The organism is Phycisphaeraceae bacterium (assembly GCA_019636675.1).
Lineage (GTDB): Bacteria > Planctomycetota > Phycisphaerae > Phycisphaerales > UBA1924 > JAHBXC01.
In genome coordinates this window covers 691,182-921,867 of record JAHBXC010000001.1, presented here as the reverse complement: position 1 = coordinate 921,867, position 230,686 = coordinate 691,182, and the positions used below count along the sequence as shown (strand labels likewise).

The following is a 230,686-nucleotide window of genomic DNA, read 5'->3' as shown; positions in this document are numbered from 1 at the left end:
CGGGGCACAAGGCATAAGGGCCAGAGGGAGCGGATCAGAGCCGCGGCCGGGCGGACACTGTTCGAAACGCGCGCGGTTCGTTGATGCTCTTCAGCGTTTGCGGCGAAGCGCGGTGAACGCCGCGACGCCCAGCGCAAGCTGCCGGAACATCTGGAAAGTTGATCGCCGCAGCGAAACGAACCGTCACATAACGCCAATGGCACTGCTGTTCTTTCAAAGAAAAGTATTCGATGTTGTCCACGAACAGAGGATCGCTCTGGCGTGAACGCGTCCGCGCCGGTTGCTTCGAGAGGACATAACGACCCTGCAGCGGCGCTCCCCGGCCTCAACTGAGTCTGTCCACCCCGGCTTCTGCCCCCCTGGACGCGTCCAGCAGACCCCAGGGCGTCTGCACATCCCCTCGTAACTGCCCACACATCCCAAGGACGGAACTGATCAGAAGGCCACCCTTGCGCGCCCGGCGTTCGTCTCTGCCGCCCAGCCCCAGTCGCCCGGCGTCAGCGGCGTGTCGTCACGTCGGGTACAGCTGTGCACCTCGCCCCTCGCCGGGACCGTTTCGGTTGGGGATCCCAGCACACGCCGCCTTCACCCACTCATCCCACGAGGGGGGATCCACACACCTGCGCTCGCGCGGCCCGATCACCGTGTCGTTGTACATGCCGGTGGTGAAAGGTCTCGTGCGTCGCGTGAGCCAGGTCGGAGAGCCGTGGTGCATCCAGTTGGCATGCGCGAAGTAGCGCGGAAGCTTGCGAAGGCGGGGCGGCTGTCCCAGCCCGAGGGGGATCCCATACGCGGAGTGAGCCCCAGCGTCGTTTCCCAGCCATTGAAGCGAACGCCCTGCAAAGTGCTACCCTGCCACCGCTTCGTCCTTAGGGCACGAAATGGCGGTAGACATCGACGAACTGCGCGTACGCGCAACGGTCGTCTCGGTGGTGGCGATACGCTGGTATTCGTAGTCCACCGCGCCGATGGAGGCAATTGATCTGAACTGTATCCCGGAAGCTGTACGAGCGGCCGTCGGCGTCGCTGATGGTGCTGAAGGTGTAGCCGTGTTCTGCGTGAACCGCAGGTGCTGGTTGTTGGTCGCGCCTTGAGAACGCGACTGATCGCGCACGCGAGCATGCTCATCACTGAAACACACGAACGGATCTTCACGCGCTGCTCCTCGAACGGAGTGACGAGCCAGCCGTACCCCGACGGGTGGCCTGTGCAGATCCAATGTACCGAATCGCGGGCTGATCGGAAGGTCTGAATCTGAAAATCGGAGAAATCCGCGCCTTTCTCCCGCGTTATTTGCTCTTTTTCATCGCTTAGCCCAGCGGAGTAACTGAGCTGGTCACGCATCGTCCCTGCGAGGCGTGGGAGCATCATCATCGAAAGCGGTAGTTTACCCCGCGTCGCGAAAGCTCAAGGACCTCCTCGGGAGAGGTGGGAGAGAGAAAGCTTCCCCTCCCGCAGGGAAGGTGTGTCCGCAGCGGACGGATGATTTAGATGAGTCTGCTGCTCCCGAGTCGTGGCGGTGTACACCGTCCCTGTGTGACAACGACCACCGGAAAGGAGCAACGGACATGGAGAAGACCTCAGTGTATGGGACTGACTGTCACCATCGTTCATCCGTGTGCGTGTGAATGACGCCGCCGGTCATGCCCTGTACACCGGCCCTGCGGCAACCACTGGCGTGAGGTGGTCGAGGCCGTTCCTCGGGGACGCGGGGCGGTGGTCGGCGTGGCCATCGAGGCCTGCCGTAAGCGCAGCCGACCTGGCCGACGAGCTCTCCCGCCCGAGCACGCCGGCTGGAGCGCGTGGCCCTCCTATGCACTCCGGGCTATGTCGCACGCATGACTTTATATTCCGACAAGAGTGACATGGCCGACGCACGCGTGCTCGTCGAGCTCACCTCGCGTAAGTTGGCTCCGCGTCTGGCTCGTGCCTGCCCCCGATCCGCTATGAGCTGCGTCGGCTCGTGGGCTGCACCAGACCCTGATCGATCAGCCGACGCGCCGCGAGGTCTGCCCGGCGCGTTGCTCCGCGACCGCGCCGGCGACCCGCGGCGTAAGTGGACGCGTCCCTTGGTCCCGGCCTGGCTGGCGTCGACACGCTGGGACCTGGACGACGCGTCGCGTCTGGTGTGCTCGACGAGTGTCTTGCCCAGATCGTCTTCTCCTTCACTGGGCAAGGCTGACGCGTGTCGAGCACGCGTTGAGGGGCTGCACCCAATAACGACCCGAAGTGAGTCGTGCGTCGCCTGCGTGAGATGCCCGGCGTGGGCCCGGTCACCGCGTGTGGTGCGCCCATGTCGGACGCCGACCGAATTCCGCAAAGCGGCAAGCAGCCGCGCGGTTCAGCCCAGCCCTGCAACGCCCAGTGCGACTGCGTGTGGCTTCTGACTTTCAGCTGATCCGCCGAGACCCGACGCTGCGCGCTCACACGCGATCGAGACGCACGCGAGCACGCAGGCGGTTGACACACACGAACGGATCTTCACGGGGCTGCTCCTCGGAACGGAGTGACTCGGATGCCGCGACGCCCTCCGGGGCGTGCGGCCTGTGCCGCCGCAATGTACAGGAAACGCCGGCGGATTGGAAGGTCTGAGAACCGGAAAATCGGAGAAATCCGGGCGCCTTCTCCTGTACGGCGCGTTATTGTCTTTTTCTCCATCGCTGCGCTCAGTGGGAGGCGCACCGGCGGAAGTTGGGTCACGCATCGTCCCTTCGAGGCGTTGGAGCACGGGAGGGCGGGTAGCCCTCACCCGCGTCGCTGCGCTCCGCGACCTCTCCCCGGGGAGAGGTGGGAGAGAGAGGAAGATTTCCCCCCTTCTCCCGCAGGGAGAAGGTGTCCGCGCAGCGGACGGATGAGGGCTACACCTTCTCCGGGCTTCGCTCCTCTCTCTCTCTCTCTCTCTCTCTCTCTCTCTCTCTTCGGTGCCACCACACGAAGTGTGGTGTCTACCCCTTCTTGGGGCTTCACCTTTTTCTTCTCCCAGTCTTCCTCAGATCGAGAAGGGGGAGGAGGGGTAGGCACCACACTTTGTGTGGTGGCGCCGGAGTGGGAGAGAGAAGAGAAGAGAAGAGAAGAGAAAGGCAGAGGGTGGGGAGGGAAGCCCGGAGTTTGGGTAGCCCTCACCCCGGCCCTCTCCCATCTCGCTGCGCTCGATAGGAGAGGGAGCAAGCAGGAGAGGGAGCAGATTTCACTCCCCCGTGCGCCTTGTGCCTTGTGCCTGCTGCCTTCCCCCCCTGAACCCCGCGGCGACGATGAACATCTCCTTCGAGACATCGCGCGAGGAGTTGGGCTTGAAGCCCTTGCAGTTCTCGAAGCGTCGGGTCGTCTCGCGCAGGAGGTCGGGGTATTGCTCGCCCTCGAAGACCTTCATGGTGAGGTTGCCGCCCTCGCGCAGGACATCGTTGGCGAGTTCGAGGGCGCGTTCGCAGAGTCGGACGGAGCGGAAGTGGTCGCCGTGGCCCGAGGTGTTGGGGGCCATGTCGGAGATGATGGCGTCGAACTTCTCGCCCCCGGCCGCCCGGATGTGTTCGAGGAGCGCGTCGGGGGTGACCTCGTTCACATCGGCGAGCATCGTGACGGAGTTCTTGAGCGTGACGCGGATGGGCTGGATGTCGAGGGCGACGATGAGGCCGCGATCGCCGATGCGTTCGGCGGCGACCTGCGTCCATGATCCGGGCGCGGCGCCCAGGTCGAGGACGAACATCCCGCGGCGCAGGATGCGGTACTTGTCGTCGATCTCCATGAGTTTGTAGGCGGAGCGCGCGAGGTAGCCGTCGGCCTTGGCCTGCTTGAAGAAGCGGTCGTGGAGGACTCGTTTGGCCATGCGCCCCGATCGTAGGGGGTCAGTTCTGGACGAAGTTGGCCCAGGGGTGGTCGATGACCTCGCTGCTGATGGGGCCGGCCTTGGAGCCGGGCGCGAGGTCGAAGGGGGTCGTCGCGCCCAGGACGCTGTTGCGCAGGATCAGGTTGTCGGGGGCGACGGTTTTGATGCCGGTCGTGCCGCCGGTGATGGCGTTGTCTTCGACGCGCGAGCGCGAGCCCAGGAGGTTGATGCCGGTGGGGTTGTCGACGAGGGTGTTGCCGACGATCGTGCCGGGGCCGTTGAGGGTGATCCCGGCGAGGGAGTTGTTGCTGAGGACGCAGCGTTCGATGCGCGCGCCGGCGAAGGCCAGGACGCCGCTGCCGGTGTTGTTGGCGGCGATCGAGTCGGTGACGACGGCGCGCCCGTTGATGGCGATGCCGGTGTTGCCGTTCTCGAAGGCGACGACGCGGGTCACGCTGCTCTGGGTTTCCACGCGTACGCCGACGGCGGCGCTGCCCGAGCAGGTGATGTCGGAGACGATGGAGCGCTCGCCGGCGCGCAGGCCGATGCGCCCGCTGTCGCGGATGACGGCGCGGGTGACGATGGAGTGCTCGCCCACGCCGATGCCGTCCTGGGCGTTGTTCGTGCTGGTGATGTCGGAGACGCGCGCGTTGACGCCCAGGTCGAGGCCGGCGGCCCCGTTGGAGCGGAGCACGGCGCGCGAGACGGTGGTGAAGTCGCTGGCGAGGATGCCGGCGCCGGCGTTGTTCTCGATGCGCAGGTCCTCGAAGGTCGCGCCGAAGACGCAGCCCGAGTTGATGCCGGAGCCGCCCCAGGAGTGGATCGAGCCGTTGCGCACGACCAGGTCGGTGCAGTCGGTGATGCCCGGGATGGCGCGGATCGCGTCGAGGGTTCCGGCGGCGCCGCGGAGTTCGAAGCCGTTGAGGTCGATGGTGACGTGGCGCGCGCGCACGAGGATGCCGACCTCGCCCGGGACGCCCACGAGGGAGCGGGTGAGGTAGTACGACCCGCTGACCGAGAGGACGGCGGGGAGTGAGTCGATGGGGATGCGCGGCTCGACCTGGGAGAGGGGCTTCATCGTCGGCGCGACCGGCCCGGGGGGCGGGTCGAGGGGCCCGGCGAGGGCCGCGGCGGCGAGGGCGAGCGAGAGCAGGGGGGCGAGGGGGTGCATCGTGGTTCCCTTATCGACGGATCGGCGCATCGTCTGCGCTTCGTTCGGCGGCGCCCCCCGGTTGCGAGGGTCGGGGGCTTGGTCCGGGATTTGCGATGGGCGTGGGGATGTTCATCCGCGAACTGGCCACATCCGACGCGATGCCCGCCCTGGAGGCGACGATCCGCTTCACGGCTCGCCGGCAGGCGTTCCTGACGAACAACGTCGCGAACGCCGACACGCCGAATTTCCGCCCTCGGGATGTCGCGCCGGGGGAGTTCCAGCGGGTGCTGGGCGACGCGGTCGACAAGCGCCGCCAGCAGTTCGGGGGGCACCGGGGGTCGCTGGAGTTCCGCTCGTCGGAGAACATCCGCCCCTCGCGCACGCGTCTGGGCGAGCCGAGTTTCGATCTGCGCCCCTCGGCGCAGGGGCGGAACATCCTGTTCCACGATCGCAACGATTCCGACATCGAGCGGATGATGCAGGACCTGGTCGAGAACACGAACGTCCACGGCATGGCGGTGGAGCTGCACCGCGGGCGTTCTGAGTTGCTGAATATCGCGATCCGCGAGCGGTTCTGAGCCGCGCGGTGAGCTTACATGACGGATGACGCCGCGCAACGGTTGCGCGGTGCGCAGGAACCGACCGCGCGGAAAGTGCGCGTGGTCGCTGAAGGGCGGAGCCATTCATGTTCGGCGCATTGGATGTTTCGGTGAGCGGGCTGGTGGCGCAGAGGACGCGGCTGTCGTCGATCGCGTCGAACATCGCGAACACGGACACGATTCTGGACGAGCAGGGGCGGGTGAACCCGTACCAGCGCCGGATCGTGCACTTCGCGCCGGTGGGAGGGGAGGACCCCTTCGGCCGGGCGTCGCCGAGGGGTGTGGAGGTCGCGGAGATCTCGCACGACCCGTCCCCGCCGCGACTGGTGTGGGACCCTTCGAACCCGTACGCCTACCGGGACGGGCACGAGCACGCTGGGTATGTGCCCTTGCCGAACATCGACTCGACGACGGAGCAGGTGAACGCGATCCTGGCGCAGCGTGCGTACGAGGCAAATCTTGCCGCCGCGGACGCGACGAAGACGATGATGACGCAGGCCCTTCGTTTGCTGGCCTGAGCGAGAGCGCCCCCTGAGGGGCAGGACTGACGCATGAGCGACCCACTCGGACTCATCTCGGGAGCATCAGGCGGATCGCCGCTGAAGCCGCGCGGGCCCCTGCCCGGGGGCGGTCAGCCGGTCGACCCGAACGAGCCGTCGTTCAAGGACTTCCTGCTCAAGAACATCGAGCAGGTGAACAAGCTGCAGCAGGACGCGACGCAGGCGACCGAGGACCTGCTGGCGGGTCGCCGGGACGACCCCGAGAGCGTGTTCATCGCGACGCAGAAGGCGGACACGGCCTTCAAGATGCTCCTCCAGCTGCGCAACAAGGTCATGGACGCGTACGAAGAGGTCAAGCAGATCCGCGTCTGACCGTTTCGCGATCGCTCGAGTCCTTTCAAGGCCTTGCAACGAAAGCGCCGACCTCCTAAGACTGTTGGAGCGCGAGCCGTCTCGCGCGCCCGGCGCACGGAGCGCGCCGGCACGACCCCGGGCCGTCCGCCCGTGGTCGAGAAGGCAAGGAGGCCGCACGCATGGACCGCCTCAGGGGCGTCCTCGACACGATCCGGCGCGCGCTCAGGGAACTGAACGCGACGCAGAAGCTGCTCATCGCCTCCCTCGTGGTGGTCATGGCGATGACGCTGTTTCTCGTCGTGCAGTACACCGGCAAGCCGGCGCTGGTGCCCCTTATGGATCGCGCCAGCCCGGTCGAGCAGCAGCAGGCCGCCCGGTTCCTCGACAGCGCCGGCATTCCTTATAAAACGAGCACCTCCGGGCAGGTCATGGTCGAGCGCGAGCGCGTCCGACCGATCATCGCGCAGATGGCCCAGCGAGGCGCCCTGCCGGCCGATTCCTCGGTCCTCTTCAACAACCTCATCGACAAGCAGTCGTGGACGATGTCCTCGGCGCAGCTCACCCAGCTCGAGACCATCGCGATCCAGAACGAGCTGGCGCGCATCATCGGGCAGTTCAGCAACGTCGACCGGGCCGCGGTCCTCATCGACGCCCCGGAGCCCCGTTCCCTGGGCATGGCGGTCCGCCAGCCCACGGCGTCGGTGACGATCTTCATGGCGGGCAACCAGGCGCTATCGCAGGAAGTCGTCGACGGCGCCGCCGGCCTGGTCGCCGGCGCGAAGGCCGGGCTCGACATCCGGAATGTGCGCGTCATCGACGGCGTGCGCGGCCAGCAGCGCCGGGCCCGCTCCGACGACGACATGCTCGCGTCCGGCTACCTCGAGCACTCCGGCAAGGTCGAGCAGCGCGTGCGCGACCGGCTGATGGACATGCTCTCGTACATCCCGGGCGTCATCATCGCCGTCAACGCGCAGGTCGATGTCAGGCGATCGGTGTCCGAGACCAGCCGCGTCCTCGACGCGGGTCGCGGCACGGTCACCGCGCCCAAGCGCGAGACGACGAGTGAGCGCGTGCAGCAGCAGGGCGCCGTGGGCGCAGAGCCGGGCGTGCGCCCCAACACCGGGCTGTCGATCGACAACGCCGGCGCGCGGGGCAACACCCTCAGCGACACCCAGACCGAGGCGGAGTTCGAGACCCAGTTCGGGCGCACCGTCGAGCGCATCACCGACCCGCGCGGGATGCCCCTCAAGATCAACGCGACCGTGAACATCCCTCGCTCGTTCTTCATCGCGCAGTGGCGCGCCGCGAACAACTCGACCGAGACCCCCGGCGACGACGCGCTCGCGCCCGTCATCCAGCAGGAGACGGCGCGCATCCGCGACGACATCCAGCCCCAGGTCGATTCGGGCGAAGCCGGCGGCCAGCCGGGCGATGTCGTCGTCTCCGTCATCCCCGACTTCGAGATGCTCCAGAAGGCGTACCCCGAGGCGTTCCGCGCCGGGATGGGCGGCGGGGCTGGCGGCTCAGGCACGGGCGGCGTCGCGTCGATCTTCGAGAACGCCGGCGGCGTGCGCACCGTGGTCCTCACGCTCCTCGCGCTCGCCGCCCTGGGCATGATGGCGCTCACGGTCAGGCGCGCCACCAAGATCGACAAGCTGCCCAGCCCCGAAGAGCTCATGGGCGTGCCCCCGGCCCTCTCGGGCGAGACCGACCTCGTGGGCGAAGCGGGCGAAGCCGACGCGGCGCTCTCGGGCATCGAGCTGTCCGACTCGGCGATCCAGAGCCAGAAGGTGCTCGAGCAGGTCGAAGACATGGTCAAGCAGCGCCCCGCCGAAGCGGCCGGCCTGCTAAACCGATGGATCCAGTCCGATCAGTAAGCGGTCGACGATTCGCGTCCACCACCACGGCGCCAAACCATGCCACCACGCAAGCCAGGCGAAAAACTGCCCGAAAGCCCGGAGCACCTGACGGGGATCACCAAAGCGGCGATCCTGCTGCTGTCGCTCGACGCCCAGACCGCCAGCGACATGCTCAAGAACCTGCCGGCCGATTCGATCGAGCAGGTGACGCGCGAGCTCGCGTCGCTGGGGCAGGTCCCCACGACGCTGCGCAACTCCGTGGTGGAGGAGTTCTACCAGATCACCATCGCGTCGCAGTACGCCGCCGAGGGCGGGCTCGAGTACGCGAAGGTCCTCCTCAAGCAGTCGCTCGACAGCAAGACCGCCGACAAGGTGCTCTCGCAGATCCAGACGCAGGTGCAGAAGACCCCGTTCTCGTTCCTGCAGAAGGCCGAGAGCGAGAACCTGCTGACCTTCATCCAGGACGAGCACCCCCAGACCATCGCGCTGATCGTCTGCCACCTGCCCTTCCACAAGGCGTCGGAGATCATCGTCGGCCTGCAGCCCGACAAGCAGGTCGAGGTCATCAAGCGCATCGCGAACATGGAGCAGACCAACCCCGAGGTCATCCGCGAGGTCGAGAAGGGCCTCGAGTCGCGCCTCGCGAACATGCTCAGCCAGTCCACCGAGAAGACCGGCGGCATCGACGCCGTCGCCGAGATCCTCAACCTCGCCGACCGCACCACCGAGAAGCAGATCATGGAGGGCCTCGAGGCCGAGGACCCAGAGCTCGTCGAGCAGATCCGCCGGCTCATGTTCGTCTTCGAGGACATCCGCATGGTCGACGACCGCGGCATCCAGGGCGTGCTCAAGGAGGTCGACAACGACGAGCTGGCCCTCGCCCTCAAGACCGCGTCCGACGAGCTCAAGCAGAAGATCTTCAACAACATGTCCGAGCGCGCCGCGCAGCTCATCAAGGAGGACATGGAGTACATGGGCCCGGTCCGCATCAGCGATGTCGAGTCCGCCCAGCAGCGCATCGTCGACATCGTGCGCCGCCTCGAGGACTCGGGCGAGATCGTCATCGCCGGTCGCGGCGGCGACGAGGAGCTGATCGTCTGATGCGAAGCGCTCGCACCAACCCGGAGGGCGCGTCGTGGCGCTGATCCGCAACGCGCAGGCGGCCACGATGGCGAAGGACGCGATCGTCCTCGACCTGGGCGAGCTGTCGCGCCAGGGCGATCGCATCCTGGGCCAGGCGAAGTTCCAGGCGCAGAAGATCGTCGAGGACGCGCAGGCCGAGCGAGCGCGCCTGATCGCCGACGCCGAGAAGGTCGGCATCGCGCAGGGCGAGAAGAAGGGCTACGACGCGGGCTTCCGCAAGGGCCAGGAGCTGGGGACGGCGCAGGCGCGCGAGCAGGTGGCGCAGGACCTCCAGCGCCTCGCGGTCGCCTGGGCCGACGCGCTCGAGGGGTTCGAGACGGTCCGCGTCGCGATGCTGCGCGAGGCGAAGCTCGACGTGCTGCGCGTGGCCCTGGGCGTCGCGGAGCGCGTCGCGAAGCGCGCCGTGGAGATGGACGAAGCGTCGGCCGGCGCGCAGCTCGAAGCGGCGCTGGGGATGGTCACCCGCGCGACGCGACTGCGCATCGCCTGCAGCCCCGGCGACGCCGAGCTGCTGCGCCAGATGACCCCGGCGCTCGCGCGCAGGTTCGCGTCGATGGCCCACGCCGAGATCGTCGAGGACGAGGCGCTCTCCAAGGGATCGGTCATCGTGCGCACCGACAAGGGCGAGATCGACGCGTCGATCGAGACGCAGATCGCCCGGATCTGCGAGGCGCTGATGCCCGATCGCAACGCGACCGCGCTGCCCCGGGCTGACCCCGAGGGCGAGGAGCAGGCGTGAGCGTGCTGGGCCCCCAGATCGACGCGCTCCGGCGTGTGCTCCCGATGCGCGTGACCGGCAGCGTGCGCGCGCTGCGCGGGCTGTCGCTGCTGGTGGACGACCTGCCGCTGGCGACCGGGTCGCTCGTGAGCGTGCGCACGCTCGAGGGCCCCAAGCTGGGCGAGGTCGTCGGGTTCGATTCCGACACCGCGATCGTGATGCTGCTGTGCGCGACCTCGGGCGTGCGCCCGGGCGATCGCGTCGTGGGCGAGCAGGCGACGCCGACCGTGCTCTCGGGCCATTCGCTGCTGGGGCGCTGCGTCGACGCGATGGGAAACCCGATCGACGGGCGTCCAGCGCCGGTGGACCTCTCGCCCCAGCCCCTGAACCCTGCGCCGATCTCGCCCCTGCAGCGCACGCCGATCCGCACCCCCATGCCCACGGGCGTGCGTGCCGTCGACCTCATGACCACCGTGGGGCGCGGCCAGCGCATGGGCATCTTCGCCGGGCCGGGCGTGGGCAAGTCGACGCTCATGGCGTCGATCGCGCGCCGGACGGCGGCGGACGTCTCGGTCATCGCCCTCATCGGCGAGCGCGGGCGCGAGGTGCGCGACTTCGTCGAGCACGCCCTCGGCCCCGACGGGCTCATGCGCAGCGTCGTCGTCTGCGCGACCAGCGATGAATCGCCACTGCTTCGCATCCGCGCCGCCTACGCGGCCACGAGCATCGCCGAGTGGTTCCGCGACCAGGGCGCCGACGTCATGCTCATGATGGACTCGGTCACGCGCTTCGCGCAGGCGCAGCGACAGGTCGGCCTGTCCGTCGGCGAGCCCCCGGCGACCAAGGGCTTCACGCCCAGCGTGTTCGCGGCGCTGCCCATGCTCCTCGAGCGCGCCGGCGCGATCGACGGCGTGGGGTCCATCACCGCGTTCTACGCGATCCTCGTCGAAGGCGACGACATGACCGAGCCCATCGCCGACGCCGCCAGGGGCATCCTCGACGGGCACGTGATCCTCTCGCGCAAGCTCGCGCAGAAGGGGCACTTCCCGGCGATCGACGTGCTCGACTCGGTCTCGCGCGTCGCCAACGAGGTGTGCGACCGCCAGCACATCGCCGCGCGCCAGCAGGTGCTCAAGCTGCTGGCGGCGTACGCCGAGGTCGAGGACCTGGTGAACATCGGCGCCTACGCGAAGGGCAGCAACCCGACGGTCGACGCCGCGATCCAGCTCAGGCCCAAGATCGAGGCGCTGCTCCAGCAGTCCTCGGGCGAGGGCGACGCGTTCGACGACGCGAAGAAGCGACTGATGCACCTCGCGGTCGAAGCCGGCGCGATCCTCCAGCAGCTCGGCACGAGGAGGCCCTGATCGCGATTATGGCGAAGTTCCGCTTCCAGCTCGAGACCCTCCTGTCGCAGCGCCGACGCATGGAAGACGCGCGCCGGCTCGAGGTCGCCCAGATCGAGCGCGAGCGGCTGGCGCTCGAGGAAGAAATCCGCGCGTCCCAGCGGGCGCTCGCGGATCAGAAACGCGACCTGCGCGAGGCGCTCGCCCCGGCCGGGCGCGCCGTCGATGTCGCCGGCGTGCGACTGCAGAGCCACGCCTCCCTCCACGCGACGGCGAACATCCAGCGACTGGCGGTGCGTCTGGGGGGCGTTCTCCAGAAGCTCGACAGGGCCCGGGCGGCCCTCATGAAGGCCACGGCGGACCGCAAGGCGGTCGAGCTGCTGCGCCAGCGCCGGCTCGAGGCATGGATCCGCGAAGAGAACAAGAAAGAGGCCGCGGCGATCGATGACATGGTCAACGCCCGCGCCGCCCGGCGCGACGGCACGGATTGGAGCGCCGCCTGATGCGCAGTGTGTGGCTCATCGTGACGACCTTCGCGCTCGCCCACTTCCTCGCCCTGGTGGGCGTGGTCGCGTGGCTTGGGGCGACCGACCGGCTCAGCGCCGAGCGCGTCCACGCGCTGCGCGACCTGTTCGCCCCGACGATCGCGCAGGAAGCGGCGACCCGGGCGGAGCGCGAGGCCGAGGAGGCGCGCCTGCGCGCCGAAGCAGAGCAGGAATCCTTCATGAGGGGAGCCCCGGCCCCGGCCGAGAACACCATCGCGCGAGGGCAGAGCGCCGAGTCGGCCCACGAGCAGGCGCTCTCGCGCCTCGACCGCGAGGCGCAGGACCTGCGGCGTACCTTCGCGCGCGAGCTGGCCCAGATCGAGCAGAGCCGCGAGCGACTGGCGCGCGAGCGGGCCGACTTCGAAGCCCTGCGCGCGCGTCTGGCGGAGCTCGAGGGAAGCGAGCAGTTCGAGAAAGCGGTGCGCCTCTACCAGTCCCTCAAGCCCAGGCAGGCGAGGGACCTGCTGATGACGCTCATCAACTCGGGGCAGATCGAGCAGGCGGTCTCGTACCTCAACGCGATGGAGCTTCGCACCGCGAGCCGCATCATCGCCGAGTTCGAGGATCCGGCGCTGGCAGCCAGTTTGCTTGAAAGGGTCCGGACCCGCGGCCTGGAGGTCGCGGCGTCACCGGAGCCCTGATTTGCTCGCCCCGACGCTGCCCCCGATCCAACCCGACGCGCCTCCCCCCAGCGCAACCCTCGCGCCCGCCGCGCAGCGCACGCGCCCCGACGCGCCGAAATCCGCTGCGCCCTCGTCGACCGACGCGAAGGCAAGGTCGACCGGTTCGGGTCGCGCCGAGAATCCCTCGCCCGATCGGCCCGACGAGCGTTCCTTCGCCGCGAGTCTGGACCGCGCCTCGAAGCGCGCCGAGCCCGGCGCTCGCGAGAACACCGGGCCCGTCGAGCCGGAAGCGCAGAAGTCTGCCGAGCAGGACGCGTCTGCCCAGACTCCCTCGGCGCCCGCCGAGCACTCGCCTGAGCCCCAGGAGCCGGCCGCGAGCGTCGTCGAGCCGGTGTCGGGCGGCGTGCCCGTGACCGAGCCGACCGTCGGTTCGGACGCGCCGATCGCGCAGGTCGACGCGCCGATCGCGCCCGCTCCATCGCCGCGCACGCCGATCCAGCCCGAACAGCACGCCGAGCAGAGCGAGTCTCGCCCGACGCCCGGGGCGATCGCCGCGCAGCCCGACCCTCGAGGCGCAGCGGGCGCCCAAACTACAACCGGAAACGACAACGCCGCCTCCCCTGCGCCCAGCGCGAACGCCGGGGACGCGAAGGCGCCACGCGCCGAGGATCACTCGCAGCCCGGCGCGACGCAGCGTGCCAGCGACGGGTCGGCGCGCCCCTCGATCAATCCGGAAGAACCGACCGGTGACGCACGACTCTCCGCCAAGCCCGAGCAGGCATCCTCAAACCAGAAAGACGCGCCCGTCGCCGCTCCGCGCGCCGCAAGCGCCGACGCCTCGCGTCCGCTCCCGACCGACGATGGCGCACGGGTGCTCCCCGAGCGCGCGAGCGAAGAGCCCGACGCGTCGTTGCCGCCCGCGCGCCCCAGGGCTGGCGAGGCCCGGCTCGTGGAGGACGAGGCGGCGCCCGAAGTTTCGGCACAGACCGATCGCGTCGCCCGGCCCCAAGCGTCGGAGCGACGCCAGGCCTTCGGCGCCGCGCCGACGACCAGCGAGATCGCGCCGGCCGACGAGACCGACACGCAGCGCGTCGCGGCCAGAGCGTTCCCGACAGAAGGCGGGCGCACATCGCAGTCGCAGGCCGAGCCGGCGCCTAGCGCGCCGTCCGTCGCGCAACTGCAGGCGGCGGGGGCGCACTCGGGGGCATCGACCTCGGACGAAAGACCCAGAGACGACGCTCGCCAGCAGAGGCAGGACCGCGCCGCGCCGGCACAGCAGGCGACGGGCGCTCGCGACTCGTCAGCCCAGCACGCCGGGTCGCAGTTCGACCTGCGCCCGGGCGGCGAGATCCGCGCGACACCGGCAAACCCGGCGCAGACGAACACGACCCTCACGGGCTCGGCGCAGGGCGCCGAGCCGGACGAGGCGGCCCTCGCGTCGGTCCACCGAGGCCTCGGCGTCGCGATGAAACAGCAGGGCGGGAGCGTCCAGATGCGTCTCACCCCCGAGTCGCTGGGCCTGCTCAAGATCGAGATGACCATCGCGCGGGGCGTCGTCGCCGCCACGCTGCAGGCGTCCACCCCAGAGGCACGCGAGTTGCTTGGTCGTCATATCGAGACGCTCCGCGCTTCGCTGGAGGCGAAGGGTCTGAGCGTCGAGAGGTTGTCGATCACGCTTGCGCCCGCGAGCCACGGAGGGTCGAGCGGGCAGTTCAACGGCGCCGGCTCGAACGCGCACCAGCAGGGCGCCGGGCAGCAGACGACGAGCGCCGACCCGAACGCGGACCACGACGCGTCGGGCGAGCGGAGCAGGGGCTGGTTCGAGCGCGAGCAGAAGCGATACGAACGCAGCCGGGAGGAAGGGGCGACCGAGCCCGACGAGCGGCTGTTCCGGTTCCGCTTCGGCCTCCACGCGATCGGGTGAGTGAGTCTCGAGAGAAAGGCGTTCGAGCATGTCGGCGATCAGCAACAACACAACCGGCGCCCCGGCGAACTCAGCGAACCCCTACAGCGCGCTGACCAGCGGGCAGTTTCTCGAGATCATGATCACCGAGCTGGCAAACCAAGACCCGCTCTCGCCCAGCGAGAGCAAGGACCTCCTGAACCAGATCGCGACGATCCGCTCGATCGAGAGCGACCTGTCGCTGAAGACCTCGCTGGAATCCCTCGTCAAGCAGAACGAACTGTCGTCGGCCGGCGGGCTGGTGGGCAAGTACGTCAACGGGCTCACGACCACCGGGCTGCGCGTCGAGGGCATCGTGATGTCGGTGAAGTCGACGCGTGAGGGCGCGCAGCTGAACCTCAGCACCGGCTACACGCTGCCGTTCACGCGCATCGAGGACATCATCGACCCGGCGTTCCTCTCGCAGGTCGGGGGCGCCCAGTGACGACCAACTCGCTCTCGCCAACGGACCTTCTGCGCCGGCTCGGCTCGGGCGTGCAGCCGGGAGGCGCCTCGCCGGCGTCCAGCGCGACGACCAGGCCCGAGAGCGCGTCGTTCGGGGAGCTGCTGCGCCAGGCCCGCGAGGGCGGCGTCGAGGCGACCCGCCCCCTCAAGATCGGGCGCGAGGTCTCGGACCGCTTCAGCGACGAGACGCTCGCGACGCTGGCGCTGGCGGCCGACGCCGCCGAAGCGTCGGGCGCTTCGCGCCTGGCGGCGATCGTGGAAGGAAAGACCGTCACCATCGACGTGGTCGCTCGCGAGATCGTCGCGACGGGGGATTCCGCCCCCGGCGCGCTGGTCACCGACGCCGACGCCTTCGTGGTGATCCCCGACGAGCGGGGCGCCGGGACGCGCGAGGATCGCGCGCCGTCGCTCGGATTCCCCTCGTCGATGCCGACCAACCAGTCTCTCGCCGACACGCTGGCGCGGCTGGTCGGAGACATCGCGAGACGCGTGGGCTGAGCCGACGCGGAGCACGCGTCCAGGCGCCGGAGCGCGCCGGGGACGAAGCAGTGTGATCCACGGCGGAGCCGAGGACACCGAACACAGCACGATTCATCCCGGCGCGTTCGCGCCGCATCTCTCAGGAGCGTTGCCGCCATGGCTTCGACCACTTCTCTTCTCACCGGTCTCTCGGGCCTCGTGGCGAATTCCCGTCGTCTCGACGTGATCGGCAACAACATCTCCAACGTCAACACCACGGCGTTCAAGTCCAACCGCATGCACTTCGCGCCGGCCTTCTCCAGGAACATCTCGCTGGGCACCGCGCCGGGCGCGACCACCGGCGGCACCAACCCGGCGCAGGTCGGCCTGGGCGTCACCGTCGCGGGCACGCAGCGCAACTTCGCCACCGGGCCCATCAACCCAACGGGCATCCCCACCGACCTCGCGATCGACGGCAACGGCTTCTTCGTCGTCCAGCGCGGCGGGCGCGAGTTCTACAGCCGCGCCGGCGCGTTCCAGCTCAACTCGAACAACGAGATGGTCACCATCTCGGGCGAACGCCTGCGCGGCTACGCGATCGACGACAACTTCACCCTCGTCACCGGCCAGGCGCGCGACATCAGCATCCCCCTCGGATCGCTCACCATCGCCGAAGCCACCGAGAACGTGAACTTCGCCGGCAACCTCAACGCCAGCGGCCCGCTCTCCACCACCGGCTCCATCAGCGCCTTCGACCAGGTCTGGCAGACCACCGCCGCGGTCCCGCTCACCGCCGCCAGCACCTTCGGCGCCGTCGACAACCCCGACAACACCGGCAACGCCCTGTTCCCGGGCGCAGGCCCCTACGCCATCACCTTCAACGGCGCGCAGAAGGGCGACAAGACCCTCCCCACCCAGTCGTTCAACATCGACCCGGCGGTCACGACGATCGGCGACTTCCTCACCTTCATCAATAACTTCTTCGGCATCGACCCGGGCGTCACCAACCCCGACGGATCCATCACCGGCGCCCAGATCGACGCAGCGGGCGTCATCTCCATCGTGGGCAACACGGGCGCGTTCAACACGATCCAGCTCGAGTCCGGCGATATCCGCATCACCGACAGTCTCGGCGCAGCCATCGCCAACCCGTTCACCGTCACTACGCCAACCGTCGCCGACGGCGAGAGCGTCCGGACCACCTTCATCGTCTACGACTCGCTGGGCACGCCCCTCGAGGTCGACCTGACCATGGTGCTCGACTCCACCGACGACAACGGCACCAACTGGCGCTACTACGTCGAGTCCTCCAACCACATCGACCCACTCAACCCGAGCCGGCTCGTCGGGGGCGGGTTGATCCAGTTCGACAACTTCGGGCGACTGCTGACGAACTCGCCCATCTCCGTCACCCTCGGGCGCGACCAGACCGGCGCGCTCGACCCGCTCGTCTTCTCGCTCACGCTCAACGACGGCGCCGACTCGGTGACCGCGCTCACCGACACAAGCGGTCGCTCGCAGATCGCCGCCGTCAACCAGGACGGCTCGCCCCTGGGCGTGCTCGACTCGTTCTCGGTGGGCGAGGACGGCGTGATCACCGGCGGGTTCTCGAACGGGCTGACGCGCACGATCGGGCAGATCATCGTCGCGACCTTCACGAACCCCGAGGGCCTGATCGACGCGGGCAACAACCTGTTCGCCGTCGGCCCCAACTCCGGCACCGCCCTGATCACCACGCCGGGCAACTTCGGCACGGGTCGCATGGTGGGCGGCGCGCTGGAGCAGTCGAACGTGGACCTTGGCCAGGAGTTCATCAACCTGGTGCTCACGCAGACGGGCTATTCCGCCGCGACCCGAGTCATCCAGACGACGGACCAGTTGATCCAGCAGCTGCTGGTCATCGGCCGATAAGCCGACGCCCCGCCCGTCGCCGCAGGCGTTCCCGTTGCAACCCGCAGGGCTTGCCCCTCCTCGCGAGACGGCCCGGTCAACCCGCGCGCATCCTGCGCCGATGACCGGGGTTCAGGCGCGTCGGCGTGTCGCCGCGCGTGCCCGTCTTGCCCGTGGAGCGCACCCTCATGGCCAAAGAGCCACCCGCCAAGCCCGCCGCCGAGTCGCAGGAGCCCGCGAAGAAGGGTCTCCCGATCAAGACGATCGGCATCGTCGTGGTGTTGCTGGTCGCAGAGGCCGCGGCGATGTTCTTCATCCTGGGCGCGACGGGCAAGCCCAAAGAGACCGAAGCGGCCCACGTCGACCCGCACGGCGCCGGCAAGTCCGACAAGGGCGCCCTCGTCGAGCTGAACGTCGTGAAGGAACGCTTCCCGAACAACAGCACCGGGCGCCCGTGGATCTGGGACGCAGAGATCGTCGTGCAGGTCAAAGGTTCCGAGAGCGAGCGCATCCAGGGGGTGCTCGAGTCGCGAGCCGCCGAGATCCGCACCGGGATCGGGCGCATCTGGCGCACCGCCCAGCAGGCGCACTTCAACGAGCCAGGGCTCGAGACGCTCACCCGCCAGGTCACAGCGTTCCTCGACGAGCTGCTGGGGCCCGACGCAGAGGGCCATTCCCAGCTCAAGCGCGTCCTGGTGGCGCGTTGCGTCGGCTTCCCCTCGGATTACTGACGCCGGACCGGCGCCGGGGCATTGACAGCCGGGCCCGGGGCGCGCACACTACGCGGACACAGGAAACTGTGCGGCTCGCCACGGACGGCGACCGATGCTTGCAGTGAGCGCGATCGCGCGCCCGAGAGGTCACGGATGGCCGACGAGCAGACACCCATCAACCCGAGCGACGCGCCGGGCGACCCGCCCTCGACGACCCCGTCGGGCGATGCCGCGCCTTCGTCGCCCCCGGCGCCCCCGACGCCCTCGAACGCCCCCGACGACATCGAGAAGACCATCGAGCAGTCTCAGAAGGCCGCCGAATCGCTCGCGCAGGATGTCAAGAAAGGCCCGGCGCCCCCCGAGCTGAGCGAGAAGGCGTCCGACATGCTGGCCGCGGTGAAGGCCGCCGTCGCCGCCGCGCAGTCGCATCAGGCCAGCGGCGGGGGGCCTCTGCCCACGCCTCAGCCCGACATGGCTTCCGCGATGAGCGCTGCGTCCCACGAGCCGATGGGCGCCCCGGTCGCGCTCCCGGATTTCGCGTCCAACGGCTCCGGCGCCCCGGCCGGAGCCCGCGACATCGACCTGCTCGCGGATGTGAACCTCAATGTGAACATCGAACTCGGGCGCACGCGCATGCTCGTCGAGGACGTGCTCCGGCTGGGCGAGGGCTCGGTCGTCGAGCTCGACAAACTCGCCGGCGACCCGGTCGATGTCTTCGTCAACGGGCGCCACGTGGCCCGCGGCGAGGTCCTCGTCGTCAACGACAACTTCTGCGTGCGAATCTCCGAGATCCTGAGCCGCGTACCCGGCTCGGACGACTGAACAACGCGTCTCGAGCGAAGCAGGGGCCGCCCCCTCTCGACCGGACGCACCGTGGTAGTTTCCAACACCGTCGGGCGGAGCCCGACGCGCCAAGCCAAGGACGGCGACATGGCGACAGAGACATCCACACCCACCGACCGTCGGCGCGCGCGCTTCGTGCGTCTCGCGTGCGCACTCCTTGCGCTCGGGGGCGCGACTCCCGTCGTCGCCTCGCCTCTCTACGGCCCCGTCGCAAACTTCGGGCCAGCCCCGGTCGTCGTTGACGCGCCGGCGCCGATCAGCAGGCCCGTCCCCGACCGCGCCGTCGACGCCCCCGCGCCGACATCGACCGAGGCGCGCCCGCTCCTGGGAGGCAAGGCGGCGCGTCCCGCGATTGTCGAGGGCGCGGCGAAGCCGAGCGAATCGAACGCGAACGCCCCGGCCTCTTGGCCGCGCGTGCTCGGCGCGCTCGCGGTCGTCGTCGCGCTCATCTTCGCGCTGCGTGGGCTGCTCGGCCGTGTCGCGGCGAGAGGCGGGCTGCGTGCGCAGCTCGGCGCAGGGGGCAGGGCGCCCTCCGGGGTTCTCGAGGTGCTCGGGCGATACCCCGTCTCGCGAGGCCAGACCCTCGTGCTCCTGCGGCTGGACCAGCGCGTCATGCTGCTCGGGCAGTCTTCGTCCGGGTTCCGCACGCTCGCGGATTTCAGCGACCCGTCCGAGGTCGCGTCGCTGCTCATGCGCACACGCGATGAAGACAGCGAATCGCTCTCCGGGCGCTTCCGGCACATGCTGTCGAAGTTCGAGCGCGACCCGGCGATGACCGAGGGCGTCGAGCACGTCGACCTGACGCGCCGCTCGCCGCTGATCCGCCGGGCCGCCGCCGCGGTCCACGCGCACGGCGCGGCGTCGGGCGTGCAGCGTGTGCCGACCTCGCGCGATTCGTACGAGGCGATCCGGCGCCGGCTCGATTCGATGAAGGGGGTGACGCCGTGAACCTGCGCGCGATCGTCCTTGTCGTGCTGTCGCTCGTGATCGGGGCGCCCTCGTGGGCGCAGACGGTCGGGCCCCCGACGCCCGACCAGTTCTCTCGCGAGCGGTTGTCCTCCGGGCTCGCGCCAAGCGCGTCCCAGCCGATCAACCCGATCAGCGTGCTGGACAGCGCCGCGCGGCTGATCCCGGGCGCGTTCTCGGGCGCAGCGGGGGAGCCCGGTGGCTCCGGCGCAGGTTCGGAGGTCGGCCAGGGCGGGCTCTCGACCACGCTGAACATCGTGCTGCTGCTCACGGTGCTGTCGCTCGCGCCGGCGATCATGATCATGTGCACCTGCTTCGTGCGCATCATCGTGGTCCTCGCGTTGCTCAAGCAGGCGCTGGGCGCGCAGGGCCTGCCCCCGAGCCAGGTCATCACCGGGCTGGCGCTGTTCATGACCTTCCTGGTCATGGCGCCCACCTTCGAGCGCATCCACGCCGAGGCGATCGTGCCCTATCAGAACGGCGAGATCGTCAGCCAGCTCGAGATGTGGGACCGCGCCAAGCAGCCCCTCCGAGACTTCATGTTCGACCAGATGGAGGCCAGCGGCAGCATGTCGAGCGTCTTCATGATGCTCAACTACCGCGGCATCGATACCTCCGAACCCCAGAACCTCACCCGCGCCGATGTCGACACGATCACCCTCATCCCCGCCTTCATGCTCAGCGAGCTGAAGGTCGCTTTCACGATGGGCTTCCGCGTCTATCTGCCCTTCCTCGTGATCGACATGGTGATCGCCAGTCTGCTCATCTCCATGAGCATGATGATGCTCCCCCCGGTGCTCATCTCCCTGCCGTTCAAGCTCCTGCTCTTCGTGCTCGTCGACGGGTGGAACCTCGTCGTCGGTTCGCTGATGACCAGCTTCGTCCAGCCGGGTCAGGTCGACCGGCTGTCGAATCTCGCGCAGAGCGCGGCGGGCGCGCTCGGGGGAGGGGGCTGACCGTGGTCATCGACGACTCCATCATCGACGTCGTGCGCACCGCGCTGATGATCACCATCAAGATCGCCGCCCCGATCCTTGGCGCCGGCGTCGCGATCGGCCTGTTCATCAGCATCTTCCAGTCCGTCACGCAGATCCAGGAACAGACCCTCGTCTTCGTCCCCAAGATCTTCTCGATGCTCCTCGTCGCGATGCTGCTCATGCACTGGGTCGTCCGGCGCATCGCGGAGTTCGCCCTCGACATGTTCACCCTCACCTGACCGCGACCCCCACGAACGAACCGGCATGATGGAGCTCGAGCCCATCCTGAAGCACGCGCCCGTGTTCCTCGCGGCGATGTTCCGCATGATGGGCATGTTCGTGCTCGCGCCCGGCCTCGGTGGCGACACCGTCCCCCGGCAGGTCAAGATCTTCTTCGTCATCGCCCTGACGGCGGTGATCTATCCGACCATCAACCTCGACGCGAACCTGCCCCTCCGATTCGACCTGCTCGCCCTCGCGCCCGTCCTCGCGACCGAGGTCGTCATCGGCTTCACGATCGGGATGATCCTCAGCATGCCCATGATGGCGGTCCAGATGGGCGGGCTCATCATGGGCCAGCAGATGGGGCTGGGGCTGGCGAACTTCTACAACCCGGCGATCGACACCGAGGGCGACATCATCGGGCAGATCCTGTTCTATGTCGCGTTCGGGGTGTTCCTCGCGATCGGGGGCTTCGACATCCTCGTGTTCGCGATGGTCAACAGCTTCGATCGCGTGGCGATCGGCGGCATCATGTTCGGCGACGCGCCCCTCGCGGTGATCGTCGGCGTCGTCAACAGCGGGTTCGAGCTCGCGATCCGCGTCGCGATGCCCGTGCTGTGCGTGATCTTCCTCGAGACGCTCGCGATGGGCTTCATCATGAAGACCGTCCCCCAGCTCAACATCCTCAGCTTCGGCTTCCCGATCAAGATCCTCGGGGGCATCTTCGCGGTCTACGCCGGGCTCGCGTTCATCTCCGAGACCATCGCGACCGACGTGCGCCACGCGTGCGATCGCGCCGTGGGCTGGGTGACCACCCTCGGGCCCCCGGGCGGCGCGTCGAGGCCCTCTCCATTCTCCTCGCCCTTCCTCGAGACCACGGAGTAAGCCATGGCCGAAGACCTGGGCGAGAAGACCGAGCAACCAACCGCCAAGCGTCTCGCCGACGCGCGCCAGAAGGGGCAGATCCCCAAGAGCGCCGATCTCTCGTCCGCGATGCTCCTCATCAGCATCCTCGTCATGCTCGTCGCGCTGGGGGCGGGGTTCCTCGAGAGCGCCAGCGCGCTCCTCCGCCGCACCCTCGGGGGCGAGCTGCTGGTCGCGGCCGGGCCGGCGCAGATCAACGAGCTGCTGCTGACACTCATTCGGATCGCATGGCCCGCGCTCGCCGTCGCGTTCCTCATCGCCTACGTGGTCAACTTTGTCCAGGTGGGCTGGCTCCTCAGCGCCAAGCCCCTGCAGCCCAAGTTCAAGCAGTTCCACATCGTCAAGGGCCTGGGCAAGATGGTCTCCCGGCGCAACTGGGTCAAGGGGCTCATCAACGTCGGCAAGCTCGCCCTCGTCGGCGGCGTCGCTGTCCTGTTCGTGCGCGCGAACCTCAACGAGATCGCGGCGCTGCCCCTCCTGCACCTCACCGGCGCGATCGCGGTCTTGGGCTCGTTGATGATCGAGCTGGCGCTGTGGGCGCTGCTGCTGCTCATCCTGCTGGGCGTCGCCGACTATCTCTACCAGCGCTGGCAGCACACCGAAGACCACAAGATGACCAAGCAGGAGGTCAAGGACGAGCGCAAGAACATGGACGGCGACCCGGCCATGAAGCGCCGCCAGCTCGACTTCGGACGCGCCATCCTGAACCAGCAGATGCGCAAGAGCGTCCCGAGCGCGGATGTCATCGTCACCAACCCGACCCACTTCGCCGTCGCCCTCAAGTACGAGCACGGCTCGTGGAACGCGCCGCGCGTCGTCGCCAAGGGCGCCGACTTCATGGCCATGCAGATCCGCTACATCGGCGCCGCCAACGGCGTGCCGATCATCGAGCGCCCGCCCCTCGCGCGCGCCCTCTACTACCAGTGCGAGGTCGGGCAGGAGATCCCCTCCGACCTCTACGAAGCGGTCGCCGAACTGCTGGCGTACGTCTACCGCCTTGACGGGAGGGCCGCGTCGTGAGCAAGGCGGTCCCCGTCGCGCCGGTCACGCTGGGCTCCCGCCACCCGGGCTGGGTGGACCTCGTGCTGCGCTACAAGTCGCTCGTGGTCCCGCTCGCGATCATCGGGATGATCGGCGTGATCGTCGTCCCGCTGCCGCCGTTCCTCATGGACGTGCTGCTGTCGATGAACATCACGCTGGCGGCGGTGGTGCTCCTGACCGTCATCTACGTCGACGAACCGCTGCAGCTCTCCGTGTTCCCGTCGCTGCTGCTCTTCACGACGCTGCTGCGCCTGACGCTGAACATCGCGACCACGCGACTGATCCTCTCGGCCGACGCGAACACGCCGGAGGAGGCCGCGTACGTCGCCGGGCACGTCGTGCAGGCGTTCGGCGACTTCGTCGCCGGCTCGTCGCTGGTGGTCGGGCTGATCCTCTTCGTGATCGTCGTGATCGTCCAGTTCGTGGTGATCACGAAGGGCGCCACGCGCATCGGCGAAGTGGCCGCCCGCTTCACCCTCGACGCCATGCCCGGCAAGCAGCTCGCGATCGACGCCGACCTCAACGCCGGCCTCATCGACGAGCGGGAAGCCAAGTATCGGCGCGAGCGCCTCGGCCAGGAAGCCGACTTCTTCGGCGCGATGGACGGCGCCGGCAAGTTCGTGCGCGGCGACGCGGTCGCCGGCATCATCATCACCCTCATCAACATCGCCGGCGGGTTCGCGATCGGCGTGTTCATGCGCGGCTGGGACGTCGGCTCCACCGCCCAGGTGTTCACGAAACTGACCATCGGCGACGGCCTGTCGTCGCAGCTCCCGGCGCTGATCATCTCGATCGCCGCCGGCCTCCTCGTCACCCGATCGGGCGCGACCAAGTCGTCCCTGGGCGACGACCTGCTGGCGCAGGTCACCGCCAAACCCACGGCGCTGTTCATCACCTCCGGCTTCCTCGGCGCGCTGGCGCTCACGCCGCTCCCGGCGATCCCGTTGCTGGCGGCGGCGGGCGGGCTCATCACCATCGGCGTCACCATGCGCCGGGGCGAGAAGGCCGATCGCGACGACGCGACGCGCGCGAGCGACATCGCGGGCCAGGCGCCGGCGCCCGAGCCCCCAAGCGTCGAGTCGCTCCTCAAGGTCGACACCATGGAGCTCGAGGTCGGCTACGGGCTGGTCCCGCTCGTCGACGCCAAGCAGGGGGGCGACCTGCTCGACCGGATCTCCGCGACGCGCCGACAGACCGCGATCGATCTGGGGCTCGTCATGCCCCCGGTGCGCATCCGCGACAACATGACCCTCGACGCGAGCGCGTACAGGATCAAGATCCGCGGGGCGGTCATCGCCGAGGGCCGCACCGAGCCGGGCAAACTCCTCGCGATCGACTCGGGGCTCACCAGCGGGCCCATCGAGGGCACGCCGACCCGCGAGCCGGCGTTCGGGCTCGACGCCTACTGGATCGACCCGGCCATGAAGCCGCGCGCCGAGACCATGAACTACACCGTGGTCGACGCGACCAGCGTCCTCGCCACGCACCTGACCGAGGTCGTCAAGACGCACGCCGACGAGCTGCTCACGCGCGAGGAGGTCGGCAACCTGCTCACCCAGCTCAAGGAGAAGTCGCCCAAGCTGGTCGAAGAGGTTGTGCCGGGCGTGGTCAAGGCGGGCGACCTGCAGAGCGTGCTCCAGTCCCTGCTGCGCGAGCGCGTCCCGATCCGCGACATGGAGACGATCCTCGAGACCCTGGGCGACTGGGGCACGAAGACCAAGGACGTCGACGTGCTGGTCGAGTACGTCCGGCACGCGCTGCGCCGCGTGATCTGCCAGCTTCACTCGTCCCCGGCGACCGAGCAGGGGGGCAAGCCCCGGCTGGTCTGCGTCACGCTCGACCCTTCGCTCGAGGACCTCATCGCCGCCCACATCGACCGCTCGGGCGGCGGGACGACCGTCAACATGCCGGCGCGCACCGCCAACACGATCGCGCGCGAGATCATGCAGGCCCTCGGCCCGGTGGTGAACGCCGGCAACAGCCCGGTGGTTATCGCGTCGCCCCAGGTCCGCGCCGTCGTCCGCCAGATTGTCCAGCCCCACTTGCCGAACATCGTGGTTCTCGGGTACAACGAGATCGTTCCCGAGGTCGAGGTCGAATCGATGGGTCTTGTCTCACCGCCGCCGGACCCGGCGGACAAGCGGCACGCGTCGGCCGCGTAACATCGCACCAGCGACGCACAGTCAGGGATCGGCGGCGAGCGTGCCGCCCGGGAAGTCGGAGACTTCCCGAAGGACGCGCGACCGGGGAAACGGTCGCGCCGGATGATCGGAGCCACGGATGGCCGACCTGTCCCTTCGGACATACCGCGCACGAACCGTCGGGGACGCCCTCGTCGAGATCAAGCGCGATCTCGGGCCCGACGCCGTGATCCTGCACACTCGCCAGTTCAAGGCCGGCGGCCTGCTGGGCCTCTGGGCCCGGCCGATCGTCGAGATCACCGCGACCTCGGCGTCGAACATCGCCCCTCGCCACGACAAGCCCGGCCCGCGCCCCTCGCGCGACACCGGCGCCCCGATGAGCCCGCGCGCCGCGGCGTCGGGGCATCACGGCGCGAACGGCTCCGTCCTCGCCGACCGACTGCGCCAGGCGTACGCGACCCCCGGCGCGAGCCCCGACCCCGGCGCGGGCGGCGTCGCGATCGCCCCGGCGCCCGGGGCTGGTCAGCGCGCTCCCGAGAGCGCGATCGACCCGGTCACCAACGGCAAGGCGCTGGTGGCCGCCCTCGCGACGCGAGCCCAGATCGCGCCGACGACCAGCGCCGCCGTCTCGGCCCTCGAGAACGAGCTGGGATCGATCAAGACCCTGCTCAACCAGGTCCTGGCGCGCACGAGCGGGTCGCCGGCGTCGGTCGTGCCCGAGCTGCTGCACGCGCGCTACATCCGCATGCTCGACGCCGATGTCTCGAGCGAGATCGCCGACCACATCCTGGCCGAGGTCCGCGACGAGCTCTCGCGACAGGAGATGGGCGACGAGGCGATCGTGCACGCCGCCGTCGTGCGCCGGCTCAGCGCCGCCCTGCGCATCCCGGGCGAGGAGGCCGCGATCAGGCCCCGAAAGCCCAGCGAGTCGGCGCGGCGAATCGCGCTGGTCGGCCCCACGGGCGTGGGCAAGACCACCACCGTCGCGAAGCTGGCCGCGACGCACAAGCTGCGCCACGGGCTGAAGGTCGGGCTGGTGACCGCCGACACTTACCGCATCGCCGCCGTCGATCAGCTGCGCACCTACGCGAACATCATCGGGCTGCCCCTGAGGGTCGCGCTCACCCCGGCCGACATGGCGGCGGCGTGCGACTCGCTCCACGACTGCGACGTCGTGCTCATCGACACCGCCGGGCGAGCCCCGTGCGACGCCGACCGACTCGACGAGCTGCGCGACCTGCTCGGCGCGGCCAAGCCCCACGAGACCCACCTGGTGCTGAGCAGCACCACCAGCGAGCGCGCGATGCTGCAGGTCGCGGAGCGGTTCTCCGTCGTCTCGCCCAACCGGCTGATCTTCACCAAGCTCGACGAGGCGGCGAACTTCGGCACGCTCGTGAATGTGGCGAAAAAGGTCGGCGTCGATCTGAGCTACCTCACGACAGGGCAGGAAGTCCCCGATCGGATCGAGCCGGTGCGCCCGGACCGCATCGCACGGCTGATCCTCGAGGGCGGGGTGGTCCGGTGACCGCCGCCCCTCGCCATCCGGCGCCGCCTACTCCAGGCCTTGACGACCAGGCGTCGTCGCTGCGCCGGCTGATGGCGTCGCTCGAAGCGACCGCGCCGCGCGTCGAACCAGCCCGCCGGGCGCGCATCGAACTCTCGCCGCCTCCCCCGACTAAGCGACCCGCGCACGCGATCGCCGTCGCGTCGGGCAAGGGCGGCGTGGGCAAAACCAACCTCTGCGTCAACCTCGCGATCGCGATGGCGCAGCGCGGCGTGCGCGTGACCCTGCTCGATGCAGACCTGGGGCTCGCCAACGCCGATGTGCTCTGCGGCGTGCGCGTGCACGGGCACCTCGGACACGTGCTCGCCGGCTCGCGCACGATCGACGACATCGCGATCGAGGCGCCGGGCGGGTTCCGACTTCTCCCGGGCGCCGCCGGCGTCGCGTCCCTCGCCGAGATCTCCGATTCGTCGATCGAAACGCTGCTCGAGCGGGTCGGCGATATCGATGATTCGAGCGATGTCCTGCTCATCGACTGCGGCGCCGGCATCGGTCGCGCGGTGCTGTCGTTCCTCGCCGCCGCCGATAGGTGCGTGGTGGTCGCGACCCCCGAGCCGACGGCGATCACGGACGCGTACGCGCTGATCAAGGTCGCCCTCGGCGGCGGGGTCGCAGGCGGCGCGAGATTGCCGCGCGTCGATGCGTCCGGGCTCGGGCTGGTGGTGAACATGGCGTCTGACCCTCGCGAGGCGCACGCGACGCACGAGCGCATCGCCGGCGTGTGCGAGCGTTTCCTGGGGATGCGCCCGCCCATGCTGGGCTGGGCCCCTCGCGACGACGCCGTCGGGGCGGCGGTGCGATCGCGGACCCCGTTCCTGCTGGGCAACCCCCGTCGTCCGATCTCGACGCGCATCGATCTTCTGGCCCGCGAGTTGCTGGAAGATCTGGCGTTGGACGGCGAGTCCACCGACCGACCCGGCCTGGTCAGGCGACTCTTGAGTCTCCGGACCCGCAAAATCGCCGGCGGACGAGGAAATCCGGCAAGGACGGCTTAAGCCGCGTCGTTGATCGTCCGATTCCCTCCGGCCGACCGCGATTCCGCGGCGGAGGGATCGAGAGTGAGCCGAGGAACCAAAGGAACACCGACCAGGATCGCGGCCTGCTGCATGGCGTTCAGCGCCTTCGCGCTGGCGTCGCTCTCTGGCCTCTACGCAGGGGCCGAGACCGACCTCGTGCTCAGCAGGGCGCTGATCAGCATGGTCGTGTGCTATGTCGCCGGGTGGGTTATCGGCGCCGCGATCGAGCATGTGCTCGGAGAGCGGCTCCGGGAAGAACACCGGGTCGATCAGCACACCGTGCCAACCGCCCGGGGCTCATCCAGCGCCCCGAACGGGGGGAAACGCAACGCGGCGGCGGCGTGAAACGCCTGAACGCAGAATTATGAGACTTTTGATGGTTTTCCATCTTGTGCAGTGTGACGCGTCCTGTATACTGCCCGCCATTCAGGCGGCCCACGGATGGGCGCGCACCCCGACGGAGACCCTTCCCGCCCCTCGCCACGGCCAGCGCGTGACGACGGACGATGGGGACTTCTCCTCCGACGGGTCCACTCTGCGGATGAGATGGTCAAGGAGAGGACCATGCCGAGCAGCGTGAAAGCGGAAACCGGCAAGACCAAGCGTCGCACGGACGCCGGTTCGGGCTCGAAATCACCCACGACATCAACGCCAGCGAAGGCCGCGAAGGCGAAGAAGGGCATCTCCTTCTCTCCCTCGTCAGACTTCACTCGACAGACGCTCGAGGCGATGGAGATGCGCGAGGTGTGGGTCACCTACCAGCGGGGCAAGTCCCTCGCGATCCGGAACTTCCTCCTTGAGAAGTTCTACCCGCTCGTGCGATACAACGCCGAGCGCATCCACACGCGCCTCCCCGACGAGGTCGACGTCGATGATCTCGCCCAGGCCGGCCTCTTCGGCCTCAAGGACGCCATCGACAGCTTCGACCTCGAGCGCGGCGTGAAGTTCGAAACCTACTGCGCGCCGCGCATCCGCGGCGCGATCCTCGACGAGCTCCGCTCCATGGACTGGGTCCCCCGGCTCGTCCGCGTGCGCACCGCCAAGGTCAACGCCGCGCGCAACCGCTTCCTCCTCAAGCACGGACGGAACCCGACCGAGGTCGAGCTCGCCGAACTCCTGGGCGCCGACGCCGAGGAATACAAGAAGCTCAGCCGCGACTCGCGCGCCGCCGGTGTCTTCTCCCTCTCGCGCAAGGTCATGGGCGGCGACAGCAGCCGCGAGCTGCACGAGATCGACGTCATCCGCGACGAGACTCAGAGCAACCCGCTGACCGAGGCGCAGCGCCGCGATCTGCGCGAGCTCATCACCCGCGGGCTCTCCCGCGCCGAGCGGCTCATCGTCATCCTCTACTACTTCGAAGAGATGACCATGAAGGAAATCGGCGCCACCCTCGACCTCTCCGAGTCTCGCGTCTCCCAGATGCACTCCTCGATCCTGCAGCGCCTCAAGGCCCAGATGCAGCACCGCGAGCGCGAGTTCGAGGCCGTCGACGCCTGAGCGATCTTCTCCAAATCCGATTCGACTTCCCTCCGCCCGCGTCGAACGATGCGGGCGGCTTTCATGACGAACCACGACCACACCTCTGCTGCCGATCGCTCCCCCGATTCCGCGGTCATCGCGCACCTCGGGCTCGGCTCCAACCTCGGAAACCGCGCCGACACCATCGACGCGGCCCTCGCGCTCCTGTGCGCCACCCGGGGGGTGTCGGTCCTCGTCCGCTCCAAAATCATCGAGACCCCCGCGCTCGTCCGCCCCGGCGCCCCGGCCCAGCCGGCGTACCTCAACGCCGCTGCCACGGTCGAGACCACCATGTCCCCTCGCGAGCTGCTCGACGCGATGCTCGAGGTCGAGCGCCAGCTCGGGCGCGTCCGCAGCGCCACCGAGCGGTGGGAGCCGCGCACGATCGACATGGACCTGCTCCTCTACGCCGACCGCGTGATCGATTCGCCGGGGCTCGTTGTTCCTCACCCGGCGATGCACGAGCGCCTGTTCGTCCTCCAGCCCCTCGCCGAGATCGCGCCCGACGCGCGACACCCCGTGCTCGGGCGGACCGCCGCCGAACTGTTCGCGCGCCTGCGCGCGGCGACGCCCGCCGGGGCGTGAACGCTGCGGCGGGCGTCGCGATGGTCTTCCGCGCGCTCTTCGTCAGTCGATGGTCAGGCCAGCCAGGTACTCGCGCAGCGAGCGGTCCGCCATCTCGCGCTTCGCGCGCAGGTCGCGGGTCTCCTGCTCGATCTGCTCGAGTCGGTCTTCCTGCTCGGTGAGCGTGCGCATGTAGCGGGCGTACAGGTCGGAGTTCCGATCGACGCGACCCATGTTCTCGCGCACGCGCCCCTGGTCGGACGCGATCGCCCCGCGCTCGGTGTTCAGCGCGCTGATCATCGCGTCGATGTCCCGCACCGCGCGCTGCATCTCTCCGGCCTTGCGGACCGCGTCCACGACCTGCTTCGACGCCCTCCCGTCGGAGGAGAGTCGAACGAGCAGGTCGAGGTCGTACTGCACGAGCGCGACGGTGCTGCGATCGACGCGCTCGTGGGTGATGTCGAGGGTCGCCTCCCCGGCGCGGTCCAGCGCAACCTCGAAACGCTGCACGGTCTCGGACTCGCTGGCCGGCGACGCGGGCGACAGCAGCGTCCAGCCGGGCATCTTCGGGTGCTCGACGATGATCGTGCGCCCGCGCGACGCGTCGCGATTGACGAAGCGATGGCCGGTCGTCGACTCGCGACGACTTTCCTGCTCCAGCACGCCGTTGACGATCCGGACTTTCGTGATGCGCGACTCCGTCCACGGCTCGACGAGGGCGCGGACATCCTGATCAACCGCGTACGACGCGAGGCGCTGCTGCCCGCGGCTCGTGAAGCCGACCTGGGCGTCGCCGGCGTAGGAATCGGCGTCGTAGACCGCGATCGGGCCGGCGGCCAGGTCGGCGCCGCTCGTGTTCGTGAACTCGACGCCGCGCATCGGGTGCTCGCGCAGGTCGTTGGGGTTGTAGATCGAGACACGCCGCCCCTCGACGCTCGACCCGAGGATCGGCAGCATCGCGCTCGTGCGCCGGGGGATGGTCACGGTCTCCTTGATCTCGTAGCGGAAGAGTTCTCCCGAGGTCTGCGCGTCGGCGACCGACGCCAGCGAGGCGCTGAACGAGCCGGCGCCCATGCGATTGGACTCGGCGACGCGCGCCGGCGCTATCGACTGGCCCGTTATCGCGCTCGCGTCGCGCTCCATCCGCACGCGCCCGTCCGCCGCCGGGCTGGCGGGCGCCCTGGCGGCCACGGCGTCGCTGTAGGCCCTGCCCGTCACCACTCCCGGGATCGGCAGCGGCAGGTCGGGCCTCGCGACGAACAGCGGCTCGCGCAGGTTCATCGTGAACGCGACGGGCCTGCCCGACGCGAGCGACATGCGCACGCCGTCCCAGTCCTCGTCGGTCTGATTCTCCACGATCGCCCAGCCCTGCAGCATCGGCTTGGCGCCCGTCTCGTCGGGCAGCACCAGCCGGTAGCTCGTCTTCCACACGGGGGATTCGTGGATGTAGCCGATCGTCACATCGCGCTCGCGACCCTCGCCGAAGCGCACGCCGAGCCCGGCCTGGTTCTCGGCGCGCCGTGACGCCAGCGTGCGCAGCGCGACGCGCAGCTCGCTCGCGAGTTGTTTGTCAAGCAGGTTGAACGTCACCATGCGCGCCAGGGGCACGGTCTTGACGCCGGCGTCGGTCAGCACGCTGACGAACTGGCCCTTCTCGGGCTCGCCCCGGGTCTCGACGCTGAGGATCATGCCTCGCACCGGGCCCTCACCCGTGGTGATGTCGATCTCGGCGCCGCGGAGCTGCCCGAGCAGCTCGTAGATCGAATCGGCGCGTCGGAGATCAACCTGAAAGCCGCCCAGCGCCTTGTCGAGCGGCTCGGCGGATTCGAACGCGACCGTGGGGGGCGTCTGGCCCTGCGCGTCGAGCACGACCATCGACTTGAGCACATCGTTGAGATGGTTGACATCGAATCGAAGATCCACCGTCGCCGCGCCGTCGACGACGCCGGTTCGCTCGAAGTACCCAACGCCCGACCGGTAGAGCGTGACCGACCTGAGCGGCAGCGCGTCGGCGGCCAGCGCCGCATGGCCCAGGGCGCACGAGAGCGCGAGCGCCCCCAGGATCCATCTCGCATCCGGGAGAGCGCGCGCAGGGCGGTGGGAGTGCGTGTCACGCGCTGCGCGCAGCGAGAGCCCGGACCGAGTGAGTTCGCTCGAGTTCATTGGAAATCCCCATTGGTGTCGGCGGGCGACACGCCCGCTCGTTCCTGCCGCGAAATCCGACGCGGCGTCTCTGGTTCGGTTCCCGGCGAGCGTCGGTTCGCGCCCGGCCCGGCCCGCGCCGGTCGAGGGCGTGTCTAGAGTCCCCCTCACGAACGCCGATCACAGACCCATGGCCCAGCTGACCGTCCTCCCATCCACACCGCCGACCACGGGAACGCCGCGCGAGGCGGGCGCGTTCGACCGAGAGCGTGCGGCGCGCGACCTCGCCAACGCGATCGAGGGCGAGGTCCGCTTCGGGCTGCACGACCGGATGCTCTACGCGACCGACGCGTCGCTGTACCAGGTCGAGCCGCTTGGCGCGCTCATCCCGGCGAACGCGCAGGACGCGGCCCGCGCGATCGCGTTCTGCGCGTCGAGGGGCATGCCCGTCCTGCCGCGAGGCGGGGGGACCTCCCTCGCCGGGCAGTGCACGAACCGCGCCGTGGTGATGGACCTCTCGCCCAATCTTCGCACGCTCAGCGCCATCGACGACCAGTCGCGCACCTGCGAGGCCGAGCCCGGCATCACCATCGAGGAACTGAATCAGCGTCTGCTCAAGGAGGGCCACCAGCTCTTCTTCGCGCCCGACCCGGCGACGGTGCGCCAGGCGACGGTGGGGGGGTGCATCGGCAACAACGCCGCCGGCGCGCGCTCCGTGCTCTTCGGGAGAACGAGCGAGAACCTCGACGCGCTGACCGTCGCGCTCGCCAGCGGCGAGGTGGTCCGCCTCGAAGCCGGCGCCGCCGCTACAGACGCGCGGGTGCGCGACCTCACCGAGCGCGTCGTCGAGGTCGTCTCGCGCCACGCCGAACTCATCCGCGAGCGTTTCCCGAAAACCGTCCGGCGCAACGCCGGGTACCAGCTCGACCTGATCCTGCAGCAGCTCGACGCCGGGAAGCGAGTCGACGAGATCAACCTGGCGCCGCTGCTCTGCGGCAGCGAGGGCACGCTCGCCGTCACGCTGTCGGCGAAGCTGAAACTCAGGCCGATCCCGCGCGCGAAGGGGCTGGCGGTGCTCTCGTTCCCGTCGGTGGACGACGCGATCGCCGCGGTGCTCCCGATCCTCGAGACGCGCCCCAGCGCCGTCGAACTGCTCGACGACCTCGTGATCGATCTGGCGCTGAACAACCAGGAGTGTCGTCGCTATGTCGAACTCCTGCCCCACAAGGGCGAGCAGGTCCCCAGGGCGGTGCTCTATGTCGAGTATTTCGCGGAGAGCGACGCCAACGAGATCAACGAGCGCTTCGAGGAACTGATGCGCGCGATGGAAGGCCGCGACTACGGCGTCTCCACCTACCACGACGCCAAGGCGATGCTCAGCGCCTGGCGCCTGCGCCAGAGCGGCGAGCCCTTGCTCCACGGGCTGCCCGGCGAGCGCAAGCCCATCACCTTCGTCGAGGACAACGCGATACCCCCGGAGAACCTCGCCGAGTTCGTGCGCCGCCTGCGCGCGATCGTCGAGAAGCACGGCACCAAGGCGGCGTTCTACGCCCACGCGTCCGTCGGCGTGCTGCATGTCCGCCCGCTGCTGTCGACCAAGGACCCGGAGGATCTGGTGCGCCTGCGCGCCATCGCCGTCGAGGCCGCGGACCTGGCGCGCGAGCTCGGGGGCGTGATGAGCGGCGAGCACGGCGACGGGCGCGTCCGCTCGCCCCTGCTGGAGCGCCTCTACGGCCCCGAGATGATGCGCGCCTTCCGAGAGATCAAGGCGATCTTCGACCCGCAGAACATCCTCAACCCCGGCAACATCGTCGAGCCCGGGCCGATCGAGAGCATCACTGCCCACCTGCGCGTGTCGCCCCTGGATCACGACGGCGACGGCGCCCCGTCGGTCCGCGTGTCGAAGCAGGTCGAAACCTACTTCGAGTACGGCGATCAGGAAGATTTCGCCCACGCGGTGGAGATGTGCAACGGAGCGGGCGTTTGCCGCAAGCGGAGCGGGGGGGTGATGTGCCCCTCCTACATGGCCACGCAGGACGAGCGCCACGCGACGCGCGGGCGCGGCAACGCGCTGCGCCTCGCCATCACGGGCCAGCTCGGGCGCGACGGGCAGCGCCCAGATGCGCACGAGCCCGATTGGGACGACGCCGAGACGCTCAAGACGCTCGACTGGTGCCTGTCGTGCAAGGCGTGCAAGAGCGAATGCCCGAGCAACGTCGACATCGCGAGACTCAAGGCCGAGTACCACGCGCAGCGGAACAAGGCGAAGGGTCGCGCGCCCTGGCGGTACAGGGTGCTGTCGCGTGTGCGCGACCTCAACACGCTCGCGTCGTTCGCGCCGAGATTGAACACCGCGATGTCGCGGTTCGGGCCCGCCCGGGGCGTGATGAACAGGCTCTTCGGCTTCGATCCGCGACGCTCGCTGCCCCCGTTCACCCCCGACCTTTTCCGCTGGTTCTCCAGGCGCGGCGGGTCGTCGGTGCACTCGAAGCACAAAGTCGTGCTCTTCGGCGACTGCTTCAGCGTTTACAACGAGTCGCCCATCGGGCGGGCGGCGGTCGGGCTGCTCGAAACACTCGGGTACGAAGTCGTGCTGCCACGCACCGGCTGCTGCGCCCGGCCCATGATCTCGCTCGGCTTGCTGCCCGACGCGATCGCGAAAGCCGACGCGACGCTCGCGCAGCTGCGTCCCTTCATCGAAGACGACTCCGTCGCGGCGATCCTCGTGCTCGAGCCCTCGTGCCTGAGCGCGATCAACGATGACTGGCAGCAGCTCAAGCTGAAGTCGCCCAAAGCCCTCCGACGCGCGCTCTCGCAGAAGACGATGCTCGTCGAGGACTTCGTCGAGAAGCGATGGGACACACACCCGCGCACGCCCACCATCGACGAAGCCGTCGTGCCGAAGGGGCGCGTCGTGCTACACGGGCATTGCCACCAGAAGGCGATCGTGGGCGTCGAGAGCAGCGCCGCGCTGCTGCGCCGCATCGCCGGTGTGAAGCTGGAGGTGCTCGACGCGACCTGCTGCGGCATGGCGGGCATGTTCGGCTACACGAAGGACCGCTTCGACCTGTCGATGAAGGTGGGCGAGCTGGGCGTGCTCCCGGCGGCCAGGACGATCGGCCCGGACGATGTCATGGTGGCCCCGGGGACCTCCTGCCGTCACCAGATCCACGACGGCGCGGGCGTGGGGGCGATGCACCCGGTCGAGTTCGCGGCCCGGGCGCTGGGCGCGCGTCCGGACTGAAACGCCACGACCCGGCGCAGGGCCGGGTCGTGCGTGTGGAAATCTGGGAAAAAGAAAGGGCGACCGACGGGATTCGAACCCGCGACCCCCTGGACCACAACCAGGTGCTCTAACCGAGCTGAGCTACGGCCGCCATCAAGCGAGGGGACTGTATTCCCACGAGCCCGGGTCGGCAACGCGGCGTCGTCCGGGCTGCGGTGTGGTACGCTCCCGGGATGCCGGTCGCGGTCCCCATCGAGGAAGCACTGCTGCGGCTGTTCCTTGCCGGCGTCGTGGCTGCGCTGCTGGGGTGGAACCGCGAACGCGCCGGCAAGGCCGCCGGCCTGCGCACCTTCACGCTGGTCGGCCTTGGGTCGTGCCTCTTCACCCTGCTCTCGCTCGAATTGATCGAGGCGTACAAGGACACCGCGGCCGGGGGAATGGACCCGCTGCGCGTGGTCAGCGGGCTGGTGGGGGGCATCGGGTTCCTGGGGGCCGGGACAATCATTCAGGCCAGGGGCAGCGTGCAGGGAGTGACGACGGCGGCGGGGCTGTGGATGACCGCGGCGATCGGGCTCGCCTCCGGGCTCGGGCAGTACGCGCTCGCGGGGGTCGCCGGGGCGCTCTCGATCCTTGTTCTGCTCGGCCTCTGGCTGCTCGAGCGGCGAGTCGGGGTGAAGCAGCACGCTCCACCAGCCCCGGCCCAGCGCCGGGGACGATGAACGACGCCACCGACGCGGGCTGTCAGAGAACCGCATGCGCCGGTTGAGGGTCGGGGGGAGTCGCCTATCCTCTTGGATTCACTGGTCGCCCGCCCCGCAGACCCGCGAGACCGCCGCGGAAAGGGTGGGCGTCGATTCACCCTGCTCCAGCACGGTACAAGACAACCCGCCATGACCACCCTGACCTCGCCCGCGTCGGATATCACCTTCGCCAACACCCTGGCCAACCTCAGCGTGGCCGAGCTGGTCGAGCACTCGATCAAGCGAGGGGAGGGCGTCTTGGCTTCCAACGGCGCGCTGAATGTCCGCACCGGCGATCGCACCGGGCGTAGCCCGAAGGACAAGTACCTCGAGGACACCCCCGAGGTCCACGACAAGGTCTGGTGGGGCGCCGTCAACCAGCCCTTCAGCAGCGAGAAGTTCGACAAGGTTCTGGACATGGCGAAGAAGCACCTCGCCAAGGCCCAGACCGTGTTCGTCTCCGACGGCTTCGTGGGCGCCGACCCCAAGCGCCGCCTCGCGGTCCGCACCCACACCGAGCACGCCTGGCACGCGCTCTTCGTCAAGACACTCTTCATCCGGCCCACCGACGCCGAGATGAAGGGCTTCTCGCCCGACTGGACCATCTACAACTGCGGCAAGCGCAAGCTCACGAGCGACGAGGCCAAGGCCCTGGGCGTCGCCGACACCGGCGTGCTCATCGTGCAGTCGCTCTCGCGCCGCACCGTCGTCATCTTCGGCACCGAGTACGCCGGCGAGATGAAGAAGAGCATCTTCTACGCGATGAACTACGACATGCCCGAGGTGGGCGTGTTCCCGATGCACTGCTCCGCCAACGTCAGCACGACGGACAACCACGACGTCGCGCTGTTCTTCGGCCTCTCCGGCACCGGCAAGACCACGCTCTCGGCCGACCCCTCGCGCGGGCTGATCGGCGACGACGAGCACGGCTGGTCCGACGCCGGCGTCTTCAACTTCGAGGGCGGGTGCTACGCCAAGTGCATCAAGCTCTCGAAGGAAGGCGAGCCCATGATCTGGGACGCGATCCGCTTCGGCTCGGTCCTCGAGAACGTGACGCTCGACCCCAAGACCCGTCTGCCCGACTACGACCGCGCCGAGTTCACCGAGAACACCCGCGTCACCTACCCCGTTGATTACATCGACAACGCGGTCATCCCCTCGATGGCCGGCCACCCCAAGAACGTCGTGTTCCTCACCGCCGACGCGTTCGGTGTGCTGCCCCCCATCAGCAAGCTGACGCCCGAGCAGGCGATGTACTACTTCATCAACGGGTACACCAGCAAGCTCGCCGGCACCGAGGCCGGCGTGACCGAGCCCCAGCCCAACTTCTCGCCCTGCTTCGGCGGGCCCTTCCTGCCACGCCCGCCGCGCGTCTACGCCGACATGCTCGCCGAGCGCATCAAGAAGCACGGCGCCAGCGTGTGGCTGGTGAACACCGGCTGGACGGGCGGGCCCTACGGGACCGGCTCGCGCATGAAGCTGTCGCACACCCGCGCGATGATCACGCAGGCCCTCGACGGCAAGCTCAAGAACGCGAAGTACGACACCGACCCGATCTTCGGACTGCACATCCCCACCAGCGTCGACACCGTCCCCGACGAGATCCTCAACCCTCGCAAGACCTGGAAGGACGGGGCGGCCTACGACGCGAAGGCGAAGGAGCTGGCGTCCAAGTTCCGCGCCAACGACGCGAAGTTCGATATGCCCGACGCGGTCCGCGCCGCGGGCCCTCGCGCCTGATCCGCTGATCGGTCGACGAAACACAAAGACCTCGCTCCGAGTCGGAGCGAGGTCTTGTTGTTTCAGGTCGGATGAGTCGGGGCCGGTTCAGCGACGACGACGGGCGCCGATCGCGAGCATGCCGGCGAGGGCCATCGTGCCGCCCGTCGGGAGCGGGATCACCGGGGTGTCGTCCTCTGGGGGCAGCCAGCCGTTGTAGGTGTGGCGGCGGATCTCGGCGTTCTGGAACGAGATCGAGTCGACGACGACCGAGCCGTTGACGCCGCCGCCCAGGATGCGCAGGTCCGCGTCGGGGGCGATGAGGGCGCCGTTGAAGGTGTTGTTGACGGTGATCTCGGTGGCGTCGATGAAGTTCCAGAGGATCTTCGACGAGTTGTTCTGGTTGAACCCGCCGATGAGGTTGGGCGGGGCGACGAGGTTGATCACGCCGTTGTTCGAGGTGACATTGAGGATCACGGTGTCGGCGGATCCGAAGTTGAGGTTGAGCTGGCCCAGCCCCTGGATGGTCGAGATGTTGAAGGCGTAGACGGCGACGTTGGCGCCGTTGTAGTTGGTCGGGGAGGCGTTCATGTTGCCGGCGCCGTCGATGGACCCGTTGGTCGCGAGAGCGGCGAGCGAGGCCTGCATCGAGACGACCTGGTTGATGGCGTTGGTGACCATCGACGAGACGCCGCTGCTGTTGATCTGCGAGCCGCCGCCGTTGAGGTTGCGCGTGCCGAGCATGCTGCCGCCGATACGGAGGTTCCCGCCGTTGTTGATGTTGGCGGTGGTGCCGGCGTTGATGTTGCCGCCGACGACGAGGCCGTCGCCGTTGCTCGCGGTGACGCCCTGGACCGCGTAGTTGCTCGCCGGGCCAGAGAGGTTCCCACCGATCAGCGCCGAGCCGTCGACCTCGGAGGTCGAGAACACGTTGCCACGCACGATGACGTTCCAGTCGGTCAGGACGCTCCCGGCGTGGGACGCCGCCGACGCGACGGCGAGGCAGGCAGTGGCTGAAAGCAGCAATGAACGGTGACGCATAGGGGGCTCTCTCTCCTCAAGGTCCTGATGAACGGGGCCGGAACTGGGGAAAGAGTACCTCGGGAAAACACCTGGTAAACCGGTCGAGTGTAAAAAATCAGCCGTAACTCGTTCTGGACTGTGAGTTTGGGCAATCTGGATGCGGGGGGGTGTCCGGATGCCGGGCGGTCGCTGCGTGACGAAACAGGGCCCGCCGGCGCTCGCCGACGGGCCCTGGGATGAACGATCGAAGCCTGGCGTGCCTTAGCGGCAGGACGCGCCGAAGTTGGACAGCACGAGGTTGAGGTCGGAGAAGTTCACGACGCCGTCGTCGTTCACATCGCCCGCGAGGCCCTGGCCGGTCTGGCCGAACGCCGAGAGCACGGTGTTGAGGTCGGAGAAGTTGACGACGCCGTCGCCGTTGGTGTCGCCGGGGCAGTCGATGACGTCGGTGCAGGACACGGTGGAGATCCGGACCGCGTCGATGCCGGCCTCGAGCAGAGACGCCGGGCTGAGGTCGCTCGCGATGAAGCGGACGCGCAGGGTCGGCGTGGAGGGAATCTCGCCGGAGTCACCGATGTTGATGGCGTCGGTGCGCCAGTTGTCGGACTGGGTCGTGAAGAACCGGACCTGCGTCCAGTTCGTTCCTGCGGGATCCGTGGCGAACTCGACGGCGAGCGAGTCGTTGTCGAGGACGCCCGGGCCGGAATTGATCCAGTAGGCGTAGGTCAGCGCGCCCCCGGTGCTGGCGTCGATGACGGGCGAGGTGAGGATGGTGGAGCCGTTGTCGACGTCGCTGTCGCCGGGGGTGTTTCCGGTGACATAGCACTGGCCGGAGCCGTCGAAATCGGTGGCCGGGTCGCCGCGCCCGCCGTTGACCGGCACGCCTCGCTGCCACTGGCCGGCGGTCGCGTTGCCGCTGACGGTCCAGCCCTGATCGGTTTCGAAGTCGTCGTCGAAGGCGATGTCGAGCTCGCCGACGAGGTAGGAGTAGGGCGAGCCCGCGCCGCCCGGGGGGTCGAAGAGCGTCGCGTTGGAGGAGGTGAGCGCCGAGAAGTAGAACTCGGGCGAATCGTCGCAGCTGGCGCCGGGGATGGACGCCGTGTACGTCGCGGGCCCGGTCGGGGTCATCGCGATCGCCGCGAACGCGCCGCCGTCCAAGCGGTAGTTGAGCGTGACGCTCGACGCCTCGACGGCGTCTGCGCCGGAGAACACGCTCAGAGCGACCTCGACAGGCGCGCCGGGCTGCGCGAACTCCTCGACGGCGTCGACGATGCGGATGAGCGAGGGTGCGCTCTCGATGCTCAGCGAGTAGAGCTGGATGTTGTTGGTCCCGCTGCCGCGGACGCGGACGTAATAGATCCCTGCGCCGGGGAGCCCGGCGACGGCGGTCTCGTTCTGGCCCAGCCCGTTGAAGTCGGCGGTGTCGAGGACGGTCACGCCGTCGGACGCGAGGATGTCGATCTTGAGATCGTGGATGACGCGCGGATCGAAGAGCGTGCCGCCGGTGCAGCCCGAGTTCTGCGAGCGTTGGAGATAGGGCGCCTGCTGCGTGGGCGCCGCGGTGGCGGCGATTGCGGTCGGCCCGGAGACGGAGATGCGGAAGACATCGACGTCGGCGCCGTTGTCGATGCTGAGCAGGTCGACGCCGATCGTGGAGCCGGTGAACGCGCCGAGGTCGGTGGAGGTGGCGAAGGTGTCGTTGTTCTCGAAGCGGTCGCCGTAGTGGCGCTGGGTGGCGAGGGTGTCGTCGAACTGAGGCCCGTCGAACATCACCGAGATGAACGGCTCCATGAGCTTGGTCTCTTCGCGCGGGCAGACGTGGAGGATGCCCTGGCCGTGGCCGTGCTCGTGCGAGAGAATGTTGCGGAGCCGGAGCGAGTTGTTGGTGGTGTTGTTGTAGAAGTTGTCGGCGCTGTCGAGGACCATGTCGCCGTCGTTGGGGAAGTTGTTGTAGGCGAGGACGCCGCTGTTGCCGTCGAGCGGGATGGCCGCCATGCGGAGGTCGCCGCGCACGCCGAGAACGCCCGGGTTGTTGTTGAGCGCGACGCCGTCGTCGTTGGGCTCGTACTGATAGGAAAGACCGCCGAGCTCGGCCCAGCGGGCGAACATCTCGTCATAGATGGGCTGCCAGACGGTGGGGTTGCCGTAGATGCCGTTGAGGAAGGCGAAAAGGTTGCTGTTGCCCTGATACCCGATGAGGTCGGGCACGAAAGTGCCGTCCGGAACAAAGGAGTAGGTCAGGGTGACGGGCTCGCCCTGCGCGTAGGAGGGCTGCGCGATGGCGGTGCTGGTCCAGCGCCCGGTGAGCTGGAATCGCCCGCCGATGCCGAAGACCGCGTCCTCGAAGGCCTGCACGACATCGTCGGGAGTTCCGGGCGTGAAGCACAGGTGCAGGATGGGCCCGTGCTCTTTGGTCGTCTCGAGGACGCGCCGGAGCATGTGGCGGTGCGCGGGGCGCATCTTCTCGAAGGTGGAGAGACTCACAACCTCGGCGACGGACTCGTACGGGGTTTCGCCGTGCAGCGCGAGCACCTCGTCGTCGCGCTCGTTTCGCTCGTACAGCTCGGGGACCAGGCCCGACATGATGATCGCGTTCTTGGTTTCGGTGGGCAGCGCGAGGAAGGTCTGCAGCTCGATGAGCGCGCGAGCGTGGGCCTTGAGCGCGTCGTCCTGGGAGATCGGGGCGCGCAGGCCGAAGGCGCCGACCCGGCTGGGGGCGTCGTCGGGAACAAGCCAGTTCGCGCCGTGCGATGCGCCGGTGAGACACAGAAGCGAGGCAACAAGGGCGGCGCGCATCGCGCCGGCGCTGGGACACAGATCGGGCATCATGACCTCCGCTCGAAGAGCGTGACGCGCGGAGCGCGTCGTTGGGGCAGGACCGGCACGGACGGCACGCACGCCGTCTTCACGAACCGCTCATGCTCGCAGAATACAACAACTCGGCGATCTGTCCAAGAGAAAGCACCTGATGACGCGACGGACTTTCGGACCTTGATGAGGGGATGGGCCTTGCCTGGGGGAATAGGCAAGAACGAAAGACGCCCGGCGCTCGGCCGGGCGTCTTCTGCGTTCAAGCGGGTATTCGGTCCTGTGCCCGATCAGCGGCGACGACGCGTCGCGACCAGCGCGCCCATGCCCATGAGGGCGGCGGCGCCGGGGGTCGGGATCACGTAGACGCCCGGGTTGCCCAGATCGCCGTTGGCGGAGAAGTACGAGCCCTGCAGGTCGCCGAGCGTCGAGAAGAACCAGCCGGTGACGTCGTTGAGACCGAGGAAGCCGGGCGTCGTCCACCCGGAGGTGTTTTGCGTCCGGATGGTCCCGGGGAACACGGTGTCGCCGTAGGTCAGGCGATCGACGAGCAGGCCGCTGTTGTCGAAGATGTTGATCTCGTCGGCGCGACCGAGGTTGTTGGTGTACTGGTCGAGGATGACGACCGACGAGTCGAGGTTCCACGCGGCGCGGAACGCGGCGGCGGTGGACTCAACGAGCAGGACCGACTGCCCGGCAGCGACGACGCCCGCGCCGGAGAGGTCGAACACGCCGGGGATGCGGCTGTCGTCGTCGAACGACCAGCCGGCGAGATCGATCGCCGAGGTGCCGACGTTGGTGATCTCGATGAACTCGCCCTCGGCGCCCTGGTACATCCACTCGGTGATGACGATGCGACCGGTCGCGAAGGACGCGGCGGACAGGGCGAGGCCGGCGATGACGGCTGCGGTGATCTTCATGATTGCTTTCCTCTCATCCACTTGCTGAGCAAACGCGGCGCGGTCGGAACATCCGAGACGCGAGGCGTCGCTGACACGAAGGGACAGCAACGTAGACATGACGCCGGGCGCATCAAGCCGTTTCGTGTGAGGATCGCGTGAATGCTGAACTGGAGAAGTTCACTGCGCCGAATCGCGCGCGGCGCCCGCGGCGCTCACGAAATCTTCAACATCCGCGATGCCGTACACAGCCATCGTCCCCGACACTTCGTACGCGACGATCAGCAGCGGGCGACCGGTCGGGCTGTGATGCGCCGGGATGAAGCAGATCCCCTCCGGCGCGATATCCCCTTCGTCGGCAGAGACATGCAGGTCGATCAGACTGGGGTTGGCCGGATCGGAGAGGTCTAGCGCCGCGATCGCGCCGGGGCGCTCCAGCCCGATGAACGCGACGGGTCTGCCTCTCAGGGACGCGAGCGCGATTCCTTCGGGCTCTGGACCGCGCGCCGTCGATCGCGATTCGGCGCGAGCGTTCCCGTTGGCGTTGAATCGGTCCGGTGCGACCGACGCCATCGTTCGCTCGAACAGGTCGCCGGTGTCGGCGACGCGTTCCAGCGATCCATCAGACGCGACGCGCCAGACCGAAGCGCTGCGCGAGCCCATCGTGACCGGCTGGTCGATCGCGCCGTCGGCGTCCAAGTCCCCGCTGTGGGCGCAGACTTTCAGGTCGTGCAGGGCCGGCGAACTCTCGATCCTCTCGCGAAGCGCGCTGGACACGCGGAGCGTCGATGGCAGCTCGCGCACGCGGATCTCGTCGCCAAGGGGGTTGTTCGCGCGCCCGAAGCGCCCACGGTCGTCGCCTTCGTTCGGGGTGATCAGATACCACACCCCGTCGACGCTGAAGGACGCGAGCTGGTCGGGCATGGGGGCGGCCAGAACCGTTTCCCACGCGGCGCCGGGCCCGTCGGCGTCCGACGGATCGATCGCCTGCTCGAGCAGTCCGAGCCCGACGATCCTATCGAAGCGCATCGAGCCCAGGTCGAACCGCGCGACGGCGTTGTTCTCCTGCAGCGTGATGTACGCGCCGTCGCCGATGAACGCGATGTACTCGGGCTCGAGATCGAGCGTCGGCGACGCGCGATGTCGCGGGTGCACGCGCAGAAACCGGTCACGCGGATTGTCGAGTGATGCCTTGAGCGCGTCGGCGAGGGCGTCGCCGTCGAAATACACGGTCGTGACGCGCGACTGCGTGAGCCGCGCGCAGTCGAACTCGCTCCCGACGCCCGAGAGTGAGATCACGCTGAGCGATCCTGGCGGGTCGACGAGCACGCCCTGCGCCGTGACGCGTGGCTGGCCCTCGTTGGCGACGAGCAGGAGTTCTCCGTCGGGCGAGAAGGCCGCGGCGTCGGGGTTATACCCGACGACGAACCGCGAGAGCACTCGCCCGGTGCGCGTGGAAAAGAGCAGCGCGACGCCCGGGACCCCGGCGAAGTCTTCCGGGACCACGGTCGCCGCCGCGAACCCGCGCCGCAGCGGGTCGAGCGCGACGTGGGTGACCTCGGCCTTCATCCCGGGGGGGAACGCGCTCTGCGCCGCCAGGCCGAGCGTGCGCACGAGCAGGGGGGAGGCGCCGTCGCCCAGGTGGATCATCGCCACGTCGTCGCCGGCGACCGCGAAGACCATGTTGCTCGACTCGTCGTAGGCGGGGATCTCGACCGACGCCAGCGACACCACGCCGAGGCGCGTGAGCAGCGGGCGCTCGCGCAGGGTCCTCGCGCGGTCCTGCGCCGACGCGGCGCTCGCGAGTGTCGCGAGGATGACACCGCCCAGCGCGCACGCGCAGGCGAGGCTTGGTGAGGTTCCGGGCATGAACCATCAACGTAGTGCGTGACTCGGCGCGAGGGTTCTTCACAATGTCAAGATCACGCGAAGGAACCGTGAAGATCTTCGCGCGATGCGCCGGGCTTCGCGCAATCTTCACCGTGGCGAACAGTCATGGACCGCGCGCCGGCTTACTCTGACGCCCTTCACGGTGGTTCGCACGGTCGCGACCATCGTCGGCGGCGAAGGCACCCTCGCACGGCGGTCATTCATGCACCACACGCACGCTCCCCACCCGCGCCGCGGTTTCACGCTTATCGAGCTGCTCGTCGTCGTCAGCGTCATCGCGCTGCTGATCGGCATCCTCCTTCCGTCGCTGAGCGTCGCGAAGGACAAGGCGCAGGCGGTCCGCTGCATGGCGAACCTGCGCAGTCTCGCGAACGCCGCGGTCTCGCACACGGGAGATCACAAAGGGCTGTTCAGCACCGGCCCGTCCGACAACCGCATGCGCAACGGCTACGGGCCGATCCGCACGACGGGCTGGATGGCCGACTTCATCCGAGGCGAGTACGCCAACCCCGGCCAGCTGCTCTGCCCGACGCACCCGGTCAAAGACAACCAGAACATGTCGTTCGAGCGCCTGAATGACAGGCCCTGGGAATCGGTGCGCATCGAGGATCAGGAGCGGCTCTTGGTGGCTGGCTACAACACGAACTACGCCCAGTCGTGGTACATGGCGTACACCGGGATGAAATCGCATCGCAACCTGTCGCTCGACCCGCGCAGGACCGAGGGCGTCATCGGGCCCCTCAGCACGAAGTACGTCGACACCATCGGCGCCGCGATCATCCCTCTGTTCGGCGACGCGAAGACCAACGCCACCGAGCAGGGGACCTTTCTCGGGGAGCGCCGTCGCGTGATCAAGGCGCTCACGGACGGGCCCATCGTCGGCGCGAATGGCTATTGGGACAGGCAGGACTACGACGACCTCGGCCCGGCGCACGGGAGGGACTCCTTCGTGTTCAGCCGCGGGACCGACAAGCTGACGGGCAACATCGCCTTCGCCGACGGGCACGTCGCGACCTTCAAGGACAGCAAGCCGACCAACGGCGAGCGCGACGGCGAGTGGGGCATGCGCTTCGACACATCCACCGGCCGGCTCGTGTACGACGAGCTCGAAGGCGCGGTCTACGGCGGCTGGCTCAGCGAGCCCAGCCCCATCCAGTGACGGAAACCCTCCCGGCGGGCGCGTCCGCGCGGCGCGACGCCGGGCTTCTTTGGAAGAGGAGACGAGCGATGCGTTCTATTCGTGAGAGACTGCTTTCCGCCGCGATCGTCGCGGCGTGCGGGCTGAGCGTGTCGACCGGCGCGAGCGCGCAGGTCGTGATCAACGAGATCTTCGAGAACCCCCCGGGCTCGGGCTCGATCGACAATGTCTGGGAGTTCATCGAGCTCTACGGCAAGCCCGGCATGGACCTGACCGGCTACGCCGTCGCCGTCCTGAAGGGCGGGTACTTCGTCAACGGGATTCAGGTCGAGGGGCAGGAGATCGATGAGGCCTTCGCGCTCGACGGGATCGTGCTCCCTGAGAACGGTGTTTTCGCGATCGTCAACGCGAACACCGCCGGGTTCTCGTCGGTCGGCAACACCTTCCTGACGCCCAACCCGGCGTGGAACCCGGCGATGCCCGACTCGCTGACCAACCGGCGCTGGCTCAACGGCATCGCCTTCGCGGCGCTCCACATCCCGACGACCGACACCGTGGGCAACCTCGCCAACGACGGGTCGTCCACCTATGTGCTCGTGCGCAAGCGTCCGAACCACTCGATCAACGCCATGGGGCGCAGCGTCTACGCCCCCGGCTACGCCTGGCGCAAGGACGTCAACCACGACGTCAACTACGACGAGGTCGTTGACTTCGGCCTGCCTTTCGAGGGCGGCGGCGCGCGCGTCATGCAGCCCTACCAGTCGGTCGACGAGTTCGCGTGGTCTCACACCGGCGGCAAGGAGTACACCCGCTCCCGCCAGCAGGTCATGTCGGACACCTCCGGCTTCAACCCCGACGCCGTCAGCCGGCTGAACTACTTCGTGACGAACCCGCAGCGCGGCCACCGCTCGCGCCCGACCGACGCTGGCTTCGAGATCGTCTTCTCGCGCATCGCCGACGAGTCGTTCGTGTACGGCGAGGTGCCCGTCCTCTCGACCCTGGCCTACAACACCGGCGTCGACACCGAGGGCTTCGTGCAGACCAAGGCCCCGACCGATCCCAACGGGCCTCGCTACGACGGCTCGTGCGACCCCGAGCCCGAGGGCGTTCCCCCGACCGGCTGCGGGCAGAACCCGGCCGGCGAGTTCCTCTTCGACGACCTCGATGTCACCGGTTTCCGGCTCACCCCCGGCGGGTTCAACGATCACCCGACCAACAGCGAGATCCGCCAGTTCCGCTTCGTGCGCGGCGACTTCAACTTCGACGGCGTCGTCGATCAGGCCGACCTCGACCTGATCGTCTCCCGCCTCGGCGCGACGCTCGACGACACCGAGTTCCGCACCATCGACCCCGGCACGCCGGACAACCCCAACGACGACTTCCAGCTCCTCGACTGGAAGTGGCAGGTGGGCGAGTTCCAGCAGATCCTCATGATGCGCGACATGGACGAGGCCGACGGCCCCGGCGGGACCAACGCGGAGCCGGTCACCATGGCCGACGTCGCCGCCCTCCAGGCGCTGCTGCCGGTGGTGTGCCCCGGCGACACCAACGGGGACAATGTCGTGAACTTCGCCGACCTCAACGCGGTGCTCTCGGCCTTCGGGCAGACCGGCGCCGGCATCGTGGGCGACGCGAACAACGACGGCGTGGTGAACTTCAGCGACCTCAACATCGTGCTCTCGAACTTCGGCGTCAGCTGCGTCCGATAACTATGGTCTCGTAGTCGCTTGAACCTTCTCTGAATTCGACGAGCCCGTCGGCGCGAGCCGGCGGGCTCGTTCCGTGTAGGGATCGAGGCGGTGTCGTCGTCGCCGAGGGGGGAGTGGCCGGTGTTTTCACCGGGCGAGGGCCCGGAATGATTTTTCTCTTGTGTCCTCTCGGGCGTTCGATTATCCTGACCCCCCGAGCCGACGGTCGCCTTGCACAGGGGACGCGCGCTCGCGCACTTGGAGGAATCGAGAATGACCCGACCCGTTTCGTCGCTTTCCCGCGCGGTTCTCGCGCGCACCCTCGTCGCCTGCGCCGGCCTCGCGGCCATCGCTACGGGACCTGCGTTCGCGCAGCAGGTCGACTCGAACTGGCTCAACCCGGCGAGCGGGACCTGGAGCGCCGGCGCCAACTGGTCCACATCGCCCAACGCGCCCAACAACGGCGCGCCGGCAGGCACGACCTATCGCGCGATCATCGACGCCGCCGGCGCCGCCTACACCGTGACCCTCAACTCGGGCGTCACGATCGATGAGCTGGTGCTCAACTCCGCTGACGCGACGCTGTCCCACACCGCCAGCACCCTCTCGGCCGCGATCGCCAACCTCATGTCCGGCGTCTACCGCCTCCAGGGCGGCACGATCAGCGGCGGGACCTGGAACGTCACGGGCGGGAGCTTTCAACTGACCAGCAGCGGCGGCACGCTCAGCAACGTGCAGTTCAACGGTGATCTGCTCGGCAACGCCACGTCCTCGTTCGTCACTCTCGGCGGCACGACGCGGTTCGATGCGCTGCGTCTGCAGGCAAACAACTCCCAGGCCCGTCTCGCGCCCGGCTATACGCTGCGTGACGCCATCGTGTCCGAGGGCGCGACGGCGGGAACACGCTTCATCTACAACAGCGGCGCCGGGACCTTCACGATCGGCAACACCGGTTCAGTCACCCTCGCCTCCGGCTCTGCCGGGGATCTGCAGATCAACTCGTTGTCGGGCGCGTTCACGCTGGTGAACGACGGTCTGATCTCAGCGCAGGCCGCGGGGCGGACGCTCACCGTCAACCCCAACACCTTCACGAACAATGCTACGGCGCAGGTCTCCGCCGGCGCGCTCACCGTCTCGAGCGGCTCGTGGACCAACGCCGGGCTCTTCGAGGTCTCGGGCGGCACGCTGAACCTGGGCGGGACCTGGGACGCCACCGGCGGCGTCGGCTCGTTCAGCCGGACCGGCGGGACCATCAACCTGACCGGCACGATGAACAACACGGGCAACGCCTTCAACCTCGACGCCTCCACCGGGTCGTGGGGTCTCTCCGGCGGCACGATCAACGGGGGCACGATCACCTCGGTCGGCGGGAACACGCTCACGCTCACCAGCAGCGGCGGCGCGCTGAACAGCGTGCAGTTCAACGGCGATCTGGTCGGCAACGCTACGTCCTCGTTCGTCACTCTCGCCGGTTCGACGCGCTTCGATGCGCTTCGTCTGCAGGGCAACAACTCTCAGGTCCGTCTCAACGCCGGTTACACGCTGCGTGACGCCATCGTGTCCGAGGGCGCCGCCGCCGGGGCGCGCTTCATCTACAACAACGCCGCCGGGACCTACACCATCGCCGACAGCGGCTCGGTCACGCTGGCGTCGGGGTCCGCGGGCGATCTCCAGATCAGCGCCCTCTCCGGCGCCTTCACGCTGGTGAACGACGGTCTGATCTCGGCGCAGGCCGCGGGTCGGACGCTCACCGTCACCCCCAGCGCCTTCACGAACAACGCGACAGCGCAGGTTTCTGCGGGCGCGCTCACCGTCTCGAGCGGCTCGTGGACCAACGCCGGGCTTTTCGATGTGTCGGGCGGCGCGCTCAATCTCGGCGGGACGTGGGACGCCACCGGCGGCATCGGCTCGTTCAGCAGGACCGGCGGCGCGATAAACCTGACCGGCACGATGAACAACACCGGCAACGCCTTCAACCTCGACGCATCCACGGGATCGTGGAATCTCTCCGGCGGCACGATCAACGGGGGCACGATCACCTCGGTCGGCGGGAACACGCTCACGCTGACCAGCAGCGGCGGCGCGCTGAACAATGTGCAGTTCAACGGCGATCTGGTCGGCAACGCCACGTCCTCGTTCGTCACTCTCGCCGGTTCGACGCGCTTTGATGCGCTTCGTCTGCAGGGCAACAACTCTCAGGTCCGTCTCAATGCCGGCTACACGCTGCGTGACGCCATCGTGTCCGAGGGCGCCGCCGCCGGGGCGCGCTTCATCTACAACAACGCCACCGGGACCTACACCATCGCCGACACCGGATCGGTCACGCTGGCGTCGGGGTCGGGGGGCGATCTCCAGATCAGCGCCCTCTCCGGCGCGTTCACGCTGGTGAACGACGGTCTGATCTCGGCGCAGGCCGCGGGTCGGACGCTCACCGTCAACCCCAGCGCCTTCACGAACAACGCGACAGCGCAGGTTTCTGCGGGCGCGCTCACCGTCTCGAGCGGCTCGTGGACCAACGCCGGGCTTTTCGATGTGTCGGGCGGCGCGCTGAACCTGGGCGGGACTTGGGACGCCACCGGCGGCATCGGCTCGTTCAGCAGGACCGGCGGCGCGATCAACCTGACCGGCACGATGAACAACACGGGCAACGCCTTTTCGTTGAACAGCTCCACGGGGTCGTGGGGCCTCTCCGGCGGCACGATCAACGGGGGGACGATCACCTCGGTCGGCGGCAACACGCTCACGCTCACCAGCAGCGGCGGCACGCTGAACAGCGTGCAGTTCAACGGCGATCTGGTCGGCAACGCCACGTCCTCGTTCGTCACGCTCGCCGGTTCGACGCGCTTCGATGCGCTGCGCCTCCAGAACAACAGCGTGCAGGCGCGCCTCAGCCCTGGCTACACGATCAACGACGCGATCATCGCCGAGGGCGCCGCGGGCGGCGCACGCTTCATCTACAACGCCGGCGCCGGGACCTACACCATCGGCAACACCGGATCGGTCACGCTGGCGTCGGGCTCCGGCGCCGATCTCCAGATCACCCCGCTCTCCGGCGCGTTCACGCTGGTGAACGACGGTCTGATCTCGGCGCAGGCCGCCGGACGCACATTCACCGTCAACCCCAACACCTTCACGAACAACGGGACAGCGCAGGTTTCTGCGGGCGCGCTCACCGTCTCGAGCGGCTCGTGGACCAACGCCGGGCTTTTCGATGTGTCGGGCGGCACGCTGAACCTGGGCGGGACCTGGGACGCCACCGGCGGCATCGGCTCGTTCAGCAGGACCGGCGGCGCGATCAACCTGACCGGCACGATGAACAACACCGGCAACGCCTTCAACCTCGACGCCTCCACCGGGTCGTGGGGCCTCGCCGGCGGCACGATCAACGGGGGCACGATCACCTCGGTCGGCGGCAACACGCTCACGCTCACCAGCAGCGGCGGAACGCTGAACAGCGTGCAACTCAACGGAGACCTGCTCGGCAACGCCACGTCCTCGTTCGTCACTCTCGCCGGTTCGACGCGCTTCGATGCGCTTCGTCTGCAGGGCAACAACTCCCAGGTCCGTCTCGCGCCCGGCTACACGCTGCGGGACGCGATCGTGTCCGAGGGGGCCGTCGGCGGCGCGCGCTTCATCTACAACAACGGCGCCGGGACCTACACCATCGCCGACACCGGCTCCGTCACGCTGGCGTCGGGGGCCGGGGGCGATCTCCAGATCAGCAACCTCAGCGGCGCGTTCACGCTGGTGAACGACGGCCTGATCTCCGCCCAGGCCGCCGGACGAACGCTCACCATCAACCCCAGCTCATTCGTCAACAACGGCACGCTCGAAGCGCAGAACTCCAGCGCCCTCCGCGTTACCACCGCCGGCGTGCACACCAACAGCGCCGACCTCGTCGTCGGGACCAACGGGCGCATCGAGTTCGTCAACGGATTCGAGCAGGCCTCCGGCGGCGTGCTCACCGTTGAACTCTCCGGCGGCGCGAACACCGGCGCCGGGCGCCTCGCCATCACCGGCAACGCGACGCTCGGCGGCACGCTCGACCTGTCTCCCGTCGGCGCCTTCGAGCCGACCTGGAACAACGCGTGGACCATCGCCACCACGACCACGGGCACCATCAGCGGCGACTTCGACTCCATCCTCTTCCCGACGCTCGCCGACAGCGATCACCGCTGGTGGACCGAGATCAACCCGACCTCGTACCGAGTCGGCGTGCGCCACTTCGCCGACCTGAACTACGACGGCGTGATCAACTTCGCCGACCTCAACATCGTCCTCTCGGGCTTCGGCACGATGGGGACCTTCCGCCAGGGCGACACCAACGCCGACGGGCTGGTGAACTTCTCCGACCTCAACAACATCCTGTCGTTCTTCGGAGTCGCGGCGCCCCGCGCCGCCGTGCCGGCCCCCGGCGCCGCGGTGATCCTGGCGCTGGGCGCGCTGGGCGTGGCCCGTCGGCGTCGCGACTGATCGCGCTGGTCGAAGCTGATTCGGATCGAACAAGAGCCCCGCGGTGCTGCCGCGGGGCTCTTTGCGTTGAAGACTCGGAAAGCAGGCCCCGCGAAAGCAGCCAGCGAGGCCGCAGGAAAGGGCTTTGTGCGGATTACCGCACAAAGACCGAATGACCCCAACGGGATTCGAACCCGTGTCTTCACCTTGAAAGGGTGACGTCCTGGACCAGACTAGACGATGGGGCCGGCTGAGAAACGGACGGTCGCGGCCAGGGCCGCGGGTCGAGGACGCGGGAGTATATCGGGCGGGCCGCACGCATCCACGGGGGGAGCCGTGCCCATCGGGCGAGACGGGCGTGAGTCGCTGGCCGAATGCGCCGATGAGTCTTGCATGACACACGAGGCGCCATCGCGGAAGGGTTCCTGCGGCGGAGACTGCACGCGCTGCGGCTGCGGCGGGGGAGTGCCGGTGACGGTTTCGGCCCCGGCGCCGGCGTCGCGTGCCCGGCTTCGCGCGACGCTGGTGAAGGTGGGCGTGGCGTCCGGCATGGCGGGCGCGTTCGTGCTGGTGGCGATGCTCGCCGAGCCCGGACCGTCGTCGGCCAGCCAGGGTGTTTCGCTCCCGGATGCGTCGCTCGCGACGGCGCCCCCGATCCAGCCGGAGGCACGCCGGGATCTGGCCGGGCTGCTCGGAGAGATGCGCGGCAGGACCTATCGCATCGAGATCGTCTCCGGTCGCGGTGAGCCGACCTATCGGGTGCTGACTGGCGACGGCCGGGTGCTCGCCGAGGGCCTGCGCGCCGACGAGGTTTACACGGTCAATGAGCACCTGACGGTTGACCGTTTCGGGGACGCGCCTGAACTGATGAACGGGCCCCTGATGCTGCTCGAAGGCGCCGCGCGCGATTAACTGTCGGGGGCGCCTCCCGGTGCTACCGTTTCGCGAAGACACCGAGGCCGGGTGTGAGACGCCCGGGCGTCGGGTCGAGATCGGCCCTTATTGGAGCCCCGCGTGACGAACGCCGCCGCCTTGCTCGCGATCCCTGTCGGCCCGCTGCCCGTTCCCGGGCGGGTGAAGACGGTCCTTGTGTTCGGCGGGACATTCGATCCGCCGCACAAGGGGCACATCGCGCTGCCCACGCTGGTGCGCCGGAAGGTCGGCGCGGACTGGCTGCTGTATGTCCCTGCGGCGCTCTCGCCCCTCAAGAAAGACAACCCGCTGGCGAGCGATTCGGATCGGGTGGAGATGCTCCGTCTGGCGCTGCTGGATGTGGGCGAGACGAGCGCCGCGGTCGCGACGCTCGAGCTCGATCGCGCGAGGGAGAGTGACGCGGTCGACGAGCTGCACCCTCGCAAGCCGAGCTACACGCTGGATTCGCTGCGATACATGCGTCGTGAGCTGGGCGAGGGCGTGACGCTGCGTCTGCTGATCGGGGCGGATCAGGCGGTGCAGTTCCACAAGTGGCGTGAGCCGCGAGAGATCATCCGCATCGCCGAGCCCCTGGTGATGCTGCGCACGCCGATGGAGACCGTCGACCGGCTGATGCGCGCGATGGAGCCCCACTGGACGCCCGAGGAGCTCGCGGAGTGGCGCGAACGCGTGGTGGAGGTGCCGGTGATCGACGCCGAGGCGACGCGCATCCGCGAGGCGCTGCTCAAGGAAGGGCCGAACTCGCCCGAGCTCGACCGGGTGCTGCCCCCGGCGGTGGTGCGTGAGATCCGGGCGAGGGGGATCTACAGCCGGGGATGAGGATGCGGGCGGCGGGGGCGCCGGGGGCCCGGGGGCGCCAGGGCGTCCGCCGGATCGATGAGCAACCGCCCGGGGCCGGGGGCGTAGGGTAGTGGGAAGTCCGGTTCTTTCATGAAGGTTCCGAAGCGACGGGGAGCGACGATGGCACGATTCAACCCGAGGACGATCCAGGCACTCACGGCGCTCGGCGCGATCGCGATCGCGTCGCACGCGGCCCTCGCACAGCAGGCCACGAGGACCAACGGCGAGGTGCGAACCCGCGCCGCGAAGACCGTCGACCCGCGCGAGCAGACGCTGCGCCTGCTGAACCAGCGCCTGACGCTCACGCTCGAGGATTCGCGACTCGAGGACGTGCTGCTGTTCCTCGAGCAGGCGGGCGAACTGCCCCTCGACATCAAGTGGATGGACTCGCGGAACCCGGTCGGGCTCGACGCCGAGGCCACCGTGTCGCTCAAGGCCCGGAACGCGACGATCCTCTCGATCCTCAACTCCGTGCTCGAGCGCGTCGGCGATGAGTTCAACGAGGCGAGCTGGCAGCTCACCGAGGACGGCATTATCGAGGTCGGGCCCAAGGAGCGTCTGAACTCGCGCAAGCGACTGCAGATCTACGACATCAACGACCTGGTCTTCGTGATCCCGAACTTCACCGAGGTGCCCCAGCTCGACCTCGACGCCGTGCTCCAGCAGGGCTCCGGAGGCGGTGGCGGCGGCGGCGGGCGCGGCGTGTTCCAGGTCAACGATCAGAACGATGTCGAGCCGGACTCCGAGGAGCGTGCGCAGGAGATCATCACGCTCATCACCACCCTCGTCGAGCCCGAGCAGTGGGTCGTCAACGGCGGGACGGGCGGGACGATCCGGCTCCACAACAACTCGCTCATCATCAGCGCCCCGGACTACATGCACCGCCAGATCGGCGGGTACTCGTTCAACAACCGGCGCCGCTGAGCGACCTTATCGCATGACGGGAAGCGACATGCGCTTCTCGAGGTCGGCGCTGGGGCGCGCGATCAGGTCGTAGCCGTCGGAACCCACCACCGTGCAGCGGACGAGTTCGCCCGGCGAGAGGCGCTGGTTCGACGCGACGAAGGTCACCGAGTCGATCTGCGGCGACTGGAAGTACGCGCGCCCGCGATACACCTGCGCGTTGCCCGTGCCCCCGGCGATTTCGACATCAGGAGCGGGCTCGTCGATGAGCACATCGAAGCGCACGCCCGTGTTCTCGGGGTCGGCCGGGTCGAACTGCTCGGCGAGGAACGCGGCCTGCTCGAACGCGATGTCGCGCTGCAGCGACATGATCTCGTCCTTGCGCCGGGCCTTCACCTCGGGCGGGACGGCGAGGGCGGGGTCTTCCTCCATCGTGCCGGCGGGCGTGCCGTCCTCGTGGGAGTACTCGAACACGCCGAGCATGTCGAAGCGCATGTCGTCGATGAACTCGAGGAGTTGCCGGTGGTCGTCCTCGGTCTCGCCCGGGAAGCCGGTGATGAAGGTCGTGCGGATCGCCATGCCCGGGATGCGCTCGCGCAGTTTCTCGATGAGTTCGCGCTGCTGGGCGGCGCGCACATGCCGGCGCATGCCGGTGAGCATGTTGTCCGACGCGTGCTGCAGAGGGATGTCGATGTACTTGACGAGGTTCGGGAGCGACGCGAGCGCGTCGATCATCTCGTCGGTGAAGGTCGAGGGGTAGGCGTACATGAGCCGGACCCACGCGCCGCCCGGACCGACCTGCTTGGTGACGGTCTCGTCGATCTTCGCGAGGAGCATGGGCAGCCCGCCCATGCCCACGAAATCGCGTGAGTGCTTGGCGTTGGCGCGGTCGAAGCCGCAGCCGATGTCGTCGCCGTAGGAGGTGGTGTCCTGGCCGATGAGGGAGATCTCGAAGGCGCCGTCGGCGAGGAGTTCTCTCACTTCATCGAGGATGCGCTCGACGGGCTTGGAGCGCATCTTGCCGCGGATCGAGGGGATCGTGCAGAAGGCGCAGCGCTGGTTGCAGCCCTCGGAGATGCGCAGGTAGGCGTAGTGTCGCGGCGTGAGCCGGAGGCGCGCCGAGTCGGACTCGAAGTAGCCGACGCCCTTGCCGTCCTTGCCCTGCACGGTGAGTCCGGTGGTGTTGATGCCGCGGGTCTTGGCGGCGGTGAGCGCGTTCGCCTCGATCCAATAAGTCGGCTTGGGCGCGCTGTCCAGGGTGTCGCGTGCGCTGCGCTCGCCGCGGACCGCGTCGACGATCTTGTCGCGGTCGAACACGCCGATCATGGCGTCGACGCCGGGCGCCCACTCGAGGATCTTCGCGCGATGGCGCTGCACGAGACAGCCGGCGACGATGACGCGCTTGACCTCTCCGCGGGACTTCTTCTCGAGGGCCTCGTGGATGACGGAGAGGGATTCCTGCTTGGACGCTTCGAGGAAGCCGCAGGTGTTGACCACGATCGCGTCGGCGGGCTGGTCGGAGTCGTGGGAGATGGGCAGCAGCCCGTCCTCGGCGAGGAGGCCGAGCATCTTCTCGGAGTCGACGAGGTTCTTGGGGCAGCCCAGCGAGACGAAGGAGACGGTGCGGATGTCGCCTTCGGTCTGGGGGATCGTTGTCGTGGGGGAGGGCATCGGGTGAAGGGTAGGAGGGAAGGCACGCGGCACGCGGCACGGGGCATCCGGGGGGGCGTGAGACGGGTTGACTCCCGCTGATGGTTTGTATTTTGTTTGGTATGAACGACGCCGACTATTCGTACCGCGACGCGCTCGAGGGCGGGCCGGCGCACCGGCGTGGGGCGGGGCTGAACCCGGGCAACCGGTTCGAGACCGTCCGACTGCATGTCCTGGGCGAGGAACTCGACCGCCAGATCGTCGAGCGCGAAGAGGGCGACGGCACGCTCCGCAGGGTCGAACGCCAGGTCTTCCGCGATCGCACGCAGACCATCATCAACAAGGTTGCGCGGACGAGCGATGTGCCCTTCGACTGGACGGTCAACCCGTACCGCGGGTGCGAGCACGGGTGCGTGTACTGCTTCGCCAGGCCCTACCACGAGTACCTGGGGTTCAGCAGCGGGCTGGACTTCGAGACCAAACTCGTCGCCAAGCCCGACGCCCCGGAACTCCTCAAGAAGGAACTCGCGTCGGCCCGCTGGAAGCCCGAGCCGATCGTCATGTCGGCGATCACGGACATCTATCAGCCCATCGAGCACTCGATGCGCATCGCGCGCGCGTGTCTCGAGGTCATGGCCGACTGCGGCCAGCCCGTCACCACGATGACCAAGAGCGCGCTCGTGCTGCGCGACACCGACCTGTGGTCGAGACTCGCGTCGATGCACGCGGGGCGGGTGACGATCACGCTGGTGACGCTCGACCCGGACCTGGCGAGACGGATCGAGCCCCGCGCGTCGTCGCCTAGCGGGCGCCTGCGCGCGATCCGCGAGCTGAGCGCGGCGGGGATCCCGGTGTCGGTGAATGTCGCGCCGATCATCCCGGGGCTGACGGATGTGGAGTTGCCGGCGATCCTGGAAGCGGTCGCCGAGGCGGGCGCGAAGCGGGCGGCGTGGGTGCTGCTGCGCCTGCCCTATCAGTTGAAAGAGGTGTTCTTCGAGTGGCTGGGGCGGAATGTGCACCCGGAGCGCGCCGGGCGCGTCGAGGCGATGCTGCGCGAGGCGCACGGCGGCAAGTTGTACGACGCGAAGAAGAATCGGTATCGCGGGCGCAGCCACTTCACGGCGCAGATCGCCCAGAACTTCGATGTGTTCACGCGGCGCTACGGGCTGAACAGGGAGGTGCGCTCGCTGTCGAGCGCGAACTTCCGCAGGCCGGATGTGAGCGGGCAGATGGGGTTGTTCTGAGGGGAAAAGAGCGGTCTTGGTGTCCAGCCCCCCTTCCTGTCGCGAAGCGATGAGAGCGAGAGAAGAGAAAGGCAGAGGTTGAGGAGGGAAGCCCGGAGTCTGGGTAGCCCTCCCCTGGCCCCTCCCATCACGCTGCGCTCGACAGGAGGGGGAGCGGAGAGGAGATAGAGCGGATTGCACGAGCACCACTCCGCGCACTCCGCGTCCTCCGCGGTGAATCTCTCTATCTCGTCTGCGCGGCGCGGTCGAGGGTTTCGACGAGGGTGAGCAGGGCCATGGCGGTCGCATCGAGGGTGAGGCGCTGGTCCCACGGCGCGGCGCGCACGCCCCAGCGGGCGATGTCGGGGTCCTGCATCATGTGGAGTGCGGCGTCGTCGGCGGCGAGCTGGCGCAGGAAGCGCAGCGACGACATGAGGCGCGAGAGTTCGGCGGGCAGTTGCTCGCGCGGGGTGAAGCGCGGGTCGAAGGCGAGGGTCGCGAGGATCGCCACCGGGCGGGTGAGTTGCGCGGTTGGGAGGGGGTTGCGCGACGCGGTGAAGACGATGCCGCCGAGCAGGTCGTGCGTGTCGGCGGAGAGGTCGGCCTGGGCGAGTTGGTGCTGCCAGACGAGATCGCGCATCTCGAGGAGCGCGGGCATCGCGGGCGGGTTGGCGTCGCGCGGCGTGAGCGCGAGCTCTGCCCAGCCCAGCCAGGGCATGTAGGTCACGAGCGTGCTGGGCGTGGACTCTCGGAAGAGCGATCGCACCGCGGCCTCGGCGCGTGTGCGCATCGTCTGGTCGTCGGGGCGGGAGCGTGACGCTTCGGCGAGGGCGAAGGCGACGACGGCGCGCTCGCCGGCGCGGAGTTGTTCCTGCCAGCCCTTCTCGGGGCTGAACGACGCGCGCAGCACGACGAGGGCCGCGTCGGCGGCGTTGGTGGGGTTCGCGCCGGCGCGCGTGGGCATGCCCGGGGGTCGATCGGGCGCGACGCGCAGCGCGAGCGTCGCGAAGGACGCGGCGACGGGGTCGAGCGCCGCGTTGTCGGTGGCGGAGTCGAGCCGGGCGAACTCGGAGAGGAGCACCCAGAAGGATCGTGCCGCACGCATGCGGCTGGCGGCGTCGATCGCGGGCGAGGACGCGTATCGCGCCAGCGCGTAGAGCGCGAGCGCCTGGTCGCGCTGGGGCGCGATGATGGGGTTGAATCGCCCGGTCCACGGCTCGAAGTCGCCCATGAGCCCGAGCGGTTCTTCACCGGGGAAATCGAGGCGCTGGATGCGTGTCGCGAGCCCGTTGGCGAAATCGACGAGGTTGGCGAGCGTGACTTCGGTGGGGGTGACGATGCGCCCGCCGCGGAACAGGAACACGGGCTCTGCGCGCGGCGCGGGCTGGGCGAGGTGCTGCACGCGGAAGCGGTAGGCGATCGCGGAGTGCTCTTTGCGGAGTGCGCCGAGTTCGACGGGCGGGAGCGCGAGCTGGCCGGCGCAGGCGCGCAGCGCCGTGGAGGGCGTGGCGTTGGTGGAGAGCATCGTGCCCGGGAACTGCGCGGCGAGGGATTCTCCGACGCGCAGCGCGACGCCTTCGACGCCGGGCGAGAGCGCGAGCGCCGCGTCGGAGAAGGTGTCTCCGAGGAGGGGCGTGAAGCGGCCGGCGAGCTGGATGTCGAGGGTGGCGCGCTGCGCGAACTCGCGCAGGGTCGCTTCGCGCGTCGCGTCGCGTTCGACCGGGGCGCGCTCGAGCGATTCGAGGAACGCCTGGCGCGCGGCGCGCCAGACGGAGTACCCGTCGGCGCGGGTGTCGGTGGCGCGTCCGATGACGACGCCGGAGAGGCGGATGGTCACGCAGGCGCCGGCGGTCCCGGGTGGGTCGATGGGCTGCTCGTCGGACGGGGCGACGAAGCCGTCGCGCAGCCAGAGGTCGACGGCGCGGTAGGCGTCGAGCGTTGCGCCGGCGCCTGGGAGCGCCGGGACGGACGCGGCGCCCGGCGATTCGGGCGCGCCGGCGTGGGCGTGGTCCTGGGCGCGGGCCGGCGTCGCAGGTCCGAGAACGCAGGCGAGGAGGGCCCAGGCGAGGGCGGCACGCCACGATGCCGCGACGCATCGGGAGGTGATGCGAGAACGCAACGCGATGGGGCGTCGGGAGGGAGGCATACGGAGAGTATTCGCGTCGGAGCGCGTCGTGGGCGCGGTATTCTCGGCCGGCGTTCGCTGGCCCGTGGGTTGAAGGGAGAGGTATGCCGCGACGCGGCGAGGACCGGACATCCCCAGAGAAGAGAGACACCCATGAAAGCGTTCTCGGACATCATCAAGATCAACGACCACCGGAAGAAGATCGCGATCCTGGCGGTGCTGACTTTCATCGCGATGTGCTGAGGGGGGAAGGGAGTGGGGAGCAGGGAGTAGCGAGCAGGGGGGGAGAAGAGATCGGGACGAAAAAAAGCCCGCGAGGGTTTCCTCGCGGGCGTTGTGGTTGTCAGGGGATCAGGGGGACGAGATCAGAGAGAGATCTTGTCGGTGCCGAGGGCGCCGTGGTCGTCCATGCCGCCGCGGGTGGGCAGGTTCATGCCGCCGCTGGTGGCTTCGCCGCGTTCGCGACGGGCCGAGGGCTGATCGTCGGCGCCGCTGCTGTCGCCCCACTGGGCGCGCTTGAGGGAGAGGCCGATCTTGCGGTCGTTGATGTCGACGCGCAGGATCTTGACGTCCACTTCCTGGCCGGGCTTGACGACGTCGAGGGGGTTCTCGACCTTGTGGTCGGCAAGCTCGGAGATGTGGAGCAGGCCTTCCAGATCGTCTTCCAGCTCGACGAACACGCCGAAGTTGGTGATCTTGGTGACCTTGCCGCGGACGACCATGCCGGGCTGATAGGCGCCGGGGATGGCCTCGTGCCAGGGGTCCTCGTGGAGCTGCTTGTGTCCGAGGGAGATGCGCTGGCGCTCCTGGTCGACCTCGAGGATGACGCAGGTGATCTTGTCGCCCTTCTTGAGCAGCTCGTTGGGGTGGGCGACCTTCTTGGTCCAGGACAGGTCGGAGACGTGGAGGAGGCCGTCGATGCCGGGTTCGATCTCGACGAAGGCGCCGTAGTTGGCGAGGTTGCGGACCGCGCCCTCGATGACGGTGCCGACGGGGTACTTCTCGGCGACGAGCTCCCAGGGGTTGACCTCGGTCTGCTTCATGCCGAGCGAGATTTCCTGCTTGTCCTTGTTGATGTCGAGGACGACCACATCGACCTCGTCGTTGGGCTTGACGAGTTCGGAGGGGTGGTTGATTCGACGGGTCCAGGACATCTCGGAGATGTGGACGAGGCCCTCGATGCCGTCTTCGAGGCGGACGAAGGCGCCGTAGGAGACGATGTTGACGACCGAGCCGTGGACGCGAGCGCCGACGGGGTACTTCTTCTCGATCTCCTCCCAGGGAGACGCTTCCTTCTGCTTGAGGCCGAGCGCGATCTTCTCGCGGTCGTGGTCGATGTTGAGGACCTTGACCTCGATCTTGTCGTTGATGCGCACGATCTCGGAGGGGTGGTTGACCCTGCCCCAGGACATGTCGGTGATGTGGAGGAGGCCGTCGATGCCGCCGAGGTCGACGAACGCGCCGAAGTCGGCGATGTTCTTGACGGTGCCGGTGACGATGTCGCCTTCCTTGAGGGTCGTGAGGAGGCGCTTCTTCGCGGTCTCGCGCTCGGTCTCGATGAGCTTGCGCCGGGAGACGACGATGTTGCGACGCTCTTCGTCGATCTTGAGGATCTCGGCACGGATGTCGCGCCCGATGTAATCGCCGATGTCGTGGGGGCGACGGATGTCGACCTGGGACGCCGGGAGGAAGGCGGGCACGCCGATGTCGACGAGCAGGCCGCCCTTGATCTTGCGCATCACGCGGCCCTCGACGACATCGCCTTCCTTGGTCGTCTCGAGGAGACGCTGCCAGTTGATGATGCGGTCGGCCTTGCGCTTGGAGATCTGGACGAGGCCGCCCTCGCCCTCGATGGACTCGAGGAGCACCTTGACGGTGTCGCCGATCTTGACGTCGGCGAGGGAGTAGAACTCGTCCTTGTGGATGAGGCCCTCGGACTTGAGGCCCAGGTCGACCACGACGTCGTCGCCGGCGAAGCCGATGATCTTGGCGTCGAGGATGTTGCCGGGCGCGAGGTCCTGCATGCTCTCGGCGAGGAACGAGTCCATGTCGCCGTCGACGCCCTTCATCCCGAAGGCGGATTCGAGCAGGGCGAGAGCTTCGTCCTCGGCGCCGCCGAGAGACCTGATCAGCGTTTCATCGATCATGTTGTGAGAGTGTCCTTTCGCCCGCGGCGGCCCTCGCGTGAGAGCCTGTTTCCGCGGGCCCCGAGTTGACCGGCCGGGACGCCGTGCCCCTGTGGGGCGGTTGAGGGTTCACGCGAGGGCCGGACGACCGTCGTCCGGCTTGGGACCTGCGAGTCGGGAGTGTAGCCCACCCTCTGGAGGGGGCAACGGTTTCTGTCGTGAAAGCGTGGGATCCTGGCCTGCTGAGCCCGGTCTTTACGCGCCCTCGCCCAGGACGATGCGCCGGTGGGGGACGGCGAGGGGTGGGTCTCCGGCGAGGAGGGCCTCGCGGGTCGCGACGAGGGCGTTCGCTGGGGGAGGCGAGGGCAGCGGGACGCGGGCGCGCCAGACCTCAAAGTGGACTGTGCGGCTGCTGGTGACGCGGGTGAAACCCCCGTCGCGGGCGAGGGAGCGGGGCGGGACGGACTTGCGGGGCAGCGCGAGAGAGTCGCGGAGGAAGTCGCGGAGGGCGGGGGCGTCGGGGGAGGTGGGGGACTCCAGCGTGGGCGCCTGCCAGAGGTTCGCCCAGAGCCCCTTCGCGGGGCGGCGCGTGACGAGGAAGCGCGAGTCGCCGTCGGTCAGGACGACGGCGGCGTGCACGACCTCGGGGCGGGGTTTCCTCGCGGCGCGCAGGGGGATCTCGTCCTGCGTCGACTCGGCGAAGGCGCGGCAGTGTTTCTTGAGCGGGCACGCGAGACACGCGGGGTTGCGAGGCGTGCAGACGAGCGCGCCCAGCTCCATCAGCCCCTCGTTGAACGCGCCGGGCGAGGAGGCGGCGCGGACGAGCGATTCGGCGCGATCCCACGAGAGCGCGACGGCGCGCGGGTCGCTCGGCGCGAACTTCTTCCCCTCGAGGCGCAGCGCGACGCGCACGATGTTGGCGTCGACGATGGGCGTGCGCACGCCGAAGCACACGCTGGCGATCGCGCCGGCGGTGTAGCGCCCGACTCCCGGGAGCGACTGGAGCGAGGCGGGGTCGTCCGGCGTACGCCCGGCGTGGGTTTCGACGATCGCGCGGGCGGCGGCGTGGAGGCTGCGCGCGCGCCTGTAGTAGCCAAGACCGGTCCACTCGGCGAGGACGGCGTCTTCGGGGGCGCTCGCGAGGGCATCGACGGTGGGGAAGCGGTCGATGAATCGCTCGAAACGGTCGGCGACGCGCGCCGCCTGGGTCTGCTGGAGCATGACCTCGCTGACGAGCGCGTAGTAGGGGTCGCGTGTGCCCCGATCGTGCTTGACCTCGACGCGCCACGGCAGGTCGCGCCGGTGCGCGGCGAACCACTTCTCGACGGCGCGGGCGATGGCTCGGTCGCTCACTCGAGGCGCCCCAATTCGCGCTTCACGGCGCGTTTGATCGCGGGCCAGGGGGCGTCGGGGGACTTGCCGACGGTCACCCAGTCGTGGAGGAAGAGCAGGTTGCGCACGCCCTCGATGGCGAAGAGCGCGGCGGCGATCTCGTCGTCTGCGCCGTCGCCCGGCGCGCGGTACGACCTGGGGATCGCGGCGATGGGCCGGTCCAGCACGCACTTGATCGCGTTGGGGTTGGGCGTCGTCTCGAACGCCACGACTTTCCAGGGCATCGGGTGACTCTACGGTGCGGGCGACTCGGAAGCGGCTGTTGCAGCCGGCAGGCGGTGCGACTCTCCCCGCTCCAGAGGGATGTTGAACACCAGCGACGCCAGATACGCCACGCCGGTCACGAGCACGATGCCGATGAGGTTGAGCACGAGCCCCGCCTTCACCATCTGGCCGATGCGGATGTGGCCCGAGCCGTAGACGATCGCGTTGGGGGGCGTCGCCACCGGCATCATGAACGCGCAGCTCGCGGCGATGGCGGCGGGGATGCACAGCAGCAGCGGGTCGATGCCGAGCCCGACCGCGACGCCCCCGAGGATGGGCAGGAAGGTCGCGGCGGTCGCGGTGTTGCTCGTGAGTTCGGTCAGGAAGATCACCAGCGTCACGATGATCGCGATGAGCAGGATGGTCGGCACGCCCTCGATGGCGCCCACCTGCGAGCCGAGGTAGGCGTCGAGCCCGGTGGCCTTGACGGCGGCGGCGAGCGAGAGCCCGCCCCCGAAGAGCAGCAGCACGCCCCAGGGGAGTTTCACCGCGGTCTCCCAGTCGAGCGCGAAGACGCCCTTCTTGGCGTTGACGGGGATCGCGAAGAGCGAGATCGCGGCGATCATCGCGATGCCCTCGTCGGTCAGGTATTTCAGCGCGGGCAGCGCGTCGACGAGCCAGTCCCACTTGAGCAGGAATGATCGCGTGACCCAGAGGGTGGCGGTGGTCACGAAGACGACGAAGACGATGCGCTCGCCGCGGGAGATGCGCCCGAGTTTGGTCAGTTCGTCGCGGATGAGGTCGCGCCCGCCGGGGATCGCTTTGAGTTTGATGGGGAAGACGAGGTAGGTGAGGACGAGCCAGGTGATGGCGAGGAAGACGACGACGAGGGGGACGCCCAGGAGCATCCACTGGCCGAAGCCGATGGGCTCGTTGTAGGTGGACTCGAGGAAGGCGGCGAGGAAGACATTGGGGGGAGTGCCGATGAGGGTGCCGATGCCCCCGATGCTGGCGCCGTAGGCGATGCCGAGCATGAGGCAGGTAGCGAAGTTGCCGATGCCGAACTTGCGGGCGTGGTCGGTGATGGAGTCGCCCTCGTCGGGGGACGCGTCGAGGCCGGCGGCGGAGGTTCGGACCTTGCCGGCGTCCTTGAGGCGCTCGATGGCGAGGGTGATGACGGTGACTCCGATGGGCAGCATCATGACGGCGGTGGCGGTGTTGCTGATCCACATGCTCAGGGTCGCGGAGGCGACCATGAACCCGGCGACGAGCGCGCGGGGGCGCGTGCCGACCACCAGGAGCGTGAGGAGGGCGATGCGCCGGTGGAGGTTCCACTTCTCCATCGCGAGGGCGAGCATGAACCCGCCCATGAAGAGGAAGATGACCTTGTCGGCGTAGGGGGCGGCGGCGCGGTCGATGGTCATCACGCCTGCGAGGGGGAAGAAGACGAGGGGCAGGAGCGAGGTGGCGGAGAGGGGGAGGGCCTCGGTCATCCAGAGGACGGCCATCAGGACGCCGATGGAGGCGACGCGCCGTCCCGCTTCGGAGAGCGCCGGGTCGGCGCCCTCGGGGGCGCTGGCGGCCGGCCCGAGGAGCAGGTAGACGACGAGCGCGAGGAGCGGGGCGCCGAAGCGCCCGACCCAGGGGAGGATCCCGGCGTTGCTCTGGGAGACTTCGTTCGTCGCGGGCATGGGAGGGTGTTGTACCGCGCCGGGGCGGCGGCATGGGGCGACCGGGCGTGGGGAGTCGCAAGCCCCGGATCGCGGCGTCTTTGCGAGGGAGGGGGGTGTGCTGCCGATATACTCGCGATGAACGCTCTCGCGCGACGGCCGCTGTGCCCTCGCGCGGTCCTCTGACGCGATTGGGTGCGCCGTGGCCGTCCTCGAATGGTTGTATCAACTCTGGAGTCGCGTGCAGGGCTACCCGCTCTGGCAGGTCGCGCTGGAGTTGCTGATCATCGGGGCGGTCGTGTACTTTATCTGGTCGTTCGTTCGCGGGACGAGGGCGGCGGGGGCGCTGCGGGCGCTGATTATTCTGGTGGTGCTGGCGACGGTGCTGGTGCGCGTCGCGACGCGAGACGAGACATTCCCACGGCTGGCGCTGCTGTACAGCCAGTTCCTGAGCTTCTCGGCGATCGCGCTGGTCGTGATTTTCGCCCCGGAGCTCAGGCGCGCCCTGATGCGGATCGGCGAGCTGCCGGCGGCGAGGTCGCTCTTCGGGGTCGTGCAGTCGCAGAAGGACGTCGACGAGGTGATCGGCGCGATCACGGCGTCCGCGAAGCTGCTGAGCAAGAGCAAGTTCGGCGCGATCATGGCGATCGAGCGTCAGACCGGCCTTCGCGATTTCATCGAGGGCGGCAAGCGGCTCGACGCCGATATCTCGCAGGAGCTGCTGCTGTCGATCTTCTGGCCCAACAACCCGCTGCACGACATGGGCGTGGTGGTGCGAGGGAAGAAGATCATCGCGGCGGGCGTGCAGTTCCCCCTGGCGGAGCCCAACGAGATCGCGGACCCGAACCTCGGGACGCGTCACCGGGCGGCGGTGGGGCTCTCGCGCGTGTCCGACGCGCTCATCGTGGTGGTGAGCGAGGAGACCGGCGCGATCAGTCTGGCGGAGTCGGGGCGGCTCAAGCGATGGCTCTCGGTCGAGGCGCTCGACGAGGAGCTCCGCCGAGGGCTGAAGCGGATGATGCAGCCCCCCGAGGGCGTGGAGCTGGACTACGGCGAGGAGACCCCTCCCGATGCGCCGACGATCATCGAGTCGCGCTCCGAGAGCGCCGACGCCGGCAAGCCCGCGCAGGGAGGGCGCTGACCCATGCTCGAGCGATCGCGCAACCTTCTCATGATCATGCTGGTCACGGCGCTGGTGTGGATCTACGCCGAGGCCGAATCGCTCTCGCGCCTCCAGCAGGAAGTTCGCATCACCTTTGTTTCGCCGACGGATGAGCTGTCGCCCCGGGTCGTGACGGACGAGTGGCGCGGCGTGGTGCGCGCGCGGTTCGAGGGCTCGGCGGCGTCGCTGCAGCGCGTGCCGGGGCGCGTGGAGCTTCGCCTGGGCGCCCCGGGCGTGCCGGGCGACGAGGGGGACGCGATCATCGATCTGGCGCAGGCGCTGCGTTCGGACCCTGAGCTGCAGCGGGCCGGCGTGAATGTGCTCAGCGTCGAGCCCCCGACGATCCGGCTGCGCGTTGATGCGCTGCAGCGTCTGGACGCGGTGCCTGTGAGGGCGATCCTCGACGGCGTGGAGACCGAGCAGGCGCCTCGGGCCGAGCCGTCGACGGTTTCGATCGTGGGCCCTCGCGCGACGATCCGGCAGCTGGCGGCGATGGAGGGCGGCCCGGTGCTGCTGGCGAGGATCGTGCCCGAGCAGGTCGACATGTCGCGGCGCGGCGTGGCGCAGCGGGTCCGCGCGCCGATCGGCTTCCCTCGTGAGATGTCGATCAACGGCGGCGCGGTGCGGGTCAGCCCGGCCGAAGCGACGGTGGAGTTCGTGCTCCGGCGCGACACCTCGACGATCACGATCCCCTCTGCGCCCGTGCAGGTGCTGCTGCCTCCGCCCGAGGCCGGGCGATGGGAGGTGCGCATCATGCCCGAGGACCTGTTCCTGCGCGATATCGAGGTTTCCGGTCCGACGGAGTTCATCAACCAGGTCCGCGCCAACGAGGTCCGGCTCGTCGCGGTGCTCGCGCTGTCGAGCGACGACCTCGAGCGGAGAATCACCCAGAAGAGCGCGGCGCTGACGACGCTGCGCGACGGGGTGATCACGGTGCCACCCTCGGGCGCGCGCATCACGGTGCGCAGCTCGAACGTGCGGTTCGAGGTGGTCCGCGAGGAGGGCGGCGGGCCGGCGGGCGGGCTTTCTTCGCGCGGAGGCGCGGTGGGGATCTCAGCCCCGGCGCTGTCGCCCCAGTGACCCGTGCGCCGCTCAGGCGGTCGCGCCGACCGCTTTATCAGGGATGACGCCCGACAGGAGGATCGCGCGCGAGGTCGCGATGGAGTCCCCGTTGTGATCGATGGGGTCGTCGTGCGTGCCTGCGCCCGGGGCGACGCGCACGCTGATCGCGGGGCGTTCACTGACATCGTCGACGCGCACGTAGACGGTGTGCCCGTGGGGCGGCGTGGGGTCGCTCTCGCGGAAGAGGAGCGAGTCGCGTCGGGTGATGCGCATGGTGTCGAGGGCGATGCGATAATCGATCGCGTCGTCGGGGAGGAGGCCTCGCACCTCGTACCCGGCGACGTCGAGCACGCCGATGATGTACGAGGCCTCTCGCGCGTTCACGCGCTTGCCGGGGTGAGGCACGAAGCGGACCAGCGCCGGGAGCACCGGTCAGTTCCCCCTGCCGGAGGGCGACTCGCGCTCGATCTCGTACTTGTAGAAGACGCGCGCGATGTGGATGCCGAGGCGCTCGGCGAGGTTCTGCTCTGCGGCGGAGCGCTCGCTCATGCCCCGGGGGATGTCGCCGGCCTGCTGGCGCGACTCGTAGACGACGGGGAACGTCGAGCCGGACTCGGGGAACAAGCGGACGTTGTTCTTGGCGTCGACGATGCGGACCTGCGCGACGACGAAGGGCTGGAGCGTGACGCCGTCTCGCGAGAGGCCGAAGGCGTCGACCTTGGCGTAGATGACGACCTCTGCGCCGAGGTTCCTGCCGACATCGACGATGCTGAGTTTGCTGCCGTCGGTCTCTCGGGAAGTGACCTGGAGGGCTGTCTGCGAGGGGATCATCATGTTTGCCGGCATGACGCCGCGCGCGATGAGGTCCTGCTCCGCGGTCTGCCCGATGAGTTGTCGGAGGGAGCGACGGGGGATCTTGTTCTGGGGGTCGTCGATGAAGATCACGGTCACGCGCGTCTTGTCGAGCTTGTACTGGGCGTCAACGGAGGGCGGCGGCGTGAGCAGGATCATCGCGGGCGCGAGGTAGTTGCACCCGGCGGGGAGCAGCGCCGTGACGAGGAGCGGGAGCGCGAGGGCGAAGCGGCGCGCCGATGTCGAGCGTGGTGTGTTCATCGTCAATAGTCGGGGTAGTAGGGCTCGTCGTGGGTGTAGAAGAGCCAGGTGATGCGATCGGTGATGCGGTTGATGAGCCGGGATTTCACGACGTCGGCGCCGAAGTCGCTGCTGGTGAAGCCCTTCCCGTCGGGGAAGCCGACGCGGATCTCGCGCCTGAAGGAGAACTCGTCGGGGGCGAAGGATTCCATCTCGGCGACGCCGACCGACGCGGCGGCGACTCCCTCCCAGACATAGCGGTTGCCGGGCTCGTTGAGCCGGAACTCGTAGAGATCGACGTGGATGAGACGATCGACGCCGAGCTCTTCGGCCAGTTCGCTGTGGGTCATCGCGATCCAGCGCGGGCGCTGGTTCATGAAGGTCACGAGCAGGCCGGGGGGCACGTAGCCCGACGCGCCGGATTCGGCGCGGAGCCGCTCGGAGAGTCGCGTCACGAGGAGTGGGACGAGGTCGGGGTTCTGGGCCTGGATCGACCGGTCGGCGGCGACGACGACGGCGAAGGTGCGCCCCTCGAGCCCGGTGTATTCCGCCGGCACGGAGCGGGTGCTGCTGGCCTTGTAGGACTCGATCATGCCGCCCACGGCGGGCGCGACCCAGCAGCCGGACATCGACAGGGCCGCGAACGCGCCGAGCGACCCGGCGGCGGCGAGGCGCAGGGCGCGGGTCGGGTTGGGAGGTCGCTTCGTCACGAGGGGTTCCACACGAGGATCTTGTACACCCATGCCGCCAGCAGCAAGGCGGCGAGGAGAAGAAGTGGACGGGTGGTCAGGAGCGGGCTCGCGAGTCTCCAGAGGCGAGATCCGGTGAGCGTGACGTGGAGGGCTATCCAGAACCCGGTCGCCGCGGCGAGCGCGATGCCGGCGCCGAAGGGCTGTACGACCGCGCCCCGGGCGAGGTTCCCGTTGGCGGCGTGGGTGACGGCGGTGGTCATGCCGCAGGTCGCGCAGGGGCGTCCGAGGGTCTGGGCGAACGCGCAGGCGGGCAGGCCGAGCTGTTCGTGGGTGCCGTGGCCGGCGTTGCTGGGTGTGAGGCCCGCCCCGACGAGCAGGATCGCGAGGCAGACGCCCGCGATGAGGGCCGCGTAGAGGCGAGAGAGATCGCGCTCGGTCCGCGCCGGAGGGCGTTGTCTGGTGGTGACTGCCGCGTTGCTCACCCGAAAAGGTAGGCGTGCGGCGTGGGGCCCGTCGTCAGGCGGCTTCGCTCGCCCGGGTGGCGAACGTCTGGCTCGGCGCGACCTCGTGGACGAAGATCCGCGAGCCCTGCTGGTTGGTGTCGGCTCGCGTGTCGCGAGCGGCTTCCGCGGCTCTGCGCAGCTCACGCGACGAGCGCACCTTTCGGAAAACGCCCGGCAGCACCAGCACGCGCAGGGACGGTGGCGCGAGCCACTGCCCGGCGGCGGGTTCGGTCGAGAGCGATGGGCTCTTCGCTTCGGGTGCGCCGTCGCTGTTTCGAGCGAAACGGATGCTGGCGCGCTCAAAGCGGAGGATGATCTCTTCGGCGATCGTGGGGAGCGACCCCTCTGGCGCGACGATCAGGAACCGGTCTTCCCCGAGGTGCCCCACGTAGATCCGGGCCATGCCGGTGGTCGCGGTGCGCAGGATCGTCGAGAGGTGTCGCAGCAGCAGGTCGCCCAACTCGAAGCCGACGGCGGAGTTGTACCCCGACATGCCGCGCACGTCGATGATCGCGGCGTCGCGGTCGTCGCCGCTGGAGATGAGCCGGTCGACGGTGCGGTCGCACTCGACGCTGTCGGGCAGCCCGTAGAGCGGGGAGCGGTGGGAAGTCTGGAGCGCGAGCTGCTTGGCCGCGGCGCGCAGGAGGTCGGGGATGCGGACGACCTCGCGCTGCCCGTTCCCGGTGGCGAGGGGCAGAGGGGGCATCATGTCGAGGTCGTCGCGCTCGGCGAGGCGCGCAAGCGTCTCGGCGATGGTGGACGCCGGGTCGAGCGGCGTCTCGGAAGGGTTGGGTTCGATCGCGCACGCGGCGGCATTGATGGCGAGCGTCTCGATGCTGTGGAGGCGCTCGACCGGGGTGCTCTCGGGCGTGGCGGTCTCGGCGCGTTCGAGGAGCCAGCTGCGCATCTCGGGCGCGAGGACCTGATCGATCGCGCCGGGCTTGCCCAGCAGGAAGCCCTGCACGCTGTCGACGCCCAGGTCGATGAGGACGCTGAGTTCCTCGATGTGCTCGATGCCCTCGGCGACGACGCCTGCGCCGCCGAGACGGGCGAAGTACCCGAGGAATCGGATGAGGTTCTGGCGGTAGGTGTCCTCGTGGATGCCCTCGACGAGCTCGCGATCGAGTTTGAGCCACTGGGGCCTTAGCGCCATGACGCGGTTGAGCCCGCTGGAGCCGGCGCCCATGTCGTCGACGGCGATCTGGTAGCCCTCGGCGCGCAGCGCGCGCACATTCGCGGTGAGCCCCTCGTTGTGCTGCGTCTCGGCGCGCTCGGTGATCTCGAGAACGAAGCGGTCCGGCGTCAGCCCGCTGCGCTCGCTGAACCGCCGGATCTCATCGGGGAACCGCGGGTCGCTGAAGACCTTTGGGCCGCTGTTGAAGAAGAGCTTGCGCCCGGGCGGCAGGGCGCGGGCCGCGTCGGCGATCGTGTCGCGTGTGAGGCGCTCGAGTTCCCACGCTTTCCCGAACGCGTCGGCGGCGGCGAAGAGCACGCCCGGGTCGGCGAAGCCGGACTCGGGCAGCGGGCGCGTGAGCGCTTCGACCGCTTCGACCTCGGCTCGTCGGAGACTGACGATGGGTTGGAAGACCGCCCGGACCAGCTGATCGCGGATCAGCTTCGAGAGATCGGGCCAGGGTTGCGGCGTGGTCCCGGTGGGCGTCGAAGTGGGTGGTTGCTTGTCCGAACGCATGACACGAGAGTTCCTGCGCGCTGCTCCATCAACCATCGGGGTCCGGAGGCGTCTTTCACATCGGCCCTCGCGGGTCGGATGATGACGTCTTTCGCGGAACTCGGCGCAGAAAGCGTGGGTAGAGTGTGCAGGGATAACCCCGGGGGACGCTGGCGCTCAGTCGAAGCGGAAGACGCCCTTGCGGTACGCGTAGATATACGCCACCACCGTCGTGAACAGGAAGAAGAGCGCACGCCCGAGGAAGAGCATCGTCTCGTCGGTCCCCGGGCCGATCTGCGCGAAGGCGGTCGCCCAGGGGTAGAGGAAGATGACCTCGACGTCGAAGACGAGGAAGGTCATCGCGAGCATGTAAAACCGGACATTGAACCGTTTGCGGGCCCCGCCCATCGGGTTCATGCCCGACTCGTAGGGCATTTCCTTGATCGGGCCCGAGCGGTTGGGTCCGAGAACCTTGGAGCCGACCACGTTGATGATGCCGAAGGCGATCGCCATCAGGACGATGACCGCCACCGGGAGGTAGGCCTCGAGGTCGCCGCCGGCCATGGCGAGGGCGGCGAGGGGCGTCGGGTTGGCGGTCGTCGCGAGGTCGATCATCGCACGCGGCTCTCGGTCCGGGGGGCGTGCCCGTCGCTGGCGCGGGCAAACGGGTCGGGTTCGGGCTACAGGCGGGCAGTGTAGCGAGCGCGTGCCGGCGTTTCCGGGCGTGCGGGGGGGAGGGTCGCGCCGATCCGAGACGGGCGGCTCAGGGCGCCGGGTTCTGCGCGGGCGCGACGCCCGCGTCGGGGGGGGTGGTCGTGCCGGCGAGCGGGAGGTGGACGCCGAACAGCGAGGGCGCCTCGGGCGGGTCGCGGAACTGCTGCTCCGGGAGCGCGAGCGGATCGGTCGGGGCCCAGTCGACGCGTGCGGCGCCCAGGGTGGTGCCCGTCGCGAAGGCGAGGTCGACGAGGGCGATCTGGTAGTCGGTGAGGGCCTGGATCTCGATGAGGCGCGCGTCGCCCAGCCGGGTGGACGCGTCGAGCACGTCGGTGCTGGTCCGCGCGCCGACGTCGAACTGGCGGCGTTCGGCGTCGAGCGTGCGCGTCGCGGTGATGACCGCCAGGCGCGACGCGAGGATGCGCTGCCAGGACGCTTCGACGCGATCGGCGGCGTTGAGCGTCTCTTCGCGGATCGCCTGGCGCCGGGCCTCGCGCGTCGAGAGGCGCTGGACGCGCTGGAGGATGGACTCGCGAAGGTTGCTGGTCGCCTGGCGATTCCCGAGGGGGGTCTCGAAGCGCGCCTGGACGATGGAGTCGATGAAATCGCCCCGGCGCGTCTGGCCCAGCGCGCTCGACCACGAGTCGCCCAGCCCGTTGGTGACGACGGTGTAGTCGAGCGTGAAGAGCGGGAGCGTGGCGTTCTTGTTGAACGCGATGGTGCTCTCGTCGATCGCGAGCTGCAGCTCCAGCTCGAGGAGCTCCATGCGCTCACCGACCGCGAGCTCGGAGAGGAGCTCGAAATCGAACTCGTATCGAATGGGGTCGGGCAGGGTCTCGGGCGTGAGGAATGTTGCGCCGGCGATATCGAGCCCCGGGGCGTTCATGATGCGCTTCAGCTCGCGCTCGCGCTCCTTGATGGCGTTCTGCGCGAAGATAATGCGCTCGAGCGTGGAGGCGAGCCCGGACTCGGCGCGGGTCATCTCGACCTCGGGCAGGTCGCCGGCGTCGACGCGCCGGCGCGCCGTTTCGAGCTGCTCGCGCGCGAGCTGGTACTCGAGCACGCGCACCTCGAGGGCCTGCTGGGCGGCGTAGAGGCGCCAGTACGCGCGATCGGCGTCGGAGAGCTGCCGGATGATTTCGAGCTTGGTGCGCGCCTCGCTGATCTGCTGGCTGAGCGCGGCGACCCGGATGCCGTGGGTGTTCACGCGCCGGCCGGCGTTGCGAAGCAGGGGCTGGCTGATCGAGAACCGGCCGTCGACGTCGTACGAGGGATTGAGGGTCGAGAACTGGTTGTTGGTGTCGACGCGGCTCACGGGGAGGTCGAAGCTGACCTGCCCGCCGGTGCGAAGGGGGACGCGCACGCCCGGGGTGAAGGAGAATCGCTCGACCTGGGACCCTTCGAGCTGGGACGCCGTGGGCTGCTCGGTGTCGCTGTACGACGCGTTGGCGAAGATGACGGCGTCGAAGCGTCCTTCCTCACGGGTCACGCGCTGGTTGGCGATGGTCGGGTCGAGGAGGACCGCCTGCAGACTGAGGTTGTTGGCGAGGGTCCAGGCGCGCGCCTCCTCGATGGTGATGCCGATGCGCTCGCGCGACGCGAACGGGTCGGGCAGGGCGGTGTCGCGCGTGACGACCGGGTTCTGACGCTCGGGGGGCGCTTCGTAGCGGTCCTGGTCGAGCCGTTCGACCTGGCGGAGCCGTGTGAGACTCACGCGCGGGCCGAGCTCGTCGTCGTAGGTCGAGAAGGGGCTGCGCGAGCAGCCGGCGAGCAGCGCGATCGACGAGGTGGCGACGAGCGCGCAGCGACAGCCGGGGAGGGTGCGCGACCGGGTGGGGTCATTCATGCCGGAGGGCCTCGATGGGGTCGAGTCGGGCGGCCTTGATGGCCGGGAACATGCCGAAGATCACGCCGACCGCGGCGCTGAAGAGAAACGCGAGCGCGACGGCCCACTCGGGGATCCGCGCGTCCTGGAGGGGTGTGTTGGGGATGTTCTGCAGCGCGAGCGTCAGGCCCTGCCCCAGGGCGAGGCCCACGACGCCGCCGGCAACGCAGAGCACGATCGCCTCGACGAGGAACTGCATGAGGATGACGCCGGACTTGGCGCCGACCGCCTTGCGCAGGCCGATCTCTCGGGTGCGTTCGCTGACGGAGACGAGCATGATGTTCATGATGCCAACGCCTCCCACGAGCAGGGAGATGCTGACCACGCCGCCGGCGATCGCGGTGATGCCCGCCGCCAGCCCGTTGAACTGGTCGATGAACTGCTGCATGACCTCGACGCGGAAGGTGCTCGGCGTCTCGGGCGTGAGGCGGCGCATGGTTCGCAGCACGAACGCGATCTCGGCCCGCGCGTCGTCGGCGGCGTCGGGCGTGGTCAGCTCGGCGATCGAGTAGGAGATCTGGCCGAAGGGCTGCATCTTGGCGGCGGTCGCGAAGGGGATGAAGAACTCGGCCTGCGAGTCGTTGCCCCCGAACATCGCGCCCACGTCCTTGGTCTCGACCACGCCCACGATCAGGAAGCGACGCCCGTTGATGAGGATGAAGTCGCCCGTGGGGTCGCGGTCGAGGTTCAGCTCCTCGATCGCCTTGTCGTTGACCAGCGTGACGTAGCGCCGCTCACGCTCGTCGACGGCGTTGAAGGGGCGCCCGAAGGTGACGGTGCGCGACTCGATGTCGTGCCACTCGGGCCAGATGCCCTGCACCGTGCCGGAGGTGACGGCGAACTCCCCGTTGCGGATCTCGTAGCGTGAGAACCAGATCGGGCTGATCTTGGCGATGGACGGGCAGTGCTCCCGGATCGCCTCGATCTCGTCGAGGGTGAGCCGGACCTGCGTCCAGTCCATCCTGGTGCGCAGCTCGGGGGGGAGCCAGCCCTGGATGAACACCTTCTTCGCGCCGAAGGTCTCGAACTCGTTGAGGACGTAGCTCTTCATGCCGGTCAGCCCGGCGATGACGGCGGTGACCGAGCCCACGCCGATGATGATGCCCAGCGAGGTGAGCATGGCGCGCGCGAAGTTCGCCCGGATCTGACCGAGGGCGAGCGCGACGGTCTGCATGAGGATGCGCACGAGGAACATCAGGCGTCCTCCTCTTCGCGATCTGCCTCTTCACGGGCGGCGGCGGCGGCGTGGTTGGCCTTCAGGCTCCGCGCCGTGGCCTCGAGCCACTCGCGATGGATCGGGTCCTCGAGCGAGGGCAGGTCGGAGAAGATGCGACCGTCGCTGAGGCGCACGATGCGCTCGGCGCGCCCGGCGACGTCTTCCTCGTGCGTCACGATCACGATCGTCTGGCCCTCGGCGTGGAGCGCCTTGAGGAGCGAGATGATCTCCTCGGTGGTCTTCGAGTCCAGGTTCCCGGTCGGCTCGTCGGCGAGGATGATGCTGGGCGTGTTGACGAGGGCGCGCGCGATCGCGACGCGTTGGCGCTGGCCGCCCGAGAGCTGGTTGGGGCGGTGCGTCATGCGCTCGCCCAGCCCGACGCGCTCGAGCGCTTCCTTCGCGAGCCGTCGCGCCTTCCACCAGCTCTTGCTCGAGTAGACGAGCGGGAGCATGACGTTCTTGAGGGCCGTGGCGCGGTTGAGCAGCTCGAAGGACTGGAAGACGAAGCCGATGTCGACGTTGCGGACCTGGGCAAGCTCGCTCGCGCCCATGCGGTGGGTGGGCTTGCCGTTGAGGATGTACTCACCGGCGGTAGGGCGGTCGAGGCAGCCGAGGATGTTCATGAGGGTGGACTTGCCCGAGCCCGACGAGCCCATGATGGCGACGAACTCGTTGCGCCGGATCGTCAGGTCGACGCCGCGCAGCGCGTGGACCTTTTCGACGCCGACCTTGTAGGTCTTGCGCAGCTTGCGCACCTCGATGCAGGGCGGCGCGAGGTTCGCCCTGGCGGGCGCGTCGTGATCGGCGCTCCGTTCGGTTGGCGGGGCGAGGGCGGTCATCGCTGCGCGCGCTCCTCGCTCGCGTCGGTCGCGGCCTGCTCGCCGGCGGGCGCGTCGGTGGATGCCGGCTTGGGCGTTTCGGTGCGCACGGCGTCGCCGTGCTTGAGCCCGGCGAGTGCCTTGTAGGGGCCGGTGATGATCTGGGCGCCTGGCGTCGCGCCAGCGAGGATGGCGGTGGTCTGCAGGTCGCTGGGGCCGACGCGCACCGGGACGGCATGGGCCTTGCCGTCGCGGATCTCGAAGATGATGCGCGCGAAGGTCTTCTGGGCGTCGATGGTGGGGTTGTCGAGGGTGACGGACTCCGGGAGCTCGTCGATGCGCTTGTCGAGGACCGCCTGGCTGGGGGCGAGCAGGACGTCCTGCAGCGTCTCGACCTCGATGTCGACGCTGGCGTTGAGACCGGAGAAGAGCGTCCGGCCCTGATCCTTGAGGAGGACCTCGACCTCGAAGACGTCGCTCTGGTTGCGCGCCTTGGAGCGCTGGAGGGCGATGCGCCTGACGACGCCGGTGAAGGTCTCGTCGGGGTACGCGGTGAGGTAGACCCGGGCGGTCTGGCCGACGCGCACATCGGCGATGTCGGTCTCATCGCACTCGACGCGCACGATCATCTCGGAGAGGTCGGCGATCTCGAGGATGACGGTGCCGGCGTTGTTCATGGTGCCGGTGATGACGATCTCGCCCACCTCGGCGTTGAGCTTGGTGACCACGCCGGTGATGGGGGAGGGGATCTCGGTGTAGCGGAGGTCCTCGCGGATGCGCTGGATCTGCGCCCTGGCGACCTCGATCGAGGCCTGCGACGCGCGCAGGTTGGACTCGGCGCGCAGTTTCTCGGCCTCGGCCTGCTCGAGCGCCGATTTCGCGACGTCGTTGGAGCCGAAGAGCGTCTGGCGACGTTCCCACTCGGCGATGGTGTTCAGGTAGGTCGCCCGTGCGCCGTCGAGGCGCGCCTGCTCGGCCATGAGCGACGCTTCGGCGCTGGCGAGCTGGGCCATCAGGTCGGCGTTGTCCAGTCGCACCACGGTGTCGCCCGCGTTGACCGCGTCGCCGAGGTCGAAGGGCAGGTCGGTGATCTGGGCGCTGATGCGCGCCGAGATCGAGACCTTGCGCACCGGCTCGAGGTAACCCGGCGCGCTGACGGTTCGGATCAGCACGCCCGAAGACACCGGCTCGGCGCGCACGCTCAGCCCGGGCCCGCCCCCGCGTGTGAGCTCCATCTGCGCCTTGATCTTCGGCGCGATCAGCAACGCCCCGGCGGCGCCCAAGGCGCCCAGCACCAGCACGCTCCCGACCGTCCACTTCACCGCGGCGCCAACTGCTCCCATGCGTCCCTCACGATCGGGCGTGGAACCGTCCGGCGCTCGACGCGCCCTCCACCGGGTGGAGAGGGTCGTCGGGTTCGTCGAGGGCGCCACGCACCGCCCTCGCGAGGGAACCCGGGGGCTGTCCCCGGGTCTGTCCCGCCTGTGTCTGTATCAATTGGCCGGCGCCGGCGCAGTTGCGTCGGGGGCCGGGTCGCGACGCGTCGGGGCGGGCGACGGCTACCATCCTTCGAGGGCGCATTGTTCGCAGCCCGATCGGTCCGATTTCATCCGTCGCCGATCTTCTCGTCAGATTCCCAGGGTGTAGCTCAGCTTGGTAGAGCGCCGCGTTTGGGTCGTGGAGGCCGCTGGTTCGAATCCAGTCACCCTGATTCCCCCTTGTCCGCTTCGTCCCGGAGGGCCCGCACGCCGGGTCTATCATCGCCGCCCATGAGCAAACGACGCCCCACGCCGCCCGACTCGTACACCGTCCTCCTGATCGGGGGCGGCGGTCGTGAGCACGCGCTCGCGTGGAAATTGCGCCAGTCCCCGCGCGTCAAGGCCCTGTACGCGACGCACACCCAGAACGCAGGGATCGCGTCGCTGTCCCAGCCGATCGACCACGCCCACTCGATGCGCGAGCTGTACCGGCTGGAGCTTTTCTGCGAGCGCGCCGGGGTGAACCTCGTGGTCGTCGGCCCTGAGGCGCCCTTGGCCGAGGGCATCGCTGAAAAGCTGACCACCCCGGGGCGGGTCGTCTTCGGTCCTGGCAGGCAGGCCGCCCAACTCGAAGCGGACAAGGCCTGGGCGAAGCAGATCATGCGCGCCGCCGCCGTCCCGACCGCCGAGTCGCGCGTGTTCAAGCACCCCGAAGAGGCCAAGCGGTACCTCGAGACGCGCGAGGAAGCGCCGGTCATCAAGGCCACCGGGCTCGCCGCCGGCAAGGGCGTCTATCTCCCCGACACCCTCGAGGAAGCGATCAAGGCGATCGATGAGATCATGGTCCAGCGCCGCTTCGGCGACGCCGGGGCGCAGGTCCTCCTCGAGGAGCGCCTCAGCGGGCCCGAGGCGTCGGTCCTCGCGCTCGTCGATGGGCGCTCGATCCTCGTCCTCGACCAGGCCCAGGACCACAAGCGCATCGGCGAGGGCGACACCGGCCCCAACACCGGCGGCATGGGCGCCTATTGCCCGGCGCACGTGCTCACCGACGAGCAGATGACCCGCGTCGAGCGCGAGGTCTTCCTCCCCATCGTCGACACGCTCCGGCGTGACGACATCGAGTACCGGGGCATCCTCTACGCCGGGCTGATGCTCACCCCGGCGGGCCCGAAGGTCCTCGAGTTCAACGTGCGATTCGGCGACCCCGAGTGCCAGGCGCTCCTGCCGCGCATGAAGTGCGACTTCGCCGAGCTCTGCTGGCGGACCGCGACCGGCACGCTCGACGAGTGCGAGTTGTCGTTCGACCCGCGCCACGCGTGCTGCGTCGTTCTCGCCCAGCACGGCTATCCCGGCGAGAGCAAGAAGGGCGCGGCCATCACCGGCGTCGACGAGGTCGAACGCGCCGGCGTGCATGTCTTCCACGCCAGCACGACGCGCTCACCCTCGGGCGAACTGCTCAGCGGCGGGGGGCGCGTGCTCAGCGTGGTCGCGATGGGGGACACCCTGGAGCAGGCGCGCGAGCGAGCCAACGCCGCCGCCGCGACCATCCGGTTCGAGGGCAAGGTCTACCGGCGCGACATCGGCGCGAAGGCGCTCGTGACTCACTGACCCGTCAGGCCCGGTCGCTCGTGCCCGCCATTTTGGCCGTGTTCTCCGCGATGCGGAAGAGCACCACGATGACCTCCAGATAGACCCGCAGCACCAGCACGCTGATCAAAAACACCAGCGGCGAGAGAATCAGCGCGACGATCCCCTTGCCAGCGCCGGTCTGGAAGACCCCGATCACGGCGGCCAGCGTGTAGAGCGCGATCACGACGATCCCAACCAGGTAGAGCACCTGAACGATCTTCACCGTGATGAACTTCGTGAAGCGGAAGTCCAGCAGCGGGGCGAGCGGCGTGAGCGGGGCGAGCGGGATGGAGGGCGGGGCGGGCGGCTGTCGGTCGGTCGTGTTCGTCATGGGGGGCCTCGCGGAAGGATGCGCATTCCGGGACGACAGCCCGCAACAAAAACGAAAGAGCCCGCGGATCGGTGGCCGATCCGCGGGCTTTGATAGGTGGTCTGGCGAACCCGTTCGCTCAGCGACGACGACGCGCGGCGCACACGCCCAGCGCGAGCGCCGAGAGCACGCCGGTGCCGGTCGACGGGATGACGAACGTCCCCGAGAACGAGCCCGACGCGCGAGCGGTCGGCACGCCCTCGGTGAACAGCTCGGCGAAGTTGGTGATGGTGAAGGCCGAGTCGCCGATCATGCCCGACGGGCCGGCGCCCTCTTCGCCAGTCGAATAGCTCGTCATGGGGCCCAGCAGCGAGCCCGCGAGGAACTGCGGCGCCGCGCCGCCGAAGATCGAGCCCAGACCCGCGAAGAACCCAACGCCCTCGCCCACGACGCCCTCAAGGACGGTGTCGGACGGGTCGCTGAGGCTGTAGAAGCGGAACGCGCCGCTGAGCGCGCCGGCAAACCCGAAGGGCTGGCCCGGGTTGATCCCCTCGCCGGAGTCGTTGGTGAACAGGAACTCGGCCTCGAAGCCGACGCGCTGGCTGGCCAGGCCCAGGTCGGCGCCCGCGCTCGACACCAGCAGGTCCAGCTCGACGTTCTCGACGGTGCGGATCGTCACCGGCGACCCGGCGCCCAGCAGCGGGCCCCCGGCGCTGGTCAGCTCGAAGATCCGCTCGACATTCGCCGAGTCCGACGCGAACGACACCGAGATCGCGCCCTGCGAACTCGCGGCCGCCGCGAGCGCGGCAGCGCCCGTCAAAACACGAAGACAAATCATGATCTCTAACTCCTCTGTGGATGTGCTCTCGTCGGCGCCTGTGCTGTCGCCGACACTCCTGTGCGCCGACAGACTACCTGATCGGCGCGCGCGAAGCCAGAGAAAACCCCCCTATTTTAGCTTTCTCACGCTCTGTTCGTCATCGATGTCGCGCACGCGATGCGCTAACGCGATGCGTGTTCACGCGTTGCGCCTTGCGCAGCGCAGATGAAGATCTGCGCGCTGCGCCGCACAACCCTCCCAGATCTCCGGAAAAAAACGCCCGCGCGTCGGGATCGACGCGCGGGCGAGTAAGTTCGAGTGGTGTTCGCGGTCGCTCAGCGACGACGACGAGTGGCGCACACGCCCAGCGCGAGCGCCGAGAGCACGCCGGTGCCGGTCGAGGGGATGAACGAGCCGGAGAACGAGCCCGACGCGAACGCGACCGTGTCGTTGCCCTCTTCGAACGCTTCGAGGAAGTTCGTCAGCGTGAACGCCGAATCGCCCAGGAAGGCGTCGAAGCCGGCGATGGGGATGAAATCCTGCGTGCTGTAGTACGTCAGCGGGCCCAGCAGCGAGCCGGACAGGAAGGTCGGCCCGCCGCCCGGAGGCCCGGGAAGCGAAACCCCGACGATCACGCCCACGCCGTCCTCGATGAACCCGCCGAGGATGGTGTCCTCGTAGTTGTCGAGGTCGTAGAAGCGGAAGCCGCCCAACATCGGGCCGATCAGCCCGAAGACGCCGCCGCCGCCGTTGGTCGCCGGGCTGACATCGATCAGGAACTCGGCCTCGAAGCCGACGCGCCCGCTCGAGAGGCCCAGGCCGGCGCCGTTGGTCACGAGGAGGTCGACCGACACGCCCTCGACGGTCTGGACGATCAGCCCTTCGCTGATCCCCGAGGTCGCCGGGGAGGTGTTGCGGATCTCAAAGAACCGCTCGATGTTCGCCGACCCGGCGGCGAACGAGACCGTGATCGCGGCATGAGCGCCAGCGCTCGCGGCAAGCAGGCCAGCGCAGGAAAGTGCGCGCAGACAGGTACTCATTCTTCTGACTCCTCTCTCTACGCGCCGCCGATGTGCCTACGGCCGGACGCGTCTGTGCGACGAGAGTGTACCTGATCGGCCCGGGGGACGCCAGCGAAAATCCCGCGTTCACGGGAATTTCGCACGCCCGGGTCGGCGCCACCGACCACGCCACGCCTCCCGAACACACCCCTGATTCAGAACCTCGCCCCAGGAGAGCCCTTCCGCCGCCCGCTCAGTCCACCCGGTGCAGGTTCGCGTAGCGAAGCACCAGCGTCTTGGTCCCGACATCCCGGAACGCGACCGTCGCCTTCGCGTCCATCCCGCCCGTCACGGCGACCACCTTCCCCACGCCGAAGCGCGGATGACGCACCATGCACCCGGTCGGGAACTGGGCGTTCATCTTGGGCTCGCCCCAGGTCTTCGCGACGCGCTCGCCGAAGTCGTCGGCGTCCTCGTGGCCCAGCGTGTCGGCCTGGTCCGAGAACACCACGCCGTCTTCGGGCAACTCGCGCAGGAACTGGCTGGGGACGGTCCGGTCGCGCATCCCTCGCACCGTGCGATACTTGGCGCTGGTGATCAGCAGGCGCTCCATCGCGCGGGTCACGCCCACGAACGCCAGACGGCGCTCCTCCTCCAGTTCCGACGCGCTCTCTCTCGCGCGCGAGTGGGGGAGCAGGCCCTCCTCCAGCCCGATCATCGCAACGGCCCGGAACTCCAGCCCCTTCGCGGCGTGCAGCGTCATCAGCGTGACCGCCCCTCGCGCCGGGTCCACCTTGTCGGCGTCGGCGACCAGCGACACCGACTCCAGATACCCGCGCAGCATGGTGAGCAGGGGGGGCGACTGCGTCTCCGTCGGCGCCGCGGCGGCGTCGGCCCCGGGGTCGTACTCCAACTCGAACTCGCGCGCCGACGACACCAGTTCCGCCAGGTTCGCCGCACGCTCCTCGCGCTGCTCCTCGGTCTCGCCGGACTTCTTCGCGTAGTGCTCCTCGAGCCCGCTCTCCTTCAGCACCCTCGCCGCCAGTTCCGAGAGCGACCCGCTGACCTCGGCGCCCAGGAACGAGCCCTGCCCGCTCCAGTTCTCGACCATCGTCACGAACTCGCGCATCGCGTTGGACGCGCGGGCCGACACGCCCTCGAGGCCCTCGGTCATCGCGAGCGCGCGCAGCATGGGCACGCCGCGCTCCTCCGCGAGCAACTGCACGCGCGCCAGCGAGGTCGCGCCGATGCCGCGCGTCGGCTTGTTCACGATGCGCAGCAGCGAAACATCGTCGCTGGGGTTCGCGAGCAGGCGCAGGTACGCCAGCGCGTCCTTCACCTCTTCGCGCTCGTAGAACGCGGTTCCGCGAGCGATCACATAGGGCACGCCCGCCCCCCGGAACGCGTCCTCCATCACGCGCGACAGCGCGTTGGTGCGATAGAAGACTGCGCAGTCCTTCCACTCGATCGGCGCGCCCGAACCGGGGGTCCCCTCGGTGCTCTCGCGCGCGCTCTTGAACCAGTCCACCACCAGCGCCGACTCGTGGTGCTCGTCGCGGCACATGACCACCTCGGGCTTGTGCCCGCCCTTGCGATCGGTGAACAGGTCCTTGTCCTTGCGCACCGTGTTGTGCTTGATGAGCACATCCGCCACGCGCAGGATCGTGGGCGTGCTGCGGAAGTTCTGCCCCAGCGAGATCACCTCGCACCCCGGGAACTGCTGCTCGAACTCGAGGATGTTCGCGATGTCCGCCCCTCGCCAGCCATAGATCGACTGGTCCGGGTCGCCCACCACGCAGATGTTGGGCGTGCTGCCGTCCTCGCGTTTGGCGATCAGCGTCGCCAGCGTGAACTGCGCGTGGTTGGTGTCCTGGTACTCGTCGACCATGATGTACTGCCAGCGCTCGCGCACCTCGCTCGCGATGCGCGGGCGCGTGCTCAGCGTCTTGACCGTCAGCATGAGCAGGTCGTCGAAGTCCACCGCGTTGGCGGCACGCAGCGCCTTCTCGTAGCCCTCGTAGAGCTTCGCGATCGTGCGCGCGTGGAAGTCGTGCGCGCCCTTGGCGAACGCCGCCGCGTCCTGCAGTTTGTTCTTCGCGTCGCTGATCCTGTTCAGCACCGCGCCCGGGGGCCAGTTCGTCGTGCTCAGGCCCGCCGCCGCGATCACGCGCTTCATCAGCGACTGCTGATCGCCCGAGTCGTAGATCGAATAGGTCCCGGTGATCCCGGGCAGTTGCGCCTCGTCGGCGTAGCGGCGCAGCAGGCGAGCGCACAGCGAGTGGAAGGTCGTCACCGTCAGCCCGCGCGAGAAGCGCTCGTCGTCGCCCAGCAGGTGGAGCGCGCGCTCGCGCATCTCGCCCGCCGCCTTGTTCGTGAAGGTCAGCGCCATGATCTGCCAGGGCGGGATGCCCATGCGGATCAGGTGCGCGATCCGGCGCGTGATCACGCGCGTCTTGCCCGACCCCGGGCCCGCGATGATCAGCAGCGGGCCCTCGGTGTGCTCGACCGCCCGGCGCTGGGGCTCGGTCAGCCCTTCCAGGAGCGCGTCAGCGGCAGGGTCGTGGTCCAAAGCGGGGAGTTCCATCTCCAAGGGGCGGTCCGATCCGTCGGCAGGAAAGCGAAGGGGGGCGTCGACACCCCCGTAAGGCCCCGCACGCACCCAGCGTAGCAGCGCGGAAATGGCCTCTCGACCGATCCGCCCGCTCGCCACGCTGTCCACACCAACCGACAGGTTGCGCCAGCCCGCCCCGACGCGCAAACCCTCTCCGGACACGAAAATCCGTCGCGTGCCACCCGCTACGCACCACTATCGCTTGGGGTTCCCCCTCCGCTGACGCGCCGCGGCCCCAATCCATGGCGTTCGGAGCGTCGCCACGAGAAATTTCCGGGGCGCAAGCGCCAGCAAACCCGGGACTTATCGGCTGCCGACACCTTCTTCACCACTTTTCCCCAACAGTTTGTGTCAAAACCCCCTTGCGACCACCAGCGGTTGTGGTACTATCGGCGTCGTTGAGAGGGAGGCAGTCTCCGGACCGGGTTCCGCCCGCTCCGACGACTTGATCGAAACACACGCCCGGTTCACCCCGGGCGTCGCCAGTCCGCACGGAAGCCAGCACAACTCACAGGCCGCGATGTTTGGGGTATGGAAGCCCCGCATCGAAGCCGCCCCCGCCGCGTCTCTCTCCCACCCATCTCCCATCCCCTCCGCGGCGGGGACGACAGGCCAGCCCTCGCGGATCGCCCACGACCCGCGAGCCGCTTCCTCCGATCCGCCGTCCCGCGCGTGCGTTCCTCCCCACGGGCCGGCCACCACCACTCCAGACCACCAACCACGGCCGTGGCGCGCGCCCCGACCGCTCGCGATCCCGCCCCCTTCACCCATCACGCCGCCCCGTCGCGGCGACAGCGAGAACAGGCCGAGCACCATGACCGTCGCACCCATGATCGCCGCGACGAACACCACCGCTCGGAGAGAGACCACCATGGGCGTGCTCTGCGACACCCAGATCCGCGAACTCGTCGGCATCGAGCCCTTCGAGGACAACAAGAAGCGCCCGGGACGAATCTCCTGGGGCGTCTCCTCCTATGGCTACGACGTGCGCGTCGGCTCGCGCTTCAAGATCTTCACCCCCACGCCGCGCTCGGGCGAAGTGACCATCGTCGACCCCAAGAAGTTCACCGACGACCTGTTCGTCGAGGTCGACGCCTCCGTCAACGCCAACAAGCCCGGCTGGGGCCCCGAGGGCGGCGTCGTCATCCCCCCAAACTCCTTCGCGCTCTGCGAGACCGTCGAGACCATCACCGTCCCGCGCGATGTCCTCGTCGTCTGCGTCGGCAAGTCCACCTACGCCCGCTGCGGCCTCATCGTGAATGTCACCCCCCTCGAGCCCGAGTGGCGCGGGAAGGTGACCATCGAGATCTCCAACACCACGCCCCTCCCCGCCAAGGTCTACGCCAACGAGGGCATCGCCCAGTTCATCTTCTTCAAGGGTGATCGCGTGTGCGCCGTGTCGTACGCGGATAAGGGCGGGAAGTACCAGGATCAGGCGGGGCTGACGCTGCCGCGAGTTGATTGATTCATGTCTATATGGGAATCTGAGAATGGCCAAGTCTAAGAGAAATAGTGCGAAATCGTGGACGCCCAGTGATGTTCGCCAGCTAGCAAGTCTGGCGAAAGGTAATACTCCAACGCGCGTCATAGGCTTAGCGTTGGGCCGCACCGAGAGCGCTGTTCAGCAGAAAGCATCGCGAGAAAAAATCTCGCTTAAGCCCACAAATCAGTCGCCATACGGATCCAGAAAGTAGCCCTTGTGGAATTTTCTCCGCTCGACATCACCGCCTTTGTTCCTCTGGGCTTCGCGCTGCTAGCGCCCGGATATCTTTGGCTGGCGTCCGAACGGGTGGTTCTGCCCAGTCCTTCATTGACAACAAGTGATAAAGTTTTTCGATATGCACTTTATTCTTTGTTGTTCTACGCAGCATGGCTTGGAACCGCTGGCATCGAGCACATTGCTGGCGAGGGTACAGTTTCCGCCTCGGCATATCAATACCAGCTGTTTCGCCAGGGGGTCATGTGGTTGCCACTGGCGATCGTCGGCGGCGTTGCGACAGGCTTGATTCAGCGGTTCAGTTTGCTGGGGCTGTTGCTTTCGTGGGCCGGCGTATCTACTAACGACCCTCTTCGATCGGCTTGGGAAAAGGCGTTCCTGCGGAACCGTGGGTGCTTGATCAGGCTTACTTTCAATACGGGTGAAGAGCGGTTTGTAATTTATGGCGTAAAGTCGCATGTCCCGTGTGATCCGGCCTGTCGCGACATTTACTTCGAAGAATCATATTGCAAGGATGCCTCCGGAAGACTCGTAAAAGAACGAGGGAATTCCGGAATCTGGCTCGATTGCACTGGCGTCAAGATCGTGCGGTTCTACGAGATTCCAGAGCTTGAGGAAAATTATGAGCAAGCAGCCAAATTCGTGGTCGAACAATCAGGGCAAGGGCCAGAAGAGCGACGGATTCAAGGGGCCGTCGAAGCCAAGCCAGCCCTCGGCCCCGAGTCATGGGCAAACGCGCGGGGTCAAGCCGGCCAAGCCAGCTCCAAAGCCGTCCGGGCCGCTGAGTAATCCGCAAGACATGGCATCGTAGTTTCGGCATTCAGCGTTCGAGTCTTTTGCTTTCCCTTCCTGCAGTCTGTGGCATCGTCATGAAGATCACCCGCAAGTTCACCAAGTCCGGAACCGACCCCTTCACCTCTGTCGAGTGGGTCAAGCGTTCCTCGCGCATCGGCAACCCCGACGGCTCCGTCGTCTTTGAGATGAAGGACGCCGAGGTTCCGTCGTCGTGGTCGCAGTTGGCCACGGACATCATGGTGAGCAAGTACTTTCGCAAGGCCGGCGTGCCGCAGGTCGATGCGAAGGGCAAGCCCATCACCAACGCCGACGGCTCGCCCGTGACGGGCCCCGAGAAGTCGGCGCGTCAGGTGATTCATCGCCTGGCCGGGTGCTGGCGCCACTGGGGCGAGTCGCACGGCTACTTCGATTCGAAGGAGGACGCGCAGGCGTTCTACGACGAACTCTGCCACATGATGGTCCACCAGATGGCGGCGCCCAACAGCCCCCAGTGGTTCAACACCGGGCTCAACTGGGCCTACGGCATCAGCGGGCCGGCGCAGGGTCATTACTTCGTCGATCCCAAGACCGGCGCGCTGCAACTCTCCGACGACGCGTACTCGCACCCCCAGCCCCACGCGTGCTTCATCCAGAGCGTGAGCGACGACCTCGTGAGCGAGGGCGGCATCATGGACCTCTGGGTTCGCGAGGCCCGCCTCTTCAAGTACGGCAGCGGCACGGGCACGAACTTCAGCCAGTTGCGCGGCGAGAACGAGCCCCTCGCCGGCGGCGGCAAGTCGTCTGGGCTGATGTCCTGGCTGCGCATCGGCGACCGTGCCGCGGGCGCGATCAAGTCCGGCGGCACGACACGCCGCGCCGCCAAGATGGTCTGCCTCGACATGGACCACCCGGACATCGAGCACTTCGTCAACTGGAAGGTGCGCGAGGAACTGAAGGTCGCCGCGATGGTCGAGGGGCTCAAGCGCCTCGGCGAGGGCGACAAGGCGACGGCGGACCGTCTCGGGCTGAAACTCGACTACGACTTCAACGGCGAGGCGTACGCGACCGTCAGCGGTCAGAACAGCAACAACTCGGTGCGCATCCCCGACGCGTTCTTCGAGGCGGTCGACGCCGACGCCGACTGGACGCTCTTCAACCGCGTGGGCGGCGAGGTGGCGAAGGTCGTGAAGGCGCGCAAGTTGTGGCACGAGATCGGCTACGCCGCGTGGCGATGCGCCGACCCCGGCGTGCAGTACGACAGCACGATCAACGCGTGGCACACCTGCCCCGAGTCGGGCCGGATCAACGCGAGCAACCCGTGCTCGGAGTACATGTTCCTCGACAACACGGCGTGCAACCTGGCGTCGATCAACCTGCTGAAGTTCTACGACCCCAAGACGCGTGAATTCGACATCGAGCGGTACGAGCACGCGATCGACCTGTGGACGGTCGTGCTCGAGATCAGCGTGCTCATGGCCGCGTTCCCGAGCAAGGAGATCGCGGAGCTGTCCTACAAGTTCCGCACGCTGGGCCTGGGCTACGCGAACCTGGGCGCGATGCTGATGCAGGCGGGCGTGCCGTACGACAGCGAGGAAGGCCGCGCCCTGTGCGCCGCGCTCACCGCGATCCTGACGGGGCGTTCGTACCGCCAGTCGGCCGAGATGGCCAGGCAGATGGGCGCGTTCCCCGGGTACGAGCAGAACAAGCAGCACATGCTGCGCGTGATGCGCAACCACCGTCGCGCCGCGCACGGCGTGGCCCGCAACGCGACGGGTAAGGAGGCGTACGAGTCGCTGAAGATCGCGCCCGTCCCGCTGGACCACGGCGTGATGAAGTCCTGCCGCGCCCTGAGCAACGCGCAGGGCATCCTGTCGCACGCGACGAAGTCGTGGGACGAGGCGCTGGCGATCGGCGAGAAGTTCGGCTACCGCAACGCGCAGGTCACGGTCATCGCGCCCACCGGCACGATCGGCCTGCTGATGGACTGCGACACCACCGGCGTCGAGCCCGACTTCGCGCTGGTGAAGTTCAAGAAACTCGCCGGCGGCGGGTACTTCAAGATCGCCAACGCCTCGCTCAAGCCCGCGCTGGTCGCGCTGGGCTACAGCGAGGAGCATGTGCGCGACATCATCACCTATGTGATGGGCACGCTGCGCCTGGATGTGCCCCTCCCGGCGAAGGACGGCAGCGCGTCTGGCAGCGCCGGCGCCGGCACCCTCGCCGACTTCCTCGTCGCCAAGGGGCTGACCCGCGACGAGCTGAAGAAGGTCGAGGACGCGCTGCCCGGCGTGTTCGAACTGCAGTTCGCGCTCAACGCGTGGGCGCTGGGCGACGACGCCCTCAAGCGCCTCGGCATCGAGCCCCTCAAGGCCAAGGCCGACATGTCCTTCAACCTGCTGCGCACGCTGGGGCTGACGAAGCAGCAGATCGATTCGCTCAACGAGACGATCTGCGGCACGCAGACCGTCGAGGGCGCGCCGCACCTGCGCGACGAGGACTACGCGGTGTTCGACTGCGCGAACCGCTGCGGCAAGAAGGGCCAGCGGTTCATCGAGCCCCAGGGCCACATCCGCATGATGGCCGCCGCCCAGCCGTTCATCTCGGGCGCGATCAGCAAGACGATCAACCTGCCCAACGAGGCGAGCGTCGACGACATCATGGCCGCGTACCGCATGTCGTGGGAACTGGGTCTCAAGGCCAACGCGCTCTATCGCGACGGCTGCAAGCTGAGCCAGCCCCTGTCTTCCAAAAGCGACAGCGACAAAGGGGACGAGTCCGATTCCGACGAATCCGAGTCTTCCAAGGAAGCCGGGCGACGACTGGACGACGCCCAGGTGCGAATGCTGACCGACGAGGACGACGAGAAGGAGGGCATCGACGCGGCCCGCGAGGAAGTCGCGGCGCGCGTGGTCGAGGTCGCCCGCTCGGTCGTGAAGGGCTCGTCGACGCCCGAGGTCGAGACGAAGCTCGAGCAGGTCTGGCGCCCGATCCGTCGTCGCTTGCCCGACACGCGGCGCTCGTTCACGCACAAGTTCAATGTCGCGGGCCACGAGGGCTATCTCACGGTCGGCGTGTACGAGGACGGTCGCCCGGGCGAACTCTTCATCACGATGGCGAAGGAGGGCTCGACGATCGGCGGCCTGATGGACTCGCTGGGCACCGCGACGAGCGTCGCGCTGCAGTACGGCGTGCCGATCGAGTCGCTCGTGAACAAGTTCACGCACCAGCGCTTCGAGCCCGCCGGGATGACGATGAACCCGGACATCCCCTTCGCGAAGTCGCTCGTCGACTACATCTTCCGCTGGATGGGCATCCAGTTCATCGCGGGCTACCGCGACGCGAACGTGCCCAAGCGTTCGACGGACAAGCCAAGGACCGAGCGTCTGAGCGACGCGCCCAGCGCGCTGCCCCGGTTCCGCGCCGACGGCGTGGAGCACACCGGCGCCGCCCCTGCCCCCGTCGCCACACCGGAGCGGAAGCGAGAGGTGGTGATCGTGGGCGACGCTGAGATGGCGCAGGCGGGCGATGTCCTGAGCGTCGCGATGCGCGACATGCAGGGCGACGCGCCGGCGTGCGAGGTCTGCGGCACGATCACGGTGCGCAACGGCGCGTGTTACAAGTGTCTGAACTGCGGCCACAGCATGGGCTGCAGCTGAGCGTCTTCTGTGCGGAGGTGGCGGCCCGACGCTCCGACGGGCCGGCTCCTGCCGCGAACCGATCCTCGGCGGCTCTCCGAGGAAATCGATCGAGGAGGCGCCCGCGTTGCGGGAACAGTCGAGTGAATCGGTTGGCGAGTGGAAGGAGCCCCGTCCCACGCCGGGTCGCATGGACCTCGCCCGGCGTGGATGACCTCCCGGACCGGCCCACGGGGGCCACGGAAGTGTCCGGGCGCTCGAAGAGAACGGCAGGCCGTGTGGCGCCTCCTCGGTTTTGAACGAATGCCGGAACGCCGGCGACATCCTGGATCCCACCCAAGGAGAGCGGGCCCGCCGTGCAACGCGGCAATGAGGCCTGCACTCCAACGCCCGGCCCCCGAGCGGAGCCCACCACCGCTCGGGGGTCATTCTTTTTTGCCGGAGAGCGAGTTCACCGCAGAGGGCGCAGGGGTCGCAGAGACAAGAGAAGGGGAGAGTGGGGGGGCGTGGTTACGGGACATGGGCGTGCGGATGAACCGGTCCTGCGCGCTCCTGATGTCTCGCGGCGCGACTCCAAACGCCCTTGGGCGTCGTACACTCTGGTGCGATGCCAGCGACCTATTCCCCGCCGAAGGAACTCCCGCACCTTGACGCCCTGGACGCCGGGCTGCTCGCGGCCGTCGCGAGGGGCGAGGCGCGTCTGACGGGCGAGCAATCGCTCGACCTGCTGCGTTCGGCGCCGCTCTTCACGCTGGGGCGCTGGGCCGACGCGCGCTGCCGCTCGCTGCACGGGGACCACCTGCGGACCTACGTGATCGATCGCAACATCAACTACACGAATGTGTGCAGCGCGAAGTGCACCTTCTGCGCGTTCCGGCGCGACGCCGAGGACCACGACTCGTACACGCTCGACTACGAGACGCTGTACGCGAAGATCGCGGAGCTGTCCGAGATCGGGGGGACGCAGATCCTGATGCAGGGCGGGATGAACCCCGACCTGCCGCTCGACTGGTACCTCACACTGCTGAGAGGGATCAAGGAGCGCTTCCCCCACATCCATGTCCACGGGTTCTCGCCCCCCGAGTTCACCGAGTTCGTGCACTTCTTCAACCCCCCGGGCGCGACTTTCGAGGACAAGGTCCGCTGGGTCATGGTGCGTCTGAAGGACGCCGGGCTCGATTCGCTGCCGGGGGGCGGGGGCGAGATCTTCTCGAACCCCGTCCGGCGCAAGATCGGGCTGGGCAAGTGCGACGCCGAGAGTTGGCTGACCGTGATGTATGTCGCGCACTCGCTGGGCATGTTCACCAGCGCGACGATGATGTTCGGGCACATCGACGGGCTCGCCGATCGCGTGCACCACATGCTGCTCGTGCGCCAGTGGCAGGACCGCGCGAAGCGCGAGTTCGGCGCAGGCGTGGAGGACGAGTACGGTCGCGTGCGCCCGGGCGGGCACTACAAGGCGTTCATCTCGTGGCCCTTCCAGCGCGAGAACACGCCCCTGGGCCGGCTCAAAGAGTGGGGCCAGCGCGAGGGCGAACTGGGCCAGCCCTACCCCGGCGATGTCGTCGCCAACCTCACCGGCGACGGCGACCCGAAAGCACACCCGGAGTTCGGTCGTCGCCTGCGCATGGCGGGCGCGACGGAATACCTGCGCACGCAGGCGCTCTCGCGCCTCGTGCTCGACAATGTCTACTCGATCGGCGCGTCGTGGGTGACGATGGGCCCGCACATCGGGCAGACGGCCCTCTCGTTCGGCGCGAACGACATGGGCAGCGTGATGATGGAAGAGAATGTCGTCTCGTCCGCCGGCACGACGTATTGCCTGGACGAGACGGTGCTGTGCCGCCTGATCCGCGACGCGGGGTTCACGCCGGCGCAGCGCGACAATGTGTACGACATCCTCTCGATCAAGGACGACGCCCCCGGAAGCGACGCCCCCGACCTGCGCGTGACCGACTGGTCGCGCCATCGCGCGAAGCGCCTGCACATCGAGAGCAAGGCCGAACAGCAGCCCCTCGCGACGGGGGTGTCGGTGACGGTCAGCGCAAAGAAGGATTGAGCGCCGGCGCACACCCCGCGCAGACTCGGTGCGGACGCCGATCGGGTTGTCTCGGGTCGTCGTTCAGCGACGGCGTCGAATCACGCCGAGCGCGGCGCACGCCAGCAGTGGTGCGCCCCCGGGCGCCGGGATCGGCGGGATGACCAGCGCGACGCCGGCCTGGGTCTCCCAGCCCCAGCGCACCGCGCGGTAGGTGGGCGCCTCGAAGATACTCCCGAGCGGCAGCTGCTCCAACTCCACGAACCCGTAGTGCACTCCCGTGTCGAGCGTCAGCTCGATGCCCAGGATGTTGTTCTGCTGCAGGAGCGGGATCACCTGGAAGACATCCCCGCCCAGCCCCCACACGGGCGAGCGGGTGACCCAGTTCCAATCCGCGTCGACCGTGTCGCCCACGCCAAAGCGATGGGGGGGCTCGACCGGGATAATGTCGCCGGTCGTGTCGGGGTCGAACCCGTAGATCTGGTCATTCTTGTCGTTCACGATATGCGACGCGATGCGGACACCCAGGCCCGCGTAGAGGTTCATCACATCCCCCTGCGTCGATGTTGCCCCGAACCGATGCTCGAACATGACCATGCCCGCCGGCGGGCTCGACGACAGCGGCGCGGGCTGGCTGAACGAGTCGCTGCGGATGTCGAGCGCCTGCCCGAATCTCGGCTCGAATTCGTCATAGATGTAGGGCGTGAGCGCCGCGAACGCGGGGTTCGTGTTCACGAAGGTCACCACCGCGGCCTGCGCGGACACGCTCGCGGCCAATCCGACAAGTACAAAAAGGGTCGTACGGGCCATCTCAGATTCTCCTCGGGCTCCCGTGAATGAACTGCCGCCTGGAACCCAGTTTGAGCCTACCAGAGAACCCAAAGAGCGCCAACCCTTTTTTCCGCCCCGTACTACAATTCACAAACACACAAAAAAGAGCCGCGAGGGACACCGGAGCGTCCCTCGCGGCCTATCGGGGCTGTCTGCGCGACTCTCTCCTCTCCCCAAGGCCGGTCACTAGACCAGATCGCGCAGGCATCCCGTGGATCTCACGGGCTTAGTCAGCGGGACCGACGAGAGGGATCGCTCCCAGCCGGTCGATGAGGCATCGGACCTCACGCAGGCGGCGTGTCGCGTCGCGCAGCGAGGCTTCCACCTCGGCGATGAGTCGTTCGTCCTGCTCCGTCACGGGATCAGGTGGCGCAGCGTCGGGCTCTGAGGGTTCGGAGAGCGCCGGGAGCCACACCCGCATCGGTGAACACTGTCGGCGGAAATCGTGCTTGACGAGCGACGGGCCGGGACGTTGCGTGGCGGTCGGCTCGGGTGTGATGTCCATCTCTCTCCCCTCCTGCCTGTGATGCTGCTGTCCTGCGATGACGAGGGGAATACTCGTTGTGTCGGATGAGCGTACCGCGAAACAGGAATGAGTTCGGGCTCATTTTCCGCGCACAATGCGGATTGTCGTCGCCGGCGGCGCGCATCCTCCTTGCGCACCAATCCCTGCATGCGCACAAAAGAAAAACAACGCGCCGGGGCGCGTTGTGAGGAATTACAGAAGTCTCTCCGACGCCCGGGGTCTCCCCCGGTTTCCTATCGCCCGTTGCCCATCGCAGCCTTCAGCACGGCGTACGCCCCGCTCATCGTGAAGGGCCTGATCTGCTCGAACCCCAGCGATTCGTATCCGGGAACGCGCATCTCGCGCACATCTTCCGCCGTGCGTCCGTCGCGGATCTGCTTCGTCACGAAGTCGCGCAGCGCGACGAGGAACTTCTTCTGGCCCTCGATGCCGGCGCGATCGGTGACCTCGCCGTGGCCCGGCACGACGACCGTGCTGCCGTTGGCGATCTGCATGAGCCGGTCGCACGCGCGGATCCAGCCCTCGATGTCGGATCCGCCGCTCGGATCGACGAAGGGGTGCAGCTTGTGGAAGCACAGGTCGCCCGTGTGCAGCACATTCTTCCCGGGCAGGAAGACGGCGACATCGTTGTCGGTGTGCGCCGGGCCGATGGGCTCGAGGACCACGCGCTCGCCCCCGATCTGGAGCTCTTCCTTCGTCGAGATCGTGCGCGTCGGCGCCCACGCGGCTTCGGCGCGGCTGCTGAGCGCCTCGAGCATCGCGCGCGCGTCCTTGGCGAACTCGGAGTCGGCCGGCACGCCATCCAGCGCCGCCTTGTAGCGCGCGATCTGCCCTTTCGTGCGAGCGGCGCCCTTCTCGTACGCGATGACGCTGAGGTTGTTGGTGAACGCCGCGTTGCCCCCGGTGTGGTCGGCGTGGTGATGAGTGTTGACCACGGTGGTGAGCGTGCCCCCCATGGCGCTGGCGTCGCGACGCAGGGCCGGGCCGTAGGGAGGGTTCTTGCAGTCGACGAGCAGCGCCTGGCCCCCGGCGACCAGGACCAGCGCGTTGCCGCCCTGCTCGCTGGCGATCCTGACGCCCGGGGCGACTTCCTTCCACGAGAAGGGCGTCGGGTCGGCGGCGCGCGAGAGCGCGCGGGCCAGGGCGGGGCTGGGGGCGATGCCCAGCGTCGCGCCGGCGGCGGCGAAGAAGGTCAGGGCGGCGAACTGGCGGCGCGAGAGGGTCGTCGGGGCTTGGGCGTCCATGGCGTGGCTCCTGTGGCTGGGTCCGAGTGCGAGGGCTTCGTGCCCGGCGGCTCGCCGGACGACCATTCTGCCAGAACGACGCGGGTTTCGCGCGGACGAACCGGCGCTTCCGCGGCCTACAATCGCGGCCCGCGAGCGACCGAACGACCCTGTTCGGGTCGCGAGCGGGACCAGAACCCGAACCGATCGCGCCCTCGCCCGCGCAGGAGCCCTTGCTGTGAAAGCGACTGATCTTCGTCCCGGCGCCGCCATCCGCATGGACGGCAAACTCTACGTGGTCACCAAGTTCGAGCACCGCACCCCGGGCAACCTCCGCGCGTTCATCCAGGTCAAGATCCGCGATGTGCTCTCGGGCCAGCTCATCGACAAGCGCCTCGCGTCCACGGAAGAGATCGAGGGCACCACGCTCGACCGGCGCCCCTTCGAGTACCTCTACTCCGACAACTCCGGGCACACCTTCATGGACTCGGAGAACTACGAGCAGATCACCCTCAGCGACGAGTTCCTGGGCGACGCGATGCTCTTCGTCCGACCCAACACCACCGTCGTCATGCTCCTCCACGACGAGGCGCCGGTCAGCATCGAGCTCCCGGCCAGCGTCGAGCTGGTCGTGACCGACACCCCCCCGGGCATCAAGGGCGCGACCGCGACCAACCAGCTCAAGGAAGCCACCTGCGAGACCGGGCTCAAGACACGCGTCCCCCCCTTCATCAGCAACGGCGAGACGATCCGCGTCGCCACGGCCGACGGGTCGTACCAGTCACGCGCGTAAGTCCCGGGGCGATCCGGCCGATCGTCCATGGAATCGGTACCGCGGTCCGGACCGCGAGGTGGAGCTTCGGCCATGCCTGACGTCGTCATCGATCGCATCGACACCCGCGACACCGAGCTCCTCGCGCACCTGTTCAACCAGATGTTCAGGCCCCCTCGCGACGCCGAATCCTTCGAGCGTCGCTTCTCCGGGCGCGCCAAGATCCTCGCGATGGCAGCGCGCGTCGAGAAGGACGCCGTCGGCTTCTATGTCGGCTTCGAACTCAAGCCCTCGGTCCACTTCGCGTGGCTCTGCGGCGTCGTGCCCGAGATGCGCCGCATGGGCATCGCCACCCAACTCATGCACGCCGCCATGGACTGGTCGCGCACCGAGGGCTACCGCTTCCTCCGTTTCGAATGCCACAACCAGCACAGGCCATTCCTGCACTTCGGGATCGCGAACGATTTCGATATCGTGGGGATGCGCTGGGACCCGGATATGGCGACCAACCTCGTGATCTTCGAGCGGACGCTGCGCGACGAGTGATCGTCGGCCGGTGGTGGCTCAGCAGACCGCGGTGCGCTCGAAGCGGATGACCAGACGCGTGCGGCGCGGGACCAGCAGGTTCGCGGTCTGCACCGACTCGCCCTCGCCCGCGACCGGAGCCGGCTCGACGCCGGTGCGCTGCGAATCGCCGGAGGCGACGACTCCGAGGACGCCCATCGCCGCGACAGCGAAGGCAGAGAAGGCGAAGCGTCGGATGGTGGTGTTCTTGGTGGTCATATCTTCGGATGTTCCTGCGGGGGCGAGGGTTGCCCGCCCGACACCCACAATGTACCTCAGAGCCGGGGGTGTGCGAGACCATTCGCGGGTGATTTCCGCGCGGTTCGGCCCGGTCCGAGAGAACCCGCCCCCACGCGCCGCCAAGGGGTGACACCGCCCCGGGCGGGTCGTACCATCGCCGCACGCTTTGCCCCGCTTCACGCGCCTTTTTTCGTGGAGCCCTCTGGAAGGACGGGAGTTATGGACCCCAAATCGATCAAGAACGACGCCGAGACCTCCATGGTCAAGGCCCTCGAGTACCTCAAGAGCGAGCTCCGCGGCATCCGCACCGGCCGCGCCTCCCCGGCGCTCGTCGAGTACGTCAAGGTCGACTATTACGGGTCCATGACCGACCTGAAGTCCCTCGCGATGATCAGCGTCCCCGAGGCCACCCAGATCGTCATCACCCCCTTCGACCCCCAGTCCCTGGGCGAGATCCGGCGAGCCCTCGAGGCCAGCGACCTGGGCCTCAACCCGCGCGTCGACGGCAAGGCCATCCGCGTCAGCATCCCGCCCCTCTCGGGCGAACGCCGCCAGCAGCTCGTCGGCCACGCCAAGAAGATGGGCGAAGAGGCCAAGGTCTCCATGCGCAATGTCCGTCGCGACGCCAACAAGCACGCCGACGGGCTCAAGAATGTAAAGGCCGTCAACTACTCCGAGGATGTCATCGAGGGGCTCAAGGAAGACATCCAGACCATGCTCAAGAAGCACGAGGGCGAGGTCGATGTGGTCGTCGCGGCCAAGTCGAAGGAAATCCTCGAGGTCTGAGGCAGCAGGGAGTAAGGAGCGGGCAGCAGGAAGAATGACCACGCGGGCCGAACGGTGTTCGGCCCGTTTTTTTTCGCGCAGCCGCGTCTCTCACTCGCTCCCTCTCCTTTTCGCCTCCCCCTCCTCTCGAGCGCAGCGAGAGGGGAGGGGCCAGGGGAGGGCTACCAACCCTCCGGGCTTCCCTCTCCATTCTCTGCCTTCTCTTTTCTCTCTCGCTCTCTCGCTCTCTCGCTCTCTCTCCGGTGCCACCACACGGAGTGTGGTGCTACCCCTCCTCCCTCTTCTCCCTTCTCTCTTCTCACCGCTGTCTCCCCACTCCCCCCGCACCTCACGGAAGCAACGATCAACGAACCACGCGCGCTGCGAGCCGCGTGCTGCCGCCCGCGGCTCTGATCAGAGACGCCTCACGCCCTCGGGTGAAACTTCTGGTGCACCGACTTCAGGCGGCTCTTGTCGACATGGGTGTAGATCTGCGTCGTGCCGATGTCGGCGTGTCCGAGGAGTTCCTGGACGACGCGCAGGTCGGCGCCGCCGATGAGCAGGTGGGTGGCGAAGGAGTGTCGCAGGGTGTGGGGGTGGACATCCTTCAGCCCGGCGCGCTCGGCGTGCTTGGTGACGATCTGCCAGACCGCGACGCGCTCGAGCGGGCGTCCGGTGCGCGACAGCAGCAGGCGTCCCTTGTCGCGCCCGTCGGGACGCACCAGCAAGGGGCGGCAATCATCGAGGTAGCGCTCGGTCGCGGCGAGCGCGGGCTTTCCCATCGGGACGAGTCGCTGCTTGCCGCCTTTGCCGGTGATGAGCACGGTGCCGAGCCGGGGGTGGATCTGATGGGTGCAGATGGCGCCGACCTCGGACGCGCGCAGGCCGCACGCGTACATCAGTTCGAGCATGGCGCGATCGCGCATCCAGAGGGGGGGCGCACTGGGATCGGCGGCCTCCGGGGGCATTTCCGGGGGTGAGGCGGTCTCGATGAGTCGTCTGACCTGCGCCGGGGACATGACGCCGGGGAGTCGTTTCCAGCGGGTGGGCTGGTCGAGCCAGTCGGCGGGGTTGCGTTCGGTCTTGGCGTTGGCGTGGAGCCAGCGGAAGAGGACCTTGATGGTGGCGAGGTGTCGCGCGACGCTGGAGGTCTGCATCGCGCGGTCGTTCTTGAGGGTGGCGAGGTGGTCGGCCAGGTGCTGTGGCTGGACGGCCCCCGGGTCGGTGACGCCTCGCGATTCGAGTTCGGCGAAGAGTTCGCGGACATCGCGTTCGTAGGCGTCGAGGGTGTTGGCGCTCATGCCGCACTCGACGCGGACGAAGAGCATGAACGCGTGGAGGGTGGCGTTGAGGACCGGGGAGGTCAGGGTGAGGTCGGTCTGGGTGGGCACCACGGTTGAGATCGGCCCGGCGCCGCGTCGGGCAGCAAAGGTGGCGCGGCGGGTCGGCGGAAAGTGCGCGTGCCGGCGGGGCGGGGCGCAGGAAGGTCCGTGTCGGCTGGGCGTTGCGCTGCGTGGGGCGGTCGTCGGGGGCGATGAGGCGCCGTGGGGGAGTGGCACGCGGGTTGTGTATGGCCTTGCGACCGCGCGGCAAGGAGGCCGATCATGCGCGAGGCACGGAAGCCATTCACCGCGAGCGGGGACCGCTCGTCGGACAACCTGGAGTCGAACAGCAGCGCCGGCGTTCGCCGCGATGGATCGCGGTCCGCCGCGCTGGAACTGGGACGCGTAACGCGTGCCCTGGGCGCGCTGCACTGTCTTCGCGCCATGGGTCGCGGGCTGTGGGCCAACGACGCCGCGAGGGAAGTCGGGCGCGTGGAGCCGTTCGGTGGGACGGCTCCGCGCGCCGGCGTCGTGCTGTTCAACGAAGGAGGCGCCCCGTGAACTACGGCCTGTACCTGTCGGCGTCGGGCGTGCTGACCAACATGCACCGCACCGACGTGCACTCGAACAACCTGGCGAATGTGTCGACTGCGGCGTTCAAGCCGGACTTCGCGATCCTGCGCCAGCGCGCCCCGGAACGCATCGAGTCGAACCTCATGGAGATGCCCTCGCAGGAACTCCTCGAGCGTCTCGGGGGCGGCACGCTCGTCGACCCGACCCGCTCCAACCTCTCGCAGGGCGAGCTCGACCTCACCGAGAACCCGCTCGACCTCGCCATCGAGGGCGCGGGCTTCTTCGTCGTCGACACCGGCCGCGGCGAGGGCGACGCGCGTCTGCGCCTGTCGCGCGACGGGCGCCTGACCGTCGACGCGCAGCGCCGCCTCGTGCGCTCGACCGACGGGCTGCCGGTCCTCAGCACCGCCGGCGCGCCGATCGTGGTCGACCCCGGGGCGACGCTCTCCATCGACGCCAACGGCGCGGTCTCGCAGAACAACGAGCGCATCGCGACCATCCAGCTCGTCGATGTCCCCGACGACCGCTCGCTGGCCAAGGACGGATCGGGCATGTTCCGCTTCGCCGGGCCGATCGTGCAGCTGCCGGCGTCGGCGGCCTCGTACGTGCGCCAGGGCATGGTCGAGCGGTCCGGCGTCGACCCGATCAAGGCGATGCTCGCGGTGAACCGCTCGAGCGGCGCGGTGCAGCGCAACGCGCGGATGATCGAGATCCAGGACCAGGTGCTGCGCGGCGCGATCAACAACCTCGGGCGAATCGCCTGACCTCTCAACGACTGACCTGACGCGAGGACGAACGAACCATGGCGATCACCGCACTGCACTCCGCCGCCACCGGGCTCTCGGCGCTCAACACGCGCCTGGATGTCATCTCGAACAACCTCGCGAACGTGAACACCGACGGCTTCAAGAGCAGCCGCGCGAACTTCGAGGACCTGCTCTATCTCGAGAAGCGCCAGCCGGGCGTCGAGAACGCGATGGGCGGCATCCGCCCGACGGGCCTCTATGTCGGCCTGGGCGTGAAGGTGTCGGGCACGCAGCTGGACTTCACGCAGGGCTCGCTGATCAACACCGAGCGCCCGCTCGACCTCGCGATCGAGGGCGACGGCTTCTTCATGGTCGAGGTCGAGCCCGACCGTGCGCCCGACGGCGTGGCCTACACGCGCGCCGGCAACTTCGCGGTCAACGCCGACGGCGAGCTGGTGCTCGCCAACAGCAACGGCCCGCGCCTCGAGCCGGCGATCAACATCCCCGACGACGCGATCAGCATCGAGATCACCTCCGACGGTCGCGTGCTGGTGTTCCAGCCCGGCAACGCCGACCCGGCGGAGGTCGGTCAGATCCAGATCGCGAACTTCATCAACCCGCAGGGGCTCAAGCAGCTCGGCGGGAACCTGTTCGCCGAGACGCAGTCGTCCGGACCGCCGATCGTCGCCAACCCGGGCGAGGAGAACTTCGGGACGATCCTGCAGGGCTTCTCCGAGGGCTCGAACGTGGACCCGACGAAGGAACTGATCAACCTGATCCGCACGCAGCGCGCGTACGAGATGAACAGCCAGTCGATCCGCGCCGCCGACGACGCGCTGCGGACCATCTCGCAGCTCGGGCGATAACCAGGGAGGCACAGCGTGATGCCGCGACGACTCGTCATCCTGATCACCTTGAGCATGTTGAGCGCCTTGAGCGCCTTGGGCCCGGCGTGCCTGGCGGGAACGATCACGCTGCGCGCCAGCGCCGCCGTCAACACCGGCGCACCGATCACGCTCGGCGACATCGCGACGCTCGAGGGCGACGACGCGCTGTCGCTCGGGGGCGTCGTCATCCGCGAGGCCGACGCGAAGCACAGCCGGCCTGTCACGCTGGGCGAGGTCCGCGCCGCGCTCGAAAAAGGCGGCGTGAACTGGGGGCGACTGGCGCTGCGAGGGGGCCAGGCGTGCGAACTGCGAGTCAACGCACCGAGTCACTCGACGACGGGCGCGACACCCCGGGCGACGGCAGTCGAGCCGGGCGACTCGGCGCAGGCGCCCACCGGGGAGCGCGTGCAGGGCCGCGTGATCGAGACCCTGGCCGGGCTGTTCGGCGTCGCGCACGACGACCTGCGCATCAGTTTCGACGACGCGTCGCGTGAACTCCTCGCGACGCCTGTGCAGGGCCGGCGCGTGGACGTGCAGACCAGCGCCGCGGCTTCGTCGCGGCTGATGATCCGCGTGTGGGTGTACGAGCGCGACCGCGTCGTCGCGCACGGCACGATCCGGGCGGATGTGCGCCTGCGTGTGAACGCCGTGGTGCTCCGCGCCGCGGTCAGCCGCGGCGAGCGGCTGACGCCCGAGCACCTCGGGCAGGAAACGCTGTGGATGGAGCCCAGCGGCGCGCCGCCGGTGCGCGAGATGCGCGACGCGCTGGGCGCGGTCGCGAAGACGCGTCTGGACGCCGGCTCGGTGCTGCGCACGGATCATGTCGAGCCGCCGCTGGTGATCCGTCGTGGGGACCTGGTGTCCGTGCACGCGCTCGCCGGCGGGCTGACGGTGCGGACTCGCGCGAGGGCGCTTGCCGATGCGCGCGAGGGCGAGCTGGTGGAGCTGAGCCGGGCGCGCGACCGCAAGCCGTTCGTCGCGCGGGCCGCCGGCCCGGGGATTGCGGTGCTGGACGCCGGCGAGAGCGATCAGAGATAAGGAGACGCCATGACGACACGAGACCGCGCAACCCGGGCCTGCATCGGCGCACTCTTCGCGTGCGCGAGCGCCGCGTCGGCGCAGAGTCTGTTCCATGTCGTGCCGCCGGCGCCCCCGTCCGCGCCGGCCCCGGGCCTGCCGCAGCCCTCGTCGGTGGTCGCCGGCCAGCCCTTGCCGGCGAACCCGGTGGCGAATCTGGACGGGGTGAGTCTGTACGCCGTCCAGCCCCTCCCTCCCCGGCAGATCCAGGTGAACGACCTGATCACGATCATCGTGAACCAGTCGAGCCGGATCGATCGTCAGCAATCGCTCGACACCGAGAAGGAATCGAAGAACCGCTTCGAGGTCAACGAGTTCCCCGATCTCGGCGAGCTGCTGCAGGGTCGCCTGCGCGTGAACGCGAACCCGAACCTGCCCCGTCTGGATGTGAACTCGAAGCGCGAGTTCGACGGCGAGGGCCAGCAGGCCAGGCGCGACGCCATCACGGCGCGGATCACCGCGAAGGTGCTGGATGTGAAGCCCAACGGGCAGGTGGTGCTCGAGGCGCGGGCCTCGATCATCTCCGACGACGAGGAGCAGGTGATGCTGATCTCGGGCGTCTGCCGCGCCGAGGACATCACGCAGACCAACACGGTGCAGTCGACGCAGCTGGCGGATCTTCGCCTGGCGATCTACCACTCCGGCGAGCTGCGTGAGGCCTCGAAGAAGGGGATCTTCACGAAGCTGCTGGACACGATCTTCAACTTCTGATCGGCGCAGGCCCGGGGCGGGCGCCACGGACTGGCGCCCGGCTTGCGACCGACGGCTCATGAACCACGGAGGATCCGTGATAGGAGACCGATCGATGGGAACGCTTCGTGCGATGGTTGCGCACCCGGTGGCGGTCCTTGCGCTGCTGTGCGTGCTCTGCGCGTCGGCGGCCCATGGGGCGAGCGTGAAGGAGATCGCGCGCCTCGAGGGGCAGGGCAAGAGCGTCCTGCGCGGGTTCGGGCTGGTCATCGGCCTGCCCGGCACGGGCGACAAGGCCGACCAGCTCGTGGTGGCCCGCCCGCTCGCCAAGCTGCTCGAGAACGAGGGCAACCCGATCGGGAACTTCACCGAACTCGCCAACGCGCGCAGCGTCGCGCTGGTCATGGTCACCTGCGAGATCCCGGCGACGGGCGCGAGGGTGGACGACGAGATCGATGTCTTCGTCTCGTCGATCAACAACGCGCCGAGTCTGGCGGGCGGGCGCCTGTTCCTGGCGCCGCTGCGTGGCCCGCTGCCCGGGCAGGGGGTGTTCGCCTTCGCCGAGGGGCCGGTGATCATCGAGGGCGCCAACAACGCGACCGGGCGCGTTCGGGGCGGGGCGAAGCTCGTCCAGAACATCAACATGCAGACCGTCGCGCCCGACGGGACGATCACGCTGGTGATCCACTCGGCGTTCGCCGGGTGGTCGACCTCGCAGTTGCTCGCGAGCATCGTGAACCAGCACCGGCTGGGGCTCGAGGAGTCCGGCGAGGAGCTGGCCAGGGCGATGAGCGAGCGCGTGATCCGCATCCGCATCCCCGAGGTGGAGCGCCCCGACCCGGCGAACTTCATCGCCGACATCATGGGCATCCGCTTCGATTCGTCGCTGCTCGACCTGCCGGCGCGGATCGTGGTGAACGAGCGCGAGGGCGCGATCGTCGCGACCGGGAACGTCGAGATCGGCCCGACGCTGATCACCTATCGGGACCTGGTGATCAACACCGCCCCGGCCGGCGGCGCGCAGGCGCAGCAACTCGTCGGGCCGAGTCGCTGGGCGGCGGTGCAGACCACCGGGCGCCCGAACGAGACGGCTCGTTTGCAGGACCTGCTCGCCGCGTTCCGGCAGATCGACCTGCCGGTCGACGACCAGATCGCGATCCTCAACCTGCTCCGTCGCAGCGGCAACCTGCACGCCGAGATCATCACGGACTGAGCATGAACGCAGCCGAAGCGATCAGCCCGTTCCGCACCACGCACCCCGTCAGCGCGGGTCACCGGCGTGATCGCGTGGCGTCGTTCGACGACGCGCTGCGCGGCAACCTCGGCAAGAACCCGGCGCAGCAGGCCCGCGCCTCGGCGGAGGAACTCGTCGCGATCACGCTGATCGAGCCGACGCTGAAGCTGCTGCGCGAGACGAACGGGGCGGCGGCGCCCTTCGCCCCGGGCGACGCCGAGAAGGCGTTCGGCCCGCTCCTGGACGCCGAGATCGCGAGACGCATCGTTCGCGCCAAGGGGTTCTCGCTTGTCGACCGCGTGGCATCGGACTTGCTCAGGCGAAGCCAGTCAGTGAACGGCGCGCCACTGCGCGCCACCTCGAACCACGGGATCGACGCCCATGCCTGACACACGCACGCCCAACCGGACGGCGCTCGAAACGCTCCTCGACGAGCTGTGCTCGCTGCTCGAGGCGCTCGGGCGCGAGCACCGGACATTGCTGGGGCTGTCGGAGCGCAAGCATCGCGCGATCTCGGGGGCGAAGCACGCGGATCTGGCGTCGTGCATGCGCGACGAGAGCGAGGTCGTGCAGCGTATCGCCGGGATCGAGCAGCGGCGCGAGCCCGTCGTGGGGGCGCTCGTGCAGGCGCTGGGCGGTCCCCCGGTCGGGGCGCCGAGGCACTGGCGCGCGAACTCGGACTGGATCGCGGCGCGCGTGGGCGAGCGCCACGCGGAGCGCCTGCGCCGGCACGCCGGCGAGGTGCGCGAGGTGATCGCGGCGCTGCGCGCGCGCAACGGGGCGGCGGGAGTCGCCGCGGAAACGCTCGCGAGGCACATCCAGGGCATCATCCGCACCGTCGATCAGCGCCTGAGCGCGTCGGGCGCGTACACGCCCAGGGGCGTGGTGGCTGCCCCGGCGTCGACGCTGTGCGGCGTGGACATCACGAGCTGACCATGACGCTGACCAACGCCTTCAACATCGGGCATTCGGCGCTCACGGCGAGCCAGGTCGCGATCCAGGTCGCGGGCCACAACCTCGCGAACATCTCGACGCCCGGGTACACGCGCCAGGTCGCGCGCCTCCAGCCCGTCAGCGGGTCGGACCAGGGCAGCGGGGTCTACATCGGTCGCGGCGTGCGCGTCGTGGAGGTCATCCGTCAGATCGACGAAGCGCTGCAGGGGCGGTTGATCGACGGGATCTCGCGCGAGAGCCACGCGTCGGTGTCGCTCGACATCCTCAGCGGCGTCGAGTCGCTGCTCAACGAACTCACCGGCGTCGATCTCTCCAGCGAGCTGAACACTTTCTTCGCGGCATTCTCGGAGTTCGCGAACAACCCGGCGGCGACCGAGACGCGGGCGACCGTCGTCGAGGCGGGCGTCACGCTCGCGTCGTTCATGCGCGCGCTGCGGTCCGACCTCACGCGCGTGCAGCGAGGCATCGACCAGCAGATCGGATCGGCGGTCACGCGCGCCGACGAGATCCTCCAGGAGATCGCCTCGATCAACCGGGCGGTGGTGACATCCGAGTCCGGGCGAACCCAGTACAACGACCTGCGCGACAGGCGCGACCAGCTCCTCGTCGAGCTGAGCCAGCTGATCGAGGTCAACACGGTCGAACAGCCCAACGGGTCGGTCGATGTGTTCGTGGGGTCCACCCCGATCGTGCTGGCGGGCGAGTCGCGTGGCGTGTATTTCGATCAGGAAACACGCGACGGCGAGCTCGTCGTCACGGTGCGCGTGCGCGCCGACGATGAGAAACTGCGCATCACCTCGGGGCGCATCGGCGGGCTGCTCGAGCTGCGCGACGGCTCGGTCAAGCAGACCGCCGACGAGCTCGACCGGCTCGCGTCCGGGCTGATCTTCGAGGTCAACCGGCTGCACAGCTCGGGCCGGGCGTCGAGCCCGCTCCGGGACATCCTCGGTGCGCAGCGCGTGCCGCTGGCCGATCAGACGCTCGCGTTCAACGACCCGGCGAACGCCACGCTCGCCGCGCTGCCCTTCGGGCCGGTGAACGGCTCGTTCACGGTCGTCGTGCGCGACGGCAGCGGCGTGGAAGTGCGATCGGTCATCGAGGTCGATCTCGACGGCATCGACGCCACGGGCGCGCAGGGGTTCGGCGACGACACCTCGCTCGACGATCTGCGCGCGATGCTCAACGCGATCCCGAACCTCAACGCCGAGATCACGCCCGCTGGACAGCTGCGCGTCTTCACCGACGCCGGCTTCGACGTGAACTTCGAGAACGACACCTCGGGGATCCTCGCGACGCTGGGGATGAACACCTATTTCGTCGGGACCGACGCCGGCGACATCGCGGTGCGCTCGGACCTGGTCGCCGAGCCGCTGCTGCTGGTGGGCGGGCTGTCGGATGGCACGAACGAGACCGCGCTGGCGATCGCGACGCTTCGTGAGAGGCCGGTCGCGTCGCTGGGCGGGCTCACGCTCGAGGACGCGTGGCTCAAGACCGTCGAGCGCGTGGGCGTCGAGACCGCGGGGGCCAAGACGCGCGCGAACGCGACCCGGCTCGTGCGAGAGAACCTCGAGGCCCAGCGCGCCGGGATCAGCGGCGTGAGCGCCGACGAGGAAACGCTCAACCTGATCCAGTTCCAGCGCCAGTACCAGGCCGCCGCCCGGTTCATCAATATCGTCGACGAGATGCTCCAGACACTCCTCTCGATCGTGTGACACGCCATGAGCAGCATCGGATCAAGCTTCGCAAGGGCCCCGAACCTCCTGACCAGCAACATGCTGCAGCGAGGCATCACGCGCACGAGTCTCGAGATGCTCACCGTCCAGGAGCAGATCTCGACCGGGCGGCGCGTCAACCGGCCCAGCGACGACCCGATCGGCACCTCGGTCATCGCTGTTCTCGACGGGCGCATCGAGCGATCCGATCAGCGGCTGCGCAACATCCAGCACGCCAGCGCGACGCTGAACACGCTCGACTCGGCGCTCGGCGAGTCGACCGACCTGGCGCGCGAAGCGGTGGCGATCGCCAGCGAGCAGCTGAACACGACGTCGGACGCGGTCACCCGGCAGAACCAGGCAGTCGTGGTCCAATCGCTGCTCAACGAACTGTTCTCGACCGCGAACCGCAACTATCTCGACATCCACGTGTTCGGCGGCTCGACGAGCGCCCGGCCCCCGATCGAGGAGTTCCGTGGCGGGTATCGCTATGTCGGGCAGGGCGACGGCCTGCGCACCGACATCGGCGACGAGCTTGACCTGCCAATCACGATCGGCGCCGACCTGCCTTTCGGCTCGCTCTCGACGCGCGTGAAGGGCGATATCGACCTCAACCCAGCCCTGACGCGCGACACGATGCTCACCGATGTTCGCGGCGCGAGGCAGCTGGGCGTCTCGACCGGGCAGATGAACATCACGATCGACGACGGCGTGACGCCGGCGACCTTCTCGGTCGACCTGTCGGCCGCGAAGAGCGTCGGCGACGTGCTGGACATCATCGAGTCGGCGATCCGGACGGCGGACCCCGCGGCGCTCGACGGGGCGTATCCCACCAGCGGGCTCGCCGGCGAGCGGCTGAGCTTCGATGTCGCGGCCGGGTACACGGTCACCTTCGACGACATCGGCGCAGGCACCGTGGCGCGCGATCTCGGCCTGCAGGGGTTCACCTACAACGACGCGAACGGCGCGAACACGAACGCGAACCAGGACCTCGACCCGCGCCTGACCGATCGCACGCGCATGGGCGACCTCGCACCGGCGGTCGCGCTGGCGTTCGGCGACATCCGTTTCCAGAACGGCGACGCGATCGGGTTCGTGACCACGGACCCGTCGATGACGGTCGGCGAGTTCAAGGCCGCGGTGAGGGCGCTGGACCTTGGCATCCGCGTCGAGATCGGATCGGACGGGCGCGCGATCGACGTGATCAACGAGGTGTCCGGTTTGACGATGTCGGTGGGGGAGAGCGGGTCGACGGCGGCGACGACGCTCGGCGTGCGAACGATGAGCGACCGCACGCCCACCACGGTGCTGAACTTCGGGCGCGGCGTGGAGATCGCGCACAACCAGATCAACCCGGTGACGGGGCTCCCCGATCCGAACCGCAACCGCGACTTCCGGGTGACGCTGGCGGACGGGTCGACCTTCGAGGTGGACCTCGTGCCCGACGACCTGGTGAACATCGGGACCATCCTGGCGAAGATCAATTCGGAAGCGGCGGCGGCGGGCTTCGGCGCGGTCTTCAGCGCCGGGCTGTCGACGACCGGGAACGGGATCGTCTTCGAGGACACGACGGGCGGCGCCGGGCAGACGAGCGTGTCGTCGCTGAACGGGTACGCGGCGGAGGACCTCGGCCTGCTGAACGGGACCTTCGGCGCCGGCCCCCCGGCAACCTTTGCTGCGCAGGACCGGTCGGGAGTGCGCGTCGACAGCATTTTCAGCACGCTGGTGGAGCTGCGCAACGGCTTGGACGGCAACGACAGGCGTGGCATCTCGATTGCTGGGGAGAGATTGGAAGAAGATATCGATCGCATCGTGCGTGCGCGGGCGCTGGTGGGCATCCGCGCGTCGCGCGTGGACAAGGGTGAGGATCGGGTCCTGCAGAGCCGCCTGCTGGACGAGCAGATCCGCAGCGGGCTGCGCGACCTCGACTACACGGACGCGGCGACGCGGTTCAGTCTGCTCGAGCTGCAGCGGCAGGCGGGCCTGGCGACGGCGGCGAGGACGACCTCGCAGTCACTTCTCGACTTCCTGGGCTGACGCCCTCGGGTCGGTTTGAACGGATTCTTTTCCCCTCGGGTTCGTCTCGGGGGGGTGCACCCCGCCGTGACGGCCTCGGCGGGGCAGGACACGGAGGTCGCCCGTCGCGGGAGTCGCGACGGGGGCACACACGGACGAGGGCCGACTGCGGAGCGCCGCAATGCAGGTGCGAACGACGCGTTTCGGGATCGTGGAGATCGATGACGACCGCATCATCACCTTTCCAAAGGGATTGCTGGGCTTCTCGGCGTACACCAGGTACTGCCTGCTGCAGCCCAGCGACGACGCGGCGTTTTTCTGGCTGCAGAGTCTCGAGGAGCCGAGTCTGGCGTTCGTGATCACGGACCCGGGCCTGTTCTTCCCCGACTACTCGGCGCCGATCCGCCCCGAGCAGATGGAGGACCTGCGCCTGGAGTCGCTCGACGACGCGCAGGTCTTCGTGATCGTGAACAAGGTGAACGACACGCTCACGGCGAACCTTCAGGGTCCGCTCGTGGTGAACACGCTCCTTCGTCACGGCGAGCAGCTGGTGCTCGCGGACCGTCGCTGGACCACGCGTCATCACATCATGACCATCCAGCAGCCCCAGCGCGCCGTGTCGGCGTGAGCTGAGGATCGGGATCGAGGAGGCCCCGCGCCCGACGCGCCGGGTCGGTTCCAGAACGACGAAGGACGCCGCCGTCACGGATGACGGGGCGACGGGAGGACCGCGCGGGTTGCGCGCGTCCTCTCCAGAGGAAGGAGCCGAGTGATGCTGGTCCTTTCAAGGCAGCGCGACGAAACGATCATGATCGGCGACGAGATCGAGATCACGGTCGTGGATATCCGCGGCGACAAGGTCCGTCTGGGCATCAGCGCCCCGGCGAAGATCGCGGTGCACCGCAAAGAGGTGTACGAGGCGATCCGGACCGAGAACGAGCGAGCCGCCGGGCTGACCGGGGGCGAGCTGAGCGCGCTGAACCAGATTTCCGCCGGCCCCCAGCGGGGCCCGCGCACAGGCGTCGGAGCCCTCGCAGGGGGCAAGACGCTGACGAACATCTCGACCAACCAGAGCGGGGCCGACGCTGCGCGAGGAGCGCAGGGATCGGCCGGTACATCCGCACCGCAGTCGCACGAGTTGCGAACCGCCTGACGCTTGGGGACGCAGCCCGACGCGGGGGTTGATCCCCACGGGCAAGCCCGACGCAATCACGGAGGATTGCCATGGCCCGTATACAGACAAACATCTCGAGTCTCATCGCCCAGCGGAACCTGCAGCGGTCTCAGACCGATCTCCAGGTCCGACTGCAACGCCTCTCCACCGGTCTGCGCCTCAACCGCGGCGCCGACGACCCGGCCGGCCTCATCGTCTCGGAGCGACTGCGCACCGAGATCGCCGGCATCGACCAGGGCATCAAGAACTCCGAGCGAGCAAGCGGCGTCATCGCGACGGCCGAGGGCGCGCTCGCCGAGGTCTCCGACCTGCTCAACTCCATCAAGGCCCTCGTCGTCGAGGCGGCCAACTCGGGCGCCATCTCGAAGGAAGAGAAGGAAGCGAACCAGCTGCAGATCGACTCGGCCATCGAGTCCATCACGCGCATCGCCAACAGCACCTCCTTCGCCGGGCTCAAGCTCCTCGACGGCTCGCTCAGCTATCTCACCAGCGGCATCGACGGGAACGCGATCAGCTTCTCCAAGATCAACGCCGTCAGCTTCGGCACCCGCGACGTCATCCCCATCGACGTCCAGGTCATCAACTCCGCCCAGCAGGCCAGTCTCTATATGTCCACCTCCCTGCTGCCGGGCATCACGCCGGCAGGGGGAACGATCCCCGACAACGTCTCGCTCGAGATCGCCGGCCCCGAGGGCGTCCAGGTCCTCGAGTTCGCGTCGGGCGTCACGCTCAACGCCATCCTCGACGGCATCAACGGCGTCTCCGACAACACCGGCATCCGCGCCGAGTTCGTCACCCCCGGCGACGCCACCTCGGGCCTGCGCTTCTACTCCACCAACTTCGGCAAGTCCGCTTTCGTCTCGGTGCAGCGATTGGGCAACGCCGGCGCGTTCTTCTCGACCGTCCGGCAGGCCGAGACCGATCCTGAGCCCCTTGACTGGACCACGGCGACGCTCATCGACGCGCAGCGCGACGTCGGGCGCGACGTGACAGCGATCGTCAACGGCGCGGTCGCGTCGGGCGACGGGCTCACCGTCAGCGTCCGAACCAGGGCGCTGGACCTTGAGCTCTTCCTCACGCAGGACTTCGCGCAGACGGTCCCGGGAACGCCCACCGTCTTCACCATCACCGGCGGCGGCGCGCTCTACCAGCTCGGGCCGCAGGTGAAGAGCAGTCTCCAGAGCAACATCGGCATCCAGTCTCTCGCCGACTCGCGACTGGGAGGCACGCTCGTGACGCTCCCCGACGACAGCATCGAGCTGCAGTTCCTCAACACGCTCAAGTCGGGCGGCACGAACGACCTGCTCACGAGCAACTTCATCGCCGCGTCCAAGGTTCTCGAGTCTGCGATCGACGAGGTCGCGGTGCTGCGAGGCCGGCTCGGCGCCTTCGAGCGGAACATCCTCCAGACCAACGTCCGCTCCCTCGGGGCGACGCTGGAGAATGTGACGGCGGCGTCGTCGAACATCCGCGACGCGGACTTCGCGAGGGAGACCAGCGAGCTGACCAGGGCTCAGGTCCTCACGCAGGCCGGCACCACGGTGCTCGCGACGGCGAACGCCAGCATCCAGAACGTCCTGACACTCCTGGGCTGATCCCCGCTTCGGGGACCGCCCGACAAGCCACCATCCCTCTCTGAGAGCCCCTCGGACTTGACCGGTCCCTGGGGTTTTTCTGTTTTTGGGTGGGTCTGGACGGGGCGAAGTCCAAGAAAATCTCGGAAGCGACTTATCCGCCACTTTTTCTGGACCGATAGCCGTGGACGCCCGGGCAACGTGCCAGGGTCAGCGTCGCGGGAGAGTCGCGGCGTCAAGAGACAGTCCAAGGAAGGTACCCCGAGCACGCGGTGCGAAGGGACGCGCGGAGTGCGCGTCTCGCGCTATCGCTCCGGGTCAGTCTCGCGGAGACGCTCACATGAGCCGCATCAACACGAACGTCCAGTCCCTGATCGCGCAGCGAAACCTCGGCATCAACAACCAGGCGCTGTCGCAAACCCTCGAGCGCCTGAGCACCGGGCTGCGGATCACCCGCGGCAAGGACGACCCGGCGGGCCTGATCGCGTCGGAGAACCTGCGCGCCGAGGCCGCCGGCACCGGCCAGGCGATCGACAACGCGGAGCGCGCCGACCAGGTCGCGAACATCGCCGAGGGCGGCCTGCAGGAGATCGCGGGCCTGCTGACCGAGGTGCAGGCGCTGGTCACCCAGGCCGCCAACGACGGAGGCGTCTCGAGCGCCGAGAAGCAGGCGAACCAGCTGCAGATCGACTCGATCCTCCAGACGATCGACCGCGTCGCGGCGGCGACCTCGTTCCAGGGCATCAAGCTCCTCAACGGCAACTTCGACTACACCGTCGACGGCGTGGACTCCGACATCGCCGCGTACGCCGTCAACGGCGCGAAGCTGACCTATCAGGGCAGCCGCGACGTGGTGGTGCAGGTCACGCAGTCGGCGCAGGTCGGCTCGCTGTTCCTCTCCTTCGGCGGCGCGAACCTCGACCTGGGCGGCGTCGCCGACGCGCCCACCGAGCGCTTCGTCATCGAGATCGGCGGCGTCGAGGGCTCTCGCGAGCTGTCCTTCTCGTCGGGCACCTCGCTCGCCGACTTCGCGGACACGGTCAACACCTTCCGCGATGTGACGGGCGTTTCCGCGACGGTCTCCGGCGACGGCGTGCGCCTCGACAGCGTGGCGTTCGGCGCCAACGAGTTCGTCGGCGTCCGCGTGGTCGACGACGGCGGCGCGCTCGGCGGCGGCGTCTACCGCCTGCTCGATCAGGACAACAACACCGCGAACACCGGCGGCGCGACGAGCTTCGTCGCCGCCTCCAACCGCGTGCTCGACTACGGGCAGAACCTCGGCGCGACGATCAACGGCATCAACGCGACCACGAGCGGCAAGGTCGCTCGCATCAACACCGACTTCCTCGACGTCGAGCTCGAGCTGACGACCGTCGCGTCGCAGCAGCTCGGCAACATCGACGCGTTCACGATCACGGGCGGCGGCGCTGACTTCCAGCTCGCCGGCATCGTGAACATCGGCAACAAGGTCTCCATCGGCATCGCGAACGTCGCGAGCCGCGAGCTCGGTCGCTACCAGGACTCCGACGGGAACGACTTCTACCTCGCCAACCTCGGCGCCGGTCGCGAGCTGAACATGGTCGACGGCGACCTGACCAAGGCGCAGCGCGTCGTGTCGGCCTCGATCAAGCAGGTGAGCGAGCTCCGCGGTCGTCTGGGCGCGTTCCAGAAGAACACCGTCGGCGCGACGATCCGCTCGCTGGGCGTCTCGCTCGAGAACACGCTGGCGGCCGAGTCGGTCATCCGCGACGCGGACTTCGCCGCCGAGACCAGCGCGCTGACGAGGAGCCAGATCCTCACGCAGTCGGCGACGCAGGTCCTGTCGATCGCCAATTCCCAGCCCCAGAACGCGCTGCAGCTGCTCGGCTAACCCCGACGGCTGAGGCGCTGGTCTGAACGAGTTCAGACTCTCCCATTTCTGACCCGACGCCGGCGTGCGGAGGACCGCACGCCGGCGTTATCGCGCGCGCTCGTCCTCCGGCGCGCGTTCTCGGACGCCCGGTTCTCGGTGTTCCGTCTGTGACGGTTGTGCCGGCTCGCGCGGTCGTGACGGCGCGCCGGCGCGGTTCGCTGGCCGCGAGGGGTCGCGCACTGAAACGCCCCCCGAGAGTCGCCGATCCGCTCCGCTGGCCCCGGGATGGACATCGGGGCATGGCGTCGGGGCGGTTGCGCCCCTCCGAGCCGTTGGTCGCCTGGATTGGCGGCCGGCTCGCCCGTCGCCGCGGCGTAGCGGCTCGGAAGGCGTCACGCAGGAAGGCCCCCTCGCTGAGGGAAGCACGCTTCACGGAGGATTCGCTGGTATGTCACGCATCAACACGAACGTTCAGTCTCTTATCGCTCAGCGCGTGCTGGGCAACAACAACCGCTCGCTCACGACCTCTCTCGAGCGGTTGAGCACCGGTCTCCGCGTCAACCGTGGTAAGGACGACCCCTCGGGTCTGATCGCGTCGGAAGCCCTTCGCGCCGAGGCGCGCGGCACCGGCCAGGCGATCAACAACGCCGAGCGCGCCGACCAGGTCGCCAACATCGCCGAGGGTGGTCTCCAGGAAATCTCCGGTCTTCTGACCGAGCTCCAGGGCCTCGTCACCCAGACCGCGAACACCGCCGGCCTCTCGGCCGCTGAGAAGCAGGCCAACCAGCTGCAGGTCGACTCGATCCTGCAGACCATCGACCGCGTCGCCGCCGCGACCTCGTTCCAGGGCATCAAGCTCCTGAACGGCAACTTCGACTACACCGTCAACGGCGTCGACGCCGACGTCGCGAACTACAAGGTCAACGGCGCCAAGCTGACCTACCAGGGCACCCGCGACGTCAACGTGCAGGTGACCCAGTCCGCCCAGGTCGGCGCCCTCGCGCTGTCCTTCGGCGGCGGCAGCATCGACCTCGCCGACGCGTCCTCGCGCTTCGTCATCGAGATCGGCGGCTCGCAGGGCTCTCGCGAGCTGTCGTTCTCGTCGGGCACCTCGCTCGATGACATCGCCGACACCATCAACACCTTCACCGACGTGACCGGCGTCCAGGCCACCGTGTCCGGCACCGCGATCCGCCTCGCCAGCACCGAGTTCGGCTCCAGCGAGCTGGTGTCCGTCCGCGTGCTCGACGACGGCGGCGCCGCCGGCGACGGCGTGTTCACCTACGAGGCCGCGAACAACAACGCCGCCAACGTCGGTTCGGCCACCACCTTCGCCACCGCCGCCAACCGCATCACCGACTACGGCCAGGACCTCGGCGCGACCATCAACGGCATCAACGCCACGACGGTCGGCAAGACGGCCCGCATCAACACCGACTTCCTCGACGTCGAGATCGAGCTGTCGACGACCGCGTCGCAGAACCTGGCGAACGTCCAGGCGTTCACGATCACCGGCGGCGGCGCTGACTTCCAGCTCGCCGGCGAGGTCAACATCGGCAACAAGGTCTCGATCGGCATCTCCAACGTGGCCGCCCGCGAGGTCGGTCGCTACGACGACGGCAGCACCGTGTTCAAGCTGTCGGACCTCGGCGCCGGCGCCGAGCTCAACATGGTCGACGGCGACCTGACCAAGGCGCAGCGCGTCGTCAGCAACGCGATCGGCGAGATCTCCTCGCTCCGCGGTCGTCTGGGCGCGTTCCAGAAGAACACCGTCGGCGCGACCATCCGTTCGCTGGGCGTCTCGCTCGAGAACACCCAGGCCGCCGAGTCGGTCATCCGCGACACGGACTTCGCGGCCCAGACCGCCGAGCTGACCCGCTCGCAGATCCTCGTGTCGTCCGCGACGCAGGTCCTGTCGATCGCGAACGCTCAGCCCCAGAGCGCCCTGTCGCTGCTCGGCTAAACCGAGTTCGCTTCAGAACGCCTGAACTGACCTGACCCCACGCCCCGGTCCTCTGGACCGGGGCTTTTCTTTTTGCCCCGCGCGCCCGCTATCGTGCAGCGGACCAACCGAAGGAGGCCCGCGATGCAGGACCTGTTCGCCGGAAAGCAAGTCGTCGTCACCGGGGGCGCCGGGGCGCTCGGCGCTGCGGTCGTCGCGATGCTCGTCGAACGCGGCGCGGAATGTCACGTGCCGGCGTTCGACGAGCGGGAGCTGTCGCGATTCGCGCTGCGCGACCACGCGAGGGTGCGTGCCCAAGTCGTCGGAGACCTGAGCGACGAGGGCGTCGTCGGGCGGTTCTTTGCTGGAATCCCCGGTGTTTTCGCCAGCGTGCACATCGCGGGCGGCTTCGCGTGGAGCCCCATCGAGCAGACGACGGGCGCGACGCTGCGCGGGCAGATCGGGATGAACCTGATCAGCTGCTACCTGTGCTGCCGCGAGGCGGTGAAGGCGATGCGCGCGTCGGGCGCCGGGGGGCGGGTCGTGAATGTCGCGGCCAGGCCGGCGCTCGAGCCGCGACTGGGCGCGAACATGACGGCGTACACCGCGAGCAAGGCGGGCGTCGTCGGGCTGACGTGCGCGCTGGCGGAAGAGGTCGCGAAGGACGGGATCCTCGTCAACGCGGTCGCGCCGAGCGTCATGGACACGGTCGCGAACCGGCTCGCGATGCCCGACGCCGATCACGCGTCCTGGCCGAAGGTCGACGACGTGGCCCGCACCATCGTCTGGCTCGCGTCGGTCGAGAACACGGTGACCCGGGGCGGCGTCGTGCCCGTCTACGGCAACGCGTGAGCCCTGCGCGTCAGATCACGAACTCGGTCTTGCCGAGTTTCTTCTCGACCTTGGCCTTCCACTCCTCGTAGCCGGCGCGCCCCATCAGCCCGAAGGTCGCGACCTTGCCGGTCTCGACCGCAGGCTGGTCGTACGCGTCGATGTTGAGCATCAGCCCTGCGTACGAGGTCGCGACCTCCCACAGGGCGAGGAACTGGCCGACGTGTCGCTCGTCGATGCGCGGGAAGCGGATCGTCATCGTCGGGCGCTGCGATTCGACGAGCGCGTACTCGGTGGCGACCTTCTCGGCGTTGAGCAGGGTCGCGAAGGTCGAGCCCTCGAGGTACTTCGTCGCTTCGACGCCCAGCCCGGTGGGGATCGCGAAGTCGTCCTTGCCGAAGTCGGCGACCTCGACGAGACAGAACACCTTGTCGTTGGGGCCCTCGCGGTACAACTGCACCTGCGAGTGCTGGTCGGTCGTGCCCAGGGCCTTGATGGGCGTGAATCCGGCGGCGGTGGGCTTGGCGTCGAGGGTCTTGTTCTTGCCCAGCGACTCGGCCCACAACTGGCGGAACCAGTCGGCGAGCAGGTAGAGCCGGTTGGAGTAGGGCATCATCACGTGATTGACCTTGCCCTTCTCCATCCCGAGTCGAACCAGCAGCGTCGCGAGCAGGGCGGCGGGGTTCTTGGCGAGTTCGGATTCGGCGCAGCGCGTGTCCATCTCCGCGGCGCCGTCGAGCAGGGCGTCGATGTCGATGCCCGTCATCGCGGCGGAGAACAAACCGACGGGCGAGAGCACGGAGAACCGCCCGCCCACGCCGTCGGGCACGGGGAGGGTGACATACTTGTTGGCGTCGCAGATCTTTCGCATCGTGCCCTGCTTCGGGTCGGTGATGGCGACGATGTGCTTGCCATGGGCGGCCTCGCCGTGCTTGTCGATGAGCATGCGCCGGATGGTCATGAACTGCGACGCTGTCTCGGCGGTCTCGCCCGACTTGCTGACGACGTTGAAGCAGGTGCGTTCGAGGTTGGGGTCGGTGGCGCGGACGAAGTCGAGGACGCTGCCGAAGTACTGCGGGTCGACGTTGTCGACGACGAAGAGGCGCGGGCCGCGGCGGTGCTTCGCGTCGAGCAGGTTGTGCGTCGCCGGGTTGAGGGCCGCCTGGAGGGCGATGTTGCCCAGCGCCGATCCGCCGATGCCCATGACGATGAGGTTGTCGTACTTGCCGCGCCGTTCCTCGACGAGCCGGTGGATCGCGGTGGTGTGCTCGGAGCGCTGGGGGTCGAAGGGGAGGGTGCGCCAGCGCTCCCAGCCCGTGCCGCGGGATTTGTTGAGCCGGGCCGTGAGGTCGGCGGCGGCCCTGGCGGAGGGTGAGTTCGCGCCCAGGGACGCCGGGTCGAGCCCGTGGTCACCGACGCGAGGGGAGAGAGCGCTGGCGTAATCGAGGGTGAGCATGGGTGGTAGAGTACCGTCGTTCGCGGCGTGCGTTGGTCGGGCAGCCCCCGGGCGAGCGCCGACGCCGCGGACTGCCGATGATCTTGACGGAACCCTCACCCGCGCACCCCACTGGAGCGGAACCCCTTGGCCCACCCCTGGCACGATGTCTCTCCCGCGACGGAGAAGTACCCGCTCCCCGAGCATTTCCGCGCCGTGATCGAGATCCCGAAGGGGTCGTCGAACAAGTACGAGCTGGACAAGCCGACGGGCATGCTGAAACTCGATCGCGTGCTGAGCAGCGCGGTGTATTACCCGGCGAACTACGGGTTCGTGCCGCGGACCTACGCCGAGGACGACGACCCGCTGGACGTGCTGGTGTTCAGCGAGGAGGACATCCCTCCCCTGTGCCTGTGCGAAGCGCGGGCGGTGGGGCTGATGACCATGATGGACGAGGGCCAGCCCGACCACAAGATCGTGGCGGTTCTGGTGAACGACCCGGCGTACGCGGCGATGACCAAGGCGAGCCACTTCCCGGCGCACACCTTCCGGATGCTGCGCCGCTTCTTCGAGGACTACAAGACCCTCGAGGGCAAGGAGGTCGAGGTGGACGAGATCCTTCCGGCGGAGGCGGCGCACGCGATCATCGAAGACTCGATGAAGCGGTACGAGGAGGCGGTGCGCCTCGGGAAACTCCCCACGAGCGGCGTCGGCGCGGTCGCGATGACGATGCGATCATGAGCGAGCCACAGGCCACGGTGCTGATCGGCGAGCGCGAGATCGCGTCGCGCGTGCGCGAGGTGGGGGCGGCGCTCTCGCGCGAGCTCGAGCAGGAGCGCGAGGCGATGGGCCTGCCCGAGAGCGATCGCGTGCAGCTGATCCTCGTGATGACAGGCGCGCTCGTGTTCGCGGCGGACCTGATCCGCGCGATGCCGGTGCGCATGGAGATCCGGCCCGTCACCTTCAGCAGTTACCCGGGGACAGCGACGAGTTCGCAGGGGCTCGATGTGATCCAGGACGTGCCGGGCGACCTGGGGGGGCGGCGGGTCGTGATCGTCGACGACATCCTCGACAGCGGGCGCACGCTCGCGGAAATCCGCCGGCGCGTCGCGAAACAGAACCCCGCTTCGGTGCGCGTGTGCGTGCTGCTGCGCAAGACCAAGGACCGCGACGACCCGGTCGAGGCGGACCTGGCGTGCTTCGACATCCCAGACGCCTTCGTGATCGGGTGCGGGCTGGACTACGACGGGCTGTACCGCAACCTGCCCGATGTGCGCGAGCTGGCGGAGAGCGAGTGGAAGAAGGCATGAGCGCGACCAGCGGCGAGCGCGAGGGAAGGCACGCGGCGGCGGAGGTCGCCGGCGTGATCGGCCCCGACGCGATCGACGACCCCGTCGCGCTGGCGGCGGCGGACCTGCGCGACGGGGAGATCATCATCCTCTCGCTGCGTCCCCACCCGCTGTTCGTGCTGCTCGCGAGCGCCGGCAGTCTGATCGCGCTGGTGATCGGGCTTGTCGCGCTGCACCTGATCGCGTCGCGCGGGTGGCTGCCCATCGACGCGGGGATGGTGACGACCTACGCGATCGTGCTCGCGATTGGGCGTGTGCTGTGGCAGTTCCTCGTGTGGTGGAACGAGGGGTACATCCTCACGAACCGGCGCGTGATCCGCGCCGGGGGCGTGCTGCGCCGGTTCAGGTTCGAGGCGCCGCTGTCGAACATCCAACACCTGGCGATGGTGAAATCGATCCCCGAGCGCATCTTCGGGCTGGGCACGATCGGCTTCGCGACGGCGGGGACGGGGGGCGTCGAGGCCGCGTGGCTGATGGTGGGGAAGGCGGACGGCGTGTTCGAGACGGTGCAGAAGGCGGTGAGGAATGCGGGAGGAAGGCAGTAGGCAATCGGCAATGGGCACGCGGGGGGAAGGGATGGGTGGCGTGGTGCACGCGCAGCGGGCGCCACGAGGGTGCGGCCAGCCCCGGAACGACCACGAGCCCGGTCGTTGGCTGACCGGGCTCGTGTCACCGCGTTGAACGGGGATGATCAGAACGGATAACGGAAGATCGCGGCGACGGGCTTGTCGCTGGGCATGTCGGCGGCGCGCACGCTGAGGACCTCGCCTCCGTAGAGAAGCGTGCGTCGGGCGATCTCGTCGACGACGCCGTAGTTCCCGGCGTGTGCGGCGTCGTCGAGATGGATCGCGCCGCTCTGCTCGTCGATCGAGCCGGGGACGACGGCGTTCTTGTCCACGAGCAGCGTCTGTACGAGACCGTAGGTCGCGCCGCGCGCCGCCTGCGCGACGTCGGTGGAGGCGCGTCCTTCGCCGTTGCGCTGCTTGAAGAGCGAGTGCCAATCAGCGAGGCGCTGGCGGTACAGATTGTCGAAGAGGGGGCGTGCCGCGGCGGCGAGATCGGCTTCGGAGATGCGCTCCGGGCTCGTCGCGATGCGCTCCGGCGACAGGTAAGGGTAGCTGTTCACCGAGCGGTAGATCGCCGCGAGATTGTCGACCGACGCGAGCACGAGCGGGAGTTCGCCGCCCGAGAGCAGCCCGCGCAGGGACGAGTCGATCTTCCTGGCGTACTGGCGGAGCCGGACCTTCTGGCCTTCGGAGCCGACGAGTCGCCCTCGGTGCTGGCGACCGGCGATGCTCGACTGACCGGCGGCGGACGCCGCGTCTTTCGGCATGTCCTCGACCTTCACTGTGGTCGCCGGGAGTTCGGCGCAGACCTCGACGAGACGGACGCTGCCCTCAGCGAGGGCGAGCACATAGCCGCTGTTGCAGAAGGTCGTCGCGCGGAGCAGCGGCTTGAGGTGGAAGCGGTCCGCGACATGGAAACCGGATTCGAGCGCCGTGGGCACGCGGAAGGTGCGCAGGTTCTCGGGGGTCACGAAGACCGCGAGGCCGTTGGCCGCGAAGCGCCAGAACTCGTCGTCGTCGATCAGGTCGTCGAGTTCCTCGGCGATCTCGCGCACCTTGCGCTTGTCGGCGTCGGCCGATTCGAGCTGCGAGATCGCGTCGCTCGCGAGATTCTTGAGGAGGATCCGGTCGGCTTCGGAGTCGGTGGTGACCGGGGTTGTGGGGAGGTAGATCGTGACGGACATCGGCGCGCGATGAACGGCGAGGTCGGTCAGATCTGAGCGCGTGGGGATATCGACATACAGCATTCGAGTGTCCGTTTAGGCGTGATCGTGGAGTGCGGCTGGCGCACAACCTGGAACGGAAGCATGGAGTAAGCACGCGCCGTGTCAGCGCCGCACTATACAGCCAGAACGCGGGCGTGAATGCGGATGCTGCTTATCCAGATCGATGCGCCCCGGGCGAAACACCGGGGGCCGCGCATCCCTCCATCTCGCATCTCGTGACATGCGAGAGGAGAAGGAGCGATCCGGTCACGCGTAGCGCGCGCGGATCGCCGGGATGAGGTAGTCGTCGAACGCCGCGCGCAGGTCGTGCCGGGGCGTGTAGTTCCAGTCGCGCCGCGCGAGTGTGTCGTCGAGGTCGGCGGGCCAGGAGTCGACGATGGCCTGGCGCGCGGGGTTCACCTCAAAGGTGATGTTCGCGCCGGGGAACTCTTTGCGCACGATGTCGCGGACCTCGCCCGCGCTGGGGGCGAAGGCGCCGATGTTGTAGACGCGCGTCGTGAGCGAGGACTGCGGCGCGCTGTCGAGGGCGAGCAGGGCGCGCACGGCGTCGGGCATCGTCATGAAGGGGATGCGCGTGTCCTCGCGCACGAAGCAGGAATAGGGCTGCTTTTTGGCGGCGGCGTGGATCATCTCGGGGGCGAAGTCGCTCGTGCCGCCGCTGGGCAGCGTGTCGGCGGAGATGATGCCCGGGAAGCGGATGGCGCGGAAGTCGACGCGCTGGGGCTGGTGCTGCATGCGCGCGTCGCGCTCGGAGAAGTATCGCCCGAGGTGCTCGCACGCGAGTTTGTTGCAGCCGTACATCGTGGCGGGCGTGTTGAACTGGTCTTCGCGGATCTTGCCGGCGCGCTCTTTGGCGGCGGCGTCGGGCATGCCGTAGACAGCGATGGAGGAGGGGAAGAGGAAGCGCGTGGCCCTGCCGGTGCGCACCCCGGTGTCGCCGGCGAGTTTGAGGAGGTGGGCCGTGCCGAGCACATTCACGCGCAGCGCAAGGTCGGGGACCCTCTCGCTGGTGGAGGAGAGCAGGGCGGCGAGGTGGAAGATCGCGTCGAAGTCGTACTTCTCGCCGAGTTGGGCGACGGCCTTGTCATCGGTGATGTCGGCCTCGATGGAGGCGGCGCAGCGCTTGGCGAGAGCGGGGTCGATGGCGTTCTTGTCGAGCGCGACGATGGGGGTGCGCGTGTGCTCGGAGAGGGCGTGGATCAGGCCGTGGCCGATCTCGCCGCCGGCGCCGGTGATGAGGATCGCGCGCGTGGTGGTCATGGGGTGGTGGACTTCGAGTGGGCGGGTGGCGGTGGTGGTCATGGGTGGGGAGGGGGAGTGTATTCGGCCCCTTGTCCCCCGAGCGGAGAGGGCTGGGGTGAGTGGTTCGGATCGGCACGGGGCGCTCGTTCGCGCGATCTTGCCGTGTGCCTCGTGCCTCATCCCTCGTGCCTTCTGGGACACACCCCTCACCTGGCTCGCTGCGCTCGCCATCCTCTCCCCGCAAGCGGGGCGAGGGGGCGAAGAGAAGACCCTCCCCCTGCCCCCTCCCGCGAGCGGGAGGGGTGCAAGATGCAGACCGTGCGAAACAGTCAGATCTCGTGGCACGGCTGCGCCGTACCACGCCACCCTCTTGTTCTTCCTGCTCCCTGCTCCCTCTTCCCTGCTCCCTGTCTAGGCGTAGACCTCCATCAGCAGTCGCTTGGTCGGCTTGAGTTGCTGATGGATCATGCGCCGGTTCCAGTTGGGGATGTCGCCCATGGCTTCGGGGTCGACGAGCAGGTAGTTCTTCAGTTGTGTGGGGCTGAGGTGTTTGGCGAGTTCCTGGAAGACGCCCAGTTCCATGCCCGCGACGCCGCAGATGTAGATGAGTGTGTTGTCGGCGGCGAGCGCCGGGAGGATGCGGTCCAGTTCGGTGCCGATGCGGTTGTGGACATACATCGGGTCGCGCCCGTCGGCCTGGCGCTCGCGCGAGAGGGCGGGTGTGTAGTGGAAGTTGTCGTGTTTCTGGGCGAGGTCGAGCCAGTGGGGGTGGTAGAGCAGGTCGGAGGCGTAGGGCGCGCCCATGAAGAGGTGGATGTGCGAGGCGACGCCGGCGTCGAGGAGGTCGAGGGCCATGCCGCGGAACGGCGCGATGCCGGTGCCGGTGGCGAAGAAGAGGTAGTTGTATTTGTGGGGGTCTTTGGGGAGGAGGAAGCGCTTGCCGTTGGGACCGGAGAGGCGGACCTCGTCGCCCGGCTGGAGGTTGCAGAGGTAGTTGGAGCACACGCCGTGGTAGAGGGTGTGGTCGGTCCAGTGCTCGTCGACGAGGCGTTTGACGGTGGTGGCGATGACCCTGCCCTGGCCGTCTTCGCCCTTGCTGGGGGAGGCGACGGAGAAGAGGCGGGGCTTATGGGGCTTGCCGTTGTCGGCGTTTCCGGGGGCGAGGACGCCGAAGGACTGCCCTGGGAGGAGGTTGCCCTCGAGCTCGGTGCCGCTGACATCGATAGCGATGTGGCGGACGAATCCGGCGGCCTTGCGCTGGGTGCACAACTCCGAGGAGACGACCTTGCCTGTGCAGGGGTTATTGGGCATCCGGAGGTTGACGCGGACCTCGGGGAACTCGATTTCCGGGCCTGCGTGGCCGGGGTCTGTGGGGGCGTGGGTGGTCATGTCTGGGGACTCTAGGGCGGGGCGATCGGGGTTCTTGGGCGCACAGGCTTCGTAATCGCTCCAGACGGAACCCGGACCCTGCGCCCGGCTGTTGCGTACAACAGAGGGTCGGGCATGCTTGGGATGCGTCGCGGCGCGGGTGCGCCGGGGCGGGAGTGGTCCAAGCGCAAGAGGTGACGATGAGCCGCGTCGGCTGGGCAACGGTGATTGGCTGCGTCTTCGGCGTCCTGCTGTTCGGGGTGCTGCAGCGCGGGTGCGATGTGGGCGCTGATTCTGGCGTCGTCGTGCTGCCGCGCGAGGAAGCCACGTCCACGACCGAGACGACCACGAGCGGGCCGCGTGTCGCGCCGGCCCCTGCGCCGTCGCCCGAGCGTGCGATCTCGGGGCCGACCTCGAGGCCTCAGGGCACGCCGCAGACGATGCAGGTCGCGGCGCAGCGAGCGGCGGAGGCGCGTCGCGCCGCGAATCAGAATGTTGCGCCGCTGTCGGAAGACTCGGCGGAGTGGCTGCGTCAGCAGCGCGAGGACGCGCTCGAGAACCGTCGTCGCGCGATGGAGATCGCGCGGAATATGCGTCCGCAGAACGCGGCGAATCAGGGCCAGCCGGCGCGTCCGATCACGCCCGGCGCTGCGCAGGCGGGCGCGGGTGGCTCGGAGTTCCCCAGGGCCGAGCTGGCGTACGAGGAGCAGGGTTTCGTCCAGGGACAGGAATTCGTGCCGATGCCCTCGGTGGAGTTCGGCGCGTTTGCGCGCCGGCCGCTCTCGCAGGGCCGCACGCCGGCCGGGGCGGAGGGCGCTGAGGGCGCTGCGCTCGACGGCGTCGCGCTGGGCGGGAGCGGGAGCAACCTGGGTGGCTCGGGCGGCGGGGACGGGTTCCTGCGCGTGCGAGGCAACGCCGTTCAGAACACCGGCGGCAACGGCAACGGCGATGGGAACGGCAACGGGGGTGGGAATGGGAATGGGAATGGGAATGGAAATGGAAACGGGAACGGCGATGGGAGCGGGAACGGCGGCGGGACGCCGGTCACTGCGCCAGCGGCCCCGGGGCTTGTCGGCCCTGCGAACGGCGCGACCGGGGTGCTTCCGACGCTCACGCTGACCTGGGGCGCCGCGGCCCGCGCGACGACCTACACGGTGCAGGTGTCGACGAACGCGGAGTTCACCACGCTGGCGTTTACGCAGGCCGGGGTGACAGGGACTTCGCTCCCGATCCCGACTGGTCGCCTCAGCGCCGGGACGAGTTATTTCTGGCGGGTCATCTCGATCAACAGCGCCGGGCAGGCGCCCAGCGCGTCGCGCGCGTTCTCGACGCTCGCCGGCCCCGGCGCGTTCTCCATCAGCGAGCCGGCGAACGCCGGCGCGCCCGTGGTGGCGCCGGTCACGCTGCGCTGGGGCGAGTCGCAGAACGCGACGGCGTACAGCGTGGTCGTCGCGAGCGATCAGGCGTTCACGCAGGTCGTCGCGAGCGCGAGCGGGCTGACGGGAACTTCGTTCCTCGTGCCCGACGGCGCACTGGAAGAGGGCCGCGACTACTGGTGGCGCGTGATCGCGAGCAACCCGGCCGGCTCTGCGCTGGCGAGCCCGGTCACGGCGCAGTTCAGCGTGCTCGGCCCGCCCGGGGCGTTCGCGCTGGTCAGCCCCTCCGACAACGCGGCCAACCAGTTCGTGCCCACGGCGCTCGCGTGGAGCCCGTCACGGTTCGCGACCTCGTATCGCGTGGAAGTCGCGACCGACGCGAACTTCATGAACCCGGTGGTCAACCGCGACGGGATCACCGCCCCGGCGCTCCTGCTGACGGCGAGCGACATCCAGCCCGGGCGCACCTATTGGTGGCGCGTGACGGCGAAGAACCAGATCGACCTGACGGGCTCGAGCCAGGTGTTCTCGTTCTCGACGGCGCCGCTGCCCGGCGAGTTCTCGCTGACGAGCCCGGCGAACAACGCGAACATCGGCGCGCCCGTGACGCTGCGTTGGAGCGAGAGCGAGCGGGCGCTGCTGTACATCGTGCAGGTGGCGCGCGACGAGGCGATGACCGACCTCGTGGTCGACGAGTTCGTGATCCCGCTGCTGACGGGCGAGACGGCGTTCACCGTGCCCGACGGGTTGCTGCAGAACGGGCAGTCGTACTTCTGGCGCATCGAGGCCCAGAACGAGGTCGGGTCGCGCGAAGCGCAGACGCCGGTCTTCCGGTTCACGATCCGGACGACTGATTTCGACATCAACGCCGACGGGGTGGTCGATGTGCGCGACCTGTACGCGTACCACGAGGCCGCGACGCAGCCCGACCTGAACCTCGACGGGCAGAGCAACAACGACGACCGTATCGCGCTGCGCAACCGCATCCGCGAGAACGAGAAGACGACGGTCTCGAGCGGGCGGTCGAACTGACCGGGGGACCGGGGGGCCGTGGGATCGGGGTGGGGCCGGGCCGAGGGAATGACGCGGGGGTACGATCCCGCGCCATGACCGAGCCAGCAGGGTTTTCACAGCACACGATCCAGGCCTTTCTCGCGGAACTCGCGTCCAAGTCGCCCGCGCCCGGGGGCGGGGCTGCGGCCCCGGTGTGCGCCGCGGTCGCGTCGGCGCTGGCCAACATGGTCGTCGCGTATTCCGTCGGGCGCAAGTCGCTCGCGGAGCACCAGGCGACGCACGAAGCGGCGCGTGACGAGCTCTTCGCGGCCGCCAAGCGATTCCTGGCCCTCGCGGAGCGCGACGCGACGGCGTACGCGCGTCTCAACGAGTTGCAGCGTCTCGACAAGGCGGACCCGCGCCGCGCCGACCTTCCCGAGGCGCTGCGCCAGGCGGTCGACGCGCCGCTGGGCGTGATCCGGCTCTGCGTGGAGGTTCTGGAACTGGGCGAGCGTCTGGCCCCGGTCTCGAACCCGTGGCTGCTGAGCGACATGGGCATCGCCGCGGTGCTCCTGGAGGCGTGCGCGAGGGCCTCGAGGTGGAACGTCGAGGTCAACGCGAAGGCGATGACCGACGAGGGCCTGCCGGGGAGCGACGCGGTCCGGGAGGCCGACGACCTGCTGGCGAGGGCGGCGGCGCTCCTGCCGCGCGTGGAACGGGCCTGCCGGGCAGGTTGAACGGGGTGTCGAAATCTCGCGCTTTGGCGGGTGCAGTGCCCCGTGGGCCCCGGACGATACAGATCGTCGTGCGCGACCCTCGCGACATCGTGGATATCCCGGGCGTGACCCTGCCCAAGGCCCCCGTGGGCGGGGGGCGGGACGGAGCGGGCTCGCGCAACCCGAACGCGTGGCTGGGCATCTGGTTCCGGTGCTGCCATGTGTACGGGCGCCTGTACAAGAATCGGACGGGACGGGCGTACGTCGGGCGCTGCCCTCGCTGCGGCGGGGAGGTCAGCGCGCGGGTGGGCGACGGGGGCACCACGCGCCGGTTCTTCGAGGCGCAGTGAGCGTGAACGGCGCAGGGCGCGGCGGGCGGAGCGAGCCGGCGTCTCCCTCCCGGGGTTTCGCCGGTAGACTTGGGGCATGACAAGGATGTCGTCGGGATTCGAGATTTCGAGGTCGACCGGCAGGTGCGCGCTGAGCGATCGCGTGTTCACGCCGGGCGACCCGGTCGTGGTGGCGCTGGTGGAGCGTGAGGGGGAGGGCTTCGAGCGCCTCGACATCGCGCAGGACGCGTGGGACGCCCTCGACGACGACCACCGGGGCGGGGGGCGCAAGCGGGTTGAGGGGCGGCGCGTGTTCGCGTGGTGGCGTGCGACGCACCCCGAGCCGGGCGCGAAGCCGCGTCTGCTGCTGGACGACGACGCGCTGGTCGACCTGTTCGACGAACTGGGCGAGGACCACCCGGGCGAGCGCGACTCCGAGCGCGTGAACCGGCTGGCGTTCCGCTTCGTGCTCGCGCTGATCCTGTCGAGGAAGCGACTGCTCAAGCTGGAGCGTTCGACCGACGAGGGGCTCTTCGTGAAGCGTCGAGGCGAGCCGGCGGACGCGCCCCCGACCTTCGTCGAGGACCCCGGGCTGACGGCCGACCGGCTCCGGTCGGTGATGGACCGGCTGGCCGGCATCGTGAGGGGTGACGAATGAGCATCGCTCGCGCGATCAACCGGGGGGCGCGGGTGCTGGCTCTGTGCGCGTTCGGCGTCGCGCTGGGCTGCGCGTCGGGCGGGTCGCCCGATCAGTTCGGCTCGACGAAGGCCGACGCGTCGCTGCCCTCGTACGAGGAGATCGCGGCGCGGCACAACGAGCGAGCGGCGCTGCTGCAGCGGCTGTGGGCGCGCGCCGTGGTGGAGTTCCGCTACATCGACGCCGACGGGCGTCGCAAGCGAGAGCAGGGCGAGGGGCACCTGCAGTTCGCCGCCCCGTCGCGCTTCGCGCTGAGCGTGGGCAAACTCGGCGAGATCGTCGTGTACCTGGGGTGCGATTCGCAGCGTTTCTGGTGGTTCGAGCGCGGCGACGCAAGCCGGGTGAGCATCGCGCGCCACGAGAACGTCGGGACGGCGTGCGCGGATGACCTCGGGCTCCCGGCGCACCCGCTGGAGATCATCGAGCTGATGGGCGTGACGGCGCTGCCTGCGACCGGGGGGCGCGTGCAGCGTTCGGCCCGGGGCGAGATCGTCGTCGATGCGCCGACGCGAGCCGGTTTCCGGCGTCTGGCGCTCGACCCGCGCACGCTCGAGCCGGTGATGATCGGCGTCTACGCGTCCGGCGCGGCGCAGCCCACGCTGCTGGCGAGACTCGAGGAGTACGACAACGTGGAGATCGCCGGGCGCGGCGGCATCCCCCCGCGCGCCGCGTCGCGGCTTGTCATCACCCACTCGACGACCGACACCGAGATTCGGATCAACCTCGCCGCGATGACCGACGGCGTGCGTCAGGGGCGAATTCCGGACGAGGCGTTCGACTTCGACACGCTGCGCTCGGCCTTCGGCCCGCGCGAGATTCTCGTGCTCGACGCGTCGTGCCCGCGCCCGGCGCTGCCGGCGCAGGGTCGTCGTTGAGGGCGGGGTATCATCGCCGCGTGACCCTCTCCGCCGCGACCATGCTGCCCCGTTTCGCCCGTCTGCGGGCCGTCGCGTTCGCGTGCGTGGCGCTGCTCTCGGTGGGCGCGCGGGCGAGCGACGATTCCGAAGCGAACGCCGGGGCGAGCCCCGGGGTGGTCGTGGCGCTGCCCTCCGCCGCGTCGGGCGAGCACGGGTGGGTGGCGATCCCCGGGCAGCGCGCCGTGTCGTTCCCGTCGATTTATCACATGCCTCCCGGGCTCGAGCCGGGGTCCCTGCGCGTGGGGCCGCGCGTCGCGGATACGCCCATGGCGCTCGCGGCTCGCGATCAGCGTCTGGTGATGGTGCTGCGCGAGGAGCGCGTCGACGGCGCGCGCCCCGGGGGTGTCGCCGAGCGGGACGCGACGCAGACACCTGTGGTCGCCGGACGCACCGAGCAGGCCAGATTGATCCGGCGTGTGATGACCGTGACGACGAGGCCGGGCGCCGGCGCCGGGATGTGGGACTACTCGCCCTCGCGCCGCGACCCGATCGCGATGCCCTCGCTCCCCGGGCGAGGGGCATTCGCGGGCGTGACGATGACGCCGGCCGGGGTGTACGCGCTGCTGACCGCGCTGGACGACGACGGCGACGCGCTGCTGTTCCTTGCCGATGGCGCGAGGTCGTGGGAGCGTTCTGCGCTGCCCGAAGAATGGCGTCACGGAGCGCCGGGGCGCATCGCGACGCTTGGCGATCGGCTCGTGCTGGCGCAGGCCGGTGATCGCGACGGGCTGCTGTGGCGCGCCGGCGCGCCGGGCGCCTGGGAGCGCGAGACGATCGATTTCCGCAGCGACGACGAGGCGCTCGTCGCCGCCGCCGGGTCTCTCGTGGCGGCGCGCCTGACCGAGAGCGGTGGAGTGGCGCTGCGTCTGCTGCGCCAGGGCGGGAGCCACGACCTCGCGACCGTGGAGCACGCGATCACGGAGCTCGCGGTGTTCGGGCTCGGGGACACGGTGGTGGCGGTCTGGCGGGGCGACGGCGACGCGTCGCGCCTCCGCACGACGGTCGTCTCGGCCGTCACCGGGGCGACGATCTACGACGGGCCTGCGCGAACGAGCGCCGTCGTCAGCGGGCGCGAGATCCAGTCGCTGGCGCTGCTCGCCGGCGCGCTGATGCTCACGATCCTGATCTTCGTGCTCCGCCCCGAAGAAGCGGTGAACGCGGTGATCGCGCTGCCCGAGGGCTACGCGCTCGCGTCGCCCCTGCGCAGGGTGGGCGCTGTGCTGATCGATCTGGCGATCCCGACGGCGATCGTCGCGGCGGCGATGGGGGTGTCCGGCCCGGAGCTGTTCGCGGCGATGGTGCTGTCGGACAGCGCGACGACCATGGCGTCGCTGGCGTTCGGGCTCGCGGTGCTGCTGACGGGCGTGCACAGCGCGGCAGGTGAGTGGCTGTTCGGCCGGACGCTGGGGAAGACGATCCTGCGCTGCCGCACGATGACGCTCAAGGGCGAAAGGGCGCGTCTGTGGCAGGCGTCGCTACGCACGCTGGTGAAGCTGCTTTTCCCGCCCTTTGCGTTGTTTCTGTTCCTCGATCCGCGACGGCGTCACCCGGGGGACCTTGTTTCCGGGACGGTGGTCGCCCAGCGCATCCGGCGCGAGCCCGACGCCGATGTGGACGAGGGCGCCGACGGGCCCGGGGGCGAGTAGCGCAGGGTTCCGGCTGTGGGGGCCGGGCGGACGCGCAGGGGCGTGGCAGAGGTCGCGAGGCTGGACGCAGGCGGGCCCCCGGTCGATAGAACGCGTGGCGTTCCAGCGATCGCGCCGGGACGCCCGATAATGCCTCCGGGTCGCGTTGCCGGCCCATCGGAGCCCTGCGCCTGCCGTGAGCGACGCGAAGAAGCAGCCCGAGTCGTCGAAGAACCCTGCGCCATCGCCGGCGCCCGGAGGGGCGGATATCGACGCGCTTCTGGCGCAGGCGCAGCGCGACAAGCCGGCGGCGGCAAGCGGGGCGAAACGGGGCGGCTCCGGCCCGCCGCTGCGCGACCTGTGGCAGGCCCCGGTGCTCGCGCTGGGCGCGGCGCTCTTCGTGGGGGGCATCATCGCGGCGTTCGCGACGAAACCGGATTTCGACGTGGAGGCGGCCCTGGCGCGCGCGCAGACGATGCTCGACGAGGGCGACTCGACGGGCTCGCTGGCGGAGCTGAACGGGAAACTGCTCGAGAAGCTCGGGGTCGGCGACGCGCCCGAGCCGAAGCGGCTCGAGTTCCATCGGCTGCGCCTGAACGCGATGTCCCACGAGATCCGCGCCAAGAACCTGGGGTCGGAAGAGAACTACCGGCGCGTGCTCGCGGAGGTGAAGACGCTCGAATCGATGGGCGCGACGCTGGACGCCGGCGAGCTGGCGCGCACCATCGAGGCGCACCTGGCGCTGGGCGATCTGAACGCCGCGATCGAGCGCGTGAACCAGATCCCCTCGAGCGATTCGGACGACCGTCGCCAACTGATGCTCAAGCAGGTGATCCGCGCCGCGATGGACTCGCTGCGAGACTCGCCCTCGGACAGCAGGACGCCCCAGCGGTTCGAGCAGGCGTTGGCGCTGCTGACGCGCCTGGGCGCCGACCCGACGCTGGACGAGCGGGATCGCGCGTGGACCATCGCGCGCCAGGCCGAGCTTCGCCTCGAGGCGGGCTACAACGCCGAAGCGGTCGGGCATCTGCTCCGCGAGATGCAGCGCATCGACCGTCTCGACAGCGAGCAGGCCGGCGAGCTCTATCTTCTGCTGGGGACGGCGTACTTCAATCTGGGGCAGCACGACGAGGCGATCCGCCGGCTCAACCAGGCCGACTCCACGCTCGGGCCGACCGATCAGAAGCGGGCCAGCGCGAACGTGATGCTCGCGCGCATCGCGCTGCAGCGAGGCGACGCGGAGCAGGCGCGTGAGCGGTTCGCCTTCGTGACGACCTCGTTCGCCGGCTCGGCCGACACGCGCGAGGCCTGGCTGGGACTCGCGGAAGCCGAGGGCGGGCTCGGCAACTTCGACGCGTCGGCCGAGGCCTATGAGACACTGGTGCAGGACCTGCGGCGCGGCGGGGCCGAGGGCGCCCTCGGCGTCCCTGAGCCGCTCGGCCCGCCTTCGCGAGCGCCCGTCTCGCAGCGGATCATCGCGAGTCTGCGCGACCGCGCCGAGGAGCGCCTCGAGCGGGGCGACCCGATGTCCTCGCTCCGCTTCGCGCAGCTCGCGGAGCGCGTGCGCGATGAGAAGGACGCGCCCGCGTGGGCGGCCCTCGCGCAGGCGCGCGCCCATCGCGTGCTCGCGGACTCCAAGGCGGACGCGTCGGCGCCCTCGGGAGATCGCTCGCGCCTCGACGAGGCCGACCCGGTGTCGCTGCGCGAGATCAAGACCAGGTACCTCGAGGCGGCGACGCAGTTCCGGCGGCACGCGCAGATGGTGATCGGCTCGGACGACCGCGCCTTCGCCGAGTCCCTCTGGCACGCCGCGGACAGCGCGGACCTCGCGGGCGACTTCGAGAGCGCGATCCGGTGGTTCGGCGAGTACGCGAACGGGCGCCCCAACGACGCTCGCCGGGATTCGGCGCGGTTCCGGCTCGCGAGGGCGCACGACGCGCGCGAGGAGCTGGCCCCGGCGGTGAACCTCTATCGCGACCTGATCGCCGAGAACCCATCCTCCGGGGAGGGATTCCGGAGCTATGTCCCGCTCGCGAGGGCGCTGCTGCGCGATCGCGACGAGACCAACGACGCCGAGGCGGAGAACCTGCTCCGGCGCGTGCTCAGCGGGCAGATCATCGCGCCGTCGGCGCCCGAGTTCCGCGTCGCCCTCGATGAGCTGGGGCGTCACCTGCTCCGGACCGGGCGACACCCCGAGGCGATCTCGCGCCTGACCGAGTCGCTCGAGCGGTACCCGGAGTCCCCCGATCGGCTCGTCGTGCGGTTCCGCCTGGCCGAGGCCCTGCGCCAGTCGGGGGGCGAGCTCGCCGACCGGCTGCGACAGGGCATGCCCGAGAGCCAGCGCCGAGAGCTGGAGCGCCTGCGCCAGGAGCGCCTGCGCCAGGCGATGGCTGAGTACGAGCGCGTCGCGCTGCGCCTCGACGAGCCCGTCGGGGCCCGGCTGAACGAGGTCGAATCGAGCGCGGTCCGCAACGCGTTCTTCTTCCGGGCGGACTGCGCGTTCGACCTGGGCGACTTCGCGCGGGCCATCGAGTTCTACGACGCCGCCGCCCAGCGATTCTCCGACGACCCGGCCTCGCTGGTCGCGATGGTGCAGATTGTGAACGCGTACGCGGCGACCGGCCGATGGGATGAAGCAAGAACTGCGCACGAGCGCGCCCGGCAGCGATTCCGAGAGCTGCCGGCGGATTCCTTCGACCGCCCCGACATGCCGATGGATCGGCGTCATTGGGAGCGCTGGCTGGATTCCGTGGCCGAGCTCGCGGCGCACCGCCTGCCCGACTGAGGCAGGGGACGACACGCTGACCCGAGGCGACGCGCTGCGCCGCTTCCTCGAAAGGATGGTCACGGATGACCGCCTCGAACGGACCGATTCCCCCCGGCAACCAGCGATCCCCCCACGCCGACCCTGGGCGGCTCGCGTCGCGCCTGGCCGCGCTGCTGGGTGAGCACGAGCGTCTCTATATCGCGCTGAACGACCTGAGCGAGCGACAGTCGGCGCTGATCGACGAGGACGACACCGATGTTCTGCTGGGCGTTCTGGCGGAGCGCCAGCGCATCGTCGACCGGTTGCTCGACGCCGGGGAAGAGCTGCGCCCCTTGCAGGGCCAGTGGGACGGCATCCTCGGGGGCGTCGACCACGACACGCGCGAGCGTCTGCGAGAGCAGGTCGCGTCGATCCAGGATATCGCCGCCCGCGTGAACGAGCGTGACGATCGCGATCGCACGCGTCTGGCGGCGAGGCGGAAGTCGCTCTCCGAAGAGATCGCGGGGGTGAACAAGTCGCGCGGCGCGGTCAACGCTTATGGCCAGCAGGGCGGCGCGGGGCCCCGGTACCAGGACCGGCAGGGCTGACCATGAGCGTCGCGACCCCACCAGCACCGATCCCTCCGGCGGCGGCGCTCGCGCCGGGGGCGTCCCTGTCGCCCGGCGACCTCGCGGAGCTGCTGACGGCGTTCAACGAGGTCACCTCGAAGCTGCAGGCGACGCACGAGACGCTGCGCGCCGAGGTCGCGCGCCTCGAGCGCGAACTCCGGGAGACGAACGAGGCCCTGCGCCGGAGCGAGCGTCTGGCGGCGCTTGGCGAGATGGCCGCCGGCATCGCGCACGAGATCCGCAACCCGCTGGCGTCGATCGGGCTGTACGCGCGCCTGCTCGTGGGCGATCTGGGCGACCGCCCCGAGTGCCGCGAGGTCGCGGAGAAAATCGCGCGAGGCGTGAAGGGGCTGGACGCGATCGTGGGCGATGTGCTGACTTTCGCGAAGCGGATCGAGCCGCGAGCCGACGGGTGCCTGGCGAGCGAGGCGCTGTCGAAGGCGGCGGAGACCTGCTCGCCGCAGCTCGAGTCGTCGGGCGCGACGCTGGACGCCAGGTTCGCGGCGCGCGCCGAGGACATCGCATTCGCGGCCGACGCCGGGCTGTTGCAGCAGGCGCTGGTGAACGTGGTGCGCAACGCCGCCGAGGCGCTGGCGGAGATGCCGATCGAGCGCCGCCCGGCGGACCCGTTCGTGCGTCTCGACGCCCAACGCGTGCGCGTGCGCGATCGCGACGGCGCGAAGCGGATGGTCGCGCTGATCGTCGAGGACAACGGCCCCGGCGTGCCCGACCAGGTGAAGAAGCGGATGTTCAACCCGTTCTTCACGACGCGTCACACCGGCACGGGGCTCGGGCTGGCGATCGTGCACCGCATCGTCGACGCGCACGGCGGGCGCGTCCGGGTGCGCGACCGGGCCGGGGGCGGGACGGTCGTCGAGATACTGCTCCCGGAACGACGGGACGCGCGGAACATGCAGGCGGTTACAACCGGGGAAGAAACCCAGGAGCGAGTTCGATGAGCACCGTGCTGGTCGTGGATGACAAGGAGATGATGCGCGACAGTGTGGGGGCCACCCTGCAGCGCGCCGGGTTCACTATTCTCGCGGCGTCGAACGGGCAGGCGGCCCTCGAGATCATCGCGAAGCGCCGGCCCGACTGCGTCGTGACCGACCTGAAGATGCCCGGGCTGACCGGCGTCGAGCTGCTCGAGCACGTGCGCGAGTTCGACGACGACCTGCCCGTGGTGCTCATGACCGCGTTCGGCGATGTCGGCACCGCTGTCAAAGCGATGAAGCTCGGCGCGTTCGACTACATCACCAAACCCTTCGAGGGCGACGAGCTGCTCATCGCTGTCAAGCGGGGCATCGAGCACGCGCGACTCAAGCGCGAGAACGCGGTCCTCCGGCTCGGGGGCACGACCAGCGCCGAAAGCGCCGGCGGCGCAGACCGCTCCTCGGGCCCGCGAGGGATCGATCGCATCGTCGGTGATTCGCCCGCGATGCGCGAGGCGAAGGAACAGATCCGCGCCATCGCGTCGGCGCAGGGCACGGTGCTCATCAGCGGCGAGTCGGGCGTGGGCAAAGAGGTCTTCGCCCGGGCGATCCACGAGCTGTCGACCCGCTCCGTCGAGCCGTTCCTCGCGATGAACTGCCCGGCGCTCGCCGAGAGTCTGCTCGAGAGCGAGCTGTTCGGGCACGAGAAGGGCGCGTTCACCGGGGCGGACCGGCTGCGCAAGGGGCGTTTCGAGCTCGCCGACCGGGGCACGCTGCTGCTCGACGAGATCAGCGAGGTGGCGCCGCAGATCCAGGCCAAGCTGCTGCGCGTGCTGCAGGAGCGCAGTTTCGAGCGTGTCGGCTCGTCGACGACCATCGGCGTGGACGTGCGCGTGATCGCGACGACCAACCGCGACCTGCCCGGGGAGGTCGCGAGGGGCGCGTTCCGCCAGGACCTGTATTACCGGCTCAACGTGCTCCCGCTGCGCCTCCCGGCGCTGCGCGAGCGCGCCGAGGACATCCCGATGCTGGCGAATCATTTCGTGGCGCAGGCCGCGGCGCGCGAGGGCGTTGAGGCGCCGGTCGTCAGCGACGCGGCGATGGGCGTGCTGACCGCGTATCGCTGGCCGGGCAATGTGCGCGAGCTGCAGAACCTCATGGAGCGCGCCGTCGTGCTTTCCCGGGGACGGGCCATCGACGAGCGCCTGCTGAGCCCGTGGCTCGACTCGCCGGGTTCCGCGGCGCTGGCCAGCGTGACCCCGAACCACACACCGGTCGCTGCCGGCGCCCCGCTCGCCTCGGCGCGCGCGCCGGTGGGTGTCGTCGAACCCAAGCCGATGGGCGAGGGCGTGGACAGCGTGCTCTCCGGGCTTGGCCCGATCATCCCGCGTGATCGCGTGCCGACGCTGGAGGAGATCGAGCGTCAGGTGATCGTCGAGACGCTGGGGCGGTTCCGTGGGCATCGCCAGAAGACCGCCGAGGCGCTGGGCATCGGCGTGCGCACGCTCGGGCTGAAACTGAAGAAGTGGAAGGAAGACCGGCTGGTCGCGGAAGACCTGTGACGCGCACGAAAAAACGCACGCCGGGGCGTGCGTTGAAAGTCTGCTCGTGAGCGTTGCTGTCGCGAGGGTGTTGTCCGATCAGTGATCGGGGATGCCGTCGCCGTCGTGGTCGTGGGGGTGACGCTCGCCGGCCGGGACGGAGCCCTCCTTGGCGAGGGAGAGGAGCTCGACGTCGAAGATGAGCCAGGAGTTGGGCGGGATGACGTTGCCGGCGCCGCGCTCGCCGTAACCGAGCGCCGGGGGGATGAAGAGGCGACGCTTCTCGCCGACCTTCATGCCGATGAGGCCCTCGTTCCAGCCCTGGATGACGCCGCCGGGGATCTGGACGGTGAAGGGCTCGCGGCCGGGCTGCTTGCTGGTGTCGAACATCTGGCCGCTGGGGAGCCAGCCGGTGTAGTTGACGGTGTAGGTGTCGCCCTTGACGCCGACCTGGGCGTGCTCGTCGCCCTCGGCGATGATGTGGTAGCGCAGGCCGGTGTCGGTCTGGACCGCGACAGGGGCCGGGCCGACGCGACGGAGGTTGCCGTCGTCGCCTTCTGGGAAGGTCCAGACGGTGGCGCCGGCGATGTCGACGCCGTTCTCGGAGATGGTCATGCCGGAGGGGGTGAACTCGAAGCGGGAGTTCATGGCGATCGCGCCGCCGGCGTAGGTGGGCATCGGGCGCTCGGACGAGATCTGGAGCCGACCGGTCGCTGCGTCGAAGACGGGCGTGAGGTCGCCGGTGACGTCGAGCTGGCCGAGCTGGACAGCGCCGATCGCGTCCATCGCGGCGTAGAGGCCGGGGGCGGCGGCGGCGCCGCCGGGCAGGCGCACCATGCGGATGCGCGGCTGGCCCTCGAACCGGAAGATGTGGAAGAAGACCTGGCCCATCGTGTCGCCCTCGCCGGTCTCGGCGGCGGCGAAGAGGACGCGGTCCGCGTCGATCGCGCGGATCGGCGTGATGTGGATCCGCAGCCCGCTCGAAACAAACGAGCCGGACATCGCGTTCATGATGTCGTCGAGCAGCGCGTCCGGGACGATCTCCGGGAGCTGGTCGGCGGGGATGGCGGCGGGCTGAGACGCTGCGTTCTGGGCGACGGCAATCCCGGCCGAGAGGCCGAGCAGCGACGCGAACGCCAGCACGAGGCGGCTAGTGGGCTTGGTCATGCGACCAGTGTACGCCCCCGAGCCGATTTCGTTCCCAGCGAGCCCCAAATCACCTTTCGCGTCCGGGAATCCCGGCTCAGCTCGCCTCGGCCCTGGGGTGGGCGCCGTCGTAGGCCTTGCGCAGACGCTGGGCGGTCAGGTGGGTGTAGACCTGAGTGGTGCTCAGCGACTGGTGCCCCAGGAGCTCCTGGACGGAGCGCAGGTCGGCGCCGTTGTCCAGCAGGTGGGTCGCGAAGGAGTGCCGGAGGGTGTGGGGGCTGATGGAGGGGTCGAGGCCCACTTCCTTGAGGTACTTGTCGAGCTTGCGACGGACCGAGCGTGAGGAGAGGCGCCCGCCGTGCTTGTTGACGAAGAGCGGGCGGATCTTGCGGTCCTCGCCCCAGACCCCGGCGAAGCGCGGGTCGTTGCGCAGGAGTCGGGCGTAGACGCGGATGGAGTTCAGCGCGTGGGTGCCCAGGGGGACGATGCGCTCCTTCTTGCCCTTGCCGCGAACATGGAGGGCCTCGCCGGTTTCGTCGAGGTCTTCGATCTCGAGGTCGACGAGTTCGGAGATTCGGATACCCGTGGAGTAGAGCGTCTCGAGGATGGCGCGGTCGCGCCCGCCCAGCACGTCCTTGTCGTCGGGCGCCGAGAGCAGGAGTTCGATCTGCTCGATCGTGATGGCCTTGGGCAGGCGCTTGTTCTGTCGCGGCGTGCGGATGAGCGTCATCGGGTTGCGAGGCACGAGCCCGCGCCGTTCGGCCCACTTGTAGAACGAGCGAAGGGTGGCGATCTTGCGCGCCATCGTCGCGGGCGAGTACTGCTGGTCGCCCAGGTGGGCGAGGTACTTGCGGATCTGATCGGGGTCGATGGCGCAGAGCACCGCGGTGATCGTCGCGCCGGGGCCGATGGAGCCGGCGACCTTGGGCGCCTGGCCCTGGTTGCGCGCGGCTTCGGACTGGGCGAGGTCGAAGGCCTTGCGCTCGGCGGCCTCGTCGGGGGCGATGCTCAGGTCGTCGGAGAGGAAGTCCACGAACTGTCGAAGGTCGGCGCCGTAGCAGCGCGCCGTGTAGGGGCTGAAGTGCCGCTCGTCGGTGAGGTACGCGAGGAACGCGTTGATCAGGGGAAGCGGGCTCGTGGCGCTCATGGGTGGGTCTCTTTCGTCTGGAGAGCGGCGTGGTGGTTGGTTCAGGCGGCGCGGCGGGTGGGCCTCGCGATCCGCGCGATCTGCTCGAGCAGGGCTCGCTCAGAGGTCGCGTCGGCGCGCAGTCGGTAGATGTGATCGCCTTTGCGAAGCGTGAAGTCACGCTCGCGTCGGGACGCGTCTGTTGCTTGGTGCTCGGGCTGGTGAGTGGGGCGGTCCATCGCCGGTCGTGTCGTTCTTCACAACCCGGCGATCCGTCGCCGGGGGTTATTTCGGTGTCTCGGCCCCGCTGACCAGGGCCCGTGTCAGTCGCAGTCGCTCCGCGTCGAGGAGCCGTTCCGCGAGCCGGTAGCTCGCGAAGTCCGCGTACAGCGGCATGCTTGCCAGATATCGGCGCCATCCGAGGGCCGATACAGTGTCGCTGCGTCCCTGGGCGTAGGCCTGGACAGCCATCTGCACCTCGTGGCTCTTCGCGTCGAGGTGCTCGGACGCGAAGGCCAGCGGCGCGAGTTCGGCGCCGGTGAGTTCGATCTGCGAGTCGGTCGTCGCGGCGTTCATCGCCGAGGGGTTGTTCGTGAGGGGATCGAGCGAGGACCGCGAGGGCGTCCCGAGCGAGCCGGGGCGAGCGAAGAGGCCGATCGCCATGCCGAGCTTGGGCGGGTCGTAGGGGTCGTAGGCGGTGATCGAGCCGACGATGAGCCCGTCGACGCCCATCGCCTCGATGAGCGCGTAGGCCTGTTCGGGCGAGTCGATGGAGGCGAGCCCGATGGCGCGCATCACGCCGATGGTGCGGTTGACCGGCAGCGTCGTGACGCCGCGGATCTGCTCGAACTGGTAGGTGAGCGCGTCGCTGACGAGCAGCGGGTCGACGAGGGTGACGCCGGACTCGTTGCGAAGCGGGGCGACCGCCCAGACGACTTCGGGTTGTCCGGCCCGTCCCTGCTGGTAGGGTGCGACAAGGACGCGCGGCGCGTGGAGCGTCTCTCTGGGCATCGTCGACGAGCAGGCGGCCAGGGCCGGCAGTGTCGCGACGATGAGTAGCGCGAGGGCTCGGTGCGCAAGCATGCGCTGTGCGGTTGTCATGGCGTCCGTGCCTTTCCGCGGGGCTCCGCCCGCGCGTGTCGTTCAGCGAATCGTGGTCTGTTCACCCTCGGCGCTTCGCCTCGGGTTCGTGCAATCGTCGCGACGCGTGCGCCGCGCCGGGTTCAGTCAATCATTGCTCGGGTCCGGTCGTGTCACGCTCGGGGGCGAAGACGAAGTTGGTCGGGTTGCTCGTGCGCCGGGCCGGCGGGCTCTGGGGCGCAGCGACCGGCGTGGGGATGCCGCGAACGATGGCCTCGGGCGAGCCGGGCTGGATGACATCGTCGCGTCCCTGCGTCATCGCGGGCCCGCCGGAGGAGGGTCGGGAGGTGAAGCCGGTGTTGGTCGAGCCCTGGGGCCGGTTCACGCCGCGCTGCTCGGGGCTGCGCTGGGAATAGACGCCCGGGGCCTCGCCGCGCGACGCGATGAGGGCGCGCTCGGGCTGGAGCGACCAGATGTTGTCGTTGCCGCCGCGATCGGAGACGAAGTACAGGCGCCAGTCCGGGGCCCAGACCGGCATCAGGTTGACGAAGTTGCCCCCGGTGAGGCGCGAGCGCCCCGAGCCGTCGAGCTCGACCATCCAGATGTCTGACGCGTGGGGGCGCGCATCAGGGGAAGAGCCCATCCCGCCGTGCGGGTTCGGGACAGCGGCGAAGGCGAGGCGGCGCCCGTCGGGCGACCAGGTCGGATTGATGAAGGCGGCGACCGGCGAGGAGGCGATCTCGGTGGGGTTGATTGCCTCGCCCTCGACGAAGTCGATGGTCCAGATCGCGAAGAAGCGGTCGCCCCGATCTCGCGAGCGCTGGAAGGCGATAGTGTCGCCGGTGGGGCTCCAGCGCGGGAAGAGGCCGTGCCCGATGAAGCGGGCGACGCCCGGGTTCATCGAATCGACGACCCACAGTTCCCACTTGTTCGACGCCGGGTTGAGCCGGCAGAACGCGAGGTGCCTGCCGTCGGGAGACCAGGTGGGGTGCAGCTCGTGGCCCGAATCCGCGGTGAGCTGGATGGGCTGCCCGCCGCCGGTGGACATCACATAGAGGTCCCACGACCCGTTGCGGTTGGACGCGAACGCGAGGCGGCGCCCATCGGGCGAGAAGGCGGGCATCACGTCCTGGCCCGGGTCGTTGGTGAGGCGAGTGACCGCCTTGCTGCCGACGGGCTTGATGTACAGGTCGGAGGTCTGGCTGTGCTGCGTGGACGCGAAGACGATCCACTTGCCGTCGCGGGAGATGTCGGGGTGGAAGTCGGAGCCGATCTGCGCGAAGGTGATCTGGCGGAGGTTCTCGGAGAAGTCGTCGCTCGACGAGGACGCGCCGTTTGTGCCGCTCAACTCCCCGAAAATGTTGGGGGAGGCGTTGTGCTGGTTCGGGGCGCTCCAGGGCGCGAACGGATCGGCCGACGCGCCCGAGTTCCCGCCCGGTGCGGTGGCGATCGCGAACGGGTCGCTCGGATCGACAGGGGGCTGGGCCTGCGCCGTGGTCTGCGAGGGCTTGGTCGCACCCGACGCCTGGGGAGTCGCAGGGGTGCGGCTCGCCTGCATGGGACGGGCCTGCATCGAGCAGCCAGCGAGGGCGGCAAGGAGGGCCGGCGTCAGCACAAGAGCGAGCGAGCGACGAGAGGGGATGGCGAAGCGGTTGACGAGCATCGGACGGCTCCTCCGCGGCGGCGAGTGCTCGGCCGCGTTGGTGTCGTGGGTCGTTCCGGCTCCGCCGGGTCGCTGCGAGGAGGTTCGCCTCTCGCAGGAGGTCTAGTGCTCCCTGACGCTCCGCGTCCGGGCCCTTATCGGACTCAGGACCCGCGACGCTTGAGCCGCGGGCTGGTCCCGGAACCTCGATCGGCCCGTTCCAACGCCAAGATAAGTCCCGTCCGAAAAAGACCGCCGGATCTCGCGCCGCCCCGAGTGATTCTGGGCGAGCGAGCCAGCAAAACGCGTCGCGGCCCGTCACGAATCCCAAGCTCCTCCTCCAAGGAGCTCGGATCCCGTGGCCGGGCCGCGGACGCTTCGGGTGCATGTCCATGTCGCGCCACGCGAGGTGTCGCAGAGCCACAGCGTACCGATTCTCGCGCCGAGTCCAAGCCCAAGTTTGGGCGTTTCCGGCACTTTCACGCGACCTTCGCGCGCACGGATGGCGCGAAAGCACGAGAGTTGTCACATTGGGCAATTTGGCTGGCGTCCCTGCGCCCGCGTCAGCGCGCGCCGGAACGGAGGGCGGACACCGGATCATCTGACTCGAGCACGACCTGCGCGATCTCGGCGAGGGAGCGGCGAGAGGTCCGAGCAGCACGCTGGAGCAGGAGGTGGGCGTCCGGCTCGCGCATCGAGCCGAGCTCGACGAGGCGCCACTTCGCCCGCTCGGTCAGCTTCCGGTGGTCGAGGGTCCGACGCAGGTCTGCCAGAGCCGTGTCGCGGTCGGTCTGGCGGCGTGAATTGGCCCAGGCGAGGGCGAGCGCTGCACGCAAACCCTCCGGCGTCACGGGCTTGAGCACATACCCGAAGGCCTGCGCCGTGACGGCGCCGTTGATGTACTCGTCGCTCCCGTACGCCGTCAGCAGGACGCAGGGAATCCCCTTCGTGGCCCAGAGGGTCTTCGCGACCTCGATGCCGTCGATCTCGGGCATGCGGATATCGAGGACGGCGGCGTCGGGGGGGGTTTTTTCGGCGATCTCGATGGCCTTGGCCCCGTTGGGCGCGAGCCCGACCACCCGGATGCCCATCGATTCGAGCATCTCGCGGACGCTGCGAGCGATGAGCATGTCATCTTCCGCGACGAGCACGCTCTCGGGAAGATCCGAATTCACGCTCTGCGGCGCGTTGTCGTCTGTGCCTTTCGGCGATCCCATAGCGACGAGTCTCCCGACGGAGAGTAGAGGTGCCCCCGGAGCGGCTGCCGGGTCCAGAGATCTGAGGGGCAGAAGTACCCCTTCAGTATCGAGCCGTGAGTATACGAGCATACCCGATTCTGGCTGCGCCCGGCAATGAACCGGGGAAAGCCCCGGGTTTGGCCAGGCCATGGGGCTTCACGCCCGGGATGCTTCGGTTCAGTCCAGCCAGTCCTTGGCCTTCAGGCGCTCGGGCACATACACCTCGGTCACGTACGAGATGTCCTTGGTGATGAGGGATTCAACCTCCATTTTGAAGCCATTTCGGAGCATTTTCTCGATTTCCCGCTGCCAGGGCTTGTTGTCCTTGAACCACGGGTAGGCGGCGATCTGCTTGGCGCGCGCGGTGTCCTTGTCGTTGAGTTCGATCTGCACGTCGTCGCTCAGCTCGCAGCGGTCGTAGTCGATGGCCCGGATGCCCAGGAACTTCGCCTCGGGGATCGCCATGCGCTCGCTCTCGTACGCGAGGTTGATCGACCCCTGCTTCATGACGCTGTAGATGTAGTGCCCCCACGGGTCGCAATCGAGCAGGCAGAACACCGGCAGTTTCAGCTCGTGGTGCATGCGATGCAGGAGCCGGCGCACGCCGCGAGGGGGCTGCCCGCTGCCCTCGGTCAGGATGCAGTTGTGCTTCTCCCAGAAGCGGTCCTCGTTGAAGCGCGACCAGACGGTGTCCTTCTCGACATGCAGGATGAACTTCGCCTCGCACTTGCCGAACTGGATGACATCCGGCTCGCAGATGCTGGGGATCGCGTACCCGCCCGAGCCCATGCGCCGGCAGTCGATCTCGTCGCCGTTGTCGGTGATGGTGATGTTGCCCACCATGGTCCCGCGTTTCTTCGCGAAGACGTGCAGCTGCTCGCGCAGCGCGCCCAGAGACACCTCGAGGTCCTCGAGCACGGCGTCGCTCTCGGTCTGGTCGTCGAAGGTCTTTTCCTTCGTCCCGGCGATCGTGTGCAGCGAGCGGTAGTACATGCCGCGGAGACTGAGCGTCTTTTCCTGCTCGATCAGGTCCTTGCACCCGCCGGCGAGCAGGAGCGACTGCATGAACTTGCGCGCCTGACTGGCGTTGAAGAAGTTGCGCCGCTGCGTGGCGCTGCCCATCTCGAGCCGGCGCTTCTTCGCGTTGAACCTCGTGTTCGAGAGCGCTCGCGTCGGGACATCGAAGTACGGGTCGCCCTCGGCCTTGCGGTCGGCCTGGCCCAGCGACACCTCGATCACGCGCTCCGCCAGCTTGACGATGCGGTCCGCGGTGACCTTGTCGCCCTCGCGCTTCGACCGCGCGATCTCGGCGCGCTTGGTGTCGCCCGCGCTGCGCTTCGTCGTTGTCTTCTTCTGCACCGATCGCTCGGCCATCACGCCGCACTCCGTTGGGTGTTCTTCGCCTCACTCAGCCGAACAGCGCCGCCGACCCGTCCCCGTGCGACGGCTGGCGCTTCTTCTTGACCTTCTTGACGATGACCTTCTTCTTTTTCTTCAGGGGCTTCGGCTCCGACGCGAGCGCCGGCCCGATCGCGGCGTCGTCCCCGTCGTCGGCCTCGCGGCCGGGCGCGGGCCGGCGGACGGGCTCGTCGCCCATGCCGAAGTTCTCCGCCTCTTCGGGCGTTTCCTTCATGTAGACCGTCTCGTCGCCGAGCAGCTCGTCGCGCCGCTTGGCCGGCGTCTTGATGAGGTTTCCCTCCTCGTCGAGCTCGATGTCGGCGCGTTCGGTCTTCTTCGCCGCCGTCGCTTTCAGCGCCTCGTAGATGGGCGCCGGGTCGAGCCCGGTGATCGTGCCGCAGGCCTTGGCCACTTCGCCGATGTAGCGCTCGAAGAGCGAGCGACGCTCGCCCTCGCGCTTCATCTTCTGGCGACGACGCAGATAGATTCCGAGCTTGCGCCCGCACTCCTGCAGGGCGAGCTTCATCTCCTTGCGGATCTCGTCGTAGTCGGCGATCGCCTCTTTGCTCTCGCTGGTGAAGGGCACCCACACGCTGGCCATGTGGATCATCACGACGAGCGGGCCGACGGGCGCAGCCCCGCGCGGGTGCTGCAGCCCGTAGCGCTTCCAGTCGGTGTCGAGGACCGCCTTGAAGGTCGCGCACGCGCTCTGCTGATACTGGAGCGGCACGCGGTTGGCGAAGCGGAAGACATTGGCCGAATCATCCGCCGGCAGGTTCCCTCCGAACGCGACGCCGGCCTCGATCAGGAAGGGCCTTCCCCGATACACCGCAGGGGGGCGCGAGCTCACGGCGATGAAGTCCGGCTTCAGCTCTTTCTGCAGCCCCTTGATGAGCGTCTTGGCGCCGATCGGGCTCAGACAATCCGTCGGGGGCGCCATGATCTTCACATCCTGGATCGCCTTGAACAGCTTCTCCGCCTCGGCGTGGCCGATCTGCTTCACCCACGAGCGCTCGGTGAGACCCGCGTGCTCGCAGATCTCCTGGCTGACCTTGGACGACACGCGCGAGAACTCGTTCTTGAAGAACGCGCCCAGCTGCGTGCTCTCGGTGCGTTCGAGCATCTGGATCAGCGTGCCCAGCTCGATGCCGTGGGGGTGCGGCTGGATCTCCCGGGCCTCGGGGGGCAGCTCCTCGACGCCGCGCGGGTAGGAATATTCGCGCGGCCCGTCGTCGCCGCTCTGGGGGGGGGCGATGTAGGTGAAGCTGGCGTGGGGGTTGGCGATCGCGGTGAGCTCGATGTACTCGTCGACGCTGGCGCGCCCCTTGAGGTACTTGCCCTCCAGCTCGATCTCGACGCGCGTGCCGTGGCCCTCGCCGAACAGATCGTCGAGCTCCGGGCGCTCGTTGTCGTCGACGACATCGGCGCGGTTCTTCGAGGTGTCCATCTTGAGGATGACCTCGTGCGCCGGCTTGTTCTTCGCGGTCTTGCTCACGATGCGCACCGGCTTGCCGGTGGTCATCAGCCCGTACATGCCGGCGGCGGAGATGCCGATGCCCTGCTGGCCGCGGCTCATCTTGAGACGGTGGAACTTCGAGCCGTAGAGCAGCGAGCCGAACACACGCTCGACCTGCTTGCGCACGATGCCCGGCCCGTTGTCCTGCACCGTGACGCGGTAGCGCCCCTCTCCCGCCGACTTGAGGTGCTCGATCCGCACGAGCAGGTCGGGGAGGATGCCCGCCTCCTCGCACGCGTCGAGGGAGTTGTCGACCGCCTCCTTGACCGTGGTGAGCAGCGCCTTGCGCGGGTTGTCGAAGCCCAGCAGGTGGCGGTTCTTCGCGAAGAACTCGGAGACCGAGATCTCGCGCTGCTGCGAGGCCATGCTCTCGGCAGTGGCGCGGCGTTCGCCTCGTGGGCGGGGCTTGCTGTCTTTCGCCATGAACGACGACGCTCCCTCGTCGGGGTGTGGCAGTGGGGCGGTCCCGACCTCCGTGGCGGGACGATCATCCGATCGCGGCCAAGGCCGCGGGGGGCGAGGATAGCCATGTTGGGCCCGTCTCGCGCGCGCCCGTGTCAACCTGGGTAAGCTCCGCGCCCGTAACCCAAGGGAAAGCAAGGGACTTGGGCTCAGGAGCGCGCTAAGCCTCGGTGAAGCCCCGATCCCGGGTATTGTTCCGCTCGCGCCCGGGCAATACTGTCGTCACGACATGGTGCGCCGCGCGGGCTCACCCGTGTGATGTGGAACTCCCCAAGGCAGGCCCGCGAGCGCACATCCCTCAGATCGGACCGCCCCATGTTGGGTCGGCCGCTGACTCCTTTGTTGGATGTGGAGGAATTGAGATGAACAAGATCGTCCTTGGCGCCGCTGTCCTTTCGATCGCGGCTGGCGCGTCCGCCGGCACCCCCGACATCATCGCCTACTGGGCCATGAACAACAACACGCTCCCCGGCGGCGGCTTCGGCTTCGCGCCCTCGTCGTTCCCCCAGGGCGCTGACTTCGGCGTCCAGGCCGGGACCGCGAACCTCACCATCGGCGGCGGCGACATCCTCGCCCTCGCCGGCAGCGGCAACTACCAGTGGGTGCAGTCCTTCGCCGGCTCCACCATCAACACGCAGTTCGGCGAGCCCAACGGCGGCTCGATCGCCTTCCAGAACGGCACCGGCGGCATCAACAACGGCGCGTACATGGACTTCAACTTCAACGCCGCCCTCTACGAGAACCTCGAGATCTCCTTCGCCCGCCAGTCCACCAGCACCGGCTTCCGCGATGTCACCGTTGACGCCTACGCCGACGGCGTCCTCATCGGCACCATCGGCGCGATCAGCAACCGCGACGCCTTCGCGCTCTACTCCTTCAACACTTCCCTCCTCGACACCGTCGCGAACGCGACCATCCGCCTGACCTTCACGGGCGGCGAGACCGAGGGCAACATCGCCGCCGGCAACAACCGCGTCGACAACATCGTCATCGCCGGCACGATCATCCCGACCCCCGGCGCCGTCTCCCTGCTCGGCGTCGCCGGCCTCGTCGCCGCCCGTCGTCGTCGCTGAGACGATTGACAACCCGCTCGCGCCCGCTCGTTGAGCCAACGAGGGAAGCACGGACGCGAGCATGACTCGGAATCAAACGCGGGCGGGCCCAGTGACCGGGCCCGCCCGCGTTCTCTTTTCTGCTCTCTCACTTCCCAACTCGTCAGCGTCGACGACGGCGAGCCGCCGCCAGCGCGCCCAGCCCCAGCACGCCCATCGCGCCCGGCGCCGGGACATCGGGCCCGAAGAGCTCCCAGCGAGACGACTCGCTGAAAGTCCCGCTGTAGGCCAGCAAGTCATCGCCCTCGCCGTAGATCTCGAAGCCCCACAGCCCCGGCTGCGTGACGCCGTTGAGGTCGTCGAAGGTGGTGTCGACGCTGAAGGTTCCCTGCCCGAACCAGCCCAGATCGGCGCCGGTCAGGAAGATGAACCCCTCGCCGGCGCCCGGAGCGACCAGCAGCAGGACCAGGTTCTCCGCCTGGAAATCGGCGGCGGTGGTGAACTCGGCGACGAGGCGAGTCTGCTCGATCGTCACGCCCGAGGGCCCGAGGAAGCGGAACATGATCGTGTTGTCGATCTGTTCGCCGCTGGGGAAGAAATCGACGGTGAAGACGGCGCCCTGCGCCGCCCCTGCGCTGAGCGCGATGACGCCGGCGCCCAGCGCGCGAGCCACGGATCCGAACTGTGCCATGCGGTCTTTCTCCTGCCCGCGCCGACCTTGCCAGCGGCGCGAGGCGAGGGTTGTACGGAAGAATTCCGACGCGGTTTCATCCGGAATACGCCAGGGCAGTCTCGGTCTTGCAGAGACGCGCCGAAGCTGCGAACGTCCATCGCCAGGCCCCGAACTCCAGGCAGAGAGACGCCCGAACCCATGACACGCGATGAACCCCCGAGAACAGTTCCGCCGCCGTGGCTGTCTCTGTGCCTGTCCTGCGGCTACGACCTCTCAGGACAGACCGAACGCTGCCCCGAATGCGGCAAACCCCTCGCCGAAATCACCCTCGCGCCCGACAGCCGCGCCGCCCGCTGGCTCACGCAGCGCTCGCGCTGGCTCGTGGCGCCGATCGTGGTCTTCCTGCTCGGCGTCGTCGCGTGGCACGCGCTGCTCCGTCCGACGACCGGGTACGGCTTTGAGCACCTCGGGTGGTACGCGCTCTCGTTCGCCATCATCGGCGCCATCGCCGTGGGCATCCACGCGATCGCGTACGCGTGCCTTCGGGCTCGCAACCCGGCACGCACGCTCCGCGCGCGGATCTGGTTTCTGACTCTGCCAGCGCTCCACGCGTGGTGGATCGCGTGGCCGTTGATCGCCATTGTGGCGTTGCGTCTCGCAGTCGCGATGGGCGCTGACGACCGCTCTGCTTTCCTCTTTATCTATTTTGGGTCGCCGATCAGCGCGTTGGTTACTCCGCTGCTGTGGCAGGTCGGATGGTGGGGTGTAAGTCGCTGGCTGGGTCTGAACGCGCGCCCGCGCTTCGGCCACTGGCTTGCGGCCGGGCTGATCGGAGTGCCGGTTGCGATGTTTCAAGTGTTTATGATCCTGGCGCTCGCCACCGCCGATGTCTGAACCCCGCCCTCCCCGTTCCCCGCCTATCCTCCCCGCCTTCCAGCACCCCATTTCCGCACGAGACAGGGAGAGAACCCATGGAAACCACCCTCATCATCCTCAAGCCCGACGCCGTCCAGCGTGGCCTGATGGGACGCATCGTCAGCCGCTTCGAGGACAAGGGCCTGCAGGTCGTCGGCTGCAAGATGATGAAGATCAGCCAGGAACTGGCCGCCAAGCACTACGAAGCGCACAAGGAGCGCCCGTTCTATCCGGGCCTCGTGAAGTTCATGACCTCCTCCCCGGTGCTCGTGCTCGCGATCCACGGCAAGAACGCCATCGCGGTCTCGCGCAAGATGATGGGCGCCACCTTCGGCTCCAACGCCGAGGCCGGCACCATCCGAGGCGACTTCGGCGTCTCCAACTCCTTCAACCTGATCCACGGCAGCGACAGCCCCGAGGCCGCCGCCCGTGAACTCGAACTCTTCTTCGCCAAGGGCGAGGTCGTCTCCTACACCCGCCCGATCGACGCGTGGGTCTACGACATGGCCGGCGGCAAGGCCGAATAAGCCGAGCCAATCCGACGAAACCACGCAGGGGCGGGCGCACGGCGCTCGCCCCTGTTCGTTCACCGGCGCAGCGTCACGCGAAACACCAGCTCGATGCGCGCGTCGGGGTCTGAGTTCAGCAAGACCTTCAGGGGCTCACCCGTCGCGCGCCAGTTGTAGACGGCGTCGAGCACCGGGCGATCAACATCGGCGCGCCCGCTGGACTGGAGCAGCTCGGCCTTCGCGACGCGCCCCTGCGCGTTGAACCAGATCCGCACGACGACATCGTCGGGGTTCGCCGTCGCCAGCGCGTACGCAGAGAACTGGGGGCGCACCGTCTGGATGCGCAGCCCCTTGGCCGCCAGTGGGCGCCCGGGCGACGCCAGGATCGCGTTGCGGATCGACGCGGCGTCGGCGTCGCGATCAGACGCGACTCCCGGCTCGCGTTCGCCGCCCGCTCCCTGCTTCGAGAGGTCGACCGGCTCGTCCTTGGGCTTCGCGGTCTCGTCGACCGCCTGGGGCGGGGCCGAGGTCCCCGGCGCAGGCGTCTGAGCGCCCGACGGGCTCGCGCCCCGGGCGCCCCCGGTGCTCGCAGCGCTGCCCGGCGCGTTGATGGGCGGCGTCTCTCGCGCGTCGCGCGCGAGGGTGATCGAGGGCGTTGCGCTGGGCGCGAGAAAGACAGCCGGCTCGACTGGGGACGAATCGGCGCGATCGTGCTCGCTCGCGGCGTCGTGCTGCACGAGCGTCGCGCTTGCGGCCTGCCCCTCGCCACCGGCGCCGGGGCTCGTCGGTGTGAGCGCTCCGTCGCTGGGACGGGCCGGGGAAAGCCCGCCATCGCCCGACGAGCGACGAAGTTGCGCCTGCTCAAACCCCATCGGGATCCCGCCGTGTTCGGGGCTGGCGCTCGCGAACCCCAGCCATGTCTCGGTGTCGGTCGCGTCGGACTCGTCGATGCCCAGACGCACCTTCAGGGGCTCGGGCTCGACCGGGACGGGCGTGAGATCGGCTTCATCGTCCGGCGTCGGAGCGTCCGCGGGGTCCGGAAACTCCTCGCGCTCCTTCGAGGAAAGCGCTTCCGAGATCCATTCTGACACCGGAACAGGGGAAATCACGCCGGTTGCGACGAGAGCGGCCACCCCGTGGATCGCAAAAGATGCGATCCAGCCCAGCGCACCCGCCGTTGACGAGCCCAGCCGAAGCATCATCACACGATAGGACGCCCCCGGACCTCGCCGGTTCTGCGGCGGCCGGTGCAGGCAGAGATTCGTCGTGCGCGGAATCCATCGCCTCCCTCGTGCGTTTCACCGGTACGATCTCCTGAATACCTCGCGGGCAGACCCCTTGCGCCCGTTCCCGTCACCCCAAGGAAGCACGAATGCGACATCTCTTCGCCGGTCTCTTCGCCTCCGCCGTTGTTCTCGCTGCCCCCGCGCTCGCGCAGGGCCAGCTCGTGGTCGGGGACAAGGCGCCCAAGCTCAGCAACGTCACCTGGCTCAAGGGCGACTCGGTGAGCAGCTGGCAGCCCGGCGAGGTGTACGTGCTCGATTTCTGGGCGCCCTGGTGCGGGCCCTGCATCGCTGCGATGCCCCACATGAACGACCTGCACAAGAAGTACGAGGACAAGGGCGTCACGATTCTGGGCGTGTCGATCTGGCCTCGCCCCGGCATGACGCCCACCGCCGAGTTCATCGAGTCGCACGTCGTCAACGCCGACGCCAACGAGAAGATGCTCTACGGCATCGCCGAGGACATCGAGATGGCGACCGCCCGCGCGTTCATGGACGCGACCGGCTCGCAGGGCATCCCGACCGTCATGATCGTCGACAAGCAGGGGCGCCTCGCGTGGGTCGGCCACCCGATGAACAAGGACTTCGACGAGTCGCTCGACGCGATCGTCAACGACACCTACGACATCGAGGCCCGCGCCGTCGAGTCGCGCCGCAAGGCCGAGATCGAGGCGACCGTGCGTCCCATCCTCTCGTCGCTGCGCGAAGCGGCCGGCGCCCGCCAGTGGGATGTCGTCGTGTCCAAGCTCGACGAGTTGATCGCGATGGACTACAACGCGGCGCAGTACACGCTCACCAAGGTGAACGTGCTCGCCACGCACCTGAAGAAGTACGATCAGGCGTGGGCCACCGGCTGGGCCGCGATCAAGGGCGTCGCGAAGGACGACGCCCAGGGCCTCAACGGGCTGGCGTGGTTCATCGTCGACAGCAAGGCGATCGAGACCCGCGACCTCGATCTCGCGATGGCCGCCGCCACACGCGCCAGCGAGCTGACCGGCGGGACGAACGCGAGCATCCTCGACACCCTCGCGCACGTGCACTATCGCAAGGGCGATCGCGCGAAGGCGATCGAGGTCCAGAAGAAGGCCATCGAGAACGCCCCCAACCCGCGCGAGCGCCAGCAGCTCCAGGACACGCTCGCCCGCTTCGAGAGCGGCCAGCCCCTCGACTGATCGTGCCCCCGAACCGGGCCCGCCCCGCTTCGGAGCGCCCCGGACAACGACCGAGAACCGACGCCGACGCGCCCCACGCGTCGGCGTCTTTCGTTCACCCCAGCGCCTATCGTTCCGCGATATGAGCGGAGCGACCGCAGAAACCCGTCCGAAGGCCAACCCCGACACCAAGCCGCGCCAGCCGCGTCCGTGGAACGTGGTGCTGCTCGACGACGACGATCACAGCTACGACTACGTGATCCGCATCGCGACGCAACTCTTCGCCTTCACCCCCGAGAAGGCCTTCAAGGCGGCCCAGACCGTCGACGCCGAGGGCCGCGTCGTGCTCCTGACCACCCACAGAGAGCACGCCGAGTTGAAGCGCGAGCAGGTGCTGGCCTTCGGCAAGGACCCGCTCATCGCCAAGTGCCAGGGCCCGATGTCCTGCATCCTCGAGCCCGCCGAGTTCGGCGGCGACGACGACCTCGAGAACGCCGACCGCGACGCGATGAACCGCTCGCGCGACGACTCCTGATCCCGACCTCCATCGCATGAGAGCCCTCGTCCTTCAGACCGAGGAACTCGACCCCGCCGCGAGCGACTGGCTCGCCGAACGGGCCGACCTGCGCCGATGCTCGCCCGACGAGCCCGGCTTCGCCGACCTGCTCGCCGAGGCCGACGCGCTAGTGGTTCGCACCTACACCATCGTCAACGAGGCCATGCTCGCCAAGGCGCCGAAACTCCGCGCCGTGGCCCGAGCGGGCGTCGGGCTCGACAACATCGACCTGCGCGCCTGCGAACGCCGCGGCATACGCGTGCTCAACACCCCCGACGCCAACACCCAGGCCGTCGTCGAACTCGTCGTCTCCTTCGTCCTCGACGCGCTCCGCCCCCGGCTCTTTCTCGACAAAGCGCTCCCCCTCAAGGAATGGAAGCGCGTGCGCGACGATCTCATCGCGCCGAGACAACTGGGCGACCTGACGGTGGGCGTGCTGGGCCTGGGTCGCGTGGGAACGCGCGTGGCGCGCGTGTTCGAGGCGTTCGGCTGCCGGGTGCTGTATAACGATCTGCTCGAACTCCACCGCGACAACCTCCGCGCCAAGGCGGTCGATCTCGACACGCTCCTGCGATCCTCGGATGTGCTCACCGTGCATGTCGACGAGCGGGCGAGCAACCGCGACCTGATCGACGCCGGCGCGCTGGCGCGCATGAAGCCCGACGCGCTGCTCATCAACGCGTCGCGCGGGTTCGTCGTGAACCCCGGCGCGCTCGCGTCGTGGCTGGGCAGCAACCCAGGCGCGCAGGCGATCCTCGATGTCCACGAGCCCGAGCCCTTCACGAGCGACTACCCGCTGCTGGGCCTGCCCAACGCGCACCTCGCGCCCCACATCGGCGCAGCCACGGCGCAGGCGAAACGCAACATGTCGTGGGTCGTGAAGGACCTCTGGAAGGTCCTCTGCGGCGAAAAGCCCGAGCACGCCGCCGTCTGAACGGGAATAACGCGTGACCAGCGACCGACGCCATCACCGACAGGAACTGCTGCCCTTCGTGGGCGAAGCGGGGCAGCAGCGCCTCCGGCAGTCGCACGCGCTGCTGATCGGCCTGGGCGCGCTGGGCTGCGTCGCCGCCGACCACCTCGCGCGCGCCGGCGTCGGGACGCTGACGATCGTCGACCGCGATGTCGTCGAGTTCACGAACCTTCAGCGGCAGTCGCTCTACACGCAGCGCGACGCGGAGGAGGGCCTCCCCAAGGTCGAGGCCGCGCGCCGACGCCTGCTCGAGATCGACTCGTCGCTCGCCATCCACGCCCACGCGACCGATTGCTCCGCGCGCACCGCGCGCGCGCTCCTTGACGCGAGGCCCGGGGTCATCCTCGACGGCACGGACAACTACGAGACGCGCTACCTGCTCAACGACCTCGCGATCGCGACCGGGACCGCCCTGGTGTACGGCGGCGCCGTCGCGACCCGCGCGATGCAGATGACGGTTCTGCCCGGAGAATCGCCCTGTCTGCGCTGCGTCTTCCCCGAGCCGCCCCCGGCGCGCGAGCGCGAGACCTGCGACACCGTGGGCGTGCTGGGCCCGGCGGTCGGCGTCGCCGGCTCGCTCATGGCGGGCGAGGCGATGAAGATCCTGCTGGGGCGCGCCGACCTCGTGCGTCACTCGCTCGCACGCGCCGATGTGCTCACCGGTGAAATAGCGACGACCGACCTCAGGAAGGCGCGCGACCCGGAGTGCCCCTGCTGCGCGCTGCGCCGCTTCGACTGGCTCGACGGTGATCGCGCCGACGCCGCGATCACGCTCTGCGGCCGGTCGAGCGTGCAGATCACGCCCTCGTCCCCGTCGTCGGCCGATCTCGACGCGGTCCTCGCGCGCCTCTCGCCTCACGGCGAGTTCCGGCGCACGCCGTTCCTCGTCAAGGGCTCGCTGCGCGAGGGGGGTGTGGAACTCTCGGTCTTCGCCGACGGGCGCGCGATCGTCTCGACGCCCGACCCGGCGCGGGCCCGCGCGATCTACGCGAAGCACCTCGGCGCGTGAGCGTCAGTCGACGCGTTCGAAGCCGAAGAACCGCTCGGTGTTGCGGTTGATCTGCGCGTGGAAGTCGTCCCACTGCTCGCTACGGAGATCCGCGAGGAACTCCGCCGTCACGCGCGCAAACTTCGGGGCGTTGGGGCGCACGCCCCGGTGGGGGGCGGGCGTGAGGAACGGCGCGTCGGTCTCGACCATGATCCGGTCGCCCGGGACGATCTTGGCGGCCTCCTGCACATCCTTCGCGTTCGCGTAGGTCACCACGCCCGTGAACGACACCATCGCGCCGAAGTCCAGCAGAAGGCGCATCTCGCGCGGGCCGGCGGTGAAGCAGTGGAACACGAACCGCGACGCGTCCAGCCCGCTCTGCCTCAGGATCGGGATCAACTCGTCGAACGCCTCGCGGCAGTGGAGCACGATCGGCTTGTCGATGCGGTGCTCTCGCTTCGCGTTCGCGATAAACGCGAGCTGCTCGTTCAGCACCGCGTGCTGCGTGGCCCGGTGGGGGCCGTCGTAGTGCAGGTCAAGCCCAAGTTCGCCCCAGGCGACACAGCGAGAGGAACGCGCGACATCCAGCAGGTTCTGCCACCGGCGCGGCTCGACATGGGAGTACAGCGGGTGCACCCCGGCGGTGCACCACAGGTTCTCGAGCGCGTGGTGCTCGGCGAGCGAGAGCGCCGAGAGGCAGTCCTGCGTTGTGGTCGAGATGGTGATCGCGCCGGTGACCCCCGCCTCGCGGGCGGCGGCCAGGGTCTCGGACACACGCCCGTGGTAGTCCGCAAACGTGAGATGGCAGTGCGTGTCGAGCATGGGCCGGAAGGGTAGGGGGGCACGGCGCCGAGCGCCTTTCGGGCGAGGGGGGGCGACCCGGGCTCCGGAAGACGGTACAACTCGGCATGACCACCGCCCGCCGCGTCCTCGTCTGCGTTCTCGCGTGCCTCCTGGCCCCGGCGTCGCTGGGGAGCGTCGTCGAGCGCTGGTACATGCTCGAGCTCATGGGCTCGCGGGCCGGCCACATGCGCGAACGCATCGAGACACGCGACGACGGCACGATCCGCGTCGCCAGCGAGATGTCGCTCTCGATCGCGCGCGGCCCGGCGACGATCCGCGTCCGCATCGACGCCGAGTCTGTCGAGCGAGCCGACGGAGAGCCCGTCTCGATGCGCACCGAGCAGTTGCTGGGCGCAGCCGCGGTCGTGACCGAGGCGACGTTCGCCGGTCGGCGCGCCACGGTGACCGAGAGCCAGTTCGGCCAGCGAGGCCAGGCGCGCGAGATCGAGATCGAGCAGGGAGCGCTGATGCCCGACGCGGCGCGCCGGTTCCTGCGAGATCGCATCGCGCAGGGCGCCAGAACGATCGAGTTCGCATCGATCGACCCGATGTCGGTGACCGTGACCGAGCAGCGGTACATCCGCGGCGAGCAGTCCGTGGTGCGACTCGCCGGGCGTGCGTCGCACGCGACGCGCTGGACCGTCACCCAGTCGTCGGCGCCCGGCACGACCAGCACCTATTTCCTCGACGCCGAGGGCGAACTCGTCCGGGGCGAGGTGGCCCTGGGGGGGATCGCGCTCACGATGATGCTCACGGAGCGCGACCTCGCGCTCGCCGAGTTCGAGCCCGCGGAGCTGCTGGTCTCGACGCTCGTCACGCCCGATCGGCCCATCGATTCCCCCCGGACGACGCGCCGGGCGTCCTATCTCCTGCGCCTCGACGCCGGGACGATGCCCGAGCTTCCCTCGTGGGGCGCCCAGCGCGTCGAGCGGATCGACGAGCGCACGGCGAGAGTGGTCATCGACCTCGACAGGAGCGAGCCGGCCGCTCTGACGCGCGAGCAGCGCGCCGCGGCGCTCGCGCCCTCCGCGATGATCGACTCGCGCAACCGCGATGTCGTGGGGCTCGCGACCAACGTGCAGATGATGTCGCGCGAGGACCGAAACAACGCGCCGGTGCTCGCCGAGCGCATGCGAAGGCATGTCCACGGGCACATCAACCGGAAGTCACTCGATGTCGGCTTCGCGACGGCGAGCGAGGTGGCCCGCACGCGCGAGGGCGATTGCACCGAGCACGCCGTCCTGCTGGCCGCGATGCTTCGCGCCGCAGGGATCCCGTCGCGCGTGGTCTCGGGGCTGATCTACGTGGACGAGTTCGTCGGGCAGAAGGGGGTCTTCGGGTTTCACATGTGGACGCAGGCGCTCCTCGCCGGGCCCGACGGCGAGGGGGTCTGGGTCGATCTGGACGCGACGCTCGACCGTTTGCCACGCGATGCGACGCACATCGGCGTCGCGGTCAGCACGCTCGAGGGCTCGGAGCGCGTGAACACCATGGCCGCCGTCGCGCCCCTGCTCGGCGCGCTGTCGATCGAGGTCGAGCGCGTCGAGTGAAAGTTCGAATATCATCCACTCGATGAGCACCCCCCACGACGACCCGCTGCCACGGCTCCCCGCGCGCGACGCGCGCGGGCACAAGGGCTCCTTCGGCACGGTCGGCGTGGTGGGGGGGTGTGCGCTCGCAGACTCGCGAATGATCGGCGGGCCGGCGCTCGCCGCGATCGGCGCGCTGCGTGCCGGGTGCGGCCTCGCGAAGCTCGCGATGCCCGAGGGGGTATTGAACGCGGCCCTGACCATCGCGCCGAGCGCCACCGGCGTTGCGCTGCCCACCGAGGACAGCGGAGCCATCGTGCCGCACGAGGGCGCCCGGGCCTTCGACGCGCTGCTGCGCGCGAGCGACTGCGTCGCGATCGGCCCCGGCATGGGCGCCGGCGAGGGCGTCCGTGCGCTCGCCTTCCGCGCGATCAACCAGGATGACCGACCGGTGGTCGTCGACGCCGACGCGATCAACGCGCTGGCGGAGCTGCCCGAGTTCCACCGCGACTTCCGCGCGATGGCGGCGCTCACCCCTCACCCGGGCGAGTTCCGCCGACTCTCGCAGGCCCTGGGGCTCGACCTCGACCCGATCCACCCGGGGACCCGCGCCGACGCCGCCGCGACGCTCGCGCGCACGCTCGGCTGCGTCGTGGTCCTCAAGGGCGCCGCCACCGTTGTCAGCGACGGCGTGCGCCTCTGGGTCAGCGACGCGCAGAACCCGGCCCTCGCGACCGCCGGGACAGGCGATGTGCTCACCGGCGTCGTCGCGTCGTTCATCGCCCAGTTCCACAAACGCCCCATCGTCGCCGGCGAGCGGACCGTCACCAGCGAGGCGCGCGGCGGGCTCTCGCTCTTCGACTGCGCCCGGCTCGCGGTGGCGGCCCACGCCCGCGCCGGCGCCCTATGGGTCGAGTCGCGCGGCGCGACGGGCGGGATGCTCGCGTCCGAGCTGGCCGACGCGCTCCCCCGGGCGGTCGAGGCGCTCCGCGCGGGCTGACCCGACCGCGCGTACGCTCATGCCATGGCCCTGCTCAGCGTCAATGTCGACCATGTCGCCACCGTCCGCCAGGCGCGACGGGGCATCGAGCCCGACCCGGTCCGGGCCGCGCACGACGCCGAGATCGGCGGCGCCGACGGCATCACCGTGCACCTCCGCGAGGACCGGCGTCACATCCAGGACCACGACGTCGATCGCCTCAAGGCGACCGTCGCGACGAAGCTCAACTTCGAGATGGCCGCGACCGACGACATGGTGCGCATCGCGCTGCGCATCAGGCCCGACATGGCGATGCTCGTTCCCGAGGGGCGACTCGAAGTCACCACCGAGGGCGGGCTGCAGGTCGCGGGACACGAGCCCCGCCTTCGCGAGATCGTCGCGCGGCTTCGTGACGGGGGCGTCCCTGTCTCGGCCTTCGTCGACCCGGAAGCGGATCACATCGAGGCGGCGGCGCAGTGCGGGTTCTCGGTCTGCGAGGTCCACACCGGGCCGTACGCCGCGGCGTATCGCGCGAGCGGGGGCGACCTGCGAGCCGAGCCGCTCGCGCGCGAGCTTGATCGCGTGCGCGCCGCGGGCGAGCTGATCGAGCGCAGAGGGATGCGCTTCAACGCCGGGCACGCCTTGAATTATGTCAACGTCGCTCCGATCGCGTCGCTGCCCGGGCTCTGGGAGCTGCACATCGGTCACGCGATCGTCAGCCGCGCGATCTACACCGGCATGCGCGACGCGGTGCGCGAGATGAAGGCCATTCTCACACGCGCGCACGGCTCGGGCTAAGCAGGGCAAAAACGCAGAACGCGGGCCAGCGCAAGCCCGCGTTCCGCGCGTGGTCGCTCGAGAGCATCCACGCGACGCCAGCCGGGGACGACCGGCCGGCGCACACACTGTCGTGCATTTACAGCTTGAACTTGGAGACGAGCTCCTGGAGCCGTTCCGCCTGCGAGGAGAGCGTCGCAGCGGCGGAGGCGGCCTGGGACGCGCCCTCGGTGGACTGCTGGGTGACGGCGTTGATCTGCTCGATGTTCTGCGCAATCTCGGCCACGGCGGAGGACTGCTCCTCGGCCGCCGTCACGATCGTCGCCAGGGCGCCGCCCGCGGATTCGGCGAGCTGGACCCCGGTCCTCACACGCGTGGTGCTCTCGCCCATTTTCTCGACCGCGAGCGATGTGCCGTGCTGAATCTCTTTGATCGACGCGCCGACCTGCTCGGTGGCCTTGGTGGTTCGTTCGGCGAGTTTGCGTACCTCGTCGGCGACGACGGCGAAGCCGCGCCCGTGCTCTCCGGCGCGTGCGGCTTCGATGGCGGCGTTGAGCGCGAGGAGGTTGGTCTGGTCGGCGATGTCGTTGATGACCGAGATAATCTGCCCGATCTCGTCGCCCTTCTTGCCAAGCTCGCCGATCACGCCGGCCGAGTCGGCGACCTCCGCCGCGATCGCGTTGATCTCCGTGATCGTCTGCTCGACGACGGCTTTGCCCTCGGTGCTGGCGTGCGCGACCTCGCGCGACGCCGACGCCATCTGGTCTGTGGACGCCGAGACGCCCGAGGTCTGCTGCGCCTGCTGGGTGAGTCCGGCGGCCATCTCCTCGCTGCTGGCGGCGATCTGCGTCGACGCGCCGGCGACCTGCTGGGTGACGCCGGTCACCTCGTGGATCAGCGCGTGCAGCGAACCGACGAAGGTGTTGAACCACTTGGCCAGTTTGCCCATCTCGTCGCCGCGGTCCAGATCGAAGCGCGAGGTCAGATCGCCCGCGGACACCCGCTCCGCGGCGGCGATGAGCGACGCGATCGGGCGTCCGAGCATGACGCGGAGCAGATACACAAAGCCGACGCACGCCGCGCCCACGAGGGGAAGGGTGAACCCGAGCCCGCTCGTGGTGAATCCTGCGACCTTGGCGTCGAGTGTGTTGAGCGGGACGACGATCTCGTAAGCGCCGTGGGTGTCGCCGACCCTCCAGCCCTCCATCGCGAATCCGAGGGGGTCCTTGCCGTCCTTGTCGGTGTCGTACTCGTTGCCGGGGACGCCGTGGCACATCATGCATGACTGGTCGAGGCGTATGGCGCGCATGTAGTGGAGGGAGTTGGTGGCCTGGTTGACGCGTGCGAGGGTGAGCTCGCCGCCGGCGTTGACCTGTCGCTCGAGGTCGGTAAGGAGTGTTGCTTCGAAGGAGCCGTGCTGCGGCTCGTTGGACTTGTTGCGAGCGTTGAATGCCTGGATGTAGAACTCGATGCCCTCGCGCTGGGCGGCCTTCTCGGCGGTGGTCCATCCGACGACGACGGGGATGGTGTCGAAGAAGCGAGTCTGGGTGTAGGGCCTCCCGGCGGCGACCTGAGCGACGGCCTCGGCGACGAGGGCGTCGGTGTCGACGCTGCCGTTGAGCATGAGGTGCGCGGCGTGAGACTTGGCCTCGTCGGCGACGGCGGTGAAGGCGGCGGCGCGCTCGATGTAGCGAGCGAGCGTGTCCTCGCGGTATCCCTTCAGAAAGACGACGAAATTCACGGTGAGCACGATGAGCATCGTGAGAATCACCGCGCCCACGATCTTGGCGGACAGACCGATATCTCGAACGCGTTGCAGCATTTTCGTCACCCACACATCGGCGTGAGAATACAGACGCAAGGCGTCGCGGCCTTCCCCCGGACCACACTGCCGAGCGAATCGGCCGGGATCAGCCGACGCTTGAGCAATTGCAGAGTAAAATGTCGCAAATACGCCCGCGTGCGCTACGCAGCGGATATGCACGCGAGTATGCGTCGCAATGAGACTCAGCGTGTACTGGCGCCGAAGTTGGTCAGCACCACGTTGAGGTCGGCGAAGTTGACCACGCCGTCGTCGTTCGCGTCGCCCGGGGTCGATCCGGGCTCGCCGGTCTGCCCGAAGTTGCTGAGCACGAGGTTGAGATCGGCGAAGTTCACGACGCCGTCGCCGTTGAGGTCGCCGGGGACGACGCTGAGGATCGCTCTGGCGACGAAGATCCCTGAGCCGTACTCGACCGCCGGGTTGCCGGGGGGGATGAGCGCGGCGCCGAAGACGACATCGCCGTTGTTGTTCACGCCGGGCGAGCCGCCGAACGCGGGATCGCTGGGGTTGTTCTCGCTGATTTGCGCGGGGCCGAGATCGGTCTGCACGATGTCGTCCTGCGTGACGACCTGCACGAGCGACGACCCGTCGCCCGCGAAGACCGCGCGCTTGCCCGCGCCGTTGAAGGCGCGGAAGACCACGAGCCCGTGGTCGTTGGCGGCGGGCCTGAACGACTCGATGTTCGACACCGCGGGGTCGTTGGTCGTCGCGATCGTCACGGTGTTCGCGCCGTCGGAGAGGAACACACCGCGACCGCCCCCGAAGAGGTTCGCGATGAACGCGACGCGCCCGTCGCTGGTGAGCGCGACCGAGTTGTCGAACGCGGTGTAGGGCGAGGCCGGGTTGGAGTCGCGGTCCTCGGCGATGAGCACGGAGGAGCCGTCGCTGTTGAAGATGCGGATCTGGTCGGGGCGCTCGTTGCCCAGGCCGGGCGCGAGGCGAACCTTGCCGGCGATCTGGCGCGCGTCGTTGAAGCCGGGCGTGAACAGGAAGGAGTAGGGAGAGGTCGGATCAACGCCGACCTCGGCGGCGTGCGCGACCTGCTGGCCGGCGCTCCACGATACCCAGATGTTGCCGAGGAAGCCGACGCGCCCGCGGAAGCCGATCTGGCCCAGGTCGTTGACCTGCACGGACGAGAACGCCTCGACGCCGAAGGGGAAGCCGGGGTTGATCAGGACGGTGGCGCTCCCCGAGTCGGGGGCGATGCGGATCACCCCGGAAGGTGAAGCGTTGGACTGGTCGGTGACGATCTCGTTGGAATTGCTGATGGTGGGATCGCCGACGCGCGAGTCCTCGACATTGGGGGAGAAGTAGAGGATGGAGCCCTGCCCGTCGCCGCCGTACCACACGCCCTGAGAGTTCGTTCCGCCGATGACGCCGACGCGAAAGACGACGCGCCCGAGGTCGTTGATCTCGGGGGACGAGTTGGTGAAGAAGGCCGAGTTGGGCAGATTGAAGGCGCCGCTGAAGTTCGCGCGGGCCTGGAGCTGAGGGGCGGCGTACTGGGGAACGCTCGCGCCGGCGATCCCGGCGAGGGAGGCGAGCAGCGCAACGGAAGGCAGGGCACGGATCGTCATGTCGGGTCTCTCTCGTTCGCTCGTGGACGGGCGCGGCGCCGATCGGCGCTCCAGACATGGTAGTCGGTTACCCGCCCGATCCAAGCGGGTTCGGGGGGTTTCGAGCGTGAGACTTCGAGTGTCGTCCGAAAAGAAAGCACGCCGCGGGGGGGTGAGTCCCGCGGCGCGTGATGCTGGGTAAAGAGAGTCCCGGTCACACCTTGAAACGACCAACCAGCGATTGCAGCTTCTCGGCCTCGTCGGAGAGCGTCGCGGCGGCGGAGGCGGCCTGGGACGCACCCTCCGTGGATTGCTGCGACACCGCGTTGATCTGCTCGATGTTGCGCGCGATCTCGCCGACCGCTTCCGCCTGCTCCTGCGCCGCGGCGACGATGCTCGTGAGGGCGTCGCCGGCGCTGCGGGCAAGCTCGACGCCGGTCTTCACGCGCTTTGCGCCGCTGTCCATGCGTTCAACGGCGGCGGTGGTGCCGGTCTGGATCTCCTTGATGGAGGTCCCGACCTGCTCGGTGGCCTTGGTGGTTCGTTCGGCGAGCTTGCGGACCTCGTCGGCGACGACGGCGAACCCGCGTCCGTGCTCGCCGGCGCGCGCCGCCTCGATGGCGGCGTTGAGCGCGAGGAGGTTGGTCTGGTCGGCGATGTCGTTGATGACCGAGATAATCTGCCCGATCTCGTCGCCCTTACGACCGAGCTCACCCACGGCAAGAGCCGAGCCCGTGACTTCTTGCGCGATCTGGTCGATCTCTCGCACGGTCTGCTCGACGACGGTCTTGCCCTCCGTGCTCTTGCGCGAGACCTCCTCCGCCGTGGAAGCCATCTGGTCGGTCGAAGCCGAGACGCGCGTGGTCTGTTGCGCTTGCTCGTTGAGGCCGGCGGCCATTTCCTCGCTGCTCGCGGCGATCTGGGTGGCTGCGCCGGCCACCTGCGCGCCGATGCTGACGATCTCAGCGATCATCGAGTGCAATCGCTCGATGAAGGAATCGAACCAGCGCGCGAGCTGGCCGATCTCGTCCTTTCGGGTGCTCTGGAGCCGCTTCGTGAGGTCGCCCTCGCCCGTCGCGATGTCTTTGAGCAGCGCGACGACGCGGTTGATCTCTCGCGACAGGTCAGAGCCGATGACGAGGACGACAGCGAGAACCGCGACGATGAGCCCGGCTCCGACGCCGAAAAGCCCGCTGGTGCCCCGCGCGATCGCGCTAGACGCCTCGGTCTCGATCTCGGCCGCACGCGCCGCGGCGAGTTCAACGACCCGATCGATTCCGGCGCGATGGCGCTCGTACGCCGCTCGCACCGGGCCGTTCATGAGCGCGACGGCCTCGTCGCGCTGCCCGGCCTGGATCGCCGGGATGAGGCGCTGGTCGCGCAGCGTGAAGAATTCATTGGCCGCGGAGCGGGAGTGGTCCAGGAGCGAGACGCGCATCTCGCCGGGCTCGAGGTGTTCGAGCCAGTGGTTCTCGCGCTCCCGGTACTCGGCGGTGAGCCGGACCGAAGTCTCGGCGAGCATCGCGATGCGCGCCGGGTCGCTCTCGTGCGTCATCTCGAGCGCGACGAGATAGGACTCGATGATGTAGTTCGGCGGCGGGAGGATGTCCGCCAGAAGATCCTTCTTGCTGATGATCGCGTTGTACATGTCGCCGTTGATCTTGACCCGGTTGAGGGTCGAGAAGGCGACGAGCGCGAAGACGCCGAGGCCGCCGATGGCCGCGACAAGGAGGATCGAGAGCTTCGTGCGGATGCCGAGATTGCCGAGCAGCTTCATATGTGTTGCGCCTCTGGATCAGAAGGAGAGCGAGATGCCGATAAACGCGATGACCTCGGACGAGTCGTCGTTGTTGACGGCTTTGAGGTTGTCCCCGAGGAAGAGGGCGTTCACGCCGCCGTACACTGCCCACGAGCCGAAACCGGAGGGCATCGGCAGAGCGGTTTCGAGGCGTACGCCGAGCGACGCATACCCGAAGAAGTCGTCGTCGCCGCTGGCGTCCTGGTAATAGTCGGAGAGACTGAGGCCGACTTCAATCGGGAAGGTGATCGAGAGCGTGCGATCGTGCCCGATGGAGGCGTCGAAACCTGGGCTGATCCCGAGGCCGAGGTAGATGCCGCGATCGGAGTCCGCGCCGTCGGCGAAGTTCGAGCCGGTCTCGAGCGCGAGCGTGACCGAGGGTTGCAGCGCCCACGCACCGAGGAAGTCAGAGTCGTCGAAGCTGACGCCGAAGCTCAGCTCCTGGATGGTCTCGAAAGCGTCGTTGGGGCTGAGGTACCAGGTATAGGTCGCGTCGAGGGTCCACTTCTCCCACGACGCGGTGAGGGAGAAGTAGACATCGGATTCGTACCAGTGTTCGAGGCTGGTGTCGCTGGTCTGCGCTCCGGTCGCCTCGCCGTGGACGCTGTTCCAGGTCCCGGCGCTGAGGGTGAGCACGAACGCGTCGTGCTTGACGAGGTCGGCACCGACGGTGAAGGCCGGCTGAACGATCACGCCCTGATCTTCCTGCAGGATGCCGCGGAAGAAGTAGGCGGTGGTGATCTCGACGGCTGCATCGAAGTGCAGGCGCGATTCGGCGGCGGGCGGCGCGTCCTGCGCCAACGACGGCTGGGCGAGCGCAGTGATCGCGCACGCCAGCGTCAGGCGGGTGTGTGTCTTGCTCACGAATGTGCTCCGGGGGGAGAGCGTCGCGGCGCTCCGCATGTCCACACTTCTCACGCGCTGCGTCGGCAACGCGCCCCCCACGAGCTCATGAAATCGTCAGGTCGTCTGTGGAAAATCACAACGCGCCAAGGCAAATGTGAAGATCAAACCTTTGTGTCCGGAACAACCGTACCTGCTCGCTGGCGCGGAATAACCGCCGCGGACCATGGTCCGCGGCGGCTGTGTGTTGTGGGCAGTGGGCGGGCGATCAGACCTTGAAGCGATTCACCAGCGACTGGAGCTTCTCGGCCTCTGACGACAGCTGCGTCGCGGCGGCGGCGGCCTGCTGCGCGCCCTCGCGGCTCTGCATCGCGACCGAGTTGAGGTGATCGATGCTCTGCGCGATCTCCTGCGTCACGCCGCTCTGCTGCTCGGCGGCCGAGACGATCGCGCTCAGCGCGTCGCCGGCCCGCCGGGCGTAGTCGACGCCGTGCTGCACCTTGTCGCGACCGGCCTGCATGTTCGTGACGGCGGAGGAGGTCTCCTGCTGGATCTCCTTGATGGAGGTCCCGACCTGCTCGGTGGCCTTGGTGGTTCGTTCGGCGAGCTTGCGTACCTCGTCGGCGACGACGGCGAAGCCGCGCCCGTGCTCGCCGGCGCGGGCCGCCTCGATGGCGGCGTTGAGCGCCAGCAGGTTGGTCTGGTCGGCGATGTCGTTGATGACCGAGATGATCTGCCCGATCTCGTCGCTCTTGCGCCCGAGCTCCCCGACCTTATCAGCCGAGTTCTGGACAGCGCCCGCGATCTGCTCGATCTGCTCGATGGTCTGGCTGACGACCTGACCGCCCTCGCTCGAGCGGTTGGCGACCTGGTTGGCGGTCTCCGCCATGCGTTGCGTTGCCTCGGCGACCTGCTGGGTCTGCTCGGACTGCACGGTGAGACCGGCGGACATCTCCTCGTTGGAGGCGGCGATCTCGGTGGCGGCGGAGGCGACGCTCTGCGAGGACTCGGAGACCGCCTTCATGATCTCCTGCACGCGTCCGACGAACGTGTCGAACTGCTGGGCCAGCATGCCGCACTCGTCCTTCGACGAGTCGTTGATGCGGATGGTCAGGTCGCCGTCGCCCTCGGCGACATCGGACATGCGAGCGAGGAGGTTGCCCAGGCGCCGGAACACGCTGAGACAGATGACGGTCGCGAGCCCGAGGGTCAGCGCGAGCGCGCCGCCGCCGAGCGCCAGCGAGACGGTGGTCGCGCTGCGGGTGTTCGTGTCGATGTCGGCGACGATCTGCTCGCGGCTGGCCGCCGCCTCGGTCGTCAGGGCGACGATCCGCTCCTCCATGAGGTTCTGGAGGTCGTCGATGTGCACGCGCATCGTGTCGAACAACTTGATCGATCGGGCGTGGCGATCGGCGAGGGTCGGATCGCTCTTCCCGGCCACGCGATCGGCGACGATCGCCTCCGAGAACCGCTTCCATGCGGCGAAGTCGTTCTCGAACTTGGCGCGGAGCGCGCGCATCTCGTCGTCGAACACCGCGCTGGCGAGCTGCATGCGATCGACGATCTGCTGGAGGTTCTCGGCGTTGAACTTGCCCGCCGCTCGGACGGCCTCGGGCGTGGCGGCCGCCAGGATGTCCTTCTCCGCGATCAGCGCCTGATGGGCGTCGCGGTCCGCGTTGAGCAGGTAGACGATCGATTCATTGAGCGACTCGATCCGCTCGGCGATGTCGATCTCGTGCTCGAAGGATTCGAGCGCAAGCCCGCTGGTCTGGCGCAGCTCGTTCCAGCTGTTGATGTTCGTCGCGAGAAGGGCGACGCAGGGGACGGCCGCGAGGCCAACGATCTTGGTTCGGATGCGCATCGTGGGACACCCTCGGGTGGACTGTGTGTGCGGTTCGGCGAACGGACTCGGGTACCCCATCGGCAGGATCCTGTTCTTGATCGATCGTCGTTGATCCCGTCACGAGCGACCTTGCGGGTCGCGAGGGGACGCTGAAAAGAAAGACGGCGTGGAGGGCGACAGGGCCGTCCACGCCGTTGCGCTGCTGGTAATGTGTGCGCCGGGGTTATCCCCTGCTGAGTCTCAGACCTTGAACTTCTTGACGAGTGACTGGAGCTTCTCGGCCTCTGCGGAGAGCTGCGCGGCGGCGGCGGCGGCCTGGGCGGCGCCCTCGCGGCTCTGCAGCGCCACCGAGTTGATCTGCTCCACGCTCTGCGCGATCTCGATGGTCGCGCTGCTCTGCTGCTCCGCCGCCGTCACGATGCTGCTCAGCGCGTCGCCGGCCTGCTTGGCGTACTCCACGCCGGCGGCCACCTTCTCGGTGCCGCCCTCCATGCGCTGCACCGCGCCCGTGGTCTCCTGCTGGATCTCGCGGATCGACTGGCCCACCTGCTCGGTGGCCTTGGTCGTCCGCTCGGCCAGCTGACGCACCTCGTCGGCGACGACCGCGAACCCGCGCCCGTGCTCTCCGGCGCGTGCGGCTTCGATGGCGGCGTTGAGCGCGAGGAGGTTGGTCTGGTCGGCGATGTCGTTGATGACGGAGATGATCTGCCCGATCTCCTCGCTCTTCTGCCCGAGCGAGTTGACGGCGGCGGCGGAGGCGCGCACCTCGGAGGCGATCTCCTCGATGCGTGAGATGGTCTGCTCGACCACGCCCTTGCCCTCGGTGGACTTGTTGGCGACCTCCTGGGAGGTGGCGGACATCTCCTCGGTGGCGGCGGAGACCTGCGAGACCTGGTCGGCCTGCTCGGCGAGCCCGGCGGACATCTCCTCGTTGGAGGCGGCGATCTCGGTGGCGGCGGAGGCGACGCCCCCGGCGGAGGTGGAGACGTCGGCCATGATCTGCTTGAGGGACTCGTTCATGGAGTCGGTGGCGCGGGCCAGCTCCCCGATCTCGTCGGAGGACTTGAGCTTGAGCGCCTCACGCGTCAGGTCGCCCGCCGCGACGGACTGAAGCACGGAGAGGACCTTGTTGGTCGCGCCGGTGATCGCGCGGATGAGAATGATGCTGACGATGATGGCGATCGCGAGCGCGGCGGTCACCGCGGTGATCGACTTGTTGCGGGTGAACGCCGCGTTCGACGCGAGTGCTTTCTCGACGTCGTGCGTGCGCTCGAGGATGCTCTCGTGAAGCTTGTCGGCGTTCGAGAGCATCGCGATGCCCGCGGGTCCCATGCGCGCCGTGCGGATCTCGGCGAGCTGTGCCCCGTTGGCGGCGAGCGTCTGCACGGTCTGCGTGTAGAAGCGCGCTCCCTCGATCGATTCCTGGAGCCATCGCTTCTGGGTCGGGTGCTTGAGCGTGGCGCCGAGCTCCGACGCGTGCGAGATGAACGCGTTCATCAGCGAGACCGCCTCGGTCGCGCCGTGTGTGTCGTTGGTCTGGAGGAAGCGAAGAGTCGCGAGCTGGGCCTGGAAGAGCCGGTCAAGGTCTTCGTTGACCGCGACAGCTGTAGCGTCGTCGCCGGAGGCGTGCGCGGTCTCGACGATCGCGCTTATGAGGGCGACAAGGCGTGCGCCCGTCGGCTCCAGCTGCGACTGCACGATGGCGGTCTGTCGGTCGCCGAGACTCACGAGCTGCTGGAAGGCGGCCTCGTACTGCTCGAAGCCCTTCCGGAGACCGGCGAGCAGCTCACGGCGCGTGGGGTCTGTCAGCGCGCCTTCGAACGCCACGATGTCTGCCATCGCGCGGCCGGCGTAGGTCGTGACGCGGTCGAGCGAGGCCTGTTCGTTGTCGATCTGGAAGTCACGCATCGCCATCCGTGTGCGGTACGCGTTGAGCTGGAGATCGGCGGCATGGTTCGCGTCGAGGACGATGTCCTCGTAGTCGATCATTAGGGTTTCGCTCTTGTGCATCGCGTCGAGCGACATCGTGCTGACGGTCAGGATGATCGCGGCGAGGGAGCCGAACGCGAGGGTGAGCTTGCTGCCCAGCGTGAACCCGCGCCTGGTGGCGCCGTCGGCGAGCCGGACGCGCCCGAGCCGGAACGCGATCAGGACGACCGCGACCGCGGTGATCGCGGTGACGCCCCAGAGCGCATTGACCAGCGTGTTTGAGGGTTGATCAAGATGATGAAGCTCGGCCGGCGCTGTCTTGGCGGCGGCGGAGCCGAACGCGGGTCGCGTGACGGGTTTGAGCGTCGGTGGCGTGAACGTTCCGGGCTCTCCCAGCGAGGAGGCTCGCTGTGTGAAGACCGCGGATCCCGCCTTGTTCTCGGCGCCCGGGCTGGTCTCGCGCGATGACGCGCTGAGGAACGGGTCGTTGTTCGGCGCTGCCCCGGCCGTGATGGCCGCGGAGGTCACGAGGCACGCCGCGATCGCGAACGCGCACGTTGCCAGGCGCGCTGCGCTGCGCTTCCTGAGGTGAGTCATCCTCGGTCTCCAGTTGTCGCTCCGCCCGTGTGTGTGCGCGGGTGGGAGATGTGTGTGCGGGCAGCGCCTCACGGGAAGTCGCTGCACTGCAGCGGAGATCGGTGCTTGTTTGTCGCGAATTCACCCGGACCGTGGGATGATCAGTCGTCGCGCCCGGATATGCGGTCTGGGCTGCGCGAACGAACACGCCGCGATCCCGTGAAGAGATCGCGGCGCGAGTGTGGACGCCGAATCGTGGCGTGAAAGCGTCGTGTGTTTACAGCTTGAACCGTCCGACGAGCGACTGGAGCTTCTCGGATTCGACGGAGAGCGTCGCTGCAGCGGACGCGGCCTGGGACGCGCCCTCGGTGGATTGCTGGGTGACGGCGTTGATCTGCTCGATGTTCTGCGCAATCTCGTTGACCGCGGCGGACTGCTCTTCGGCCGCGGCGACGATGCTCGAGAGCGCGTCGCCGGCGGATTTGGCGAGGTCCACGCCGGTCTTGACACGCCTGGCGCCCGAGTCCATCCGTTCAACGGCGGCGGTGGTGCCGGTCTGGATCTCCTTGATGGAGGTCCCGACCTGCTCGGTGGCCTTGGTGGTTCGTTCGGCGAGCTTGCGTACCTCGTCGGCGACGACGGCGAAGCCGCGCCCGTGCTCTCCGGCGCGAGCGGCCTCGATTGCGGCGTTGAGCGCGAGGAGGTTGGTCTGGTCGGCGATGTCGTTGATGACCGAGATGATCTGCCCGATCTCGTCGCCCTTCTTGCCAAGCTCGCCGACGACGTTGGCCGAGTCGGTGACCTCGCGGGCGATCTGCTCGATCTCGCCGACGGTCTGCTCGACGACTGTCTTACCCTCGATGCTCTTGCGCGAGACCTCGTCGGCGGAGGCGGCCATCTGCTCGGTGGAGGCAGAGACGCGGGTGGTCTGGTCGGCCTGCTGGGTGAGCCCGGCGGCCATCTCCTCGCTGCTGGCGGCGATCTGGGTGGCGGCGCCGGCGACCTGGGTCGTGACGCCGCGGATCTCGCCGATGAGCTTGTGGAGGTTGTCGAGGAAGGTGTTGAACCAGCCGGCGAACTGCCCGATCTCGTCCTTGCGGTCGAGCTTGATGCGCTTGGTCAGGTCGCCGTCGCCGGTGGCGATGTCCTTGACCATGGCGATGAGCTGCGTGATGGGCTTGGTGAGCAGCGCGCGGAGGAGGAAGGCGAAGGCGACGCACGCGCCGACGACCAGTGGCACGGTGATCCACAGCCCGTTGGTGATGAAGCCGGCGACGTGGGCGTCGAGTGTGTCGAGCGGGACGACGATCTCGTAGGCGCCGTGGGTGTCTCCGACCCTCCAGCCCTCCATGGCGAAACCGAGGGGGTCCTTGCCGTCCTTGTCGGTGTCGTACTCGTTGCCGGGGACGCCGTGGCACATCATGCATGACTGGTCGAGGCGGATGGCGCGCATGTAGTGGAGGGAGTTGGTGGCCTGGTTGACGCGTGCGAGGGTGAGCTCGCCGCCGGCGTTGACCTGCCGCTCGAGGTCTGTGAGGAGTGTTGCTTCGAAGGAGCCGTGCTGCGGCTCGTTGGACTTGTTGCGAGCGTTGAATGCCTGGATGTAGAACTCGATGCCCTCGCGCTGGGCGGCCTTCTCGGCGGTGGTCCATCCGACGACGACGGGGATGGTGTCGAAGAAGCGAGTCTGGGTGTAGGGCCTCCCGGCGGCGACCTGGGCGACGGCCTCGGCGACGAGGGCGTCGGTGTCGACGCTGCCGTTGAGCATGAGGTGCGCGGCGTGGGACTTGGCCTCGTCGGCGACGGCGGTGAAGGCGGCGGCGCGCTCGGAGTAACCAGCGAGGGTGTCACGCTCGTAGCCGCGCACGAAGACGATGTAGTTGACCGTGACCACGGTCACGAGCATTGTGACGGTGATCGCAATGATCTTGACGGGGAGCGAGAGTCCACTGAGGAAGCGGCGCATGTTCCGATCTCCGGCTCAACCGATGCGCGAGCGTCTGGGCCGCGCTGCCCACCTCAGAACAGATGAGGTACCCCGGCGTCCGGAAGGGAGAATCGGATGGATCGGGGCGATGATTCGGTCGCGCCGAGGACAAAGTCATTGCCGGTGTGCATCCGGCGTCGGCGTGGCGGAATCCGTCAAGCCCGGCGCGGCTCACCGGCCAATTCTGGCTGAAATACGCCCATCTTTGGGGTGCATATCCTGAGTGCTCGCCGTTCGCGCTTGCCGCGGCGGCGTCGTCCCCACTTCCCGTCAGGAGCAGCGTCGCGATGAGTTCGGATCATGCCGTTCGTACCGAGAAGGACACCATGGGCGAGATGCAGGTCCCGGCCGACGCGCTGTACGGCGCGTCGACGCAGCGGGCGGTGCTGAACTTCCCGGTGTCCGGGCGCCCGGTCCCCGAGGCGATCATCCACGCGTACGCGCTGCTGAAGGCGGCGTGCGCGACGGTGAACCGCGACCTGGGCCTGCTCGACCACGCGAGGGCGCAGGCGATCGTCGACGCGACGGGGCGCCTCGAACGGGGCGACCTGCCCGGCGGGGTTATGCGTCACTTCCCGGTGGATGTGTTCCAGACCGGGTCGGGCACCTCGACCAACATGAATGTGAACGAGGTGGTCGCGAACCTGGTCTGCGTTGCCAAGGGCGCGCCGATCGGGTCGAGCAAGAACGCCGACTACATCGGGCAGGGGGGCGTGCACCCCAACGACCACGTGAACATGGGCCAGTCGAGCAACGACACCTTCCCGACGGCGATGCATGTCGCGGCGGCGGTGCGGATCAAGGCGGGGCTCATCCCGGCTGTGGAGCGCCTCGCCGACGCGCTGGACGCGAAGGCGGCGGCGTTCATGGACATCATCAAGATCGGGCGCACGCACCTGCAGGACGCGACGCCGATCCGCCTGGGCCAGGAGTTCAGCGGGTACGCGGCGCAGATGCGCATCGGCGTCGAGCGCCTGCACGGGGCGCTCGAGGGGCTGTGCGAGCTCGCGCTGGGCGGGACGGCGGTGGGCACCGGCATCAACACGCACCCCGAGTTCGGCGCGAGGGTGGCGGCGGCGCTGGCGAAGAGGACCGGCGTGCCCTTCAGGGAGGCGCGGAACCACTTCGAGGCCCAGCACGCCAAGGACGCGGTGGTCGACGCGAGCGGGCGCATCCGCACGGTGGCGATCGCGCTGTCGAAGATCGCCAACGACATCCGCTTCCTGGGCAGCGGGCCCCGCTGCGGCATCGGCGAGCTGAAACTCCCGGCGGTGCAGCCGGGCTCGTCGATCATGCCGGGCAAGGTGAACCCGGTGATCTGCGAGAGCGCGATCATGGTGTCGTGCCAGGTGATCGGGAATGATGCCGCCATCGCGGCGGGCAATATGGGCGGGGTGGGCAGCGTGCTCGACCTGAATGTCGCGATGCCCATGATGGCGGACAACCTGCTGTCGTCGATCCACCTGATGGAGAAGGCGTCGCACATGTTCGTCGACAACCTGCTGGAGGGCCTGCAGGCCGACGAGAAGCGCTGCGCCGAGCTGATCGAGGGGTCGCTGGCGATGTGCACCTCGCTGGTGCCGGTGATCGGCTACGACAAGTCGGCGGCGCTGGCGAAGCGGGCGTACGCCGAGGGCAAGACGGTGCGCCAGCTGGCGCTGGAGGAGAGGGTGCTGCCGGCGGAGGAACTCAACCGCCTGCTGGACCCGGCGAGCATGACGAAGGCGGGGGAGTGAGGGTCAGCGGCTAATATGATTAGCCCGTCCCGAGCGTGAGAATTGTCGACCGGCCATTCCATAGTAATATGACCTAAGTTGCAATGCGCAGAAAACCGACCCGAAGGCATGGGGTCGGCAGGACGGGGAATTGTCTCAGAAACAGACAAATCTAACCTGTGTGTACTGCGCGCCATCCTCGCAGGTCTTGATGACTATCTGAGGCGTAGGATTATTCGCGCAGCAGACCGCAGAGCACAAGAGAGGTCGAAAACACTCCAGGGTTTCAAACACCCATTGATTACAGACCCAGTAGCCAATGGTTCCTCCAGCACAGCAAATAAATGCCGTGTCACACGGCGCGTCTGGATTGAAGCAGAAGCCGAGGGGGCGTTGAAAACCGTAACAATTGTCCGCGGGTTCGATAATAATGCTGCCGGGACCAAGGCTACATGTCCCGAACTGGACGCCGACTTCAAATCCAGGGCTGTCGCAATAGATACAGACATCAAATGAAGACGGGCAGTCAATAATCTGCGCATCGGATGACGAAAGAAAACCTGTCGTAAAGACAAATGCGGCCGCGATGGCGAGTGCGAGCATCTTGTGATGAAAGACGTTCATAAATCTACTCCTTCATGTCCGGATTGGGTGTGCAGTATCGGTCTGCCGGGGGCTCCGGTCGGGCTCGTTGGGCTTTGAACGGGGGGGGTTAATTCGACCGTTGTGTGTCCAGCGGCATGCCCATCCACGAAGGCGACATGATGCATCTCATTCGACACGGGAACATTGAGATGGACCAGCAGGCCTTTTCGGCTGGGATGTGCGATGTCAGTCAGTCGCAGCGTTCTGAAGAAGTTCGCTGCGCCGGCTAGACTATTGGATGGGGGCGGGTCTGTCCAGAGTGACGAAGATGTAAACATGGTTGGGCTATAGAAAAAGGAGGGTTCCACAATCCTTCCCGCCTGGGCAGGAATGCTTGGATCGTCTGCGACAGTCTGTCGAAACGCGGTTGTCCAGTGCTCCGAGCGGCGTCCGTAATGGACGGCAAAGTATTCTTGCCAATTAATACTTAGCCCCCAGTAGAGCCCCTGAAACAGCTGGGTCGGCGGGTTTGGCAAGTCGCGATGCGTTCGAGTGTAAAGTGCGGACTGGGGTGACTCGAGATTCAGCAGTTTGCTGTCATTTTCGACACTCCATGCATAGAAATCCTGGGCACTCATCCGCAGATTGTTGATATTCATCGCGGTCAGGGATTGTCCCCGCACCCCTCGGATGGTGATGACGAGGATCGTGGTCAGCACGACCGTTGCGGCGACAGTGACGAGGAGTTCCAGCAGCGTGACGGCGCGGCGGCGCGCGGTGGCATCTCTCATGACGCGATCTCCGGAAGGGGAGCGGCGGGGTGGTCGGCTTCGGCGCCGGAATGCGCTGGGGAAGCGGCGCGTGGTGACGCCAGCAGGAGCGCGCCCGACGCGACGATCATCGCGCCGGTGAAGGCGACCCACCAGCCGGGGTGGAGGGGTGTCTCGGCGACGGCGGCGCCCATGCAGCCGCAGGGCGGGGCTGGGGTGTCGCGCGTCAGGGTGAGCGCGTGAAAGGTGAGAAAGACCGAGGAGGCGACCAGCGCGGCTCGCGCGGTCAGCCGATCAGCGGCTTTCGCGAAGAGGGCGAGGGCCAGGATAATCTCGGCCGCGCCGAGCGCCATGACGACGCCGGGGGCGACATCGAGGCGCACCATCGCGGCGAGGAACTCGGCGGTGGGTGCAGGGTCACGCAGTTTCTGGATGCCGGCGTACCCGAAGATCAGGGCCAGCCCGGCACGACACATCCCGAGAACGAGGTCCGGACACCTCATGGTCGTTTGCTCCTTTGAACTGAGGACAAGGTACCACAAGGAGGGGGGGCTGCAAGGGAGTCCGAGAATTTTCTTTCGAGGGCGGTTCGCTACACTCCCCGGCATGCACACGACGCGGCTGGCGAGGTTGAAGATCAGGGCGTGGCTGTCGCTCCTGGGCGTGCCCATCGCGACGGCGGGGGTGCTGTCGCTGCTGCCCGGGTGGTTCACGCTCCCGATGATCGGCGTCGCGGCGTGGGCGCTCATCGCGCTGCTGGGCGGGTCGACCAAAGCGATGGCGGAGCCGGTGTGCTGGACCTGCTCGACGGACCTGCGCGACCACCCGACGACTGCGTACGGCGTGGTGTGCCCCCACTGCGGCACGGTGAACTGCTTCGACGCGGGCAACGAGGTGTTCGAGCCGGGGGAGTGTGCGCTGCCGGTGTTTGAGGAAGAGAGCGCGGAGCCATCATCGGTATCAACGGAAGAGTCGGCTTCGCGCTGAGGGCGTACGAAGAAAGACAGAGGTTAGGAAGGGAAGCCCGGAGGTTGGGTAGCCCTCATCCCGGCCCTCTCCCATTCGGCTGCGTCGAATAGGAGAGGGAGCCGGACAAGAGCCCGGGTCACTGCTGCGCAGATGCCCCGGGGCACCGGAGAGCAGATGAGTGAAGCCCGGAGGTTGGGTAGCACCACACTTCGTGTGGTGGCGCCGGGATACCTGCGGCGTCAGATGTCGAGCATCTTGACTTCGAGGGCGTGGTCTTCGATGAACTTGCGCCGGTCCTCGACGTTCTCACCCATCAGAAGCGAGAACATGCGGTCGGCTTCGCCGGCTTCGTCCCAAGTGACGCGGACGAGCGTGCGTTTGTCGTAGCGCATGGTGGTGTCGGCGAGCTGGTCGGCGTCCATTTCACCCAGCCCCTTGAAGCGTTTGACCTCGATGCCGCGACGCCCGAGTTCGAGGAGCGCGTCGAGGATGGCCGGGACATTGGGCGCGTCGTAGTGCTTCCAGGATTCGGCGGGCGACGCGCCGGCGTCGGCGTTCGCGTCGTCGGCGCTGTCGGCGTCGCTTTCCCTGGCGGCCTTCTTCGCGGCGCGGGACGGGGCGCGCCAGGCGAACTTGGTGGGGAGCAGTTCGCCCGTGACGGACTCCTCGCGGACGAGGGCGTAGTCCTCGATCTCGAGGCCCAGTTCGCCCAGGGTCTTGATGAGGGACGCGATCTCGCGGTTCTCGTGGAGTTCGCGCAGCGTCGCGGCGGGGCGGTTGTCGGTGGGGATCGCCTCGGTGGCGTCGGTCGCGCCGGCGACATCGGCGATGCGCACCTTGTGTTCGGTGGCGAGCTGGCGGCCGTGGTCTTCGCCCCAGGCGAAGAGCTCGGCGCCCTCGATGTCGGGCTGGTCGCCCGTGGTGGCGAGGGTGCGCCAGGAGAGCCGGTGCGAGGGGAGGCGGCGCTGTCCGGACGGGTCGCGCTCGCGCGCCTCGAGGAGTTCGGGGAAGCGGATGCCGCGGCGCTCGACGATGTCGACGAGCTCGCGCAGGCGGCGCAGTTGCTGGACGAGCCGGCGCGCGTTGTCGCCCTCGATGGTGCGAAGGACGGGGGGCGGCCCCTTGGTCTCGTGATTGGCGATATCGCGCACGAGGAGGGAGGCGCCGGCGAGGCCGAGGTCGATGAGGACATCGGCCATCTTGGACTCGTTGAGCACATACTGCACCTGCCGGCCGCGCGCGATCTGGTAGAGCGGGGGCTGGGCGATGAAGATGCGACCGCGCCGGATGAGCTCGGGCATCTGGCGGAAGAAGAAGGTGAGCAGGAGGGTGCGGATGTGGGAGCCGTCGACGTCGGCGTCGGTCATGATGATGACCTTGCCGTAACGGAGTTTCGCGCTGTCGAAGTCTTCGCCGATGCCGCACTTGAGGGCCTGGATGAGCGTGCGGATTTCTTCGAATCCCAGGACCTTGTCGAGCCGGGCCTTCTCGACATTGAGGAGCTTGCCGCGCAGGGGGAGGATCGCCTGCGTGACGACATCGCGTCCCTGCTTGGCGGACCCGCCCGCGGAGTCGCCCTCGACGATGAAGAGTTCGGACGCTTCGACATCCTTGGTCTTGCAGTCGGCGAGTTTGGTCGGCAGCGAGCCGGAGTCGAGCGCGCTCTTGCGCCGGGTGAGTTCGCGCGCGCGCCGCGCTGCCTCGCGCGCCTGCGCCGCGAGGACGCCCTTCTGGCAGATGCGCTTGGCGTCGGCGGGGTGCTCTTCGAGCCAGGTCTGGAGTTTCTCGCCCACGATGGAGGAGACGAAGCCCTCGACGTCGGTGTTGCGGAGTTTGCCCTTGGTCTGGCCCTCGAACTGCGGGTCGGGCAGTTTGACGGAGACGACGGCGGTGAGGCCCTCGCGCAGGTCGTCACCGCTGGGCATCGGGTCTTTTTCTTTGACGATGCCGGATGACTTGGCGTAGTTGTTGAGGACGCGTGTGAGGGCGGTCTTGAAGCCGGAGAGGTGCGTGCCGCCGTCGACGGTTTTGATGTTGTTGGCGAAGGAGAGGAGGAGTTCGTTGTAGCCGTCGTGGTACTGGAGCGCGACCTCGCAGGCGAGGTTGCTGGCCGGGTTCTCGCCCTTGAGGAAGATGGAGGGGGTGTAGGTGTTCTTGGCCTCGTTGAGGTGCTCGACGAATTCGAGGACGCCGCGCTCGAACTTGTAGGTGTCGTCGCGGGGCTTGCCGTCGGCGCCGACGCGCTCGTCGATGAAGCGGATCATGACGCCGGGGTTGAGGTACGCGAGTTCGCGCAGGCGCGTCGCGAGCACGGAGGCGTCGAAGGTGGTGTCGGGGAAGATCTGGTGGTCGGGCTTGAAGGTGACGGCGGTGCCCGACTTGCGCGGCGAGGCGGGGTCGATCTCGGCGACGACGTGGAGGGGCTTGTCGACCTTGCCGCGCTCGAAGGTGATGAGGTGGATCTTGTTGCTGCGCCGGACCTCGACCTCGACCCATTCGGAGAGTGCGTTGACGCAGGAGATGCCCACGCCGTGGAGGCCGCCGGAGACCTTGTAGGCGGAGCCCTCTTCGCCGAACTTGCCGCCGGCGTGGAGGATGGTCATGACGATCTCGACGGCGGGCTTGCCGTTGAGGGCGGGGTTCTCGTGCTTCATGGGGCCGACGGGGATGCCCGAGCCGTCGTCGATGACGCAGCAGGAGCCGTCGGCCTGGATCTTGACGGTGACGGAGGTGGCGCGCCCGGCCATGCACTCGTCGATGGAGTTGTCGACCGCTTCGTAGACGAGGTGGTGGAGCCCGGCGAGCCCGGTGTCGCCGATGTACATGCCGGGGCGCTTGCGAACGGCTTCGAGCCCCTCGAGGACCTTGATCTGGTCCTCGGTGTAGTTCGAATGCGAAGGCCGATCGGCGGCGTTGGGGGCGTTCTGGGTGTCGGGCATGGTCGCTCGTGGAGGGGGCGGGGCGGGCCGCTGGAAGGGGCGTCCGGAGGGGAGGAGAGGAGCCTCGGACAAGTCGAGAATGATAGGCGAAAGAGGGTCGGAAGGCACGGGGCATGCGGGAGGAGGCACGAGGGGGGAGGCGTGGGTTTTCCGCGGATTTTTGGTGGTTTTGGGGGGGAGGGCAATGGGGAATCGGCAATGGGCAATGGGGGCGGCGGCGCGCGTGGTTCGTTGATCTGCGGATGCGACAGACCCGAGCGGAAGAGACTCACCGCCGAGGACGCGGAGAGCGCGGAGGGCAGAAGGATGGGGGTGGCGCTCGCAGCGAAGTTTGACTGTGCGAGACGATCACGGGTGCGCGATCGAGGCGTGGGAGAGGTGGAGCCCGGGTCAGGAATGACATGGGGCGCGGGAGGGGAAGAAGAAAGAAGAAGAGAGAGGCAGAGAGTGGGGAGCGAAGCCCGGAGAAGAGGTAGCCCTCACCCCAGCCCTCTCCCATTCGGCTGCGCCGAACAGGAGAGGGGGCGAGAGAGGAAGAGCGCGAGTCGCTGTTGTACGCAGATGCCCCGGGGCGCCAGTACTCCTCGCCCATTGCCTATTGCCTATTGCCCCACGACCTCTTTCACCGCCACGATCTCGACGAGCGGGGGCGTGTACATGAAGGCGTCGGGGTCGTGGCTGGCGCGCTGCCATTCGTGTTCGAACGCGGCGCGGTCGTCGTCGGTGATGTAGCCGAGTTTGGCGAGTTCGGGGACGAAGTTGCGGAAGAAGGAGTCGGGCCACGCCCAGAGGGTTTCGCTCGGGCGCGCGACGCGCAGTTGGGGCGTGATCTCGCGCACCGTGAGCCCGGCGCTGCGCATCATGGCGGGGAGGCGCCCTCCGATGTCGGGGTCGCCGCCCCGGTCGCGCCAGGAGCGCCGGACGGCGTCGATGACGCGGTCGAACGCGTCGTGCTTGGGCGCGAGGGACATCGTCTGGTAGTTGAAATAGTCCTGCACGATCAGGCGCCCGCCCGGCTTGAGCAGCGAGGCGGCCTGCGCGACGACGGCGGCGGGGTCCTTGACGAAGCAGAGCACCCAGCGCGCGTAGGCGGCGTCGAAGCGCGGTTCGGTCCCGAGCGTTTCGGTGAGGCGCTGGACATCGCCCTGGAGCGCTTCGAGGTGGTCGATGGCGCGGGCGCGGGACTGCTCGCGCAGGCGTTCGACATAGAACTCGGCTTCGTCGATCGCGACGACGCGTCCGGTGGGGCCGACGAGCCTGGCGAGGTCGAAGGAGGCGAACCCGGGGCCGCAGCCGATGTCGAGGACGGAGTCTCCGACGCGGATGCTGGCTCGTTCCCAGAGCGCGCCGGTGCGCGAGGCCCAGAGCTGGTGCTGGAGCCCGAGCCGGTCGAGTTCGGCCTGGTTCACGCCCAGGATGTAGGACTGGCGAGCGGGTGACGACGCGTTGGGTGGCGAGGTCGTGCTCATGCGTGTGGAGTTTAGTCGAGGCGCTTGGCGGAGGACTCGTTCTCGACGCGGACGGACTGCTTGGAGTCGGGGGCCATGACGCTGCGCATGGTGAGCATCATGACGGACTTGCTGACGGAGGAGCGCAGCATGTCGGTCTTGACATCCCAGATGACCTCGCCCTCGATCTTCGATTCCTCGATCGCGATGGTCATGCCCTGCGCCGTGGCGGCGGCATCGGCGGTGAAGGTCGCGACGCCGGTGATGTACACGCTCGCGAGTTCGCTGGTGACATCGGTGAGTTTGGCGTTGGTGGTGATGGTGATGACGCCCAGCGGCGGGGCGGCGGCCTGCTGCACGTCTTCCCAACTGTCGCCCTTGGCGATGGGCTCCATGCCGTCCTTGAGGACGAAGAGGCCGACGACGGCGGTGCCCAGGCCCTGCGCGCCGATGGCCTGCGCGACGAGCTGCTGCATGTTGGGATCGGCGGGGAGGAGCTGGTCGATGCCGTCGACGTTGGCCGTGGAGCCGGTGGGCGTCAGGGAGACGGTGAAGGACTTGCCGAGGATGGGTCGCAGGAGCGGCGCGAGCATGGACGCGCCGTCGTTCTCGACGGGGTCGTTGCTGCTGAACTCGGTGAAGAGCGCCGGGGACTGGATGAAGGAGTCGATGGTGTCGATCGTCGCGAGGATGCGCGCGCCCTCGGGGGTGACCTCTTCGACCTTGACGGTGAGCTGGAGCGTCGAGGAGATGTCGGCGACGAGCTGCTGGCCCTGCGCGGCGATGACCTGGCGCGCCGTGGTGGTGATCTCGTAGCGGGCGGTGGCGTCCTTGACGAAGGTGGGCCCGAGGTTGGCGGAGGGTGTGTCCTGCGACGCGGCGGCGAGGGCCGGTGCGGCGTGGGCGAAGAGCCCGGCGCTGAGGACGAAGGCGGCGGCGAAGGGACGGGCGGCGAGGCGAGGCATGGGGGGCTCCAGAGTCGCGGCGGTGGCGGGTCTGAAGCGCCACGAGGATGCGTTTGTACCGAACGCAGAACGGTAGGGACGCCGGTTCCGACGCGTGGCGGGGCGTTTAGTTCAGCACACCGACCGCCGCGCAGACCTTCTGGGCGGCGTCCGCGAGGTCGGAGCCGGCCTGCATGGTGGGGATGTCCTTGCGGGCGGCGTCGAGGATCTTGCGTCCCTGGTCGACATTGGTGCCCTCGAGGCGGACGACGAGGGGGACCTGGAAGCCGACCTGCTTGGCGGCGTTGACGATGGCCTGGGCGATGATGTCGCAGCGCATGATGCCGCCGAAGATGTTGACGAGGACGCCCTTGACGGCGGGGTCGGACAGGATGATCCGGAAGCCCTCGGTGACGGCTTCTTCGGTGGCGCCGCCGCCGACATCGAGGAAGTTGGCGGGCTCGCCCCCGAAGTGCTTGACGGTGTCCATGGTGGCCATGGCGAGGCCGGCGCCGTTGACGAGGCAGCCGATGTTGCCGTCGAGGGCGATGTAGGTGAGGCCGAATTCCTGGGCCTTGAGTTCCGCGGGGTTTTCCTCGGCGGGGTCGGCGAGGGCGGTGATGTCCTTCTGGCGGAACATCGCGTTGTCGTCGAAGTTGAACTTGGCGTCGATCGCGAGGACCTGGCCGGCCGGGGTGACGATCAGCGGGTTGATCTCGGCGAGCGCGCAGTCCTTCTTCGTGTACAGCGCCGCGAGCTTGAGCATGATGTCGGCGGCCTGGTTGACCTGCTTGCCGGTGAAGCCCAGATCGAAGGCGAGGGTGCGCGCCTGGTGGGGCTGGAGGCCGGCGACCGGGTGGAGGAGGACCTTCTTGATCGCGTCGGGGTTCTTGTGCGCGACTTCCTCGATCTCGACGCCGCCCTCGGACGAGGCGATGAGGACATTGCGGCGCGTGGCGCGGTCGGTGGTGATCGCGAGGTAGTACTCCTTCGCGATGTCGACGCCAGCGGCGACGAGCAGTTGCTTGACCTCGAGGCCCTCGGGGGGCGTCTGGGGCGACTTCATGCGGTTGGAGAGCATGAAGGTCGCGGCGTCGGTGGCTTCCTTGGCGGAGCGCACGAGTTTGACGAAGCCGGCCTTGCCTCGGCCTCCGGCGTGGACCTGCGCCTTGACGACGACGAGGTCGGTGCCTGCCTGCTTGCTGGCGCGCTCGTAGGCGGCGGCGGCGTCCTTGGCGGAGGTGATGACCTCGCCGGGGGGGACGGGGATACCGGCGGAGGCGAGCAGGTCGCGTGCCTGATGCTCGTGGATCTTCACTGGGCGCTCCTGGGCAGGGCGGGCGTGTGCTGTGGGAGTTGCGAGTGCGGCTGAGAAACAAAGCGACCCGCCTGGGCTGTGTGAGCCGGGCGGGCGTCGCGGGTGAATCGATGGAGCGGGCGCTCGCCCTGGTTGTCAGCGGCGAGAGTCGCGGATCGGCTCAGAACTGCTTGTCGGCGACGTTGACGAGTCGGCCGGCGCGGCGCTTGCGGTTGATGAGCGCGCGGCCGCCCTTGGTCTTCATGCGAGCGCGGAAGCCGATGGAGCGCTTGCGCTTGCGGTTGCTCTGGCGCTTGGGGTAGTGCATGGAGGACGGACTCCGGCGAAAGGGAACCGAGTGGACAGTGTGGCCAACGCCCCGGGCGTCGGGCCTGAGGGCCGGGAGGATAGGCGCCGCCCTCGGGTCGGGCCACGCGTGGTCGTCGAGTTTCGCGCTGTCGGGTCAGGCCGCCCGGGGGGCGCCGGGGCCTGCCGCGGTGGGCTCGAGGGCGGGTCCGAGGAGCCCGTGGGCCTTCTCGAGGAACTCGTCGGGGGCGAGCGGGAGGGCGGCGCGATCGGCGGGGCCGGATTCGGCGGCGGCGCGCCAGGCCTCGGGAGAGGGGTTGGGCCCGAGCAGGAGCAGTGGGAGGCGCGTCGCGGCGCGCAGGGAGGTGACCCGTGCGAGGGCGTCGTCGCGCGACGAAGGGGTCTGGAGGATCACGAGGTCGGCCGGGTGGCGGGCGAGGAGGTCGCCGAGCGCCGCGCCGGGCGCCGCGTGGAGTGGCTGGACCCCGGTGGAGCGCAGGAGCTGGTCGAGTATCTCGCGTGCGATGGGGTCGTCGACGGCGACGAGGGCGCGTCGGTGCGAGACGGTGGCCTGGCTGACGCGTGCGTGCGACTCGTAGACCGGGAGTCGGAGCGTGAGCGAGAAGACGACGCCCGGGCCGTCGTCGACGCTGATGGGGGATCCCATCATGTCGGCGAGGCGAGACGCGATCGCGAGACGGAGCCCGACGCGCGCGAAGTGGCGTGAAGCGGAGGTGGAGATCTGTCGGAAGGCGTCGGCGAGGCGTTCGAGTCGCGCAAGGGGGATGCAGCCGGAGGGGTCGCGGATCTCGAAGTGGATCGTGCACGATTTCTCGTCGGCGGCGAGCGCCTCGGCGTGGAGTTCGAGCGCGCCGGCGTCCGCGATCGCGAGTGCGGCCTGGGCGAGGTTCGCGAGGATCTGTCGCAGGCGGGCGGGATCGCCCCGGAGCGTGCCGGTCGCTTTGTCGCCGGTGTTGGCGATGATCCGGAGCGAGGCGGCGGAGGGTTGTCTTCGGACCGCGTCGAGGACATCGTTGAGCACGCCGCGCGGATCGAACGGGATGCGCTGGAGGCGCAGGTCGTCGCCCTCGATGCGGCAGAGATCGAGGACATCGCTGACCATTTCGAGGAGTGTTTCGGCGGCGTTGGAGGCGATCTCGGCGCATCGGCGCTGGCGGTCGTCCGCGGCGGTTCGGCGCAGGAGCTCGACGGCGCCGATGACCTCGTTCAGGGGCGTGCGCAGTTCGTCGCTCATGAGCGAGAGGAACTGGGCCTTGGCGCGGTTGGCCTCGTTGGCGTCGAGGAGCGCGCGGTGGAGCCCGAGCTCGGCGCGCTCCATGCGGCGGAGCGTCTGGCGGAGGTCGAGCTGACTGGACGCCTGGGCGGCGAGTGCTTTGAGCGCGTCGATCTGGCTGGTCGAGAAGCGACGGGCGCGTGTGTCGATGACGCAGAGCGTGCCGAGCCGGTGGCCCTCGCGGGTGACGAGCGGGACGCCGGCGTAGGCGCGTGCGTGGGGAGGGCCGATGACGAAGGGGTTGTCTCTGAAGCGCGGGTCGGCGCTCGCGTCCTCGATGATGAGGGGCTCGTCGCTGAGGATGGCGTGCGCGCAGAACGCGACATCGCGCGAGGTCTCGGTGAGGTCGATCCCGACGCGCGACTTGAACCACTGGTGGCTCTCTGCGACGAGCGGGATGAGCGCGATGGGGGTCTGGCAGACAGCCGCGGCGAGGCGGGTCAGGTCGTCGAACGCCTGTTCGGGCGGCGTATTCAGGACGCCGCACTCCATCAGGGCGTCGAGGCGCTGAGGCTCGGACGGGGGCAGGGGGGGCCGCATCATGGGGCTCCGGACGGAAGTCGCTGGCCCGACGTGCAACCGTGGAACGCCGCCCAGCTCAGGTGGGATCGGCCGGATCCGGGGGCGAGTTGGGTGAGAAGCGGGCGGGGTCGCGTGTTCCGGTGTCCCGATAACCGCCGGTGGTCGCGAACTTTTGCGGAAATGATTGCTTGGGCGGGGTTTGCCGATTAGATTGTGAGGAGCGGCGTCGTATGCGTCGCTGCCGAGCCGCGCGTGCTCATTGGCCGACCCCTCGCGACTGAACGCGGGACGGACGACCAGTCAGCCCTCGCGTCTGGGATCCGGTTTGTTCGACGAGGACGCGGTCCTCGTGGGCGGGATTCGTACATGCCGCGCTCGCCCCGCGGCGGCACGCGACGCGATGGACCAGACCACACTGCAGACAGCGGAGCGCATCCTCGGGGTGCGGTTCACCGATCATGAGTTGCTCAAGGAAGCGTTGACGCACGCGTCGATCGCGCAGACGCGTCTTTCGTCGAACGAGCGGCTCGAGTTCCTGGGCGACGCGGTGCTCGGGATGATCGTGTGCGAGCACATCTTCAACGAGTTCCCCGACCTGCTCGAGGGCGACATGACGAAGATCAAGTCGTCAGTCGTGTCGAGGCGGACCTGCGCGACGATCGCGAACGCGATGGGGCTGCCGGAGCTGCTGAAGCTGGGGAAGGGGATGCAGACGCGAGGGGATCTGCCCTCGTCGCTGGCGGCGGCGGCGCTGGAGTCGGTGATCGGCGCGGTGTATCTCGAGGCGGGGCTGGACGCGGTGAAGGCGTTCCTGCTGCCTCACATCGAGGCGCTCGTGCAGCGCGCCGCGAGCAGCGGGCACCAGCACAACTTCAAGTCGGTGCTGCAGCAGCACGCGCAGCAGGTGTTCGGCACGAGCCCGGTGTATGTGCTGCACGCCGAGGAGGGGCCGGATCACGCGAAGCGTTTCCTCGTCGGCGTCGAGATCGAGGGGCGCGCCTTCGATCCGTGCTGGGGGCGCTCGAAGAAGCAGGCCGAGCAGCAGGCGGCGCTGGCGGCGCTGCGGCAGCTCGGGGTGGCGGCGGAGAACGGCGACGGCGAGGTGGTGATCGTCGCCGGGCTCGAGATCGCCGAGGAGATCGTCGCGACGACGGACGCCGAGGCATCGGACAACGCGCCGGCTTGAGGATCGCGTCAGCGCGCGGTTCGCGTCGTGCGCGGCCACGAGGACAGATCGATTCGCAGGCGCGAGGGCGCGCCGTCCCAGGGCATCGCCGGGCGGGGCCATGTCGTGCGTGTTCCGCGCCGGTCGCGCCGTTCGACGCCCAGGAGGAGCGTGCCGTCGGGCTCGAGCAGCCCCTCCGGGAGATCGATGAAGGCGATCCAGCGGTCGTCCTCGACGCGGACGATGGGGGACAGCGCGGACTCGCTCTCACCGAGCGCCGCGGAGCGGAGGGTGAGGGTCGCGCTGGAATCGGCGCGGATGCGCAGCGCGGCGCGTGGCGCGTCGGTGGGGCCGAAGACGAAGGTGACTTCGTCGGGCGCGCTCGCTGCGGGGGAGGAGGGGTCGGTGACGCACTCGAGGTAGAGCTGCCAGTCGTCGGCGCCGGGACGCCTGGAGAGGAGCGCGGCGGTGGCCCAGCGGGCGTCGACGGGGTTCGTGCGCGAGGAGAGCCACGAGCGCATCGTGTGCTCGGGCAGCAGCGGCCCGATGCGAAGGCCGGGCGGCGAGACGGTCGACGGCGCGAGCGCGGCGTCGAGGCGCACGCTCCAGTCGGCGGTGGCGACTTCCACTGTGCGTTGCGAGGGCGCCTCTCGGCAGCGCAGCGAGATGCGCGCGAGCCGGTTGGCGAGCAGCGCGTCGAGGGTGGGCGGGTCGCACGATCCGACCGGCTGCGCGCCGGCGCGGACGACATCGCTCTGCCCGGCGAGCTCGGCGACGCCGATCATCGCCCCGGTCGGGGCCCCGGCGTCGTCGATGACCCAGGCGATCGCGCGCGGCTGCGAGGAGAGGTATTGGGCCGCGCGGTCGGCCGCGGCGACGATGGGGACCCGCTCGTCGAGGAGGACCGCGAGGACATCGCTCAGCGCGTCGTCATCGGGCGGGAACGCCGGGACGAGGAGGTCGTCGTCGAAGGCGACGGTGCGCGTGAGCGCGGCGCGGAGCGAGTCCGCCGCGGTCGCGTCGTGGCGGGCGAGCCGGTCGAGCGCGACGCGCACGCGCGCCTCGATCGTTCGCGCGTAGGACGCGAGGGCCGGGTCGTCGATCGCCGGGAGGCCCGTCGTGTCGGGCGCGAGCGCGACGCGCCAGCGATGGCGGGGATCGAGCGCGGCGGCGAGAAGCGGGCCGCTGTTGCGCGAGGGTTCGGAGCGCCGAGCGTTCGCGACGGGGGCGTTAGCGCGTCGGATGGGCAGGGTTTCGGCGCCGACGCGCAGCGAGTCTGCGCCGTCGAGCGAGGCGCGAGGGAGGAGGGCGAACCACGAGCCGCGCGCGTCGGGCGGCGCGGTGGCGTCGGCGTCGTCGGCCGCGCGCACGAACCAGTCGACGGAGGGGATCCATTCCCCGCCCTGCGTGCGCGTGCGTGCGCCGATCCAGGCCAGGGCGATGCCTGCGCGCTCGCACGCGAGACGGGCGTCGTCGTCGGGGGTTTCGATGGGGAGCGCGACGGGGATGTCGAGCGGATCGCTGAGCGCGAAGACGGCGTCGGCGGCCGGCGTGAGCGAGGCCAGCACCTCGAGCGAGGGAGCAGCCGCGTCGGGTGTTGACTCGCTCGTGTGCTGCGCGCTGGCGCGTTCGGGCGTGCCGGCGCACGCGCCGAGGAGCGCGAGCGGCGCGCAGACGAGCGTGAGGGCTGCCCGGCGTTTCATGCGTTGGCCGGCGCGGCGGGGATCGGCGCCTGCACGGGCAGCGTCGCGAGGATGGCCTCGATGACGCGGTCGGTGGTGATGCCCTCGGCGTCGCCCTCGAAGTTGAGGAGGATGCGATGACGCAGCGCCGGTGCGGCGGCGGCTTTGAGGTCGTCGATGGAGACGGCGGCGCGGTTGTCGAGCAGCGCACGCACCTTGCCGGCGAGCACGACGGTCTGGGCTGCGCGCGGGCTCGCGCCGTAGCGCACGTACTTGTCCACGATGGGGGGCGCGAAGCGCTCGCCCTCGCCGGCGGAGTCGGCCGGGTGCGTCGCGAGGACGAGTCGGACGGCGTAGTCCTGCACGTGCGGCGCGATCTTGGCGCGGCGGACCAGTTTCTGGTGCGCGAGGAGCGTGGCGTCGTCGAGTACGGCGTCGGCGCGAGCGTCCTGCGTGGCGGTGGTTCGGTTGAGGATCTCGGACAACTCGGACCGTGACGAGCTGCGCACGAGGAGTTTGAAGAAGAAGCGGTCGAGCTGTGCTTCGGGGAGCGGGTAGGTGCCTTCCTGCTCGATGGGGTTCTGGGTCGCCATCACGAAGAAGGGTTTGGGGAGTTCGTGCGTCGTGCCGCCCACGGTGACGCTGCGCTCCTGCATGGCTTCGAGGAGGGCGGACTGGGTCTTGGGGGTGGCGCGGTTGATCTCGTCGGCGAGGACGATCTGGGCGAAGATCGGTCCCTTCTGGAAGACGAAGCGCCGGCCGGCGTCGTCATCGGTGACGATGCTCGTGCCGGTGACGTCGGCCGGCATGAGGTCCGGGGTGAACTGGACGCGGCTGAACGAGAGGCGCAGCGCGTTGGCGAGGGTGCGCACGAGGAGGGTTTTGCCGAGCCCGGGCGCGCCTTCGAGGAGGGCGTGGCCCCCTGCGAAGAGGCAGGTGAGGATGCCGTCGACGATCTCGTCCTGCCCGACGATGACCTTGCGTATCTCGCGTTTGACGGCGAGGTAATCGTCGCGGAATTTCTGGACGGCGGCGGCGGCGTCCTCGGGGGTGCGCAGGGCCTGGTCGGCGTTCGAAGGTCTCGTGTCGTCGCTCATCACACCAACGGTACTCCCGTCGGGGCGCTCGTGTTGCGGAGCGTGCGAAGCCGGAAAACGAACAACGCGGCGCCTCCGTGCGGCGCCGCGTGTGTTCAGTCGTGCGGTGTGGTGTCGCTCAGGCGGCGTGCGAGCAGGTCGCGCCGATGCCGGTGTTGCCGGTGAAGGGCGAGTAGGGGTTGGCGTTGGTGAAGCCGGTGTTGGTGTTCACGCCGGTGGTGTTGGTGTAGCCGTTGGAGGGGTAGCCGGTCGGGCAGACGCCGGGGTTGAAGCCGGGGTAGGCGCCGAAGGGCGTGGGGAAGGCGCCGAAGGGGAAGCCCTGAAAGCCGGGGTTGAAGCCGTTGAAGGGGTTGGTGTTGATGGGCCCGCCGTTCCAGCCGGCGATGGAGGTCCAGTTCAGGGGCGAGCCGCCCGTGAAGCCCCCGGTGAAGCCCCCGGTGAAGCCGTTGCCGTTGATGCCGAAGGGGGTGGTGTTCCAGCCGGGGTTGAAGCCGTTGAAGCCGTTGAAGCCGGGGAAGGAGTTGATGGGGCTGTAGCCGGGGAAGGAGTTGCCGAGGTAGGCGCCGGGGATGGAGTTCCAGGGGGAGTTGCCGATGGCGCCGCCGACAAAGCCGGGGGTGAAGCCGGGGGTGAAGCCGCCGAAGCCGTTGAAGCCGGAGATGGGGCTGGCGTTGAAGCCGAAGGGGTTGGAGTTCCAGCCGCCGGGGTTGAACCCGGGGGTGAAGCCGGGGTTCACGCCGTTGAACGGGTTGGTGAAGAAGCCGGGGAAGCCGGTGGTGGGGAAGCCGTTGATGGTGCCGGTGGGGATCATGCTTGCTGCGTCTCCGAGAGAGGGGGTGTGTGGGTCGAGACGCCCGATCCGAACGCGGGTCGGGCGTGAGACAGGGCTGTGTGGGGCGAGTCCGCGTCGGGGCGGAGCCGAGAGTTCACCGGACGCGGCGTCTGTCGAGCGCGGCGGCTCGTGCGTGACGGGTGCGTCGTGGGACTTTGGTTCGCGGGTGCGTCAAGTCGTGGTCTCTCGAGCGTGCGTGGCGGCGAGGCCCCGGAATCGGACCGCCGCTGACGCGAGAGGCATCGTCAGGAACCGAATCGGACTTTGGTGCATTCCGGGAATTCGCGGTCCAGAACCAGCGCTGGGCGTAGCGGGCGACGGGCGTGTCGGTCCGGCGCGGGTGGTCGCTGGACGCCAACCGCCTGAGAGGTGGGTATACTCCGGCCCTCTCGCGGGAAGCCGCGACGGGCAACTCGGGCCTGTAGCTCAGCTGGTTAGAGCGCACCCCTGATAAGGGTGAGGTCAGTGGTTCGAATCCACTCAGGCCCACTTCCAACGGTCGATCGATGACAACCGCCCCGGCTTCGCGTCGGGGTGTGTCGTTTTTGGGGTGTCCGGGGTGGGACCGGCGGGCCGGGTTCGGTCAACGGGACGGGGTGAACGGTCCCGAGCCGCTGGGCTGGGGGAGGGCGCCCATCCGGTCGCTCGGGAGGATCGTGCGCCCGATGGGGGCGCGGTCGCGGTTGGCGCCGCGGGCGCGCAGGGGCTGGAGCGCGATCCCGATGCTGGTGTCGCCCGAGATGTCGTCGTAGCCGAGCGCGACGGTGAAGCGCATCTGGGAGAAGCGTCGTTCGAACTCGAGCCCGACGGACTGCACATCGCCCTGGTCGAGGTCGAAGACGCCGAGTGCGCCGAAGGAGTGCTTCGCGCTCAGGAGCCACTCGGCGCCGACATCGACGAGGGTGGAATCGAGTGGCTCGATGTGCCGGAGCTCGCCGAAGGCGCGCAGGTCGGGGGCTACATCGAAGATTGCGCCGAGCGCGGCGGTCGCGAGGTCGCTCTCTTCCGTGTCGTAGACCATGAACCCGAGGAGGGCGAGCGCGTCGGTGGCCTGCCAGAGCGCGTCGGCGGTGAAGTACTCGCCCATGACGGAGTACTCGGGTCGGGAATCGACCCATCGCCCGATGGGGCTGGTGCGATCGGCGTCGCCGGATGCATAGACATAGTCGGTGTTGAGCACGATGAGGTCGACGCTGCGCCAGCGTCCGGGCCCGCCTCGATAGGTCTGCCAGGTCTGCTTGACGCCGACGCGTGCCGCGGAGCCCGTGTTGATGCCCTCGACGCGCGGGTCGTAGACGGGAAGGGCGCCCTGCGTGACGGAGCTGGAGGCGTGCCAGAGGGTGACGGAGGGCTCGACGAGGTGCCGGAGCCGGTGCATGTCGAAGAGTTTGCTCTCGACGTTGTCATCGATGCGCTGGAAGGTGGTGGAGGCGCGGACGCCCATGCCGCCGTAGAGGCGCATGGAGTCGGCGTTGCGGTCGAACTCGCTGAAGTCGTCGTCGTACGCGGTGAAGCGCCCGACGAGGAAGGGCGTGACGCGCGCCGTCTCGCTCTGGATGGGCAGCGAGAGTTCGTGGCGAGTGTCGAAGCGAGCGACGCTCTCTTCGTCGAGCCCCTGCGCGCGCAGGCGATCGGCGATGGAGGCGTTGGGCGCGATGCCGAAGGCGCGCTGCGCAAGGGATGGTGTGTCGAAGCCGATCTCTTCGGGACGGACCTCCATGAACCGCAGCGACATGTTCGACGCGGTGGTTTCGGAGGTGTACGACACGGCGCCCCCGAGCAGCTCGTCGGCGACGCGCGCGTAGGTCGCCTCGGGGAGTTTCTCGGTGATCGAGCCGGGCGATTGCAAGAGGTATTCGTTGGGGACGTAGTCCTGGAGCGACGCGCGCGCCTCGATGCTGAGCAACTCGTTGTCGCGCACCCGGCGGAGATAGGCCGAGCTGGCGAACTCTCGGCTCGTCTCGCCCAGCCCGGGGAAGAAGGCGGCGATGAAGGCCGGGTCGGACATGTAGGCGGCTTCGAGGAAGAGCGTCCAGTCGTCGTTGAGGCGCAGGACATGCTCGAAAGTCAGCACGCCGCGGGACTCGCTGTCGCGATCGATCTCGCGCCCGGTGCCGAAGCGGTCCTCGCCGTTGTCGTAGACGTAGTAGCCGAAGAGCCCGCCGCGCGAGTCGGGGGTCTGCCACGAGGACTCGAGCCCGAACGCCGGGCCCCGGTCGAAGTAGGCGTCGAGGAGCAGGTCGGCGCGGAAACCAGGGCCGAACTCGAGGTTCGTGAGGGTCTGGAGGTCCCAGGTGCTGCGCACGACGGGCGACCCTGCGCGGCTGTCGAACTGGAGTTTGCGCAGCGGCGGGTTGTCGAGCGACCCGCGGTAGCGAGGGAGGGGGAGCGTCGGCACGCCCCCGGCGAGGAAGACCGGCGACTGCGCGTCGATGACGACGCCGCTGGGAGCGATGGTGGCGGACTCGGCGCGCGAGGACTCGGCTCGGGTGACGGTGACGCTGCGAGCGCCGATCGAGAGCGTGGGTTCGGCGAAGGCGGCGTTGGACATGCGCACCTCGCGCGCGGTCCACTGGCGCTCGGATTCCTGGCGGATGGTGCTGGCGCGCACGTAGATGGGCATGGCGAGCTGCTCGTCGTAGGTCCAGAAGACTGCGTCGACGAGGACGGCGCGCTGCGTTCGGACGTCGTAGAAGACCTGCGCGCCTCGGAGCGTGTAGGAGCCGTCGGTCGCGACGACATCGCCCTCGAGGTAGACGCCGCGGACCGCTTCGGTGGGCGAGGACGCGGCGAGGAGGTCGCCGGGTTCGAGGAAGACGACGGCGCGCGTCGCGGTGAGTTGGACAGTGCGCCCGGTGCGCGCCTCGACCTGCTGGATGGTGACGCCTCCCCCGAGGATGACGGCGCGTTCGTCGGGCTCGCTGCGCAGGGAGATCTGCGGCGCGTGGAAGGTCACGACGCCCTCGCGCGCCGTGCGGACCTCGCCCCCGGGGTCGGCCGGCAGTCGCGGATCGGGGGCCGGGATCGCGGCGAGGATTTCCTCCGAGGTGGCGAGCAGCGCGCGGAGCGTGGCTCGGGGGATCCGCGCGGATTCGTCGAGGGGCTCGAGGATCGGGGGCGCCTCGCCGGCGTCGGCGATCGCGATGGTGTCGATGAGGAAGCGGGCGAGCCGGCGGTCGCCTTCCACGAGGAACGCGTCCGAGGGGCGCCCTCGGGCGAGCGAGTCGATCCGCAGGAGCACATCGCCCGTGACGACCACGGTCACGAGAAGGCGGTCGGCGTGCAGGACGGAGCCGGCGGCGGCGCCGGGGTCGCGCGCGCCGTCGAGGTAGACCGCGAGCTGGCGCAGGCGCGTGCCGTCGGGCTCGTATCGGGTCTCGATCCAGACCGACGCGCGGTTGGCGTGGAGCGTGTACCCGGCGACGCGCAGGCGAACGTCGCCCGTGAGGAGGGCGCGCTGGGTGTCGCCCACGGTCCAGACCTCGGCGCGGAGTGCGCCCAGGTGGGCGTCGCCGCTCTGGGGGTCTGTGGTGAGCGCGAGGCCCCCGAAGGACGAGCCGTCGAGCAGCGCCGGGTTGAGCACGGGCTGGGACGCGGCGCGCGCGTCGTCGCACGCGAGCGCGTGCGCGAGCCCCGCGCTCACGAGGAGCGCGGCGAGGAGCGTTCGTGATCGGGTGCGTCCTTGCGTCACGGGCCGCGATGCTACACGCTGACGCGCGGGCTCGCACGCGCTCGGCGCCTGAAACGACAGCGCGGGCGCCCGAAGGACGCCCGCGCCGGGGGGTTCAGCGGTTTCGAGGCGCGGTCAGCCGCTCACATCGGCGGCGCCGGGCTTCGAGGGGATCGCGGGGGCGCTCGGGGCGCCGGTCTGCTCAGCGAGACGCCCGGCGACGATGGGCTTGCCGGCGTGGTCGTGCCGGACGGCGGCCGGGGCGTGCGCGCCGTGCGCCTTGCCGTTGGTCCCGTTGAGCCCGCTGGCGCGGGCGGCGTTGGGGAAGTGCTCGCCCTCCCAGGTCTTGGGATAGTTCGGGTCATCGAGTTCGATGGCCGCCTTCGTGGGGTGCAGGGGGCGGAAGGTGTCGACCATCACTGCGAGTTCCGCGGTGTAGGTGTGCGCCATCGACGCCTCGATCGTGCCGGGGTGCGGCCCGTGGGGGATGCCCTGGGGGTGCATCGTGAAGGATCCGATGTCGATGCCCTTGCGCGAGCCGAAGTTCCCCTCGACGTAGTAGAGGACCTCGTCGGAGTCGAGGTTGCTGTGGTTGTACGGGACCTTGATCGCGTCGGGGTGCCAGTCGAGCATGCGAGGGCAGAACGAGCAGATGACGAAGTTGTGCGCCTCGAAGGTCTGGTGGATCGGGGGCGGCATGTGCAGTTTGCCCGTGATGGGCGCGAAGTCGTCGATGTTGAAGATGTAGGGGTAGTAGCAGCCGTCCCAGCCGACGACATCGAGCGGGTGGTAGTGGTAGATGTAGGAGTGCATCGTGTCGCGCGCCTTGACGCGGACCTCGAACTCGCCGTCCTCGTCGAAGGTCAGCGGGAGCTCGGGGAGGCGCAGGTCGCGCTCGCAGTAGGGGGCGTGCTCGAGGAACTGCGAGGTCTGCTTCGAGAGGTAGCGCGGCGGGGGCGCGATGTGGCTGGCGTTGGTGGTCTCGACGACGAGGAACTTGCCGAAGGGCATCTCGTCCTTGGTGTAGGACGCGGGGCGCTTGTCGTCGGGGAGGGGGTTGAACTCCATCCGATAGATGGTGCCCTTGGGGATGATGATGTAGTCCTTGGGCCCGAAGCGCAGCGCGCCGAACATGGTGTAGCAGACGCCCGAGCCGTAGTGCACGAAGAGGCACTCGTCGCCCTGGCCGTTCTTGTAGTGGTAGGACATCTGCTCCTTGGGATTGCAGATGCCGATCTCGCAGTCGGCGTTGCCCATGAGGACGATGCGCCCGGTGATGGGGTCGCCCTTGGCCTTGATCCGCTTGCCGATCAGGTGGCGCATGCGCATCGTGTCGGTCTCGACGTACTCGGGCGCGGTCTTGTAGACCGTCTTCCAGCCGTAGACCTGCGTGGGGGGGTTGATGTGGTACAGCGTCGAGGTCGGCCCGACAAAGCCCTCTGTCCCGAAGACCTCTTCGGCGTAGAGACGCCCGTCGGGGCGACGGAACTGGACGTGGCGCTGCCTGGGGATCTGTCCGAGTTTCGTGTAGAACGGCACGGCGGGTCTCCTTTGGAAGCGCGGCGGGGCCGCGCAGCGGGCATATTGCGATTCTAGGGGCGAATAGCCCCCGGTGGGCGGCGGACGCCCGGGAAGCGGGGGTTGACTCGCGGGCTTCGGCGGCAATCATCCCGGCCGCGTTTTCCCGCTCGGACCACGCGTCCAAGGACCAGCGATGACCCGCGTTCAGCGCCAACACGACAGTCGCTTCCGGCCAATCGGCCGCGACGACGCCGGTGCGCGCAGAGCGTCGCGGTTCAACGCCGGATCGTCGCCCCGCACAGTGGGCTGACCGAGCGAACCGCCCGGGAGCGCCCCGCTCCCATCCCCCTCCATCCAGAGTCACCAGTCCGTTCGTCGCCGCGCGACGGGCGACCCGTCCCGTGGCGCGCGGTGATCGCGCCGAGAGTGAGACAGTCATGACCAGGACGCTGAAAGTGATCAGCGCTGCCCGTCCCCTGGCCCCCGAGGACATCCGTCCCGGGCGGTATGTGTGCGTGCTCCGTGAGTACACCGACCACACCTGCTCGGTCGAGTGGCGCGTCGACCTGCGCGAGCGGTCGCGCGTGGTGCGATCACGCTGCGCGGATATCCCCGCCCCGGCCGACAACCTGCCTCTGATGGTCGAGGCGATCTGCCTGCCCCTGGTGTTCGTGCGCGACGCGTTCGGCAAGCCGCGGATGCTGGACGTACGCTGCGCGGACCTCGCGTCGGTGAGCCCTGAGTTCGCCGAGTTCGTGTTCGCGCGTCTGCGTTCGCAGCGGGCGGGGTCGTAACATCGGGCATGGACCACTCACCCGGCGACGGGCTGCCGCTGTCCGCGATGACCTGGGCGGCGCTGCTCGCGAGATGGACGGAGTTCGCCCGTGCGTCCGTCGCGTTCCCGAAGGACGACCGCGGCGAGCGGTGGCGCGCCTCGGTGGCCCCGGTGATCGGTCTGCAGGCGACCACCTTCGCGCTGGGCGATATCGACGCGCTGTCCCCGGGCGAGAGGGCGCTCGGCCTCGATCGCGCCGGCGTGCTCGTGCGCGCCCACGCTGGCGACCTGCACCGGGTCTGGGCGGGGGAGGCGATGCCCGACGCGCTGCGCGAGGTCGTCGACGACGCGGCGTCTGCGCTCTCGCTCGCGCGCTCGCGCGGCGTGGAGTATCGCGTGACGATCGACCGGCTCGACGCGCCGGACCTGCTCGGTTCGCTCGAAAGGGCGATGGCGCATGGCCAGCGCGTTGAGTTTGCGATGCTCCCGGCGCCGGGCGTCCCGTTGTTGCGAGGGGGTGTGGCCGCCTTCGTCAGGCCTGGCGTCGAGGGGCTGGTTGTGGAGGGGTGCGAGGCGGTCGCGTCGCCACCCCGCCAGGTGTACCGGCGCGACGGCGAGGACGCGCACGACCTGATCGCGCTGTTCGAGGGCGAAGTCCACCCCGGGCTGCCGCTGCTGCGCGTGGTGATCGACGAGGGCGCGGTGGTGTCGCGTTTCGACGACGCCGACGCGGCGCGCGCGAGCGCGATGCGTGCCTCGATGGGCGGGCGGGCGTGGCGCGTCGAGACGCACGATCCGGAATGAAAGACCGGGCCGACCCGTGTCGGGGCCGGCCCGGCGATCTCCCGCTGGACGCGTCGGCGTGCGTGTGTGCCACGCCGAGTTGTCCGGGGGTTGGGCTCTCTCGGTCTCCTCCAGCGATCAGGCGCGACGACGGCGCGCGCCGAGCAGGCCCGCGAGGCCGAGCGTCGCGACGGCGCCGGGCGCGGGCACGATCACATCGCGCACGAAGTCGATCGCGGCGTCGTGGATCTTGTCGTCGAAGTTCTGGTTGAAGACGAGGTAGAAGGGCAGCGACTCGCTCGCGCCGCCGCCGCGGATGGAGAGGGCGAGGAGGTAGACGCCGTCGGTGGCTGGGGAGTTGAGGATGTAGTCGGGGTGCTCGTCGTCGAGCGAGCCGAAGGAGTTGACGGGGAGGTCGAAGGTGTCGAAGGCGAAGCCAAGGCCGGCGGTGGTGAACTGCTGCTGGAGGTACTGCAGCGTCATGGTGGAGTCGGCGAGGTTGTCGAAGTCGCTGCCGTTCCAGACGCGCAGGCCGTCGAGGACGCGCAGGGTGAGGAAGGAGTCGGGCGTGAAGACGCCCTCGTCGCTGAAGAAGCCGGGCTCGTCGGCGAAGTTGGGGAGGGCTTCGCCCAGTTCGACGCCGAAGACGCGCTCGCGGACGAACGCGCCCTCATCGAGCAGGCCGGTGATGATGCGCCCGTTGGCGACGCGGAAGTTCACGTCCTCTTCCGGGCTCGCGATCGCGACGGAAGCGGGGAAGGCGAGGGAAGCGAACGCTGCTGCGGCAAGAATCTTCTTCATGGCTGTCTCTCCTTGAAACATGCCCGGTGTGCACCCCGTGGGGGGTGTGCGGCCGCCGGGCGCGGCCTGGACGCGGGTACAAAACAGAACGGGCGTCGCGCGTCGCGCGACACGGTTGAGGGTGGTGGGTGAAGCTCGGGCCAGACGCTGGCTGAACGGTTGCTCAGGACGCGCGTTCGGGGTCGAACTTGTTGTTCTCGAGGTCGGTGAAGACATCCCTGAAGCGCAGGGTCTCGGCGTGCCCGTCGAGGAAGCCCCAGTTGGACTTGCTGTCGAAGGACTCGGCCGGCCCGCCGTGCTGGTCGATCTGCACGTTGCGCGCCGCGAGGCGAGGGATGAACTCTTCGCGGATGCCGCGGATCCACCAGCCCTCGATGTGAGGGTGGTCTGATCCGGCGTACTCACCGGTCTCGGTCATGAGGAGGAACTGCACCGTCGACGCCGGGCGGGGGATCACGTCACGGTTGCGCCACGCGATGAACGGGGCGTACGAGGTGAGGTAGTTGTTGATCCCGTAGCTTGTGCGTCGGAAGACATCGGTCGTTGGGGGGACTGGGACTCCCTGCCCGCCCTCGTCGGTCGGCCAGTGGACGCTCCGGTCGGCCGGCGAGCGGCGGAGGAGGGGAGTCTCGTGGTATTCCTGGAGCGTGTTGATCCAGGATCCCGCTTCGTTGCCCACGCCGCCGTGGGGGAGTCCGGCGTCGACGAGCTCGCCGCGTCGGTCGTTGGCGTAGAGCTCCTGAGAGATCTGGAGACTGCGCACATTGGCGAGGCACTTGACGGTGATCGCGCTACGGCGCGCCTGCCCGAGGGTTGGCAGCAGGATGGCGATAAGCAGCGCGATGATCGCGACGACGACGAGGAGCTCGATGAGCGTGAAGGCGCGCGTGGTGCGCATGGCCGGATCCTCCGCGCGGCGCGGTCGCTCGGGCGATCGCAACGGCGCGACGGGGTGGCGGGATGTCGAATGGACGAACGACCCGATGTCACGAGGCGGCGCGCGGGACAAATCCCACACGCGGCGTCAGACGGCGCGGTTCGTGTTCGTCGGGGGATCGCGCGAGCGCGAGGGCGACCACCGGCGCGTGATGAGCGCCTCGGGGAGCGCCTCGGCGAGGAACGCGACGGGGCGAGAGTCGGGCGCGTGCTGCGCCGGGGGCGGCGTCGTCCAGCCCTTCAGGAGGACGGCGAGCAGGTCGCAGGTCGGGCAGTCCTCGTCGGGGGATGTGTCGCCGGGGGCTGCGGGCGCAGGGTGTGAGTGGGGGTGGGGGTCATCGCACGCGATGGAGAGCGAGGCCTCGGCGCCCTGCTGGTGCGAGTGCGAGGCGTGGATGTCGCGCAGGACGCCGAACGATTGCAGCGCAACCGCCAGAACGACCAGCAACCGGGCTAGACCCGCGACATGACCCATGCTCAATGATTATCCCTCGTGAGCCGAGGGGTTGCAAGAAGTTCTTTCCCGAATCAGGGGTGAATCGTTCATTCCGGAACGCCGGGGTCCGTGGGGCGGGCGTCAGTTCTGCGGCGTGACGCGGTGCTTCGCCGGGGGCAGCGCTCGCAGGGGCGCGAGCATGCGCTGCTCGTATCGGTCCTGGAAGAGGCCGTAGGACGGGTTGCCCTGCGTCTGGGGGTATTCCTTCTCGATCAGGCGCTTCGCGCGTTCGACGCGCGACTCCGGGAAGGGGTGTGTGCTGAGGATCTCGGGAGGGCGCGGGCCCGAGCTGGCGTCGGCGAGGACCTGCATGACGCGGACCTGTCCCATCGGGTCGTAGCCGGCTCGCGTCATGTAGCGGATGCCCAGCGCGTCGGACTCGTACTCCTCGTCGCGCCCGAACTTGAGGAGAAAGCCCGTTCCGCCTACGCCCACGAGAAGCGGGACGCCGACCTTGACGAGGTCGTCGCTGCTGCGACCGGCGGCGACGCTGGCGCCGACGAGAAGGCCGGTGAAGACGAGCTGGCCCGAGACGCGCTTGTCGGCGTGCTCGGCGGTGACATGCCCGATCTCGTGCCCCAGGACGCCGGCCAGTTCGGCCTCACTCTTGAGCTGCGCCGCGAGGCCGCGGGTGATGAAGACCTTGCCCCCGGGGAGCGCGAAGGCGTTGATGACCTCGCTGTCGAGCAGCGTGAATTCCCAGGGGAGCGTGGCGTAGTCGCCCTCGGTGTGGGGGACCATCTTCATCCCGACCTCTCGCACATACGACTGCAGGGCCTCGTTGGCGACGGCGCCCCCGTACTGCGGGACGATCTCGCGCTGGCCCTCTTCGCCGATATTGATCTCCTGCTCGCGGCTGAGGGTGTTGAGCTGAAACCGCCCGGTGGCCTGGTTGGTCGTGCACGCCGTCAGGAGAGGCGCCCCCAGCAGGATGACCAACAGGAGCGCGAATCGGGATGTGTTGAATCGTGCGATGTTCATGGCTTCGAGAATGTACCGGTTTGCGGGTTCGACGCGCCACGCGCGCGTCGGTTCGCCCGCCCTCGCAGGATGAGCCCCGAGACAATGCTCAGCAGCCCCAGCGGGACCGCGCCCAGCGCCACCCACAGCGACGCTTGCGCCAGAGCGTCCACCAGCGCCACGAGGGGCGCAAGTTCCTCGTCTGTCAGCCCCTCGGTCTGCTGCGAGCGCAGCCCGCTCTTCGCGAAACCCCACGCGAAGGTCGTGAGCAGGGTCAGCCCGAGACTGACCACCAGGCCGAGCCAGAGCAGGAGGGCGCCCAAACGGGCCTGAACGCGTGGGGGAGGTGGCATCGCGAGAGGATAGGGAGAGTCCGGCCCGCCCGATCGTGCGAACTACCATGCCCCTATGACGCAGACGCACTCCCCAGCGAAGGGGCCCGCGGCCCCCTCCGACGCAGGGTGGACCCGCGACGAGCTCGCCGACAACCCGCATCGCAGCGATCAGAAGGCCGAGAAGGTGCGCGGGATGTTCGCGTCGATCGCGAAGTCCTACGACCTGAACAACCGGCTCCACTCGTTCGGGCGCGACAGCGCCTGGCGGAAAAAGGTCGTCCGGCTCGCGGAGGTCTGCGCCCACGAGCGCGTGCTCGACGTGGCCTGCGGCACGGGCGAGCTGACACGCGCGTTCCGGAAGCACGCGAACCCGGAGCGCGTGGTGGGTCTGGACTACACGCCGCAGATGCTCGACATCGCGCGCGCGAAACCCAGCGACCGCATCGAGTATGTGCAGGGCGACGCGCAGGCGCTGCCCTTCCCCGACAACTCCTTCGATGTGGTGAGCATCGCGTTCGGTATCCGGAACGTGCAGGAGCCGGCGACGGCGATCGCGGAGTTCCGTCGCGTGCTCGCGCCGGGCGGGCGTCTGCTGATCCTGGAGTTCTCGAGGCCGCGGTTCCCGCCGGTGCGATGGGGCAACGATTTCTACAGCGGGTGGCTGATGCCGCGGACCGCGACGCTGATCAGCAAGGACAAGAGCGGGGCGTACTACTACCTGCCCAGGTCGGTGGAGTCGTTTTTGTCGCCGCAGCAGCTGGGGATCATGGCGCGGGACAACGGGTTCGTGCGCTGGTCGTTCCACCCGATGACGCTGGGGGTGGTGACGATCACGAAGGCGATGGCGCCGGGGTGAGGATCGCGAGTCCCTCTCTTGCCGGAAGCTGCTTATTCCTCGCGTTCGAAGCGGGCCAGATCGTCGAGTTGCGTCTGGGCACGCGCCAGATGGCGTGATTCCGCCGCGGGAGAGTTGGCGCGGTGGGCGCGTCGGGTGAACAGCGCCACGACGCCGAGAATCACCAGCGAGATCACGATGTTCAGCCACAGCCAGGCCGCGTTCGGTGCGTGCATGCGCGTGACGCAGAGGAACAGCGGGAGCCACATCACCGCCCAGGGCACGCCCAGAACCCAGCCCATGCGCCGGTAGGCGACACGCAGGCGCAGCGTCTGGCTCTGGATCGCGACGACGGGGGCGCCGTAGTCGAGGCGGGCGAGCATCGTGAGGAAGACGCCGGCGCCGATGATCGTGACGACGCCGTAGGCGTGCATGACGACCCCGGAGACGAACACCGCGTCGCCGACCGGCGAGGCGCTCCACGCGTGCACGCCGAGCACGACGAGGAACACGCCGAAGGCGATCAGCGCGAGGTGGCTCCAGTACAGCGGAAGCAGCGTGCGCCGGACCGTTTCGAGGCGCCGGGCGCGCAGGTCCTCGGCGCGCAGCGCGTGCTCCGCGGCCAGGCGCGTGTCGAGGGCCCGCCACGCCTGCTTCAGTTCGTTGAGTTCGAGGTCGGTGGTCATCGCTGGTTCCTTGCGTGGAGGTGCGCTGGCTCGTCGGCGTCCTGCATGCGTTCGCGCAGGCGCGCTTTCATCCGGTGGAGTTTCGTGGCGACATTGCTCGCGCTGAGCCCCAGCACCTCGGCGATGTCCTGGTGGTTCAGGTCGTCGAGCCAGAGGATGAGCAGGGCGCGATCGAGGGGGCCGAGGTCCTCGATCAACCGGCGCAGCAGCGCGATCTGGTCGGTGTCGATCGCGTCGTCGTTGATCGATGGCTCGTGCGACGCTTCGAGCGAGACGGCCCGGCGCGCCGGGTGCTTGCGCCGGCGCAGGGACGAGATCCCGACATTCAGCGCGACGCGGTACATCCAGGTCGTGACCGGGCGGGCGGGGTCGTACGAGGGCCACGCCTTCCACAGATGCAGGGCGATCTCTTGCATCAGGTCGGAGCGTTCGTCGCGGGTGGAGGCGTAACTGGCGGCGACCTTGCGCACGATGCCGGCGTGACGCTGGAGGGTCTGTGTGAACCGCTCGTGCTGCGTTCTCAGGTCGTGCGTCATGGGGGCGGCTGCCGCTCTGGTCATCGGACCGTTGCTCCTCTTCTCCCCGGTGATTCGCGCGGGCCGGGATGGGCTTACACGCGCCAGCAGGAAATCAGTTCGACGGGCATCGGCGCGGGCGGTGTTCGGGGATGGCGGTCATACAGTCGGGGCATGACCCTCGACCTCACGAAGTTCGATGCGCTCACCTTCGACTGTTACGGGACGCTGATCGACTGGAGCGCGGGGATTCTGACCGCGCTGCGCAGGACCCTCGGGGAACGCGTGAACGGTGTCAGCGACGAGCAACTGCTTTCCCTCTACGGCACGCTCGAGGCGGGGGCGGAGCGGCCGACGCCAGGCGGCGGGCATAAGGCGTACCGGGATGTGCTGCGCGAGGTGGTCGACGGGTTCGGGCGCGAGTTCGGGTTCACGCCCACCCCGGCGCAGCGAGACGCGCTCCCGGAGTCGATCCGTGACTGGCCGGCGTTCCCCGACACGCGCGAGGCGCTGCGCTCGTTGAAGAAGCGGTACCGGCTCGCGGTGCTGTCGAACATCGACCGCGACCTCTTCGCGCTGACGGCGCCGAAACTGGGCGTCGAACTCGACGCGTTGGTCACGGCGCAGGATGTGGGGTCGTACAAGCCCGGGCGTGCGCACTTCGACGAGGGGTTGAAGCGGCTCGGCCTGCCGCGCGAGCGCGTGCTGCACGTGGCGCAGAGTCTGTACCACGACATCGCTCCGGCGCGTGCGCTGGGGCTTTCGACGGTATGGGTCGCGCGCGGCGCCGGGAAGGCGGGTGCGTCGTTCGACGGCTCGCCGGATGCGCGACCGGATCTGGTCGTGGCGGATCTTGAAACGCTCGTTGGGGAGGTTGAAGCGATGTTTGCTGGGCCGACCAACTGACGCGAGCGACGCGCTGGCGCGTGCTGTCGTTTTTTTTGCTGAATTCTCGGCCCTTGATGCTTGCGGCACACGAGAGAAGGTGGTAGTTTGAAACCGTGAGCGGCGGGTGTCGCGTCCGAGGTGTCTCGGGCTGTCCACCGTGCGACGGGATCTGGGACGGGAGGCGCAATCATGATGTCGTTCGGCATAGTCGTCGGATGTGCTCTGTCTTTCGCTGCGCAAGCAACGACGAACCCCGCGGATCTGGCCGACACTCCACCGGCGCGCCTCAAGGAGCGGGACGGATCGGTCGTCGCCGCGTCTTCGCAGGACCGGTTCGCGACAGAGGAGTTCTCGCTCGCCGGAATCAGTGGGCCGCCACGTCCGTTCGATCTGGTCGGACTGTCTCTGGAGTTCATCCCGGTCCAGGGTCGCGGCGACGCCCCGTTTCGGTACACGATCCGTCGCACGGAGATCGATTCGCTGCCGATCGATCCGGCGGGCGGGACCCCCGTTCTGGAAGAGTTCGCGATCGGGAACGACACATACATCGAAGTCGAGTTCGAGCCGGGCGGGATGTCGCCTCCGCTCTTTCAGTTCTTCGGCAATGCCTACTCGGCGGTGTTCATCGGCTCGAACGGCTATGTCACCTTCGGGCAGGGCGATACGAGCGTTCCGAGGTTTCTCCCGACGCATTTCAGCCGCGCGAGGATCTCTGCGCTGGCCGCCGATCTCGATGTCAGGCGCGGCGGCTCGCTCGAGTATCTCCGGTTGAGCGATCGGTTCGTCGTCACCTGGGAGAATGTGCCGCGCGAGTTGATGTCCGATTCGAGCACCTTCCAGATCGAACTGCACTACACGGGCAAGATCGTGATGTCGTGGGTCGAGACGAGCATCACCGACTCCATCGTCGGGCTGTCTGCAGGCAACGGGACGCCGTTGACCTTCGTCAACACGGACCTCTCCTCGACACAGACGGGAGGGTTCTTCCCGCCGGTCGCGGAGAGTCGGCTTCATCGAACCATCACAGGGACGCCCATCGACTTCCGGTTATCCGCGACCGACGACGGGCACCCGATCGGCGTCATCGTGTACAGGGTCACGACTCTGCCGGCGCAGGGACGGCTTCTCGACATCTCGGCGAACCCGCCGGTCGAGATCGAGCCGGGGATGCTGCCTTACACCATGGCGAGCGGCGATCTGCGGTTTGTTCCGCCGAACGACGAGTGGAACGGGCGCGTCGAGTTCAGGTTCGTCGCGGACGATCTCGGCGGCTTTCTGAGCGCCACGAACAGTCCGAAGGCCACCGGGGGCACATCCGTTCCGGAGGCTTCGGTCGGCGAGTCCGGCGAGGCGGTCATCATCATCGAATGCGGGCTTCGCACGCGCGTTCTCAGTTACCTCGTCGAGGACACGCTGGATCAGACGGGGTGGACCGGATTCTCGCCGGGGGGCTGGGAGTTCGGGCAGCCCCTGGGAATGGGCTACAACGGACAGGATCCCACCAGCGGCTACACCGGCGACAATGTCATCGGGTTTAATCTCGCGGGTGATTACCCAGACAGGATGCCCGCTACGCACCTGGTGTCACCCCCGATTGATCTGACAGGCGTGACCGGGTCCCGCGTCTCATTTCGGCGCAGGATCGGCCTTTCTGCGGGAGATACCGTGGAGTTCGCGATCAGCACCGACGGCGTTGCGTGGACGCCCCTGTATTCCGTATCCACTTTGCTCATTGGTGAAAAGCAGTGGCGGCGACGCGAGTACGACATCTCGAAATGGGCCGACGGAGAACCGACGGTTTACCTCCGGTGGACGATGGGGCCGTCCGGCATCGTCGGGGAGAGTTACGGCTGGAACATCGACGACATCGTCATCGAGGGCATGCTGCCGCGGCCGTGCTGTCCGGGCGATGTGGACGGGTCCGGCACGGTGACCATGGACGACATCGCGGCGCTTCTTTCTCAGCCCTTCGGTCCGGTCGAAGCGCCGAATGTCCACGACATCAACGGCGACGGCCTGATCGGCGTGGAAGACATCCAGATCATCTCGGCCAACCTGGGGATCGATTGTTCGGGCTGCGACTGAGCGCTTCGGCGGTGACGCCCAGGGGCGGGAGCCGCTCACACGCTCACGGGCTTGAGCATCGTCTCGTCGACGAGGATCTCCGCCTCGGTCTTTGAGACGACCTCGTCGGCGGTCACGCCGGGGGCGAGTTCGATCAGGCGGAAGCGGCGATTGTCGTGGTCCATCTGGAGCACGCAGAGGTCGGAGATCACCATGTCGATGCAGCGCCGGCCGGTGAGGGGCAGCGAGCATTCCTTGACGATCTTGGCTTCGCCCTTCTTGGAGTTGTGCTCCATCATGACGATGACGCGACGCACGCCGGCGACCAGGTCCATGGCGCCGCCCATGCCTTTGACCATCTTGCCCGGGATCATCCAGTTGGCGATGTCGCCCTCCTGGCTGATCTGCATCGCGCCCAGGATGGCGAGTTGGACATGCCCGCCGCGGATCATCTCGAAGGACTCGCTGGAGGAGAAGTAGGCGGCGCCCGGGACGGCGGTGATGGTCTGCTTGCCGGCGTTGATGAGGTCGGCGTCGACCTTGTCCTCGGTGGGGAAGGGCCCGATGCCGAGCAGCCCGTTTTCGGACTGGAGCCAGACCTGCATCCCCTCGGGGATGTGGTTGGCGACGAGGGTGGGCATGCCGATCCCGAGGTTTACAACGAATCCGTCTCGGAGTTCTTTGGCTGCTCGGGCGGCGATCTGGTCGCGGTTGAGGGGCATCACGCAGTCTATGGCCCCCGGAACCGCTGGGTTTTTGAGGGTCGCGACGCGGAAAACCCCTCTGTACCGGGGGTTGCGGGCGCGAGAAAAGCGCTTATCGGACGCGATTTTGTGATTCTGGGGGTTTCCCGTGCGCGCCCCTGTCGATTTCACGGGTTTGTTCGCCGTCCCCCGATGAGCATGCCCGCGGACGAGAGTTCGCATCGTGAAGGCGTCGGCGGGAGCCGGCCAGGAACAACAGGGAAACGGTGGCGGGATGCGACGGAGTCGCTCCTCGCGTGCATAGACACGAACGCGGAGCATGGAAGTGCATACGGAACGAATGACCGAGCGTCTCTTCGAGTCCCTCATCAGCGGCGACCGCGCCGCGGCCCGGAGCGTCCTCGACGACGCGACCAACGCGGGATTCACCCCGGAACGCATCGTCGCCGACCTGTGCTGGCCGACATACGAACTCGTCGAGAAACTGCACCGCGGCGACAAGCTCAGCACGCTCGCCCACCACATGGCCACACGCCTGCTGCGAGTGCTCGTCGATCAGACCTCCGCGAAGTTCACCCGCAAGCCCAGCAACGGGCGCTCGGTCTTCGCGGTGTGCGGGCCGACCGACGCCGACGAGCTCGCGGCGCAGATGGCTGCGGACCTGCTGGATGTCGAGGGCTTCGAGGTTTCGTTCGCCGGCGGCGGGATCGCGAACGACGAGATCCTCGAGCGCGTGCAGGACACGCAGCCGGACGTGCTGGTGATGTTCGCCAACGCGCCGAGCGACCTGCCGAACATCCGTGAACTCATCGACACGATCCACGAGATCGGCGCGTGCAGCCGCGTGCAGATCGCGGTGGGCGGGGGCGTGTTCAACCGGGCCGAGGGCCTGGCGGAAGAGATCGGCGCCGACCTGTGGGCGACCGACCCGCGCGAACTCGTGCTCGAGATCAGCGAGAACCCCGAGATCCTCACGGGCTCCGAGAACCGCACCGTCGGGCGCAAGCGCACGACGAAGCGCAAGGTTGCTTGAGAAGGCACGGGGCAAGAGGCACGAGGCATAAGTCAAGAGCGGGCGCGGCTGTGAAGGGTCGCGCCCGCTTTGTTTTTTGCAGGGGAGAGAGCTCACCGCAGAGATTGCAGAGTGCGCAGAGTGGGGAGATGGGTGGCGTGGTACGGCGCAGCCGTGCCACGGAGAAGTGACCCGACCTCGCCCATCGGCGATGACGGACGAGGGGGCGTTGGCGTCAGCGTCGCCTGCGCGCGGCGAGCGTGATCGCGCTGGCGAACACGGCGCACGCCCCAACTCCCGGGCTCGGAACCGCCGCCGCGATGCGGAGCACGCCGGAAGGGAAGACGACACTCGTGAAGTCCCCGTACATCCACCCGAGGTGGTCGCCGCGGAGAAGCAGCGACTCGGTCGAGCCGCCCAGCGTGCCGATGCGGCCCCGGAACTTCGGCCCCACGAAGGGATCGACATCCTCCAGCCACTCCCTGCCGCCGCCGGAGACATCGAGCAGACCCCAGGGCGATTGCGTGTCGGGGTAACTCCCGACGGCGGCGGGCATGCCCGGCGCGTCGTCGAACGACACGCCGAAGTTCGTCTCGGCGCCCTCGCTCGGGAGGCCCGGCGTCAGGCGATCGTCGGTCGCGTTGGGGAAGAGCCACCAGCCGCCTTCATTGTCGCCGTAGCGGTTGGGGTCCCAGTACCCGGCTTTGTGCCACTCATCGCTGGTGGGGATCCAGAACTTCGCGTCGGGGTTGCGCGAGGCCTGATCGTTGTACGAGCCGTCGGGGTTCTGGGTGAAGGTGGAGGCGTCGTACGCGCCGGTCTGGAAGACCGAGAGGGGGACATCGGGCCCGGTGGGGGCGCCGTTGTGCAGCCAGTTGGTGAACAGCGCCGCGGGCCGCCAACCGACGAACGCCGGCAGCGGCGCTGCTTGAGGAAGCAAGCGGAATCGTGGCACGCCGTTCGAGTCGTTGCCGGTCCAGTCGGCCCCGCCCAGCACAGCGCTGTCGTTGGGGGAGAAGCCCATGCCGTAGATGTGCGGCGCCAGCGCGTTGAGGAACGGGAACCATTGCGCACGAGTGACCTCGGTCGTGGAGATGCGGTAGCGGTAGTCCACGCCGCCGAAGACGAAGGGCGGGTCGCCGGGGATGCGCTGGAAGACGAAGTCGGGGTTGCCCGGGTCGCCGATCTCGCTGAAGGTCAGGCCGTGCTCGTGCGTGAGGCGCAGCAGGTGGTTGTTGTGGACGCCCCCGCCCCCGGAACCCTGCGCGAGGGCGGCGGACGGCGCAACGCAGAGCAGCACGACAACAGAAAGACCGGGATATCTCACGCGACGCTCCTCGGAACGGAGTGACTCGACCGAACCCGCCGGGCGGCGGCTGTGCGGCCGGAAGGTACCACAGAGGGAGCGTGAATCCAAGAGGAAAATGGGAGAAATCGGATCAGAGCCCCGGGGGGGAGCACGGGGCTCGAAGCGCGGGTGGTTCGTTGATCCGTGCACCCGCGAGCGAAGAAGAGATTCACCGCGGAGGGTCAAGAGCGGAGAGAAGGCAGAGGGTGGGGAGTGAAGACGGGAGAGCGGGTAGCCCTCCCTGGCCCCTCCCATCTCGCTGCGCTCGACAGGAGAGAGAAAGAACAACGCCGCGTGAGTGACGCGGCGCTGGTGTTGTTTCAGTACGTTGTTCGTGGCACGGCTGCGCGGTACCACGCTACCCACGGGCGTTTCAGCCACGCGCCGGCGCCAGCAGGTTCTCCGGCGCCTGCAGCAGGTCGATGACATGCTGCAGGAATCGCGCCGCCTCGGCGCCGTCGACGACGCGGTGGTCGGCGGCCAGCGAGAGGGGCATGACCTTGGCGATCTTGAGCATGCCGTCCTTCACGAGGACCGCGTCGCGGGCGCGCCCGACGCCGAGGATGGCGACCTCGGGGTAGTTGATGATCGGGGTCGCGAAGCGCCCGGCGTAGGAGCCGACATTGCTGATGGTGAAGGTGCTGCCCATGAGCAGGTCGCGCGGGATGGAGCGGTCGCGCGTCATGCGCGCGAGGTTGTCGATCTCGCGCCCGATCTGGAGGACGCCCATGCGGTCGGCGTCGAACATGACGGGGACGGTGAGCCCGTGGTCGGTGTCGGCGGCGATGCCCAGGTGCACGGCGCGGTGGCGCAGGACCTCGCCGGCGTCGTCGTCGACCGTGGCGTTGAGCGAGGGGTAGGCCTGGAGCGCCTTGCAGACGGCGGACGCGACGAAGGGGAGGAAGGAGATCTTCTCGCCGCTGCTAGCTGCGGTGCGCTTGCGCACGGCGTCGAGGGAGGTGATGTCGGCCTCGTCCATGACATTGAAGTGGACGGCGGTGTTGACGCTCTCGCGCAGGCGGGCGGCGATGGTCTTGCGCACGCCGCGGATGGGGATGCGGACGAGCTCGCCCGGCGCGCTGGGGGCGGCGGGGCGGGGGCGCTCGGGGACATTGACCGCCAGGGCGGGGGTGGAGTGGGACTCGCGGCGCGGGGCGGGCGCCGGGGCGCGCTCGATGACCTCGTGGTCGTCGCGGCGCGAGGGGGCGGCGTGCGGCGCGCTGCCGTTGCGCCCGGGCTTGGACGAGGAGTGCTCGGCGAAGGCGCGGACATCTTTTTCGGTGACGCGACCACCGATGCCCGATCCCGGGACGGTGTCGATGTCGACGCCCAGGTCGCGCGCGACGCGTCGCACGGCGGGGGTGGCGAGGGCCTTGCCGGCGGCGGCGGTGAGGCCTGGCATCTCGGAGAGGGAGCCGACGACGGTGCCGGCGTCCTCGCGCTCGCCCTCGTTGGCGTGCTCGACGACGGCGCCCTGGCGCTCGACGGTCTTGGTGGTGGAGACGCCGCGCGCGGTCTGGGACTGGGGCTTGGGCTCGGGGGCTGCGCTGGACGCGCCCTCGTAGGTCCAGGCGATGGCGCCGACCTTCATGATCTCGCCGACCTCGCCGTTGAGGGTCTTGATGACGCCGTCGCGTGGGGAGGGGACCTCGACGAGTGCCTTGTCGGTCTCCATCTCGGCGACGGTCTGGTGTTCTTCGACGCGATCGCCGGGCTTGACGAGCCAGCGGATGAGTTCGGCTTCGTGCACGCCCTCGCCCAGGTCGGGGAGGATGAAGACATTGGGGTCGGTCGAGGTCTTGCCGGCCATGGGCGCTCCAGAGCGTCGGTGGGGGTCGTTTTCGTACGGGGCGGGTCTGCGGGCACTGCGTCCGGGCGTGGGCGACGCTCCCGGGGGTGGGTGGGGGGTCGTCAGCGCAGGGCAGGGCTCGCGTGCGATTGTAGCCGGACGGGGGGCGTTTACCCTCCCGGGCGACTGCGCGTGGGGGGAGTGGTCAGCGGACGACGCCGCGCCGGAGCTGGGCGAGGGGGTAGAAGGTGTCTCGCCAGCGCACGCCGCCTTCGAGGAGGGTGCGAGCGGCGGAGTTCACGCCCGCGAAGAGGATGATCCAGTACGCCAGCGGCGAGAGCAGCGCCCCGGCGAGGCCCCAGCGCTGGGAGCGTGCGCCGAGCGCGCCGGGGACGATCGTCGCGAGGTAGGCACCCAGCGCGCAGGCCGCGGCGAGCCGGAGCGCGTCGCGCTCGGCGAGCGCGAGGGCGACGGGCGCCGCGATCGGCGCGAGCAGGCAGAGCATCGCGACGAGCGCGAGAAGCGTGGTGCGCACGATCGAGAAGTTCTGGGTGGCGAAGGCGTTCTTGCGAAGGACGGCGACGAGGGATCGCGCCGACCCTGCCCACTCGACCTCGACATCGTGGGAGGCGAAGGCGAGTCGCGAGCGTGCGCCGGCCTTGCGCGCGAGCATGCCGAGCTTCACGTCGTCGACGATTTCAAGGCGCAAGGGTTCGTGGGCGCCGAAGGAGCGGTAGAGCGCGGCGTCGATCATGTTGAACGCGCCGATGCCCATGTAGCCGGTGGGCAGGTCGCGGTTGAGGAAGAACGCGCGGACACCGAGGAGCGTCGTGCCGGCGAGGAGCGCGGCGCGCCCGGGCAGCGTCGTGGACGCGTGCGAGGGCGCGAGGCAGAGGTGTTTGGCGTCGAGCCGGGCGGCGAGCGCGACGGCGCGCGCGACGGCGGTGTCGGTGAGCCAGGTGTCTGCGTCGATGAACACGAGGATGTCGCCCGTCGCGTGGGCGGCGGCGGCGTGCAGCGCGTGGCACTTGCCGAGCCAACCGGCGGGGAGCTCGTCGATGCGCACGACGCGCAGGTGCGGCTGTTCGCGTGCAAGGGCGCCCAGGATGGCGGGCGTCTCGTCAGTCGAGCGGTCGTCGGCGACGATCACCTCGTGGTCGACTCCGAGTTGGGCGAGCGCGCGACGGACGGTCTGCTCGATGCGGGTCTGTTCGTCCCTGGCCGCGAGGATCACGCTGACGCGTGCAGGCGGCGCGTCGCGCAGATCCGGCAGGCGGGGCATATGCACAAGTCCGATCGTCGCCGGGACGACGATGCCGAGCCAGGCGAGACAGACGACTGCGAAGAACGCGGTGGCGGCGAGGGTGGGGTCCATCGTCAACGGGATCGTGCGAAGGCGGGCGCCCGGATGCCCCCGAAGCCCCCGTTATGCCCCCGGAGGGTTGCGCGATGATGAAAAAAAGAAAAAGGCGGCGGACCGCCAGAGGCAGTCACGCCGCCCTTCCGGGGGCACCCAGAGTATGACCTCTCGCTGGTGAAAAGGCAAGTCAAGATCTTGACGATTTGTGAATATGCAGCGGGGCATTCCGCGATTCTCGGGGCGCGCGGGCCTGCGCGGCGTCCAACTCGGGTATTCTGAGGCGCTTGGAGGTTCCTCATGCTCGGACGGATCATCGTGGCGTACGACGGCTCGCGACTGGCGAGGGCGGCGTTTCAGCTTGGAGTGGATCTCGCGTCGACGCTTCGGCGCCCGATGCTCGCGGTCTACACGGTCGAGCCGCTGCCCCCGCCGCCGGTTCTGGCGGACCCGATGGTCGCGATTGATCCGGGCCCTATGTCAAATTATGCGGAGGATCTGGGCGAGCAGCGCGCGTGGGCCGAGCGCGAGATGGACGACCTGCACGCCAAGGCGCGTGCGAGGGGGGTCTCGCTCGAGGGGCGCATCGAGCAGGGCTCGCTGCGCGAGGTGCTGGTGGAGATGGCCAACGCGGACGACCTGATCGCGGTCGGCAAGAAGGGTCGCTTCCGCGAGTCGGGGGTGGGCTCGATGACGCGCGGGCTCGTGCGTGCCTCGCCTTGTCCGACGCTGGTGGTCAGCGAGGACGCGTCCCCGATTGACCGGCTGGTGAGCGTGTTCGACGGCACGGCGGAGGGCAAACGCGCGATGATTTTCGCCGGGATGCTCACGAAGGAAACCGGCTGGCCCCTCGACGTCGTCGCGCTGCCCAGTGACGGGCAGACACCCGAGGAAGCGGTCGCGCGCACCCGCGAGGCGCTGCCCGAGGGGTGCCCTGCGACGGTGACGGCGACCGCGAAGTCGCACGACTGCGCCCACGCGGTCGAGGAGGCGCTCGCGCAGCATTCGAGCGGTTCGCTGGTTGTGCTTGGCGCGTATGGGGAGTCGTGGCTCGCCGAGTTGCTGTTCGGCTCGACGGCGCCGCGGGTGCTCAAACGCGTGAAGGCGCCGATCATCCTGGTGCATTGAGGGGGGAAGGCACGGGGCACGGGGCACGAGGCAAGCGGGAGGAGGGAGAAGATTGGGCGTTTTAGTGGCGCTCGGCGTTCGTGGCTGGGGCGAGGTTCCATGGGTCGCGCGAGAGGTTGTTGATGGTCGTGCCGCCGTGGGTGACGGTGGGGATGTTCTCGAGGAAAGCGTGGGGGAAGGGGAGCGTCGGCTTGCTGACGGCGTCGAGTTCGTCGACGACGCTCTGGGGGAGCGTGACATCGAGCGACGCGAGGTTGGCGTCGAGCTGCTCCATCGTGCGCGCGCCGATGATGGTGGACGCGACGCCGGCGCGCTGACGCACCCACGCAAGGGCGACCGACGCCGGCGAGGCGTTGACCTTCTTCGAGGCGCTGAGCAGCGCGTCGATGACAGTCAGCGTGCGCTCGTCGAGCTCCTTGGCGGCGGCGCGCGACTCGCCCTGCCCGGGCCTTGTGGTGCGCGTGTACTTGCCGGTGAGCAGGCCGCCCTTCAGGGGCGACCAGGGCGTGACGCCCAGCCCGAGCTCGCGCGCGGCGGGCATGAGATCGGCCTCGACGGTGCGCTCGAGCAGCGAGTGCTCGATCTGGAGCGCGACCAGGGGCGTCCAGCTCTTGAGTTCCGCCATGGTCTGGGCGCGAGAGACGATCCACGCGGGGGTGTCTGAGAAGCCGATGTAGCGGACCTTGCCGCTGCGCACGAGGTCGTCGAGGGTGCGCATGGTTTCGTCGATGGGGGTGTGGCGGTCGTGGAAGTGCATCCAGTAGAGGTCGATGTAGTCGGTCTGGAGGCGCCGGAGCGAGTGGTGGACCTGGTCGAGGATGGCCTTGCGTCCTGCGCCGCCGGCGTTGGGGTCGCCCAGGAACATGTTGCCGCCGAACTTGGTGGCGATGACGACGCGGTCGCGTCCGAGGTGGTGTGCGCCGAGGCCTCGGAGGTAGTCTCCGACGATTTTCTCGGAGTGGCCCTTGGTGTAGATGTTGGCGCAGTCGAGGAAGTTGCCGCCGCGGTCGAGGTAGGCGGCGAGGATGCGTTTGGAGTCCTCGACGCTGGAGCCCCAGCCCCATTCCTCGCCGAAAGTCATCGTGCCCAGGCAGAGGGGAGACACGCGCAGGCCGCTGCGGCCGAGGGTGACATAGTGCTTGAGCGAGGTCATCGTGTGTGCTCCAATGGGGGGCTGGCGGTGCGTGAGATTGTTGGCGTGCCGAGTGGCGGGCGGATTCTGGAGGACAGAGGATGCGAATGCGGGTGTTGGAGCGATGGCTGACGATCGAGGATGACCGGGGGGCGCGCGTGCCGCTGGTCGATCCGGGGGATCTGAAGGAAGGTTTGACTGATTTTCAGAGGCGTGAATTGCGCCTGGCCGTGCCGCAGCAGCCGTTGCGGTTCGTCGGTCTCATGCTGCTGTTCATCGCCTCGGTGGCGTTCGTCCAGATGGGCTTGCGTCTTGTCTCTCGCGGGTGGCCTCCGGTGAACGCGGGCTGGCGCCAGATCGCGGGTATGCTCGCGTTCTGGACGCTGGTGTTCGGGCTGATCGCGCTGTGGCACTGGCGGCGCAAGACGAGGTCGGTGCGCCGGTGTCTGGCGTGGGGCGTGTGCGCGAGCTGCGGCTATCCGCTTCGCGACGCGCTGGAGGGGGAGGATTCGCTGGTGGTGTGCCCGGAGTGCGGCGCGTCGTGGCACAGCGCGCGCGTGGGCGCTCGGTATCCGGTCGAGTGATGATGGGGTGCGAGGGAAGGAAAGCCCCCGCCGGGGCGGGCCGACGGGGGCTGATGTGCTCGGGTTGTCGTGAGGGGGTCAGTTGCAACTGGTTCCGAAGTTGGTCAGGACGATGTTGAGGTCGCCGAAGTCGACGATGCCGTTGCGGTCGAGGTCTCCGAGGACATGGCCCGGGTCGCCGACGGCGCCGAAGCAGCCCAGGACGGTGTTGAGGTCGGCGAAGTTGACGCTGCCGTCGCCGTTGGCGTCGCCGATGCAGGGCTCGGTGCGCTCGAGGGTGTAGGCCTGCGAGGCGACGGGCTCGAAGCCGGCGTCGGTCTCGACGAAGAGGACCGCGTCGAAGAACTCATTGGGGCGTTCTTCGGTCAAGGAGACGGCGAAGAGGATGGGCAGGGACTGTCCGCCGGGGATGAGGACGAAGTTCTCGACGGGCTCGCCGGGGTTCCTGCCGTCGACGCTGAGCACGCCGCCGGAGATGAGCCGGTAGGAGAAGATCGCGTCGAACATGGTCTCGTTGGTGATGGTGAACGTTCCGTTGGCGTAGCCGGCGCTTGCGAGGAAGATCGACGGGTCGGGGACTGGCACGCACCAGCGCGGGATGTTGCCGGTCGGATCGAGGATCGTCGTGACGACCTTGCCGGTGCTGGTGTAGTTCGTGCCGCTCGCGAGGTCGGTGACGGTTGCCTCGAGGCAGGCCATCGCGTTGGGTGTGCTGAGGGTTCCCTCGCAGAAGATGGTGATGGGGATGTCCACGCACTGCCCGGGCTGGACGGTGACCGTGCCGTTGTTGGGGGCGATGAAGTTGGACGCGATGATGGTGTTGCATCCGGCGCCTGCGACGCTGTTGAGCGACCACGAGTAGTTGCGAGGCACGCCGGTGTTGTTGCAGATGGTGAGCGTGGTGGTCACCGTCTGGTCCTGCGGCCAGCAGCAGCGGGTGATTGCGGTGAGGTGGGTGCTGGTGGGCTGCGGGTCGGGCAGGCAGGGGTTGGGGTTGCAGGTGGTGTTGTTGCCGAGGTAGACGCCGTGGTAGCGGTTGATGCAGTCGTCCTGCGTGGTGATGACGCAGATGGGCTGCGGGACGCCGGGCTCGTCGAAGCAGCAGGCGCCGCGTGGGTGCATGTCGTCGCACTCGGGGATCTCGACGCAGACTTCCTGAACACAGCACTCGTTGAGCATGAGGTCGTGGATGCCGATGTCGAAATAGAGCTTCTCGCCGGGCGTGGCGCCGGTGATCATGAGGGTGATGGACTGCGAGGTCATCAGCGGGCCGACGGGCGGGACGAGGGCGACATAGTTGGGGTTGATGGTCACGCCTGAGGGCGGGAAGAAGAACATGTGGTGGATTGTGTCGGGGGTGAGGTTGTCGAACTGGAAGGTGTAGAGGTAGGTTCCGGGGGGCGCACCGGGGACGCAGACGATGGAGGAGTTGGCGCTGCGTATCTGGAGACAGTCGCAATCGGGCGTGATGCAGACGACGACGGAGCAGCAGACATTGCCAGACGCGTCGAGGAGGGTGACGACGAAGCAGAATTCGACGCCGTCGATCAGCCCGCCGAAGGTGACATCGAAGGTGTGCATGCCTCCGGTGCCTGCGACGAACTGATTGATGACGTTTGGGGTGACGCTGACGGGCGCGCCGGGGGGCAGCGGTGTGACGAGGATGCGTGTGGCGTCGACGCCGGAGTTGTTGGTGATCTTGATGCTGGCGGTGATGTCGCCGCTGCCGTCGAGCTCGCAGACGACTTCGAGGACATCGGCGATGGCGCATGCGTCGCAGTCGAAGTCGAACACGAAATCGTCGACGGACATGAGTTTCCAGTTGTTCTCGCCCGGGCTCGTGCGGAAGGTCATGGCGGCGAAGTCGTTCATGTTCGCCATCATGGGGACGTTGGTGAGCACCGTCGTGGTGTTGTTCGCGATGAACGAGTAGTAGTCGGCGGAGATGGTGTTCGCGCCGGTGTCGAGGGTGATGTCCCAGCGGTCGTAGCGGTTGTTCGCCGCGACGATGGTGGACTCGAACATGCTCGAGCCGTTCCAGTAGGTGACCCTGTCGCCCGTGGCTCGCTGGGTCAGCCCGAGCATGAATCCGATGTTGCCGGAGGAGTCGAGGAAGGCGATCTCGTCGCCGAAGTAGCCGTTGGGGATCTGGCCGCCGAGCTCGGGCCCGGCGAGCTGCGCGCAGACCCAGAACGAGACCTTGACGATGCGTCCGGCGGTGTCGGCGGGGTCGCAGCCGTTGAGGTCGCAGGAGTCGAGGGTGTACTTGTACTTGAGCGCCGGTCCGCCCCAGCCCTCGTGGCCGGTGGTGAGCACGAGCGCCTGGTCGGAGGCGGCGCCGGATGTGCCGCCGGAGTTGACCCAGGTGCGGTCGTACCACGAGTGGCCCGTGGCGTAGGAGACGCTGCCCCCGGAGAAGAACCCGCCGGCGAGGGCTTCCCACAGCCCGGTGTTGGGCGTGATGGGGGTCTGCGAGCCGCCCAGGCCGCAGACCGTGCCGTACTGGCCGGCGTTGTAGTTCTGAACCATGTTGAGGAACGGCGCGTAGCCGTCGGCGGCCTCGAAGCCCCCCAGGTGCGCGTGCGACGCGGCGCTGGCGAGCAGCGCGAGCGCCGCGAGCGAGGTCGCTCGTCGCGGCCGAGTGCGTGCGTGCGTGGTGCGTGCGCTAGACAACGCGGTTTGCGTGTCGGCGTTGAGTTCCATACTCCTTGCCTGCTTTCGGATGACGATCGTGCGACCGGCGCGAGCCGCCTGCGGTGAGACCTGCGCTGATGCGCGCAGTCCGGCGGGGCGTCGACTCCTTGGAGGGCGGAAGCGGGCTTCCGTCCGGAGCACGGCATCCAGATTACTCATTCCCCCATGGATCGCAACACGATTCAGCTCAAGAACACCCGGTGGAAGCACGGGGAGATCGCGAGCGAGTTGCCGTTGGTCAGAAGATCGGTTCATCGCGCAAGGGCAGGATCTCCCAGCCGTTGTGCGTTCCCGGGGGCATCGGGGGCGGGTTGTCGAGGGGCAGGCGGAGCGCGACGCCCTCGTTGTGATCGCTGTTGAGGACTACCGCGTTGTCGGGGACGAAGCGGACGCCGTCCTGCGCGTGCTCGTGGCCCAGCACGAACATGCGCACGCCCCAGCGCTGCGAGAGTTCGCGCAGCTGCTCGGGCGTGTGGCGCCGGCCCCAGATCATGAGGTGCGCGCTGCCCTGGCGGGGTTCGTAGTCGTCCTCGGTCATGTCGCGGTCGAGGATGGTCGGGTCGAAGCGCGACATGAGCGCGGGCTCGGGGAGTGAGTGCGCGAAGAGTACGCAATGGTCGGTGCCGCGACCGGAGAGCAGCGCGAGGGGCATGGACCGGATGAAGGTCTCGATCGCGTCGAGGACGGATCTCGCGTCGTCGGCGAAGACGTACTCGACGCCGTGGATGAAGGCCTCCTTCATGCGCACGCCGTCTTTGACGACGCCGAGGCCGACGATCTGCGAGAGTTCGTGGTTGGCGAGGAGGGTGTGGACCTGCTCGGGGAACATGCTCTTGAGTGCGGCGACGCGCGCGAGGGCGCGGTGCGAGAGGTCGACGCCGGACATGAGCGACCCGCCGTGGATGATCTCGTGGAGCGTGATGTGGCGCGGGTGTTCGTCGGTGTGCCTGTGGAGCTGGGCGAGCTCGACGACGCGCGCGAAGTGGACGGGGTTGTCGTGGAGATCACCGGTGGCGAGGATAGACCCTCGCGGCTCGATGAGGTCGACGGCGCCGCGCCGGCAGGCGGCGTTGCGGTTGGCGTCGGCGGCGTCGCGGAAGATGGCGCAGATGGCGTCGGGCGAGCGCAGGTCGAGATCGGCGATGCGCGGGAGGGGGTCGAGAGTCGCTGGCGGCGCGTCGTCGCTCACTGCGTGGACCCGGCGTCGGCGCCGTTCGCGCCGAAGGTGGTGTGGCCTTCGCGCGCGAGCGCCTGCATCGCGACGCCCGAGCCGGCCTTGAGGCGCTGCTTCTCGGCGCGGAGTTTGGCGAGCATGAAATCGAGCTTGTCGGCGACGACCTCCATGCTCTGAGGGCGATTGGCGGGGTTGACCTCGACGCACTGCATCACGAGGTCGGCGAGCTGCTCGGGGACCTGCGGCGCCACCTCGCGGATCGGCCGGGGCCTCTCGATGAGGTTGTCGTCGAGAGACGAGACGAGCGAATCGGACTTGGGGATCGCGGTGGGGATGTTCTTCCCGGTGAGGACCCAGTAGAGGGTTGCGCCGAGGTTGTAGACGTCAGTGCGTTCGGTGATCTCGCGCCGGTGGACCTGCTCGGGGGCGATGTAGTCGGGGGTGCCCTGGATGCGCTCCTTGACGGCGCCGAGGGGGCAGGCCTGGCCCAGGTCGATGATCTTGATGTCGCCGTTGTCGCAGACGACGACGTTGTTGGGCTTCATGTCGGCGTGGACGTAGCCGGCGCGGTGCATCGCGGCGAGCCCGCGCGCGACCTGCGAGAAGATCGCGAGGGCCTGCTCGATGGACTTGGGCGGGTGCTTGTCGATCGCGACGCCGTCGACGTACTCCATGACCAGGAAGAGCTCTTTGACCTGGAGGAGCGCGCGGCTCTTGATGATGTCGTGCATCTTCCGGATGACCGGGTGCTTGACCTTGACGGAGACCTGATACTCGGACTCGGCCTGATCGAGGAACCGCTGGTCTTTGGGGCCGTGCTTCTGGACCTGCTTGAGGGCGTAGATCTGCTTGCTCTTGGGGTCCTGGACGAGGTACACCACGGACGCGGCGCCGCGCCCGATCTCGGCGATGACGCTGAATCCCGCGAGTTTGGTGCCGGGTTTAGCTGGCTCGAATGAGGTCACAGGGTTGTCCGTTCGGCGGGGAACGATGGTCGGGTCAAATCAAGAGGCGAATAAATACACAAACTTCACGCACAAGAACAGGGACCCGCCAGTTTGGGGCAGTGCGCGGCCAACTGTACGCAAGGGTGCGCCGGACGGAGGCGACCGGGAGAACACAGTAGGGTTTTTTTCGCGGTCCCGCTCAGGGGGAATCACCGGAAGGCGACGAGGCGCTCGCGGAGCGAGGCCTCGGGGAACATGCGCCCGGGGCTGGAGGTGGGCGCGAGGTCGCGATGCAGGACGACCTGGTTTTCGGGGATGCCCAGCTGGCGGCTGAGCGTGGTGACCAGCTCGGTGAGGCGCGCGAGCTGGGCGGGGGTGAACCCGCGCCGGTCGCCGTCGCCCACGAGGCAGATGCCGATCGCGTGCTGGTTGTTCCAGGCGGCCTCGGGCCCGGCGACGTGGGCGCCGGGGAGCTGGTCGAGCCAGCGTGCGCCGACGAAGAGCTCGCCGTCACGCGAGCCCTGCCCGTTCCCGATGACGAAGTGGTACCCGAGCCCCTGCAGGCCGCGAGCGGCATGCTCGGCGGCGATGGTGTCGGCCGAGCCGAACGCGGACCCGGAGTGGTGAATCACCACGCGCAGCCAGCGGTCGCGCTGCAGCGGGGCGGCGGTCTGGAAGATCGCCTCGATCGCCGGTGCGCCGGCGGCGGGGACGGACGCGGCCAGCGCGATCCCCGGGACGCCCGACGAGCGGGGGGTGTCGATCGCGAGGAGCAGCCCTCCGAAGACGGTCATCGCCGCCAGCAGCGACGCCCAGACGACCTGCGTACGAGACAACCCTTTCGCCGCGGCAAGGAGCCCGGAGCGGTTCTCGTCGTGTGGGTTGCTGGTCGCCTGCATGGTGTCGGGCATCGCGTTCTCGCGTCCTGCGTGGATGCTCTCGTGGGCGTGATCGTCCCGAGGAAGATACACGCTCACCCAAGCAGAATCGGCGCTGCGAGTGGGCTTTCTTGCGAATTCTGTCGAAGTTCGCGCGTGAAGCGGCGCAAGAAGGGGCGCGCACGAGGGTTCGGGGAGGCGGCCAGACGCAACCGGGTCTATCGGACCTGTCGACAACCGGTGGATAACCCGTGCGGGACCGTCAGTCGCGCGGCGCCAGGCGCCCTCGCAGGTTCGGGCGGCGACGCCCGTACGCGTCTTCCACGTACTGCTCGGCGAACTGGCCTCGCGTCGCGTCGAAGCGGTCGAACTGCGTCCGGTACTCGCTGGGCGAGAACAGCGCCTTGCCGCAGCCCGACGACGCCCCGGCCGCGAGCAGGGGCAGCGAGAGCCAGCAGAGCAGTCTGACGCGTCGGCGGTTCATCGGGGGGAGTGTACCGAACAGAACGGGAGCGGGTGGTTACCCGTCGTCGCGCGACAGGTCGGCCAGAGCGCGCAGGGCGTCGAACGCCTGCAGGGGGGTGAGCGTGTTGAGGTCGAGGGCCCGGAGACGCTCGATCGCCGGGTGGGGCTCGTACTCGCGGAACAGCGCGAGCTGGGGGCGCGGCTCGGGTCGCGCCGAGGGGGCCGGCGCCGGGGGCGGGGGCGCGGCGGCGGGGCCCTCGTGCGAGACGGCGAGCGATTCGAGCAGTTGGCGAGCGCGGGCGACGACATCGGCCGGCAGCCCGGCGAGGCGCGCGACATGCACGCCGTAGGAACGATCGGTGCGCCCGGGCAGGATGCGATGGAGGAACACGATCTCGTCCTTCCACTCGCGCACCGCGACATGCAGGTTCGTCACGCGCCCGCTGAGCTGCTCCTCGAGTTGCGTGAGTTCGTGGTAGTGCGTCGCGAACAGCGTGCGCGGGCCGCGCGCGGGAAGAGGAAGACCCTCCCCCAACCCCTCCCGCGAGCGGGAGGGGGGAAGTACGAGGCCCTCCCCCTGCCCCCTCCCGCGAGCGGGAGGGGGTGCAAGTTCGCCTCCGGCTCCCCCTCCGGCCCCCTCTCCCCTTTGGGGAGAGGGTTGGGGTGAGGGGTCCGACTTCCGCCGACTCCCCTCACCCGACTTCGCGGCGCTCTTTCCTGCTGCCTGCTCCCCACTCCCTGCTGCCAGTCTTTCCGCGATCGCCCACGCCAGCGAGAGCCCGTCGAGGGTCGATGTGCCGCGCCCGATCTCGTCGAGGATGACGAGGGAGCGCGCCGTGGCGTTGTGCAGGATGTTGGCGGTCTCGGTCATCTCGACCATGAAGGTCGACTGGCCGGCGTGGATCGCGTCGTCGGCGCCGACGCGCGTGAAGACGCGGTCGCACACGCCGATCACGGCGCGCTCCGCCGGGACGAACGAGCCGGCGTGCGCCAGCAGCGCGATCAGCGCGACCTGGCGGATGTAGGTGCTCTTGCCCGCCATGTTCGGGCCCGTGATCAGCGCGAGCGACGCGGGCTGCTCGCCCGTCGCGAGCGCGACATCGTTGGGCACGAAGTCCTGCCCGAGCGTCGATTCGAGCACCGGGTGGCGCCCTTGCGCGATGTCGAGCGTGGGCTCGTCGCGCATCTCGGGGCGCACCCACGAGCGGCGCGCCGCCTTCTCGGCGAAGCAGCCCAGTGCATCGAGTTCGGCGGCCAGGTCGGCGAACCGCGCGATCTCGTGGGCGCGCTGGTTGATCCGCTCGCACAGCCCGTCGAACAAAAGTTGCTCGCGCGCGATGGCGCGGTCGCGCGCCGACAGCACCTTGTCCTCGAACTCCTTCAGTTCGGGCGTGGTGTAGCGCTCCGCGTTCTTGAGCGTCTGCTTGCGCGAGAACTCGTCGGGCGCACGGCGGGCCTGGCCCTTGGGCAACTCGATGTAGTACCCGAAGATCTTGTTGAACGACACGCGCAGCGCGGGCAGGTCGTGGCGCGCGATCAGTTCGCTCTGGTACTTCGCCAGCCAGGTCGTCGCGTCGCGCTCCAGCCCGCGGCACTCGTCCAGTTCCGCGTCCACGCCCCCTTTGAACAGCCCGCCCTCGCGCAGGTGGTGGGGGGGAGACTCGACGCATCGCTCCAGGATCGCCCGCGAGAGCGGCGACAGCGCGTCGCGGCACTCCTCGATCGCGGCCCGGGTGTCCTTGAACGAGGGCGCGTTGTCCAGCGCGTCGCGCAGCGCGTCGATCACGCTCAGCGAACGCCCCAGCGCCACGATGTCGCGCGGCGTCGCGCGCTGCAGCGACACGCGACCCGCGATGCGCGCGATGTCCTGGATCTTCCCCAGCGAGTCCGCCAGTTCGCGCGCCACGCGCCGGTCTTCGACGAGGGCGCCGACCCGCGCGTGGCGCGACTCGATCAAACCCCGCCTCGCCAGCGGGCGGCAGAGCCAGTCGCGCAGCAGGCGCTTGCCCATCGGCGTGCGGCAGGCGCCTCCCTCGAGGAACACGCCCAGCAGCGAGTGCCCGACCTGCCCCGCTCGGATCGTGCGCTCGACCTCGAGCGAGCGCAGCGAGGCGGCGTCGATGCGCAGCGCGTCGCCCGCGTCGTCGCGCCGAGGGGGCTGCAGGTGCGAGAGCGAGCGACCCTTGGCCGCCGTGTCGCCGGGGAGTTGGGTTTCGGCGAGGTAGTGCGCGATCGCGCCGGCGGCGGGGATCGCGCGGTCGTCGTCCGGCAGGCCGAAGCCGGCGAGGGAGCGCACGCGGAAGGCGCGGGTCAGCGCCTCGTGCGCGTCGGAGGCGCGGAACTGCCACGCCGGGCGGGGCGTGCGCGAGACGCCCAGTTGCGCGCAGAGCCGCTCGACACGAGGGGGGGCGGCGCCGTCGGCGGTGTCGGCGTAGAGCAGTTCGGTCACGCTGCGGGCCGCCAGTTCGTCGGCGAGTTCCGCGGCGCGGCAGTCGAAGAGCGTGAACTTCCCGGTCGACAGTTCCACGATCGCGCACGCGATGCGCGCCTCGGGGGACTCGCCGGCTTCGAGGAAGCAGACCGAGGCGAGGTTGCAGTGGGCCGCGTCGTCGAGGAGCGCGTCGTCGACGACGGTGCCCGGGGTGAGGACGCGCGCGACGGCGCGCTCCACGACGCCCTTGGCCTCTTTGGGGTCCTGGATCTGCTCGCAGACGGCGACGCGGTGGCCCTTCTCGAGCATCCGCTTGAGGTAGCCCTCGACGCTGTGGTAGGGCACGCCCGCCATGGGCACGCCGGCGGTGCGCTCGGTCAGCGTGATCCCCAGGGCCTTGTGTGCCGTGATCGCGTCGTCGTCGAACATCTCGTAGAAGTCGCCCATCCGGAAGAAGAGCACGCAGTCGGGGTGCCGCTCCTTGAAGGCGTAGTACTGGCGCATCGCCGGCGTCCCCCGGGGGTCGCGGGGGTCGCGGGGGTCGTTCTTCGGCTTGGGCTTGCTGTCGGGCGTTCCCGACGCCGCGGGGGCCCTTCCGGGGCTTCCGGGGGCTGGCGCGAGGTCGCTGTCGTCGGCGACGAGGGGGAGGGCGGGCGTGATGTCGTGGGTCGAGCCCGGCATTTCGCACAGGGTACGGCGGGCGTGCCCGGGGTGCAGGGGTTAGCCCTCAAAAACAACGACGCCGCGGGTCCGTGGGGAACCGCGGCGTGCTTGGGCAAGTGGAGCGGATGAGGGTCGAACTCACAACCTCCTCGATGCGACCGAGGCGCTCTCCCAATTGAGCTACCGCCCCAAGCGTTCTGGTTGTCGGCCGGGCGCCCTTGGGGGGTCGCTGGCGGCCTTCCCCGTCGGCGGGGACGGACGATATCCCGGCGGGGGGGCGGGGGCAAAGGGGGTAGGAAGAGTGAGGGATCCGAGGGTCCTGAGGGCTCGAATCCCGTGACCTCGCTTTCATGGCGGAAGTCTCACGGATCACATTTCTTCGCATATGAATTGCTTTGAGTGAGCACCGAGACGCCCTTCGACCGTTTATGACAGCTCTACCATACGGAGTGAGCCGCCGACCACTCAGATGTACTATTGCTTCGGCGGATACGGGTCTGCATAGGTTGGCGTGCCGGGGAGCCGGCCCAGGTCCGTGACTCCAGGTTCGGCCAGCCATTGCACGAAGTCACCGGCTGAAAGACGGCCGGTGAGCACTCGCATTAGTCCTTCCATGAACACGCCGTGCGAAACGAGAGTGATGGTGGGAGACGCAGCGGCCTTGTTCTTCGAGTGCTCATCAAAATCCGGTTTACCGAGCGTGACTCGCTTCATGCACTGGGAGAAGTCTGACGCCTTTTGAAGCACGGAGAATGCTTCCTCTTTGGCGATGAGCGGTGGCATCTTGGTGACCGACTTGCACTCGATCAAGAGTTCCGTTTCGCCAAGAACGAGCTGCAGGTCGGGAACATTCTGGCGCATGCCGTCGTCCAGCACATCCACCGCCCATTGGAGCTCTTCTTTCAGGAGTTCATAGACGGCGTTTTCATACTCAGTCCCGAGGGTCTGATAGCACGCAGCCACCTTCGCTTCGATTCCTAGCTCACGACCCAACTGAAGATGCAGTCGCTGGAACGCAGCGGCACCGCCATCGAAGCTGTCGGAGAGCGCGGCAACGAGAGCTTTCGTGCGTTGATCCCCACTCAGCAATTTTATTAATTGGCCCGTATCTGCCGTGAGCACATCCATCACCGTCACCAAGCCGTTGGCAATCAGTGCCATGACGCGCTGCCGCCCGAATCCAGGAACATTGTGACGATTCGCGATTCGCAGCACATCCAAAGCCTCGACGGGAATTCCCCAGCGGATTCGGCGAGACAGCATACTCAGTTGGTTCGTCAGAGACTGCGGGCATCCGAGGTCGGAAGCGCCAGAAATACAACTCAATCCCTCCATGACCCAGCTCAGATCAATCGAGAGCCGATGAAGATTGCCGGACGATACTCCCGTGGCGAATCGAATCTTTCGCTCCGCTTCGCCTTGGATGAACAAGCTCATCGCATGGATGCAGCGAGTCGTTCTCTCGTCCGTTCTGTCCCAAGCGGTTAGGTGCGGAACCCTCTGCATGAACACGGACGATTCAGGCTTCATCTGACCCGATGGGTAGGGCAAGAACCGAGAAGGTCTTTCGCCGATGAATTCGGGACAAGTTGCGGCCCAATGGATCAACGCCATCTCGTGGATCGAAAAAGAGTCTTGCAGTTCATGCGCCTTCTGTGCCAAGAGATCAACGAATTGCTTAGCAGTTTCCGGCAACAGACCGGCCAGTGAAGTGGACTTGCCCAAGGGGGTCGCCAGGAGGGTTGCGTGACTTTCTTCGATGAAACGGTTGTCCAAGAGCCAGTCAATCGCTTGCGATGCCTTGGCGATGATTGCGTCAAGCAGTTTTGGATTATTTTCAAGCGTCTGATGCCAGTAGAATGTGTTCTCAAAGAATGTTTTCAGTTCATCCTTGGAAGTGATCGCTCGCGCTGCCACCAAGGAAAGCACCGTGCGACGCATGCTGAGCGTCACGAGTGTAGAGTCGACACGGTCGTTTTCTGGCGAGACGAGTTGGTTGGCGTGCTGAAGCTCCGCTTTGTTCCTTGGCATGAGCAGGACGCGACCGTCGTCATGGTGGCCGAGGCGTCCCGCTCGCCCGGACATATTGCGATAATCGGATCGCGTGAGCATCTTCCCTTGTCGCTCGCCGTACTCGTAGGTCAACTTTGCGAAGATAACAGTGCGGAAAGGAAAGTTCACGCCAGCCGCGAGTGTCGATGTTGCGAAGCAGACTTGAAAGCTACCTCGCTTAAAACCCGACTCAATTACCAACCTCTCGTCACGTGTCAGGTCAGCGGAATGAAAGGTCACGAGTCGTTCCGCGTGGGAGCGCAGTAGCGATGAGGATTCCGTCGGCTCCGAGAAGAGCTCGAGCTGCTTTGACAATTCCATCCCGTGAGCGGCACGCTGGCACTGCTTGCAGTACACGCTGGCGTAATCAGAGGCCTCGCGCCGCGTCTCGGTGAAAACGAGCACCGGCCCCAGGCCGTCCTTTATCGTCTGTCGAACCACATCGAACAAATCAGTGCTCGCTCGCCCGCCTGTAGTCGATTCTCCGTCCTCTTGTCCGAACCGCACCGTGTAACGCGCCCCGTCGTAATGAATCGTCTGAAGCAAATCCACATCGCGCCTTGCGCTTCGGACCGTAGTACAGTTCATCCATGCTGCAAGATCTTCAGGATTTTCCACCGTTGCGGTAAGGCCCACGAACTGGTGCAGCATTCGCTGGCGGAGAAGCGCGCACAGCGTCTCAACGGCGGCACCTCGTCCGTCTTCGCCAAGAATCTGAAGCTCATCGGCGATGACGACCGAATTGGACAATTTCAGGCGACCGGCGAGAATCAAGCCAAGGGCCTTCTCGTAGGTCGAGATCAGCAAGCGGCAGTTGACATCACCTTCCTCCCTGTCGCCGGTACTGATGCCAACGGTGACGGAGGAACTCCAACGAGCGGTCGAAAACCGATCGGTGAAATCTAAGAACTTCTGATCTGCGAGTGCCTTATGCGATACCAAATACACCGCGTCGCGACCATTGCTGAGTGCATTGGCCAGCGCGAGCTCGCCAATCAGCGTCTTTCCCGAGGATGTTGGAGCACAGACAATGGCACTCGTGCCCAATGGTACATCCGCATCGATGGCCCGCTTCTGAATGTCGGTCAGGGACTCGATTTGCCACTCTTGTAGGCACTCGATCAGCGCCTTATTCAGGTGGGAATGTGCTGTAAAGTCTTCCATTGTCGCTCGTTTGTGTTTTCCGGGTAGCTTGAATTGCATGTTCGGAGCCGCACAGCCTCCCCCTCTCGGTCTGCTCCCGAATCGACCGCAGTGTAGCCGATTTCTGCCGTGCAGACCCGCCAGTGTCGGCCCTTTCCGCCGGCACGACTCCCGCGTTTGTCGGAGGGGTGGAGCCTCTCGACATGTCGTTCTTTTTGGCCGCAGGTTTTTGAAATCATGATGATCGCAGAGGCGCTTACCCTCTTGGCATGTGCGCCGGGCTGGATGCGTTAATGCTGAATTTCGCGTTCACCCCTCCGCCACACTCCGCGCCACCGCCTCCGCCACCTTGATCCCGTCCACGCCCGCCGAGAGGATGCCTCCGGCGTAGCCGGCGCCCTCGCCGGCGGGGAAGAGCCCCCGGGTGTTGAGACTCTGGAAGGTCTCGTCGCGCGTGATGCGGACGGGGGAGGAGGTCCGGGTCTCGACGCCGGTGAGGACGGCGTCGTCCATGTCGTAGCCGCGGATCTGGCGGCCGAACTTGGTGAGGGCTTCGCGGATGGCGACGGTGGCGTACTCGGGGACGCAGGGGGTGAGGTCGGTGGGGCGGACGCCCGGCTTGTACGAGGGGATGACGCTGCCGAGCGTTGTGCTGGGGCGACCCTCGAGGAAGTCGCCCACGCGCTGGGCCGGGGCGGAGTAGTCGCTGCCCCCGGCGACGAACGCGGCGGATTCCCACTTGCGCTGGAACGCGATGCCGGCGAGGGGGCCTCCCGGGTAATCGACCTCGGGCGTGATGCCCACGACGATGCCGGAGTTGGCGTTGCGCTCGGCGCGCGAGTACTGGCTCATGCCGTTGGTCACGACGCGCCCCTCCTCGGAGGTCGCGGCGACGACGGTGCCGCCCGGGCACATGCAAAAACTGTACACATCGCGCCCGTTGCTGGCGTGGTGGACGAGTTTGTAGTCGGCGGCCCCGAGGATGGGGTGCCCGGCGCTGGGGCCGAACCGGGCGGCGTCGATGAGCGACTGGGGGTGTTCGATGCGGAACCCGATGGAGAAGGGCTTGGCCTCGATGTGTACGCCGCGGTCGTGGAGCATCTGGAAGGTGTCGCGCGAACTGTGTCCGACGGCGAGGACGACATGGTCGGAGGCGATGCGCTCGCCGCTGTCGAGGACGACGCCGCGGATCTGGCGCGAGCCGTCCGGATTGGTTTCGATGTCGAGGTCGACGACGCGGCTCTCGAATCGGTACTCGCCCCCGAGCGATTCGATGGTCGCGCGCATGTTCTCGACCATCTTGACGAGGCGGAAGGTGCCGATGTGGGGGTGTGCTTCGGTGAGGATTTCGGGCGGCGCTTCGGCCTTGACGAACTCGGTGAGGACCTTGCGCCCGAGGTGTCGCGGGTCTTTGATCTGGCTGTAGAGTTTGCCGTCGGAGAAGGTGCCGGCGCCGCCCTCGCCGTACTGGACATTGGATTCGGTGTTGAGGAGGGATTTGCGCCAGAATCCCCAGGTGTCTTTGGTGCGTTCGCGGACGACCTTGCCCCGTTCGAGGATGATGGGCTTGAAGCCCATCTGGGCGAGGAGGAGGGCGGCGAACAGGCCGCAGGGACCGGCGCCGATGACGAGGGGGCGCACGGAGGTGTTCGCGGGCGCGCGGGCGACGAACTTGTACTCGATGTCGGGGGTTGGCCTGACGGTGGTGTCGTTGGCGAAGCGGCGGAGGACGCCGGCTTCGTCGTTGACCTCGACATCGAGCGAGTAGATCAGTTTGATCGCGTGCTGCTTGCGCGCGTCGTGCGCGCGCCGGAAGACGGTGCAGGACAGCAGGTCGGCGGGGGGGATGCGCAGGCGCGCGGCGGCGGCCCGGGCGATGGCCTCGGGCGGGTGGTCGAGCGGGAGCCGGATTTCCGTCAGTCGGAGCATGGGGTGCGAGTCTAGAACACCGGCGACCGACTTCGAGGGGCTGTGTGCTCACGGGTCCCGGCGATTGGACACGGCGCCCCGGCACGCGGACACTCCACCTATGCCCGGCCCCGCGCTGGTTTTCGAGAATGTCTCCTTCGCCTATCCCGGGGCGTCCGGGGGTGCGCCGGCGCTGCGCGACATCTCGCTGCGGGTCGAGCCGGGCGAGCGGCTGGGCGTGATCGGGCCGAACGGCGGGGGGAAGTCGACGCTGCTGAAACTCGCGCTGGGGCTGCTGAAGCCCACGGCCGGGCGGGTGGAGACGCTGGGGACAGAGCCGGCCGATGCGCGCCGGCTGGGGCGGGTGGGGGCGCTCCCTCAGAAGGTCTCGGCGGAACTGGATTTCCCGGTGAGCGCGAGGCAGGCGGTTGAGTTGGCCGCGGCCCTGCGCGAGCCGGGGTGGAGGCGGGTCTCGCGGGACTCGAAGCGTCGCGCGGCGGAGGCGCTGTCGATGGTGGGGGGTGAGGCGTTCGCCGACAGGCAGATCGGCACGCTGTCGGGGGGCCAGATCCAGCGGACGCTGATCGCGCGGGCGATCGCGCGGAGCGCGGAGTTGCTGCTGCTCGACGAGCCGACGGTGGGCGTGGACGCCGAGGGCCAGGCGCGGTTCGCCGAACTGCTCGACACGCTTCGGAAGCGTGCGCCGAGCATCGCGGTGGTGATCGTGAGTCACGACATCCGCGCGATCGCGGCTGGGTGTGACCGGGTGGCGTGTCTGGCGAGGACGCTGCACTTCCACGATGCGCCGGGCGGGCTGACGCCGCAGGTTCTGGCGGAGGTGTTCACGCACGGTGTGGAGGGTGTGTTCGGTGATGTCCACCTGCACGCGCACGCGGCGAGCGAGTGCCCGATGCCGGACGATGCGCCGAAGTCGCACGACTGTGGGTGTTCGCACGGGCGCGGCGAGTCGCGTGGGGGGGGCGTCTGATGCGCACGATCGAGATGCTCACGGGCGAAAGCGCCGGGCTCTTCGCGCCGGGCGTGGTGGCGGGCCTGGCGATCGCGGGGCTGTGCGCGGCGCTGTCGGTGTTCGTGGTGATCAAGCGGATGGCGTTCATCGGTCAGGGCGTGAGCCACGCGGCGTTCGGGGGCGTCGGGCTCGCGGCGTTCCTGGGATTGGGCGCGGCGGCGACCTTCGGCGCGACGGCGGCGTTCTGCGTCGCGTCGGCGATCGGCGTGGCGTACTTGTCGAGGAACCGCGAGACGCGCGCCGACACGATCATCGGGATCTTTCTGGTCGCGTCGATGGCGCTGGGGGCGATGCTGCTCGCGCTGCGCGCGCGGAACCCCGGGGCGGGGGCGCCGCCGAGCTGGGAGGGGCTGCTGTTCGGCTCGATCATCACGGTGTCGCGCGCCGACGCGGCGATCGCGTGCGCCGTGGCGGCGGCGTCATTGGGCGTGGTGTGGTGCACGAGGAGGCGCCTGCTGTTCTGGGCGTTCGACGAGACGGGCGCCCAGAGCGCGGGCGTGCGCACGGGCGCGGTGCGTGTGCTGATGCTCACGCTGCTGGCGGTCGCGATCGTGACGGCGATGAAACTGGCGGGGGTGATTCTGGCGACGGCGCTGCTGGTGCTGCCGGGCGCGATCGCGCTGCGGTTGAGCCGCAGACTCGGCGCCGTGTTTGTGGTGTCTGGCGTGGCGGCGGTGCTGGGCGTGGCGCTGGGCTTGGTGCTGAGTTTCGAGCTGGACCTTCCCCCGGGCGCGAGCATCGTGGGCGTGCTGACGCTGCTGTACGCGGCGTCGTGGGCCGCGGGCGTTCGGGGCGTGTCGGCGTCGCCGGGGCGTGTGTGAGGGTGGGGGATTCGGCGCGGATTTTTCGCGCAGATTCTGTGCAACCTGCCTTGCACTTTGGCCGAAAAATGTCATGCTGACATCGCGGTGCGCGCTCGCGAAACGGCCGGTCGGAGAACCCGTCCGAACCAGCGCGAAACGCCCCGCGACGACCGCGATTCACTCGCGGGCGATGTGCCCAGGGCGACGGTCCTGGGAGAAGGAGTCCGGCGGCGAGGGAGTACACCCTCGCGACGGCCGGCGTGGCTCTTTCTGAAGGAGGTGATCCAGTGAAGTATGACTGTACCAAGGGGCTGCGCAACTGACGCACCCGACGGGGCTCGCGCATGCGCAGCCCGGCAGACCCCTATGTTTCGATAGGCACTGCAGGCCCCGGTGAGCACCGCTCGCCGGGGCTGTTTTTTTGGGGAAGGCATTGGGCACGGGGCACGAGGCGGAGAGGGAGCGGGGAATAGGGAGGAGGGAGCAGGAAGAAGGGGAAGAGTTAGCGCAGCGCGGTGAGGCGCTTCACGGCTTCGGTGATGGTTTCGTCGCGTTTGCAGAACGCGAAGCGGGCGAGGGTGCGGCCTTCGGCCTTGTGCTCGTAGAAGAAACTCGGTGGGATGGCCGCGACGCCGACGCGCTCGACCAGCGCTTTGCAGAACGCGACATCGTCCGCGCCCTGCGCGAGGCCCAGGCGCGAGAGATCGAGCGTCGAGAAGTCGGCCATCACGAAGTACCCGCCCTGCGGCACGCTGACTCGGAAGCCGATCGTGTGCAGCGCGTCGCAGAGCGCGTCGCGCTTGGCACGGAAGGTTGCGCTGAGTTCGTCGTAGAACGACGGCGGCGATCCGAGCGCGACGGCGGCGGCGCGCTGGAGGGGCGTGGCGACGGCGAAGGTAAGGAACTGGTGCGCGGCGCGCACGGCGCGGGTGAGGGGCTCGGGCCCGACCGACCAGCCGGTCTTCCAGCCGGTGAGCGAGAAGGTTTTGCCGAGCGATGAGATCGTGAGCGTGCGCTCGGCCATGCCGGGCAGCGTCGCGAGGCGCAGGTGCTCGCCCTCGAAGACGAGGCGCTCGTAGACCTCGTCGGTGATCGCGATGGCGTCGTGCTCGACGCAGAGGCGCGCGATCTGCTCGAGCTCGGCGCGCGAGAAGACGCGCCCCGTGGGGTTGTGCGGCGTGTTGACGAGGACGAGCTTCGTGCGATCGGTGAACGCGGCGCGGAGCGCTGCTTCGTCGAAGCGGAAGTCGGGGGCGCGCAGCGTGACGAATCGGGGCGTGCCACCGGCCATCGCGACGCACGCGCGGTAGGAGTCGTAGTAGGGCTCGAAGAGGATCGCCTCGTCGCCGGGGTTCACGAGCCCGAGCATCGCGGCGGCGATGGCTTCCGTCGCGCCGGCGGTGACGGTGACATCCGTGCGCGGGTCGCACGCGAGGCCGGTCTCGCGCGTCCAGAGCGACGCGATCGCGCCGGTGAGTTCGGGCACGCCGGCGAGGGGGGCGTACTGGTTGGGCTTGGTGCGCAGCGCGTCGACGGCGGCGTCCTTGACGAACGAGGGGCCCTCGAAGTCGGGGAAGCCCTGGCCGAGGTTGACGGCCTGATGCTTCTGCGCGAGCGCTGTCATCTCGGTGAAGATGGTGGTGCCGAAGGGGACGAGGCGTTTCGCGGTCGACATCGCGGGAGCATACCCGTTCCTTCACCGTGCGCAGAGTTCGTTCAGGTGTTTCCCCCAGACTTGAGTTCTCGATCGGGCCGGGAAAACTGACGGCGTTGACACCTTCCTGAACGCGTCGGACGCGAGGGCCCGCGACGACGACTCCCCCGCCCCCGGGTTGTTCCCCTGGATGTGGCCCACCGACAACGAACGCCGCCGCGCGGGGAACCGCGTGGACGGAGAAGAGGAGACTCGAATGGGTATCCGCGCGATCATTCTGCTCGCGTCGGCGGCGATCGTCTCGCCCGTCGCGAGCGCAGGCATCAGCGAGCCGGGCGCAGGCGGCTCGGCGTGGGATCTGGTCATCCGCTGGGGTGACAGGTCGTGGAGCGCCCAGTCGCAGCCGCAGTCGTGGAGCATGACCCGCAGCCCGGGCGATGTGTTCCGGATCAGCGGGTCGTGGGCGAGCGCCGACTGGGAGTGCTCGTGGGAGCTCGAGCTCGATCCCGACCCGTTCGTGTTCAGCGACATCAACCTTCGCAATCTCACGGGTGTGACGCAGGCATTTTCCATCGAGGTGCTGTTGGCGGCGGCGCCGGTCGGCGCGCCGAGCGCGATGACCGGGTCGTTGTCGGGCAGCGTGGGCGACTTCACCGGCAACGGCGCTGAGCTGCGCGACTCCGCGGGCGCCTCGCTGTATGAGGCGCTCGTCGACGGCGGAACGGTCCGCACGCTCTACGACGGCCCGCAGGCGTTTATCGCGGGCGCCGGGCTGACAGCGGGCCTGCCGACGCAGAGTTTCATCGGCGAAACCGGCCCGGCGGTGCTGAGCGAGATCGGCATCCGCAACGCCTTCACGCTCACGCCTGGCGACAACGCCCAGTTGACGAGCACCTTCCTCATCATCCCCACGCCCGGCTCGGGCGCGCTGATGCTGGCGGCGTGCGTGATCTCGTCGCGGCGCAAGCGATCCTGACGACTCACCGGCTTGTCCGGCCGAACTGCCACGCTCCGTGAGCTTTCATCACGGAGTCCTTCCTGATCCCCGGCGGCCATGGCCCCGGGGGACGCGGCGGGCCTTTCCCGAGTAGGCGGGAAGCAACGCCAGAAGCGGAGAGAGGATCCCCGCCCGCCGCCGACCCCGATTGCCGCCGATGCTTCCCTGTGCGCCGCGTGCCGCTCCCCTTCCCTCAGGGCGCGGCACGCGGCTGTTTTTGGAGTGCGCGGGCGTGTGCGGCTAAGATCATGGCGTCAGGGCGGCGGTCTTCGAGCGGTTCACACGCACAGAGGAGACTGTCATGATCGAGGTGCTGACATCCCCGGGCCATGTCGCGGCGTTCCGAGTCACGGGCACGCTGACGGCGGACGAGTATCAACAGATCATCGACCGCGTGGAGGGCGCGCTGCGAGGCCACCCGCGGATCGGGATGTATGTGGACATGATCGGGTTCTCCGACATGACCGCCGACGCGATCGCCAAGCGGGTGCGGTACGGGCTGAGCAAGCTGGGCGAGTGGAACCGCTTCGCGCGGGCGGCGGTCGTGACGGACAAGGAGTGGATGCGAACGCTGGTCGAGTTCGCCGACAAGGTCATCCCCAACATCGAGATCCGGGCCTTCGAGGACGGGCGCCGGGACGAGGCGATGGCGTGGGCCTCGGACGCGGGCTGATGGTTCGGATGGGAGGGAGCGGCCGGAACCGGACACCCGGGCGGGCCGGTCCTACCATCCGCCCCCGCCTCGATTCCGCGCGTTTGGCGGGGGATTCGCACGCTTCGCCCCCGGTTTGACCCCGAGAGAGGACCCGCTCCCCATGGCCCAGTCCGCGATCCGTCGTCCCAAGATCAGCATCATCGGCGCCGGCAACGTCGGCGCGACCTGCGCCCACTGGGCGGCGGCCAAGGAGCTGGGCGACATCGTCCTGCTGGACATCCCCGACAAGGAGGGCGTGGCCAAGGGCAAGGCGCTGGACCTGGCGTGCTGCGGGCCGATCGAGCGGTTCGACTCGAAGATCACCGGCACGAGCGACTACAAGGACATCGCGAACTCGGACATCG

At 68.6% G+C, this 230,686-nt stretch carries 190 protein-coding genes, 5 tRNA genes and 1 pseudogene (1 of these 196 running past the window's edge); 103 read left to right on the top strand and 93 right to left on the bottom strand.

Going from position 1 to position 230,686, the window contains the following annotated elements:
* Positions 1 to 34 precede the first annotated feature (34 nt).
* The 3 genes from KF684_03905 to KF684_03895 all read right to left on the bottom strand — a co-directional run bounded on the left by KF684_03905 (position 35) and on the right by KF684_03895 (position 4,994).
* A complete protein-coding gene (locus KF684_03905; protein MBX3352053.1) occupies positions 35 to 241 on the bottom strand; it encodes a hypothetical protein in 207 nt (68 codons plus the stop codon).
* Positions 242 to 3,187: 2,946 nt separating this feature from the next.
* Positions 3,188 to 3,823, bottom strand: a complete 636-nt coding sequence (locus KF684_03900; GenBank protein ID MBX3352052.1) for an RlmE family RNA methyltransferase — start codon at positions 3,821 to 3,823, stop codon at positions 3,188 to 3,190.
* Between the two features lie 19 nt (positions 3,824 to 3,842).
* Positions 3,843 to 4,994 carry a right-handed parallel beta-helix repeat-containing protein gene (locus tag KF684_03895; GenBank protein ID MBX3352051.1) on the bottom strand — a complete coding sequence of 384 codons (1,152 nt, stop codon included), beginning with the start codon at positions 4,992 to 4,994 and terminating at the stop codon, positions 3,843 to 3,845.
* Positions 4,995 to 5,101: 107 nt separating this feature from the next.
* Between KF684_03895 and KF684_03890 the strand changes: the two genes are divergently transcribed.
* From KF684_03890 to folK, 26 genes are all read left to right on the top strand, one after another.
* The gene (locus KF684_03890) at positions 5,102 to 5,554 is read left to right on the top strand and encodes a hypothetical protein (GenBank protein ID MBX3352050.1); all 453 of its coding nucleotides are present in this window, start codon (positions 5,102 to 5,104) and stop codon (positions 5,552 to 5,554) included.
* 107 nt (positions 5,555 to 5,661) lie between these two features.
* Complete coding sequence (gene flgC, locus KF684_03885; protein MBX3352049.1) at positions 5,662 to 6,093, top strand: flagellar basal body rod protein FlgC; 432 nt, start codon at positions 5,662 to 5,664, stop codon at positions 6,091 to 6,093.
* Positions 6,094 to 6,126: 33 nt separating this feature from the next.
* On the top strand, positions 6,127 to 6,447 hold the full coding sequence (gene fliE / locus KF684_03880) for a flagellar hook-basal body complex protein FliE (GenBank protein MBX3352048.1): 321 nt from the start codon (positions 6,127 to 6,129) through the stop codon (positions 6,445 to 6,447).
* 161 nt (positions 6,448 to 6,608) lie between these two features.
* Positions 6,609 to 8,306, top strand: coding sequence for a hypothetical protein (locus tag KF684_03875; protein ID MBX3352047.1), 1,698 nt, complete (start codon positions 6,609 to 6,611; stop codon positions 8,304 to 8,306).
* A 39-nt stretch (positions 8,307 to 8,345) separates the two neighbouring features.
* Positions 8,346 to 9,389 (top strand): flagellar motor switch protein FliG, encoded by a 1,044-nt coding sequence (gene fliG, locus KF684_03870; GenBank protein MBX3352046.1) that lies wholly within the window; start codon positions 8,346 to 8,348, stop codon positions 9,387 to 9,389.
* Between the two features lie 34 nt (positions 9,390 to 9,423).
* Positions 9,424 to 10,170, top strand: coding sequence for a hypothetical protein (locus tag KF684_03865; GenBank protein ID MBX3352045.1), 747 nt, complete (start codon positions 9,424 to 9,426; stop codon positions 10,168 to 10,170).
* Positions 10,167 to 11,513 carry a FliI/YscN family ATPase gene (locus KF684_03860; GenBank protein MBX3352044.1) on the top strand — a complete coding sequence of 449 codons (1,347 nt, stop codon included), beginning with the start codon at positions 10,167 to 10,169 and terminating at the stop codon, positions 11,511 to 11,513. The genes KF684_03865 and KF684_03860 overlap by 4 nt, the downstream gene beginning before the upstream one ends.
* Before the next feature lie 8 nt (positions 11,514 to 11,521).
* The gene (locus KF684_03855) at positions 11,522 to 11,995 is read left to right on the top strand and encodes a flagellar FliJ family protein (GenBank protein ID MBX3352043.1); all 474 of its coding nucleotides are present in this window, start codon (positions 11,522 to 11,524) and stop codon (positions 11,993 to 11,995) included.
* Positions 11,995 to 12,678, top strand: a complete 684-nt coding sequence (locus tag KF684_03850; protein MBX3352042.1) for a hypothetical protein — start codon at positions 11,995 to 11,997, stop codon at positions 12,676 to 12,678. The genes KF684_03855 and KF684_03850 overlap by 1 nt, the downstream gene beginning before the upstream one ends.
* A gap of 1 nt (position 12,679) precedes the next feature.
* Entirely contained in the window at positions 12,680 to 14,584 is a 1,905-nt protein-coding gene (locus tag KF684_03845; protein MBX3352041.1) for a flagellar hook-length control protein FliK, read from the top strand.
* 28 nt (positions 14,585 to 14,612) lie between these two features.
* Positions 14,613 to 15,047 carry a hypothetical protein gene (locus tag KF684_03840; protein ID MBX3352040.1) on the top strand — a complete coding sequence of 145 codons (435 nt, stop codon included), beginning with the start codon at positions 14,613 to 14,615 and terminating at the stop codon, positions 15,045 to 15,047.
* On the top strand, positions 15,044 to 15,565 hold the full coding sequence (locus tag KF684_03835; protein ID MBX3352039.1) for a hypothetical protein: 522 nt from the start codon (positions 15,044 to 15,046) through the stop codon (positions 15,563 to 15,565). Before KF684_03840 ends, KF684_03835 begins: the two co-directional genes overlap by 4 nt.
* Before the next feature lie 138 nt (positions 15,566 to 15,703).
* Complete coding sequence (locus KF684_03830) at positions 15,704 to 17,437, top strand: flagellar hook-basal body complex protein (protein ID MBX3352038.1); 1,734 nt, start codon at positions 15,704 to 15,706, stop codon at positions 17,435 to 17,437.
* A gap of 167 nt (positions 17,438 to 17,604) precedes the next feature.
* Positions 17,605 to 18,147: a hypothetical protein gene (locus KF684_03825; GenBank protein MBX3352037.1), complete on the top strand. Its 543-nt coding sequence runs from the start codon at positions 17,605 to 17,607 to the stop codon at positions 18,145 to 18,147.
* 135 nt (positions 18,148 to 18,282) lie between these two features.
* Entirely contained in the window at positions 18,283 to 18,951 is a 669-nt protein-coding gene (gene fliN / locus KF684_03820) for a flagellar motor switch protein FliN (protein ID MBX3352036.1), read from the top strand.
* 108 nt (positions 18,952 to 19,059) lie between these two features.
* Positions 19,060 to 19,920 carry a FliO/MopB family protein gene (locus KF684_03815; protein ID MBX3352035.1) on the top strand — a complete coding sequence of 287 codons (861 nt, stop codon included), beginning with the start codon at positions 19,060 to 19,062 and terminating at the stop codon, positions 19,918 to 19,920.
* Between the two features lie 104 nt (positions 19,921 to 20,024).
* Positions 20,025 to 20,894 carry a flagellar type III secretion system pore protein FliP gene (gene fliP, locus KF684_03810; protein ID MBX3352034.1) on the top strand — a complete coding sequence of 290 codons (870 nt, stop codon included), beginning with the start codon at positions 20,025 to 20,027 and terminating at the stop codon, positions 20,892 to 20,894.
* 47 nt (positions 20,895 to 20,941) lie between these two features.
* Entirely contained in the window at positions 20,942 to 21,154 is a 213-nt protein-coding gene (locus tag KF684_03805) for a flagellar biosynthetic protein FliQ (protein MBX3352033.1), read from the top strand.
* A gap of 25 nt (positions 21,155 to 21,179) precedes the next feature.
* Positions 21,180 to 22,022: a flagellar biosynthetic protein FliR gene (locus tag KF684_03800; GenBank protein ID MBX3352032.1), complete on the top strand. Its 843-nt coding sequence runs from the start codon at positions 21,180 to 21,182 to the stop codon at positions 22,020 to 22,022.
* Positions 22,023 to 22,025: 3 nt separating this feature from the next.
* A complete protein-coding gene (gene flhB / locus KF684_03795) occupies positions 22,026 to 23,081 on the top strand; it encodes a flagellar biosynthesis protein FlhB (GenBank protein MBX3352031.1) in 1,056 nt (351 codons plus the stop codon).
* Positions 23,078 to 25,264: a flagellar biosynthesis protein FlhA gene (gene flhA / locus KF684_03790; protein MBX3352030.1), complete on the top strand. Its 2,187-nt coding sequence runs from the start codon at positions 23,078 to 23,080 to the stop codon at positions 25,262 to 25,264. The genes flhB and flhA overlap by 4 nt, the downstream gene beginning before the upstream one ends.
* 118 nt (positions 25,265 to 25,382) lie before the next feature.
* Positions 25,383 to 26,768 carry a flagellar biosynthesis protein FlhF gene (gene flhF, locus KF684_03785; GenBank protein MBX3352029.1) on the top strand — a complete coding sequence of 462 codons (1,386 nt, stop codon included), beginning with the start codon at positions 25,383 to 25,385 and terminating at the stop codon, positions 26,766 to 26,768.
* Entirely contained in the window at positions 26,765 to 27,802 is a 1,038-nt protein-coding gene (locus KF684_03780) for a P-loop NTPase (protein MBX3352028.1), read from the top strand. Before flhF ends, KF684_03780 begins: the two co-directional genes overlap by 4 nt.
* Positions 27,803 to 27,913: 111 nt before the next feature.
* The gene (locus KF684_03775) at positions 27,914 to 28,168 is read left to right on the top strand and encodes a hypothetical protein (GenBank protein ID MBX3352027.1); all 255 of its coding nucleotides are present in this window, start codon (positions 27,914 to 27,916) and stop codon (positions 28,166 to 28,168) included.
* Positions 28,169 to 28,552: 384 nt separating this feature from the next.
* Positions 28,553 to 29,320 (top strand): FliA/WhiG family RNA polymerase sigma factor, encoded by a 768-nt coding sequence (locus tag KF684_03770; GenBank protein ID MBX3352026.1) that lies wholly within the window; start codon positions 28,553 to 28,555, stop codon positions 29,318 to 29,320.
* A gap of 63 nt (positions 29,321 to 29,383) precedes the next feature.
* Complete coding sequence (gene folK / locus KF684_03765; protein ID MBX3352025.1) at positions 29,384 to 29,926, top strand: 2-amino-4-hydroxy-6-hydroxymethyldihydropteridine diphosphokinase; 543 nt, start codon at positions 29,384 to 29,386, stop codon at positions 29,924 to 29,926.
* Between the two features lie 42 nt (positions 29,927 to 29,968).
* On the opposite strand, the gene KF684_03760 is transcribed toward folK, so the two are convergent.
* On the bottom strand, positions 29,969 to 32,068 hold the full coding sequence (locus tag KF684_03760) for a hypothetical protein (GenBank protein ID MBX3352024.1): 2,100 nt from the start codon (positions 32,066 to 32,068) through the stop codon (positions 29,969 to 29,971).
* Positions 32,069 to 32,237: 169 nt separating this feature from the next.
* Between KF684_03760 and KF684_03755 the strand changes: the two genes are divergently transcribed.
* Positions 32,238 to 35,291: an FAD-binding protein gene (locus KF684_03755; GenBank protein ID MBX3352023.1), complete on the top strand. Its 3,054-nt coding sequence runs from the start codon at positions 32,238 to 32,240 to the stop codon at positions 35,289 to 35,291.
* A gap of 58 nt (positions 35,292 to 35,349) precedes the next feature.
* Here the strand turns inward: KF684_03755 and KF684_03750 are convergent.
* Positions 35,350 to 35,424: transfer RNA gene (locus KF684_03750), tRNA-His, on the bottom strand.
* A gap of 82 nt (positions 35,425 to 35,506) precedes the next feature.
* On the opposite strand from KF684_03750, the gene KF684_03745 reads away from it, so the two are divergent.
* Together KF684_03745 and pckA are read left to right on the top strand one after the other, a co-directional pair.
* Positions 35,507 to 35,992, top strand: coding sequence for an MgtC/SapB family protein (locus KF684_03745; GenBank protein MBX3352022.1), 486 nt, complete (start codon positions 35,507 to 35,509; stop codon positions 35,990 to 35,992).
* 171 nt (positions 35,993 to 36,163) lie between these two features.
* On the top strand, positions 36,164 to 37,753 hold the full coding sequence (gene pckA, locus KF684_03740; protein MBX3352021.1) for a phosphoenolpyruvate carboxykinase (ATP): 1,590 nt from the start codon (positions 36,164 to 36,166) through the stop codon (positions 37,751 to 37,753).
* 87 nt (positions 37,754 to 37,840) lie between these two features.
* On the opposite strand, the gene KF684_03735 is transcribed toward pckA, so the two are convergent.
* The 4 genes from KF684_03735 to KF684_03720 all read right to left on the bottom strand — a co-directional run bounded on the left by KF684_03735 (position 37,841) and on the right by KF684_03720 (position 44,331).
* Positions 37,841 to 38,773: a choice-of-anchor A family protein gene (locus KF684_03735; protein MBX3352020.1), complete on the bottom strand. Its 933-nt coding sequence runs from the start codon at positions 38,771 to 38,773 to the stop codon at positions 37,841 to 37,843.
* Between the two features lie 243 nt (positions 38,774 to 39,016).
* The gene (locus KF684_03730) at positions 39,017 to 41,581 is read right to left on the bottom strand and encodes a matrixin family metalloprotease (GenBank protein ID MBX3352019.1); all 2,565 of its coding nucleotides are present in this window, start codon (positions 41,579 to 41,581) and stop codon (positions 39,017 to 39,019) included.
* A 272-nt stretch (positions 41,582 to 41,853) separates the two neighbouring features.
* Positions 41,854 to 42,483, bottom strand: coding sequence for a lamin tail domain-containing protein (locus tag KF684_03725; protein MBX3352018.1), 630 nt, complete (start codon positions 42,481 to 42,483; stop codon positions 41,854 to 41,856).
* A 159-nt stretch (positions 42,484 to 42,642) separates the two neighbouring features.
* Positions 42,643 to 44,331 carry a choice-of-anchor I family protein gene (locus tag KF684_03720; protein ID MBX3352017.1) on the bottom strand — a complete coding sequence of 563 codons (1,689 nt, stop codon included), beginning with the start codon at positions 44,329 to 44,331 and terminating at the stop codon, positions 42,643 to 42,645.
* 223 nt (positions 44,332 to 44,554) lie between these two features.
* On the opposite strand from KF684_03720, the gene KF684_03715 reads away from it, so the two are divergent.
* The 3 genes from KF684_03715 to KF684_03705 all read left to right on the top strand — a co-directional run bounded on the left by KF684_03715 (position 44,555) and on the right by KF684_03705 (position 51,651).
* On the top strand, positions 44,555 to 45,511 hold the full coding sequence (locus tag KF684_03715; GenBank protein ID MBX3352016.1) for a prepilin-type N-terminal cleavage/methylation domain-containing protein: 957 nt from the start codon (positions 44,555 to 44,557) through the stop codon (positions 45,509 to 45,511).
* Positions 45,512 to 45,579: 68 nt separating this feature from the next.
* The gene (locus KF684_03710; GenBank protein MBX3352015.1) at positions 45,580 to 47,199 is read left to right on the top strand and encodes a hypothetical protein; all 1,620 of its coding nucleotides are present in this window, start codon (positions 45,580 to 45,582) and stop codon (positions 47,197 to 47,199) included.
* A 252-nt stretch (positions 47,200 to 47,451) separates the two neighbouring features.
* Positions 47,452 to 51,651 carry a hypothetical protein gene (locus tag KF684_03705; protein ID MBX3352014.1) on the top strand — a complete coding sequence of 1,400 codons (4,200 nt, stop codon included), beginning with the start codon at positions 47,452 to 47,454 and terminating at the stop codon, positions 51,649 to 51,651.
* 152 nt (positions 51,652 to 51,803) lie between these two features.
* Here KF684_03705 and KF684_03700 read toward each other — a convergent pair.
* A tRNA-Glu gene (locus KF684_03700) sits at positions 51,804 to 51,878 on the bottom strand.
* Between the two features lie 223 nt (positions 51,879 to 52,101).
* Here KF684_03700 and KF684_03695 point away from each other — a divergent pair.
* The 3 genes from KF684_03695 (at position 52,102) to KF684_03685 (ending at position 54,327) form a co-directional block, all read left to right on the top strand.
* Positions 52,102 to 52,542, top strand: coding sequence for a hypothetical protein (locus tag KF684_03695; GenBank protein MBX3352013.1), 441 nt, complete (start codon positions 52,102 to 52,104; stop codon positions 52,540 to 52,542).
* A 102-nt stretch (positions 52,543 to 52,644) separates the two neighbouring features.
* On the top strand, positions 52,645 to 53,382 hold the full coding sequence (locus tag KF684_03690; protein MBX3352012.1) for a nicotinate-nicotinamide nucleotide adenylyltransferase: 738 nt from the start codon (positions 52,645 to 52,647) through the stop codon (positions 53,380 to 53,382).
* 141 nt (positions 53,383 to 53,523) lie between these two features.
* The gene (locus KF684_03685; protein ID MBX3352011.1) at positions 53,524 to 54,327 is read left to right on the top strand and encodes a hypothetical protein; all 804 of its coding nucleotides are present in this window, start codon (positions 53,524 to 53,526) and stop codon (positions 54,325 to 54,327) included.
* Positions 54,328 to 54,333: 6 nt separating this feature from the next.
* On the opposite strand, the gene rimO is transcribed toward KF684_03685, so the two are convergent.
* Positions 54,334 to 55,977 carry a 30S ribosomal protein S12 methylthiotransferase RimO gene (gene rimO / locus KF684_03680; protein ID MBX3352010.1) on the bottom strand — a complete coding sequence of 548 codons (1,644 nt, stop codon included), beginning with the start codon at positions 55,975 to 55,977 and terminating at the stop codon, positions 54,334 to 54,336.
* Positions 55,978 to 56,078: 101 nt separating this feature from the next.
* Between rimO and KF684_03675 the strand changes: the two genes are divergently transcribed.
* On the top strand, positions 56,079 to 57,200 hold the full coding sequence (locus KF684_03675; protein MBX3352009.1) for a PA0069 family radical SAM protein: 1,122 nt from the start codon (positions 56,079 to 56,081) through the stop codon (positions 57,198 to 57,200).
* Between the two features lie 223 nt (positions 57,201 to 57,423).
* Here the strand turns inward: KF684_03675 and KF684_03670 are convergent, their stop codons facing one another.
* The 5 genes from KF684_03670 to KF684_03650 all read right to left on the bottom strand — a co-directional run bounded on the left by KF684_03670 (position 57,424) and on the right by KF684_03650 (position 64,717).
* Positions 57,424 to 59,325 carry a hypothetical protein gene (locus KF684_03670; GenBank protein MBX3352008.1) on the bottom strand — a complete coding sequence of 634 codons (1,902 nt, stop codon included), beginning with the start codon at positions 59,323 to 59,325 and terminating at the stop codon, positions 57,424 to 57,426.
* Between the two features lie 344 nt (positions 59,326 to 59,669).
* Positions 59,670 to 61,451: a 30S ribosomal protein S1 gene (locus tag KF684_03665; protein ID MBX3352007.1), complete on the bottom strand. Its 1,782-nt coding sequence runs from the start codon at positions 61,449 to 61,451 to the stop codon at positions 59,670 to 59,672.
* A 234-nt stretch (positions 61,452 to 61,685) separates the two neighbouring features.
* The gene (locus tag KF684_03660) at positions 61,686 to 62,783 is read right to left on the bottom strand and encodes an A/G-specific adenine glycosylase (GenBank protein ID MBX3352006.1); all 1,098 of its coding nucleotides are present in this window, start codon (positions 62,781 to 62,783) and stop codon (positions 61,686 to 61,688) included.
* Positions 62,780 to 63,046, bottom strand: a complete 267-nt coding sequence (locus tag KF684_03655) for a NifU N-terminal domain-containing protein (GenBank protein ID MBX3352005.1) — start codon at positions 63,044 to 63,046, stop codon at positions 62,780 to 62,782. The genes KF684_03660 and KF684_03655 overlap by 4 nt, the downstream gene beginning before the upstream one ends.
* Before the next feature lie 9 nt (positions 63,047 to 63,055).
* Entirely contained in the window at positions 63,056 to 64,717 is a 1,662-nt protein-coding gene (locus KF684_03650; GenBank protein ID MBX3352004.1) for a DASS family sodium-coupled anion symporter, read from the bottom strand.
* Positions 64,718 to 64,898: 181 nt separating this feature from the next.
* Here KF684_03650 and cdaA point away from each other — a divergent pair, with 181 nt between their 5' ends.
* Together cdaA and KF684_03640 are read left to right on the top strand one after the other, a co-directional pair.
* Positions 64,899 to 65,837 carry a diadenylate cyclase CdaA gene (cdaA, locus tag KF684_03645; protein MBX3352003.1) on the top strand — a complete coding sequence of 313 codons (939 nt, stop codon included), beginning with the start codon at positions 64,899 to 64,901 and terminating at the stop codon, positions 65,835 to 65,837.
* A gap of 3 nt (positions 65,838 to 65,840) precedes the next feature.
* Positions 65,841 to 66,938 (top strand): hypothetical protein, encoded by a 1,098-nt coding sequence (locus KF684_03640; GenBank protein ID MBX3352002.1) that lies wholly within the window; start codon positions 65,841 to 65,843, stop codon positions 66,936 to 66,938.
* A 12-nt stretch (positions 66,939 to 66,950) separates the two neighbouring features.
* On the opposite strand, the gene KF684_03635 is transcribed toward KF684_03640, so the two are convergent.
* The 10 genes from KF684_03635 to KF684_03590 all read right to left on the bottom strand — a co-directional run bounded on the left by KF684_03635 (position 66,951) and on the right by KF684_03590 (position 76,852).
* On the bottom strand, positions 66,951 to 67,349 hold the full coding sequence (locus KF684_03635; protein MBX3352001.1) for a hypothetical protein: 399 nt from the start codon (positions 67,347 to 67,349) through the stop codon (positions 66,951 to 66,953).
* 3 nt (positions 67,350 to 67,352) lie between these two features.
* Positions 67,353 to 68,033: a hypothetical protein gene (locus KF684_03630; protein MBX3352000.1), complete on the bottom strand. Its 681-nt coding sequence runs from the start codon at positions 68,031 to 68,033 to the stop codon at positions 67,353 to 67,355.
* Positions 68,034 to 68,035: 2 nt separating this feature from the next.
* Positions 68,036 to 68,722 (bottom strand): hypothetical protein, encoded by a 687-nt coding sequence (locus KF684_03625; protein MBX3351999.1) that lies wholly within the window; start codon positions 68,720 to 68,722, stop codon positions 68,036 to 68,038.
* Positions 68,719 to 69,186 (bottom strand): DUF2752 domain-containing protein, encoded by a 468-nt coding sequence (locus KF684_03620; GenBank protein ID MBX3351998.1) that lies wholly within the window; start codon positions 69,184 to 69,186, stop codon positions 68,719 to 68,721. The genes KF684_03625 and KF684_03620 overlap by 4 nt, the downstream gene beginning before the upstream one ends.
* A 34-nt stretch (positions 69,187 to 69,220) precedes the next feature.
* Complete coding sequence (locus KF684_03615; protein ID MBX3351997.1) at positions 69,221 to 70,897, bottom strand: EAL domain-containing protein; 1,677 nt, start codon at positions 70,895 to 70,897, stop codon at positions 69,221 to 69,223.
* Between the two features lie 156 nt (positions 70,898 to 71,053).
* Positions 71,054 to 71,389: an NADH-quinone oxidoreductase subunit A gene (locus KF684_03610; GenBank protein MBX3351996.1), complete on the bottom strand. Its 336-nt coding sequence runs from the start codon at positions 71,387 to 71,389 to the stop codon at positions 71,054 to 71,056.
* A 250-nt stretch (positions 71,390 to 71,639) separates the two neighbouring features.
* Positions 71,640 to 73,436: a TolC family protein gene (locus KF684_03605; GenBank protein ID MBX3351995.1), complete on the bottom strand. Its 1,797-nt coding sequence runs from the start codon at positions 73,434 to 73,436 to the stop codon at positions 71,640 to 71,642.
* A complete protein-coding gene (locus tag KF684_03600; GenBank protein MBX3351994.1) occupies positions 73,429 to 74,670 on the bottom strand; it encodes an ABC transporter permease in 1,242 nt (413 codons plus the stop codon). The genes KF684_03605 and KF684_03600 overlap by 8 nt, the downstream gene beginning before the upstream one ends.
* Entirely contained in the window at positions 74,670 to 75,530 is an 861-nt protein-coding gene (locus KF684_03595) for an ABC transporter ATP-binding protein (protein MBX3351993.1), read from the bottom strand. The genes KF684_03600 and KF684_03595 overlap by 1 nt, the downstream gene beginning before the upstream one ends.
* Entirely contained in the window at positions 75,527 to 76,852 is a 1,326-nt protein-coding gene (locus tag KF684_03590) for an efflux RND transporter periplasmic adaptor subunit (GenBank protein ID MBX3351992.1), read from the bottom strand. The genes KF684_03595 and KF684_03590 overlap by 4 nt, the downstream gene beginning before the upstream one ends.
* Before the next feature lie 294 nt (positions 76,853 to 77,146).
* Here KF684_03590 and KF684_03585 point away from each other — a divergent pair.
* Positions 77,147 to 77,220, top strand: a tRNA-Pro gene (locus KF684_03585).
* A gap of 58 nt (positions 77,221 to 77,278) precedes the next feature.
* Positions 77,279 to 78,595 (top strand): phosphoribosylamine--glycine ligase, encoded by a 1,317-nt coding sequence (gene purD / locus KF684_03580; protein ID MBX3351991.1) that lies wholly within the window; start codon positions 77,279 to 77,281, stop codon positions 78,593 to 78,595.
* Positions 78,596 to 78,599: 4 nt separating this feature from the next.
* On the opposite strand, the gene KF684_03575 is transcribed toward purD, so the two are convergent.
* The 4 genes from KF684_03575 to KF684_03560 all read right to left on the bottom strand — a co-directional run bounded on the left by KF684_03575 (position 78,600) and on the right by KF684_03560 (position 83,331).
* Positions 78,600 to 78,947 carry a DUF4282 domain-containing protein gene (locus tag KF684_03575; GenBank protein MBX3351990.1) on the bottom strand — a complete coding sequence of 116 codons (348 nt, stop codon included), beginning with the start codon at positions 78,945 to 78,947 and terminating at the stop codon, positions 78,600 to 78,602.
* Between the two features lie 118 nt (positions 78,948 to 79,065).
* Positions 79,066 to 79,764 (bottom strand): hypothetical protein, encoded by a 699-nt coding sequence (locus KF684_03570; protein MBX3351989.1) that lies wholly within the window; start codon positions 79,762 to 79,764, stop codon positions 79,066 to 79,068.
* A gap of 317 nt (positions 79,765 to 80,081) precedes the next feature.
* Positions 80,082 to 80,786, bottom strand: coding sequence for a hypothetical protein (locus KF684_03565; GenBank protein ID MBX3351988.1), 705 nt, complete (start codon positions 80,784 to 80,786; stop codon positions 80,082 to 80,084).
* Between the two features lie 214 nt (positions 80,787 to 81,000).
* Entirely contained in the window at positions 81,001 to 83,331 is a 2,331-nt protein-coding gene (locus KF684_03560; GenBank protein MBX3351987.1) for a UvrD-helicase domain-containing protein, read from the bottom strand.
* Between the two features lie 898 nt (positions 83,332 to 84,229).
* On the opposite strand from KF684_03560, the gene KF684_03555 reads away from it, so the two are divergent.
* The 4 genes from KF684_03555 (at position 84,230) to KF684_03540 (ending at position 91,543) form a co-directional block, all read left to right on the top strand.
* Positions 84,230 to 84,823 carry a dCTP deaminase gene (locus KF684_03555; GenBank protein MBX3351986.1) on the top strand — a complete coding sequence of 198 codons (594 nt, stop codon included), beginning with the start codon at positions 84,230 to 84,232 and terminating at the stop codon, positions 84,821 to 84,823.
* 234 nt (positions 84,824 to 85,057) lie between these two features.
* On the top strand, positions 85,058 to 85,864 hold the full coding sequence (locus KF684_03550; GenBank protein ID MBX3351985.1) for a hypothetical protein: 807 nt from the start codon (positions 85,058 to 85,060) through the stop codon (positions 85,862 to 85,864).
* A gap of 80 nt (positions 85,865 to 85,944) precedes the next feature.
* A complete protein-coding gene (locus KF684_03545; GenBank protein ID MBX3351984.1) occupies positions 85,945 to 89,505 on the top strand; it encodes an adenosylcobalamin-dependent ribonucleoside-diphosphate reductase in 3,561 nt (1,186 codons plus the stop codon).
* A 586-nt stretch (positions 89,506 to 90,091) separates the two neighbouring features.
* Positions 90,092 to 91,543 carry a radical SAM protein gene (locus KF684_03540; GenBank protein ID MBX3351983.1) on the top strand — a complete coding sequence of 484 codons (1,452 nt, stop codon included), beginning with the start codon at positions 90,092 to 90,094 and terminating at the stop codon, positions 91,541 to 91,543.
* A 63-nt stretch (positions 91,544 to 91,606) separates the two neighbouring features.
* Here KF684_03540 and KF684_03535 read toward each other — a convergent pair whose 3' ends face one another.
* The 3 genes from KF684_03535 to KF684_03525 all read right to left on the bottom strand — a co-directional run bounded on the left by KF684_03535 (position 91,607) and on the right by KF684_03525 (position 94,123).
* Positions 91,607 to 92,287: a hypothetical protein gene (locus tag KF684_03535; GenBank protein MBX3351982.1), complete on the bottom strand. Its 681-nt coding sequence runs from the start codon at positions 92,285 to 92,287 to the stop codon at positions 91,607 to 91,609.
* 292 nt (positions 92,288 to 92,579) lie between these two features.
* Entirely contained in the window at positions 92,580 to 92,858 is a 279-nt protein-coding gene (locus KF684_03530; GenBank protein ID MBX3351981.1) for a hypothetical protein, read from the bottom strand.
* Between the two features lie 254 nt (positions 92,859 to 93,112).
* A complete protein-coding gene (locus tag KF684_03525) occupies positions 93,113 to 94,123 on the bottom strand; it encodes an MBL fold metallo-hydrolase (protein ID MBX3351980.1) in 1,011 nt (336 codons plus the stop codon).
* Positions 94,124 to 94,340: 217 nt separating this feature from the next.
* On the opposite strand from KF684_03525, the gene efp reads away from it, so the two are divergent.
* Positions 94,341 to 94,895, top strand: coding sequence for an elongation factor P (gene efp, locus KF684_03520; protein ID MBX3351979.1), 555 nt, complete (start codon positions 94,341 to 94,343; stop codon positions 94,893 to 94,895).
* A 72-nt stretch (positions 94,896 to 94,967) separates the two neighbouring features.
* On the top strand, positions 94,968 to 95,420 hold the full coding sequence (locus tag KF684_03515; GenBank protein MBX3351978.1) for a GNAT family N-acetyltransferase: 453 nt from the start codon (positions 94,968 to 94,970) through the stop codon (positions 95,418 to 95,420).
* Between the two features lie 18 nt (positions 95,421 to 95,438).
* On the opposite strand, the gene KF684_03510 is transcribed toward KF684_03515, so the two are convergent.
* Positions 95,439 to 95,657 carry a hypothetical protein gene (locus KF684_03510; protein MBX3351977.1) on the bottom strand — a complete coding sequence of 73 codons (219 nt, stop codon included), beginning with the start codon at positions 95,655 to 95,657 and terminating at the stop codon, positions 95,439 to 95,441.
* Between the two features lie 240 nt (positions 95,658 to 95,897).
* Between KF684_03510 and frr the strand changes: the two genes are divergently transcribed.
* The gene (gene frr, locus KF684_03505; protein ID MBX3351976.1) at positions 95,898 to 96,464 is read left to right on the top strand and encodes a ribosome recycling factor; all 567 of its coding nucleotides are present in this window, start codon (positions 95,898 to 95,900) and stop codon (positions 96,462 to 96,464) included.
* A 404-nt stretch (positions 96,465 to 96,868) separates the two neighbouring features.
* Here frr and KF684_03500 read toward each other — a convergent pair whose 3' ends face one another.
* A complete protein-coding gene (locus tag KF684_03500) occupies positions 96,869 to 97,834 on the bottom strand; it encodes a tyrosine recombinase (GenBank protein MBX3351975.1) in 966 nt (321 codons plus the stop codon).
* Positions 97,835 to 98,047: 213 nt separating this feature from the next.
* Here KF684_03500 and KF684_03495 point away from each other — a divergent pair, with 213 nt between their 5' ends.
* The 16 genes from KF684_03495 to KF684_03420 all read left to right on the top strand — a co-directional run bounded on the left by KF684_03495 (position 98,048) and on the right by KF684_03420 (position 115,048).
* Positions 98,048 to 98,326, top strand: a complete 279-nt coding sequence (locus KF684_03495; GenBank protein MBX3351974.1) for a hypothetical protein — start codon at positions 98,048 to 98,050, stop codon at positions 98,324 to 98,326.
* Positions 98,323 to 99,102: a flagellar hook-basal body protein gene (locus KF684_03490; protein MBX3351973.1), complete on the top strand. Its 780-nt coding sequence runs from the start codon at positions 98,323 to 98,325 to the stop codon at positions 99,100 to 99,102. The genes KF684_03495 and KF684_03490 overlap by 4 nt, the downstream gene beginning before the upstream one ends.
* 38 nt (positions 99,103 to 99,140) lie before the next feature.
* On the top strand, positions 99,141 to 99,950 hold the full coding sequence (gene flgG / locus KF684_03485) for a flagellar basal-body rod protein FlgG (protein ID MBX3351972.1): 810 nt from the start codon (positions 99,141 to 99,143) through the stop codon (positions 99,948 to 99,950).
* A gap of 18 nt (positions 99,951 to 99,968) precedes the next feature.
* Positions 99,969 to 101,009: a flagellar basal body P-ring formation protein FlgA gene (flgA, locus tag KF684_03480; protein ID MBX3351971.1), complete on the top strand. Its 1,041-nt coding sequence runs from the start codon at positions 99,969 to 99,971 to the stop codon at positions 101,007 to 101,009.
* A 9-nt stretch (positions 101,010 to 101,018) separates the two neighbouring features.
* Positions 101,019 to 101,759, top strand: coding sequence for a flagellar basal body L-ring protein FlgH (locus KF684_03475; GenBank protein MBX3351970.1), 741 nt, complete (start codon positions 101,019 to 101,021; stop codon positions 101,757 to 101,759).
* A 94-nt stretch (positions 101,760 to 101,853) separates the two neighbouring features.
* The gene (locus tag KF684_03470; protein ID MBX3351969.1) at positions 101,854 to 102,951 is read left to right on the top strand and encodes a flagellar basal body P-ring protein FlgI; all 1,098 of its coding nucleotides are present in this window, start codon (positions 101,854 to 101,856) and stop codon (positions 102,949 to 102,951) included.
* A gap of 2 nt (positions 102,952 to 102,953) precedes the next feature.
* Entirely contained in the window at positions 102,954 to 103,361 is a 408-nt protein-coding gene (locus KF684_03465) for a hypothetical protein (GenBank protein ID MBX3351968.1), read from the top strand.
* Positions 103,354 to 103,905 (top strand): flagellar protein FlgN, encoded by a 552-nt coding sequence (locus KF684_03460; protein ID MBX3351967.1) that lies wholly within the window; start codon positions 103,354 to 103,356, stop codon positions 103,903 to 103,905. The genes KF684_03465 and KF684_03460 overlap by 8 nt, the downstream gene beginning before the upstream one ends.
* 2 nt (positions 103,906 to 103,907) lie before the next feature.
* Entirely contained in the window at positions 103,908 to 105,638 is a 1,731-nt protein-coding gene (gene flgK / locus KF684_03455) for a flagellar hook-associated protein FlgK (protein ID MBX3351966.1), read from the top strand.
* A 6-nt stretch (positions 105,639 to 105,644) separates the two neighbouring features.
* Positions 105,645 to 107,675: a hypothetical protein gene (locus tag KF684_03450; protein ID MBX3351965.1), complete on the top strand. Its 2,031-nt coding sequence runs from the start codon at positions 105,645 to 105,647 to the stop codon at positions 107,673 to 107,675.
* 160 nt (positions 107,676 to 107,835) lie between these two features.
* Entirely contained in the window at positions 107,836 to 108,282 is a 447-nt protein-coding gene (locus KF684_03445) for a flagellar assembly protein FliW (GenBank protein MBX3351964.1), read from the top strand.
* 144 nt (positions 108,283 to 108,426) lie between these two features.
* Positions 108,427 to 108,807, top strand: a complete 381-nt coding sequence (gene csrA, locus KF684_03440; GenBank protein MBX3351963.1) for a carbon storage regulator CsrA — start codon at positions 108,427 to 108,429, stop codon at positions 108,805 to 108,807.
* Positions 108,808 to 108,878: 71 nt separating this feature from the next.
* Positions 108,879 to 110,423: a flagellin gene (locus tag KF684_03435; GenBank protein MBX3351962.1), complete on the top strand. Its 1,545-nt coding sequence runs from the start codon at positions 108,879 to 108,881 to the stop codon at positions 110,421 to 110,423.
* Between the two features lie 319 nt (positions 110,424 to 110,742).
* On the top strand, positions 110,743 to 112,272 hold the full coding sequence (locus tag KF684_03430; protein ID MBX3351961.1) for a flagellin: 1,530 nt from the start codon (positions 110,743 to 110,745) through the stop codon (positions 112,270 to 112,272).
* A 430-nt stretch (positions 112,273 to 112,702) separates the two neighbouring features.
* Entirely contained in the window at positions 112,703 to 114,217 is a 1,515-nt protein-coding gene (locus KF684_03425) for a flagellin (GenBank protein MBX3351960.1), read from the top strand.
* Between the two features lie 123 nt (positions 114,218 to 114,340).
* A complete protein-coding gene (locus KF684_03420; protein MBX3351959.1) occupies positions 114,341 to 115,048 on the top strand; it encodes an SDR family NAD(P)-dependent oxidoreductase in 708 nt (235 codons plus the stop codon).
* Positions 115,049 to 115,058: 10 nt separating this feature from the next.
* On the opposite strand, the gene KF684_03415 is transcribed toward KF684_03420, so the two are convergent.
* Positions 115,059 to 116,483: a glucose-6-phosphate isomerase gene (locus KF684_03415; protein ID MBX3351958.1), complete on the bottom strand. Its 1,425-nt coding sequence runs from the start codon at positions 116,481 to 116,483 to the stop codon at positions 115,059 to 115,061.
* 126 nt (positions 116,484 to 116,609) lie between these two features.
* On the opposite strand from KF684_03415, the gene KF684_03410 reads away from it, so the two are divergent.
* The 3 genes from KF684_03410 to KF684_03400 are packed head-to-tail and all read left to right on the top strand — an operon-like array spanning position 116,610 to position 118,356.
* Complete coding sequence (locus KF684_03410) at positions 116,610 to 117,203, top strand: inorganic diphosphatase (protein MBX3351957.1); 594 nt, start codon at positions 116,610 to 116,612, stop codon at positions 117,201 to 117,203.
* Positions 117,200 to 117,772, top strand: coding sequence for a hypothetical protein (locus KF684_03405; protein ID MBX3351956.1), 573 nt, complete (start codon positions 117,200 to 117,202; stop codon positions 117,770 to 117,772). The genes KF684_03410 and KF684_03405 overlap by 4 nt, the downstream gene beginning before the upstream one ends.
* Positions 117,769 to 118,356, top strand: coding sequence for a PH domain-containing protein (locus KF684_03400; GenBank protein MBX3351955.1), 588 nt, complete (start codon positions 117,769 to 117,771; stop codon positions 118,354 to 118,356). Before KF684_03405 ends, KF684_03400 begins: the two co-directional genes overlap by 4 nt.
* A 146-nt stretch (positions 118,357 to 118,502) precedes the next feature.
* Here the strand turns inward: KF684_03400 and KF684_03395 are convergent, their stop codons facing one another.
* From KF684_03395 to KF684_03385, 3 genes are all read right to left on the bottom strand, one after another.
* Positions 118,503 to 119,624: a hypothetical protein gene (locus KF684_03395; GenBank protein ID MBX3351954.1), complete on the bottom strand. Its 1,122-nt coding sequence runs from the start codon at positions 119,622 to 119,624 to the stop codon at positions 118,503 to 118,505.
* A 225-nt stretch (positions 119,625 to 119,849) separates the two neighbouring features.
* Complete coding sequence (locus KF684_03390; GenBank protein MBX3351953.1) at positions 119,850 to 120,905, bottom strand: NAD-dependent epimerase/dehydratase family protein; 1,056 nt, start codon at positions 120,903 to 120,905, stop codon at positions 119,850 to 119,852.
* 351 nt (positions 120,906 to 121,256) lie between these two features.
* Positions 121,257 to 122,234, bottom strand: a complete 978-nt coding sequence (locus KF684_03385) for a hypothetical protein (GenBank protein ID MBX3351952.1) — start codon at positions 122,232 to 122,234, stop codon at positions 121,257 to 121,259.
* A 179-nt stretch (positions 122,235 to 122,413) separates the two neighbouring features.
* Between KF684_03385 and KF684_03380 the strand changes: the two genes are divergently transcribed.
* The 10 genes from KF684_03380 to KF684_03335 all read left to right on the top strand — a co-directional run bounded on the left by KF684_03380 (position 122,414) and on the right by KF684_03335 (position 134,735).
* Positions 122,414 to 124,621 carry a hypothetical protein gene (locus tag KF684_03380; GenBank protein MBX3351951.1) on the top strand — a complete coding sequence of 736 codons (2,208 nt, stop codon included), beginning with the start codon at positions 122,414 to 122,416 and terminating at the stop codon, positions 124,619 to 124,621.
* 74 nt (positions 124,622 to 124,695) lie between these two features.
* Positions 124,696 to 125,319 (top strand): cyclodeaminase/cyclohydrolase family protein, encoded by a 624-nt coding sequence (locus tag KF684_03375; protein ID MBX3351950.1) that lies wholly within the window; start codon positions 124,696 to 124,698, stop codon positions 125,317 to 125,319.
* 68 nt (positions 125,320 to 125,387) lie between these two features.
* Complete coding sequence (locus KF684_03370; GenBank protein ID MBX3351949.1) at positions 125,388 to 125,648, top strand: hypothetical protein; 261 nt, start codon at positions 125,388 to 125,390, stop codon at positions 125,646 to 125,648.
* Between the two features lie 76 nt (positions 125,649 to 125,724).
* Positions 125,725 to 126,285: a hypothetical protein gene (locus KF684_03365; protein ID MBX3351948.1), complete on the top strand. Its 561-nt coding sequence runs from the start codon at positions 125,725 to 125,727 to the stop codon at positions 126,283 to 126,285.
* The gene (locus KF684_03360; protein ID MBX3351947.1) at positions 126,282 to 127,199 is read left to right on the top strand and encodes a hypothetical protein; all 918 of its coding nucleotides are present in this window, start codon (positions 126,282 to 126,284) and stop codon (positions 127,197 to 127,199) included. The genes KF684_03365 and KF684_03360 overlap by 4 nt, the downstream gene beginning before the upstream one ends.
* 20 nt (positions 127,200 to 127,219) lie before the next feature.
* Complete coding sequence (locus KF684_03355) at positions 127,220 to 128,887, top strand: RDD family protein (GenBank protein ID MBX3351946.1); 1,668 nt, start codon at positions 127,220 to 127,222, stop codon at positions 128,885 to 128,887.
* A gap of 175 nt (positions 128,888 to 129,062) precedes the next feature.
* Positions 129,063 to 131,651, top strand: coding sequence for a tetratricopeptide repeat protein (locus tag KF684_03350; protein MBX3351945.1), 2,589 nt, complete (start codon positions 129,063 to 129,065; stop codon positions 131,649 to 131,651).
* 65 nt (positions 131,652 to 131,716) lie between these two features.
* The gene (gene flgN, locus KF684_03345; GenBank protein ID MBX3351944.1) at positions 131,717 to 132,220 is read left to right on the top strand and encodes a flagellar export chaperone FlgN; all 504 of its coding nucleotides are present in this window, start codon (positions 131,717 to 131,719) and stop codon (positions 132,218 to 132,220) included.
* Positions 132,221 to 132,222: 2 nt separating this feature from the next.
* Positions 132,223 to 133,200: a hypothetical protein gene (locus KF684_03340; protein ID MBX3351943.1), complete on the top strand. Its 978-nt coding sequence runs from the start codon at positions 132,223 to 132,225 to the stop codon at positions 133,198 to 133,200.
* Positions 133,197 to 134,735: a sigma-54-dependent Fis family transcriptional regulator gene (locus tag KF684_03335; GenBank protein ID MBX3351942.1), complete on the top strand. Its 1,539-nt coding sequence runs from the start codon at positions 133,197 to 133,199 to the stop codon at positions 134,733 to 134,735. The genes KF684_03340 and KF684_03335 overlap by 4 nt, the downstream gene beginning before the upstream one ends.
* Positions 134,736 to 134,813: 78 nt before the next feature.
* Here KF684_03335 and KF684_03330 read toward each other — a convergent pair whose 3' ends face one another.
* From KF684_03330 to KF684_03295, 8 genes are all read right to left on the bottom strand, one after another.
* Entirely contained in the window at positions 134,814 to 135,881 is a 1,068-nt protein-coding gene (locus KF684_03330; protein ID MBX3351941.1) for an FKBP-type peptidyl-prolyl cis-trans isomerase, read from the bottom strand.
* Between the two features lie 76 nt (positions 135,882 to 135,957).
* Positions 135,958 to 137,007, bottom strand: coding sequence for a tyrosine recombinase XerC (locus tag KF684_03325; GenBank protein ID MBX3351940.1), 1,050 nt, complete (start codon positions 137,005 to 137,007; stop codon positions 135,958 to 135,960).
* Between the two features lie 41 nt (positions 137,008 to 137,048).
* On the bottom strand, positions 137,049 to 137,225 hold the full coding sequence (locus KF684_03320; protein MBX3351939.1) for a hypothetical protein: 177 nt from the start codon (positions 137,223 to 137,225) through the stop codon (positions 137,049 to 137,051).
* A gap of 46 nt (positions 137,226 to 137,271) precedes the next feature.
* Entirely contained in the window at positions 137,272 to 138,087 is an 816-nt protein-coding gene (locus tag KF684_03315; protein MBX3351938.1) for a hypothetical protein, read from the bottom strand.
* Between the two features lie 130 nt (positions 138,088 to 138,217).
* A complete protein-coding gene (locus KF684_03310; GenBank protein MBX3351937.1) occupies positions 138,218 to 139,729 on the bottom strand; it encodes a TolB family protein in 1,512 nt (503 codons plus the stop codon).
* A 542-nt stretch (positions 139,730 to 140,271) separates the two neighbouring features.
* Complete coding sequence (locus KF684_03305; GenBank protein ID MBX3351936.1) at positions 140,272 to 140,925, bottom strand: response regulator; 654 nt, start codon at positions 140,923 to 140,925, stop codon at positions 140,272 to 140,274.
* A gap of 198 nt (positions 140,926 to 141,123) precedes the next feature.
* On the bottom strand, positions 141,124 to 142,320 hold the full coding sequence (locus KF684_03300; GenBank protein MBX3351935.1) for a DNA topoisomerase IV subunit A: 1,197 nt from the start codon (positions 142,318 to 142,320) through the stop codon (positions 141,124 to 141,126).
* A 34-nt stretch (positions 142,321 to 142,354) separates the two neighbouring features.
* On the bottom strand, positions 142,355 to 144,283 hold the full coding sequence (locus KF684_03295; GenBank protein MBX3351934.1) for a DNA topoisomerase VI subunit B: 1,929 nt from the start codon (positions 144,281 to 144,283) through the stop codon (positions 142,355 to 142,357).
* 401 nt (positions 144,284 to 144,684) lie between these two features.
* On the opposite strand from KF684_03295, the gene KF684_03290 reads away from it, so the two are divergent.
* Positions 144,685 to 145,395 (top strand): hypothetical protein, encoded by a 711-nt coding sequence (locus KF684_03290; GenBank protein MBX3351933.1) that lies wholly within the window; start codon positions 144,685 to 144,687, stop codon positions 145,393 to 145,395.
* A 142-nt stretch (positions 145,396 to 145,537) separates the two neighbouring features.
* Here the strand turns inward: KF684_03290 and KF684_03285 are convergent, their stop codons facing one another.
* Entirely contained in the window at positions 145,538 to 146,065 is a 528-nt protein-coding gene (locus KF684_03285) for a PEP-CTERM sorting domain-containing protein (GenBank protein ID MBX3351932.1), read from the bottom strand.
* Between the two features lie 180 nt (positions 146,066 to 146,245).
* On the opposite strand from KF684_03285, the gene KF684_03280 reads away from it, so the two are divergent.
* Both KF684_03280 and ndk read left to right on the top strand, forming a co-directional pair.
* Positions 146,246 to 146,941 carry a hypothetical protein gene (locus KF684_03280; protein MBX3351931.1) on the top strand — a complete coding sequence of 232 codons (696 nt, stop codon included), beginning with the start codon at positions 146,246 to 146,248 and terminating at the stop codon, positions 146,939 to 146,941.
* Between the two features lie 77 nt (positions 146,942 to 147,018).
* On the top strand, positions 147,019 to 147,489 hold the full coding sequence (ndk, locus tag KF684_03275) for a nucleoside-diphosphate kinase (protein MBX3351930.1): 471 nt from the start codon (positions 147,019 to 147,021) through the stop codon (positions 147,487 to 147,489).
* Positions 147,490 to 147,548: 59 nt separating this feature from the next.
* Here the strand turns inward: ndk and KF684_03270 are convergent, their stop codons facing one another.
* Positions 147,549 to 148,562 (bottom strand): TonB family protein, encoded by a 1,014-nt coding sequence (locus KF684_03270; protein MBX3351929.1) that lies wholly within the window; start codon positions 148,560 to 148,562, stop codon positions 147,549 to 147,551.
* A gap of 281 nt (positions 148,563 to 148,843) precedes the next feature.
* Between KF684_03270 and KF684_03265 the strand changes: the two genes are divergently transcribed.
* The 4 genes from KF684_03265 (at position 148,844) to KF684_03250 (ending at position 152,443) form a co-directional block, all read left to right on the top strand.
* The gene (locus KF684_03265; GenBank protein MBX3351928.1) at positions 148,844 to 149,926 is read left to right on the top strand and encodes a redoxin family protein; all 1,083 of its coding nucleotides are present in this window, start codon (positions 148,844 to 148,846) and stop codon (positions 149,924 to 149,926) included.
* A gap of 121 nt (positions 149,927 to 150,047) precedes the next feature.
* On the top strand, positions 150,048 to 150,440 hold the full coding sequence (locus tag KF684_03260) for an ATP-dependent Clp protease adaptor ClpS (protein MBX3351927.1): 393 nt from the start codon (positions 150,048 to 150,050) through the stop codon (positions 150,438 to 150,440).
* Positions 150,441 to 150,456: 16 nt separating this feature from the next.
* A complete protein-coding gene (locus tag KF684_03255) occupies positions 150,457 to 151,395 on the top strand; it encodes a hypothetical protein (GenBank protein ID MBX3351926.1) in 939 nt (312 codons plus the stop codon).
* Between the two features lie 13 nt (positions 151,396 to 151,408).
* Complete coding sequence (locus KF684_03250) at positions 151,409 to 152,443, top strand: ThiF family adenylyltransferase (GenBank protein MBX3351925.1); 1,035 nt, start codon at positions 151,409 to 151,411, stop codon at positions 152,441 to 152,443.
* 3 nt (positions 152,444 to 152,446) lie between these two features.
* Here KF684_03250 and KF684_03245 read toward each other — a convergent pair whose 3' ends face one another.
* The gene (locus tag KF684_03245; protein MBX3351924.1) at positions 152,447 to 153,244 is read right to left on the bottom strand and encodes a TatD family hydrolase; all 798 of its coding nucleotides are present in this window, start codon (positions 153,242 to 153,244) and stop codon (positions 152,447 to 152,449) included.
* 86 nt (positions 153,245 to 153,330) lie between these two features.
* On the opposite strand from KF684_03245, the gene KF684_03240 reads away from it, so the two are divergent.
* Genes KF684_03240 through KF684_03230 form a run of 3 tightly spaced genes read left to right on the top strand, consistent with a single transcriptional unit; the run spans position 153,331 to position 156,571 of the window.
* Positions 153,331 to 154,815: a transglutaminase domain-containing protein gene (locus KF684_03240; GenBank protein ID MBX3351923.1), complete on the top strand. Its 1,485-nt coding sequence runs from the start codon at positions 153,331 to 153,333 to the stop codon at positions 154,813 to 154,815.
* Positions 154,816 to 154,837: 22 nt separating this feature from the next.
* Entirely contained in the window at positions 154,838 to 155,794 is a 957-nt protein-coding gene (locus tag KF684_03235; GenBank protein MBX3351922.1) for an NAD(P)H-hydrate dehydratase, read from the top strand.
* Positions 155,795 to 155,818: 24 nt separating this feature from the next.
* A complete protein-coding gene (locus KF684_03230; GenBank protein MBX3351921.1) occupies positions 155,819 to 156,571 on the top strand; it encodes a pyridoxine 5'-phosphate synthase in 753 nt (250 codons plus the stop codon).
* A gap of 118 nt (positions 156,572 to 156,689) precedes the next feature.
* Here KF684_03230 and KF684_03225 read toward each other — a convergent pair whose 3' ends face one another.
* The 7 genes from KF684_03225 to KF684_03195 all read right to left on the bottom strand — a co-directional run bounded on the left by KF684_03225 (position 156,690) and on the right by KF684_03195 (position 168,883).
* Positions 156,690 to 158,372 carry a methyl-accepting chemotaxis protein gene (locus tag KF684_03225; protein MBX3351920.1) on the bottom strand — a complete coding sequence of 561 codons (1,683 nt, stop codon included), beginning with the start codon at positions 158,370 to 158,372 and terminating at the stop codon, positions 156,690 to 156,692.
* 185 nt (positions 158,373 to 158,557) lie between these two features.
* The gene (locus KF684_03220; protein MBX3351919.1) at positions 158,558 to 159,949 is read right to left on the bottom strand and encodes a hypothetical protein; all 1,392 of its coding nucleotides are present in this window, start codon (positions 159,947 to 159,949) and stop codon (positions 158,558 to 158,560) included.
* Positions 159,950 to 160,142: 193 nt separating this feature from the next.
* Positions 160,143 to 161,705, bottom strand: coding sequence for a methyl-accepting chemotaxis protein (locus tag KF684_03215; GenBank protein MBX3351918.1), 1,563 nt, complete (start codon positions 161,703 to 161,705; stop codon positions 160,143 to 160,145).
* Between the two features lie 18 nt (positions 161,706 to 161,723).
* Entirely contained in the window at positions 161,724 to 162,590 is an 867-nt protein-coding gene (locus KF684_03210; GenBank protein MBX3351917.1) for a hypothetical protein, read from the bottom strand.
* A gap of 247 nt (positions 162,591 to 162,837) precedes the next feature.
* Positions 162,838 to 164,430 carry a methyl-accepting chemotaxis protein gene (locus KF684_03205; protein ID MBX3351916.1) on the bottom strand — a complete coding sequence of 531 codons (1,593 nt, stop codon included), beginning with the start codon at positions 164,428 to 164,430 and terminating at the stop codon, positions 162,838 to 162,840.
* A 222-nt stretch (positions 164,431 to 164,652) separates the two neighbouring features.
* A complete protein-coding gene (locus KF684_03200) occupies positions 164,653 to 166,938 on the bottom strand; it encodes a methyl-accepting chemotaxis protein (protein MBX3351915.1) in 2,286 nt (761 codons plus the stop codon).
* 256 nt (positions 166,939 to 167,194) lie between these two features.
* Complete coding sequence (locus tag KF684_03195) at positions 167,195 to 168,883, bottom strand: methyl-accepting chemotaxis protein (GenBank protein ID MBX3351914.1); 1,689 nt, start codon at positions 168,881 to 168,883, stop codon at positions 167,195 to 167,197.
* A 308-nt stretch (positions 168,884 to 169,191) separates the two neighbouring features.
* Between KF684_03195 and KF684_03190 the strand changes: the two genes are divergently transcribed.
* Positions 169,192 to 170,640, top strand: coding sequence for a class II fumarate hydratase (locus KF684_03190; protein MBX3351913.1), 1,449 nt, complete (start codon positions 169,192 to 169,194; stop codon positions 170,638 to 170,640).
* Positions 170,641 to 170,775: 135 nt separating this feature from the next.
* On the opposite strand, the gene KF684_03185 is transcribed toward KF684_03190, so the two are convergent.
* Genes KF684_03185 through KF684_03175 form a run of 3 tightly spaced genes read right to left on the bottom strand, consistent with a single transcriptional unit; the run spans position 170,776 to position 172,477 of the window.
* On the bottom strand, positions 170,776 to 171,243 hold the full coding sequence (locus tag KF684_03185) for a hypothetical protein (protein MBX3351912.1): 468 nt from the start codon (positions 171,241 to 171,243) through the stop codon (positions 170,776 to 170,778).
* On the bottom strand, positions 171,240 to 171,995 hold the full coding sequence (locus tag KF684_03180) for a hypothetical protein (GenBank protein MBX3351911.1): 756 nt from the start codon (positions 171,993 to 171,995) through the stop codon (positions 171,240 to 171,242). The genes KF684_03185 and KF684_03180 overlap by 4 nt, the downstream gene beginning before the upstream one ends.
* A complete protein-coding gene (locus KF684_03175) occupies positions 171,992 to 172,477 on the bottom strand; it encodes a DoxX family membrane protein (protein MBX3351910.1) in 486 nt (161 codons plus the stop codon). Before KF684_03175 ends, KF684_03180 begins: the two co-directional genes overlap by 4 nt.
* Before the next feature lie 103 nt (positions 172,478 to 172,580).
* On the opposite strand from KF684_03175, the gene KF684_03170 reads away from it, so the two are divergent.
* The gene (locus KF684_03170) at positions 172,581 to 172,961 is read left to right on the top strand and encodes a hypothetical protein (protein MBX3351909.1); all 381 of its coding nucleotides are present in this window, start codon (positions 172,581 to 172,583) and stop codon (positions 172,959 to 172,961) included.
* Positions 172,962 to 173,182: 221 nt separating this feature from the next.
* On the opposite strand, the gene KF684_03165 is transcribed toward KF684_03170, so the two are convergent.
* From KF684_03165 to KF684_03140, 6 genes are all read right to left on the bottom strand, one after another.
* Positions 173,183 to 175,882, bottom strand: a complete 2,700-nt coding sequence (locus tag KF684_03165; protein ID MBX3351908.1) for a DNA gyrase subunit B — start codon at positions 175,880 to 175,882, stop codon at positions 173,183 to 173,185.
* 602 nt (positions 175,883 to 176,484) lie between these two features.
* Positions 176,485 to 177,351 (bottom strand): methyltransferase domain-containing protein, encoded by an 867-nt coding sequence (locus KF684_03160; GenBank protein ID MBX3351907.1) that lies wholly within the window; start codon positions 177,349 to 177,351, stop codon positions 176,485 to 176,487.
* A gap of 11 nt (positions 177,352 to 177,362) precedes the next feature.
* Complete coding sequence (locus tag KF684_03155) at positions 177,363 to 178,295, bottom strand: hypothetical protein (GenBank protein ID MBX3351906.1); 933 nt, start codon at positions 178,293 to 178,295, stop codon at positions 177,363 to 177,365.
* 106 nt (positions 178,296 to 178,401) lie between these two features.
* Complete coding sequence (sucC, locus tag KF684_03150) at positions 178,402 to 179,592, bottom strand: ADP-forming succinate--CoA ligase subunit beta (GenBank protein ID MBX3351905.1); 1,191 nt, start codon at positions 179,590 to 179,592, stop codon at positions 178,402 to 178,404.
* A 160-nt stretch (positions 179,593 to 179,752) separates the two neighbouring features.
* Complete coding sequence (gene rpmH / locus KF684_03145) at positions 179,753 to 179,899, bottom strand: 50S ribosomal protein L34 (GenBank protein MBX3351904.1); 147 nt, start codon at positions 179,897 to 179,899, stop codon at positions 179,753 to 179,755.
* Between the two features lie 135 nt (positions 179,900 to 180,034).
* On the bottom strand, positions 180,035 to 181,714 hold the full coding sequence (locus tag KF684_03140; GenBank protein MBX3351903.1) for a GAF domain-containing protein: 1,680 nt from the start codon (positions 181,712 to 181,714) through the stop codon (positions 180,035 to 180,037).
* 379 nt (positions 181,715 to 182,093) lie between these two features.
* On the opposite strand from KF684_03140, the gene rnc reads away from it, so the two are divergent.
* Positions 182,094 to 182,879 (top strand): ribonuclease III, encoded by a 786-nt coding sequence (rnc, locus tag KF684_03135; GenBank protein MBX3351902.1) that lies wholly within the window; start codon positions 182,094 to 182,096, stop codon positions 182,877 to 182,879.
* An 8-nt stretch (positions 182,880 to 182,887) separates the two neighbouring features.
* On the opposite strand, the gene KF684_03130 is transcribed toward rnc, so the two are convergent.
* From KF684_03130 to KF684_03120, 3 genes are all read right to left on the bottom strand, one after another.
* The gene (locus KF684_03130; protein ID MBX3351901.1) at positions 182,888 to 184,561 is read right to left on the bottom strand and encodes a hypothetical protein; all 1,674 of its coding nucleotides are present in this window, start codon (positions 184,559 to 184,561) and stop codon (positions 182,888 to 182,890) included.
* Positions 184,558 to 185,637: an AAA family ATPase gene (locus KF684_03125; GenBank protein ID MBX3351900.1), complete on the bottom strand. Its 1,080-nt coding sequence runs from the start codon at positions 185,635 to 185,637 to the stop codon at positions 184,558 to 184,560. Before KF684_03125 ends, KF684_03130 begins: the two co-directional genes overlap by 4 nt.
* 118 nt (positions 185,638 to 185,755) lie before the next feature.
* Entirely contained in the window at positions 185,756 to 186,448 is a 693-nt protein-coding gene (locus KF684_03120) for a hypothetical protein (GenBank protein MBX3351899.1), read from the bottom strand.
* Positions 186,449 to 186,884: 436 nt separating this feature from the next.
* Between KF684_03120 and KF684_03115 the strand changes: the two genes are divergently transcribed.
* Positions 186,885 to 186,958, top strand: a tRNA-Ile gene (locus KF684_03115).
* Between the two features lie 94 nt (positions 186,959 to 187,052).
* On the opposite strand, the gene lptD is transcribed toward KF684_03115, so the two are convergent.
* Both lptD and KF684_03105 read right to left on the bottom strand, forming a co-directional pair.
* A complete protein-coding gene (lptD, locus tag KF684_03110) occupies positions 187,053 to 190,160 on the bottom strand; it encodes an LPS assembly protein LptD (protein MBX3351898.1) in 3,108 nt (1,035 codons plus the stop codon).
* 114 nt (positions 190,161 to 190,274) lie between these two features.
* Positions 190,275 to 191,678, bottom strand: coding sequence for a homogentisate 1,2-dioxygenase (locus KF684_03105; GenBank protein MBX3351897.1), 1,404 nt, complete (start codon positions 191,676 to 191,678; stop codon positions 190,275 to 190,277).
* 419 nt (positions 191,679 to 192,097) lie between these two features.
* Between KF684_03105 and KF684_03100 the strand changes: the two genes are divergently transcribed.
* Both KF684_03100 and KF684_03095 read left to right on the top strand, forming a co-directional pair.
* Entirely contained in the window at positions 192,098 to 192,454 is a 357-nt protein-coding gene (locus tag KF684_03100) for a hypothetical protein (GenBank protein ID MBX3351896.1), read from the top strand.
* 8 nt (positions 192,455 to 192,462) lie between these two features.
* Entirely contained in the window at positions 192,463 to 193,239 is a 777-nt protein-coding gene (locus KF684_03095; GenBank protein ID MBX3351895.1) for a hypothetical protein, read from the top strand.
* Positions 193,240 to 193,356: 117 nt separating this feature from the next.
* Here KF684_03095 and KF684_03090 read toward each other — a convergent pair whose 3' ends face one another.
* The 5 genes and pseudogenes from KF684_03090 to KF684_03070 form a co-directional block, all read right to left on the bottom strand.
* A complete protein-coding gene (locus tag KF684_03090) occupies positions 193,357 to 194,019 on the bottom strand; it encodes a hypothetical protein (protein MBX3351894.1) in 663 nt (220 codons plus the stop codon).
* A gap of 787 nt (positions 194,020 to 194,806) precedes the next feature.
* Positions 194,807 to 194,917: pseudogene (locus KF684_03085) on the bottom strand (prepilin-type N-terminal cleavage/methylation domain-containing protein).
* Between the two features lie 126 nt (positions 194,918 to 195,043).
* Positions 195,044 to 195,430, bottom strand: coding sequence for a hypothetical protein (locus KF684_03080; protein MBX3351893.1), 387 nt, complete (start codon positions 195,428 to 195,430; stop codon positions 195,044 to 195,046).
* A 102-nt stretch (positions 195,431 to 195,532) separates the two neighbouring features.
* On the bottom strand, positions 195,533 to 196,432 hold the full coding sequence (locus tag KF684_03075) for a M48 family metalloprotease (GenBank protein ID MBX3351892.1): 900 nt from the start codon (positions 196,430 to 196,432) through the stop codon (positions 195,533 to 195,535).
* Positions 196,429 to 196,764 (bottom strand): hypothetical protein, encoded by a 336-nt coding sequence (locus KF684_03070; protein ID MBX3351891.1) that lies wholly within the window; start codon positions 196,762 to 196,764, stop codon positions 196,429 to 196,431. The genes KF684_03075 and KF684_03070 overlap by 4 nt, the downstream gene beginning before the upstream one ends.
* A gap of 55 nt (positions 196,765 to 196,819) precedes the next feature.
* On the opposite strand from KF684_03070, the gene ubiE reads away from it, so the two are divergent.
* Complete coding sequence (gene ubiE, locus KF684_03065) at positions 196,820 to 197,602, top strand: bifunctional demethylmenaquinone methyltransferase/2-methoxy-6-polyprenyl-1,4-benzoquinol methylase UbiE (protein ID MBX3351890.1); 783 nt, start codon at positions 196,820 to 196,822, stop codon at positions 197,600 to 197,602.
* Positions 197,603 to 197,634: 32 nt separating this feature from the next.
* Here ubiE and KF684_03060 read toward each other — a convergent pair whose 3' ends face one another.
* Together KF684_03060 and KF684_03055 are read right to left on the bottom strand one after the other, a co-directional pair.
* Complete coding sequence (locus KF684_03060; GenBank protein ID MBX3351889.1) at positions 197,635 to 198,267, bottom strand: hypothetical protein; 633 nt, start codon at positions 198,265 to 198,267, stop codon at positions 197,635 to 197,637.
* On the bottom strand, positions 198,264 to 198,827 hold the full coding sequence (locus KF684_03055; GenBank protein ID MBX3351888.1) for a sigma-70 family RNA polymerase sigma factor: 564 nt from the start codon (positions 198,825 to 198,827) through the stop codon (positions 198,264 to 198,266). Before KF684_03055 ends, KF684_03060 begins: the two co-directional genes overlap by 4 nt.
* Before the next feature lie 129 nt (positions 198,828 to 198,956).
* On the opposite strand from KF684_03055, the gene KF684_03050 reads away from it, so the two are divergent.
* Both KF684_03050 and KF684_03045 read left to right on the top strand, forming a co-directional pair.
* The gene (locus KF684_03050) at positions 198,957 to 199,688 is read left to right on the top strand and encodes a haloacid dehalogenase type II (protein MBX3351887.1); all 732 of its coding nucleotides are present in this window, start codon (positions 198,957 to 198,959) and stop codon (positions 199,686 to 199,688) included.
* 171 nt (positions 199,689 to 199,859) lie between these two features.
* A complete protein-coding gene (locus KF684_03045; GenBank protein MBX3351886.1) occupies positions 199,860 to 201,755 on the top strand; it encodes a hypothetical protein in 1,896 nt (631 codons plus the stop codon).
* Positions 201,756 to 201,790: 35 nt separating this feature from the next.
* On the opposite strand, the gene KF684_03040 is transcribed toward KF684_03045, so the two are convergent.
* Positions 201,791 to 202,456, bottom strand: a complete 666-nt coding sequence (locus tag KF684_03040; GenBank protein MBX3351885.1) for a CoA transferase subunit B — start codon at positions 202,454 to 202,456, stop codon at positions 201,791 to 201,793.
* 322 nt (positions 202,457 to 202,778) lie between these two features.
* On the opposite strand from KF684_03040, the gene KF684_03035 reads away from it, so the two are divergent.
* Positions 202,779 to 203,471 carry a cobalamin B12-binding domain-containing protein gene (locus tag KF684_03035; protein ID MBX3351884.1) on the top strand — a complete coding sequence of 231 codons (693 nt, stop codon included), beginning with the start codon at positions 202,779 to 202,781 and terminating at the stop codon, positions 203,469 to 203,471.
* 214 nt (positions 203,472 to 203,685) lie between these two features.
* Here the strand turns inward: KF684_03035 and KF684_03030 are convergent, their stop codons facing one another.
* The 3 genes from KF684_03030 to KF684_03020 form a co-directional block, all read right to left on the bottom strand.
* Positions 203,686 to 204,777 (bottom strand): SUMF1/EgtB/PvdO family nonheme iron enzyme, encoded by a 1,092-nt coding sequence (locus KF684_03030; protein ID MBX3351883.1) that lies wholly within the window; start codon positions 204,775 to 204,777, stop codon positions 203,686 to 203,688.
* Positions 204,778 to 205,171: 394 nt separating this feature from the next.
* On the bottom strand, positions 205,172 to 206,608 hold the full coding sequence (locus KF684_03025) for a 2-oxo acid dehydrogenase subunit E2 (GenBank protein MBX3351882.1): 1,437 nt from the start codon (positions 206,606 to 206,608) through the stop codon (positions 205,172 to 205,174).
* A 184-nt stretch (positions 206,609 to 206,792) separates the two neighbouring features.
* Complete coding sequence (locus KF684_03020; GenBank protein ID MBX3351881.1) at positions 206,793 to 207,962, bottom strand: glycosyltransferase; 1,170 nt, start codon at positions 207,960 to 207,962, stop codon at positions 206,793 to 206,795.
* 282 nt (positions 207,963 to 208,244) lie between these two features.
* On the opposite strand from KF684_03020, the gene KF684_03015 reads away from it, so the two are divergent.
* Positions 208,245 to 209,072 carry a universal stress protein gene (locus KF684_03015; GenBank protein ID MBX3351880.1) on the top strand — a complete coding sequence of 276 codons (828 nt, stop codon included), beginning with the start codon at positions 208,245 to 208,247 and terminating at the stop codon, positions 209,070 to 209,072.
* Positions 209,073 to 209,133: 61 nt separating this feature from the next.
* Here KF684_03015 and KF684_03010 read toward each other — a convergent pair whose 3' ends face one another.
* A complete protein-coding gene (locus KF684_03010; GenBank protein MBX3351879.1) occupies positions 209,134 to 210,225 on the bottom strand; it encodes an aldo/keto reductase in 1,092 nt (363 codons plus the stop codon).
* An 80-nt stretch (positions 210,226 to 210,305) separates the two neighbouring features.
* Between KF684_03010 and KF684_03005 the strand changes: the two genes are divergently transcribed.
* Positions 210,306 to 210,788 (top strand): hypothetical protein, encoded by a 483-nt coding sequence (locus KF684_03005; protein ID MBX3351878.1) that lies wholly within the window; start codon positions 210,306 to 210,308, stop codon positions 210,786 to 210,788.
* 78 nt (positions 210,789 to 210,866) lie between these two features.
* Here the strand turns inward: KF684_03005 and KF684_03000 are convergent, their stop codons facing one another.
* From KF684_03000 to KF684_02960, 9 genes are all read right to left on the bottom strand, one after another.
* Positions 210,867 to 213,491 carry a hypothetical protein gene (locus KF684_03000; protein MBX3351877.1) on the bottom strand — a complete coding sequence of 875 codons (2,625 nt, stop codon included), beginning with the start codon at positions 213,489 to 213,491 and terminating at the stop codon, positions 210,867 to 210,869.
* A gap of 229 nt (positions 213,492 to 213,720) precedes the next feature.
* Positions 213,721 to 214,671, bottom strand: a complete 951-nt coding sequence (locus tag KF684_02995) for a metallophosphoesterase (protein MBX3351876.1) — start codon at positions 214,669 to 214,671, stop codon at positions 213,721 to 213,723.
* Complete coding sequence (locus KF684_02990; GenBank protein MBX3351875.1) at positions 214,668 to 215,621, bottom strand: serine/threonine protein kinase; 954 nt, start codon at positions 215,619 to 215,621, stop codon at positions 214,668 to 214,670. Before KF684_02990 ends, KF684_02995 begins: the two co-directional genes overlap by 4 nt.
* Positions 215,622 to 215,812: 191 nt before the next feature.
* The gene (locus tag KF684_02985; GenBank protein ID MBX3351874.1) at positions 215,813 to 216,580 is read right to left on the bottom strand and encodes an N-acetylmuramoyl-L-alanine amidase; all 768 of its coding nucleotides are present in this window, start codon (positions 216,578 to 216,580) and stop codon (positions 215,813 to 215,815) included.
* 163 nt (positions 216,581 to 216,743) lie between these two features.
* The gene (locus KF684_02980; GenBank protein ID MBX3351873.1) at positions 216,744 to 216,965 is read right to left on the bottom strand and encodes a hypothetical protein; all 222 of its coding nucleotides are present in this window, start codon (positions 216,963 to 216,965) and stop codon (positions 216,744 to 216,746) included.
* 36 nt (positions 216,966 to 217,001) lie between these two features.
* A complete protein-coding gene (gene mutS / locus KF684_02975) occupies positions 217,002 to 220,058 on the bottom strand; it encodes a DNA mismatch repair protein MutS (GenBank protein ID MBX3351872.1) in 3,057 nt (1,018 codons plus the stop codon).
* Between the two features lie 99 nt (positions 220,059 to 220,157).
* Positions 220,158 to 220,230, bottom strand: a tRNA-Ala gene (locus tag KF684_02970).
* 284 nt (positions 220,231 to 220,514) lie between these two features.
* A complete protein-coding gene (locus KF684_02965) occupies positions 220,515 to 223,256 on the bottom strand; it encodes a DEAD/DEAH box helicase (protein ID MBX3351871.1) in 2,742 nt (913 codons plus the stop codon).
* 288 nt (positions 223,257 to 223,544) lie between these two features.
* A complete protein-coding gene (locus KF684_02960) occupies positions 223,545 to 225,164 on the bottom strand; it encodes an NAD(P)/FAD-dependent oxidoreductase (GenBank protein MBX3351870.1) in 1,620 nt (539 codons plus the stop codon).
* 100 nt (positions 225,165 to 225,264) lie between these two features.
* Between KF684_02960 and KF684_02955 the strand changes: the two genes are divergently transcribed.
* Together KF684_02955 and KF684_02950 are read left to right on the top strand one after the other, a co-directional pair.
* Positions 225,265 to 226,131 carry a metal ABC transporter ATP-binding protein gene (locus tag KF684_02955; GenBank protein ID MBX3351869.1) on the top strand — a complete coding sequence of 289 codons (867 nt, stop codon included), beginning with the start codon at positions 225,265 to 225,267 and terminating at the stop codon, positions 226,129 to 226,131.
* Positions 226,131 to 226,994, top strand: a complete 864-nt coding sequence (locus KF684_02950; protein ID MBX3351868.1) for a metal ABC transporter permease — start codon at positions 226,131 to 226,133, stop codon at positions 226,992 to 226,994. The genes KF684_02955 and KF684_02950 overlap by 1 nt, the downstream gene beginning before the upstream one ends.
* 484 nt (positions 226,995 to 227,478) lie before the next feature.
* Here KF684_02950 and KF684_02945 read toward each other — a convergent pair whose 3' ends face one another.
* Positions 227,479 to 228,651 carry an aminotransferase class I/II-fold pyridoxal phosphate-dependent enzyme gene (locus KF684_02945; protein ID MBX3351867.1) on the bottom strand — a complete coding sequence of 391 codons (1,173 nt, stop codon included), beginning with the start codon at positions 228,649 to 228,651 and terminating at the stop codon, positions 227,479 to 227,481.
* Positions 228,652 to 228,886: 235 nt separating this feature from the next.
* Here KF684_02945 and KF684_02940 point away from each other — a divergent pair, with 235 nt between their 5' ends.
* From KF684_02940 to mdh, 3 genes are all read left to right on the top strand, one after another.
* On the top strand, positions 228,887 to 229,606 hold the full coding sequence (locus KF684_02940) for a hypothetical protein (GenBank protein ID MBX3351866.1): 720 nt from the start codon (positions 228,887 to 228,889) through the stop codon (positions 229,604 to 229,606).
* A 322-nt stretch (positions 229,607 to 229,928) separates the two neighbouring features.
* Positions 229,929 to 230,300, top strand: a complete 372-nt coding sequence (locus KF684_02935) for an STAS/SEC14 domain-containing protein (protein MBX3351865.1) — start codon at positions 229,929 to 229,931, stop codon at positions 230,298 to 230,300.
* 142 nt (positions 230,301 to 230,442) lie between these two features.
* Positions 230,443 to 230,686 carry the start of a malate dehydrogenase gene (mdh, locus tag KF684_02930; GenBank protein MBX3351864.1) on the top strand. Its footprint extends 734 nt past the window's final position, so 244 of the gene's 978 nt are visible here — the first part of the coding sequence; it begins with the start codon at positions 230,443 to 230,445; its stop codon lies beyond the right edge, outside the window.

Coding starts and splice junctions, on each gene's coding strand:
- KF684_03465 (MBX3351968.1), top strand. CDS start 102,954: ATGAACGCAGCCGAAGCGATCAGCCCGTTCCGCACCACGCACCCCGTC.
- fliE (MBX3352048.1), top strand. CDS start 6,127: ATGAGCGACCCACTCGGACTCATCTCGGGAGCATCAGGCGGATCGCCG.
- KF684_03435 (MBX3351962.1), top strand. CDS start 108,879: ATGGCCCGTATACAGACAAACATCTCGAGTCTCATCGCCCAGCGGAAC.
- KF684_03375 (MBX3351950.1), top strand. CDS start 124,696: ATGACCGAGCCAGCAGGGTTTTCACAGCACACGATCCAGGCCTTTCTC.
- KF684_03095 (MBX3351895.1), top strand. CDS start 192,463: ATGGACCACTCACCCGGCGACGGGCTGCCGCTGTCCGCGATGACCTGG.
- flhB (MBX3352031.1), top strand. CDS start 22,026: ATGGCCGAAGACCTGGGCGAGAAGACCGAGCAACCAACCGCCAAGCGT.
- KF684_03385 (MBX3351952.1), bottom strand. CDS start 122,234: ATGACCACCCACGCCCCCACAGACCCCGGCCACGCAGGCCCGGAAATC.
- KF684_03295 (MBX3351934.1), bottom strand. CDS start 144,283: ATGGCGAAAGACAGCAAGCCCCGCCCACGAGGCGAACGCCGCGCCACT.
- KF684_03575 (MBX3351990.1), bottom strand. CDS start 78,947: ATGACGAACACGACCGACCGACAGCCGCCCGCCCCGCCCTCCATCCCG.
- KF684_03190 (MBX3351913.1), top strand. CDS start 169,192: ATGAGTTCGGATCATGCCGTTCGTACCGAGAAGGACACCATGGGCGAG.
- KF684_03715 (MBX3352016.1), top strand. CDS start 44,555: ATGCACCACACGCACGCTCCCCACCCGCGCCGCGGTTTCACGCTTATC.
- KF684_03725 (MBX3352018.1), bottom strand. CDS start 42,483: ATGAAGATCACCGCAGCCGTCATCGCCGGCCTCGCCCTGTCCGCCGCG.
- KF684_03175 (MBX3351910.1), bottom strand. CDS start 172,477: ATGAGGTGTCCGGACCTCGTTCTCGGGATGTGTCGTGCCGGGCTGGCC.
- KF684_03825 (MBX3352037.1), top strand. CDS start 17,605: ATGGCCAAAGAGCCACCCGCCAAGCCCGCCGCCGAGTCGCAGGAGCCC.
- KF684_03050 (MBX3351887.1), top strand. CDS start 198,957: ATGACCCTCGACCTCACGAAGTTCGATGCGCTCACCTTCGACTGTTAC.
- KF684_03365 (MBX3351948.1), top strand. CDS start 125,725: ATGACAAGGATGTCGTCGGGATTCGAGATTTCGAGGTCGACCGGCAGG.
- KF684_03195 (MBX3351914.1), bottom strand. CDS start 168,883: ATGCGCCGCTTCCTCAGTGGACTCTCGCTCCCCGTCAAGATCATTGCG.
- flgN (MBX3351944.1), top strand. CDS start 131,717: ATGACCGCCTCGAACGGACCGATTCCCCCCGGCAACCAGCGATCCCCC.
- KF684_02935 (MBX3351865.1), top strand. CDS start 229,929: ATGATCGAGGTGCTGACATCCCCGGGCCATGTCGCGGCGTTCCGAGTC.
- KF684_03130 (MBX3351901.1), bottom strand. CDS start 184,561: ATGAAACGCCGGGCAGCCCTCACGCTCGTCTGCGCGCCGCTCGCGCTC.
- KF684_03705 (MBX3352014.1), top strand. CDS start 47,452: ATGACCCGACCCGTTTCGTCGCTTTCCCGCGCGGTTCTCGCGCGCACC.
- KF684_03025 (MBX3351882.1), bottom strand. CDS start 206,608: ATGGCCGGCAAGACCTCGACCGACCCCAATGTCTTCATCCTCCCCGAC.
- KF684_03630 (MBX3352000.1), bottom strand. CDS start 68,033: ATGAACACACCACGCTCGACATCGGCGCGCCGCTTCGCCCTCGCGCTC.
- KF684_03840 (MBX3352040.1), top strand. CDS start 14,613: ATGTCGGCGATCAGCAACAACACAACCGGCGCCCCGGCGAACTCAGCG.
- KF684_03605 (MBX3351995.1), bottom strand. CDS start 73,436: ATGAATGACCCCACCCGGTCGCGCACCCTCCCCGGCTGTCGCTGCGCG.
- KF684_03290 (MBX3351933.1), top strand. CDS start 144,685: ATGAACAAGATCGTCCTTGGCGCCGCTGTCCTTTCGATCGCGGCTGGC.
- KF684_03735 (MBX3352020.1), bottom strand. CDS start 38,773: ATGCGTCACCGTTCATTGCTGCTTTCAGCCACTGCCTGCCTCGCCGTC.
- KF684_03545 (MBX3351984.1), top strand. CDS start 85,945: ATGAAGATCACCCGCAAGTTCACCAAGTCCGGAACCGACCCCTTCACC.
- pckA (MBX3352021.1), top strand. CDS start 36,164: ATGACCACCCTGACCTCGCCCGCGTCGGATATCACCTTCGCCAACACC.
- KF684_03425 (MBX3351960.1), top strand. CDS start 112,703: ATGTCACGCATCAACACGAACGTTCAGTCTCTTATCGCTCAGCGCGTG.
- KF684_03805 (MBX3352033.1), top strand. CDS start 20,942: ATGATCACCATCAAGATCGCCGCCCCGATCCTTGGCGCCGGCGTCGCG.
- KF684_03230 (MBX3351921.1), top strand. CDS start 155,819: ATGGCCCTGCTCAGCGTCAATGTCGACCATGTCGCCACCGTCCGCCAG.
- KF684_03225 (MBX3351920.1), bottom strand. CDS start 158,372: ATGCTGCAACGCGTTCGAGATATCGGTCTGTCCGCCAAGATCGTGGGC.
- KF684_03855 (MBX3352043.1), top strand. CDS start 11,522: ATGGCGAAGTTCCGCTTCCAGCTCGAGACCCTCCTGTCGCAGCGCCGA.
- KF684_03080 (MBX3351893.1), bottom strand. CDS start 195,430: ATGGGTCATGTCGCGGGTCTAGCCCGGTTGCTGGTCGTTCTGGCGGTT.
- KF684_03590 (MBX3351992.1), bottom strand. CDS start 76,852: ATGGGAGCAGTTGGCGCCGCGGTGAAGTGGACGGTCGGGAGCGTGCTG.
- KF684_03035 (MBX3351884.1), top strand. CDS start 202,779: ATGACCGAGCGTCTCTTCGAGTCCCTCATCAGCGGCGACCGCGCCGCG.
- KF684_03215 (MBX3351918.1), bottom strand. CDS start 161,705: ATGAAGCTGCTCGGCAATCTCGGCATCCGCACGAAGCTCTCGATCCTC.
- KF684_03890 (MBX3352050.1), top strand. CDS start 5,102: ATGTTCATCCGCGAACTGGCCACATCCGACGCGATGCCCGCCCTGGAG.
- flhF (MBX3352029.1), top strand. CDS start 25,383: ATGGCCGACCTGTCCCTTCGGACATACCGCGCACGAACCGTCGGGGAC.
- KF684_03710 (MBX3352015.1), top strand. CDS start 45,580: ATGCGTTCTATTCGTGAGAGACTGCTTTCCGCCGCGATCGTCGCGGCG.
- KF684_03280 (MBX3351931.1), top strand. CDS start 146,246: ATGACACGCGATGAACCCCCGAGAACAGTTCCGCCGCCGTGGCTGTCT.
- KF684_03220 (MBX3351919.1), bottom strand. CDS start 159,949: ATGACGATCCGTGCCCTGCCTTCCGTTGCGCTGCTCGCCTCCCTCGCC.
- KF684_03555 (MBX3351986.1), top strand. CDS start 84,230: ATGGGCGTGCTCTGCGACACCCAGATCCGCGAACTCGTCGGCATCGAG.
- KF684_03510 (MBX3351977.1), bottom strand. CDS start 95,657: ATGACCACCAAGAACACCACCATCCGACGCTTCGCCTTCTCTGCCTTC.
- KF684_03120 (MBX3351899.1), bottom strand. CDS start 186,448: ATGATCCCCACCGGCACCATCAACGGCTTCCCCACCACCGGCTTCCCC.
- folK (MBX3352025.1), top strand. CDS start 29,384: ATGACGAACCACGACCACACCTCTGCTGCCGATCGCTCCCCCGATTCC.
- KF684_03560 (MBX3351987.1), bottom strand. CDS start 83,331: ATGGAACTCCCCGCTTTGGACCACGACCCTGCCGCTGACGCGCTCCTG.
- rnc (MBX3351902.1), top strand. CDS start 182,094: ATGGACCAGACCACACTGCAGACAGCGGAGCGCATCCTCGGGGTGCGG.
- KF684_03420 (MBX3351959.1), top strand. CDS start 114,341: ATGCAGGACCTGTTCGCCGGAAAGCAAGTCGTCGTCACCGGGGGCGCC.
- KF684_03760 (MBX3352024.1), bottom strand. CDS start 32,068: ATGAACTCGAGCGAACTCACTCGGTCCGGGCTCTCGCTGCGCGCAGCG.
- KF684_03895 (MBX3352051.1), bottom strand. CDS start 4,994: ATGCACCCCCTCGCCCCCCTGCTCTCGCTCGCCCTCGCCGCCGCGGCC.
- KF684_03235 (MBX3351922.1), top strand. CDS start 154,838: ATGAGCACCCCCCACGACGACCCGCTGCCACGGCTCCCCGCGCGCGAC.
- KF684_03090 (MBX3351894.1), bottom strand. CDS start 194,019: ATGAAGAAGATTCTTGCCGCAGCAGCGTTCGCTTCCCTCGCCTTCCCC.
- KF684_03615 (MBX3351997.1), bottom strand. CDS start 70,897: ATGCGTTCGGACAAGCAACCACCCACTTCGACGCCCACCGGGACCACG.
- KF684_03330 (MBX3351941.1), bottom strand. CDS start 135,881: ATGACCAAGCCCACTAGCCGCCTCGTGCTGGCGTTCGCGTCGCTGCTC.
- KF684_03815 (MBX3352035.1), top strand. CDS start 19,060: ATGGCGACAGAGACATCCACACCCACCGACCGTCGGCGCGCGCGCTTC.
- mutS (MBX3351872.1), bottom strand. CDS start 220,058: ATGCCGGGCTCGACCCACGACATCACGCCCGCCCTCCCCCTCGTCGCC.
- KF684_02950 (MBX3351868.1), top strand. CDS start 226,131: ATGCGCACGATCGAGATGCTCACGGGCGAAAGCGCCGGGCTCTTCGCG.
- ndk (MBX3351930.1), top strand. CDS start 147,019: ATGGAAACCACCCTCATCATCCTCAAGCCCGACGCCGTCCAGCGTGGC.
- KF684_03020 (MBX3351881.1), bottom strand. CDS start 207,962: ATGGACCCCACCCTCGCCGCCACCGCGTTCTTCGCAGTCGTCTGTCTC.
- KF684_03285 (MBX3351932.1), bottom strand. CDS start 146,065: ATGGCACAGTTCGGATCCGTGGCTCGCGCGCTGGGCGCCGGCGTCATC.
- flgA (MBX3351971.1), top strand. CDS start 99,969: ATGCCGCGACGACTCGTCATCCTGATCACCTTGAGCATGTTGAGCGCC.
- KF684_03180 (MBX3351911.1), bottom strand. CDS start 171,995: ATGAGAGATGCCACCGCGCGCCGCCGCGCCGTCACGCTGCTGGAACTC.
- KF684_03170 (MBX3351909.1), top strand. CDS start 172,581: ATGCACACGACGCGGCTGGCGAGGTTGAAGATCAGGGCGTGGCTGTCG.
- flgG (MBX3351972.1), top strand. CDS start 99,141: ATGGCGATCACCGCACTGCACTCCGCCGCCACCGGGCTCTCGGCGCTC.
- KF684_03000 (MBX3351877.1), bottom strand. CDS start 213,491: ATGGAACTCAACGCCGACACGCAAACCGCGTTGTCTAGCGCACGCACC.
- KF684_03305 (MBX3351936.1), bottom strand. CDS start 140,925: ATGGGATCGCCGAAAGGCACAGACGACAACGCGCCGCAGAGCGTGAAT.
- KF684_03100 (MBX3351896.1), top strand. CDS start 192,098: ATGACCAGGACGCTGAAAGTGATCAGCGCTGCCCGTCCCCTGGCCCCC.
- rpmH (MBX3351904.1), bottom strand. CDS start 179,899: ATGCACTACCCCAAGCGCCAGAGCAACCGCAAGCGCAAGCGCTCCATC.
- KF684_03775 (MBX3352027.1), top strand. CDS start 27,914: ATGGCGTTCAGCGCCTTCGCGCTGGCGTCGCTCTCTGGCCTCTACGCA.
- KF684_03445 (MBX3351964.1), top strand. CDS start 107,836: ATGCAGGTGCGAACGACGCGTTTCGGGATCGTGGAGATCGATGACGAC.
- KF684_03055 (MBX3351888.1), bottom strand. CDS start 198,827: ATGACCAGAGCGGCAGCCGCCCCCATGACGCACGACCTGAGAACGCAG.
- KF684_03205 (MBX3351916.1), bottom strand. CDS start 164,430: ATGCGCATCCGAACCAAGATCGTTGGCCTCGCGGCCGTCCCCTGCGTC.
- KF684_03665 (MBX3352007.1), bottom strand. CDS start 61,451: ATGATCGATGAAACGCTGATCAGGTCTCTCGGCGGCGCCGAGGACGAA.
- KF684_03900 (MBX3352052.1), bottom strand. CDS start 3,823: ATGGCCAAACGAGTCCTCCACGACCGCTTCTTCAAGCAGGCCAAGGCC.
- KF684_03125 (MBX3351900.1), bottom strand. CDS start 185,637: ATGAGCGACGACACGAGACCTTCGAACGCCGACCAGGCCCTGCGCACC.
- purD (MBX3351991.1), top strand. CDS start 77,279: ATGAGCAAACGACGCCCCACGCCGCCCGACTCGTACACCGTCCTCCTG.
- KF684_03850 (MBX3352042.1), top strand. CDS start 11,995: ATGCGCAGTGTGTGGCTCATCGTGACGACCTTCGCGCTCGCCCACTTC.
- KF684_03730 (MBX3352019.1), bottom strand. CDS start 41,581: ATGCCCGATCTGTGTCCCAGCGCCGGCGCGATGCGCGCCGCCCTTGTT.
- flgK (MBX3351966.1), top strand. CDS start 103,908: ATGACGCTGACCAACGCCTTCAACATCGGGCATTCGGCGCTCACGGCG.
- KF684_03495 (MBX3351974.1), top strand. CDS start 98,048: ATGCGCGAGGCACGGAAGCCATTCACCGCGAGCGGGGACCGCTCGTCG.
- KF684_03005 (MBX3351878.1), top strand. CDS start 210,306: ATGCGAATGCGGGTGTTGGAGCGATGGCTGACGATCGAGGATGACCGG.
- KF684_03265 (MBX3351928.1), top strand. CDS start 148,844: ATGCGACATCTCTTCGCCGGTCTCTTCGCCTCCGCCGTTGTTCTCGCT.
- KF684_03260 (MBX3351927.1), top strand. CDS start 150,048: ATGAGCGGAGCGACCGCAGAAACCCGTCCGAAGGCCAACCCCGACACC.
- KF684_03670 (MBX3352008.1), bottom strand. CDS start 59,325: ATGCCTCCCTCCCGACGCCCCATCGCGTTGCGTTCTCGCATCACCTCC.
- KF684_03610 (MBX3351996.1), bottom strand. CDS start 71,389: ATGGCGATCGCCTTCGGCATCATCAACGTGGTCGGCTCCAAGGTTCTC.
- KF684_03160 (MBX3351907.1), bottom strand. CDS start 177,351: ATGAGCACGACCTCGCCACCCAACGCGTCGTCACCCGCTCGCCAGTCC.
- KF684_03475 (MBX3351970.1), top strand. CDS start 101,019: ATGACGACACGAGACCGCGCAACCCGGGCCTGCATCGGCGCACTCTTC.
- KF684_03200 (MBX3351915.1), bottom strand. CDS start 166,938: ATGACTCACCTCAGGAAGCGCAGCGCAGCGCGCCTGGCAACGTGCGCG.
- KF684_03515 (MBX3351978.1), top strand. CDS start 94,968: ATGCCTGACGTCGTCATCGATCGCATCGACACCCGCGACACCGAGCTC.
- KF684_03185 (MBX3351912.1), bottom strand. CDS start 171,243: ATGAACGTCTTTCATCACAAGATGCTCGCACTCGCCATCGCGGCCGCA.
- KF684_03415 (MBX3351958.1), bottom strand. CDS start 116,483: ATGCTCACCCTCGATTACGCCAGCGCTCTCTCCCCTCGCGTCGGTGAC.
- KF684_03460 (MBX3351967.1), top strand. CDS start 103,354: ATGCCTGACACACGCACGCCCAACCGGACGGCGCTCGAAACGCTCCTC.
- KF684_02960 (MBX3351870.1), bottom strand. CDS start 225,164: ATGCTCCGACTGACGGAAATCCGGCTCCCGCTCGACCACCCGCCCGAG.
- KF684_03010 (MBX3351879.1), bottom strand. CDS start 210,225: ATGACCTCGCTCAAGCACTATGTCACCCTCGGCCGCAGCGGCCTGCGC.
- KF684_03340 (MBX3351943.1), top strand. CDS start 132,223: ATGAGCGTCGCGACCCCACCAGCACCGATCCCTCCGGCGGCGGCGCTC.
- KF684_03315 (MBX3351938.1), bottom strand. CDS start 138,087: ATGACAACCGCACAGCGCATGCTTGCGCACCGAGCCCTCGCGCTACTC.
- KF684_03745 (MBX3352022.1), top strand. CDS start 35,507: ATGCCGGTCGCGGTCCCCATCGAGGAAGCACTGCTGCGGCTGTTCCTT.
- flgC (MBX3352049.1), top strand. CDS start 5,662: ATGTTCGGCGCATTGGATGTTTCGGTGAGCGGGCTGGTGGCGCAGAGG.
- KF684_03335 (MBX3351942.1), top strand. CDS start 133,197: ATGAGCACCGTGCTGGTCGTGGATGACAAGGAGATGATGCGCGACAGT.
- KF684_03565 (MBX3351988.1), bottom strand. CDS start 80,786: ATGAGTACCTGTCTGCGCGCACTTTCCTGCGCTGGCCTGCTTGCCGCG.
- KF684_03470 (MBX3351969.1), top strand. CDS start 101,854: ATGGGAACGCTTCGTGCGATGGTTGCGCACCCGGTGGCGGTCCTTGCG.
- KF684_03650 (MBX3352004.1), bottom strand. CDS start 64,717: ATGCCCGCGACGAACGAAGTCTCCCAGAGCAACGCCGGGATCCTCCCC.
- KF684_03325 (MBX3351940.1), bottom strand. CDS start 137,007: ATGAGCGCCACGAGCCCGCTTCCCCTGATCAACGCGTTCCTCGCGTAC.
- KF684_03245 (MBX3351924.1), bottom strand. CDS start 153,244: ATGCTCGACACGCACTGCCATCTCACGTTTGCGGACTACCACGGGCGT.
- KF684_03525 (MBX3351980.1), bottom strand. CDS start 94,123: ATGGACGCCCAAGCCCCGACGACCCTCTCGCGCCGCCAGTTCGCCGCC.
- KF684_03040 (MBX3351885.1), bottom strand. CDS start 202,456: ATGCCCCTCAACCGCGACCAGATCGCCGCCCGAGCAGCCAAAGAACTC.
- KF684_03720 (MBX3352017.1), bottom strand. CDS start 44,331: ATGCCCGGAACCTCACCAAGCCTCGCCTGCGCGTGCGCGCTGGGCGGT.
- KF684_03015 (MBX3351880.1), top strand. CDS start 208,245: ATGCTCGGACGGATCATCGTGGCGTACGACGGCTCGCGACTGGCGAGG.
- fliG (MBX3352046.1), top strand. CDS start 8,346: ATGCCACCACGCAAGCCAGGCGAAAAACTGCCCGAAAGCCCGGAGCAC.
- KF684_03595 (MBX3351993.1), bottom strand. CDS start 75,530: ATGACCGCCCTCGCCCCGCCAACCGAACGGAGCGCCGATCACGACGCG.
- KF684_03570 (MBX3351989.1), bottom strand. CDS start 79,764: ATGATTTGTCTTCGTGTTTTGACGGGCGCTGCCGCGCTCGCGGCGGCC.
- frr (MBX3351976.1), top strand. CDS start 95,898: ATGGACCCCAAATCGATCAAGAACGACGCCGAGACCTCCATGGTCAAG.
- KF684_03060 (MBX3351889.1), bottom strand. CDS start 198,267: ATGACCACCGACCTCGAACTCAACGAACTGAAGCAGGCGTGGCGGGCC.
- KF684_03405 (MBX3351956.1), top strand. CDS start 117,200: ATGAGCGAGCCACAGGCCACGGTGCTGATCGGCGAGCGCGAGATCGCG.
- KF684_03540 (MBX3351983.1), top strand. CDS start 90,092: ATGCCAGCGACCTATTCCCCGCCGAAGGAACTCCCGCACCTTGACGCC.
- KF684_03830 (MBX3352038.1), top strand. CDS start 15,704: ATGGCTTCGACCACTTCTCTTCTCACCGGTCTCTCGGGCCTCGTGGCG.
- KF684_03430 (MBX3351961.1), top strand. CDS start 110,743: ATGAGCCGCATCAACACGAACGTCCAGTCCCTGATCGCGCAGCGAAAC.
- KF684_03165 (MBX3351908.1), bottom strand. CDS start 175,882: ATGCCCGACACCCAGAACGCCCCCAACGCCGCCGATCGGCCTTCGCAT.
- KF684_03140 (MBX3351903.1), bottom strand. CDS start 181,714: ATGATGCGGCCCCCCCTGCCCCCGTCCGAGCCTCAGCGCCTCGACGCC.
- KF684_02955 (MBX3351869.1), top strand. CDS start 225,265: ATGCCCGGCCCCGCGCTGGTTTTCGAGAATGTCTCCTTCGCCTATCCC.
- KF684_02940 (MBX3351866.1), top strand. CDS start 228,887: ATGGGTATCCGCGCGATCATTCTGCTCGCGTCGGCGGCGATCGTCTCG.
- KF684_03530 (MBX3351981.1), bottom strand. CDS start 92,858: ATGGACATCACACCCGAGCCGACCGCCACGCAACGTCCCGGCCCGTCG.
- KF684_03240 (MBX3351923.1), top strand. CDS start 153,331: ATGACCACCGCCCGCCGCGTCCTCGTCTGCGTTCTCGCGTGCCTCCTG.
- KF684_03875 (MBX3352047.1), top strand. CDS start 6,609: ATGGACCGCCTCAGGGGCGTCCTCGACACGATCCGGCGCGCGCTCAGG.
- KF684_03685 (MBX3352011.1), top strand. CDS start 53,524: ATGGCACGATTCAACCCGAGGACGATCCAGGCACTCACGGCGCTCGGC.
- KF684_03310 (MBX3351937.1), bottom strand. CDS start 139,729: ATGCTCGTCAACCGCTTCGCCATCCCCTCTCGTCGCTCGCTCGCTCTT.
- rimO (MBX3352010.1), bottom strand. CDS start 55,977: ATGCCCTCCCCCACGACAACGATCCCCCAGACCGAAGGCGACATCCGC.
- KF684_03770 (MBX3352026.1), top strand. CDS start 28,553: ATGGAGATGCGCGAGGTGTGGGTCACCTACCAGCGGGGCAAGTCCCTC.
- KF684_03675 (MBX3352009.1), top strand. CDS start 56,079: ATGAACGACGCCGACTATTCGTACCGCGACGCGCTCGAGGGCGGGCCG.
- csrA (MBX3351963.1), top strand. CDS start 108,427: ATGCTGGTCCTTTCAAGGCAGCGCGACGAAACGATCATGATCGGCGAC.
- KF684_02980 (MBX3351873.1), bottom strand. CDS start 216,965: ATGAACCGCCGACGCGTCAGACTGCTCTGCTGGCTCTCGCTGCCCCTG.
- KF684_03255 (MBX3351926.1), top strand. CDS start 150,457: ATGAGAGCCCTCGTCCTTCAGACCGAGGAACTCGACCCCGCCGCGAGC.
- KF684_03070 (MBX3351891.1), bottom strand. CDS start 196,764: ATGCCACCTCCCCCACGCGTTCAGGCCCGTTTGGGCGCCCTCCTGCTC.
- KF684_03640 (MBX3352002.1), top strand. CDS start 65,841: ATGCTCGAGCGATCGCGCAACCTTCTCATGATCATGCTGGTCACGGCG.
- KF684_03075 (MBX3351892.1), bottom strand. CDS start 196,432: ATGAACATCGCACGATTCAACACATCCCGATTCGCGCTCCTGTTGGTC.
- KF684_02965 (MBX3351871.1), bottom strand. CDS start 223,256: ATGGAAGACTTTACAGCACATTCCCACCTGAATAAGGCGCTGATCGAG.
- KF684_03450 (MBX3351965.1), top strand. CDS start 105,645: ATGAGCAGCATCGGATCAAGCTTCGCAAGGGCCCCGAACCTCCTGACC.
- KF684_03655 (MBX3352005.1), bottom strand. CDS start 63,046: ATGCCCTGGAAAGTCGTGGCGTTCGAGACGACGCCCAACCCCAACGCG.
- KF684_03395 (MBX3351954.1), bottom strand. CDS start 119,624: ATGCTGTATGTCGATATCCCCACGCGCTCAGATCTGACCGACCTCGCC.
- KF684_03800 (MBX3352032.1), top strand. CDS start 21,180: ATGATGGAGCTCGAGCCCATCCTGAAGCACGCGCCCGTGTTCCTCGCG.
- KF684_03600 (MBX3351994.1), bottom strand. CDS start 74,670: ATGTTCCTCGTGCGCATCCTCATGCAGACCGTCGCGCTCGCCCTCGGT.
- KF684_03320 (MBX3351939.1), bottom strand. CDS start 137,225: ATGGACCGCCCCACTCACCAGCCCGAGCACCAAGCAACAGACGCGTCC.
- KF684_03755 (MBX3352023.1), top strand. CDS start 32,238: ATGGCCCAGCTGACCGTCCTCCCATCCACACCGCCGACCACGGGAACG.
- KF684_02945 (MBX3351867.1), bottom strand. CDS start 228,651: ATGTCGACCGCGAAACGCCTCGTCCCCTTCGGCACCACCATCTTCACC.
- KF684_03045 (MBX3351886.1), top strand. CDS start 199,860: ATGATGTCGTTCGGCATAGTCGTCGGATGTGCTCTGTCTTTCGCTGCG.
- KF684_03360 (MBX3351947.1), top strand. CDS start 126,282: ATGAGCATCGCTCGCGCGATCAACCGGGGGGCGCGGGTGCTGGCTCTG.
- fliN (MBX3352036.1), top strand. CDS start 18,283: ATGGCCGACGAGCAGACACCCATCAACCCGAGCGACGCGCCGGGCGAC.
- KF684_03390 (MBX3351953.1), bottom strand. CDS start 120,905: ATGACCACCACCGCCACCCGCCCACTCGAAGTCCACCACCCCATGACC.
- KF684_03300 (MBX3351935.1), bottom strand. CDS start 142,320: ATGGCCGAGCGATCGGTGCAGAAGAAGACAACGACGAAGCGCAGCGCG.
- ubiE (MBX3351890.1), top strand. CDS start 196,820: ATGACGCAGACGCACTCCCCAGCGAAGGGGCCCGCGGCCCCCTCCGAC.
- KF684_03155 (MBX3351906.1), bottom strand. CDS start 178,295: ATGCCTCGCCTCGCCGCCCGTCCCTTCGCCGCCGCCTTCGTCCTCAGC.
- KF684_03380 (MBX3351951.1), top strand. CDS start 122,414: ATGAGCCGCGTCGGCTGGGCAACGGTGATTGGCTGCGTCTTCGGCGTC.
- KF684_03400 (MBX3351955.1), top strand. CDS start 117,769: ATGAGCGCGACCAGCGGCGAGCGCGAGGGAAGGCACGCGGCGGCGGAG.